Source organism: Dyella sedimenti (assembly GCF_022760995.1).
Classification (GTDB): Bacteria; Pseudomonadota; Gammaproteobacteria; order Xanthomonadales; family Rhodanobacteraceae; genus Dyella; species Dyella sedimenti.
Window position 1 is genome coordinate 114,968 of the sequence record NZ_JAKWJO010000005.1, and the last position, 206,534, is coordinate 321,501.

181 protein-coding genes, 1 tRNA gene, 2 pseudogenes and 2 riboswitches (1 of these 186 cut by a window edge) are annotated in these 206,534 nt (G+C 68.9%); of the genes and pseudogenes, 61 read left to right on the forward strand and 123 right to left on the reverse strand.

Annotation, left to right across the window (positions count from 1 at the left end; translation table 11 throughout):
* A protein-coding gene (locus tag MJ605_RS12250) for a BON domain-containing protein (RefSeq protein WP_243041805.1) crosses the window boundary here: on the forward strand, positions 1–165 show its 3' portion. The gene continues 198 nt to the left of window position 1, outside the view; 165 of the gene's 363 nt are visible here — the last part of the coding sequence; the start codon falls outside the window, past its left edge; its stop codon occupies positions 163–165.
* 88 nt (positions 166–253) lie between these two features.
* Here MJ605_RS12250 and MJ605_RS12255 read toward each other — a convergent pair whose 3' ends face one another.
* The gene (locus MJ605_RS12255; RefSeq protein WP_243041806.1) at positions 254–1,420 is read right to left on the reverse strand and encodes a PilT/PilU family type 4a pilus ATPase; all 1,167 of its coding nucleotides are present in this window, start codon (positions 1,418–1,420) and stop codon (positions 254–256) included.
* Positions 1,421–1,532: 112 nt separating this feature from the next.
* Positions 1,533–2,570: a type IV pilus twitching motility protein PilT gene (locus MJ605_RS12260; protein WP_243041807.1), complete on the reverse strand. Its 1,038-nt coding sequence runs from the start codon at positions 2,568–2,570 to the stop codon at positions 1,533–1,535.
* Positions 2,571–2,934: 364 nt separating this feature from the next.
* Here MJ605_RS12260 and proC point away from each other — a divergent pair, with 364 nt between their 5' ends.
* The 3 genes from proC to MJ605_RS12275 are packed head-to-tail and all read left to right on the forward strand — an operon-like array spanning position 2,935 to position 6,452.
* Entirely contained in the window at positions 2,935–3,753 is an 819-nt protein-coding gene (gene proC, locus MJ605_RS12265) for a pyrroline-5-carboxylate reductase (protein WP_243041808.1), read from the forward strand.
* Positions 3,754–3,762: 9 nt separating this feature from the next.
* Positions 3,763–4,338 carry a YggT family protein gene (locus tag MJ605_RS12270; RefSeq protein ID WP_243041809.1) on the forward strand — a complete coding sequence of 192 codons (576 nt, stop codon included), beginning with the start codon at positions 3,763–3,765 and terminating at the stop codon, positions 4,336–4,338.
* A 50-nt stretch (positions 4,339–4,388) separates the two neighbouring features.
* Positions 4,389–6,452, forward strand: coding sequence for a M13 family metallopeptidase (locus tag MJ605_RS12275; RefSeq protein WP_243041810.1), 2,064 nt, complete (start codon positions 4,389–4,391; stop codon positions 6,450–6,452).
* Between the two features lie 32 nt (positions 6,453–6,484).
* Here the strand turns inward: MJ605_RS12275 and MJ605_RS12280 are convergent, their stop codons facing one another.
* Genes MJ605_RS12280 through pdxH form a run of 3 tightly spaced genes read right to left on the reverse strand, consistent with a single transcriptional unit; the run spans position 6,485 to position 8,354 of the window.
* Positions 6,485–7,294, reverse strand: coding sequence for a cobalamin-binding protein (locus MJ605_RS12280; RefSeq protein ID WP_243041811.1), 810 nt, complete (start codon positions 7,292–7,294; stop codon positions 6,485–6,487).
* Positions 7,295–7,298: 4 nt separating this feature from the next.
* A complete protein-coding gene (locus MJ605_RS12285; protein WP_243041812.1) occupies positions 7,299–7,736 on the reverse strand; it encodes a secondary thiamine-phosphate synthase enzyme YjbQ in 438 nt (145 codons plus the stop codon).
* Positions 7,737–7,766: 30 nt separating this feature from the next.
* Positions 7,767–8,354 carry a pyridoxamine 5'-phosphate oxidase gene (gene pdxH, locus MJ605_RS12290; protein ID WP_243041813.1) on the reverse strand — a complete coding sequence of 196 codons (588 nt, stop codon included), beginning with the start codon at positions 8,352–8,354 and terminating at the stop codon, positions 7,767–7,769.
* A 41-nt stretch (positions 8,355–8,395) separates the two neighbouring features.
* Here pdxH and MJ605_RS12295 point away from each other — a divergent pair, with 41 nt between their 5' ends.
* Positions 8,396–9,226, forward strand: coding sequence for a kinase (locus tag MJ605_RS12295; RefSeq protein ID WP_243041814.1), 831 nt, complete (start codon positions 8,396–8,398; stop codon positions 9,224–9,226).
* Positions 9,227–9,229: 3 nt separating this feature from the next.
* Here MJ605_RS12295 and MJ605_RS12300 read toward each other — a convergent pair whose 3' ends face one another.
* Both MJ605_RS12300 and MJ605_RS12305 read right to left on the reverse strand, forming a co-directional pair.
* Positions 9,230–9,574 carry a YbjQ family protein gene (locus tag MJ605_RS12300; protein WP_243041815.1) on the reverse strand — a complete coding sequence of 115 codons (345 nt, stop codon included), beginning with the start codon at positions 9,572–9,574 and terminating at the stop codon, positions 9,230–9,232.
* An 85-nt stretch (positions 9,575–9,659) separates the two neighbouring features.
* Positions 9,660–10,499, reverse strand: a complete 840-nt coding sequence (locus MJ605_RS12305; RefSeq protein ID WP_243041816.1) for an NAD-dependent epimerase/dehydratase family protein — start codon at positions 10,497–10,499, stop codon at positions 9,660–9,662.
* A gap of 31 nt (positions 10,500–10,530) precedes the next feature.
* On the opposite strand from MJ605_RS12305, the gene MJ605_RS12310 reads away from it, so the two are divergent.
* The 5 genes from MJ605_RS12310 to MJ605_RS12330 all read left to right on the forward strand — a co-directional run bounded on the left by MJ605_RS12310 (position 10,531) and on the right by MJ605_RS12330 (position 15,141).
* Positions 10,531–11,070, forward strand: a complete 540-nt coding sequence (locus MJ605_RS12310) for a shikimate kinase (RefSeq protein WP_243041817.1) — start codon at positions 10,531–10,533, stop codon at positions 11,068–11,070.
* Positions 11,067–12,167, forward strand: coding sequence for a 3-dehydroquinate synthase (gene aroB, locus MJ605_RS12315; protein WP_243041818.1), 1,101 nt, complete (start codon positions 11,067–11,069; stop codon positions 12,165–12,167). The genes MJ605_RS12310 and aroB overlap by 4 nt, the downstream gene beginning before the upstream one ends.
* Positions 12,168–12,341: 174 nt before the next feature.
* Positions 12,342–12,602 carry a WGR domain-containing protein gene (locus MJ605_RS12320; protein WP_243041819.1) on the forward strand — a complete coding sequence of 87 codons (261 nt, stop codon included), beginning with the start codon at positions 12,342–12,344 and terminating at the stop codon, positions 12,600–12,602.
* Between the two features lies 1 nt (position 12,603).
* Positions 12,604–13,677, forward strand: coding sequence for a uroporphyrinogen decarboxylase (gene hemE / locus MJ605_RS12325; protein ID WP_243041820.1), 1,074 nt, complete (start codon positions 12,604–12,606; stop codon positions 13,675–13,677).
* Between the two features lie 189 nt (positions 13,678–13,866).
* The gene (locus MJ605_RS12330) at positions 13,867–15,141 is read left to right on the forward strand and encodes a threonine/serine exporter family protein (protein WP_243041821.1); all 1,275 of its coding nucleotides are present in this window, start codon (positions 13,867–13,869) and stop codon (positions 15,139–15,141) included.
* A gap of 79 nt (positions 15,142–15,220) precedes the next feature.
* Here the strand turns inward: MJ605_RS12330 and MJ605_RS12335 are convergent, their stop codons facing one another.
* From MJ605_RS12335 to MJ605_RS12345, 3 genes are all read right to left on the reverse strand, one after another.
* On the reverse strand, positions 15,221–15,547 hold the full coding sequence (locus MJ605_RS12335; protein WP_243041822.1) for an H-NS histone family protein: 327 nt from the start codon (positions 15,545–15,547) through the stop codon (positions 15,221–15,223).
* A 281-nt stretch (positions 15,548–15,828) separates the two neighbouring features.
* Positions 15,829–17,526, reverse strand: coding sequence for a proline--tRNA ligase (locus MJ605_RS12340; RefSeq protein ID WP_243041823.1), 1,698 nt, complete (start codon positions 17,524–17,526; stop codon positions 15,829–15,831).
* Between the two features lie 90 nt (positions 17,527–17,616).
* A complete protein-coding gene (locus MJ605_RS12345) occupies positions 17,617–18,048 on the reverse strand; it encodes a DUF4124 domain-containing protein (protein WP_243041824.1) in 432 nt (143 codons plus the stop codon).
* A gap of 108 nt (positions 18,049–18,156) precedes the next feature.
* Between MJ605_RS12345 and pssA the strand changes: the two genes are divergently transcribed.
* Genes pssA through rimI form a run of 3 tightly spaced genes read left to right on the forward strand, consistent with a single transcriptional unit; the run spans position 18,157 to position 19,883 of the window.
* Complete coding sequence (pssA, locus tag MJ605_RS12350; protein WP_243041825.1) at positions 18,157–18,933, forward strand: CDP-diacylglycerol--serine O-phosphatidyltransferase; 777 nt, start codon at positions 18,157–18,159, stop codon at positions 18,931–18,933.
* 1 nt (position 18,934) lies between these two features.
* Entirely contained in the window at positions 18,935–19,405 is a 471-nt protein-coding gene (locus tag MJ605_RS12355; RefSeq protein ID WP_243041826.1) for a hypothetical protein, read from the forward strand.
* A gap of 4 nt (positions 19,406–19,409) precedes the next feature.
* Positions 19,410–19,883, forward strand: a complete 474-nt coding sequence (gene rimI / locus MJ605_RS12360) for a ribosomal protein S18-alanine N-acetyltransferase (RefSeq protein WP_243041827.1) — start codon at positions 19,410–19,412, stop codon at positions 19,881–19,883.
* A gap of 68 nt (positions 19,884–19,951) precedes the next feature.
* On the opposite strand, the gene MJ605_RS12365 is transcribed toward rimI, so the two are convergent.
* From MJ605_RS12365 to MJ605_RS12465, 21 genes are all read right to left on the reverse strand, one after another.
* Positions 19,952–22,759 carry a valine--tRNA ligase gene (locus tag MJ605_RS12365; protein ID WP_243041828.1) on the reverse strand — a complete coding sequence of 936 codons (2,808 nt, stop codon included), beginning with the start codon at positions 22,757–22,759 and terminating at the stop codon, positions 19,952–19,954.
* 114 nt (positions 22,760–22,873) lie between these two features.
* Positions 22,874–23,320 (reverse strand): NfeD family protein, encoded by a 447-nt coding sequence (locus MJ605_RS12370; RefSeq protein WP_243041829.1) that lies wholly within the window; start codon positions 23,318–23,320, stop codon positions 22,874–22,876.
* A gap of 13 nt (positions 23,321–23,333) precedes the next feature.
* Positions 23,334–24,296, reverse strand: a complete 963-nt coding sequence (locus MJ605_RS12375) for an SPFH domain-containing protein (protein ID WP_243041830.1) — start codon at positions 24,294–24,296, stop codon at positions 23,334–23,336.
* Between the two features lie 66 nt (positions 24,297–24,362).
* Positions 24,363–25,745, reverse strand: a complete 1,383-nt coding sequence (locus MJ605_RS12380) for a sensor histidine kinase (RefSeq protein ID WP_243041831.1) — start codon at positions 25,743–25,745, stop codon at positions 24,363–24,365.
* 28 nt (positions 25,746–25,773) lie between these two features.
* The gene (locus tag MJ605_RS12385) at positions 25,774–26,091 is read right to left on the reverse strand and encodes a hypothetical protein (RefSeq protein ID WP_243041832.1); all 318 of its coding nucleotides are present in this window, start codon (positions 26,089–26,091) and stop codon (positions 25,774–25,776) included.
* Positions 26,092–26,179: 88 nt separating this feature from the next.
* Positions 26,180–27,517 carry a sigma-54-dependent transcriptional regulator gene (locus tag MJ605_RS12390; protein WP_243041833.1) on the reverse strand — a complete coding sequence of 446 codons (1,338 nt, stop codon included), beginning with the start codon at positions 27,515–27,517 and terminating at the stop codon, positions 26,180–26,182.
* A gap of 143 nt (positions 27,518–27,660) precedes the next feature.
* On the reverse strand, positions 27,661–28,101 hold the full coding sequence (locus tag MJ605_RS12395) for a PDZ domain-containing protein (protein ID WP_243041834.1): 441 nt from the start codon (positions 28,099–28,101) through the stop codon (positions 27,661–27,663).
* A 59-nt stretch (positions 28,102–28,160) separates the two neighbouring features.
* Positions 28,161–29,963, reverse strand: a complete 1,803-nt coding sequence (locus MJ605_RS12400) for a DUF885 domain-containing protein (RefSeq protein WP_243041835.1) — start codon at positions 29,961–29,963, stop codon at positions 28,161–28,163.
* A gap of 86 nt (positions 29,964–30,049) precedes the next feature.
* The gene (locus MJ605_RS12405) at positions 30,050–31,264 is read right to left on the reverse strand and encodes an ABC transporter permease (protein WP_243041836.1); all 1,215 of its coding nucleotides are present in this window, start codon (positions 31,262–31,264) and stop codon (positions 30,050–30,052) included.
* 50 nt (positions 31,265–31,314) lie between these two features.
* On the reverse strand, positions 31,315–32,640 hold the full coding sequence (locus MJ605_RS12410; RefSeq protein ID WP_243041837.1) for an ABC transporter permease: 1,326 nt from the start codon (positions 32,638–32,640) through the stop codon (positions 31,315–31,317).
* A gap of 59 nt (positions 32,641–32,699) precedes the next feature.
* Entirely contained in the window at positions 32,700–33,923 is a 1,224-nt protein-coding gene (locus tag MJ605_RS12415; RefSeq protein ID WP_243041838.1) for an ABC transporter permease, read from the reverse strand.
* 17 nt (positions 33,924–33,940) lie between these two features.
* On the reverse strand, positions 33,941–35,245 hold the full coding sequence (locus MJ605_RS12420) for an ABC transporter permease (RefSeq protein WP_243041839.1): 1,305 nt from the start codon (positions 35,243–35,245) through the stop codon (positions 33,941–33,943).
* Between the two features lie 29 nt (positions 35,246–35,274).
* On the reverse strand, positions 35,275–36,504 hold the full coding sequence (locus MJ605_RS12425; RefSeq protein ID WP_243041840.1) for an ABC transporter permease: 1,230 nt from the start codon (positions 36,502–36,504) through the stop codon (positions 35,275–35,277).
* 14 nt (positions 36,505–36,518) lie between these two features.
* Positions 36,519–37,832, reverse strand: a complete 1,314-nt coding sequence (locus tag MJ605_RS12430) for an ABC transporter permease (RefSeq protein WP_243041981.1) — start codon at positions 37,830–37,832, stop codon at positions 36,519–36,521.
* A 5-nt stretch (positions 37,833–37,837) separates the two neighbouring features.
* Positions 37,838–39,070 carry an ABC transporter permease gene (locus tag MJ605_RS12435; RefSeq protein WP_243041841.1) on the reverse strand — a complete coding sequence of 411 codons (1,233 nt, stop codon included), beginning with the start codon at positions 39,068–39,070 and terminating at the stop codon, positions 37,838–37,840.
* Positions 39,071–39,080: 10 nt separating this feature from the next.
* Complete coding sequence (locus MJ605_RS12440) at positions 39,081–40,394, reverse strand: ABC transporter permease (RefSeq protein WP_243041842.1); 1,314 nt, start codon at positions 40,392–40,394, stop codon at positions 39,081–39,083.
* A gap of 53 nt (positions 40,395–40,447) precedes the next feature.
* Entirely contained in the window at positions 40,448–41,170 is a 723-nt protein-coding gene (locus MJ605_RS12445; protein ID WP_243041843.1) for an ABC transporter ATP-binding protein, read from the reverse strand.
* 56 nt (positions 41,171–41,226) lie between these two features.
* A complete protein-coding gene (locus MJ605_RS12450; protein ID WP_243041844.1) occupies positions 41,227–42,498 on the reverse strand; it encodes an efflux RND transporter periplasmic adaptor subunit in 1,272 nt (423 codons plus the stop codon).
* 182 nt (positions 42,499–42,680) lie between these two features.
* The gene (locus MJ605_RS12455) at positions 42,681–43,265 is read right to left on the reverse strand and encodes a hypothetical protein (protein ID WP_243041845.1); all 585 of its coding nucleotides are present in this window, start codon (positions 43,263–43,265) and stop codon (positions 42,681–42,683) included.
* 140 nt (positions 43,266–43,405) lie between these two features.
* Positions 43,406–43,627, reverse strand: a complete 222-nt coding sequence (gene hemP, locus MJ605_RS12460) for a hemin uptake protein HemP (protein ID WP_243041846.1) — start codon at positions 43,625–43,627, stop codon at positions 43,406–43,408.
* A gap of 142 nt (positions 43,628–43,769) precedes the next feature.
* The gene (locus MJ605_RS12465) at positions 43,770–44,738 is read right to left on the reverse strand and encodes a potassium channel beta subunit family protein (protein ID WP_243041847.1); all 969 of its coding nucleotides are present in this window, start codon (positions 44,736–44,738) and stop codon (positions 43,770–43,772) included.
* 154 nt (positions 44,739–44,892) lie between these two features.
* On the opposite strand from MJ605_RS12465, the gene ahr reads away from it, so the two are divergent.
* Complete coding sequence (ahr, locus tag MJ605_RS12470; RefSeq protein ID WP_243041848.1) at positions 44,893–45,912, forward strand: NADPH-dependent aldehyde reductase Ahr; 1,020 nt, start codon at positions 44,893–44,895, stop codon at positions 45,910–45,912.
* A gap of 28 nt (positions 45,913–45,940) precedes the next feature.
* Here ahr and MJ605_RS12475 read toward each other — a convergent pair whose 3' ends face one another.
* A complete protein-coding gene (locus MJ605_RS12475) occupies positions 45,941–46,477 on the reverse strand; it encodes a hypothetical protein (RefSeq protein WP_243041849.1) in 537 nt (178 codons plus the stop codon).
* Between the two features lie 379 nt (positions 46,478–46,856).
* Between MJ605_RS12475 and MJ605_RS12480 the strand changes: the two genes are divergently transcribed.
* Positions 46,857–47,606, forward strand: a complete 750-nt coding sequence (locus tag MJ605_RS12480) for a dienelactone hydrolase family protein (protein WP_243041850.1) — start codon at positions 46,857–46,859, stop codon at positions 47,604–47,606.
* Between the two features lie 123 nt (positions 47,607–47,729).
* On the opposite strand, the gene MJ605_RS12485 is transcribed toward MJ605_RS12480, so the two are convergent.
* The 12 genes from MJ605_RS12485 to glyA form a co-directional block, all read right to left on the reverse strand.
* Complete coding sequence (locus MJ605_RS12485; protein ID WP_243041851.1) at positions 47,730–48,230, reverse strand: phosphatidylglycerophosphatase A family protein; 501 nt, start codon at positions 48,228–48,230, stop codon at positions 47,730–47,732.
* Entirely contained in the window at positions 48,227–49,207 is a 981-nt protein-coding gene (gene thiL, locus MJ605_RS12490) for a thiamine-phosphate kinase (RefSeq protein ID WP_243041852.1), read from the reverse strand. The genes MJ605_RS12485 and thiL overlap by 4 nt, the downstream gene beginning before the upstream one ends.
* 8 nt (positions 49,208–49,215) lie before the next feature.
* Entirely contained in the window at positions 49,216–49,755 is a 540-nt protein-coding gene (locus MJ605_RS12495) for a GNAT family N-acetyltransferase (protein WP_243041853.1), read from the reverse strand.
* The gene (gene nusB / locus MJ605_RS12500) at positions 49,752–50,201 is read right to left on the reverse strand and encodes a transcription antitermination factor NusB (RefSeq protein WP_243041854.1); all 450 of its coding nucleotides are present in this window, start codon (positions 50,199–50,201) and stop codon (positions 49,752–49,754) included. The genes MJ605_RS12495 and nusB overlap by 4 nt, the downstream gene beginning before the upstream one ends.
* Entirely contained in the window at positions 50,201–50,662 is a 462-nt protein-coding gene (gene ribH, locus MJ605_RS12505; RefSeq protein WP_243041855.1) for a 6,7-dimethyl-8-ribityllumazine synthase, read from the reverse strand. The genes nusB and ribH overlap by 1 nt, the downstream gene beginning before the upstream one ends.
* A gap of 46 nt (positions 50,663–50,708) precedes the next feature.
* Complete coding sequence (ldcA, locus tag MJ605_RS12510) at positions 50,709–51,671, reverse strand: muramoyltetrapeptide carboxypeptidase (protein WP_243041856.1); 963 nt, start codon at positions 51,669–51,671, stop codon at positions 50,709–50,711.
* Between the two features lie 182 nt (positions 51,672–51,853).
* A complete protein-coding gene (ribBA, locus tag MJ605_RS12515; RefSeq protein ID WP_243041857.1) occupies positions 51,854–52,945 on the reverse strand; it encodes a bifunctional 3,4-dihydroxy-2-butanone-4-phosphate synthase/GTP cyclohydrolase II in 1,092 nt (363 codons plus the stop codon).
* 78 nt (positions 52,946–53,023) lie between these two features.
* The gene (locus tag MJ605_RS12520) at positions 53,024–53,665 is read right to left on the reverse strand and encodes a riboflavin synthase (protein WP_243041858.1); all 642 of its coding nucleotides are present in this window, start codon (positions 53,663–53,665) and stop codon (positions 53,024–53,026) included.
* Between the two features lie 133 nt (positions 53,666–53,798).
* Positions 53,799–53,970, reverse strand: a riboswitch (FMN riboswitch).
* Between the two features lie 170 nt (positions 53,971–54,140).
* A complete protein-coding gene (locus MJ605_RS12525; protein WP_243041859.1) occupies positions 54,141–55,157 on the reverse strand; it encodes a Gfo/Idh/MocA family protein in 1,017 nt (338 codons plus the stop codon).
* A complete protein-coding gene (gene ribD / locus MJ605_RS12530; RefSeq protein WP_243041860.1) occupies positions 55,154–56,281 on the reverse strand; it encodes a bifunctional diaminohydroxyphosphoribosylaminopyrimidine deaminase/5-amino-6-(5-phosphoribosylamino)uracil reductase RibD in 1,128 nt (375 codons plus the stop codon). The genes MJ605_RS12525 and ribD overlap by 4 nt, the downstream gene beginning before the upstream one ends.
* A 158-nt stretch (positions 56,282–56,439) precedes the next feature.
* On the reverse strand, positions 56,440–56,958 hold the full coding sequence (nrdR, locus tag MJ605_RS12535) for a transcriptional regulator NrdR (protein WP_243041861.1): 519 nt from the start codon (positions 56,956–56,958) through the stop codon (positions 56,440–56,442).
* A gap of 108 nt (positions 56,959–57,066) precedes the next feature.
* A complete protein-coding gene (gene glyA / locus MJ605_RS12540) occupies positions 57,067–58,320 on the reverse strand; it encodes a serine hydroxymethyltransferase (RefSeq protein WP_243041862.1) in 1,254 nt (417 codons plus the stop codon).
* Between the two features lie 143 nt (positions 58,321–58,463).
* Between glyA and MJ605_RS12545 the strand changes: the two genes are divergently transcribed.
* The 4 genes from MJ605_RS12545 (at position 58,464) to pyrF (ending at position 63,013) form a co-directional block, all read left to right on the forward strand.
* Complete coding sequence (locus MJ605_RS12545) at positions 58,464–59,522, forward strand: alpha/beta hydrolase family protein (RefSeq protein ID WP_243041863.1); 1,059 nt, start codon at positions 58,464–58,466, stop codon at positions 59,520–59,522.
* A gap of 1 nt (position 59,523) precedes the next feature.
* On the forward strand, positions 59,524–60,141 hold the full coding sequence (locus MJ605_RS12550) for a TetR/AcrR family transcriptional regulator (RefSeq protein WP_243041864.1): 618 nt from the start codon (positions 59,524–59,526) through the stop codon (positions 60,139–60,141).
* A gap of 222 nt (positions 60,142–60,363) precedes the next feature.
* Positions 60,364–62,031, forward strand: a complete 1,668-nt coding sequence (ettA, locus tag MJ605_RS12555; protein ID WP_243041865.1) for an energy-dependent translational throttle protein EttA — start codon at positions 60,364–60,366, stop codon at positions 62,029–62,031.
* Between the two features lie 169 nt (positions 62,032–62,200).
* A complete protein-coding gene (gene pyrF, locus MJ605_RS12560) occupies positions 62,201–63,013 on the forward strand; it encodes an orotidine-5'-phosphate decarboxylase (RefSeq protein ID WP_243041982.1) in 813 nt (270 codons plus the stop codon).
* An 8-nt stretch (positions 63,014–63,021) separates the two neighbouring features.
* On the opposite strand, the gene MJ605_RS12565 is transcribed toward pyrF, so the two are convergent.
* The 14 genes from MJ605_RS12565 to def all read right to left on the reverse strand — a co-directional run bounded on the left by MJ605_RS12565 (position 63,022) and on the right by def (position 77,507).
* Positions 63,022–63,783 carry a Crp/Fnr family transcriptional regulator gene (locus MJ605_RS12565; RefSeq protein ID WP_243041866.1) on the reverse strand — a complete coding sequence of 254 codons (762 nt, stop codon included), beginning with the start codon at positions 63,781–63,783 and terminating at the stop codon, positions 63,022–63,024.
* 234 nt (positions 63,784–64,017) lie between these two features.
* Positions 64,018–64,332, reverse strand: coding sequence for a RebB family R body protein (locus MJ605_RS12570; protein WP_243041867.1), 315 nt, complete (start codon positions 64,330–64,332; stop codon positions 64,018–64,020).
* Between the two features lie 81 nt (positions 64,333–64,413).
* Positions 64,414–64,740, reverse strand: a complete 327-nt coding sequence (locus tag MJ605_RS12575) for a RebB family R body protein (protein ID WP_243041868.1) — start codon at positions 64,738–64,740, stop codon at positions 64,414–64,416.
* A 72-nt stretch (positions 64,741–64,812) separates the two neighbouring features.
* Positions 64,813–65,304: a hypothetical protein gene (locus MJ605_RS12580; protein WP_243041869.1), complete on the reverse strand. Its 492-nt coding sequence runs from the start codon at positions 65,302–65,304 to the stop codon at positions 64,813–64,815.
* Positions 65,305–65,330: 26 nt separating this feature from the next.
* Positions 65,331–65,549 carry a hypothetical protein gene (locus MJ605_RS12585; RefSeq protein ID WP_243041870.1) on the reverse strand — a complete coding sequence of 73 codons (219 nt, stop codon included), beginning with the start codon at positions 65,547–65,549 and terminating at the stop codon, positions 65,331–65,333.
* 27 nt (positions 65,550–65,576) lie between these two features.
* Positions 65,577–67,724 carry a hypothetical protein gene (locus tag MJ605_RS12590; protein ID WP_243041871.1) on the reverse strand — a complete coding sequence of 716 codons (2,148 nt, stop codon included), beginning with the start codon at positions 67,722–67,724 and terminating at the stop codon, positions 65,577–65,579.
* Positions 67,725–67,779: 55 nt separating this feature from the next.
* The gene (locus MJ605_RS12595; protein ID WP_243041872.1) at positions 67,780–68,421 is read right to left on the reverse strand and encodes a hypothetical protein; all 642 of its coding nucleotides are present in this window, start codon (positions 68,419–68,421) and stop codon (positions 67,780–67,782) included.
* A gap of 46 nt (positions 68,422–68,467) precedes the next feature.
* Positions 68,468–68,701: a RebB family R body protein gene (locus tag MJ605_RS12600; RefSeq protein WP_243041873.1), complete on the reverse strand. Its 234-nt coding sequence runs from the start codon at positions 68,699–68,701 to the stop codon at positions 68,468–68,470.
* Positions 68,694–69,365, reverse strand: a complete 672-nt coding sequence (locus tag MJ605_RS12605; protein ID WP_243041874.1) for an RNA polymerase sigma factor — start codon at positions 69,363–69,365, stop codon at positions 68,694–68,696. Before MJ605_RS12605 ends, MJ605_RS12600 begins: the two co-directional genes overlap by 8 nt.
* Before the next feature lie 82 nt (positions 69,366–69,447).
* On the reverse strand, positions 69,448–70,578 hold the full coding sequence (locus MJ605_RS12610) for an acyltransferase family protein (RefSeq protein WP_243041875.1): 1,131 nt from the start codon (positions 70,576–70,578) through the stop codon (positions 69,448–69,450).
* Positions 70,579–70,627: 49 nt separating this feature from the next.
* Entirely contained in the window at positions 70,628–71,410 is a 783-nt protein-coding gene (locus tag MJ605_RS12615; protein WP_243041876.1) for an AcvB/VirJ family lysyl-phosphatidylglycerol hydrolase, read from the reverse strand.
* Positions 71,407–74,013: a bifunctional lysylphosphatidylglycerol flippase/synthetase MprF gene (gene mprF / locus MJ605_RS12620; RefSeq protein ID WP_243041877.1), complete on the reverse strand. Its 2,607-nt coding sequence runs from the start codon at positions 74,011–74,013 to the stop codon at positions 71,407–71,409. Before mprF ends, MJ605_RS12615 begins: the two co-directional genes overlap by 4 nt.
* A gap of 257 nt (positions 74,014–74,270) precedes the next feature.
* Entirely contained in the window at positions 74,271–76,268 is a 1,998-nt protein-coding gene (locus MJ605_RS12625; protein WP_243041878.1) for an OPT family oligopeptide transporter, read from the reverse strand.
* Positions 76,269–76,967: 699 nt separating this feature from the next.
* On the reverse strand, positions 76,968–77,507 hold the full coding sequence (gene def, locus MJ605_RS12630) for a peptide deformylase (RefSeq protein ID WP_243041879.1): 540 nt from the start codon (positions 77,505–77,507) through the stop codon (positions 76,968–76,970).
* Positions 77,508–77,712: 205 nt separating this feature from the next.
* Here def and MJ605_RS12635 point away from each other — a divergent pair, with 205 nt between their 5' ends.
* The 4 genes from MJ605_RS12635 to MJ605_RS12650 all read left to right on the forward strand — a co-directional run bounded on the left by MJ605_RS12635 (position 77,713) and on the right by MJ605_RS12650 (position 81,201).
* Positions 77,713–79,788 (forward strand): carbon starvation CstA family protein, encoded by a 2,076-nt coding sequence (locus MJ605_RS12635; RefSeq protein WP_243041880.1) that lies wholly within the window; start codon positions 77,713–77,715, stop codon positions 79,786–79,788.
* Positions 79,789–79,798: 10 nt separating this feature from the next.
* The gene (locus MJ605_RS12640) at positions 79,799–79,996 is read left to right on the forward strand and encodes a YbdD/YjiX family protein (RefSeq protein WP_243041881.1); all 198 of its coding nucleotides are present in this window, start codon (positions 79,799–79,801) and stop codon (positions 79,994–79,996) included.
* A 133-nt stretch (positions 79,997–80,129) separates the two neighbouring features.
* Entirely contained in the window at positions 80,130–80,633 is a 504-nt protein-coding gene (locus tag MJ605_RS12645; protein ID WP_243041882.1) for a DUF2127 domain-containing protein, read from the forward strand.
* A gap of 97 nt (positions 80,634–80,730) precedes the next feature.
* Complete coding sequence (locus MJ605_RS12650) at positions 80,731–81,201, forward strand: GNAT family N-acetyltransferase (protein WP_243041883.1); 471 nt, start codon at positions 80,731–80,733, stop codon at positions 81,199–81,201.
* Positions 81,202–81,279: 78 nt separating this feature from the next.
* On the opposite strand, the gene MJ605_RS12655 is transcribed toward MJ605_RS12650, so the two are convergent.
* Positions 81,280–82,044, reverse strand: coding sequence for a SapC family protein (locus tag MJ605_RS12655; protein WP_243041884.1), 765 nt, complete (start codon positions 82,042–82,044; stop codon positions 81,280–81,282).
* 254 nt (positions 82,045–82,298) lie between these two features.
* On the opposite strand from MJ605_RS12655, the gene MJ605_RS12660 reads away from it, so the two are divergent.
* The 3 genes from MJ605_RS12660 (at position 82,299) to MJ605_RS12670 (ending at position 88,340) form a co-directional block, all read left to right on the forward strand.
* On the forward strand, positions 82,299–82,901 hold the full coding sequence (locus MJ605_RS12660; RefSeq protein WP_243041885.1) for an HNH endonuclease: 603 nt from the start codon (positions 82,299–82,301) through the stop codon (positions 82,899–82,901).
* Positions 82,902–82,981: 80 nt separating this feature from the next.
* Positions 82,982–84,877, forward strand: a complete 1,896-nt coding sequence (gene dxs / locus MJ605_RS12665; protein ID WP_243041886.1) for a 1-deoxy-D-xylulose-5-phosphate synthase — start codon at positions 82,982–82,984, stop codon at positions 84,875–84,877.
* A 319-nt stretch (positions 84,878–85,196) separates the two neighbouring features.
* Entirely contained in the window at positions 85,197–88,340 is a 3,144-nt protein-coding gene (locus MJ605_RS12670) for an autotransporter outer membrane beta-barrel domain-containing protein (protein ID WP_243041887.1), read from the forward strand.
* A gap of 150 nt (positions 88,341–88,490) precedes the next feature.
* Here the strand turns inward: MJ605_RS12670 and prmC are convergent, their stop codons facing one another.
* Together prmC and MJ605_RS12680 are read right to left on the reverse strand one after the other, a co-directional pair.
* Positions 88,491–89,315: a peptide chain release factor N(5)-glutamine methyltransferase gene (gene prmC, locus MJ605_RS12675; protein WP_243041888.1), complete on the reverse strand. Its 825-nt coding sequence runs from the start codon at positions 89,313–89,315 to the stop codon at positions 88,491–88,493.
* A 140-nt stretch (positions 89,316–89,455) separates the two neighbouring features.
* Positions 89,456–91,132 carry an FAD-dependent oxidoreductase gene (locus MJ605_RS12680; protein ID WP_243041889.1) on the reverse strand — a complete coding sequence of 559 codons (1,677 nt, stop codon included), beginning with the start codon at positions 91,130–91,132 and terminating at the stop codon, positions 89,456–89,458.
* A 171-nt stretch (positions 91,133–91,303) separates the two neighbouring features.
* On the opposite strand from MJ605_RS12680, the gene MJ605_RS12685 reads away from it, so the two are divergent.
* Positions 91,304–92,176 (forward strand): helix-turn-helix domain-containing GNAT family N-acetyltransferase, encoded by an 873-nt coding sequence (locus MJ605_RS12685; RefSeq protein WP_243041890.1) that lies wholly within the window; start codon positions 91,304–91,306, stop codon positions 92,174–92,176.
* 39 nt (positions 92,177–92,215) lie between these two features.
* Positions 92,216–92,986 (forward strand): SDR family oxidoreductase, encoded by a 771-nt coding sequence (locus MJ605_RS12690; RefSeq protein ID WP_243041891.1) that lies wholly within the window; start codon positions 92,216–92,218, stop codon positions 92,984–92,986.
* Positions 92,987–93,054: 68 nt separating this feature from the next.
* Here the strand turns inward: MJ605_RS12690 and MJ605_RS12695 are convergent, their stop codons facing one another.
* Both MJ605_RS12695 and MJ605_RS12700 read right to left on the reverse strand, forming a co-directional pair.
* Positions 93,055–93,720 (reverse strand): hypothetical protein, encoded by a 666-nt coding sequence (locus MJ605_RS12695; RefSeq protein ID WP_243041892.1) that lies wholly within the window; start codon positions 93,718–93,720, stop codon positions 93,055–93,057.
* A 181-nt stretch (positions 93,721–93,901) separates the two neighbouring features.
* Entirely contained in the window at positions 93,902–96,586 is a 2,685-nt protein-coding gene (locus MJ605_RS12700) for a M1 family metallopeptidase (RefSeq protein ID WP_243041893.1), read from the reverse strand.
* 235 nt (positions 96,587–96,821) lie between these two features.
* Between MJ605_RS12700 and oxyR the strand changes: the two genes are divergently transcribed.
* Complete coding sequence (oxyR, locus tag MJ605_RS12705) at positions 96,822–97,799, forward strand: DNA-binding transcriptional regulator OxyR (RefSeq protein WP_243041894.1); 978 nt, start codon at positions 96,822–96,824, stop codon at positions 97,797–97,799.
* Here the strand turns inward: oxyR and msrA are convergent.
* From msrA to MJ605_RS12720, 3 genes are all read right to left on the reverse strand, one after another.
* Positions 97,796–98,452 carry a peptide-methionine (S)-S-oxide reductase MsrA gene (msrA, locus tag MJ605_RS12710; protein ID WP_243041895.1) on the reverse strand — a complete coding sequence of 219 codons (657 nt, stop codon included), beginning with the start codon at positions 98,450–98,452 and terminating at the stop codon, positions 97,796–97,798. The two genes, oxyR and msrA, sit on opposite strands and share 4 nt — an antisense overlap.
* A gap of 80 nt (positions 98,453–98,532) precedes the next feature.
* A complete protein-coding gene (locus MJ605_RS12715) occupies positions 98,533–99,078 on the reverse strand; it encodes an adenine phosphoribosyltransferase (protein WP_425601008.1) in 546 nt (181 codons plus the stop codon).
* A 66-nt stretch (positions 99,079–99,144) separates the two neighbouring features.
* Entirely contained in the window at positions 99,145–99,423 is a 279-nt protein-coding gene (locus tag MJ605_RS12720; RefSeq protein ID WP_243041896.1) for a putative signal transducing protein, read from the reverse strand.
* Between the two features lie 160 nt (positions 99,424–99,583).
* Here MJ605_RS12720 and MJ605_RS12725 point away from each other — a divergent pair, with 160 nt between their 5' ends.
* The 4 genes from MJ605_RS12725 to MJ605_RS12740 all read left to right on the forward strand — a co-directional run bounded on the left by MJ605_RS12725 (position 99,584) and on the right by MJ605_RS12740 (position 104,683).
* A complete protein-coding gene (locus MJ605_RS12725) occupies positions 99,584–101,368 on the forward strand; it encodes a glutamine--tRNA ligase/YqeY domain fusion protein (protein WP_243041897.1) in 1,785 nt (594 codons plus the stop codon).
* 24 nt (positions 101,369–101,392) lie between these two features.
* Positions 101,393–101,950 (forward strand): nucleoside deaminase, encoded by a 558-nt coding sequence (locus MJ605_RS12730; RefSeq protein ID WP_243041898.1) that lies wholly within the window; start codon positions 101,393–101,395, stop codon positions 101,948–101,950.
* The gene (locus MJ605_RS12735) at positions 101,947–102,681 is read left to right on the forward strand and encodes a TVP38/TMEM64 family protein (RefSeq protein ID WP_243041899.1); all 735 of its coding nucleotides are present in this window, start codon (positions 101,947–101,949) and stop codon (positions 102,679–102,681) included. Before MJ605_RS12730 ends, MJ605_RS12735 begins: the two co-directional genes overlap by 4 nt.
* Positions 102,682–102,832: 151 nt before the next feature.
* Positions 102,833–104,683 carry an ATP-binding response regulator gene (locus tag MJ605_RS12740; RefSeq protein WP_243041900.1) on the forward strand — a complete coding sequence of 617 codons (1,851 nt, stop codon included), beginning with the start codon at positions 102,833–102,835 and terminating at the stop codon, positions 104,681–104,683.
* Between the two features lie 6 nt (positions 104,684–104,689).
* On the opposite strand, the gene MJ605_RS12745 is transcribed toward MJ605_RS12740, so the two are convergent.
* Complete coding sequence (locus MJ605_RS12745) at positions 104,690–106,423, reverse strand: type VI secretion protein IcmF/TssM N-terminal domain-containing protein (RefSeq protein ID WP_243041901.1); 1,734 nt, start codon at positions 106,421–106,423, stop codon at positions 104,690–104,692.
* A gap of 319 nt (positions 106,424–106,742) precedes the next feature.
* Between MJ605_RS12745 and MJ605_RS12750 the strand changes: the two genes are divergently transcribed.
* Together MJ605_RS12750 and phnD are read left to right on the forward strand one after the other, a co-directional pair.
* Entirely contained in the window at positions 106,743–107,423 is a 681-nt protein-coding gene (locus tag MJ605_RS12750) for a LuxR C-terminal-related transcriptional regulator (RefSeq protein ID WP_243041902.1), read from the forward strand.
* A gap of 208 nt (positions 107,424–107,631) precedes the next feature.
* Positions 107,632–108,633: a phosphate/phosphite/phosphonate ABC transporter substrate-binding protein gene (gene phnD, locus MJ605_RS12755; RefSeq protein ID WP_243041903.1), complete on the forward strand. Its 1,002-nt coding sequence runs from the start codon at positions 107,632–107,634 to the stop codon at positions 108,631–108,633.
* A 24-nt stretch (positions 108,634–108,657) separates the two neighbouring features.
* Here phnD and MJ605_RS12760 read toward each other — a convergent pair whose 3' ends face one another.
* On the reverse strand, positions 108,658–109,179 hold the full coding sequence (locus MJ605_RS12760) for a DUF3617 domain-containing protein (protein WP_243041904.1): 522 nt from the start codon (positions 109,177–109,179) through the stop codon (positions 108,658–108,660).
* 364 nt (positions 109,180–109,543) lie between these two features.
* On the opposite strand from MJ605_RS12760, the gene MJ605_RS12765 reads away from it, so the two are divergent.
* Complete coding sequence (locus tag MJ605_RS12765; RefSeq protein WP_243041905.1) at positions 109,544–110,974, forward strand: sensor histidine kinase; 1,431 nt, start codon at positions 109,544–109,546, stop codon at positions 110,972–110,974.
* Between the two features lie 356 nt (positions 110,975–111,330).
* Here the strand turns inward: MJ605_RS12765 and MJ605_RS12770 are convergent.
* The 32 genes from MJ605_RS12770 to clpB form a co-directional block, all read right to left on the reverse strand.
* Positions 111,331–111,406: transfer RNA gene (locus MJ605_RS12770), tRNA-Lys, on the reverse strand.
* A gap of 60 nt (positions 111,407–111,466) precedes the next feature.
* Positions 111,467–112,153, reverse strand: a complete 687-nt coding sequence (queC, locus tag MJ605_RS12775) for a 7-cyano-7-deazaguanine synthase QueC (RefSeq protein WP_243041906.1) — start codon at positions 112,151–112,153, stop codon at positions 111,467–111,469.
* Positions 112,154–112,331: 178 nt separating this feature from the next.
* Positions 112,332–112,997 (reverse strand): 7-carboxy-7-deazaguanine synthase QueE, encoded by a 666-nt coding sequence (queE, locus tag MJ605_RS12780; RefSeq protein WP_243041984.1) that lies wholly within the window; start codon positions 112,995–112,997, stop codon positions 112,332–112,334.
* 37 nt (positions 112,998–113,034) lie between these two features.
* Positions 113,035–113,850: a tol-pal system protein YbgF gene (gene ybgF / locus MJ605_RS12785; protein ID WP_486599041.1), complete on the reverse strand. Its 816-nt coding sequence runs from the start codon at positions 113,848–113,850 to the stop codon at positions 113,035–113,037.
* Positions 113,851–113,915: 65 nt separating this feature from the next.
* Positions 113,916–114,422 carry a peptidoglycan-associated lipoprotein Pal gene (pal, locus tag MJ605_RS12790; protein WP_243041908.1) on the reverse strand — a complete coding sequence of 169 codons (507 nt, stop codon included), beginning with the start codon at positions 114,420–114,422 and terminating at the stop codon, positions 113,916–113,918.
* A gap of 249 nt (positions 114,423–114,671) precedes the next feature.
* The gene (gene tolB, locus MJ605_RS12795) at positions 114,672–115,988 is read right to left on the reverse strand and encodes a Tol-Pal system beta propeller repeat protein TolB (protein WP_243041909.1); all 1,317 of its coding nucleotides are present in this window, start codon (positions 115,986–115,988) and stop codon (positions 114,672–114,674) included.
* Positions 115,989–115,996: 8 nt separating this feature from the next.
* Positions 115,997–116,941, reverse strand: coding sequence for a cell envelope integrity protein TolA (tolA, locus tag MJ605_RS12800; RefSeq protein ID WP_243041910.1), 945 nt, complete (start codon positions 116,939–116,941; stop codon positions 115,997–115,999).
* Positions 116,938–117,375: a protein TolR gene (tolR, locus tag MJ605_RS12805; RefSeq protein WP_243041911.1), complete on the reverse strand. Its 438-nt coding sequence runs from the start codon at positions 117,373–117,375 to the stop codon at positions 116,938–116,940. The genes tolA and tolR overlap by 4 nt, the downstream gene beginning before the upstream one ends.
* A gap of 15 nt (positions 117,376–117,390) precedes the next feature.
* Entirely contained in the window at positions 117,391–118,077 is a 687-nt protein-coding gene (tolQ, locus tag MJ605_RS12810; RefSeq protein ID WP_243041912.1) for a protein TolQ, read from the reverse strand.
* A 28-nt stretch (positions 118,078–118,105) separates the two neighbouring features.
* Positions 118,106–118,528: a tol-pal system-associated acyl-CoA thioesterase gene (gene ybgC, locus MJ605_RS12815; protein ID WP_243041913.1), complete on the reverse strand. Its 423-nt coding sequence runs from the start codon at positions 118,526–118,528 to the stop codon at positions 118,106–118,108.
* Between the two features lie 96 nt (positions 118,529–118,624).
* Positions 118,625–119,674 carry a Holliday junction branch migration DNA helicase RuvB gene (gene ruvB / locus MJ605_RS12820; protein ID WP_243041914.1) on the reverse strand — a complete coding sequence of 350 codons (1,050 nt, stop codon included), beginning with the start codon at positions 119,672–119,674 and terminating at the stop codon, positions 118,625–118,627.
* An 84-nt stretch (positions 119,675–119,758) separates the two neighbouring features.
* The gene (locus MJ605_RS12825) at positions 119,759–121,645 is read right to left on the reverse strand and encodes a potassium transporter Kup (RefSeq protein WP_243041985.1); all 1,887 of its coding nucleotides are present in this window, start codon (positions 121,643–121,645) and stop codon (positions 119,759–119,761) included.
* Positions 121,646–121,665: 20 nt separating this feature from the next.
* On the reverse strand, positions 121,666–122,268 hold the full coding sequence (gene ruvA, locus MJ605_RS12830; RefSeq protein ID WP_243041915.1) for a Holliday junction branch migration protein RuvA: 603 nt from the start codon (positions 122,266–122,268) through the stop codon (positions 121,666–121,668).
* A complete protein-coding gene (gene ruvC / locus MJ605_RS12835) occupies positions 122,265–122,786 on the reverse strand; it encodes a crossover junction endodeoxyribonuclease RuvC (RefSeq protein ID WP_243041916.1) in 522 nt (173 codons plus the stop codon). Before ruvC ends, ruvA begins: the two co-directional genes overlap by 4 nt.
* Before the next feature lie 36 nt (positions 122,787–122,822).
* On the reverse strand, positions 122,823–123,557 hold the full coding sequence (locus tag MJ605_RS12840; RefSeq protein WP_243041917.1) for a YebC/PmpR family DNA-binding transcriptional regulator: 735 nt from the start codon (positions 123,555–123,557) through the stop codon (positions 122,823–122,825).
* 95 nt (positions 123,558–123,652) lie between these two features.
* The gene (locus MJ605_RS12845) at positions 123,653–124,291 is read right to left on the reverse strand and encodes an esterase/lipase family protein (protein WP_243041918.1); all 639 of its coding nucleotides are present in this window, start codon (positions 124,289–124,291) and stop codon (positions 123,653–123,655) included.
* A 149-nt stretch (positions 124,292–124,440) separates the two neighbouring features.
* Positions 124,441–126,210 (reverse strand): aspartate--tRNA ligase, encoded by a 1,770-nt coding sequence (aspS, locus tag MJ605_RS12850; RefSeq protein ID WP_243041919.1) that lies wholly within the window; start codon positions 126,208–126,210, stop codon positions 124,441–124,443.
* Between the two features lie 112 nt (positions 126,211–126,322).
* A complete protein-coding gene (locus tag MJ605_RS12855; RefSeq protein WP_243041920.1) occupies positions 126,323–126,847 on the reverse strand; it encodes a DUF3011 domain-containing protein in 525 nt (174 codons plus the stop codon).
* A 156-nt stretch (positions 126,848–127,003) separates the two neighbouring features.
* Positions 127,004–127,276, reverse strand: coding sequence for an FmdB family zinc ribbon protein (locus MJ605_RS12860; RefSeq protein ID WP_243041921.1), 273 nt, complete (start codon positions 127,274–127,276; stop codon positions 127,004–127,006).
* Between the two features lie 234 nt (positions 127,277–127,510).
* Positions 127,511–128,233, reverse strand: a complete 723-nt coding sequence (locus tag MJ605_RS12865) for an adenosylcobinamide-GDP ribazoletransferase (protein WP_243041986.1) — start codon at positions 128,231–128,233, stop codon at positions 127,511–127,513.
* Positions 128,230–128,796, reverse strand: a complete 567-nt coding sequence (locus MJ605_RS12870) for a histidine phosphatase family protein (protein ID WP_243041922.1) — start codon at positions 128,794–128,796, stop codon at positions 128,230–128,232. Before MJ605_RS12870 ends, MJ605_RS12865 begins: the two co-directional genes overlap by 4 nt.
* Positions 128,793–129,839 carry a nicotinate-nucleotide--dimethylbenzimidazole phosphoribosyltransferase gene (gene cobT, locus MJ605_RS12875; RefSeq protein WP_243041923.1) on the reverse strand — a complete coding sequence of 349 codons (1,047 nt, stop codon included), beginning with the start codon at positions 129,837–129,839 and terminating at the stop codon, positions 128,793–128,795. Before cobT ends, MJ605_RS12870 begins: the two co-directional genes overlap by 4 nt.
* Positions 129,836–130,357, reverse strand: coding sequence for a bifunctional adenosylcobinamide kinase/adenosylcobinamide-phosphate guanylyltransferase (cobU, locus tag MJ605_RS12880; RefSeq protein WP_243041924.1), 522 nt, complete (start codon positions 130,355–130,357; stop codon positions 129,836–129,838). Before cobU ends, cobT begins: the two co-directional genes overlap by 4 nt.
* A complete protein-coding gene (locus MJ605_RS12885; RefSeq protein ID WP_243041925.1) occupies positions 130,345–131,826 on the reverse strand; it encodes a cobyric acid synthase in 1,482 nt (493 codons plus the stop codon). Before MJ605_RS12885 ends, cobU begins: the two co-directional genes overlap by 13 nt.
* Positions 131,823–132,818, reverse strand: a complete 996-nt coding sequence (gene cobD / locus MJ605_RS12890) for a threonine-phosphate decarboxylase CobD (protein WP_243041926.1) — start codon at positions 132,816–132,818, stop codon at positions 131,823–131,825. Before cobD ends, MJ605_RS12885 begins: the two co-directional genes overlap by 4 nt.
* A complete protein-coding gene (gene cbiB / locus MJ605_RS12895; RefSeq protein WP_425601009.1) occupies positions 132,811–133,737 on the reverse strand; it encodes an adenosylcobinamide-phosphate synthase CbiB in 927 nt (308 codons plus the stop codon). The genes cobD and cbiB overlap by 8 nt, the downstream gene beginning before the upstream one ends.
* On the reverse strand, positions 133,734–135,032 hold the full coding sequence (locus MJ605_RS12900) for a cobyrinic acid a,c-diamide synthase CobB (RefSeq protein ID WP_243041927.1): 1,299 nt from the start codon (positions 135,030–135,032) through the stop codon (positions 133,734–133,736). Before MJ605_RS12900 ends, cbiB begins: the two co-directional genes overlap by 4 nt.
* A gap of 37 nt (positions 135,033–135,069) precedes the next feature.
* On the reverse strand, positions 135,070–135,696 hold the full coding sequence (gene cobO / locus MJ605_RS12905; protein ID WP_345779536.1) for a cob(I)yrinic acid a,c-diamide adenosyltransferase: 627 nt from the start codon (positions 135,694–135,696) through the stop codon (positions 135,070–135,072).
* Positions 135,693–136,295 carry a hypothetical protein gene (locus tag MJ605_RS12910; protein WP_243041928.1) on the reverse strand — a complete coding sequence of 201 codons (603 nt, stop codon included), beginning with the start codon at positions 136,293–136,295 and terminating at the stop codon, positions 135,693–135,695. Before MJ605_RS12910 ends, cobO begins: the two co-directional genes overlap by 4 nt.
* Before the next feature lie 2 nt (positions 136,296–136,297).
* A complete protein-coding gene (locus MJ605_RS12915; protein WP_425601010.1) occupies positions 136,298–136,879 on the reverse strand; it encodes a hypothetical protein in 582 nt (193 codons plus the stop codon).
* A 58-nt stretch (positions 136,880–136,937) separates the two neighbouring features.
* Entirely contained in the window at positions 136,938–138,824 is a 1,887-nt protein-coding gene (btuB, locus tag MJ605_RS12920; RefSeq protein ID WP_243041929.1) for a TonB-dependent vitamin B12 receptor, read from the reverse strand.
* Between the two features lie 79 nt (positions 138,825–138,903).
* Positions 138,904–139,146, reverse strand: a riboswitch (cobalamin riboswitch).
* A 332-nt stretch (positions 139,147–139,478) separates the two neighbouring features.
* On the reverse strand, positions 139,479–142,061 hold the full coding sequence (gene clpB, locus MJ605_RS12925; protein ID WP_243041930.1) for an ATP-dependent chaperone ClpB: 2,583 nt from the start codon (positions 142,059–142,061) through the stop codon (positions 139,479–139,481).
* A gap of 196 nt (positions 142,062–142,257) precedes the next feature.
* Here clpB and otsB point away from each other — a divergent pair, with 196 nt between their 5' ends.
* Genes otsB through otsA form a run of 3 tightly spaced genes read left to right on the forward strand, consistent with a single transcriptional unit; the run spans position 142,258 to position 146,229 of the window.
* On the forward strand, positions 142,258–143,061 hold the full coding sequence (gene otsB / locus MJ605_RS12930) for a trehalose-phosphatase (protein WP_243041931.1): 804 nt from the start codon (positions 142,258–142,260) through the stop codon (positions 143,059–143,061).
* Entirely contained in the window at positions 143,033–144,844 is a 1,812-nt protein-coding gene (locus MJ605_RS12935) for a glycoside hydrolase family 15 protein (protein WP_243041932.1), read from the forward strand. The genes otsB and MJ605_RS12935 overlap by 29 nt, the downstream gene beginning before the upstream one ends.
* 2 nt (positions 144,845–144,846) lie before the next feature.
* Entirely contained in the window at positions 144,847–146,229 is a 1,383-nt protein-coding gene (otsA, locus tag MJ605_RS12940) for an alpha,alpha-trehalose-phosphate synthase (UDP-forming) (RefSeq protein WP_425601011.1), read from the forward strand.
* A 175-nt stretch (positions 146,230–146,404) separates the two neighbouring features.
* Here otsA and MJ605_RS12945 read toward each other — a convergent pair whose 3' ends face one another.
* The 6 genes from MJ605_RS12945 to rluD all read right to left on the reverse strand — a co-directional run bounded on the left by MJ605_RS12945 (position 146,405) and on the right by rluD (position 152,749).
* A complete protein-coding gene (locus MJ605_RS12945; protein ID WP_243041934.1) occupies positions 146,405–147,976 on the reverse strand; it encodes an aldehyde dehydrogenase family protein in 1,572 nt (523 codons plus the stop codon).
* 52 nt (positions 147,977–148,028) lie between these two features.
* Entirely contained in the window at positions 148,029–149,435 is a 1,407-nt protein-coding gene (locus MJ605_RS12950) for an NAD(P)(+) transhydrogenase (Re/Si-specific) subunit beta (RefSeq protein WP_243041935.1), read from the reverse strand.
* A gap of 4 nt (positions 149,436–149,439) precedes the next feature.
* On the reverse strand, positions 149,440–149,748 hold the full coding sequence (locus MJ605_RS12955) for an NAD(P) transhydrogenase subunit alpha part 2 (protein WP_243041936.1): 309 nt from the start codon (positions 149,746–149,748) through the stop codon (positions 149,440–149,442).
* A complete protein-coding gene (locus MJ605_RS12960) occupies positions 149,748–150,893 on the reverse strand; it encodes an NAD(P) transhydrogenase subunit alpha (RefSeq protein ID WP_243041937.1) in 1,146 nt (381 codons plus the stop codon). The genes MJ605_RS12955 and MJ605_RS12960 overlap by 1 nt, the downstream gene beginning before the upstream one ends.
* A gap of 132 nt (positions 150,894–151,025) precedes the next feature.
* On the reverse strand, positions 151,026–151,775 hold the full coding sequence (gene pgeF, locus MJ605_RS12965; protein ID WP_243041938.1) for a peptidoglycan editing factor PgeF: 750 nt from the start codon (positions 151,773–151,775) through the stop codon (positions 151,026–151,028).
* Positions 151,772–152,749: a 23S rRNA pseudouridine(1911/1915/1917) synthase RluD gene (rluD, locus tag MJ605_RS12970; RefSeq protein WP_243041939.1), complete on the reverse strand. Its 978-nt coding sequence runs from the start codon at positions 152,747–152,749 to the stop codon at positions 151,772–151,774. Before rluD ends, pgeF begins: the two co-directional genes overlap by 4 nt.
* 69 nt (positions 152,750–152,818) lie before the next feature.
* Here rluD and MJ605_RS12975 point away from each other — a divergent pair, with 69 nt between their 5' ends.
* Complete coding sequence (locus MJ605_RS12975; protein WP_243041940.1) at positions 152,819–153,658, forward strand: outer membrane protein assembly factor BamD; 840 nt, start codon at positions 152,819–152,821, stop codon at positions 153,656–153,658.
* Positions 153,659–153,799: 141 nt separating this feature from the next.
* Here MJ605_RS12975 and MJ605_RS12980 read toward each other — a convergent pair whose 3' ends face one another.
* Complete coding sequence (locus tag MJ605_RS12980; protein WP_243041941.1) at positions 153,800–155,431, reverse strand: NAD+ synthase; 1,632 nt, start codon at positions 155,429–155,431, stop codon at positions 153,800–153,802.
* 202 nt (positions 155,432–155,633) lie between these two features.
* On the opposite strand from MJ605_RS12980, the gene MJ605_RS12985 reads away from it, so the two are divergent.
* Positions 155,634–157,340, forward strand: coding sequence for a sensor domain-containing diguanylate cyclase (locus tag MJ605_RS12985; protein ID WP_243041942.1), 1,707 nt, complete (start codon positions 155,634–155,636; stop codon positions 157,338–157,340).
* 21 nt (positions 157,341–157,361) lie between these two features.
* On the opposite strand, the gene MJ605_RS12990 is transcribed toward MJ605_RS12985, so the two are convergent.
* The 4 genes from MJ605_RS12990 to sucC form a co-directional block, all read right to left on the reverse strand.
* Positions 157,362–159,488, reverse strand: a complete 2,127-nt coding sequence (locus tag MJ605_RS12990) for an NAD(P)-binding protein (protein ID WP_243041943.1) — start codon at positions 159,486–159,488, stop codon at positions 157,362–157,364.
* Positions 159,485–160,465 (reverse strand): acetoacetate decarboxylase family protein, encoded by a 981-nt coding sequence (locus tag MJ605_RS12995; protein WP_243041944.1) that lies wholly within the window; start codon positions 160,463–160,465, stop codon positions 159,485–159,487. Before MJ605_RS12995 ends, MJ605_RS12990 begins: the two co-directional genes overlap by 4 nt.
* A 233-nt stretch (positions 160,466–160,698) precedes the next feature.
* Complete coding sequence (sucD, locus tag MJ605_RS13000) at positions 160,699–161,574, reverse strand: succinate--CoA ligase subunit alpha (protein WP_243041945.1); 876 nt, start codon at positions 161,572–161,574, stop codon at positions 160,699–160,701.
* Between the two features lie 14 nt (positions 161,575–161,588).
* Positions 161,589–162,752, reverse strand: coding sequence for an ADP-forming succinate--CoA ligase subunit beta (gene sucC / locus MJ605_RS13005; RefSeq protein WP_243041946.1), 1,164 nt, complete (start codon positions 162,750–162,752; stop codon positions 161,589–161,591).
* A gap of 331 nt (positions 162,753–163,083) precedes the next feature.
* Between sucC and MJ605_RS13010 the strand changes: the two genes are divergently transcribed.
* Complete coding sequence (locus MJ605_RS13010; protein WP_243041990.1) at positions 163,084–164,709, forward strand: sensor histidine kinase; 1,626 nt, start codon at positions 163,084–163,086, stop codon at positions 164,707–164,709.
* Between the two features lie 215 nt (positions 164,710–164,924).
* Here MJ605_RS13010 and MJ605_RS13015 read toward each other — a convergent pair whose 3' ends face one another.
* Complete coding sequence (locus tag MJ605_RS13015) at positions 164,925–165,884, reverse strand: LacI family DNA-binding transcriptional regulator (protein WP_243041991.1); 960 nt, start codon at positions 165,882–165,884, stop codon at positions 164,925–164,927.
* A gap of 435 nt (positions 165,885–166,319) precedes the next feature.
* Between MJ605_RS13015 and pgmB the strand changes: the two genes are divergently transcribed.
* The 8 genes from pgmB (at position 166,320) to MJ605_RS13055 (ending at position 182,240) form a co-directional block, all read left to right on the forward strand.
* Positions 166,320–169,361: a beta-phosphoglucomutase gene (gene pgmB / locus MJ605_RS13020; protein WP_243041947.1), complete on the forward strand. Its 3,042-nt coding sequence runs from the start codon at positions 166,320–166,322 to the stop codon at positions 169,359–169,361.
* Positions 169,362–169,432: 71 nt separating this feature from the next.
* Entirely contained in the window at positions 169,433–171,973 is a 2,541-nt protein-coding gene (locus MJ605_RS13025; RefSeq protein ID WP_243041948.1) for a TonB-dependent receptor, read from the forward strand.
* Between the two features lie 139 nt (positions 171,974–172,112).
* On the forward strand, positions 172,113–173,378 hold the full coding sequence (locus tag MJ605_RS13030) for an MFS transporter (RefSeq protein WP_243041949.1): 1,266 nt from the start codon (positions 172,113–172,115) through the stop codon (positions 173,376–173,378).
* Positions 173,379–173,422: 44 nt separating this feature from the next.
* Positions 173,423–175,666, forward strand: a complete 2,244-nt coding sequence (locus MJ605_RS13035) for a glycosyl hydrolase family 95 catalytic domain-containing protein (protein WP_243041950.1) — start codon at positions 173,423–173,425, stop codon at positions 175,664–175,666.
* Between the two features lie 31 nt (positions 175,667–175,697).
* Positions 175,698–177,986, forward strand: coding sequence for a glycosyl hydrolase family 65 domain-containing protein (locus tag MJ605_RS13040; RefSeq protein ID WP_243041951.1), 2,289 nt, complete (start codon positions 175,698–175,700; stop codon positions 177,984–177,986).
* Positions 177,983–179,689, forward strand: coding sequence for a trehalase family glycosidase (locus MJ605_RS13045; RefSeq protein WP_345779537.1), 1,707 nt, complete (start codon positions 177,983–177,985; stop codon positions 179,687–179,689). Before MJ605_RS13040 ends, MJ605_RS13045 begins: the two co-directional genes overlap by 4 nt.
* Positions 179,686–180,750: an alpha/beta hydrolase gene (locus tag MJ605_RS13050; RefSeq protein WP_243041952.1), complete on the forward strand. Its 1,065-nt coding sequence runs from the start codon at positions 179,686–179,688 to the stop codon at positions 180,748–180,750. Before MJ605_RS13045 ends, MJ605_RS13050 begins: the two co-directional genes overlap by 4 nt.
* A 77-nt stretch (positions 180,751–180,827) precedes the next feature.
* Entirely contained in the window at positions 180,828–182,240 is a 1,413-nt protein-coding gene (locus MJ605_RS13055) for a sigma-54-dependent transcriptional regulator (RefSeq protein WP_243041953.1), read from the forward strand.
* A 123-nt stretch (positions 182,241–182,363) separates the two neighbouring features.
* Here MJ605_RS13055 and MJ605_RS13060 read toward each other — a convergent pair whose 3' ends face one another.
* The 4 genes from MJ605_RS13060 to MJ605_RS13075 all read right to left on the reverse strand — a co-directional run bounded on the left by MJ605_RS13060 (position 182,364) and on the right by MJ605_RS13075 (position 188,673).
* A complete protein-coding gene (locus MJ605_RS13060) occupies positions 182,364–183,926 on the reverse strand; it encodes a sensor histidine kinase (RefSeq protein WP_243041954.1) in 1,563 nt (520 codons plus the stop codon).
* Between the two features lie 25 nt (positions 183,927–183,951).
* Positions 183,952–184,398, reverse strand: a complete 447-nt coding sequence (locus MJ605_RS13065) for a response regulator (protein ID WP_243041955.1) — start codon at positions 184,396–184,398, stop codon at positions 183,952–183,954.
* A complete protein-coding gene (locus MJ605_RS13070) occupies positions 184,395–186,179 on the reverse strand; it encodes a sensor histidine kinase (protein WP_243041993.1) in 1,785 nt (594 codons plus the stop codon). The genes MJ605_RS13065 and MJ605_RS13070 overlap by 4 nt, the downstream gene beginning before the upstream one ends.
* 133 nt (positions 186,180–186,312) lie before the next feature.
* Positions 186,313–188,673, reverse strand: a complete 2,361-nt coding sequence (locus MJ605_RS13075) for a GH92 family glycosyl hydrolase (RefSeq protein WP_243041956.1) — start codon at positions 188,671–188,673, stop codon at positions 186,313–186,315.
* Positions 188,674–188,824: 151 nt separating this feature from the next.
* On the opposite strand from MJ605_RS13075, the gene MJ605_RS13080 reads away from it, so the two are divergent.
* The 7 genes and pseudogenes from MJ605_RS13080 (at position 188,825) to MJ605_RS13105 (ending at position 195,304) form a co-directional block, all read left to right on the forward strand.
* Positions 188,825–189,871 (forward strand): LacI family DNA-binding transcriptional regulator, encoded by a 1,047-nt coding sequence (locus MJ605_RS13080; protein ID WP_243041957.1) that lies wholly within the window; start codon positions 188,825–188,827, stop codon positions 189,869–189,871.
* Positions 189,872–189,885: 14 nt separating this feature from the next.
* Positions 189,886–190,527 (forward strand): annotated as a pseudogene (locus MJ605_RS19365) (MFS transporter); the annotation flags it as partial.
* A 192-nt stretch (positions 190,528–190,719) separates the two neighbouring features.
* A pseudogene (gene gluP, locus MJ605_RS19370) lies at positions 190,720–191,598 on the forward strand (glucose/galactose MFS transporter); the annotation flags it as partial.
* Entirely contained in the window at positions 191,598–192,575 is a 978-nt protein-coding gene (locus MJ605_RS13090) for a carbohydrate kinase family protein (RefSeq protein WP_243041959.1), read from the forward strand. The pseudogene gluP and the gene MJ605_RS13090, both read left to right, overlap by 1 nt.
* Positions 192,572–193,780, forward strand: a complete 1,209-nt coding sequence (locus MJ605_RS13095; protein ID WP_243041960.1) for an AGE family epimerase/isomerase — start codon at positions 192,572–192,574, stop codon at positions 193,778–193,780. Before MJ605_RS13090 ends, MJ605_RS13095 begins: the two co-directional genes overlap by 4 nt.
* Before the next feature lie 80 nt (positions 193,781–193,860).
* Positions 193,861–194,676: an SDR family NAD(P)-dependent oxidoreductase gene (locus MJ605_RS13100; RefSeq protein ID WP_243041961.1), complete on the forward strand. Its 816-nt coding sequence runs from the start codon at positions 193,861–193,863 to the stop codon at positions 194,674–194,676.
* Positions 194,677–194,890: 214 nt separating this feature from the next.
* Positions 194,891–195,304: a DoxX family protein gene (locus MJ605_RS13105; RefSeq protein ID WP_243041962.1), complete on the forward strand. Its 414-nt coding sequence runs from the start codon at positions 194,891–194,893 to the stop codon at positions 195,302–195,304.
* A 24-nt stretch (positions 195,305–195,328) separates the two neighbouring features.
* Here MJ605_RS13105 and MJ605_RS13110 read toward each other — a convergent pair whose 3' ends face one another.
* Complete coding sequence (locus MJ605_RS13110) at positions 195,329–195,931, reverse strand: hypothetical protein (protein ID WP_243041963.1); 603 nt, start codon at positions 195,929–195,931, stop codon at positions 195,329–195,331.
* A gap of 173 nt (positions 195,932–196,104) precedes the next feature.
* Here MJ605_RS13110 and ompR point away from each other — a divergent pair, with 173 nt between their 5' ends.
* The 4 genes from ompR to MJ605_RS13130 all read left to right on the forward strand — a co-directional run bounded on the left by ompR (position 196,105) and on the right by MJ605_RS13130 (position 199,830).
* A complete protein-coding gene (ompR, locus tag MJ605_RS13115; protein WP_243041964.1) occupies positions 196,105–196,824 on the forward strand; it encodes an osmolarity response regulator transcription factor OmpR in 720 nt (239 codons plus the stop codon).
* On the forward strand, positions 196,821–198,101 hold the full coding sequence (locus tag MJ605_RS13120; protein WP_243041965.1) for an ATP-binding protein: 1,281 nt from the start codon (positions 196,821–196,823) through the stop codon (positions 198,099–198,101). Before ompR ends, MJ605_RS13120 begins: the two co-directional genes overlap by 4 nt.
* A 636-nt stretch (positions 198,102–198,737) precedes the next feature.
* Positions 198,738–199,019 carry an EF-hand domain-containing protein gene (locus MJ605_RS13125; protein WP_243041966.1) on the forward strand — a complete coding sequence of 94 codons (282 nt, stop codon included), beginning with the start codon at positions 198,738–198,740 and terminating at the stop codon, positions 199,017–199,019.
* Between the two features lie 178 nt (positions 199,020–199,197).
* Positions 199,198–199,830 (forward strand): flavin reductase family protein, encoded by a 633-nt coding sequence (locus tag MJ605_RS13130; RefSeq protein WP_243041967.1) that lies wholly within the window; start codon positions 199,198–199,200, stop codon positions 199,828–199,830.
* A gap of 69 nt (positions 199,831–199,899) precedes the next feature.
* On the opposite strand, the gene ssb is transcribed toward MJ605_RS13130, so the two are convergent.
* The 6 genes from ssb to MJ605_RS13160 form a co-directional block, all read right to left on the reverse strand.
* Positions 199,900–200,427, reverse strand: coding sequence for a single-stranded DNA-binding protein (gene ssb, locus MJ605_RS13135; protein ID WP_243041968.1), 528 nt, complete (start codon positions 200,425–200,427; stop codon positions 199,900–199,902).
* 296 nt (positions 200,428–200,723) lie between these two features.
* Positions 200,724–201,419 carry a response regulator gene (locus tag MJ605_RS13140; RefSeq protein WP_243041969.1) on the reverse strand — a complete coding sequence of 232 codons (696 nt, stop codon included), beginning with the start codon at positions 201,417–201,419 and terminating at the stop codon, positions 200,724–200,726.
* On the reverse strand, positions 201,416–204,082 hold the full coding sequence (locus MJ605_RS13145) for a sensor histidine kinase (RefSeq protein ID WP_243041970.1): 2,667 nt from the start codon (positions 204,080–204,082) through the stop codon (positions 201,416–201,418). The genes MJ605_RS13140 and MJ605_RS13145 overlap by 4 nt, the downstream gene beginning before the upstream one ends.
* Before the next feature lie 40 nt (positions 204,083–204,122).
* On the reverse strand, positions 204,123–204,692 hold the full coding sequence (gene kdpC, locus MJ605_RS13150) for a potassium-transporting ATPase subunit KdpC (protein WP_243041971.1): 570 nt from the start codon (positions 204,690–204,692) through the stop codon (positions 204,123–204,125).
* A 10-nt stretch (positions 204,693–204,702) separates the two neighbouring features.
* Positions 204,703–206,175 carry an outer membrane beta-barrel protein gene (locus MJ605_RS13155; RefSeq protein ID WP_243041972.1) on the reverse strand — a complete coding sequence of 491 codons (1,473 nt, stop codon included), beginning with the start codon at positions 206,173–206,175 and terminating at the stop codon, positions 204,703–204,705.
* Positions 206,176–206,251: 76 nt separating this feature from the next.
* Positions 206,252–206,534: hypothetical protein (locus MJ605_RS13160; RefSeq protein ID WP_243041973.1), on the reverse strand; the 283-nt coding region annotated here is incomplete at its 5' end.

Here is a 206,534-nt window from a genome sequence, read left to right on the forward strand (position 1 = left end):
AAGAGCACGGACATTTCCGTATCCACCATGGACGGCGTAGTCAGCCTGACGGGCACGGCCACCAGCGCCGCGGAGAAGACCCGGGCCGTGCAGGTCGCCAAGAAAGTGAAAGGCGTGAAGAGCGTCGATGCCAGCGGCCTTACCGTCAGCGATGCCGCCCAGTAAGCACCCTCACGCCGCATCGGGCGTCCGCTGAAAACGAGGAAGGCGCCCCATCGGGCGCCTTCTTCACGCTGGCGGGCGGGGCAAGGCTTCAGCGACGCAGCAGGCCGCCGTTGAAGTTCTGCGTGTCGCGGGCTTCCTCCAGCTCCACGCCATCCAGGCCCTGCGAGAGAGTATGCGCGTCGCCGCCCTGGGCCAGCTTGATGCGCAGGCGCACCTCATTGGAGCTGTCGGCATGGCGCAGCGCGTCCTCGTAGGAGATCTCGCCGGCATGGTAGAGCTCGACCAGGCTCTGGTCGAAGGTTTTCATGCCGAGGTTGGTGGACTCCTTCATCACTTCCTTGAGCTTGTGGATCTCGCCCTGGCGGATGTAGTCCTGCACCAGCGGCGTGCCCAGCAGTACTTCCACCGCCACGCGCCGCGCCTTGCCATCCGGGGTGGGGATGAGCTGCTGCGCCACGATGCCGCGCAGGTTGAGCGACAGGTCCATGAACAGCTGCTGGCGGCGATCCTCCGGGAAGAAGTGCAGGATGCGGTCCATCGCCTGGTTGGCGTTGTTGGCGTGCAGCGTGCACAGGCACAGGTGGCCCGTCTCGGAGAAGTTGATGGCGTGTTCCATCGTCTCGCGCGTACGCACCTCGCCGATCATGATGACGTCGGGCGCCTGGCGCAGCGTGTTCTTCAGCGCGTTGTCCCAGCTGTCGGTGTCGATGCCCAATTCGCGCTGCGTGATGATGCAGCCCTCGTGCTTGTGCACGTATTCGATCGGGTCCTCGATGGTGATGATGTGGCCGGTGGAATTGGCATTGCGGTAGCCGATCATCGAGGCCAGCGAGGTGGACTTGCCGGTGCCGGTGCCGCCCACGAAGATGATGATGCCGCGCTTGGTCATCGCCAGCTGCTTGATCACCGGCGGCAGGCTCAGTTCCTCGATGGTGGGAATCTTCGACTCGATGCGGCGCAACACCATGCCCACGCAGTTGCGCTGGTAGAAGCAGGACACGCGGAAGCGGCCCACGCCCTGCGCGGAGATCGCGAACTGGCACTCATGGGTCTTTTCGAACTCCTCGCGCTGCGAGGGCGTCATCACGTTGAGCACCATGTCGCGCGACTGCTGCGCGGACAGCGGGCTCTGCGTGATCGGCACGATGCGGCCCTGTACCTTCATCGACGGCGGCACGCCGGCCGTGATGAACAGGTCCGATGCCTTCTTGTGCACCATCAGCTTGAGGAACGAGGTGAAGTCGAAGTCGCTCATAAGTCCCTCCGGGACGGGGAATGGTGAATAGTAAATAGTGAATAGGAAGAGCGTAAAAGGGACGACTGGGCCATGTCTCCAGGCTTTTTCCTATTCCCTACTCCCTATTCCCTCACTTGAAGATGTCCTTGTTGCGTGCATAGCCGGCGGCCTGCTGGCGTGTCACCAGGCCGCGCTTGACCAGGTCCTGCAGGTTCTGGTCGAGCGTCTGCATGCCGTACTGCTGGCCGGTCTGGATCGACGAGTACATCTGCGCCACCTTGTCCTCGCGGATCAGGTTGCGGATCGCCGGGATGCCCACCATGATCTCGTGCGCCGCGATACGGCCGCCGCCCACCTTCTTCAGCAGCGACTGCGAGATCACCGCGCGCAGCGATTCGGACAGCATCGAGCGCACCATCGGCTTTTCGCCGGCGGGGAACACGTCGATGATGCGGTCGATGGTCTTGGCCGCCGAACTGGTGTGCAGGGTGCCGAACACCAGGTGGCCGGTCTCCGCGGCGGTGAGCGCCAGGCGGATGGTCTCCAGGTCGCGCAACTCGCCCACCAGCACGTAGTCCGGGTCTTCGCGCAGCGCCGAGCGCAGCGCCTCGTTGAAGCCATGGGTGTCGCGGTGCACCTCGCGCTGGTTGACCAGGCACTTCTGCGAGGTGTGCACGAATTCGATCGGGTCCTCGATGGTGAGGATGTGGCCGTATTCGTTCTTGTTGATGTGGTCGACCATCGCCGCCAGCGTGGTGGACTTGCCCGAGCCGGTCGGACCGGTGACCAGGATCAGGCCCTGCGGCTGCTCGATCAGCTCGCGGAACACCGGCGGCGCGCCCAGGTCCTCCAGCGTCAGCACCTCGGAGGGAATGGTACGGAACACCGCGCCCGCGCCGCGGTTCTGGTTGAACGCATTGACGCGAAAGCGCGCCAGGCCGGGAATCTCGAAGGAGAAGTCGACCTCGAGGAATTCCTCGTAGTCGCGGCGCTGCTTGTCCGACATGATGTCGTAGATCAGCGAATGGACCTGCTTGTGCTCCAGCGCCGGGATGTTGATGCGGCGCACGTCGCCATCCACGCGGATCATGGGCGGCAGGCCGGCGGAAAGGTGCAAGTCCGAGGCCTTGTTCTTCACCGAGAAGGCAAGCAGTTCGGCGATATCCATCTTGGCGTTCCCCTCAACCCGGTCATCTGGACGGCATGCTGCGGCTCGCCGCACGGAGAGGTATACCCAAGGGACGCGGCATCGTGGCGCAGGCGCGCCAACGCCCTCGAAGACGGTGCAACCCGGTTCCCCATGCAGCGGGCCGATACTACTCGCGGCCAGGGCCGGGGAGCCAGTCTTTCCTAAGTCCTATCTGCGCAAACTGCGGACCAGGTTGGCTTAAAGGCCGCCATGCGATGAGCAAGGTCCGCACAGGCGTCCGAACGGTCCCCTTTCCACTGGCCCCGGTCCACCCAACGCCTGCCACGGGACGGACCAACCCCGGGTCCGGTAAGGTAGTGGCCGCCCAGCTTCAGGAGTACGCATGACCCGTATCGCATTCATCGGTGGCGGCAACATGGCACGCAGCCTGATCGGCGGCTTGCTCAAGACCGGCATCGCCACCTCGTCCATCCGCGTGGCCGAGCCGCGCGCCGAGGCGCGCCAGGCGCTGGGCCGCGACTTCGGCGTGGCCTGCTATGCGGAGAACCGCCTCGCCGCGGCCGATGCCGAGGTGCTGGTGCTGGCGGTGAAGCCGCAGATCATGCCGTCCATCCATGCCGAACTGCAGGATGACCTGGCGCGCCAGCGCCCGCTGCTGATCTCGATCGCCGCCGGCGTGCGCGTCGACCAGCTCGAGCGCTGGTTCGGCCATACGCTGCCCATCGTGCGCTGCATGCCCAATACGCCGGCCCTGATCGGCGCGGGCGCCACCGGCCTGTTCGCCAACCGCCGGGTCAGCCCGGAGCAGCGCGCGCAGGCGCAGCACATCCTCGATGCGGTGGGGCTGACGCGCTGGATCGAGGACGAATCGCTGATGGATACCGTCACCGCCATCTCCGGTTCCAGCCCAGCCTATTTCTTCGCGCTGGTCGAGGCGCTGGAGGACGCCGCCTTCGCCCAGGGCATGTCGCGGGAAACCGCACGTGCACTGGCGGCGCAGGCCTGCCTGGGAGCGGGGCGCATGCTGACCGAAAGCGGCGAAGAACCTGGCGTACTGCGCCAGCGCGTCACCTCGCCCAACGGCACCACGCAAGCCGCCCTGGAAAGCTTCGCCGCCGATCGTTTCCACGAGGCCGTCGCCCGCGCCGTGGCCGCCGCCACCCGCCGCGGCGGCGAACTGGCCGCCGCCCTGGACGACTAGGGAGACTCCATGAGCTATCTCGTCAACGCCCTTTCCTTCCTGCTCGAACTGGCTTTCGGCGCTGCGGCCGCGCTGTTCGTGCTGCGCCTGGCGGCCGAGGCCAGCCGCGCGGATTTCCACAATCCGCTGAGTCAGTTCATCTACCGCACCACCAACCCGGTGCTGGCGCCGGTCCGGCGTGTGCTGCCCAACTGGCGGCGCATCAACGTGGCCGCCCTGCTGCTGGTGTGGCTGCTGATGCTGGTCAAGCGCGTGGTGCTGTTCTCGCTGCTCGGCGTGTTCCCGCACGTGCTGGGCCTGGTGGTGCTGGCGGTGGCCGACACGCTGGACTTCATCGCCATGTTCTACGTGGTGCTGATCTTCGTGTGGTCGCTGATGAGCCTGTTCCAGGTCGAGTCCTACCATCCGGTCTATCGCCTCGCCGGCAGCCTGGTCGATCCGCTGATGCGCCCGCTGCGCGGCCGGCTGGTCGCCGGCGGCCTGGATTTCGCCCCCTGGGCGGTGATGATCGCGCTGATCCTGGCACGCCTGCTGCTGGTATCGCCGCTGACCGATCTCGGCGCCCGGCTGGCGCTGGGTCTCTGAGAGCCCGTTCACGATCTCCCACTCCCGTCTCCCAAGGAACCTCCTGCCGCATGAAAGCGACATCCCTTTCGCTGCGCCATCGCCTGCTCACCCTCGGTGTCGCCGCTGCCCTCACCGGCGTATCCCATGCCGCGGCGCCTGGACCCGCCGCGCACCCGGACGTGGTCGCCTCCCACGTGGATACCACGGTGAATCCTGGCGACGACTTCTTCGACTACGCCAACGGCGCCTGGCTGAAGAGCCACCCCATTCCCGCCGAGGAATCGCAGTGGGGCATCGGCCAGGTGGTGCAGGACGAGCTGTACGCCAAGCTGCGCAAGATCAGCGAGGACGCGGCCGCGCAGAAGAACGCGGCGCCAGGCAGCGACGAGCAGAAGGTCGGCGATTTCTGGACCACCGCGATGGACCAATCCCTCGCCGACCGCCTCGGCATCGCGCCGCTGCAGGCGGAACTGGCGCGCATCGACGCCGTGCGCGACGTGGGCTCGGCGCTGGACGAGGCCTTCGCGCTGCAGCCGCTGGGCGTGGACGCCTTCTTCGGCTTCGCTATCGCCCAGGACGAGAAGGACAGCGACGCGATGGCCGTGCACCTGGGCCAGGGCGGCCTGGGCCTGCCGGAGCGCGACTACTACTTCAACACCGAGGCGGGCGTGGCCAAGGCCCGCGCCGCCTACGTGGAGCACTTGCAACACCTGTTCCGCCAGCTCGGCGCCGACCCGGCCGCCGCGCGCGCCAGCGCCAATCAGGTGATGGCCTTCGAGACGGCCCTGGCCAAGGTCTCGCGTCCGCTGGAGGACCTGCGCGACCCGCAGAAGAACTACAACAAGATGGCGCCGGCCGAGCTGACCGCCAAATACACGCCCGCCATCGCTTGGCAGTCCCGCCTCGCCGCGTGGAAACTGGCGCCATCGAGCGTGATCGTGGGCCAGCCGGAGTTCTTCGGCGGCCTGCAGGACCTGCTGGCCAAAACTCCGGCGAGCGTGCTGCGCGACTACCTGCGCGCCCACCTGATGGACGCCTACGCCAGCTACCTGGGCACGGACTTCGACAACGAGCACTTCGACTTCTACGGCCGCGTGCTGTCCGGCCAAGCCGAGCAGAAGCCCCGCTGGAAGCGCGTACTGCGCGCCGAGAACGAAGCCCTGGGCATGATCCTGGGCCGCATCTACGTGAAGGACTATTTCTCCGAGGCCAGCAAGCAGCGCTACAACACCATGGTCGAGGCCGTGCGCACCGCCTACGGCGAGCGCATCGACCGCCTGGACTGGATGAGCCCGGCCACCAAGACCAAGGCGCACGAGAAGCTTGCCGCGATCACCAAGAAGGTGGGCTATCCCGACAAGTGGAAGGACTACTCGGCCCTCGCCATCGGCCGCGAGTCCTACGCGCAGAACATGATGAACGCCGCGCGTTGGAACTTCGCCGACATGCTGTCCAAGTACGGCAAGCCGGTGGACCGCAACGAGTGGGAGATGACCCCGCAGACCTACAACGCCTACTACAACCCGTCCAACAACGAGATCGTGCTGCCCGCCGCGCAGTTCATGATCCCCGGCTATGCCGACGGCGAGATCGACGACGCGGTGGTGTACGGCTATGTGGCGGCCTCGACCATCGGCCACGAGATCACCCACGGCTTCGACGACGAGGGCCGCCAGTACGACGCCAAGGGCAACCTCGCGGACTGGTGGACGGCGCAGGACGCCAAGCGCTTCCAGCAGCGCGCCGAGGTGATGGTCAAGCAGTTCAACGCCTACGAGCCGCTGCCCGGCCTGCACATCAACGGCCAGGCCAGCCTGGGCGAGAACATCGCCGATTTCGGCGGCATCGTGATCGGCCTGGACGCCTTCAAGCAGACCGAGCAATACAAGAAGGGCGAAAAGGTGGCCGGCTACACGCCCTTGCAGCGCTTCTTCCTCGGCTACGCGCTGGGCTGGCTGTCGCAGGAACGCGAGGCGCGCCTGCGCAACGCCCTGCTGGCCGACGTGCACGCACCGGCCAAGTGGCGCGTCAACGGGCCACTGTCGAACGTGCCGGAGTTCTACGAGGCGTTCGGGGTGAAGCCGGGACAGCCGATGTGGCGGCCGGAGAAGGAGCGGGTGAGGATCTGGTAGGAGTGGGGGCGGAGGGGAAGAGGGCACCGCCCTCACCTCCTCCCCTGCCACGCCGCGAAGATTCCATGCATCGCCTCCAGCCCCTCGGTCAGCGCCGCTGGCCCCGGCTGCAGGATGATCGGCGACTTGATCTCGTAAAGATCGCCTGCGCGCACCGCCGGGATCGGCTCCCAGCCTTCGCGCGCCGCCACTTTTTCCGGACGGAAGCGCTTGCCGCACCAGGAACCGAGGATGATGTCCGGCGCCGCGCGCACCACCTCGCCGGGATCGGCCAGGATGCGGTGCCTGGCCAGCGATTCGCCGGCCATCGCGGGGAATACGTCGTCGCCACCGGCGATGCGGATCAGTTCCGCCACCCAGCGGATGCCGGTGATCAGCGGCTCGTCCCATTCCTCGAAGTACACGCGCGGCCGCCGCGCGAAGCGGGCCGAGGCGGCCTCGACCTGGGCGATGCGCTGCTCCAGCGAGCGGGCATAGGCTTCGGCCTTGCCGGCCGCGCCCACCATCGCGCCCAGGCGCCGGATATAGGCCAGGATGCCGTCCACGCTGCGGTGGTTGCTGATCCACACCTCTATCCCGGCCTTGATAAGCTCGCGCGCGATGTCGGCCTGGATATCGGAAAAGCCGACCACGAAATCCGGTTCCAACCGCAGTATCTCGTCGATCTTCGCACTGGTGAACGCCGACACCTTGGGCTTTTCCTTGCGCGCCCGCGGCGGGCGCACGGTGAAGCCGGAGATGCCGACGATGCGGTCCTGCTCGCCCAATGCGTACAAGACCTCGGTCGGTTCCTCGGTGAGGCAGACGATGCGTTGCGGGTAGCGGTCGTGTTGCGCGGTCACGCGGTCAATGTCCCAGCACGGTCACCGTGAGCTTGCGCTGGTGCGGATCGCGCCGGTGTTCCCACAGGTAGATGCCCTGCCAGGTGCCGAGCTGCACGCGTCCGGCATGCACCGGCACCACCAGGCTGACCCCGGTGAGGATGGCGCGCACGTGGGAAGGCATGTCGTCCGGGCCTTCCTCGTCGTGGCGGAAGATCGCGTCGCCATCGGGCACGGCCCGGGCGAACCAGCGCTCCAGGTCATCTCGCACGGTGGGGTCGGCATTCTCGCTGATCAGCAGAGAGCAACTGGTGTGCAGGCTGAAGATGTTGGCCATGCCGGTATGTACGCCGCTGGCCGCGACCACCTCGCCCACCTTGTCGGTGATCTCGGTAAAGCCGCGGCCGCGCGTGTGCACGGTGAAGCCGTTCTGGGCGACGTGGTCGGCGGGCGCTGCGCGCATGCTTGATGCCTCCGAACGGCTGGCAGAACCTCAAGGATAAAGCAGTCGGCTGGTCCAGGTCTGGCCGTGGCGGCTCCAGCGCACGCGCTCGTGCAGGCGGAATGCCGCTCCGTACCAGAACTCCACCATGTCCGGCTCGACCACATAGCCGCCCCAATGCGGCGGGCGCGGCACCTCACGGCCCGCGAACTCGTGCTCATAGCGGGCCAGCCGCTGCTCGAAGGTCTCGCGGTCGGGCAGGGTCTGGGACTGCAGCGAGGCCCAGGCGCCGAGCTGGCTCTCGCGCGGACGCGAGGCGAAATAGGCATCCGAGTCCTCGGGCAGGACCTTGCGCGCCACACCTTCCACGCGCACCTGCACGCCGTCGCGCAGCTGTTTCCAATGGAAGCACAGGGCCACCTGCGGATGGGCTTCCAGCTGGCTGCCCTTGTCGCTTTCGTAGTTGGTGTAGAAGCGGAAGCCGCGCTCATCGGCGCCCTTGAGCAGCACGATGCGCGAACTGACGCGGCCGGCCGCGTCGGCCGTGGCCAAACTCATGGCCGTGGCGTCGGGGTCGCCCCCTGCTCCGGCCTCATCCAATAGTTGCAGGAAGGTGTCAAGGATCTCTGGTTTCAGCATGGGGTCTTGAATCGTGGCCGCCGCGCGCCATCATGGCCGGCATGTCTCCAGATGCTAGCACGCAGAATTCGACCCTGGCCGGACACCTGCTCGACCAGTACGCCGGCCGCATCGCCCGCTCCCGCCGCCCCTACCTGCTGGGACTGTCGGGCCTGCAGGGCAGCGGCAAGAGCACGCTCGCCCGGGAAATGAAGGCCCAGGCCGAGGCGCGCGGCTGGCCCACCGAGGTGCTCTCACTGGATGACTTCTATTACTCGCGCAGCGAGCGCGACGTGCTGGCCCACCAGGTGCATCCGTTGCTGCGCACCCGCGGCGTGCCCGGCACGCACGAGATCGAGCTGCTGATGTCGGTACTGGCGGCCCTGCCCCAGGCGTCGGACAAGCTGCCGGTGAGCTATCCGCGCTTCGACAAGGGCCGCGATACCCGCATGCCGCCTTCCAAGTGGCCGCGCGTGATCCGCCCGCCCCGGCTGGTGATTTTGGAAGGCTGGGCGCTGGGCGTGCGGCCGCAGACGCTGGCCGCCCTGGAAGAGCCTGTCAACGCGCTGGAACGCGGGGAAGACGCCGACGGCACCTGGCGCCATTGGGTCAACAAGCAGCTGCGCGGCTACCAGCCGCTATGGCGCAAGCTGGACGCGCTGATCGTGCTGCAGGCGCCCAACTGGGAAGTGGTGCGCCGCTGGCGCAGCGAGCAGGAAGTAGAGCTGCTGGCCCGCCATGCGCCGCTGGCCATGGACGCGGTGACGATGGCGCGCTTCCTGGCCCATTTCGAGCGGTTGAGCCGGCATGCGCTGGCCACCCTGCCCGAGCTGGCCGACACCGTGGTCGAGTACGACGACGATCGCCACGTCGTCGCGCTCAACCATAGCTGAGGATCAGGCCAGCGGCTCCACCTGCACCGCCGTGCCATAGGCCAGCACTTCGGTCACGCCCTCGGCCACGTCGTTGGCGTCGTAGCGCATCGCCACCACGGCGTTGGCGCCGCGCTCGGCCGCATGACGCAGCATCAGCTCGAAGGCTTCCTCGCGGGCGTTCTCGCACAACTCGGTGTAGATCGAGATATTGCCGCCCACCAGCGTCTGCAGCGCCGCGCCGAGATTGCCGATGACGCTGCGCGAACGCACGGTGATGCCGCGCACGATGCCCATCGGGCGGACGATGCGGTAGCCCGGCAGTTCATTGCCGGTGCTGACCATATGAAGCGAAACCTGGGCGGACATGGGTGTTCCTCCGGAAATAGCCACGTGCTGGATCGTCATCCCGGCGCCGCCCGGGAGCCAGTGCCTTTGTACACGGCCGTGCCGTTCACGCCATGCCGCGGATCAGCGCCGCATAGCCCGCCCGCGCATCGGGCCATCGCGGTACGAAGCCGCTGGCCCGCAGCCGCGCATTGCCCAGGCGCTTGCTGCCCACGCCCGGCGGCGGCGCGCCCTCGCCCGGTGGCGGCACGCCAAGCAGGCCGGCGAGGCAGTCGTACAACTCATGCAGCGGCAGCGGTGTGTCATCCACCCCCAGGTACAACGATGCCGGCGCTTCCAGCGACAGCAGATGCGCGATGGCCGCGGCGGCGTCATCGACATGGATGCGGTTGGCCCAGTGCGGCACGGCGCGCGGTGCCCGGGCAGCGCCTGCGCGCAGGCGATCGAGCAGTTGGAGACGCCCGGGCCCGTACAGGCCCGCCAGGCGCAACACGGTCGAGGGCAGCGGCTGCGCCGCCAGCCAACGCTCGGCCTCCCACAGCACCTTGCCATTGAAACCGGGAGGATCGGGCGGCGTGTCCTCGTCCACCCAGGCACCGCCGTGTTCGCCGTAGACCGCGCTGGAAGAAACGAACAGCACGCGCCGCAGCGACTCGTGGTCGAGCGCTCGCAACAGGTGGCGCAGCCCGTCAAGGAACACCGCGCGGTAGGCCGCCTCGTCGCGTCCGGCCGGTGCCGGCAGGTAGACCAGTTGCGCTGCATCGGCGGGCAGGCCGCGCAGGCTTTCCGGCACGGCGAGGTCGCCACTGATCCAGCGGATGCCGTCGCCGCCATCGCCGGGCGGATGCCGGCGCAGTGCCCACACCTCGTCGCCGCGCGCCAGCAGGCGCTGCGCCACGCGCCGGCCAAGGTCGCCGCAGCCGGCGAGCAGCACGCGCCGGCTCATGCCCGGCACCGCCGTTTGCTAGCATTCACCCATGAATCCATCGTGCAACCTGTTCATCGTCGGTCCCACCGGCGCCGGCAAGACGTCCATCGGACGCCGGCTGGCCGAGCATTATGGGCTGGACTTCGTCGATCTGGACCAGGAGATCGAACGGGTGTGCGGCGTGCCGGTGGGCACGGTGTTCGAGGTCGAGGGCGAAGCCGGCTTCCGCCAGCGCGAAAGCCAGTTGCTGGAGGCATGCAGCCGGCGCCAGGGTGTGGTGATGGCCACCGGCGCCGGCGCGGTGCTCGACCCGGCCAACCGCCGCATCCTGGGCGAACGCGGCTATGTGCTATGGCTGCAGGCCACGGTGGAACAGCAGCTCGAACGCCTGGCCAGCGATCGCCAGCGCCCGCTGCTGGCCGGCGGCGACCGCCGCGGGCGCCTGGAAGCCATGGCGCAGGCGCGTACGCCGCTGTACCAGGAGATCGCCGACCTGGCGGTTCCCGGCATCCACGAACACGTCCACGCTGCCAGCGCGCGCAGCATTTCCCTGATCGACCAGCATTGGCAGCGCCAGCACGCCGCATGACGACCCCGACCTTCCCCGCCCGCACCATCGACGTCGCCCTGGGCCAGCGCAGCTACCCGGTATGGATCGGCCCGGGCCTGCTCGCCGACACCGCGCGCTGGCGCGCCGCGCTGCGCGGCCGCCATGCACTGGTCATCAGCAACACCACGGTGGCGCCACTGTACCTGGATCGCGTGGCCGAGGGGCTGGCGGGCCTGCGCTGGTCCTCGTTCCTGCTCGAGGACGGCGAGGCGCACAAGACCTTCGCCAATGTCGGCCGTGCGCTGGATGCGCTGGCCCAACTGGGCGCCACGCGCGATGCCTGCGTGGTGGCGCTGGGCGGTGGCGTGGTCGGCGACCTGGCCGGCTTCAGCGCGGCCTGCTGGATGCGCGGCATCGACTTCATCCAGATGCCTACCACCCTGCTGTCGATGGTCGATTCCTCGGTGGGCGGCAAGACCGGCGTAAACCTGCCAGCGGGCAAGAACCTGGTTGGCGCCTTCCACCAGCCGCGTGCGGTGGTGGCCGATACCGACACGCTGGCCAGCCTGCCCGAGCGCGAATACCGTGCCGGCCTGGCCGAGGTGGTGAAGGGCGCGGCGATCGGCGACGCCACCTTCTTCGATTGGCTGGAACAGCATGCCGATGCCCTGAAGGCGCGCGAGACCGGGCCGCTGACCGAGGCCATCGCGCGCAAGGTGGCGTACAAGGCCGGCGTGGTGGTGCGCGACGAGACCGAACAGGGCGAGCGCGCCCTGCTCAACCTCGGCCACACCTTCGGTCACGCGCTGGAGACGGCCGGCCAGTATCGCGTGCTGCTGCACGGCGAGGGCGTGGCCATCGGCATGCTGCTGGCCGCGCAATTGTCGGAACGGCTGGGCATGAGCGAAGCGGCCGACACCGCGCGCCTGCAACGCCTGCTCGCCGCGCTGGGCCTGCCCACCGCGATTCCCGCCGGCATGGCGCCGGAGCCGTTGCTGGCGCTGATGCGCCTGGACAAGAAGAACCTCGCCGGCGCGCTGCGGCTGATCCTGTGGCGCGGCATCGGGCGCGCGGAGATCGTCGGCGGCGTGGGCGAGGCGGATGTGATGGCGGTGCTGGAAGCCGCCACCCGCTAGCCGGCATCCTCCTGTGGGAGCGCACCCTGTGCGCGACAGCGCGAAGTCGCGCACAGGGTGCGCTCCCACAGGCATTCCGCCGCCGCGTGGCGCATCGTCACACTCGCCCCTTCGGGCGAAGCCTTCTAGAATGCGGCTTCTGCGGTCCCTTGCCCGCTCTTCGAACCGGAATCCATGCGCCTTTACCTGCAAGCCATGCCCGCCACCGCCGAGGCGCCGCGCTACGTCCAGATCGCGCTGGAGCAGGACCTGCTGGGCGGCTGGACGCTGTATCGCGAGTCCGGCGTGCAGGGCGGCAAGGCCACGCTCAAGCGCGAGCAGTTCCTGGAGCGCGACGACGCCATGGCCGCGTTCGAGAAGGCGCGCGACGCCCAGCTCAAGCGCGGCTTCCGCGTGATGTTCAGCCAGGGCCTGGATGGCCCGTACGGATCCTGAGATGACCCCAGCCCTGAAGAACGACCGCTTCCTGCGCGCGCTGCGCCGGGAGGCCACCGACACCACGCCCGTGTGGGTGATGCGCCAGGCCGGCCGCTACCTGCCCGAATACCGCGCCACCCGCGCGCGCGCCGGCAGCTTCATGGCGCTGGCGCAGAGCCCGGAACTGGCCTGCGAGGTGACCCTGCAGCCGCTGGAACGCTTCGGGCTGGATGCGGCCATCCTGTTCTCCGACATCCTCACCGTGCCCGACGCGATGGGCCTGGGCCTGAGCTTCGCCCAGGGCGAAGGCCCGCAGTTCGCCCGGCCGGTGCGCACCCGGGCCGACATCGAGCGGCTTGGCGTGCCCGACATGGAAGGCGAGCTGCGCTACGTGATGGATGCGGTGCGCCTGATCCGCCGCGAACTCGCCGGCCGCGTGCCGCTGATCGGCTTCTCCGGCAGCCCGTGGACGCTGGCCTGCTACATGGTGGAAGGCCAGGGCTCGCGCGACTTCGCCCGCCTCAAGGCGATGTGCTGGAACGCGCCGGCCCTCGCCCATCGCCTGCTGGACACCCTCGCCCACGCCGTGGCGGCCTACCTGGCCGCCCAGGCCGCCGCCGGCGCCCAGGCGCTGATGGTGTTCGACACCTGGGGCGGCCTGCTCGGCCCTGCGCCCTTCCGCGAGTTCTCGCTGCGCACCATGGCCCAGGTGGTCGAGATGTTGAAAGCCGATCCGGCCAGCCGCGAGCTACCGGTCATCCTGTTCTCCAAGGGCGCCGGCCAGCACCTGTCCGCCCTGGCCGACACCGGCTGCGCCGCCCTGGGCGTGGACTGGACCCTGGACCTGGCCGACGCCCGCGCCGCCGTCGGCGGCCGCGTCGCCCTGCAAGGCAACCTCGACCCCGCCGTGCTGCTGGCCGGCCCCGAGGTGATCCGCCGCGAAGTCCGCCGCGTGCTGGACAGCCACGGCAACCATCCCGGTCACGTGTTCAACCTGGGGCATGGCATTACTCCCGAGGTGGACCCGGAACATGTGAAGGTGTTGGTGGATGAAGTCCACGCGTATGGGAAGGCGATGCGCAACGGCGCGTAACGTGCTGCTCTTGGCTCGTCATGCCGGCGTGGGCCGGGATGACGAGCGAACAACCGCATGCCTCGCGCGCGGCGCCAACGAAAGGCCATCCCTGACAATAGCCATCCAAATCAGTTCTACTAGCGCCATGCCCATGGCCCTCCCCGCTTCCATCGCTGCCGGCCCAGCCTCCTTGCGCGGGCTCACGCCATGAGCCATCCCATGATCCTCATGCCGGCGGTCGCCGCGCCGCTCAATACGCGCATCGCCTTCCTGCTCGAACTGGCGCGCCGGCTCCACCAGTACGGCACCGCGGCGCCGCGCCTGGAAGGCGCGATCGCCGGGGCGGCACAACGGCTGGGGTTGCAGGCCGACGTGTGGTCCAGCCCGACGGCGATCATCGTCTCGTTCACCGACCGGGCCCAGGGCGAGGAGGAAGTGGCGCAGGTCACGCAGGTGATGCGGCTGGCGCCGGGCGACGTGAACCTGGCGCGGCTGTGCGAGGCCGACGCGATCGCCGACAAGGTGATCGCGGGCCACATCGAGCTGCGCGAGGGATTCCGCCTGCTGCGCGAGCTGGGGCGGCCGGATACGCGCCGGGCGCAGGCGGGCGTGATCGCCAGCTATGGGCTGGCGGCGGCGAGCGTGGTGGCGCTGCTGCTGCACAGCTCGTGGGCGGACCTGGTCACGGCGGCGCTGATCGGGCTGATCATCGGCAGCATCACCGTGCTCTCGGCCACGCGGCCGCGGCTGGCGGTGGCCAGCGAGGCGATCAGCGCGCTGGTGGCCACCATCATCGCCATCGTGGTCAGCCAGTTCGTGGTGCCGCTGGCGATCAAGTCGGTAATCCTGGCCGGACTGATCGTGCTGATGCCCGGCATGGCGCTCACCACCGCCGTGCGCGAGATTTCCAGCCAGCACCTGGTGGCGGGCGTGGCGCGCATGGGCGGCGCCATCGCCACCCTTATCAAGCTCACCTTCGGCACGGTGGCGGCCACCCAACTGTGCAACGCCTTCGGCATCGAGGGGCGCGACTACGCGCTGCCGCCGCTGCCCACCTGGACGGACTACCCGGCCCTGCTGGTGGGCGCATTGGCGTTCGCCGTGTCCTTCCGCGCGGCGCGGCGCGACTGGCTGGTGGTGATGGCGGCGGTGGTGCTCGGCTACCTCGCCACGCGCTGGGGCGGCGCGCTGGCGGGCAAGATCCCGGCGGCGCCGTTCGGCGTGTTCCTGGGTGGCCTGGTGCTGGGCAGCCTGGCCAACCTGTATGCCCGTTTCGTGCACCGCCCGGGGGCGATCATCCGCGAGCCGGGGATTATCCTGCTGGTGCCCGGCAGCGTGGGTTTTCGCAGCGTGGCCTATCTACTGGAACGCGATACCACGCTGGGCATGGATACCGGCATGTTGCTGGTCACGCTGTTGATCGCGCTGGTGGCAGGCCTGCTGTTCGGCGACCTGCTGATCGCGCCGCGCCGTTCGCTCTGACACCGATTATCCCCCATGGAAAACGCCGGCCCGGGGCCGGCGTTTTCCATGCATCTCGGGAATCAGGGAAAAGAGGCGATCAGATCGCCAGGTCCTTTTCCTTCTTGCCAGCCTTCAGCGCATCATTGAACCAGCGCGGACGCTTGCCGCGACCGGACCAGGTCTGCTCGGGATCGGCCGGGTTGCGGTATTTCGGCGCCACCGTGCCACCGCTGCGACGGACCTTGCCACCGCGGCCATGGCCAAAGATGTCCTCGAACGTATAACCCTCGGCCTTGATAAGCGCATGGATTTTCTCGCGCAGCTTGGACACCTTTTCCTTGCGCAATTCCTGCTGGCGCAGCTGGGCCTTGCTGATAAGCTCGTTGAGCTGGTTGTGGTTGAGGCTCTTGATGTCGACTGCCATAGGTAACTCCCGGGGTGAGTATTGGCGAATGGGCGGCATTGCGACTTTAGGCAATGCATCAGTTAAGTTTCGCGATTCTCCCTTATCAATGCGGATAATGCAAAATATAATGAAATATCCGCCGCTCACCTGGCACCGAATCGTCGCCATGTAGGCATTTTCCTACTAATGGACGGATATTTTTCCATTGGAAAAAATCGATTAACCGGCCAGCCAGCGCCCGGCTCGAAAATGAAAACGGCCGCTCGCGCGGCCGTTTTCCGTGGATTATTACGCCGCGTTCAATCGAGCAGCGTGAACAGTTCGTCGCGGGTGATGGCGCGGGCTTCCGCCTCATGGCGGGCGCGGTATTCCAGGGTGCCGGCGGCGAGGCCGCGCTCGCTGACCACCACGCGGTGCGGGATACCGATCAGTTCCATGTCGGCGAACATGGCGCCAGGGCGCAGGCCGCGGTCGTCCAGCACGGTCTCGATGCCGCGCCGGGACAGTTCGGCATACAGCGATTCGGCGGCCTGGGCGACCTCGGGCGAGTGCTTGGGGTTGATTACGCACACCGCCACGCGCCACGGCGCCATCGGCTCGGGCCAGATGATGCCGGCCTCGTCGTGGCGCTGCTCGATGGCGGCCGCCACGATGCGGCTGATGCCGACGCCATAGCAGCCCATCAGCATCACCTTCGCCTTGCCGTTCTCGTCGAGCACAGTGGCATCGAGCGCCTCGGCGTACTTGCTGCCGAGCTGGAACACGTGGCCCACCTCGATGCCGCGCGCCAGCTGCAGGGTACCTTTGCCGTCCGGCGAGGCATCGCCGGCGACCACCTTGCGGATGTCCTCCACGCGGGTGATGCGGGCGTCGCGCTCCCAGTTGGCGCCGGTGTAATGGGTGCCGTCCTGGTTGCCGCCACAGACGAAGTCGGCCAGCACGGCGGCGTCGCGGTCCACGATGACCGGGATTTCCGCCGGCAGGCCCGCCGGGCCGATGAAACCGGGGCGGGTGCCGGTGACGGCGAGGATCTCCTCCTCGCCGGCCAGCACGGATTCGCCCGGCAGCTCGGCCAGCTTGCCGGCCTTCACCTCGTTGACCTCGTGGTCGCCGCGCACGCACAGCGCGACCAGGCCCTTGCCGCCGCGCACCAGGATGGTCTTCACGCACTGCGTGGGCGACACCTGCAGGAAGGCTGCCACGTCCTCGATGGTCTTCTGGGTGGGCGTGTCCACCCGCTTGAGTTCGGCGGCCGGCGCGGGGCGCGCGGCCGTGGGTGCCAGCGCCTCGGCCTTCTCGATATTGGCCGCGTAGTCCGAACCGTCGGAGAACACCAGGGCGTCCTCGCCGGAATCGGCCAGCACCTGAAACTCGTGGCTGGCGTTGCCGCCGATGGCGCCGGTGTCGGCCTGCACGGCGCGGAACGTCAGTCCCAACCGGGTGAAGATGCGCGAATAGGCCTGGTACATCGCGTCATAGGTCTGGGCCAGCGACTCCTGGGTGAGATGGAAGGAGTAGGCGTCCTTCATCAGGAATTCGCGCGCGCGCATCACGCCGAAGCGCGGGCGGATCTCGTCGCGGAACTTGGTCTGGATCTGGTAGAAGTTGACCGGCAACTGCTTGTAGCTCTTCAGCTCATTGCGCGCGAAGTCGGTGACCACCTCCTCGGCGGTGGGCGCGTAGCAGAATTCCTGCTCCTTGCGGTCCTTGATCTTCAGCAGCTGGCCGCCGAACTTTTCCCAGCGGCCGGTTTCTTCCCACAGCTCGCGCGGCTGGATGGTGGGCATCAGGATCTCGACGGCGCCCGCGCGGTTCATTTCCTCGCGGACCACGGCCTCCACCTTGCGCAGCACGCGCAGGCCCAGCGGCGACCAGGTATACAGGCCGGCGGCGAGCTTGCGGATCATGCCGGCGCGCAGCATCAGCCGGTGGCTGGCGATTTCGGCGTCGGCGGGAACTTCCTTGACGGTGGCCAGATGGAATTGGCTGAGGCGCATGCGGTCGGGTCCGGCGGGTGAAAGAGGCCGATTATAGCGATCCGCGGCGCCCGCCCGCAGATGCCGCGGGCGGTGGCAGGACGGGCCGGCTCAGTTGCCGGCGCAGAACTGCTGGTACTGGGCCTGGGCGCTGGTCTGCTGCTGCTGGCGCTGGTTGGCGTCCATCACCTTCTGCTGGCCGTCCTGCTCCATCACCACCGGGCCACTGCCCTTGAGCACGTCCAGGTTGTTCTTGAGCGTGCTGCACAGCTTGGCGCGGTTCTCCGGGGTATCGGCCACCGGCGCCGCGGGCTGCGACGGCTTGGGCGCCGCGGCGGCGCCCTCGGTATTAGCGGTGGACGTGGCGGGAGCCGCCAGCGGCTCGACCGTGCCGGTGGTGGTCACCTTGTTGTACTTGGTGCCCTGCGGCGGCGGCGTGTCGGCGTAGTGCACGGTACCGTTCGCATCGGTCCACTTGTAGGCCTGCGCGGCGACCAGGGGCGCGGCGAGCAGCAGCGTGGTAGCGATCAGCAGGCGGCGCATGGGTGTTCTCCAGGACGTGGGACAGGGTCCGCATTTGTTAACACCCCCCACGGCCGGACTCAAGCAGGGGATGGTTTACACTGCGCGCATTACGTCACGGATTGCTTCATGACCGAGAGTACGCCCGTCCGCCCGCCGCGCCACCGGGGCATTTACCTGTTGCCGAACCTGTTCACCACCGGCGCGATGTTCGCCGGGTTCTACGCGATCGTGACCAGCATCGGCGGCGACTACAGCTCGGCGGCCATTGCCGTGTTCGTGGCCGCGCTGCTGGATGGCATGGACGGGCGCGTGGCGCGCCTCACCGGCACGCAGAGCGAATTCGGCGTGCAGTACGACTCGCTGTCGGACCTGGTCAGCTTCGGCCTGGCCCCGTCGCTGGTGATGTACACCTGGTCGCTGTCCACCCTGAAGGACTTCGGCCCCACCTGGGGCAAGATCGGCTGGGCCGCGGCCTTCATCTACGCCGCCTGCGCGGCGCTGCGCCTGGCCCGCTTCAACACCCAGGTCGGCGTGATCGACAAGCGCTATTTCCAGGGCCTGGCCAGCCCCGCGGCGGCGGCGGTGTGCATGTCCTTCGTGTGGAGCATGGACAAGTTCGACATCCTCGGCGAGGACGTGTGCTTCGTCACCCTGGTGATGGCCGTGGTGGTGGGCCTGCTGATGGTCAGCCGCTTCCGCTACTACAGCTTCAAGTCGCTGCCGATGGGCGGCGAGGGGCGCGTGCCGTTCCTGTGGGTGATCGTGGGCGTGCTGGTGCTGGTACCGTTCTTCATCGACCCGCCGCGCGTGCTGTTCGTGGTGTTCACGCTGTACCTGCTGTCGGGGCCGGCGATGACCCTGTGGGGGCGCGCCTCGCGCCGCCGCCGCCGCGGGGTGGCCTGACATGGCCAGCGCCGCGCCGGCCCATCGCGCGCGCGTGCTGCGCGCCCTGGGCATCATGCCCTGGGTACGCCGCGCGGCATCCGCACCGGTGGCCGAGCCGGCGCCGGAAACGGCCGCTGTGGCCACCGGCGGCGGCGAATGCGTGGTGGTGCTGCCCGCGGGCTGCTCGACGCGCGAGCTGGACCTGATCGGCCGCGCCCTGCTCACCGGCGGGCCGGCCATGGCCCGCGCGCCGCGCATCGAGGTGCGCGATGGCCGGTTGCCGGCGGCGCCCGAGGCGCGGGCCTACCTGGTGTTCGGCGAGGCCCAGGCGCATGCCCTGGGGCGCGAACTGCCGGCGGCCAGGCTGGGCCAGGCGCATATCGTGCTGGCCGACGAGCCGGCGGACGTGCTGGCCACGGGGGCCGGCAAGCGCCGCTTATGGAGCGCGCTGCGCAACCTGCGCCGCGCCCTGGGATCCTTGAGGGAGTAACCGCATGGTTGCCGTTGCCCGCCCCCACGCCGACATCCGTGCCATGCGCCGCGACGACCTGCCGATCGTCGCGGCCATGGAAGCGGCTTCGTACGAATTCCCGTGGACGCAGGGCATCTTCAGCGATTGCCTGAAGGCGGGGCATCCCTGCTGGGTGATGTGGGTGGATGGGGTGATCGCCGGCTATGGCGTGCTCTCGGTGGCCGCCGGCGAGGCGCACGTGCTCAACGTCTGCGTGGGTCCGGACCACCGCGGCCTGGGCCTGGGTCGGCTGCTGCTGCGCCGCCTGCTCGACATCGCGCGCTGGAACGGCGCGGGCCGCGTGTTCCTGGAAGTGCGGCCGTCCAACCCGGTGGCGCAGAACCTCTACCGCTCGATGGGCTTCGAGGAGATCGGGCGCCGTCCGAAGTACTACCCGGCCCGTGAGGGACGCGAGGACGCCATCGTGATGGCGAAGGACCTGGTCGAGGCGCCGTAGCCGCGCCATCCCGCGCCGCTTCGCCCGGTCGCGCACTGGGTGCGCTCCTACAGGGAGAGCGGCGGCGCCTAGCCCAGCTTCTGCGCCTGCTCGCGCAGCGCGGTGAGCTGGGTGGTCCAGTCGGCGATGCGCTGGCGTTCCTGTGCGACGACTTCCGCCGGCGCATTGGCCACGAAGCTGGCATTGCCAAGCTTGCCCTCGCACTTCCTGATCTCGCCCTCGATGCGGGCGATTTCCTTGCCCAGGCGCGCCTTCTCCGCGCCCAGGTCGATCAGGCCGGCGAGCGGGATCAGCACGCGCATCGAGCCCACCACGGCGGCGGCGGCAGCCGGCTCATCCTTGCCCGGCTCGATCCACTGCGGCGCGTCCACGCGGGCGAGAAAGGCGATCTGCGCGGCGAACTTGGCGACACGGGCACGGTCGGTGGCGTCGCCGTCGGCCAGCAGCAGCGGGATGGTCTTGCCCGGTGCGATGTTCATCTCCGCGCGGATGCGGCGGATGCCGCTCAGCACGGCCTTGAACCACTCGATCTCGGCGGTCGCCGCGTCGTCGGCGACGATCTCGCCGGCCTTCGGCCACGGGCGTTCCAGCAGGAACTTCGCGTCGAGGCCGAGCCTGGGCGCCACCGAGTGCCAGATTTCCTCGGTGATGAACGGCACGATGGGATGCAGCGCGCGCAGGACCGTCTCCAGCACCACCAGCAGGGTGTGGCGGGTGGAGGCGGCGGCCACCGCATCGTTGCCATTGAGCGCGGGCTTGGACAGCTCCAGGAACCAGTCGCAGAACTCGTTCCAGGTGAACTCGTAAAGCTCCTGCGCCAGCAGGTCGAAGCGGTAGCTGGCGAAGTGCTGCTCGACATCGGTGAGCGTCTGCTTCAGCCGCGTGAGGATCCAGCGTTCGGCCTCCGTCACCGGACCGTTGGCCGGCCCGGCCAATTCGCCTTCCGGCAAGTTCATCAGCACGAAGCGCGCAGCGTTCCACAGCTTGTTGCAGAACGCCTTGTAGCCTTCGGCACGCTTGATGTCGAAGTTGATGGTGCGGCTGTAGCTGGCCAGCGCGGCGAAGGTGAAGCGCAGCGCATCGGTGCCGATGGCGGGGATGCCGTTCGGATAATCCTTGCGGATGCGCTTCTCGACCTTCTCGCGCACCTGGGGGATCAGCAGCGACCGGGTGGACTTGGCCACCAGCGGCTCCAGCTCGATGCCGTCGATCAGGTCCAGCGGGTCCAGCGTGTTGCCCTTGGACTTGGACATCTTCTGGCCTTCCGCATCGCGCACGATGGCGTTGATGTAGACGTGGCGGAACGGCACGCGGCCGGTGAAGTACTTGGTCGCCATCACCATGCGGGCGACCCAGAAGAAGATGATGTCGAAGCCCGTCACCAGCACCGCGCTGGGCAGGAACACCTGGTCGGTTTGCCAGTTCGCCACGACGTTGCCGCGCTCGTCCTGCACCGGGCCATCCATCGGCCAGCCCAGGGTGGAGAACGGCCACAAGGCGGAGCTGAACCAGGTGTCGAGCACGTCCTCGTCCTGGCGCAGCGCGCCGACCGGCGCGACGGTGGCGTGCGCACGCGCGTCGGCCTCGTCCTCGCCCACGAAGATGTTGCCGGCCTCGTCGTACCACGCCGGGATGCGATGGCCCCACCACAGCTGGCGGCTGATGCACCAGTCCTGGATGTTGTCCAGCCACTGCGTGTAGGTGGTGCTCCAGTTCTCCGGCACGAAGGTGATCTCGCCGCCGCGCACCGCGTCCAGCGCCGGCTCGGTGATTTCCCTGCGGCCCTTCTCGCTGGTCAGGTCGAGGAACCACTGGTCGGTGAGCATCGGCTCGATCACCGCGTCCGAGCGCTGGCTCACCGGCACCTGCAGCTTGTGAGGCTTGGTTTCGACCAGCAGGCCTTCGGCTTCCAGATCGGCCAGCACGGCCTTGCGCGCCTCGTAGCGATCCAGGCCGCGGTACTTCTCCGGCGCGTTCTCGTTGACCTTGGCATCCAGCGTGAAGATGTTGATCGGCGCCAGGCCGTGGCGCTGGCCGATGGCATAGTCGTTGAAGTCGTGCGCCGGGGTGATCTTCACGAAGCCGGTGCCGAACTCGCGGTCCACGTAGTCGTCGGCGATCACCGGGATCTCGCGGCCTGTCAGCGGCAGGCGCAGCTTCTGGCCGATCAGGCGCGCGTGGCGCTCGTCTTCCGGATGCACGGCCACGGCGACGTCGCCCAGCATGGTTTCCGGACGCGTGGTGGCGACCACGACGCTGTCCTTGCCGTCGACGGTGTAGTAGCGGATCGACCACAGGTGGCCATCGCGCTCGACGTTGTTCACTTCCAGGTCCGACACCGCGGTGCCCAGCGCCGGGTCCCAGTTCACCAGGCGGTTGCCGCGATAGATCAGGCCCGCGCGGAACCACTCCACGAACACCTTGCGCACGGCCTCCGACAGGCCCGGGTCCATGGTGAAGCGCTCGCGCGACCAGTCGGCGGCCACGCCCAGGCGGCGCATCTGGTGGGTGATGGTGGAGCCCGATTCCTGCTTCCACTGCCACACGCGCTCGATGAAGGCTTCGCGGCCCAGGTCATGGCGCGTCTTGTCCTCCACCGCCAGCTGGTTCTCCACGATCTTCTGGGTGGCGATGCCGGCGTGGTCGGTGCCCACCTGCCACAGCGTGTTCATGCCGCGCATGCGCTGGTAGCGGATCAGCATGTCCATCACGGTCTGCTGGAAGGCATGGCCCATGTGCAGGGTGCCGGTGACGTTCGGCGGCGGCAGCAGGATGCAGTACGGCTCGCCCTGGCCGGACGGCTTGAAATCGCCGCTGGCCTCCCAGGCGGCATACCACTTCGATTCGATCTGGCCGGGCTCGAAACTCTTGTCCATCGGGGGCTCTGCTAGGTACGCGGTGGGCGTACGGGTGGTTTTCGGGGTGGGTCTGGGATTGTAAGGGGTGGGGGTGGGGGGTGTCAGGGTTTGGGGCGCCACGCGCCAATCCCCCTACTCCACCGCCCTCACCAGCAACGTCGTCCCGTCCACTCCCACCACCTCCACCGCGCTCCCCGCCGGCAGGTCCGGCCCGCGGACCAGCCACAGGCTGTCGCCGACCTTGGCCTTGCCGCGGCCGTTGACGATGGCCTCGGCCAGTACGTAGCGCTGGCCGATGTTCTGCTCGCCGCGGCGGTTGAGCCGGGTGTCGCCGGGCTCGTCGCGCATCAGGCGGGGGCGCAGGCCGTACCAGTAGGCCGCGCAGGAGAGGAAGGTCAGCACGACAAAGACCAGGGCCTGGCTGAGCATGGACAAGCCTGGGATCACCAGCACCACCAGCCCGGTGGCGCCCGCGGCGATGCCGATCCATAGCATGAAGTAGCCGGGCAGGATCACCTCCACGGCAATCAGCACCAGGGCCAGGATCCACCACCAGTAGTGCAACGCGATCTGTTCCATCGTGTGGCTCCGCTCAGCCCACCGGCGGCGGCACGCGGCGGCCGCTGCCGCCGCCCGGCCCCTGCTGTTGCTGGCCCAGCGATTCCTTGGCCAGTTCGGCGATGCCCGCCAGGGAACCGAGAATGCCGGTGGCCTCCATCGGCAGCAGCAGCATCTTCTGGTTGGGCGAGTTGGCCATCTCCTTCAGGGCCTCGACGTACTTGTTGGCGACGAAGTAGTTCAGCGCGTTGACGTTGCCGTTGGCGATCGCCTCGGACACCATCGCGGTCGCCTTGGCCTCGGCCTCGGCCGAACGCTCGCGGGCCTCGGCGGCGCGGAACGCGGCCTCCTTTTCGCCCTCGGCGGCCAGGATCACCGATTGCTTCTCGCCTTCGGCCTTGAGGATCGCCGCCTGGCGGAAGCCTTCGGCCTCCAGGATGTTGGCGCGCTTCTCGCGCTCGGCCTTCATCTGGCGCGCCATCGAATCGACCAGGTCGCGCGGCGGCGCGATGTCCTTGATCTCGATGCGGTTGACCTTGACGCCCCAGGGGTGGGTGGCTTCGTCGACCACCTTCAACAGCTTGGCGTTGATGGCATCACGCTGGCTCAGCGACTCGTCCAGGTCCATCGAGCCGAGCACGGTGCGGATATTGGTCATGATGAGCGCCAGCGCAGCCTGTTCGAGGTTGGCCACCTCGTAGGCGGCCTTGGCCGCATCCAGCACCTGGTAGAACACCACGCCGTCCACGCGCACCACGGCGTTGTCCTTGGTGATGACGTCCTGCGAGGGCACGTCCAGCACCTGCTCCATCATGTTCATCTTGCGGCCGATGCCGTAGATGAACGGCACCAGGAAATGCAGGCCCGGGGTGAGCGTGCGGGTGTAGCGGCCGAAACGTTCCACCGTCCATTCGTAGCCCTGCGGCACCATGCGCACCAGCTTGATCAGCACGATCACCGCCACCGCCACCACGACCAACGCCAGCAACTGCCCCATGGTCCGTCTCCACATCCTTGAAAGGTGCCTGGAGTATAGGCGAGGCGCGTTACGCCGATATTTGTCCTAGCGCGGGGCCAGCGGCAGCATCAGGCTGACCCGCAGGCCGCCTTCCTCGCGATTGGCCAGCGCGATGCGCCCGCCGTGCGCCTCCACGATCTCGCGCGCCAGCGCAAGGCCCAGGCCGGTGCCGGAGCGCTTGGTGGAATAGAACGGCAGCAGCGCCTGCGCCAGCACGGTTTCACTCATGCCGGGACCGCGGTCGGCCACCTCGATGCGCAGGTCGCGGCCGATGACGGCCAGCGACAGGGTGACCTCGTCATCCGCGCTGCCCGATTCGTGGGCGTTCTTGATCAGGTTGATAAGCACCTGCTCGATCTGCGCGGCGTCGAACCAGCCCGGCTGCTCGGGCATCGAGCCGCGCAGCTGGAACTGGCAATGCAGCGACAGGCTGTCCAGGAACGGCTGCCAGACGATCGACATGGGTTGCGGCGCCGGCAGCTTGGCAAAGTTGGCGTAGCCGGCGATAAACCCGTGCAGGTGGCGGGCGCGTTCGCCGATGGTGGCGAACACGCCGGGCAGGCGGCCGGTATCGCCGCGCCGGGCCAGCTCGGCGCCCGAATGCGCCAGCGAGGAAATCGGCGCCAGCGAGTTGTTGAGCTCGTGGCTGATCACGCGGATGACGCGCTTCCAGGTCGCCACCTCCTGCCGCGACAGCTCGCGCGTCATGCGGCGGAACAGCTGCAGCCGGTGCGGCCGTCCCTGCAGGCGGAAGCTGCGCTGGGACAGGTGGAAGGTCTCCTCGCTGCCTTCCATCTCCACCGTCAGCAACGCGTCCTCGCCGCCCTCCACCGCGCGGCGCAGCGCCTCCGGGCTGCCGCCAAGCAGTTCGAGGAAGGTGAGGCCATGCAGGCTGCGCCCTTCGTTGAACAAGTGGCGCGCGGCGATGTTGGCGTAGGTGACGCGCCCGCTGGCGTCGGTGAGCACCAGCGCCACCGGCGTGTTCTGCACCACCGTATCGAGCAGCAGCTCGCGCTGGGCCAGGTGCTGGCGCTGCTCGCGCAGGGTCTGGCCCAGTTCGTTGTGCATGCGGATCAGCTTGCCCAGCTCGTCGCGCCGGTGAGCGGCGATGGAAAAACTGAAATCGCCGTCGCGGTAGCTGGCCACGGCGCCTTCCAGCGCGCGCAGCAGCCGCGTGATGGGCGACATCACGCGATGGCCCAGCCACAGCGACAGCGGCAACAGCAGCGCCAGCGAGACCAGCAGCCCGCCGTAGAAGCTGAAGTGCGCGGGCGCGCCCAGGCCGATGCCCAGGTCCTGCCGCAGCCATACCAGCACCTGCGGCAACGGCCACTGGGTGACGCCGGCATAGATGAGCGCACCGGACAACCCGGCGAAGCCCAGCAATAGCACCATGCGCGATTCGAGCGAACGCAGGCCGGACAGCATCAAGGCCCTCCCCCGCCGGAAGGGCGCCTCAATGGCACGCGCCCAGCGGCCCCATCGGCGCGCAATTGACGTGGGGACCGTGGCCGTTGTTGATGATGACGCGGACCGGCGACTGGTCGGGCGGCGCCGGATCCTTGGCGGGCGCCTCGTTGAAGTTGAAGCGCTGGGCCTGGCTGGCCGCCGCGCTCAACGGATCGTGGTAGGCGCCCGCGCTGCTGCCGGACGCCGGCGCCGCCGTGACCGGCAGCCAGCGGTCGCCGGCCTGGGCCGGCGGCGGAGCGACGGTCTGCGCCGCCGCGCTGGCGCACAGCAGGCTGGTGGCAAGCAGCAGGTGGCGGTAGCCCATGGGACGACTCCAGCGGCACGACGGACATCATCCTCGCCATGGGCCGCGGCGGCAATCATGACCGATGGCCAGGCATGCATGGCACCGGTCAGGTCTGGGCCAGCCCATAGCGCTCCATGCGGCGATACAGCGCCTGGCGCGACAGGCCCAGCGACTGGGCGGCGCGGCTGACCACGCCGCCGGCCTTGTCAAGCGCGGCCTCCACCGTCTCGCGGCTGGGTTCGTCCAGGTTGCGCGCGGCCGCCGGCGCCAGTGGCGGCAGGTTGAGCTGCTCGGGCGCGATGCGGCCGTTGGCGGCCAGCAGGGCCGCGCGCTCGATCGCGTTCTTCAGCTCGCGCACGTTGCCCGGCCACGCATAGGCCAGCAGCGCCTCGCGCGCGGCGTCGGTGAGCTCGGCGCGGCCGCCAAGGAAGTGCTCGGCCAGCGGCAGGATGTCGTCCACGCGCTCGGCCAGCGGCGGCAGATTCACCTCGATCACGTTCAGGCGGTAGTAGAGGTCCTCGCGGAAGGTGCCGGCGCGGATCATCGCCTTCAGGTCCGCATTGGTGGCGCTGAGCACGCGCACCTTCACGTGGCGCGTGCGGCCGGAGCCCAGCCGCTCGAACTGGCCGGTTTCCAGCACGCGCAGCAGCTTCACCTGGCCCGACAGCGGCAGGTTGCCGATCTCGTCGAGGAACAGCGTGCCGCCGTCGGCCAGCTCAAAGCGGCCCTCGCGCGCCTTGTTGGCGCCAGTGTAGGCACCGGCCTCGGCACCGAACAGCTCGGCCTCGATCAGCTCGCCGGGCAGCGCGCCGCAATTGACGGCGATGAAAGCGCCCCGCCTGGCCGCCGAGTTGGCGTGCACGATGGCCGCGATGCGCTCCTTGCCGGCGCCATTGGGGCCGGTGATAAGCACGGGCACGTCCGAACGCGCCACCTGGCAGGCCAGGTCCAGCGTGCGCGCCATGGCCTCGGAGGCGAACACCAGCCCATCCAGCTCGTAGCGGCGCTGCAGGTCCTCGCGGCGGCGGCGGCGCTCGTTGCGGGTGCGCGCCACCTCGCGGGTGGATTCGGACAGCTCCAGCAGGTTCTCCACCGTGGCCAGCAGCTTGGCGTCGTCCCACGGCTTGGCGAGATAGTCGGCGGCGCCCGCCTTGACCAGTTCCACCGCGGTTTCCAGGTGGGTCCAGGCGGTCAGCAGGATCACCGGCAGGTCGGCGTGGCGCTGGCGGATGGCGCGGAACAGCGCGATGCCCTCCTCGCCCGAGGTGGTGTCGGCGGTGAAGTTCATGTCCTGGATCACCACGTCGACCTGCTCGCACTCGAGCATGGCCAGTCCCTGCTCGGGCGTCAGCGCGGTCAGAGGGCGGATTTCATGGAGCGACAAGGCCAGGGAGAGCGCCTCGCCCACGGCTGGGTTGTCGTCGATGATCAGTACGGTTCGCATGCGTCGCTTGCACATGTAGGCATGGATGCATCTCCACGCCAAAAGGTTGCCATCTTTTTTGCGGCCGGTGTCATTGGTAACGGTTCAAGGCCTTCGCATGGCTGGGAGGGGGGGCTGCGATCACCCGGAGACCTTGCACACGCTCAGCCGCCAGCGAGTGGCACGGGCGGCACCGGCGAGACGGGTGTCACCGGCGGCGCGGGCGGATCCTCGTGCAGCAGGTGGCGGCGGGCCTCGCCGGGCAATGCCAGGCTGCGCTCGGCGCCAGCGCGCCGCACCTTGAGCGGCACCGGGGAATCGCCGTGGGCGCGCAGCGCGACCATCAGCCCGGCCACGTCGTGCAGCACCCTGCCGTCGGCCTCCAGGATCACGTCGTCCTTGGCCAGCCCCCACAATCCGGCCGGCATCAGGTTCTTCACGTCGACGCCGCCCGCCTTGTCGGTGGACAGGTGCAGGCTCTCGCCGCCGCTGTGCCAGCGCAGCGTATTGTCGGAAATCCAGGCGAACCAGCCATCCGCACGGGCGCCGGCGAACGGCAGCAGCAATGCCAGGGCCAGCAGCAGTGTCTTGGACAATCGCGACACGGCGTTCTCCTCATCGGTGGGGCGCGCGCCGCCTCGGCGGCACGCGCGTGATGGCCTCATCAACCGGCCTTCGGATGCGCCGGCACCTTGCCCGCCTTCACCGCGGCGATCCAGGCGTCGGTGCGCGCTTCCAGCACGTCCAGCGGCAGCGCGCCGCCGCCGAGGATCTCGTCGTGGAAGGCGCGGATGTCGAACTGCTCGCCCAGCGCCTTCTTCGCGCGCTCGCGCAGCTCCAGGATCTTCAGCTGGCCCATCTTGTAGGCCAGCGCCTGGCCCGGCCAGGTGACGTAGCGGTCGGTTTCGGCCTGCACGTCCGGCTCGTCCTCGCTGGAGTGGGCGTGGAAGAAGTCCACCATCTGCTGGCGCGTCCAGTGCTTGTAGTGCACGCCGGTATCGAGCACCAGGCGGTCGGCGCGCAGCAGTTCGTCGGACAGGCGGCCGTAGTCGGACAGCGGGTCCTTGTAGAAGCCGATGTCCTTGCCCAGCCGCTCGGCGTACAGCGCCCAGCCTTCCACGTAGGCGGTGTAGCCGGCCTGCTGGCGGAACGGCGGCAGCTTGGGCAGGGTCTGCGCGATGGAGATCTGCATGTGGTGGCCGGGGATGCCCTCGTGGTACGCGGTGGACTCGATGGTCAGCACGCTGCGGTTGGCGAAGTCGCCGGTGTTGACGAAGATCTGTCCGGGACGCGAACCATCCGGCGTGCCCTGGTGGTATTCGGCGGCGGCGGCCTCCTTCTCGCGAAACGCCTCCACCGGCACCACCTGCACCTTGGTCTTGGGCAGCAGGCCGAACAGCTTGGGCAGCTCCGGCTGCATGCCGGCGATGTAGCCGCGGTAGCGGTCGAGGATGTCCTCGCGCGACTTGGCGTGGGTGCGCGGATCGTTCTTCAGCGCGGCGCGGAAGCTGGCCAGGTCGGCGTAGCCCTGCGCCTTGGCGATGGCGGTCATCTCGCCCTCGATGCGCTTGACCTCGGCCAGGCCCAGCTCGTGGATGCGCTCGGGCGTCTCGCGGGTGGTGGTCATCTGCTCGACGTCGAAGCGGTAGATCGCATCGCCATTGGGCAGCTGCCACACGCCCGGCTCGCTGCGACCGTGCGGGGCGTAGTCCTTGGCCACGAACTCGCCGAGCTTGCGGTAGGCCGGGCGCACGTCCTGGTCGATGGCGGCGAGGATGGCGTCATGCAGGCGCTTCTGCTCAGCCGCCGGCACGCTCTTGGGGAAATGCTTGAGCGGCTCGGCGAACACGCTGTCCATGCCGGCCGGCTTGGCGATGCTGTCGATCTGCGTGACCACCTTCTCCAGCAGGTACTTCGGCGGCATCATGCCGTCCTTCTCGCCCTGCCGGGCCAGCTCGACCACCTGGTCCATCAGCCTGGGCACCGCCTTCAGGCGCGCCAGGTAGTCGTCGTATTCCTTGGCATTGTCGAACGGGATGGAGCTGACGAAGCCGGCCAGCGCCAAGTGCACGCCGTTCATCTGGTCCAGCGGCATCTCGTCGATCTTCAGCTCGTGCGCCTTCAGCGCATCCTGCAATTGGCGGACCATCAGCTGCTGGTTGAGCTTGTCCTCGTCGGGGAAGCCGGTGGTATCGATGGCCTGGAAGCGCTTGAGGAAATCCTGCGTCTTGGCGTACTCGGCCTGCGAATGCGCCAGCGAGGCATCGCTCCAGCGGTCGTTGTAGCGCAGGTCGCCGAGGATGGTGGCGAACTCCGGCTGGTTTTCCAGCCCGTGCTGCCACTGCTCGGCCAGCAGGTCGTTGAGCGCCTTCACACGCGTGGCGACATCCGGCGTGGCGGCCTGGGCCGACACGGCGCAGGCCGCCGCCAGCAGGCCCGACACGAGCATTCGCGGTCCGATCTTCATGCATGCACCCCTTGGGTTGAGATAGGCCCTATTCTGCACGGACCGCGGCCCGGCACCCGTGCCGAACCGCATGCCTGGCCATCTGGCTAGACCGACCGCGTCGCCACCACCGGCGGCACCGCCGCCGCGCGCCGGGCCGGCGCCAGCACGGCCAGTTGGCCCAGTACCCATAGCGCCAGCGCGCCGACCGGCAGGTAGTACAGCGGCAGCCGTGGCAGCTCATAGAACTTCATCAGCACCAGGTTCAGGGCAAAGGCCATGGCCATGCCCACGACGATACCGCCGCTGACGATCAGGAAGTTCTCGGTCTGGAAGTAGCGCAGGATGTCGTGCCGCGTCGCGCCGATGGCGCGGCGGATGCCGATCTGCTTGCGCCGCTGCTGCACCCAGAAGCTGGCCAGGCCGACGATGCCCAGCGCGGTGACCAGCAGCAGCGCAACGATCACCCCGGCCAGCAGGCCGGCCATCGCGCGGTCGCGTTCGAAGTAGTCACGGCGAAAATCGCTGACGGTCTTGCTGCCGGCGTGGTCGTACACCACGTCCGGCGCCGCCTTGGCGACCGCCGCCGGGGCATCGCGGAGAATGCGCGGCAGCTCCCTGGGATCGGCGCGCAGCAGGTAGGTGCCGTTGAGGAAGCGCCCCGGCATCGCCGGCACGAAGGCCGCCCATTCCGCGCTGGCCACACCCCGGCTGCCCGGCTGGGCGATGGGCAGGTGGTCGACCATGCCGATCACGCGGAAGTGGAACTTGTCGCACCAGAATTCCTTGCCCAGCGGACTCTCGCCCGGCCACAGGTGCTCGGCCAGCGCCTTGCTGACCACCGTGCGCGCCTCGGTGGGAAACCAGCTGTCGAGCGGCTGGTAGTCCGCGGCCTGCGGCCAGGCGCCCGCGATCAGTTTCAGGCCCAGCGCCTGCACGCTGCCCGGGCCGCCCACGTAGACGTCGATCACCCCGCCGAAGGATTGCCCGGCCTGGTCCTTGGTGATGCCGACCGCGCCAGCCTGCGATCCGAACGGCACGGTGCTGACGACATCGACCGACTGCACGCCGGCGATGCCGCGCAGCCCGGCGACGACGCGCGCATTGACGTCCGGCCCTTGCGCGTCGTCATAGCCCGTCACGGCGACCAGCGCGAGCGAAGGCTCGTCCACGCCGCTGACGATATGCATGTTGGCCAGCCGGCCGGCGATGAGGAAGCAGGCGTTGCACAGCACCGCGCAGGCCAGCGCGATTTCCAGCGCGATCAGCGCGGTGGCCAGCCGGTGCTTGCGCAAGGCGACGAGGATGGGTTTGATCTGCATGGCGACATGGCCCCCTATCGAAACGAATGGCGTGGAAAACCGCCGGCGCGTCATAGCGCCTTCAGCTGCAATCCCGGCGCGATGCGGCTGGCGCGTACCGCCGGCAACAGGCCGGCCAGCACGCTGACCGCCACCGCCAAGGCAAAGGTGGCGAGGAACATGGTGGTGTCCAGGTAAGCCATGTCGGCATAGGCCGCCGGCTGGCGGCGCACCAGCCACAGCCCGGCCAGGGTGAGCAGCCAGCCACCGATGCCGCCGAGCAGGCCGACCATCCCTGCCTCCATCAGGCATTGCGCGAAGATCGCCAGGCGCGAGGCGCCCAGCGCTCGGCGCACGCCGATCTCGCCGCTGCGACGCAGGAACTTCGCCAACAGCAGCCCTACCGTGTTGAACAGGCAGATGGCGAGGAAGGCGAAGGCCAGCCAGGTCTGCAGGCGCACGTCGCTGGGCACCACGCCATTGAAGTCCAGCCATTGCATCAGGCTGCGCAGGCGCGTGTTGCCGGCCACGGTGAAGCGCCCCAGGGCCTTCTGCTGCGCGGCGTAGTCGGCGAGGAAGCGACGGTAGCCGGCCACCTTGCCGCCATCGCCGAGCTCCACCCACAGCCTGATCCAGTTGCAGGGCGCGTTCTGCAGGTGTCCGGGCGTGCTGGGGATGCCCCAGCAGTTGAACTGCTGGAAGTTGCCGTCGTTGATCTCCAGCCCGGTGAAGAACGGCGTCATCACGTCCTCCGCCTTGCCGTAGAAATCGGCCGTGTCGCCGTTGCTGAAACGCCCGCCCGCCACGGCATAGAACAGCGGCGAAGGCCGCCATGGCTTGAGCACGCCGACGATGCGCACGTCGCTCTCGCGCAGGCGCAGCGTGCGGCCCACGCTGTCGGCGCCGCCGAACAACCTGAGGTTGAGGTCGGCGGAAATCACCGCCACCCGCGCATGCCGGGCATCGTCGTCCGCGCTCCAGCCACCGCCGTACTGGAACGGCACGTCGAACATGGGAAAGAAATCGGTGGTAGTGGACAGCATCGTCGCCATCAGCGGCGGCAGGTTCACGTCCGGCGCGTGCAGCTTGAGCCGGCTGTCCACTACCAAGGCCTGGCGGTCGGCGCGGCGCGCGCTCCACAGGTCGGTTGCCGAGTGGTAGTCCAGCATGTCCGGCGGCTCGCGCTGGCCTTCCTTGTCGGTGATGTCCGGATCGACCTGCGCATAGAAGATGCGCTGGCTGCGGCCCGGCAGCGGGTCGCCCGACAACAGGTGCATCACCGTCAGCGTGGTCATGCACGCGCCGATGCCCACGGCGATCGCCAGCACCATCAGCGCGGTGAGCGCCTTGTTGCGCTTGAGGCTGCGCAGGGCCAGGTCAAGGTAGTAGCCGAACATCCATCGATCCCCTTCGATTGCATTTGCCTGCCCCGCTCCCGACAAGGGAGCGGAGCACCTCACACCGACCGCGTGGCCACCACCGGCGGTACCGCCGCCGCGCGCAGGGCCGGGCCGAGCACGGCCAGCTGGCCGATCAGCCACAACAGCAGCGCACCCACCGGGAAATAGCTCGCGGGCAGGCGCGGCAGCTCGTAGTGCGCCATCAGCAGCAGGTTGATGCCGTAGGCCAGCAGCATGCCCAGCGCGATGCCGATGGTGGCGAGCAGGAAGTTCTCGGTCTGGAAGTAGTGCAGGATGTTGCGGCGAGTGGCGCCCAGCGCGCGACGCACGCCGATCTGCTTGCGCCGCTGGGCCACCCAGAAGCTGCCCAGGCCGACGATGCCCAGCGCGGTGACCACCAGCAGCGCCACGCACACGCCCGCCAGCAGGCCCGCCATGGCGCGGTCGTCCTGGAAGTAGTTGTGGCGCATGTCGTCGAAGATGTGCTTCTTGAGCACCACGCGGTGCGGATTGATCTGCTTGAGCTTGTCCAGCGCGGCGGCCAGCACGCGCTCGCGGTCCTGTGGCGAAGCGGTGCGCAGCAGGTACTCGCCCTGGCTTACGCGGATGGGCAGGACCATGCTGTAGCTGGCGGTAGCGTCGTCCCAGATCGACGGGCGGACCAGCTCCTTGACCACGCCCACCACGTTCACCGGGTCGTCGGAAAGGTAGATCTGCTTGCCCAGCGCGGACTGCCCCGGCCACAGCCGCTCGGCCAGCTTCTGCGTGATCACCACCACGTGGGGCGTCATGCGGTTGTCCTTGGCCGCCGCGGCGCGCACCACGTCGTCGAAATCCATGTACTCGTCCGGCAGCAGGTCACGGCCGGCCACCAGTTGCGCTCCCAGCGTCCGCACGAGGTTCTCGCCATAGTAGGTGGTGGCGTTGAGCGTGGACGTGTGCTGCTTGGGATCGAGCTTGATGCCGGTGTTCCAGGAGGAGCCTCCGAACGGCACCTGGTTGACCGAGGCCACCTCGGCCACGCCGGGAATCTGCCGCAGCGCGGCGAGGTCCTCCTGCGTGCGCGCCTTGCCGTCGCTGGTGGCGCCGATGTTCGCCAGCATGGCGTGCAGCAGCCGGTGCTCGTCCACGCCACTTGGCATGGCCATGCGGTCGAGCCGCTGGCTGATGATGAACACCGCGTTGCACACGATGGCACAGGTGAGCGCGATCTCCAGGATCACCAGGAAGGCGGTGATCTTGTGGCGGCGCAAGGTGGAAAGAATGGGCAGGATATCCATGGAATAGTCTCGCCTCCTCACTGGCTCTTCAGTTGCAGCGCGGGGGTGATCTGGCAAGCACGCCAGGCGGGCAGCAGGCCCGCCAGCAGGGTCGAGCCGACCGCCAGCAGGAAGGTGGCCAGCAGCATCGTCATGTCCAGGTGCGCCAGCGCCGCGTAGTCCGACGGCTGCCGCCGCACCAGCCACAGTCCGCCGAAGGCCAGCAGCAGGCCGCATACGCCGCCGGCCAGGCCGACCACGCCCGATTCCACCAGCAGCTGCGCGAACACCTCGCGCCGGGAGGCGCCCAGCGCGCGGCGCACGCCGAGCTCGCCGGCACGGCGCAGGAACTTGGCCAGCATCAGGCCCACCGTGTTGACCAGGCATACCAGCAGGAAGCCCAGCGCCAGCCAGGCCTGCAGGCGCACATCGCCCGGCACCACCTTGTTGATGTCCAGCCATTCCATCAGCCCGGACAGGCGTACGTTGACGGGACGCTGGAAGCGTCCCAGCGCCTTCTGCTCGCGCGAATAGTTGGCCAGGAACGCCTTGTAGTCGGCCACCTTGGCCGGGCTGTCCAGTTGCACCCAGAACTGCAGCCACACGCAGGGCGCGTTTTCCAGGTTGCTTTCGTCGCCGCCGCCGTTGCCCCAGCAATCCATCGAGCCGTTGCGGTCCAGCTGGAGCTGGCGCGCCGTGGCCAGCGGCAAGAAAACGTCCTCGGAGGAGGCGTAGTTGCCCATGTTCACGTCGTAGAAATGCGGATTGGGACGCCACTCGTCGAGCACGCCGACGATGCTGAAGGCGGTGTCCTTCATGCGCAGCGTCTGGCCGGTGCTGTCCTTGCCGCCGAACAGCTTGTCGTTGAGGCTGCGGCTGATCACCACCACCCGCGCCTTGCCTTCGTCGTCGGCCGCGCTCCAGCCATGTCCGTACAGGAACGGGGTCTGGAACATCGGAAAGAAATCGCTGCTGGTGTAGCGCGCATCGCTGTAGAAGGGGTCCAGCCCCGACTGCGCCGGCTGCACCGGTACCGCCCCGCCGGTCATCAGGGCCTGATGGTCGGCGCGCCGGGCGTGCAGCAGGTTCATGCCGTCGATCCAGGTGACCTGGCGTGGTGGCTCGCGGTCCGGCTCGTAGCCGTCCATGTCCTGCGGGTCGAGCTGCGGGTAGAACAGCGTGGCGCTGGCGCCGGGCAGGGGATCGCCCGACAGCACGTGCAGCACGGTCAGCGTGGTCATGCTGGCGCCGATGCCCAGCGCGATCGCCAGCACCATCAGCGCGGTGAGCATCTTGTTGCGCTTGAGGCTGCGCAGGGCCAGGTCCAGGTAATAGCCGAACATCAATGATTCTCCATGCATGCGCCGCACGCTCACACCGAGCGCGTGGCTTCCACCGGCGGTACCCGCGAGGCGCGCAGCGCCGGCGCCAGTACCGCTCCCTGTCCCAGCAACAGCAGCAACACCACCCCTGCCAGCACATAGGCCAGCGACAGCCGGTTCATCTCGAAGCGCACCACCAGCCACAGGTTCACCGCCACGGCGAGCAGCACGCCCAGCAGCGCGCCGCCGCAGCTGATCAGCAGGTTCTCGGTGAGGAAATAGCCCAGGATGTCGCGCCGGGTCGCGCCCAGCGCGCGGCGCACGCCGATCTGCTTGCGCCGCTGCCCTACCCAGAAGCTGGTCAGGCCCACGATGCCCGCCGCGGTGATCGCCAGCAGCACCACGCAGATCAGGCCCATCAGGATCGCCATGCCGCGGTCCCGCTCGTAGGCACGGTCGCGCACCTGGGCGAAGCTCAGCAGGCCGTCCTTGTCGCTGATGACGCGGCGGGGATTGATGGCGAACAGGGCCCTGGGCGTCTCGCGCATGGCGGCGTCGAGCTGGCCCGGACGGGCGCGCACGATGTAGTAGGCGCCCAGCGACACGGCCAGGCGGCGGGGCACGATCACCGAACGATGGGCAAAGGCGGCTGCCCAGCGCTCCACGCTCTGCGCCTGCAACTGATCGATGATGCCGACGATGGCGGTGGGCGAGCCTGCCAGGTAGATCGTCTTGCCCAACGCGTCGCCCGCCGGGAACAGCTTGTCGGCGAGCGCGCGGGTCACGATCACCACCGGCGGCGAGAGGCTGTAGCGCATGTCCATCGGCGCGACTTCCTCCGGGCGGAAATTCCGGCCGGCCACCAGTTTCACGCCCAGCGTGTCGATGAAATGCTCGTCGCCGAAATAAACGGTGGAGCCGGAGGTGTCCTGCAACTGGTCGGGCTTGAGCCGGATGCCGTCGTCCCAGCCGCTGCCGCGCAGCGGATAGGAATTGCTCGGCGTGACGTCCTGCACGCTGGCCAACTGCCGGATGGCGCGCAGGTCCTCCTGCATCCTGGCGTCGGCCTGGCTGGTGGAAAGCTTGCCTACCCATTCGTTCTGCACGACGAAGATGTCAGGCTCGTCGATGCCGGTCGGTTCGGACAGGTGCGCCAGCCGTTGCTGGATGATGAACAACGCATTGCACACGATGGCCAGCGTGAGCGCGATCTGCATCGCGATCAGCAGCGTGCCGGCCTTGTGCTGGCGCAGCGCGGAAAGAATCGGCTTGATCTGCATGGCGTCTCCCCCGCTCAGTTGGACTTGAGCTGCCAGGCGGGCTGCACCTGCGCCGCCCGCCAGGTCGGGTAGAAGGCCGCCAGCAACGTAGCCAGCACGGCTACCAGCAGGGTCAGCGCGACCAGCGAAAGATCGAGCGTGGCGAGCTTGGCGACAGCCGGCTCGAACACCAGGCCGACGCCCAGCATGCCCAGGCCGGTCAGCAGCACGCCCAGCAGGCCGCCGGCCAAGCCGACCATGCCGGCCTCGGCCAGGAACTGGCGGTAGATGTCGCCGCGCGCCGCGCCCAGCGCGCGGCGCACGCCGATCTCCGGCGCGCGCCGCATGAACTTGGCCAGCAGCAGGCCGATCGTGTTGACCAGGCAGATCACCAGGAAGCCCAGCGCCACGCTGAGCGCTATACGGCTTTCCGGCGGCACGGCGTGCTCGTAATCCAGCCACGCGGTCACGTCGCGCAGGCGGTTGTTCGGCGCCCAGGCGAAGCGGCCGGCACGGCGCTGGTCCTCGGCGTAGCCGTCCAGGAACTGGCGATAGGCCCGCACCTGCCCGGGCGTATCCAGTTGCACCCAGGCGCTGACCCACACGCATTCGCCGCGCAGCCAGCTGTCCCAGTCGTCGCCGCGCGCGCCCACGCTGCCGCAGCTGTTGCTGCCGTAGGTGTCGATCTTCTGCGCGATGGCATAGGTGAACGGGATATAGATCTGCGGCGCATCGCCGAAAGCGCCGTTGCTGAACATGTCGTAGAAACGCGGCACCGGGTTCCAGTCGTCGATCACACCGACAATGCGGTACTGGCGGTCGTCCATGGTGATCTCGCGCCCCACGCTGTTCGCCCCGCCGAACAGCTTCTGGTTCAACGCTCGGCCGATCACCACCACGGGCGCACGCGCCTCGTCCTCGCTGGCGCCCCAGGGCCGCCCGTACAGGAAGGGCACGTCGAACATCGGGAAGAAGTCGCCATGGGTGGCGTAGCCGACGGCCTTGAACGGCATTATCCGCGCGTTGTCGGGCATCACCGACAGGCCCACCATGAACAGCAGGGTCTGACGGGCCGCGCGGTGCGCGCGCATCAGCGCCATCGCATCGGTGTAGGTGAGCGCGTCGGGCGGCTCGCCGTGACGGTTGTACTGCGGGCCACGGTTGTCGATCTGCGGCGTGAAAAGCCGCGCCGACTTCTGGGGAATCGGGTCGCCCGAGACCGCGCGGAACACCGAGAAGGTCACCATCGAAGCCGCCACGCCGAAACCGATCGACATGATCATCAGTGCGGTGAGCAGCGGATTGCGCCGCAGGCTCGCCGCGCCCAGCTTCAGGTTGTGGACGAACATGCCGCTCATACCGACCTCGTCGCCTCCACCGGTGGCACGCGCGAGGCGCGCATCGCCGGCGCCAGTACCGCGCCCTGCCCCAGCAGCAGCAGCGCCACCACGCCCACCAGCACGTAGGCCAGCGACAGGCGCGCCATCTCGAACTGTGTCACCAGCCACAGGTTCATGCCGATGGCGAGCAGCGCGCCGATGGCCACGCCGGCCACGCCGATCAGCAGGTTTTCGGTGAGGAAGTACCCCAGGATGTCGCGCTGGGTCGCGCCCAGCGCGCGGCGCACGCCGATCTGCTTGCGCCGCTGCCCCACCCAGAAACTGGTGAGGCCCACGATGCCCGCCGCGGTGATCGCCAGCAGCACCAGGCATACCACGCCCATCAGGATCGCCATGCCGCGGTCGCCTTTGTAGGCGTACTCGCGCACCTGGGCAAACGTGCGCACGCCGCGCTCGGACGGGATCACGCGCATGCGGTTCACCTTCACCAGCGCCGCCGGCGCGGCCTTCAGCACGTCGGCCAGCTGGCCGGGCTTGGCGCGGATCAGGTAGTTGGTGAACGAACTGACCAATTGCACTGGCTGAATCAACGAGTTCTCGTAGAACGAGTCGGTCCACGTGCCGTTCCACGGTACCCCAAGACGCTCCACGATACCGACGATGGTGCTGGGACTCTTGGAATCGCCGATGTAGACCGGCTTGCCCAGCGCATGGCCCTCCGGATACAGCTTGTCGGCCAGCGCCTTGCTCACGATGATCGCGGCCGAATCGGGCAACGCCTGCGGATCGGCCTGCATGATTTCGTCGGCGCGGAAGTTGCGCCCTTCGAGCAGGTGCAGGCCCATCGTCCCCAGCGTGTGCTCGTCGCCGAAATACTGCGTGGTGTGCGCCTTGGAATTCTTCGCATCCACGTCGGTGCGCACGCCGGTGGACCAGCCGCCGCCACGCAGCGGATAGGAGTTGAGCGACACCACGTCCTGCACGCCCGGCAACTGGCGCAGAGCCTGCAGGTCGGCCTTGATCAGCGGCGACGTCTTGTTTTCCTCGGTGCCAACGAAGCGCGACTGGATCGCCATCAGGTCGGTTTCCACCATGCCCGTCGGGCGACGCACGCGCTCCAGCCGCTGGCCGATGATGAACAGCGCGTTGCAGACGATCGCCAGCGTCAGCGCGATCTGCAAGGCGATCAGGATGGTGCCGGCCTTATGGCGCCTGAGGGCGGCGAGGATGGGCTTGATCTGCAGCATCTCTGTCGCCTCAGTTGGATTTCAGTTGCCACGCCGGCTGCACCTGTGCGGCGCGCCACGTGGGATAGAAGGCCGCCAGCACCGTCGCCGCGATGGCGACCAGCATGGTCAGCAGCACCAGCGACAGGTCCAGCGTGGCGAGCTTGGCGATGTCCGGTTCGAACACCAGCGACACGCCCATCACGCCCAGGCCGGTCAGCAGCAGGCCGACCAGACCGCCCGCCAGGCCGATGGCCGCCGCCTCGATCAGGAACTGGATGTAGATTTCCTTGCGCTTGGCGCCAAGTGCGCGACGCACGCCGATCTCCGGGGAGCGGCGCATGAACTTCGCCAATAGCAGGCCCACCGTGTTGACCAGGCAGATCAGCAGGAAGCCCAGCGATACCATCAGCGAGACCTTGGCCTCCTGCGGCACCACCTTCTGGTAGTCCAGCCACTCCACCACGTTGCGCAGGCGCGTGTTGGGCGCCCAGCGGAAGCGGCCGGAGCGCTGCTGCTCGGCGGCGTAGCCGTTGAGGTACTGGCGATACGCATCGGCCTCGGACTTGGTCGGCAGCTCGGCCCAAAAGCCCAGCCACACGCACTCGGAACGGATCCACGCATCCCAGCCCTTGCCCGCGTCGTGATTGCAGTTGTTGTTGCCGTTGGTCGCCGTCTGCAGTTCAACCGCGCGGGTGAACGGGATGAACACCTGGATCGGGTCGTCGAAGCCGTTGGTGTTGATCACGTCGTAGAACACCGGCTCGGGGTTCCAGGCGTCAGCGACGCCGACGATGCGGTAGTCGCGTCCGTTGAGGTTGATGTTGCGGCCGACGCTGTTGGCACCATCGAACAGCTTGTCGTTGAGCGCCTTGGCGATCACCGCCACGGCCGCGTGCGCGTCGTCGTCGCCCGCCGTCCAGCCGTGGCCATAGAGGAACGGGATGTCGAACATGGGAAAGGCGTCGGCGTACCAGCCATAGCTGGTCTCGCGGAACGGCAGCATGGCCGGGTCGGCCGGCACGATCGACACCGCGGTGGGATAGAGCGCCGTCTGCCGCCGGGCGCGCTTGTCGCGCATCAGGTTGATCGCGTCGGTGTAGGTCATCGCGTTCGGCGGCTCGCCCTTGTTGTCCTCGTTCGAGTCCGGCCCCCAGTTGTCGATCTGCGGCACATACAGCACCGAGGATTTCTGCGGGATCGGATTGTTCGACGTGGCGCGGAACACCGAGTACGTCGTCATCGACGCGGCCACGCCGCAGCCGATCGTCAACACCATCAGCACGGTCAACAGCGGATTTTTCCTCAGGCTGCGCAGGCCGAGTTGCAGGTAATAGGCGAACATGCTCGTTCCTCGCGGGCGATGGCCGCCTCCCGCCGGGCGGGAGGCGCGACGGGTCAGGCCGGCGTGTTGGCGCGCGCCGCGTGCACCGCCTGGTGGAAGCGCGGATCCTCGGCGAGATCGACCACCTGGCCGTCGATGATGTGCACGTTGCGCTGCGCGCGGGCGGCCAGTTCCGGGTCGTGCGTCACCATCACGATGGTGGCGCCCTCGCGGTGGATCTCCTCCAGCAGCTCCATCACGCCGCGGGCCATCTGGGTGTCCAGGTTGCCGGTGGGCTCGTCCGCCAGCAGCAGGCGCGGGGAGCCGGCCAGCGCGCGGGCGATGGCCACGCGCTGCTGTTGGCCGCCGGACAGTTCGGCCGGGTAGTGCTTGGCGCGCGAGGCCAGGCCCACCCGCTCCAGCGCCTGCATGATGCGCTCCTTGCGCTCGGGCCCTTTCATGCCGCGGTAGCGCAGCGGCACTTCCACGTTGTCGTACACGTTGAGGTCGGGAATCAGGTTGAACGCCTGGAAGATGAAGCCGATCTTCTCGTTGCGGATGCGCGAGCGTTCGTTGTCGTTGAGGTTGCTCACCTCCACGCCGTCCAGGTGGTACTGGCCGCCGGTGAAGGTCTCCAGCAGGCCGGCGATGGTGAGGAAGGTGGTCTTGCCCGAGCCGGAAGGCCCGGTCACGGCCACGAACTCGCCCTCGTTCACGTTGATGTTGAAGTCACGCAGGGCATAGGTTTCCACGACTTCGGTGCGGTAGACCTTGGACAGGTGGGTCATCTTGAGCATGGTGGTTCCTCGTGGTGGTTTTTACCCTCCCCCGCGGGCAGGGGAAGGAGAACTCGCTAGTTGCTGATCGCGATGCGCTGCGCGTTCTTGAAGCTGTCGGTGCCGGAGATCACGATGCGGTCGCCTTCCTTCAGGCCGTCGAGGATCTCCACCTTGTCGATGCTGCTGGCGCCCACGCGGATCGGATGCTTCTCGGCCACGCCGTCGCGCACCAGGTAGGCATAGCTGCCGCCGGATTCGTCCACGAACGAGCCGCGCTGCACGGTGAGCACGTTGTCGCGCTGGTCGAGCAGGATGCGCACCGACAGGCGCTGGTTCTGGCGCAGCTGCTTGGGCGTGGCACCGTCGAAGCGCAGCCGCGCGGCCACCTCGCCGTTCACCACCTCGGGCGAGATGGCGCTGACCAGGCCCTTCCAGGTGCTGCCATTGCCGCTGATCTCGCCGGTCATGCCGATGCCAAGGTCGCGCGCGAAGCTCTCCGGCACCTTCATCTCCACTTCCAGCGCGGTCAGGTCGATCACGCTAAGCAACTGGGCGTCCTTGGCCACGGTGGCGCGCTCGGCGATGAACAGCTGGCCGACCTGGCCGTCCACCGGCGACTTCACGTTGAGGTCGTCCACCTGGCGCTGCAGGTCCTTCACCAGCAGCAGCTGGCGCTCGTGCGCGAGTTTCTTGGACTGGATGTCGAAATTGAGGCTGTCGGTATTGGTGGCGAGGTCCGCCTTGGCGTGGGCCAGGGTGATGCTGGCCTTCTGCAGGGCGTCCTTGGCCTTGTCCACGTCCATGCTGGGCACAGCGCCCAGGCTGAATGCCTTCTGGTAGCGCGCGAGGTCGCGCTCGGCGCCCTGCTCGTCGATGTTGGCGCTGTCGTAGGCCTTCTCCAGCTCGCCGCGGGTCTTGCGCGCATCGATCTGCGCGCGCAGGTAATCCACCTGCATGGCGTCGGCGGCGCTCATCTCCTGCGCCAGCTTGTTGGTGAGTTCCGGGCTGTCGACCACGGCCAGCACCTGGCCCTTCTTCACCGCGTCGCCGGCATGCACCTTCAGGGTCACCGCGCCGCCGTAGGTGGCATAAAGCGTGGGGCTGACCGCCGCCACCACCTTGCCCTCGGCGGCGATGTCACGCACGAACGACCCGCGTTCCACGGTGGCGAAGGCCAGGCGCGAGCCGCTTACCGAGGCATCGGCGGAAAACAGGCGGCCGATGCGCGGGCCGGCCAGGGCCAGCAGCACCAGCACGGCCACGCCACCGCCGATCCACAGCAGGCGGCGCTTGGAGTTTTGCTTGACCTCGATCAGGCGGTCTTGCGCGGAGGTATCGCGAATCATCGACGGGTCCCTGGCCGCGGACAGTACGGCCCTCGGGACCTTTTCAGCAATCGGCGTGCCAACCGGTGATTCGATGCTTTTTCAACGAGTTGGAGCCGCCGGACAGGCCACTCCCGGTGTCCGCGGACACGACCACGGACAGGCGGACAAGCGTCTGCGGGAGGGGTGCCTTGCCACGCGCCTCAGTCCAGCGCCGGTTCCAGCGTCACGTCCGAGGCACGGGCCACTTCGCGGGCGATATCCTGGCCCAGGATGGAAAGCCGCGACAACGGCAAGGCCTCCAGCAGTTCCAGGCCGCCCAGCCGGCGCGTGCGGAAATGCACCAGTTCGGCGCTCGCCGCGCGGCAGGCGGCGCATTCCGATCGCCAGGGCAGCGGCGGCAGCGGACGGCCCCGGCTCAGCAGGGCGTCCCAGGCCAGGTAGTCGGTGTCGGGCAGCAGGTGCAGCCGCGCGCAGAACCGGCCCTCGGCGTCGATGCAATCGATCCATTCGCGCGGTCCGTCCACGCCGACCATGCTTGCCACGCACAGCTCGCGGGTGGCGAGCAGCGGGGCCAGCTCGTGCCGGGACGCCAGCCAGCCCGCCGGCAGCGGCCAGCCTCTGCTGGGCGCTTTCCGGGTCGGCAGGTATAGCACGCTGCCCAGCATCGGCAGCCGCGCCGCCAGCTCCGGGCCGGACATCGGCATGGCGCAGCGGCTGACGGCCAGGTCGTCGGTGCCGTTGCCAGCATGCAGGGAGGCGAGGGCGTGAGCAAGCCAGCCGAACATCGTCTATCTCCTTGGGATGGGAGGCGACCCGGCTGGCGCGGCGACGGCGCGTGGCGATAGGCCTGGAAAAAAGGTCCGGCGGGGACCGGACCGAAGCATGGGCATCCGTGCCCGTGGAGCCCTCCTCGGGGGAGTCGAGGCTATTTGGTCAGGATCAGCTTGTCGTTGCGGGTCAGCCGCAAGTGGTACTCGCTGCCTTGGTGCTGGATCACCAGTTCGCGCTCGCCCTGCAGCAGCGACTGGCTGGAGATGCGCCGCGCCGACGATTCCGGGGCGGGCGCGGCGGGCTTGAGGCTGAGCAGGCGGAACGAACGCGCCGGCGCTTCGGCGCCTTGCGGCAGGGACAGGACGCTGGTCGTCATGATGGGGCTCCGCGGTCGGGTGGTGACGATCAGATGATAATAATTCTCATTTGACTGTCAACCACCTGATTCCACGGGTGCGACGCCTTGTCAGGATTAGGGGTGCCTGTCGCGCACAGGGTGCGCTCCCACAAGACAGCGGTCAGGCCAGGGCCTGGTCGATCTTCTGCAGCACCTGCGCATCCAGCTTCGGCAGCACATCCAGCGCCCCGAGGTTCTGTTCGAGCTGTTCGAGTTTGCTGGCGCCCAGCATCACGGTGGAGACGTGCGGGTTGACCAGGCACCAGGCGATGGCGAGCTGCGCCATCGACACGCCAAGGTCGGCGGCGATCGGCGCCAGCCGGCGCACCTTGGCGATGCGGTCGCCGCCCTGCTCCAGGATCGCCTCGCGCAGCCATTCATAGCCAGGCTGGGCCAGGCGCGCGTCGGACGGCATGCCGTCGTTGTACTTGCCGGTGAGCAGGCCCGAGGCCAGCGGCGACCAGATCGTGGTGCCCATGCCGTAAGTGTCGTACAGCGAGGCGTATTCCCGCTCCACCCGCTCGCGATGCAGCAGGTTGTACTGGGGCTGCTCCATCGACGGCGCGTACAGGTGGTTTTCCTTCGCCACGCGATGCGCCTCGGCGATGGCCTCGGCCGGCCACTCGCTGGTGCCCCAGTACAGCACCTTGCCCTGCCGCACCAGCGTGTCCATTGCCGCCACGGTCTCCTCGACCGGCGTGTCCGGATCGGGACGATGGCAGAAGTACAGATCCAGGTGTTCCACCCGCAGGCGCCGCAGCGCCTGGTGGCAAGCCTCGGTCACGTGCTTGCGCGACAGTCCGCGCTGGGTGGGCAGCGGATCGGCCACCGCGCCGAAGTACACCTTGCTGGAGACGCAGTAGCTGTCGCGCGGGAAGCGCAGGTCCGCCAGCACGTCGCCCATCAGCGTCTCGGCCACGCCGTGGTTGTAGACCTCCGCGTTGTCGAAAAAGTTGATGCCATGGTCGTACGCCATGGCCAGCAGGTCGCGCGCCAGCGAGCGCCCCACCTGCTGGCCGAAGGTGACCCACGCGCCGAACGAGAGCGCCGACAGTTGCAGGCCGGATCGGCCAAGGCGACGGTAGAGCATGGGATGCCTCCGGTAGTCCCAGGAAGATGGAACAGCATGCCAAGGGCGCCTCCTCCGCGTCCATCGCCGGGCACATACACGCGCTGCCGACGGCGCGCGGGTTATGCTTGAACGGTTTCGACGCGCGATCATCCACCAGCTACGGAGTCAGTCCATGTCGCAGATGCAGGGTTGGGCAGTCCAGCAGGCACGCCAGCCGCTGGTGTTGAGCGAGTTCGACCTCGGCCCGCTCGGCGCCGAGGAAGTGGAAGTGGCGGTGGACTATTGCGGCATCTGCCACTCCGACCTGTCGATGATCAACAACGACTGGGGCATGTCGCGCTTTCCCTTCGTGCCCGGGCACGAGGTGATCGGCCGCGTGACCGCGCTGGGCCCGCAGGCCAAGGGTCTGAAGGTCGGCCAGCGCGTGGGCATCGGCTGGAGCGCGGAAAGCTGCATGCATTGCCGCCAGTGCCTGTCCGGCCACCAGAACCTGTGCCCCGAGTCGGTGGCCACCATCGGCGGCGGCCATCACGGCGGCTTCGCCGACAAGGTGCGCGCGCACTGGGCCTGGGCGGTACCGCTGCCCGAAGGCATCGACCTGCCCAGCGCCGGTCCGCTGCTGTGCGGCGGCATCACCGTGCTCAAGCCATTCCTCGCCTACCGCGTCAGCCCGGCCGCGCGCGTGGGCGTGGTCGGCATCGGCGGGCTCGGCCACATGGCGGTGAAGTTCGCCCGCGCCTGGGGCTGCGAGGTCACCGCCTTCACCTCCACCGCCGCCAAGGCCGACGAGGCGCGCGGCTTCGGCGCCCACCACGTGGTCGCCAGCCGCGACGCCAACGCGATCACCGCGCTGTCCGGCTCGCTCGACCTGCTGCTGGTCACCGTCAACGTGCCGATGGACTGGAGCGCGCTGATGGCCACGCTGGCGCCGCACGGACGCATGCACGTGGTCGGCGTCGTGCCCGAGCCGATCCCGGTCGCCGCCTTCGCGCTGATCGGCGGCGAGCGCGAGGTCTCCGGCTCGCCCACCGGCTCGCCGGTGGACATCGCCACCCTGCTCGACTTCGCCACCCGCCACGATATCCGCCCGCAGGTGGAGATGTTCCCCATGGCGCAAGTGAACGACGCGTTGCGGCACCTGGCCGAGGGCAAGGCGCGCTACCGCATCGTGCTCGAGGCGGGGCGCGGCTGACCCGCCGGGCCGGAACCCGGCCCGTCGCTCAAGGCAACAGATGAACGTCCATTCGCTGGTCGAGGCCATTGTCGGCCTCCGGATGCCATAGCGTCTTGCGAAGCTCGTCGCCGGTGGCCCATTGCTTCAGTGCGCTGAGCACGGTCGCGTCCTGCCCGTCCTTGCGCATGTAGATATCCAGGTAGCGGCGGTTGTCGCAGATGTCGTCGCAATGGAAGCTGGAGAACGCCAGCCCCTCGATCTGCCCGTACTCGTTGAGGATCACGGCCACCGCGCTGCCCCCGCAGTCGCGGCTGGGACAGGCCGCGAACAGGTAGCGCTGGTCCGCCAGCGGCACCGCGTTCTGCGCCGGGCCCTGGAGGCCATCGAGCGCCTGCGAGCTGATCGACTTGTCGGACTTGAAGTAGCTGGCCTTGCCATCGCCGGTGAAATGGCCCAGGGCCTGCGCGAAGCCCGAGGCACGCACGAGGTCGCTGGTCCTGGGGCACGTGGAAGGGTCGATCAGCCGGCATGGTCCCGCCGTCGCCACCATGGGCGTCACCCACAGCGCCAACAGACACGCCATTTTCAAAAGCATGCGCATAGTCATCGTCAAGAATCCCCCTGCTGCGAACGGTGAATCCGCCCATCCCGCACCAGAAGCGAGCCAGACGACGTCGATTCCCCGGTCATCAGGGAACGATGGACGTCCCCGGGCGGCAAGGCTCGCCCCGTCGGCCGCGGCGTGGCGCCGCCGGCCATCCGCAACGATGCCCCACGATGCGGAGGGAGACCATAGGAATTGTGCGTAGTCCTTGTCCCCGGGACTCGCCTGCAACCATGCCAGGCCCGCCATGGCCGCGCCCGGCGGTCGCCAAGGCCGGCCTTCATGAAATTTTTTTCATTATGAGGAAACCCTCATATATCCATAATGCTGGACCACCTTCCCCGCCGAGACTTTGCCCATGGCACGCACCGACCTCACCGTCCCCACCCGCGACGGCCACTGCCCCGCCTCGCTGTTCACCCCAGCCCAGGGCAACGGCCCGTGGCCGGGCGTGGTGTTCTTCATGGATGGCCTGGGCATCCGCCCCGCCCTGTTCCAGATGGCCCAGCAACTGGCCGACATGGGCTATGCCGTGCTGCTGCCGGACCTGTACTACCGCACCGGCCCGTACGAGCCGATGGTGCCTGCCAAGGTGTTCGCCGATCCCGCGCTGATCGACAACCTGATGCGCATGATCGGCACGCTGGACCGCGACCGTAAGGTCGCCGACGCCGGTGCCTTCATGGACTTCCTCGCGGCCCGGCCCGAGGTGCAGGGCCTGCCGCTGGGCACCACCGGCTACTGCATGGGCGGCAATATCGCGCTCACCGCCGCCGGCGGCTTCCCGCAGCGGCTGGCGGCCATCGCCTCGTTCCACGGCGGCGGCATGGCCACCGATCAGGCGGACAGCCCGCACCGCTTCGTCGAGGGCATCACCGGCACGGTCTACGTGGCCGGCGCCGATGCCGACACGCACTTCACCCAGGAGCAGAAGGACACGCTGGAGCAGGCGCTCAACGAGGCCGGCGTGCCACACACGGTGGAGATCTGGGCCGGCGCCCACCACGGCTTCGCCGTGCCGGACCACCCGGCTTTCGACGCGGCGGCGTCCGAGCGCCACTGGAAGGTGCTGGCCGACCTGTTCGGCCGCAGCCTGCACGCGCGCTAGGAGTCCCCCCTCCCCAACCCTCCCCTGCTCGCAGGGGAGGGAGTGATCGCGCCAGACCTGCTCTTGGCTCCTCCCCCTGCTGGCAGGGGGAGGCTGGGAGGGGGTGCTCTTGATCACACCGTTTCAACGCAACAGCGCGAGCACCACGCCCAGCACGACGGCGGCGAACACACCGGCCACCACGTCGTCCACCATCACGCCCACGCCGCCCTTGAGCCGGCGGTCCAGCACGCGGATGGGCCAGGGCTTCCACACGTCGAACAGGCGGAACAGCGCGAAGCCCAGCGCCACGCCCCACCAGGGTCCGGCCAGCACCGGCAGCAGCGCGATCCACAGGCCCACGAACTCGTCCCATACGAGGCTGCGATGATCGTCCACGCCCAGCGCGCGGCCGGCGACGCCGCAGGCCCAGGTGCCGAGCGCGAAGGCCACCAGCACGGCGAAGGCGTACAGCTGCAGCGGCAGGCTGCGCAGCAGCAGCCAGGGCAGCAGCGCCGCCAGCGAGCCGAACGTGCCCTGCGCCGCCGGCGCCAGCCCCGAACCGAAGCCGCAGGCCAGCCAGCCGGCCGGCGTGGCCAGCAGCAGGCGGCGCTGCGCGGACGTCAAGGTCTTCTTGTCGCTCATGGCGCGAAATGGTCCCAGCCGCGGCGCGCGGTTTCCAGCCATTGTCCCAGGCCGTCGCGCACGCGTACCCCATCGCCCTCGACCATGCGGCCGATGTGGGTGGCGCCGCAACCGAGCCGGGCCAGGTCGCCCTGCACCTCGGCCACCCGCGCCGGCGGCACGGTGAAGCACAGCTCGTAATCGTCACCACCGGCCAGCGCGAAGTCGCGGGCGACCTCCCCGTCGAACGCGCCCAGCAGCATCGGCGAGAAAGGCAGCAGCGGCGCCTCGATCTCCGCGCCCAGGCCGCTTTGCTCGCACAAGTGGCCAAGGTCGGCCAGCAGGCCGTCGGATACGTCGATGCACGCACTGGCCCGCCCACGCAGGGCCAGGCCGGCCGCCAGGCGCGGCGTGGGCCGATGCAGCCGCTCGATCAGGTAGGCCGCGCGCCCGTCGCCCTCGTCCACGCGGGCGCCGCGCTGCCACAGCGCCAGTCCGGCGGCCGCATCGCCCAGGGTGCCGGTGACCAGCACCGCGTCGCCCGCGCGCGCACCCGAACGCACCAGCGCCTGTCCCGGCGGCACGAAACCGTGCACCGCCACGCTCACGGCGAGCGGACCGCGCGTGGTGTCGCCACCGACCAGCGCCAGCCGGTGCGGCTGTGCGAGGCGGGCGAACCCTTCGGCGAAACCGTCGATGAATGAGCGCAGCGCGTCGTTTTCCTGCCTCGGCAGGGTCAGCGCCAGCAGCGCCCAGGCGGGGCTGGCGCCCATCGCGGCAAGGTCGGAGAGATTCACCGCCAGCGCCTTCCAGCCGATGTCGGCCGGTGCCGTGCCCAGCGGGAAATGCACACCCTCGACCAGGGTGTCGATGGCGATCGCCAGATCCTGCCCGGCCGGCGGCGCCACCAGCGCCGCATCGTCGCCGATGCCCAGCCGCACGTCCTCGCGGCCCTGCGCGGTGCGTTCGCGGATGCGATCGATCAGGCGGAATTCCATAAGCGCGCCTAGCGACTGAAAACCAGGGTGGGACTACCGTGATAGGCGGTTTCCCGCCATCGCATGAAACCGGCCTTCTCGGCGACGCGGATCGACGGCAGGTTGTCCGGCGAGATGATGCACACCACGCGCCGCCCCGCGGCATGCCAGTCGGCCCAGGCCACGGCGGCGGCCACCGCCTCGCTGGCGTAGCCCTGGCCGTGGACCCGCGGCGCCAGCGCCCAGCCGCATTCCAGCATGCCTTGCAGCGGAGGCTCGATGTCCCGCCGGAAATCGGCGAAGCCGACGTCGCCCACATAGCGGCCGCCGTCCTTCTCTTCCACCGCCCAGTAGCCGTAGCCCAGCAGACGCCACAGGCCGGCGTACTGGAGCAGCCGCTTCCATACCTCCTCCGGCGTGGCGGGGCGTCCGCCGATATGTCGGGTCACCTCGGGATCGGACCAGAGCGCGGCGCAGGCGGCATGGTCGTCCGCACGGTGCGCGCGCAGGCGCAGGCGGTCGGTCTCCAGCACGGGAACCGGCGAAGGCCGATCCGCGGCGGCGTTCATCCGCCGCGTTTTTCCGCGCCGCGCAGCGCGCCGGCCAGCTTGTCCAGCACGCCGTTGACGTAGCTGTGGCCATGGTCGGCGCCGAAGCGCTTGGTGACCTCGATGGCCTCGTTGATGACGACGCGGTAGGGCACGTCCGGGCGGTACTTCAGTTCGTAGGCGGCCAGGCGCAGCGCGGCGCGCTCGATCGGGTCGATCTGGCCCACCTCGCGGTCCACGTAGGGCTTGAGGCTCTCGTCGATGGCCTCGACGTGGTGCTCCACGCCGCGCAGCAGGTCCTCGAAGTATTCGAGGTCGGCCACTTCCATGTCCTGCTCGTGGCGGAACTGCTCGATCACCGCATCCATGCGGCTGCCGCTGAGCTGCCAGGCATAGACGGCCTGCAACGCGCGGCGGCGGGCGCGCGAGCGCGCGGCGAGATCGATCCCTTCCGGACGCTGGCTCATCACAGCCTTCCGTACAGGTTGACCATCTCCAGCGCGGCCAGCGCGGCGTCGGCGCCCTTGTTGCCGGCCTTGGTGCCGGAGCGCTCGATGGCCTGCTCGATGGTGTCGGTGGTCAGCACGCCGAACGCCACTGGCACGCCGGAGGCATAGGCGGCCTGGGCCAGGCCCTTGGCGCATTCGCCGGCCACGTAGTCGAAGTGCGGGGTGGAACCGCGGATCACCGCGCCCAGCGCGATCACCGCGGCGTACTTGCCAGAGTTGGCCAGCTTGTACGCGGCCAGCGCGATCTCCCAGGCGCCCGGCACGCGGACCAGCTCGATCGCGTCGTCCTGCACGCCATGGCGCACCAGCACGTCGCGCGCGCCGGCCACCAGGGGCTCGACGACGAAACCGTTGAAACGGCCGGCGACGATGGCAAAGCGGCCTTGGGGCGTGGCGAAATCGCCTTCGATGATCTTCATGGGTCTGCGTTTTCCTGAGGGCTCGGGCCCGACGGGGCCGGTTATTTTACGGGATTTGGGGCAGCGTGCCCGGATCGGGCCGGGACGCCGCCAGGGACAGCCGGGGATGGCCGTGGAAGCGGAGGCTGGCCTGCCCCCCACCCGCCACCAGGCGGGCCGGCACGCCGAACGGCAGGGTGAACTTGTCCTGCTCGTGGCCGAACGGCAACCCCCGCACCACCGGCAGGCGCACCACCGAGGCGACCTGCGCCAGCGCCGCGTCCACGTCATAGCCGTTGTCGTACGCGTGCGGCCGACACTGGCTGAAATGGCCCAGCACCAGCGCGCGCTGGCGGTCCAGCACGCCGGCCAGATGCAGCTGGTAGAGCAGCCGCTCGATGCGGAACGGCGGCTCGCCCACGTCCTCCACGAACAGGATGCCTCCCTCGATGCGAGGGAAATACGGCGTGCCGAGCAGGCTGCACAGCATGGCCAGGTTGCCGCCCCACAGCGGCCCCTCCACGTCCAACTCGGGCGCCGCGGGAGCCTGCCAGCGGACGATGGGCTCGGCTTCGCTCACCGCGCGCCAGAAATGTTCCCACATCAGGCCGTTGAGCTCCGGGGCGCCGAAGTCCGGCCCGAGCATCGGCCCGCCAAAGGTGACCAGGCCGCTTTTCGCATGGAGCGCCATCTGGATCGCGGTGAAGTCGCTGTGCCCCACCAGCAGGGCCGTGCTGCCAGCCAGCCGCTCGCGCAGCGCGCCGTAGTGGAGGTGCTCCAGCAGCCGCGTGGCCCCGTAGCCGCCGCGCACGGCCAGCACGATATCCGGCAGGGACGGATGGATGGCCAGGCGATTGAGGTCGGCCGCCCGCTCCGCGTCGCTGCCGGCGAAGCGCTGCTCGGTGCGGTCGAGCACCTCCAACTCCTCCACCGAGCAGCTCGCCTGGCGCAGGCGCGCCACGCCGCGCGCCATGGCATCACGGTCATGCGGGTAGCCGGAAGGGGCGATCAGGCGGATGGTGGTGGTCATGGCGGTCGATGGTTTGGAAAGCCCGAGTATGCCGCCGGCGGCATGGCGCGGGGGTGGCGAAGCGATGCAAGGGCAAAGCGCTGTGGGAGCGCACCCTGTGCGCGACGCCCCACGGGACGAAGACATCGGGGCGTCGCAGTCGCGCACAGGGTGCGCTCCCACAGTGAGGGGCCGTTCCTGGTTTACACGTACTCGACCACCTCCAGCCCGAAACCGCCCAGGCCCACCATCTTGCGCGGCGTGCCCAGCACGCGCAGCCGGCGGATGCCCAGGTCGGCCAGGATCTGCGCGCCCAAGCCGAGCTGGCGCCACTCCTGCTGCTGCGCCTCCTCCGGCGCCTTCATCTCCGGCTGGCGGTTCAGCCGGCGCAGCAGTGCCTCGGGGGTATCCTCGCCGGACAGCACCAGCAGCACGCCACGACCTTCGTCGTCGATACGCCGCAGGGCCGCGGTCACCGTCAGGCCCAGGTCCTCGCGCTGCAGGTGCAGCACGTCCGAGAGCGTGTTGCGCACATGCACGCGGGTAAGCACCGGCTCGCCGTCATGCACGGTGCCGCGCAGCAGCGCGAAGTGCAGGCCATGGTGGATCGCGTCGCGGTAGGCCACCAGGCGGAACGGGCCGAACTCGGTCTGCACCTCGTCCTCGTAGACGCGCTGCACCGTCTTCTCGGTTTCCAGGCGGTAGCGGATCAGGTCGGCGATGGTGCCGATCTTCAGGCCATGCTTCCTGGCGAACACTTCCAGCTCCGGGCGGCGCGCCATCGAGCCGTCCTCGTGCAGGATCTCGATCAGCACGGCGGCCGGCTCCAGCCCCGCCAGCGCGGCCAAATCGCAGCCCGCCTCGGTATGCCCGGCGCGCGTGAGCACGCCGCCCGGCTGCGCGGTGAGCGGGAAGATATGGCCCGGCTGCGAGAGGTCCTGCGGACCGGCGTCGGACTTCACCGCCACCTGGATGGTGCGCGCGCGGTCGTGCGCGGAGATGCCGGTGGTGACGCCCTCGGCCGCCTCGATGGAGACGGTGAAGTTGGTCTGGTAGGGCGAGGTGTTGTCCACCACCATGGGCTTGAGGCCCAGCTGGCGCGTACGCTGCTCGGTGAGCGTGAGGCAGACCAGGCCGCGCGCCTCGCGCACCATGAAGTTGATGTCTTCGGGCCGCACCATCTGCGCGGCCATGATGAGGTCGCCCTCGTTCTCGCGGTCCTCGTCGTCGAGGATCACGACCATGCGACCGGCGCGTATGTCTTCGAGGATCTCGGGGATGGTGTTGAAGCTCATGATTGGTTCCAATGTTGTTTAGCTCGTCATTCCGGCGCAGGCCGGAATGACGTCTTGTTAGGACGTGACGTGAACCCGTCAGGCGAACCCGTGCTGCCGGAGGAACGCCTCGTCGAGCCTCGGCGCGTCGCCGCTGGCGATCAGCCGCTCGATGTAGCGCGCCACCACGTCCACCTCGATGTTCACCGCGTCGCCCGCGCGACGCGCATGGAACGCCGTGTGTGCCACCGTGTGGGGAATAAGGTTGACCCCGAAGCGATGGCCGTTCACCTCATTGACGGTGAGGCTGGTGCCGTCGATGCAGACCGAGCCCTTGGCCGCGATATAGCGCGACAGCGCGGCCGGCACCTCGAACACCCAGCGCTGCGAGCGGCCGTCCGGCGTGATCGACACCACCTTGCCCACGCCGTCGACGTGGCCGGAGACGAGATGGCCGCCCAGGCGGTCGGCCAGGCGCAGCGCCTTCTCCAGGTTGACCGGGTCGCCGGCCTTGAGCTTGCCCAGGGTGGTGAGCGAGAGCGTCTCGTTGGAGACGTCCGCGCCGAAACCATGCGGCTCCAGCGTCACCGCGGTGAGGCACACGCCGGACACGGCGATGCTGTCGCCCAGTTGCACGTCGGCCAGATCGAGATCGGCGGTATCGACGTGCAGGCGCACGTCGCCGCCGCGCGGTTCGAGCCTCGCGATGCGGCCCACGCTCTGGATGATGCCAGTGAACATCAGCGCACCTCCGGCACGGAGGCGGCAAGGAAATCGGAACGATGCTTGGACATGAAACGTTTCCCGCGTCGAAAGCCATGCGAAAAACGCCCCAAGGCGTCTGGCCGGCGCATGCCCGCGAGGGCGCGCGCCGTACCGTCTTCTCTCATCCGGACTTTCTGGCCCGCCATCGCTGGCGAACCAACCGTCGGCTCCGGCATCGGACCGGATCTGCTGACCTTCCGGCGGGGCCGGAAGCGCTCGCGGGCTCGCACCCGAGGGTGCCTACCGCCGGTGGGGAATCGCACCCCGCCCTGAAGACGTCGTTGTGTTTTGCCGGCGAACCGGCCCGGGGATTCTAGCACCATCCCGGCTCAGGGCCCGGAAGGGTTGTCCACGGTAGGGAACGGTGTGTCGCGGCGGTCGCGCACTGGGTGCGCTCCTGCAAGGGAACCGAGGCGTTATAGGAGCGCACCCAGTGCGCGACCGCCGCCCCTCATCCCCCCATCGACTGGCCGGTCTCCCGCCGATAATCCCGCAACACCCGGTCCATCACCCAGCTGGTGCGCGCGCCGGATTCGGCGGTCGAGGGACAGGCCCCCGGCGTGCCGGTCAGCTCGGCCACGATGGTCTCGATCAACGGCTGCTGGATATGCGGCGGATTGGCCACGCGGTATTCCCGCCGGTCGTCGGCGTGTTCCAGCACGATGGGTCCGTCGCCGAAGGTGGCGAAGGCGAGGCGGCCCTTGTCGCCAATCACCTCGACCTGGTCGTGGTAGCGGTAGCTGCCGAAGTTCCACAGGCCCGTGCCCAGCAGGCCGTTGCCGAAGGCGAAGGACATCGCCACCGCATCCTCGGCCGGATACGCGCCCAACTGGTTGCCCGCATGCCCGTGGGCCGAGACGATGGGGCCGAACAGCCAGTCGAGGATGTCCAGCGTGTGGCAGCCGATATCCGCGAACACGCCGCCGCCGGACAGTTCCGGGCGCACGCGCCAGGGCAGCGCCGCCGGATCGCGATAGCGCGCATGGTGCGGCTCGTGCAGCATCACGTTGACGATGCGCGGCGTGCCGATGGCGTGCTCGTCGAAGATCAATTCGCGCACCTTGCCGAAGCGCGGCAGCGCGCGGCGGTAATAGGCCACGAACACCGGCACCCCGGCCTCGCGTCCGGCGCGGACGATCGCCTCGCACTCGGCATGGTCCAGCGCCATCGGTTTTTCCACGTACACCGGCTTGCCCGCCGCGATCGCCATCAGCGCGTACCGCTTGTGCGTGGAGGGTGGCGTGGCCACGTAGACGGCGTTGACTTCCGGGTCGGCGATCAGCGCCGCCGCATCGTCGTACCAGCGCGGCACGCCATGGCGCCGGGCATAGTCGCGCGCCTTGTCGCCATCGCGGCGCATCACCGCCACCAGGGCAGAGTTGGGCGCCTTGGCGAAGCCGGGTCCGCTCTTCACTTCGGTGACGTTGCCGCAACCGACAATGCCCCAGCGTATCGCTGCCATCGTCATAGGCTCCCGGACTCCATGGCCACTCCGCCAGCGGGCCGCAGCCGCAGCCGCAGGTCTTCGCCGACCGCGCTGCGCTCGACCGTGCGCAGCGCCCAGCGCAGCGACATGTCTGCCAGCGGCGGCAACGACAGCAGCGGGCGCGCACCGTCCCCCAGCAGCAGCGGCGCCACGTAGATCAGCAATTCATCGACCAGGCCGGCGGCGAACAGCGCGCCGCACAGCACGGGGCCGGCTTCCACCTGGATTTCGCCGATATGGCGACGGGCCAATTCGGCCATCGCCGCGTGCAGGTCGAGCCCATTGTCCCGTGCCGCCACCACGGCCAGCTCGACGGCCTGGAAGCGCGGATCCTGCGGCCGTGCCTGCGCGCCATGCAGTACCAGCGTGGGCACGGCGCCGTCGAGCACATGGCTGTCGGAGGGCGTGCGCAGGCGGCTGTCCAATACCACGCGCCAGGGCGGCGTGAACGCCTCGCCTTGCGGCAGGCGCACGGTCAGGCGCGGATTGTCGGCCAGCACGGTACCCGAGCCGGTGAGGATCGCGGCGCTACGCGCGCGCCAGCGCTGCACGTCGGCGCGCGCGGCCTCGCCGGTGATCCATTTCGACTCGCCGTTGGCCAGCGCGGTGCGGCCATCCAGGCTCATGGCCAGCTTGACGCGCAGCCACGGGCGGCCGCGCTCGATGCGACTGAAGAAACCGATATTGAGTTCGCGCGCCTGTTCGCGCAGCAAACCCGTTTCCACCGCGATGCCCGCATCGCGCAGCTTGCCGATGCCACGGCCGGCGACCTGTGGAAACGGATCTTCCGCGGCGATAACGACGCGCGCCACGCCGGCGGCGATCAGCGCATCCGCACAAGGCGGCGTGCGGCCGTGATGGGCGCAGGGCTCCAGCGTGACGTAGGCGGTGGCGCCACGCGCCCACTCACCCGCATCGCGCAGCGCGAACACCTCGGCGTGCGGTTCGCCGGCACGCTGGTGGAACCCGGTGCCGACCACCTGCTCGCCATGAGCGATCACGCAGCCGACGCGCGGGTTGGGCTGGGTGGTGAACAGGCCGCGTTCGGCCAGGCGCAAGGCGTGCGCCATATGGGCGTGGTCGATGGCGCTGAAGGCGTGGGTCATGGCTTGGCCGCTCCGCATGGCTATGGTGCCAGTCTATGGGCTCAACGTGCTTTTCTGTAGGAGCGCACCCTGTGCGCGACAAGCCTTGCGACACGGTAGCGACGTAGCGCTGCGGTCGCGCACTGGGTGCGCTCCTACACGCGGTGTGCGACCTGCCCTCAGGATTTCTTGCGGCGCGCGACGCCCTCGCCCAGCAGCGACAGCTGCAGCGCTTCCAGTTCCGGCAGGTCGCGCTCGAGCTTCTCGATCTCCTCGCGGAAGGCCTGCACGTCCTCGAACTTGCGGTAGACCGAGGCGAAGCGCACGTAGGCCACCTGGTCCAGCTTCTTCAGCTCGCGCATCACCAGTTCGCCGACCTGGCGCGAGGGTACCTCGCGCTCGCCGCAGCGGCGCAGGTCGTTGATGATCTCGCGCACCGCCGTATCCACCGAGTGGGTGGGCACCGGGCGCTTCTGCAGGGCGCGCTCGAAGCTCACGCGCAGTTTGTGCTCGTCGAAGGGCTCGCGGCGCTCGCCGCTCTTGACGATGGACGGCAGCTTCAGCTCCGCCGTCTCGAAGGTATTGAAGCGCTCGCCGCACTTGGGACACTCGCGACGGCGGCGCACGGTGGCGCCGTCCTCGGCGAGGCGCGAATCGATCACGCGGGTGTCTTCGTGCTGGCAGAAGGGGCAGTGCATCAGGGAGCTGGGAATAGGGAATGGTCGATAGGGAATAGGAAAAGCGCACGGAGTCGCAAGAACCGGGCTTCCACTATTCCCGATCCCCTATTCCCCATTTCCCGCATTTCAGCCATACACCGGGAACTTCTTGCACTGCGCGGTGACCTTTTCACGCGCCTGGGCGATCACCGCCTCGTCGTTGGGCGCATCGAGCACGTCGCAGATCCAGTGGGTGAGTTCCACCGTGTCCGCTTCCTGGTAGCCGCGGGTGGTGATGGCCGGCGTGCCCACGCGCAGGCCCGAGGTGACGAAGGGCGAGCGGGGATCGTTCGGCACGGCGTTCTTGTTGACCGTGATGTGGGCCTTGCCCAGCGCGGCTTCCGCATCCTTGCCGGTGACCTCGCGGCCGATCAGGTCGATCAGCATCAGATGGTTCTCGGTGCCGCCGGAGACGATCTTGTAGCCGCGCTCGATAAAGGTCTTGGCCATCGCCTTGGCGTTCTTCACCACCTGGGCCTGGTAGGTCTTGAACTCCGGCTCCAGCGCCTCCTTGAAGGCCACCGCCTTGGCGGCGATCACGTGCATCAGCGGGCCGCCCTGGATGCCGGGGAACACGATCGACTGCAGCTTCTTCTCGATCTCCTCGCCGGCGTCCTTGGCCACGATGATGCCGCCGCGCGGACCGCGCAGCGTCTTGTGGGTGGTGGAGGTGACCACGTGCGCATGCGGCAGCGGGTTCGGGTACACGCCCGCGGCGATCAGGCCGGCCACGTGCGCCATGTCTACGAAGAGATACGCGCCGACCTTGTCGGCGATGGCGCGGAAGCGCGCCCAGTCCATCACCTGCGAGTAGGCGCTGAAGCCGGCCACGATCATCTTCGGCTTGTGCTCGACCGCCAGGCGCTCGACCTCGTCGTAGTCGACCAGGCCGTGCTCGTTCACGCCGTACTGCACGGCATGGAACAGCTTGCCCGAGACGTTGACCTTGGCGCCGTGGGTGAGGTGGCCGCCATGGGCCAGGCTCATGCCCAGGATGGTGTCGCCCGGGTTCAGCAGGGCCAGGTACACCGCCTGGTTGGCCTGCGAGCCCGAATGCGGCTGCACGTTGGCGTAGGTGGCGTCGAACAGCTGCTTGAGGCGCTCGATGGCCAGGCGCTCGGCGATGTCCACGAACTCGCAGCCGCCGTAGTAGCGCTTGCCCGGGTAGCCTTCGGCATACTTGTTGGTGAGCACGCTGCCCTGCGCTTCCATCACGCGGGGGCTGGCGTAGTTCTCCGAAGCGATCAGCTCGACGTGGTCCTCCTGACGGCGGGCTTCGTCGGCCATGGCCTGGGCCAGTTCGTTGTCGTAACCGGCGATCGTCTCGTGCTTCGGGAACATCCTGACCTCGGGGGGTGGCAAGCAGGGTTAGAACGCGAAATTGTAGCCGTCATATGTTATGGGGGCCACCGCCGGGCACTTGCAGCCATGTTTCGTACAACGTACCGTACATCGCACGCAATTCAGCCCCAAGGACGCCTGCCATGCCGAAGGTTCGGTTTTTCCGCCTCGCGCTCCCGCTGCTCCTGCTCATCCCCGTGCTGGCCCTGGCCGATGGCCTGACCGGCGTGGGCATCGCCCCCATTCGCATTCCCGATCCGGTCAACGGCGGGCAGACCGATGGCTACGTGTTCTACCCCTCGCCGACGCCGGTCCATGGCACCATGGCCTTCGGACCCTACGACGTCGCCGCCGTTCCGGATGCGCCGGCCATCCCCGGCGCCAAGCCGCTGGTGGTGATATCGCATGGCAATGGCGGCAGCAACCTCGGGCACCATGACCTGGCCGCCTACCTCGCCAGCCATGGCTTCGTGGTCGCCACGCTCAACCACCCCAAGGACGATTTCCGCGACACCAGCGGCGTGGGCCACCTGGAGGTATTGGCGGGCCGTCCCATCCAGGTGAAGTCCACCATCTCCACCCTGCTGGCCGATCCGCGCTGGAAGGCCCTGATCGACCCGAACCGCATCGGCGTGGCCGGCTTCTCGGCCGGCGGCTACACCAGCCTGCTGGTCACCGGTGCCCGGCCGCGCTTCGACCGCTTCATCGGCTTCTGCGAACGCTACCCGGACGACCTCGATATCTGCGGCCACGCCGACGAGTTCAAAGCCGCCGCGGCCAGGCAGGGGAAAACCCTGCAACAGGTGTTCGACGACATGCAGCAGCACTTCGGCCGCTACGGCGACACCGCCGATCCGCGCGTGAAGGCCGCCTTCGCCATGGCCCCGCTGAGCCTGATCTTCGACGACCACGGCTTCGACGGCGTGCACGTGCCGGTGTATCTCTACTACGGCGAAAACGACCGGGTATTGCCGCCCGAGGCCAACGCGAAACACATCCAGCCGCTGATCCGCACGCTCGCCGGCGTGAAGGAAGTCCCCAAGGCCGACCACTGGGTATTCCTGCCGCCGTGCTCGCCCGCGCTGGCCAAGGACATCCCGGCGCTGTGCCGCGACCCGGCAGGCGTGGACCGCGCCAAGGTACACGCGCAGATCGAGGCGGATGCGCTGGCCTTCTTCCGCAAGGCGCTGGACGTGCACTGACGTGCCGCGCGCGCTCAGCGAACAGGAAACCGAAGCCTTCCGCGAACGCCTGTGCGAGGCGGCGGCGCGGCTGTACGTGGAGGAAGGCCCGGCCGCGGTCACCATGCGCCGCCTCGCTGCCGAGGTGGGCAGCGGCACTATGACGGCGTACCGCTACTTCGCCAACAAGGAAGAGATCATCACGGCAGTGCGCACGCGCGGCCTCCACCGTTTCTCCGAGGCGCTGGAACGCGCGCTGGACTCGCCCGGCGACGGCCGCCAGCGCTCGCGCGCCGTGCGCGACGCCTATATCGCCTTCGCGCGCCGGAACACCGCCACCTACCGGCTGATGTTCGAATACCCCGAAACCAACCGCACCGACCCCGCCTACCGTCAGGCATACGAGCGCATGTGGCGCACCATCGCCGCGCATGTGGAGGTGCTGGTGGCCGAAGGCACGGTCGACGCCGACCCCGCCATCCTCGGCCACCAGATCTGGGCCGCCCTGCATGGCGCGGTAATGCTGGAGATCGCCGGCCTGCTGCCGGAAGGCTACGACGCGGCCTCGCTGCATACGCGCACGGTGGGGACGCTGTTCGAAGCGGCCAGGCCAGGGGGCCAAGGATGGGGATGGGGGTGAGGCATGTATTGGCCCTGGCGTGGGTGCGCTCCCCTCACCCGGAGGGAGAGTGAGCCAGAGCCAACGCGCCCGCCAGCTTTGCCAGCGCCCCCAGCACCCCCATATCCCCCCTGCCCCGTCACCGGGCCGCCCCCACAACCCGCTATAATGCGCGGTTTGTTACCCACTCTGACGCACCCGCCAGCCCCGCCGGCCGGTGTCGTGCACGCCGCCGGAGGCTCCATGAGTTCGCAATTCATCTACACCATGAACGGGGTCAGCAAGATCGTTCCCCCGCAGCGCCAGATCATCAAGGACATCTCGCTCAGCTTCTTCCCCGGCGCCAAAATCGGCCTGCTGGGCCTGAACGGCGCAGGCAAGTCCACGGTGCTGCGCATCATGGCCGGCGTCGATACCGACTACCAGGGAGAGGCCCGGCCACAGCCGGGCATCAAGGTCGGCTACTTGGCGCAGGAACCGCAGCTCGACCCGGAAAAGACCGTGCGCGAGGTGGTGGAGGAAGGCGTGTCCGTCATCCTTGACGCGCAGAAGCGCCTGGAAGAGGTCTACGCCGCCTATGCCGAGGAAGGCGCCGACTTCGACAAGCTGGCCAAGGAACAGGAACAGCTGGAAAACCTGCTGGCGGTGAACGACGCCCACGCGCTGGAGCGCCAGCTGGAAGTGGCCGCGGACGCGCTGCGCCTGCCGCCGTGGGACGCCAGGATCGGTCCGTTGTCCGGCGGCGAGAAGCGCCGCGTGGCGCTGTGCCGCCTGCTGCTGTCCAAGCCGGACATGCTGCTGCTGGACGAGCCCACCAACCACCTGGACGCCGAATCGGTGGAATGGCTGGAGCACTTCCTGCAGGACTACCCCGGCACCGTGGTGGCGGTCACCCATGACCGCTACTTCCTGGACAACGCCGCCGAGTGGATCCTCGAACTGGACCGCGGCCGCGGCATCCCCTGGAAGGGCAACTACACCGAGTGGCTGGAACAGAAGGACCAGCGCCTCAAGCAGGAAGCCCAGCAGGAGAAGTCGCGCCAGAAGGCGATCGAGAAGGAGCTGGAGTGGGTACGCTCCGCCGCCAAGGGCCGCCAGTCCAAGGGCAAGGCGCGCCTGAACCGCTTCGAGGAACTGAATGCGGTCGAGTACCAGCGGCGCAACGAGACCAACGAGATCTTCATCCCGCCGGGCGAGCGCCTGGGCAACGAGGTGATCGAGTTCAAGAACGTCTCCAAGGCCTTCGGCGACCGCTTGCTGATCGACAACCTCTCGTTCAAGATGCCGCCGGGCGCCATCGTGGGCGTGATCGGCCCCAACGGCGCCGGCAAGTCCACCCTGATGAAGCTGATCACCGGCGTGGAGAAGCCCGACACCGGCGAGGTGAAGCTGGGCCACACGGTCAAGCTCGCCTACGTGGACCAGTCGCGCGGCGCGCTCGACCCGAAGAACAACGTGTGGCAGGAAATCTCCGGCGGTGCCGACATCCTCACCATCGGCAACTTCGAGATCCAGTCGCGCGCCTATATCGGCCGCTTCAACTTCAAGGGCACCGACCAGCAGAAGATCGTCGGCAACCTGTCCGGCGGCGAGCGCGGCCGCCTGCACCTGGCCAAGACCTTGCTGCAGGGCGGCAACGTGCTGCTGCTCGACGAACCGTCCAACGACCTGGACGTAGAAACCCTGCGCGCGCTGGAAGACGCGCTGCTGGAATTCCCCGGCTGCGCGATGGTGATCTCGCATGACCGCTGGTTCCTCGACCGCATCGCCACGCACATCCTGGCGTTCGAGGGCGATTCGCACGTGGAATTCTTCCCGGGCAACTACAACGAGTACGAGGCGGACAAGAAGCGCCGCCTGGGCGACGAGGCAGCCAAGCCGCACCGCGTGAAGTACAAGAAACTGGCGTAAAGCCGCTGTTGCTCCCTCTCCCCCTTGGGGAGAGGGCTGGGGTGAGGGGTCATGGCCGACCCCGATCCTCAAAAGAACCACACTACGATTAAGCAACACCGCAAGATTGTCCCCTCCCCAACCCTCTTCCCAGAGGGGAGAGGGAGTGAAAAGCAGCGAGGAGAACGCCATGCACTTCATGCAATCCCTCCACCAGGCATGGAACCGCCATCGCTCCCTGGTCTGCATCGGCCTCGATCCCGAGCCCGCGAAATTCCCCGCCCACCTGCACGGTCGCGCCGACGCGGTGTTCGCGTTCTGCCGCGACATCGTCGACGCCACCGCCGACCTGGTGTGCGCCTATAAGCCGCAGATCGCGCACTTCGCCGCGCTGCGCGCGGAGGACGCGCTGGAGCGGCTGATCGCGCATATCCACGACAAGCACCCGGGCGTGCCGGTGATCCTCGACGCCAAGCGCGGCGACATCGGCAGCACCGCGCAGCACTACGTCGCCGAGGCGTTCGAGCGCTATGGCGCCGATGCGGTCACCTTGAACCCCTACCTGGGCCGCGACTCCATCCAACCCTTCCTCGACCGCGCCGACAAGGGCGTGATCCTGCTGTGCCGCACCTCCAACCCGGGCGGCGCGGACTTCCAGGCGCTGGACTGCGGTGGCCGGCCGCTGTACCTGCGCGTGGCCGAGACCATCGCGCGCGACTGGAACGCCAACGGCAACTGCGCCCTGGTCACCGGCGCCACCTGGCCGGAGGAGCTGGGCAAGGTGCGCGCCGTGGTGGGCGACATGCCGTTGCTGGTGCCGGGCATCGGTGCCCAGGGCGGCGACGTGGAGGCCGTGCTCGCGCATGGCCGCACCGCGAACGGCACCGGCCTGATGATCTCCTCCTCGCGCGCCATCCTCTACGCCGGCGGCGGCGAGGACTTCGCCCAGGCCGCGCGCGCCGCGGCGATCGAGCTGCGCGACACCATCAACCGCTATCGCTGAGTGACGCGCTACGGGCGGCGTTCCGGCGCATAGGCCTTGCGCCGCAGTTGCTCGAAGTCGTGCACGTGCAGCACGTTGCGGTCACGGCTGATCAGTCCGGCACGTTGCCAGCCCTGCAGCAAGGCGTTCAACTTCGGGCGGCTTGCGTTTAGCATGGCCGCCAGGATGCCCTGGGTAGGCGGCAATTCGATCTGGGCATCGCCGCGTTCGCGCCCGCTCCGCTCGGAGGCATCGAGCAAGTAGCGCGCCAGCCGCGATTCCAGACTGTACAGGCACATGGTTTCCAGCGCCTTGGCGGTGCGACTCACGCGCCCGGCCAGCAGCATCAGCACGCGATTGAGGAACAACGGCTCGGCCAGCAGGCCGATCAGATGGCTGCGCCGCAATAGCAGCACCGTGACCGTGCCCGCCGCCACAGCGGTGAAATGATGGCAGTTCGCACCCAGCAGCGCGCTCTCGCCAATGGCCTGGCCGGGGCCGGCCATGTCCACGATCAGCTCGCGTCCGTCGGGCCCGTACAGGATGGCGTAGACCACGCCCTCCACCACCAGGACCGCGAAGTCGGCGGGATCGTTCTTGCGGAACATCAGTTCGCCGCTGGCCAGCTGGCGGCCCACGGCGCGCTCCGCCACATCGTCGACCAGGACCGCCGGCAGGCCCTCGAACAACGCGGACTGCGCCAGCAGCATGCGGCGCCTGTCCACGCTCAAGATGGTCGAGCGCACCGTGCGCGCAGCAGTGCGCGACGCGTGCCGCGTTGCCAATTCCATGCTGGTTGCCCCCTTGCGGATGATTGCGGCGCAACGCATCCGTGCGTGGCCCCGATCACCCCTAAGACCGGATTTCCATGCCCGGACCGCCCGCGAAAGCCGCCATCCAGCCCTGGGTCCGGGAATCTCGTTCTCCTAAGCTGCCTCGCCCCGGATAACGGGGATGTGATCGGGGGAGGCCATCGGCGGGCCGGACAGGCGATCCACCCGTCCGGTCCCGCCAAGCGCGCCTGCTCAGCTGCTGCGGAACGCGTTCAACACGCTCAACAGGCTGGTCAGGTTGTCAGCCACGCCGCCCTGCGCCACCTTTTCGCTGGCTGCGCCGGTGGCGGTGGTATCGAGGCTGTAGATCTGCATCACGCCCTGGTTCGCGGCCGCCTGCGACAGGGTGTTCTGCTGCTGCTGCGCCGAGACGGCGTTCTCGAACAGGATGCCCGTCGAATGGGCCATGGTCTGGTAGATCGAGCCCATGGCCATGGCCGGCGCTTCGGCGACGACCTTGACGTTGGCCTGGGTGACGGCATCGGTGATCTGGCTGTTCACGGTCATGATTCAACTCCATCCAATAAAGCGGCGATGGCCGCGGAAAAAACGAAGAGATGCCCGCGCCGCGCCAGCGCGCGGCGGTCATCACTGGTTGCTGAAGGCATTCATGACGCTCAGCAGGCTGGTCAGGTTGTCGGCCACACCACCCTGCGCCACCTTCTCGGTCGCCGACGCCGTCGCGGTGGTGTCGAGGCTGTAGATCTGCATCACGCCCTGGTTCGATGCCGCCTGCGACATGGTGTTTTGCTGCTGCGACGACGACACCGCGTTCTCATAGAGCACGCTGGTCGAGTGGGCCATGGTCTGGAAGATCGACCCCATGGCCATCGCCGGCCCTTCGGCGATGACCTTTACGTTGGATTGGGTAACCGCGTCGGTGATCTGCGAATTGACGGGAATGGCGATAGGCATGTCGTTGCTCCTTTGGTTGGGTACGGCGATCCCGTACATGGAAGTGAAACGATCCGCGGCACCCGCTGTGAATCAGCGCTTGCGCCGCACGCCGGCCTGATGTGCGCCACTTGTGCTGGCGGGGCCGCCGCCGGTGGCATGGCCCGGGGCATGTGCGGATGGCGATGGCGGTTGCGTGTGCGGATGGGAGGACGGCTCCGCTTCGCCCTGGGGATGCCGATGCTTGTGCTGCAGGCCCTTCAGCGCCGTCACCGCTTCGATCACCTGCTCGACCGCCTGCTGCTCGGTGTCGCGCTGCTCCGCCAGTTGCAGCAGCGCCGCCCGCGCCTCCTCCGTACCGGTACGGATCGCCTCGAGCGCGTGCGCGTGGCCGCGCTCGACGATCTCTGCCGCGCGCACCAGGCTGATCGCGACTTCGCCTCGTGGTGGCGTCGCCGGCTCGGGCGGTGGCGGCGATACCAGCGGCGAATAGGTCGCGCGCGGCCGCTCCGCCCGGGTCAGCGCGAGCAGCAGCTTGATCAGTTCGCGTAGGCCGTCGAGCTTGTCCTGGTCTATCCCGTTCATGCACGCATCTCCACAAGTCGCCCCGATCAGCGCATCCGCGCGGCCAGCAGGCGCGCCAGCGCCAGCAGCAGCCGCTGTTCGCGCGAGCGTTTCGGCCGCGGCGCCGGTGCCGAGCGGCCCGGCACCGCCGGTTTCGCCGACGGCGCGGTCGCAGGCACGGGGGATCCGTCCTCCGCGGCGATGCCGCCGCCGTTTCCTTCCTGATACAGGTGGTCGACGATCTCGTCGCCCAAATGCATGGTCATGGCACGTCCTCCGTTAGGGTTCGCCGCTCATGCGCCCGGCACGTCGGCGCGCTGCAGGCCGATCACCGAAGCCGGCGACTTGTAGCCTTCCAACCGCTCGATGGTCCGCCTGGCGAGCGGGACCGCGTCCTTGACGCCGCCGACGGTCGCATCCCAATAGGCCGAGGCGATCAGCAGCAGCAGCTTCTGCAACTGGTCCAGCGTGTCTTCCAGCAGCCGTTCCTGGCCGATTGGCAGCAGGTTGTAGGCGAGCAGCAGCAGCATGCGCAGAAACTCGTCCTGGATGTCGCTGTGCTCCACGCCTTGCCCGTCAGCGCCGAGCAGGTACGAACGCCAGTTGCGAAACACCGTGTAAACCCGCGTCAGCGCCTGGTAACGCACGCCGGACTGCGCCGACTGGCCGACGATGCCGGTCACCAACTGCGCGTAGAACGTGTAGTAGAGGTCCAGTCGTGCGTCCTCGCAGCACGCCGGCCCGAGCGCGGCCGCAAGGTAGCCGCGGAGGGTCGGCTTGACGTCGTCCGCGGCCAGCACGCTCTCCATCGTGCCGGCGCGCTGGCTGGTCGCCAGGTAGAACGCGATCTGCTGCTCGGTCAGGGTATCGCTGGACATGTAGGCCACTGCGGTGGATGCGGCGGCCAGCACGCCGGTATCGATATAGCCGTCCAGATGGCGGAACCCGCGGTTGATCCGGTACGACTCGCCCGAAGCGAACAGGCCGGCGGCGCCGGTGATCGCGTTGCTGCCCAGGTTGGTGTCGAACGCCAGCACGGGATACTTCGCCGCCATGTAATGGCGGTAGTAGTAGTCGTGCCCCAGGCGGAACGTATACGGCGACCGCGCGGCAGTAAGCAGTTCGTACCAGCTGGTCGACTGCCCCGGATCGGCCGGCGTGTCGAACGTCTCGCTGAGCGCCATCACGCTGCGCTTGCCGTTGTAGGCAACCAGCTCGCGGCTGCGCTCGCCGTTGATGCCGAAGCGCCGCAGGCGGCAGCCGCGGTGAGTCAGCGAGCCGCTGAGGAACAGCTCGTCGAACAGGCGCGAAAACAGGCCCGCCCCGAAACCGGGGGCGCCCTGGCTACCCGCGCCCTCGGTGGCCTGGCGCTCCTTCGCGGTCTGTGCGCAGCGGGCGATGTAGCGCGCCATGGCCCGGTAGAACTCCGCATCCGGCGCCGGGTCGCCGTAGGCGAGGTAGTAGCCGATCAGCGAGCGGTGGTCGGCGGCGGTACTGGCGCCTTCGCCGTTGTGGATGTGCACGACCATGCTCTTCGAGTGCTTGGTATTGAGCGCGTTCGCCAATGCGTCCTGATTCTTGCGCAGGAAGGCGAACAGGGCGGCGTAGTCCGCGACGCGGTTCTCTACCCCCAGCACATCCAGTCCTATCGTGCTGGCCAAGTGGGGATCGGTCAGCTGGGGAAGCAGCTTGTCCAGCTCCTCGGCCAGCCGCCTGCCACCCAGGTAAGCCGCAGGCGTGTGCACGAGGGCGCGGTACTGCGTGCCGTTCGCCGCGTTGAAGGCCTGGATCTTCTCGTCGAGCGTGGGAATGTCGCTTGCGCTCGCCGGTATCTGGATGTGCCGGATGCCCTGCCCCAGCAGGTACCCGAGCGTGACCGTGATCCATTTCTGGTACTGCGCCTGGCCCTGTTTCGGATCGGCGCGCACGCGGTCGACCATGCTCGAGCGCGTCTTGTAGGCATCGTCGAACGGCGTGAACTTGTTGCTGCTGTAGATCTTGCCGTTGAAGTAGCGCATCAGCGCCAGCATCCAGCGGCGGTCCTCGCCGCTGCTGGCCAGGGCCGCCTGCATCGACTGCTGCGCGGCGCGGTAAAGGCCCGGATCGGTCACTGGCAGCCCGTCGATGCCTTCCTGCGGACGCATGCGCTGTGCGATCAGCACGCAGGCGATATAGATGTTTTCGGCCGCGCATTCGCCGCGCTCGTAGCTCGTCTTGTCAGCGCGCCGCGCCAGCAGGTCGAACGGGTTGGACTCCAGCATCAGCCGCAGCGCCTGGTCGAACAGCAACTGCTCGCCCTTGTCTTGGTCCGCGCCGGCCAGCCACCCGGCCAGCGACAGGCCGGTCTTGCCGCGTACCGGCAAGATGCCGCCCAGATGACTGTGGTAGTCGAACGGGTATTCGTAGAGGCGGGTCGGTGCGGAAAGCTTGAAGTAGGCCATGGGAACTCCTCGTGACTCGGTGAGCGAGGCAGGGCGGCGAGTGCCGCCGACGCCTTCATTGCGATGGCGTCGTCTTGCGCCCGGCGAGCACGCCGCTGTACTTGGCGATGCTCTGGTCGATGCGGTCGATGGCGAAGCCGGCCGATTCGGCTTCCATCGCGCCGGCCGCCGCCGCCACCGCGGCGGCGGCGGCCATCAGCAGGTCGGTGGCGACGATGCCCAGCGCATCCTCACCGGCCTGTTCCAGGTTCTGCTCCGCCAGCGCCTGGGTGAGCTGCTTGAGCAACACGCCCTGGCTGGCCAGCACCAGCTTGCTTACGCCGTCGAAGTAGTGGGCCGCCGCCTGCGCCACCAGGCCCGAGGCCTGGCTGATCATCATGTCCGGCCCCAGTGCGATCTGCGCGGGCGCATAGCCAATCGTCTCGGCATTGCTTAACTGCACGGCCTGCACGATCGCCGGCTGCAGCGCGCTGGCATCGGGCGCGGCGGCGGCGTTCTGCGCGAGCATCTGCGCCGTCATCGCCGAGCGCACGCTTACCGGCGGATCCGTGCGCGGTGGCGATGGCGATGGTGGTGGCGACGGCGGCGGTGGCGCGGCCGGGCCCGATGCAGGAGCGCCCGGATTGCCGCTATCCTCTCCGCCGCTCGCGGCCCGGGGCGTCCGGTTGCCGGAGATCCATTTCGACCAGAAGGCCATGTCGGTTCCTCTATGCCAGAGCCTGGTTGTCGTTCCTCGAGCACGCTTAGGTCTTCTCCGCGATCGACATGATCATCGTCACCGCGCGCGAAACCACGGCGTTGGAAATCTGGTTGAGCGCCTGCTGGCTGTGCACCGCGTTCTGCAGGGCGAGTCCCGTCGAATGGCTGGCGACCTGGTAGAGCGAGGCAACGGCCTGGGCCGGAGCCTCCGCCACCACCTTCACGTTGGTCTGGGTGATCGCGTCGGTGATCTGGGCATTGACTTGAGGGTCAGCCATGACGGTGTCCTTTGTTCGGCGGTGTTGGCAGGTTGCGGCGCGCGCCGCTGCTCTTGTCGTAACGCTCGCCGCCGCCGTTTGTGAAAACCGGCGGACGCGAGGACCCGCGCCGAGGCGGTGCCGCCTGGCCGACCTCAGCGCGCAGGCGATCGCGGATCAGTTGCACGCGCTTGCGCAGCAGCGGCTGGTTGACGCCCAGGCGTTCGGCGATCTGCGGATACGGCAGGTCGTCGATGAAGCGGAACGCGAACAGCCGGCGCTGTTCGGGACTCATCGCGTGCAGCACGGCCTCCACGCGGGCGATCTGCTGCAACAGCTCCAGCCGCTGCATGGCGGATGGCGCGAGGTTGCCTTCGCCGGACAGCACCGCGCCGTCAAGATCGACGCTATCGTCGAATACCTGACCTTCGCGCGCGCTGCGGCGCAGCCCATCGACGAATACGTGGCGCAGCACGACGAACAGGAAACCCTTGGGATGCTCCATGAAGCGCGGCCGATGGCGCATGAACTGCAGCGCCTTCAGCGCAGTCGCCGCCAACAGCTCGTCGGCGCGGTCCGGATGTCCGCCAGTCAAGCGGCGCGCGCGCCGCAGCAACATCGGATGATGCGCGCGCCACGCCTGTTCGAACTGCTCGTCACTGCCGTCGCTGGTTCCGCACTCCATCGCTTGGCTCCTCCCCTCGGCGTGAGGAAGGGAGTTTGTGCATGCACCACACCGCCACGCTGTTCCCTACGTGACAGGTTCTTCAAGCGGCCGCGCCAACCTTGCCGGGACGAAGCAGTTGCCCGCGCAACCAGCCTTCCGCGGGCATGGAGAGATGGCGCTCCGTCCAATGGCCGAGCAACCAGCACAACGGCAGCGCCGGCAGATACCACAGGAAGCCGGTCGCGATTTCGCCGCCGGCCGCCTTGTACGCATGCACCGACGCGAACACCACGAACATGTGGGTGAGATAGATCTCGTAGCTCAGGCGTCCCCATGCTCGCAACCAGCCGAATCCGCGCATCGGTGGCGCACCGTCGCGCCAATGGCTGGCCAGCACCAGGCACAACGCCGATGCGGTCAACACCAGCATGTAACCGTTACGCAACAGTTGCCACAGCCACGCGCCCTGCAGCATCACCAGCGCAAGCCCCAGGGTGCCCAACCAGCCCAGCAGGCGCGCGGTTCTCGCTGGCACCGAACGGCAATGCGCCGCCAGCAGTGCCCCGAGCACGCCGGTGGCGATCGCCGCCATGCCCGGCAGATACGCTTTCTCCTGCCAGATCTCGTTGCCTTCCAGCGCCGCGCGCGCAAACGGCAGCGACAGCGCCAATGCGACCAGCATGGGCGCCAGCCCCCAGGTGCGCCGCACCGCCAGGCACGCGAGGGGGAACCCGAGATAGAACACCTCCTCGATCGACAGCGACCACAACACGTCCCAGCCACCCGGCAGATAGCCGGTGACGCCTTCGTACCAATTCAAGTGGAACCCGAGCGCCGCCACGATGGCGCGCGGCAGCGACTGCCCTTCGCGCCGGATCACGTAGTCCGGTATGCCTAACAGGTGCAGCAGGCTCAGCAGCGCGACCAGCGCCAACAGGCAGGGCGCGATGCGCGAAAAGCGCCGCGCGTAGAACGCGCGCAGGTCGATCCGAGCCAGCGAACCGTGGCGGCGTAGCGCATGGCTCGCGATCAGGAACCCCGAAATCACGAAGAACACGAACACGGCTTCGTAGCCGTTATGGTTCAGCGCGTTCAACCAGGCCGCAGGCAGCGCGTCGGCCAGCAAGGTCTTCTTCAGCGGAATGCGCAGCCCCAGGTGGTGAAGCACCACCAGCAGGATCGACAGCCCGCGCAGCAGATCGATGCCGGCGTTGCGCGGGCGACCCTCCATTCCGGTGGCTCCCATCGGCTCCCCCTGACGGGCCGCGCCCGCGCGAGCGTCAGTGCGCGGCAGGCGGCAGGTCCTCGATCATCTGCCGGGCCAGCCCCTCGTAGTTGTAGTCGAAGTGGTGGTCGCCACTCTTCTCGTACACCTTCACCCAGGATGGCAGCCTGGGATCGGCGCAGATGGTACCGGCCTTGTCCTTGACACCGTAGTAGCACACCACTGGCGGATGGCCGCCGAGCGCTTCGAGCGGCGGCATCGCATCGTAATGCCGTACCGGATTGAGCCACTGGAAGAGATCCTGCGTGCGGGTCTTCCACCAGCCCTCGCGCATATAGCCTTCCATCTCGATCTCGAAGTTGACGTCCTTGCTGGGCGAGAGCATCACGATCTGCGCGATGCGCGCGCGCCCTTCCGGACTCATCTGGTCCACGATGGACGGCAGCACGTCGGCCCCGAACGAGAAGCCGATCAGCCACACGCGCTTCTTGTCGTCCTGCGCCAGGATGCGCGCGACCAGGGCATCGAGGTCGGCGGCCGAATCGGCCGCGGAGCGCTCGCGCCAGTAGTACTGGAGCAGGCTCACCCCCATCACCGGGATGCCATGCGAGGCGATGATCCTGCCCAGCGACTGGTCGAGGTCGCGCCAGCCTCCATCGCCGGAATAGAAGATCGCCACCACGTCGTCGCGGCCGGGCAACGGCGCCGCATGGGGCGCGGCCGGCACCTTCACGATCGACTCCTCCAGCGTGGCGCGGTGCCAGGGCTGCCAGGCCCACAGGCCCGCCGCAGCGGCGATCACCAGCACCAGCGCGATCCACTTCAAGATTCGTTTCAACGGCGCACCATGCCCGAGAGACCACCCGAGATGAGGCTGGCCAGGTTGGCGAACACCAGCGGCAACGCAATGCCATTGGGTACCGCCAGGTAGCGAGGCTCCCACACGGGATCGAATTTATCCTTGTACCTGTGCAGGCCCTGGAAGTTGTAGAAGCGTTCGCCGCGGCCGAACAGCATCGCGCCGAGGCGGTTCCACAACGGCGCGTTGCGGCGGCTCTGCAAGCCGGAGAACGGTGCCATGCCAAGGTTGAACCAGCGATAACCCTGCGCCTTGGCCCACTGCATCAGTTCCACGAACAGGAAGTCCATGACGCCGGAGGGGCTGTCGGGCAGGTGGCGCATCAGATCCAGCGAGGCTTCTTCCTTGTTGTCGGTAAGCAGCAGGTTGGCGAAGGCCAGCAACTGCTCGCCCTGCCACACCAGGGCCATCGGCGTGCGCTGCAGGTAGCGCGCATCGAAGGCGCCCAGCGAGAAGCCTTTCTCGCGCACACCCTTGTCGCGTATCCACGCGTCGGAGATGACTTTCAGCCGCGGCAGCATCGCCGCCACCGCCTCGGCCGGGATGATCTCCAGCCGCATGCCCTCGCGGGTGAGCTTGTTGATGGTGTTGCGCAGCACCTTCTTGGACTTGCCGTCGAGGTTGAAGCTCTCCAGCGGCACGCGCGCCTCCTCGCCGATCTTGAGGAGGTTCATGCCGGTTTCCAGGTACAGGTCCAGGTCTTCCGGGCGCACCTGGTAGAACAGCGGCCAGCCGCCCGCGCGCTCGCACAGGTCGCGGAAGGTCCATACCAGCTCGCGCCGCGCGTCCTCGTCCTCGCCCACCGGGTCGCCCATCGCCACCCAGCTGCGGCCTTCCACGTCGTACATGATGAAGGCCCTGCCCTCCGGGTCGAACAACAGCGTCTTGTCGCCCATCAGCGCCAGGTGCGCCTGCGCGGAGGAGTAGTGCTTGATCAGCGGCAAGGCCCTCTGCAGCTCCGCCTCGCCGGGCAGTTGCAGGTGCGGCCTGGCCGGGCGGATCAGGTTGGCCAGCGCGAACAGCAGGCCCGCCGCCGCCGCGCCCACCAGCGCGCGCAGCGCGCGCGGCGCGCCGCCATGGTAAAAGCTGAATTCCCACCAGAGGTTGTTGCTGTATTCGACGTGCTTGTAGCTGAAGCCCACCAGCCAGCCCGCGCACACGAACACGGCGACGATGGCGATGATCCAGCCCCACGAGAAGCTCGCGCTGAACAACGAGGCGCGCCGGTAGAACAGCTGGTGGGCCGGCGCCAGCGCCAGCGCCAGCAGCGACAGCAGGGTGGCTTCCTCGTAGTCGATGCCCTTGAGCAGCGACAGCACCGCGCCCAGCACCAGCAGCACCAGGGTGAGCACGTAGGCCGCGTCCAGCCGGCGCTGCAGGCCGCGCGCCAGGATCAGCAGCATCATGCCCACCACGCTGGACAGGAAGTGCGATACCTCCAGCACCGCCAGCGGCAGCACGTCGCGCAGGATGGCCATGCGCGAGGGCAGCGCGGAGGTGGCGCCGGAGAACAGCAGCACCGCGCCCGACACCAGGGTCAGGCCGGCGAAGAACGGCGGCAGCAGGCCGGTGAACCACGGCGCCAGCAGCGCCTTCTGGCGCAGGCCGCGCGCCTCGCGCCACAGCACCACCACGGTCGCGGCGAACAGCGGCAGGAAGTAGTAGATCAGGCGATACGCCGCCAGGGCGCCGAGGATGGGCGCCTCCAATCCCTGGTTGCCCGCCGCGCCGAAGCCGGCCAGCATCACCGCCTCGAACACGCCCAGGCCGCCGGGCACGTGGCTCACCAGGCCGGCGATCTGGGCCAGCACGAAGATCGCCAGGAAATGCGCGAAACCGGTGTCCACCTGGTTCGGCATCAGCAGGTAGAGCACATAGGCGGCCAGCCCCCAGTCCACCGCGCCGACCAGGATCTGGCGGGCGGCGACCTGGAAGGACGGCAGACTCAGCCGCCAGCGCCAGATCCGCAACGGCCGGCGCAACAGCCGGTTGCCCACCAGCCACAGCAGCGGCACCACGGTAAGCACGACGGCCACGGGGAAGCGCAGGCCGGCCAGCGGCAACGTCGGCGGCACCGGCACCAGCAGCAGGGTAACCCCGGTGAGCGCGCACAGGCCCAGCCAGAAGCTCAGCGTGCAATAGAGCACCACCCTCGCCACTTCGGCGGTGGACAGGCCGGCCTGGATGTAGAAGCGGTAACGGATGGAGCCGGAAATCAGCAGCGCCATGCCCAGCGCATTGCTGAAGGCGTAGCTGATGAAGGAGATCAGGCTGACCTGCTGGCCCGGCAGGCGCTTGCCGATGTAGGCCAGCCCGAACCAGTCGTACAGGATCATCACGCCATAGCTGCCCGCGGTGAGCAGCACCGCCAGCGCGAGGCGGTAGTTCTCCAGGCCGTGCACGTAGCGGGCCACCTCGCGGTAGCTCACCTCGCTGGCCAGGCGGTGCAGCGCCCACAGCGCCAGGCACAGCATGGCCACCGACAGCAGGGGACCGGCGAGACGGCGCAGCCGGGCCACCAGGCCAGGGCGAGCCGTCACCTCACCGGGAATCGAGGCGTCAGCCCCTGTCTGCTCCACCACGCGTTTACCGCCTCCGCATCAATCAGCGCAGAACACCGGAATGCCGCCGGACAAGCCTGGCCCGCCACGCCAGCGAACACTGGCTCCGGGACCCACCCGGAGGCGCTGGCGCCCGGATATCGGCGGGATGGCGGCTTGTTCGGACCATCCTTGACTGCGACCGTCTAGGATAGCCGGTCAGGACGCTCTCCTGTTCGATCGTGGCAGGGCGAAATGACACTGGTTGCGGCCGCTTCAGCCGCCGCAACCGCCGGCGGTCACACCTTGCCGTTCAGGCCCTGGGCCATCCGGGCCACCCAGCGGTACATCACGAACACGATGGCGGCGAAGGCGATGCCGCCGATCCATTGCGCCGCCCCGGCGAAACCGTCGCCCACCAGGGCCAGCGGCGCCCCCTTGCCGGACAGGCCGACGATGAAGGCGATCACCACGCCGATCACGCTCTCGCCCACGATCAGGCCGGAGGCCAGCAGCACGCCCAGCTGCTTGGTGCTCTCGGGCCGGGCCGAGCGGTCCGCGCGGCGATCGAAATACCAGCCGACCAGCGAGCCCACCACCACCATCAGCGTGCTCACCGTGGGCAGGTAGATGCCCAGGCCCACCGCCAGCGGCGGCAGGCTCAAGCGCTTGGTGGCGCGTCGCAGCACCTCGTCCACCGCGATGATGGCGACACCGATCCAGATGCCGGTGACGATCAGGCTCCAGTCGATGTTGTTGGTAATCACACCCTGCGCCAGCGCCGAGATCAGGCCCGCCTGCGGCGCCGGCAGCGCATGGGCGCCCGCCCCGGCCACGCCGACGAAGCCATAGGCCCTGTTGAGCAGGTCCAGCACCGGCGGGATCACCGCCGCGCCGGCCACCACGCCGATCACCAGCGCCACCTGCTGGCGCCACGGCGTGGCGTCCACCAGTTGGCCGGTCTTGAGGTCCTGCAGGTTGTTGTTGGCGATGGCCGCCACGGTGAACACCACCGAGGTGATGAACAGCGCGAACGCCACCAGCGCCTTGCCCGCCGACGGATCGACGTGCGGCTTGACGAACGCCACCAGCAGCAGCGCCGCGGCGATCACCACCAGGATGCCCACGCCCGACAGCGGGCTGTTGGACGAACCGATCAGGCCGGCCATGTAGCCGCATACGGTGGAGACGAAGAAGCCCATCAGCACCACGAAGGCCACACCGCCGATGGCCAGCACCGCCACGTGGTCGCCCAGGCCGCTGATCGAGCCGAAATAGCCCAGCAGCCACGCGATGGGCACGAAGCAGGCCAGGGTCACCAGGCCCACGATGCCGATCGGGATGTCGCGCTCGGTGCGCGGCAGCGTGTCGGCCTTGCCGGCCTTGCGCACGCGCGAGGCGGCCATGGCGCTCGCCAGGCCGCTGATTACCGGCTTGACCAGCTTGGCCAGGGTCCAGATCGCCGAGACGCCGATGGCGCCGGCGCCGATGAAGCGCACCTTGTGGCTCCAGGTCGCCTGGGCCAGGTCCGCGACGGGCGCGGCCAGGTCGCCCAGCAGCGAGTAGTGCGGCACGCCCCAGACCCAGCCGATCACCGCGCCGACCAGCATCGCCACGCCCACCGACAGGCCCACCAGGTGACCGATGGCGAACAGCGCGAAGGACAGGTTGAAGTCGAAGCCGCTCACCGCGCCCTTGCTGCCCACGCGGAAGTACTGCACCACGTCGCTGGCGAACACCTGGGTCGCCACCACCACCGCGAACACCGCCGACACGATGGCGCCCCACAGCACGGCCAGCAGGCCGGCGCGGCCCTCCTCCACACTGCCGGCATCCGCCTCGTCGCCGCTGCCCACCTTGAGCACCTCGGCGCAGGCCAGTCCTTCCGGGTACGGCAGGTCGGAGGTGGTGACCAGCGCGCGGCGCAGCGGGATCGAATACATCACGCCCAGGATGCCTCCCAGCGCGCACACCGCGAACGAGGTCCAGAACGGAAAGTCCGCCCACCAGCCGATCATGATCATGCCGGGCAGCACGAAGATGATCGACGACAGCGTGCCCGCCGCCGAGGCGATGGTCTGCACCACGTTGTTTTCCTGGATGGTGGAATCCTTGAATCCGCGCAGCAGGGCCATCGAGATCACCGCCGCCGGGATCGAGGTGGCGAAGGTGAGGCCGGCCTTGAGGCCGAAAAAGACATTGGCCGCGGTGAACACCACCGTGATCACCACGCCGAGGATGAGACCGCGGACGGTCAGCTCTTTGCGCACTTCGGCGCCGGGATGGTTGCCGCTCACGAATTCACGCCCGTCATAGTGGAGATTTCCCCTGCTCGATCATGGATGCACCGGCCCCGCCGGGCGGCGGGCCAACGCGTAGGGTTGCCGCAATCGGGCACAGAAGCAACGGGTTGGGTATTCCGTGGGACTGAAGGCTCGCCCGCGAAACGTGCTGCGTTGCAAAAGCATGTCTTACCGCGCCGTCGCAAGCCCCACCCCTCACCCCAGCCCTCTCCCCGGAGGGGAGAGGGAGCAAGAACACGGCAGCCTCATCTGCTTTAAGCCCTCAGTGCATCGCCGCCCCGCGGGGTAGCCGCGGTATGTAGCGGAAGGAGACACGGATTCGGCTGGCGAGAACCTTCAAGGCTTGTATGCCGCGCAGTGCTGCGCCCCCTCACCGCCACGGCGCGTTGCGGGGTAGCGGCGCCGTTCGAGGTAGCACGTCACTGATCCGGCTGGTCTCAGGCTTCCGGGCTTGTATCCAACCCATCGCTCAGAGCCTGTCAGGCCATTCTCTTTGGGTTACTTTTCTCTTGGGCCAGCAAGAGAAAAGTGACTCGGCGGCCGGCAGGACGTCGAAACGCCCGCCGCGTAGGCGGCAACCTGGCGATAAGGCGACAACCGTGACCCATCGCTACTGGATCCCGGCCTGCGCCGGGATGACGTCAAAGACCGAGGCGATAGGAGTCGCGCATAGGGTGCGCTCCTACAGGTGGACTACTCGTCCACCCCCGGGTCCATCCCCGGAAACAGCACGTCGGTATAGCCAAACTTGCTGAAATCAGTGATACGCGAAGGATACAGCCGGCCGATCAGGTGATCGCACTCGTGCTGTACCACGCGGGCGTGGAAACCCTCGGCGGTGCGGTCGATCCGGCCGCCCTGGGGATCCAGACCCTGGTAGCGGATCAGCGTGTAGCGGTTCACCGCGCCGCGCAGGCCGGGCACCGAGAGGCAACCCTCCCAGCCCTCCTCCATATCCTGCGAGAGCGGCGTGATCGCCGGATTGAGCAGGATGGTGCGCGGCACCGCCGGCGCGTCGGGATAACGCTCCGAGTGATCGAAGCCGAAGATCACCAGTTGCAGGTCCACGCCGATCTGTGGCGCGGCCAGGCCCACGCCGCCGGCCTCGTGCATGGTGTCGAACATGTCCTGGATCAGCACATCCAGTTCGGCGCTGCCGATCATCGCGTCGGGCACCGGCGGCGCCACGCGCAGCAGCCTCGGATCGCCCATCCTCAGAATCTCGCGAATCATGGAAAACCTCGTCCAGTCATGAACTTGCAAATGGCGAAGGCATCGCCGCCGCTCTCGCCAGTGTAACCGCCACGCCCAGCCGTGGCGCGCCGCGTCATCGCAAGGGCATTCGACCAAAGGCTAATGTTGGCCGGCGCATAATGGCATTGACCCCCGCGACGGCCGGGACGACCCTTGCCGGGGACTTGTCCAGGAGCGAACCCGCATGTCAACCGTCGTCGTCAAACCGAGCCCGGCAGGCAAGATCCTGTGGGCCGTCATCGCCATCGTGGGCGCCTGGTGCCTGGGCGTGGTCGCCCTGCGTCGCGGCGAGCCGATCAACGCGATCTGGCTGGTGGCCGCCGCCATCGCGGTATTCGTCATCGGCTACCGCTTCTACAGCAAGTTCATCAACGAGCAGGTGCTGCGGATGGACCCCAGCCGCGCCACGCCCGCCGTGCTGCGCAACGACGGCCTGGACTACGTGCCGACCGACAAATGGGTGGTTTTCGGACACCACTTCGCGGCCATCGCCGGCGCCGGTCCGCTGGTGGGCCCGGTGCTCGCCGCGCAGATGGGCTACCTGCCCGGCACGCTGTGGATCCTGTTCGGCGTGGTGTTCGCCGGCGCGGTGCAGGACTTCATGATCCTTGGCCTGTCGGTGCGCCGCGACGGCCGCTCGCTGGGCAACATGCTGCGCGACGAGCTCGGGCCGACGGCCGGCGTGGTCGCCATGTTCGGCGTGCTGGTGCTGATGATGATCGTGCTGGCGGTGCTGGCGCTGGTGGTGGTCAAGGCGCTCACGCACAGCCCGTGGGGCACCTTCACCGTGGCGGCGACCATCCCGATCGCGCTGCTGATGGGCGTCTACCTGCGCTGGATCCGCCCGGGCAAGATCCTGGAAGTGTCGATCATCGGCCTGGTGCTGCTGCTGGCCTCGATCTGGTTCGGCTCCCACGTGGCCGCCTCGCCGAGCTGGTCGGCGGTGTTCGACTTCGACGCCAAGGGGCTGGCATGGCTGCTGATCGCCTACGGCTTCTGCGCCTCGGTGCTGCCGGTATGGCTGCTGCTGGCGCCGCGCGACTATCTCTCCACCTTCCTCAAGATCGGCACCATCCTGCTGCTGGCGCTGGCCATCTTCCTGGCCGCGCCGACCCTGCAGATGCCGGCGCTGACCAAGTTCATCGACGGCACCGGCCCGGTGTTCCAGGGCAACCTGTTCCCGTTCCTGTTCATCACCATCGCCTGCGGCGCGGTGTCGGGCTGGCATTCGATCATCGCCTCCGGCACCACGCCCAAGCTGCTCGCCAACGAGGGCGAGGCGCGCATGGTCGGCTACGGCGGCATGCTGATGGAAGCCTTCGTGGCCATCATGGCGCTGGTGGCGGCCGCCTCGCTGCACCCGGGCGTGTACTTCGCGATGAACTCGCCGGCCGCGCTGATCGGCACCACCGCGCAGGACGCCGCCACCGCCATCAGCCAGTGGGGCTTCGTGGTGACGCCGGACGAACTGCTCAACACCGCGCAGAACATCGGCGAGAAAAGCATCCTCAGCCGCGCCGGCGGCGCGCCGACGCTGGCGGTAGGCATGGCCCAGCTGCTGCACGGCATCATCCCCGGCGAGGGCATGATGGCGTTCTGGTACCACTACGCGATCCTGTTCGAGGCGCTGTTCATCCTCACTACGGTGGATGCGGGCACCCGCGTGGGCCGCTTCATGATCCAGGAGATCGCCGGCCTCATCCACAAGCCGCTGCAGCACACCGAGTCGTGGACCGGCAACCTGCTCGCCACGGCGATCTGCGTGGGCCTGTGGGGCTATTTCCTGTACCAGGGCGCGGTCGACCCGCTGGGCGGCATCAACACGCTGTGGCCGCTGTTCGGCATCGCCAACCAGATGCTTGCCGCGGTGGCGCTGATGCTGGCCACGGTGGTCACGGTCAAGCTCAAGCGCGAGCGCTATGTGTGGGTGCCGGGCATTCCCGCGATCTGGCTGGTGGTGTGCACGCTCACCGCCGGCTGGGAGAAGCTCGTCGGCCCGATCAGCTTCACCGCCGCCGCGCAGAAGTACGCACAGGCCGCCGCCGACGGCAAGCTGCTGGCCCCGGCCAAGACCGCCGAGGAAATGCAGCGCATCGTCACCAACAACTACGTCGACGCCGCGCTCACCGCCATCTTCATGCTGCTGGTGCTGGCCATGGCGGGCTTCGCCATCGCCGCCATCCTCAAGGCCTGGCGCATCAACCATCCCACCGCGCACGAGGAGCCGTACGTGGCGCTGGGCAGCGTGCCCACCCATTGAGGGCTGCGAGATGAACGTTCCCGACCTGCAAGCGATCCGGAAATGGGCGGTGCAGACCGCCCGCCTCTGCTGCGGCATCCCCGACTACGATGTCTACGTCAGGCACCTGCGCGAGCACCATCCCGAGCGCCCGGTGCCCAGCTACAAGGAGTTCTTCCGCGAGCGGCAGATCGCCCGCTACAAGGGCACCGGCGGCCGCTGCTGCTGAACCGCACGGACGCGACCCGGGCCATGCCCTCGCCGGGGCATGGCCCTTTTCATGGCCGCGGCGCTGGGCTTTCGGTGGCTTTCCCTTCATCATCGCGCGGCGATCATGCCCGATCCGCGCCGTATGCCAGACCATGACCGAACCCCACCTCAGCCGCCCCACCTCCGAGATCGAGGCGCAGCACAGCCTGGGCCTGCGCGTCATCGCCATCTACAAGGCGGTGAAGACCGTCTGCCTGATCCTGGTGGCCGCCTTCGCCTTCCATCTCGACCGCGAGCAGAACTTCGAGAAACTGGTGCACTGGCTGGAGCATCTGTCGCTGACCGACAGCAACGGCCTGCGCTGGCGCCTGGTGGAATTGCTGCAGCAGATGGGCCCGAGCAAGTTCGTGGCGATCGGCCTGGTGGCGCTGGCCTACGCGGCGATCTTCGCCACCGAGGGCACCGGCCTGTGGCTGCGCAAGCACTGGGCCGAATGGTTCACCGTGATCGCCACCGGCTCGCTGGTCCCGCTGGAGTTCTACGAGACGATCCACCGCTTCGGCTGGCTGAAGCTGGGCGCCCTGCTGGCCAATATCGCGATCGTGCTCTACCTGGTGCGGATCGCCATGCAGCCGCGGCCCGGAAGGCCCGCCTGACCGCGGGGAAACGGGCATCCCGGCCCCGAGGGCTACCATCCCGCGCCCCCTTGGGTGTAGAAACGGCAGACCCCTCTCGCAAGTCCGGTTTTCCCGCATGAGCGACGCCACGTACCTGATCCGCCTCGCCGAAGACGACGACGACTTCATCCTGGGGCTGGTGCCCCGCTTCGTGGATTTCACCCTGCCCCCCTGGCGGCGGCGGCACGAATGCATCGAGGGCATCCGCAACGACCTCATGCGCCATCTCGACGAGCAGCCGGCCAACAGCTACCTGTTCGTGGCCGAGGACGACGGCGAAGCGGTGGGCTTCATTCACCTGCAGAAAACCCAGGACTACTTCACCGGGCGCAACAACTGCCATATCTCCGACCTGGCCGTGGCCGAGTCGTACGAGGGGCGCGGCGTGGGGCGAGCACTGCTGGAGCACGCCGAGGCCTGGGCCCGCGAGCATCGCTGCCAACTGGTGACGCTGGCGGTGTTCCCCGGCAACGAACGCGCCCGGGCGATCTACGAGAACGCGGGCTACGCCGCCGACCTGCTACGGCTGGCCAAGCCGGTGCGCTGAAGCGCGCCAAGGCAAGGAGAGCACGCGCGCCCATGAGAGGCATCGCGGCGCACGACGGCGCCGCGATGCCGGCGGGCGTCAGTTCTTCAACGCCGCGGCCGCTTCCTCGGCCTGCTCGCGCTGGCTCAGGCGCTGCGACACGCGGTCGATGTTGCTGAGCGAGAGCAGGTGCGCATAGATCCAGCCGAGCACGCCTTCGCGCAGGAACTCGTGCGTGGTCTTCTCATCCAGCTGGCGCAGCTTTTCCTCGCTGACCACGAACAGGCCGTTGAGGTTGATGGACTTGCCGTCCTTCTCCAGGCGGATGTTGCGCGGCTCGAGCAGGTCGTGCTTGCGCAGCTGCTCCATGAACCACTGCGTGCGCGCCACGTGCTGCTGGAACTCGCCGAGGAACTTCACCGCGTTGGTGAGCAGTTCGGTGTCGCTGCCGTCCTCCTTGAACAGGCGATCGCCCTCGCTGGTGCCGAAGCCTTCGTAGGCCTCGTCCAGGAACACGGTGAAGTCGTCGCCTTCCGTGCCGGCCGGCTTCTCGGCCAGCACGAACGGATAGCGGCGCACGAAGGCCGGGATGTAGGCGTTCGCCTCCCAGCGGCCATCGGCGTCGATGAACAGGTTCTCGTTCTGGCGCAGGCCCAGCAGCGCCATCGGGCCGGCGTCCTCGGGCGTCACACCGCCGAACAGGATCGGCAGGTCGCGCGCCGCGGCGGGAAATTCCACGCCGGTCAGCGGCACCGAATGCACCGTGCCGGCGAACTTCAGGTTCGGGATCGGCTTGATGCGCAGGTCTTTGTGTTGCGTGCGGTTGAGCGGCACAGGGCGCTCGTAGAAAAGAACTTCAGCCACGTTTACTACCTCTCCCTTGCCGTGCCGGGGTCGCCACCCAAGCTCCCCCTCCCAAACCCGGCCTTGGGTCAACAGATGAACGGACACTATATCAGCGCAATATGTCAGGCGAACACCCTCGCTCAGGCCAGGTTCTTCCTGACGCGACAACCATTTGCGTGTGTTCTGTCATCGAATTGGTCTATGCTGGACCGGTTACGAGCATCGTTGCAGCGCCCGAACGTTCATTCCCCTGGGTTGAAGGACGGTTTTGCATGCTGATGGAAGTACCTGGCCGCGTCGTCGACCTGCACTCGACCCGCGTGCTTTCGCTGGACGCCGCCGGCCGCATTCTGGACTGGATCAGCTGGCAGGAGGCGGTTTGCCTCTACGTACGCGACGCGGTGGCGTGGACCCTGGGCGATCCCTGCCTCACCGTACACGGCGGCCATAACCGCGCCAGCGGCCGGCAGAGCCGGCTGTCGCTGCATCCGATCATCGCCAGCACCGGGCACTGCCGCGACCACGCCATCGACCCGGCCCCCGCCCTCACCAATACCGCCCTGTTCGCCCGCGACCGCTACCTGTGCCTGTACTGCGGCGAGCGCTTCAGCCGCGGCGAACTGACCCGCGACCACGTGCTGCCCATCTCCAAGCACGGCAAGGACACCTGGGAGAACGTGGTCAGCGCCTGCCTGGCCTGCAACCTGAGGAAGGCCAACCGCACCCCGCAGCAGGCCAACATGCCGCTGCTGGCGGTGCCCTACCGCCCGAGCTGGGTGGAACACCTGATCCTGTCCAACCGCAATATCCTGGCCGACCAGATGGAGTTCCTGGTCAGCCACCTGCCGCGGGACCGGCGGGCCCAGATGGCCTGAGGGCCTGTTTGCGCCCGGCGTCCGCAGGATGCCACGACGAGGCCCTTGCCCCGCCCTCCCGCTGGGCCAACAATAGGCCGATGAGCGACCTGTCCCGATTCCCCCACCTGGCAAACATCGAGTCACCGGCCGACCTGCGCCGGATCCCTGACGAGGAACTGCCCGCCGTCGCCGACGAGCTGCGCCAGTACCTGATCGAAGCCGTGGCCAGTTCCGGCGGCCATTTCGGCGCGGGCCTGGGCGTGGTGGAACTGACCGTGGCCCTGCATCACGTGTTCGACACGCCCAACGACCGCCTGGTATGGGACGTGGGCCACCAGTGCTACCCGCACAAGATCCTCACCGGCCGCCGCGACCGCATCACCACGATCAAGAAGAAGGACGGCCTGGCGCCCTTCCCGCGCCGCGAGGAAAGCGAGTACGACACCTTCGGCGTCGGCCACTCCTCCACCTCGATCTCGGCCGCGCTGGGCATGGCCATCGCGGCCCAGCGCCGGGGCGACACGCGCAAGTTCGTGGCCATCATCGGCGACGGCGCGATGACCGCCGGCATGGCGTTCGAGGCGCTCAACCACGGCGGCGACGTGGAGCCTAACCTGCTGGTGGTGTTCAACGACAACGGCATGTCGATCAGCGAGAACGTCGGTGCGCTGACCAAGATGGCCGGCCGCGCCATGTCCAGCCGCACGCTCAACCAGTGGCGCGAACGCGCCAAGCGCGCGATCCCCAGGCAGTCCTACTTCGGCCGCTTCTTCAAGCGCTGGGAGGAGCACGCCAAGGGCATGTTCGTGCCGCCGAGCACGCTGTTCGAGGAGCTGGGCTTCCACTACACCGGCCCGATCGACGGCCACAACGTGCCCCAATTGCTGGCCGCGCTGCGCACGGTGAAGGGCCTGCCCGGCCCGCAACTCCTGCACGTCATCACCACCAAGGGCAAGGGCTACGCGCCCGCCGAGCAGGCGCAGATCGACTACCACGCGGTGGGCCCGTTCGACCCGCAAGCCGGCCTGGTGAAGAAGGCCGGCCCGTCCAAGCCCACCTATACCGACATCTTCAGCGACTGGCTGTGCGACATGGCCGCCGCCGACGAGCGCCTGCTGGGCATCACCCCGGCGATGCGCGAGGGTTCCGGCCTGGTGCGCTTCTCCAAGGAATACCCGCAGCGCTACTTCGACGTCGCCATCGCCGAGCAGCACGCGGTGACCCTGGCCGCCGGCATGGCCTGCGAGGGCGCCAAGCCGGTGGTGGCGATCTACTCCACCTTCCTGCAGCGCGCCTACGACCAGGCCATCCACGACGTCTCGCTGCAGAACCTGGACGTCACCTTCGCCATCGACCGCGCCGGCGTGGTCGGCCCGGACGGCGCCACCCACTCGGGCAGCTTCGACCTGACCTACCTGCGCTGCCTGCCTAACATGGTGATCATGGCGCCGGCGGACGAGAACGAGTGCCGCCAGATGCTCACCACCGGCTTCCAGCATCCGGGACCGGCGGCCATCCGCTACCCGCGCGGCAACGGCCCGGGCGTGCCACTGCAGCAGGAGCTGGAAACCCTGCCGATCGGCAAGGCCGAGCTGCGCCGCCGCGGGCATGGCCTGGCCCTGCTCAGCTTCGGCGCCATGCTGGCCCCGGCCGCCGAGATCGCCGCCGAACTGGACGCCACCCTGGTCAACATGCGCTTCGTCAAGCCGCTGGACGAGGCGATGATCCTGGAACTGGCCCGCACCCACGACGCCTTCGTCACGCTGGAGGACAACGCCGTCGCCGGCGGCGCCGGCAGCGGCGTGGCCGAGTGCCTGGCCGCGCATGGCGTCACCAAGCCGATCCTGCATTTGGGCCTGCCCGATGCCTACCTGGAGCACGGCAGCCGCGAGGAAGTGCTGACCATGGCCGGCCTCGACCTGCCCAGCATCCGCCGAGCCATCCGCACGCGCTTCCCGCAGGTCACCGCCGTGGTGGCCGCCATCACCGGCTGAGCGACACGCGGCGCTGCGCGCCGCTTCCATCCCAAAACCCGCCACCGCGCGCCGTTCCATGAACGGACGCGCGGGCATGCCGCGCGCCTCTCGCGGCCGTCCCGACTCCAGAACCCGCATCCAGGCGGCCTGGCGGGGTCTTGAGAATTTCTTTAGCTCTCCATCAGGACGCCCGGTCCACGGTCGTCCCAGGATGCGCCAGCCCGGGGCGGCGCCGGCATCGTGAGGTACGCGCGCCCCGGGTGGACGCGACGAAACCGCCCGGCGGCATCCCCCTGGATGCACCGGCGGTTCGCCATCACCACAGGGGAAAACCATCATGACGAACCGCATCCATCACCAGGCGGCCGCGCACCTGCCGCTGCCTCCACGCCGCCGGCCTGCCATGCGCCGCACCCAGCTCGCGGCCGCCTTGCTGGCGACGCTGGCATGGGGCGGCAGCGCGGCCGCACAGGACATCATCGACAACGACCAGACCGTGACCGTCGACGGCAAGGGCGGCGGCAGCCAGGCCTCGCCATGGAACGTGTCCGGTACCGGCGGGCTGTGGGTCGGCGTGGATGGACGCGGCGAACTCCGCGTGCAGAACGGCGGGCAGGTCAACGTCACCGGCAAAAGCGGCCTCCTGCTCGGCGTGGACGGTAGCGGCGCGGGCTATGTCTACGTGGACGGTGCCGGCTCCACGCTGACCACGACGAGTACCCAGATCGGCGGCATCTCCGCTGGCGCCACGGGCTACCTCAGCGTCACCAACGGCGGCGCCCTCATCGCGCAGAACCGCCTGACACTCGGTGCCGATCTCAACGGTCCGGGCACGCTGGACGTCTCCGGCACCGGCGCCAGCGTGACCACGAAGACGCTATCGGTCGGCTGGCTGCTCGGCCCGGGCACGCTCAACGTCAAGGACGGCGCCTCGCTCGCCAGCCAGGACAGCTACATCGGCGGCTCGCCCGACAACGCCCAAACCGGCCCAGGCACCGGCAGCGTGACCATCTCCGGCATGGGCGCGACGTGGAGGAACGCCGGCAACCTGACGCTGGGCTATGCGTCATTCAGTCCCACCTATGCGGCGGCGCTCGGCGTGCGCAACCTCAGCCAGGGCACGCTGACCGTCGCGGACGGCGGCACGGTGTCCGTCGGCGGCGTGCTGTCGCTGGGCGGCGGCATCGGTTTCACCGCGGCCGGGGTGCCGACCGCCCAGTCGACCGTGAACCTGGACAGCGGCGGCACGCTGGAAGTGGGCGGCGCCCAGGGCATCAAGTACGTCGGCGGCAGCTATGCCTTCAACATCGACGGCGGCACGCTGCGCGTGGTCGGCACCGACCTTACGACGGGCATCGACGCCACGCTCTCCCACGACGCCACGCTGGATACCAACGGCCTGAACGCCGCGTGGAACGGCACGCTGGGCGGCACCGGCGCGCTCGTCAAGACCGGCACGGGCTCGCTGATCCTGTCCGGCAGCAACACCTACACCGGCGGCACCCGCGTGCAGGGCGGTACGCTGGTCGCCGGCACCGCCACGGCATTCGTGCAGCATGCCGTCTACGCCACCGGCGGCAGCGGCACGCTGGACCTGGGCGGCTACGACCTCGCCGTCTCCTCGCTCTCGGGCGATGGCGGCGGCATCGCCCTGGGCGGCGCCACGCTGACGGTCGACCAGGCGGCCACGACGACGTATGCCGGCACGCTGACCGGCAGCGGCCGCCTGGTCAAGACCGGCGCCGGCACACTCGTGCTGAATGGCGCCAACACCTATGCCGGCGGCACCGACATCGAGGCGGGCACGCTGCAAGGCACCGCCGCCGGCCTGCAAGGCAACATCGTCGACAAGGCCGACCTGGTTTTCGACCAGCCGGACGAAGGCGTGTTCGCCGGCACGCTGTCCGGCAACGGCACCATGGAAAAGACCGGCCAGGGCAAGCTCGTCTTTAATGGCGACGGCAACGGCTTCACCGGCGTCACGGCGATCCACCAGGGCACCCTGGTGGTGGGCGATGCCGACCATGCCAACGTGGTGCTCAACGGCAACTACATCGTCGATGCCAGCGCCACCCTCGGCGGCTACGGCACCATCGGCAACCTGGACCTGAGTGGCACGCTGTCACCGGGCAACTCGATCGGCACGCTGAAGGTGGCCGGCAACGCCATCCTGCGCCCCGGCTCGGTCTACCTGGCGCAGACCGACGCCGCCGGCAACACCGACTCGCTCATCGTCGGCGGCAAGCTGACCATCGAGGCCGGCAGCAGCCTGAAGATCCAGACCGAGAACGGCCATTGGAACCCCAACGCCGACTACCAGCTGCTGCAGGCCAGCGGCGGCGTGGAGGGCCAGTTCGGCCATGTCTCCGTGGATTCCGCCTTCCTCAACGCGCAGGTGACCTACACCGGCGACGGCTTCGCCGTATCGCTGCAACGCAACGCCCTGGACTTCGCCAGCGTCGCGCTGACGCCGAACCAGCGCGCCATCGCCGGTGCCCTGCAACCGCAGGATGCGGACAATCCGCTGTACAAGGCCGTGGTGATGCTCGACGCGCACACCGCCGCGAATGCGCTCGACCAGCTGTCCGGCGAGATCCATGCCGACGCGCGCGGCGAACTGCTGCTGCAATCGGGCGACCTGCGCGACGCCATCTGGATGCGCACGCCGGCTCAAGCCGGCGGCTTCTGGGTACAGGGCATCGGCGTGAAGGACCATTTCGTGCAGGAGGCCAACGCAGACCGCCTGCAAGGCCACCGCGAAGGCATGCTGATCGGCGCCGATGCCCGGCTCGGCGACGACGGCTACCTCGGCGCGGCCGGCGGCTATACCGACAGCACGCAGACGATCGCGGCGAGCCGCTCGTCCACGGACGGCAAGACCGCCAGCCTCGGCATCTACGGCGGCGTCCAGCTCGGCCGCTTCGCCCTCGACGCGGGCGCCGGCTATGCCAACCACCGCCTCGACAGCCATCGCTTCGTCAACTTCGCCGACATCGCGGAGCAGTTGGGCGGCGACTACCGCGCTCACACCATGCAGTTCTTCGCGCGCGGCAGCGTCGCGCTGACCGGCATCCTCAGCGGCTTCCTCGAAGCCGCGCATGTGCAGGTCAAGGCCAATGGCTTCCACGAACAGGGCGGCGACGCGGCGCTGGCCGTGGCCGGCGGCACCGAGCGGGCCACCTATGCCACGCCCGGCCTGCGGCTGGACCTGCCGGCCGGTGATGGCGTGCGCGTCTTTGGCAGCCTTGGCCTGCGCCACCGCTTCGGCGGCGGCGCAAGAACGGAGGCCACTGCCACGCTGGACGGCAGCGACGCCTTTGTCGTGCAAGGCCCGCAGATCGGCCGCAACACCGTGCTGACCCACCTGGGCGTGGACTGGCGGCTGGGACGCATCGGCGCCTTGTCGCTGGCCTACACCGGCCTCAATGGCGGTGGTGAAGGGAACAACGGCCTGAACCTTACCTATTCGGCGAAATTCTGAATATCGCCGCCCGCGACGCGCCCCACCCCGCGACCGCAGGGGTGGGGCAAGACCAGGCATGCGGCTGGCTCCGCTGCCCGCAACCGGACCTATCCTTTCAGTTCCTCCGCGCAAGGGGGGCTGTGGAGAGTTGCCGTGGTGAGCAGGCGCTCAGGATGCCCGCCACGCGCCGCCGCTGATCCGGTCGCGCCCTTCCAGGTCCTGCGCGGTGAAGACTTCGCCGTAGCCGGCCGCCTCCAGCAGGGCGCGCACGGCGGCCCCCTGGTTCCAGCCATGCTCCATCATCAGCCATCCGCCCGGATGCAGGTGGGCGCGCGCATCGGCCACGATGCGGCGGATGTCGTCCAGGCCGTCGGCGCCCGAGGCCAGCGCGCTGGTCGGCTCGAAGCGCAAGTCGCCCTGGCCCAGGTGCGGATCGCCGGCCTCGATATAAGGCGGGTTGGACACGATCGCATCGAAGCGCTCGCCTGGCAGCGGGGCCAGCCAGTCGCCCGGGACGAAGCGGACATTGCCGATGCCCAGCCGCGCCGCGTTGCGCCGCGCCACCGCCAAGGCCGCCTCGCTCGCGTCCGTGGCCACCACCTGGGCTTGCGGGCGCTCATGCGCGATGGAAAGCGCGATGGCGCCGCTGCCGGTGCCCAGGTCCGCCACCCGGGCCTGGGCCGGCAGGCGCGCCAGGGCCAGCTCGACCAGCAGTTCGGTTTCCGGGCGCGGGATCAGCGTGGCGGGCGTCACTTCCAGTTCCAGCGACCAGAAACCGCGATGGCCGACGAGATAGGCCACCGGCTCGCCATCGCGCCGCCGCCGCACCAGCGCATCGAACGCGGCGGCCTGGGCATCGTCCAGCGCATCGTCGGCATGGGCGATCAGCCAGCTGCGCGGCTTGCCCAGCACGTGCACCAGCAGCAGTTCCGCCTCCAGGCGGTCGCCCAGCGCATGGGCGGCGCCGGCAAGCGCCTGGCGGACGTCGGTCACTTGCCGGCCTGCACGGGCGGAACGATGCGAAACGGAGGCATGTGCAAATCCGGAAGAAAGATGCCGATAGTGTAGGCAAGCCCAGCGCCTTGCGCTCCCGCTCGTCATTCCGGTGCAGGCCGGAATGACGAGCAGGCTTCTCAGCCCGCCTCCGGATGCAGGTAGCGATGCACCGCCTGGATCACCACCGAGCCCTCGCCCACGCCCGAGGCCACGCGCTTGACCGAGCCCGCGCGCACGTCGCCCACGGCGAAGATGCCCGGCCGCGTGGTCGCATACGGCGATTCCAGCAGGCGGCCCTCGGCGCAGCGGCCGGTCAGCACGAAGCCGTTAGGGTCCAGCGACAGGCAGTCCTTCAGCCAGTCGGTATTGGGTTCCGCGCCGATCATCACGAACATGTTGCCGACGGGGCGGGTGGCCAGTTCGCCGGTGTCCCGGTGGCGCCAGCTCACCTGGCGCAACCGTTCGTCGCCGTCCAGGCCGGCGACCTCGCAGCGCGTGTGCAGGGTGATCGCGGATGACTGGGCGATGCGCTGCACCAGGTAGTCGGACATGGTGGCCGCCAATCCATCCGAGCGCACCAGCACGTGCACATGGGCGGCGATGCGCGACAGGAACACCGCCGCCTGCCCGGCGGAATTGCCGCCGCCCACCACTACGACCTCCTCGTTGGCACACAGTTGGCCTTCCATGGCGGTGGCGGCGTAGTGGATGCCCTCGCCCTCGTAGCGGGCATAGCCGGGCACGTCGAGCTTGCGGTAGCGCGCGCCGCTGGCCACGATCACCACGCGGGTGGTGACCACCTGGCCGTCGTCGAGCCGCAGGCGGTACGGCAACCCGGAGCAGTCGATGCCGGCGGCATGCCGCGACACCGCCAGCCGCGCGCCGAACTTCTGCGCCTGCGCCTGCGCACGCCCGGCCAGCGCCTGCCCCGAGATGCCGGTGGGAAAGCCCAGGTAATTCTCGATCTTCGACGACGTGCCCGCCTGCCCGCCGGGCGCCAGGCCTTCCACCACGATGGTGGACAGGCCCTCGGAGGCCGCGTAGACGGCGGCGGCCAGTCCGGCCGGTCCCGCGCCGACCACCGCCACGTCGTACACGTGCGCGGGATCGATCACCTCGGTAAGCCCCAGCTCGTCGGCCAGCTCGGCGGTGCTCGGGTTCTGCAGGAAGCAGCGCTCCGGACAGATCACCACCGGCAGTTGCTCGCGGCGCAGCTGGAAACCCTCGATGAAGCCGCCCGCCTCGGGATCGACCTCGGTGTCGATCAGCCGATGCGGATAGGCATTGCGCACCAGGAAGCGCTCGATGCGCAGGGTATCGGCGCTGTGCCCCGGTCCCACCAGCACCACCCCGCCATAGCCCATGCGGATCAGCCCCACCCGGCGCAGGATGAAGGCACGCATGACGGTCTCGCTGATGTCCGCCTCGGCCGCCACCATGCGACGGAACGCCGGCTGCGCGATGCGCACCACGCGGCTGTCGATCGCCGTGCGCCCGGAGGCCAGCACGCCGCGCTGGTTGAACAGGTTCATCTCGCCGCTGAACTGGCGGGGACCATGCATGGTGAACACGGTCGCCTGGCCGTGCGCATCAAGGTCGAACACCTCGACCAGCCCTTCCAGCACCAGGAAGAAATCCACGCCGCGCTGGCCTCGCTGGAACAGCACGGTGCCGGCGGGCACGGCCTCCTCGTGGCCGTAGGCGGCCATGCGCTGCATCATCGCGGGGCTGAGCCGCGGGAACATCTGCTCCTTGCGGTTCATCGGATCGGTGGGGTCGTAGACCACTTCGGGCGATGGCGACTGGTCCGACATGCGAGGCACCTCGTCAGGTATGGCGCGTCCGCCGCTTTGCGGCAGCTTTCCCCGTTGCCCGCGATGCTGCCACCGCGAGCATCCGTCGCACCATCCTGCGCCGGCGCCGGGCCGGCGGCAAGCCGGCGGCCCATTGACCTCGGCAAATTACCTATCCTAGGATAGTTAATCATGATCGATGCCCTAAAGCGGGTTCGCCGCTTCAACCGTGCCGTGACATCGGCGGTCGGCGCCCTGGATGCCTCCTTTCTCGGACGCGGACGCCCGTTGGGCTCGGCTCGCGTCATCAACGCGATCGGACAGGGGCGGTCCGACGTGGCGGCATTGCGCGAATACCTGGGACTGGAAACCAGCCTGATGAGCCGCCTGCTGCGCACCCTGGAAGACGAGGGCCTGGTGGAAACCGCGGTCCATCCACAGGATGCGCGCCGCCGCGTGGCGCGATTGACGAAGGCAGGCAAGGCGGAATTCCGCGCCTACGAAACGCTTTCCAACGCCCAGGCCAAGGCCATCCTCGCCGCGCATCCGCGGCCGGACGAGCTGCTGGCGGCCATGGATCTCATCGCCTCCACGCTGGGACGCGACCGCGTGGAGATCCAGGAGGCCGACCCGCGCGGCGAGGCCGCCCGCTATTGTCTGGACGCGTACTATGCGGAGCTGTCGCGCCGCTTCGAACAGGGGTTCGAGGTCTCGCGTTCGCGCAACCCGGCCGCTGGGCAGATGGTTCGCCCGCACGGCGCCTTCCTGGTCGCCCTGTCCGATGGGCTGCCCGTCGGCTGCGTGGGGATGAAGGGCGTTGGCGATGGCGTCGCCGAGATCAAGCGGCTGTGGGTAGCGCCTTCCGCGCGCGGCCTGGGACTGTCCCGGCGTCTCATGCAGCGCGCCGAGGACGTGGCGCGAGAATTGTCGATCGCCACGCTGCGCCTGGATACCAATCGCGCCCTGCCCGAGGCCAAGCAGCTCTATCTCAAGACCGGCTGGCAGGAGATCGAGCGCTTCAACGACGATCCCTATGCGGACAGCTTCTTCGAAAAGCAGCTTTAGACGCAGCCATCTACCATGCCATCACCGGGAGTCGCCTCCATGACCGTACCTGCCGCCTTCGACCTCACCGGCAAGATCGCCCTCGTCACCGGCGCCAGCCGCGGCATCGGCGCGGAGATCACCAAGCTGCTGGCCGCCCAGGGCGCGCACGTGATCGTGTCCAGCCGCAAGCAGGCCGACTGCCAGGCCGTGGTCGACGCGATCGCGGCGGAAGGCGGTTCAGCCGAGGCCCTCGCCTGCCATATCGGCGAAATGGAACAGATCACCGCGCTGTACGCCACACTGGAAGAGACGCATGGACGGCTGGACATCCTGGTCAACAACGCGGCCACCAATCCCTACTTCGGCCCCATCCTCGACACCGACCTACCGGTGTTCCAGAAGATCGTGGACGTGAACATCCGCGGCTATTTCTACATGTCCACGCATGGCGCGCGGCTGATGGCCAGGAACGGCGGCGGCTCGATCGTCAACGTGGCCTCGGTGAACGGCGTGGTGCCCGGCCCACAGCAGGGCATCTACTCGATCACCAAGGCGGCGGTGATCTCCATGACCAAGGCCTTCGCGGTGGAATGTGCCGGACAGGGCGTGCGCTGCAACGCGCTGCTGCCCGGCCTGACCGACACCAAGTTCGCCTCGGTGCTGGTGAACACGCCGGCGATCCTCAAGCAGGCGCTGGCCCACGTGCCGCTGCGCCGCGTGGCGCGGCCCTCGGAAATGGCCGGCGCCGTGCTCTACCTCGCCTCCGACGCCGCCTCGTACACCACCGGCGCGGTGCTGAACGTCGATGGCGGCTATCTGAGCGTCTGACCGGGGAAGCTACGCATAAGCTTCACTCCCCCGGCCGGGATGGCCTATTCCTCCGCGGACAGCGGCGGCTAGTGATGTGCGCCATGCTCGTCGTCCAGCATCGCATGGCCGCCCAGGCCGCCGCCCAGGCCGCCCAAGCCGCCGCCCGCGCCCTTGGCGCCGCCGCCTTTCTTGCCTTCGTCGCCCTTGCCGCGCGATGCCGGCATGCGGGTGGGGCCCTGCCGTGGAATGGCGAGCTGCGCGGGCACGGGTTCGAGGTCCAGTACCTGGCGGATGAAGTCGCGCAGGGAGACGACCAGTTCGGCGGTGTGCACGGCGCGGCCCTCCGCCAGCTCGGTCGCCGCCTTCGTCGCCAACCGCACCTGTTCCTCGGTGCCCAGCAGGATGACGTCCGACAGCGCCGCCTCCACCGCGTCGCGGATGCGCCGCGCCCGGTCGGAGCGCGCATGCTCGCCGGCCGCGCCTTCCGCCGACGATGCCTCGCCCGCGCGCAGCAGGTCTCGCAGGTGCGTGGGGTCGACCTTCAGGTCGCCGGTGAATGAACCGCCCAGCGTCTTGTAGGCCGCGATCAGCGTGCGCAGGCGTTCGTTGATCTGGCGGTTCTCGCGCTCGCGCCGCTGTTGCACGGTATGCATGGCCAGTAGCCGCACGCCCACCATCACCAGCGTAATCAGCGCCAGGCCGAGCACGGTCGACAGCAAGGCATGCCACGAACTGAAATCCAGGTTGCGCATGGTTCCGCTCCGAAAGTCCGCTTTCCCCTCGTCCTGTCCGCGTTCGTATAGGCGGGCCACGGTCGCCGCGGCGTGAGCGCCGGGCGAAGGCGACCTCGCCCCGCATCTTGCGGCAGGCATGCCGGGGACGCAAAAACGCCAGGCGACTCGCATCGCCTGGCGTTGCGTGACGACAGCAGGATCAGCGCAGGATCGCGGCAGCATCCTGCTGCTGGGCCAGCGCCGCGCATAGCACCGTCGTTTCGCTGGCCTGCGCCAGGCCGCGCTCGGCGCCGCTGACCTGCTTGGCGCGGTCCTTGAAGAACGCCTGCAGGCGGTCGGCCTCTTCCTGCGAGCAGCCACCGCCGCCGACCAGGTCGGGCAGCTTGCCGCCGGAGAAGCTGCCGGTGCGGTCGAGCAACTGGTCGTAATGGCTGGTGGCCCACTGCCAGGCGGCGTCGCGTTCGGCGCGGGTGTTGCGGCCCCCGCGCAGCAGCATGGACATCTCGCCCACTTTCACCTTGCGGTCGAGGGCGAAGTCGCGCATCCGAAGGGCCAGGGCCGGATCATTCACCTCGCTCAAGCCTTCCAGGATGCCATTGCGCAGAGCCGGGTCGCTGGTCTGCGGCAGCTCGGCGATCAGCGCATCGACCGCATCCTTGCCGCGCTCCTGCACGGCCACGCCCAGCGCGGAGCCCAGCAGGTCCGGATTGGCGGCGGCCAGGTCGAGGCGGCCATCGGGCCTGCGCTTGAGCGCGGCGTCACCCTGCTTGAGCAGCTCGGCGCGCACCTCGGGCAACTTCACGGTCAGGCCCAACTCCTCGGCCAGTACGCTGCGCAGCAGCGAATCGCTGTCGGTCTCGCCGGGCTTGCGCTGGTAGCCAAGCTGGGTCAGGCGCGGCAAATAGGCATCCTTGGCCCAAGCGGCAAGCCTGGCACGCTGCGCGTCGGTCTGCGCCAGATAGCGGTGGATCCAGTCGAAGCTGGTCAACGGTGCGGTGGCGACCTCGCGCGTCCTGGATGCGGCCAGCGGCTTGAGCGCGGCGAGCACGTCGCCGGCGTCGAGGTCGCCGTGCTTGAAGCTGGCGTAGACCGCATCGGCATAGGCGAGCTGCTCGGCGTCGTCGAGCTTGCCGACCTGCTTGCCCAGGCTGGCCAGGTCGCTCTTGGCCATGGCGAAGCGATAGTAGCCGGTGCCATTGGCGTTGGGCAGCACCCAGGTGCCCTTGCCAGCGCCTTCGAGCACCATGCTGCCCTCGGCCTTGTCGAACAGCTCGCAGTTCACCTTGCTGCCGCCGGCGGTGCCGTAGCGCACGCACACCGGCACGCCCCACACCTGGTTCGCGTCGCCCTTGCTGCCCACCGGCAGGTAGCGGTTCTGGCTGAGCTTGAGCACGGTCTTGCCGTCCTGCTGCACCAGCTTCGTCCGCACGTAGGGCACGCCGGGCTGGTTGAGGAAGCTCTTGAAGGCCTGCTTGAAGTCGTCGCTCTTGCCGGCGGCCGTGGCGATGGCGTCGATCAGGTCGTCGGCGGTGGCGTTGCCGAACTTGTGCTGCTGGATGTAGGCGCGCATGCCCTTCTGGAAGGTGGCCTCGCCCACGTAGCCCTCGAACATGCCCAGCACCGCGGCACCCTTCTGGTAGGTGATGCCGTCGAAAGCGGTCTCGATGTCGCCGTTGCCGGTGATCGGCTGGCGGATCTTGCGCGTGGTGACCAGGCTGTCGCCGTTCATCGCGCCCTGCGCGCCGTGCACGCGGTCAAGGTCGGCGCGGTATTCCGGATGCACCTTCTGCGTCACCTTCTGCTGCATCCAGGTGGCGAAGGCCTCGTTGAGCCACAGGTCGTCCCACCAGGCCAGCGTCACGGTGTCGCCGGTCCACTGGTGCGCGAGTTCGTGCGCGGTGACGTTGAACGAGCCGCGCACGTAATTGGCCGGGGAATCGGGATCGAGCAGCAGCAGCCAGTCGCGGAAGGTGACCAGGCCCGGGTTCTCCATCGCGCCGGCGGAGAAGTCCGGCGCGGCGAGCAGGTCGAGCTTGTCCCACGGATAGCCGAAGCCGTAGTAGTTCTCCAGCGTATGGATGATGCTCGGCGTTTCGCCCAGCACATGCTGCATGCGGTGGCCCTCGCCCCTGGCGGCCACGCCGCGCAGTTCCAGCGGCTGCGCGCGGTAGTCGGTGGGCGAGATGTCCGGGCCCTTCACCACGTCCCACGGGCCGACACCGAAGGCCACCAGGTAGGTCGGCAGCGGCCTGGTGGTGGAGAAGGTCAGCGTCTTCCAGCCGTCGCCGGCCTTCTCCTCCTTCACCTGTCGGGTATTGGCCACGCCCACTTCATCGTTGGGGATGGTCAGGCGGATGTCGAACGGCGTCTTGAAGTCCGGCTCGTCGAAGCCGGGGAAGGCGTAGCGCGCGCTGATCGGCTCCATCTGCGTCATCGCATACGGCTGGCCCTCATGGCTCACCTTGTACAGGCCCTGCAGCTGCTGGTTGAGCGGCGCGGTATAGGCGATGGCGAGGGTCAGTTCCTGCGGCTGCAGCGTGCCGCCGAAGTCGATGCGCACCACGCCCTCCTGCGGCGCCGCCTCCACGTACTTGCCCGCGTGTGCCTTGCCGGCGGCATCGGTCACGACGACCTTGTCCACCTTCAGCTCGCGGCCGTGCAGCCACAGGTGGTCGGATGCCTGCGCCAGCTTCACCTTGATGGTGGTGGTGCCCGAAAAGCCGGGCTGGCGCGGATCGACCTTGAAGTCGAGCTGGTACGACTCGGGCACCGCCCAACGCGGCAGCTTGCCATGCGGCTGGTCGTCGGTGGCCGGCACGGCCAGGGCCAGGGCGCAGCAGGCGGCCAGGGCGGTGAAAACGAGAGGACGAACGAAACGGCGCATGCGTGGAGGCTTCCCTTCAGGAGACAGGCAAACCCCCACGCTAGGCCCCGCCATGACCAATGACACAGTGCCAGAAGGCATGGCACGCCGTGACACGCCACCCCGTGTTTCGTACCAGGCGCTTGATGCCACAGTGGATTTGCGCCGATGCAGCGATCCGCAAGACATTGCCAAGATCGATCGATGTCCCCATGATGATCGATATCGACTATCGAACCGGCAGGACGGCCCACCCATGAACCTGCGTGACCTGCACTACCTCGTGGCCCTGGCGGAACACCGCCACTTCGGCCGCGCCGCCGAGGCCAGCTTCGTCAGCCAGCCCACGCTGTCCACCCAGATCAAGAAGCTGGAGGACGAGCTGGGCGTGGCGCTGGTGGAGCGCACGCCGCGCAAGGTGCTGCTCACCGAGACCGGCCGCGAGATCGCACGACGCGCGCGCGGCGTGCTGTCGGAGATCGACGAGATCAAGGCGATCGCGCAGCGCACGCGCGACCCGGAATCGGGCACGCTGCGGCTGGGCATCTTTCCCACCCTCGGGCCCTACCTGCTGCCGCACCTGGTGCCGCTGGTGCGCCAGCATTTCCCGCGGCTGGAACTGCTGCTGGTGGAGGAAAAGACCGAGCAAGTCATCAAGATGCTGCGCGAGGGTTCGCTGGACGTGGGCATCCTCGCCCTGCCCCTGCACGAGGACAGCCTGCACGCGGAATTCCTGTTCGAGGAACCCTTCGTGCTGGCGGTGCCGGAGGACCATCCGCTGGCGCACAAGCACAAGCGCCTGAAGCTGGACGACCTGGAGGACGAAAGCCTGCTGCTGCTGGAGGACGGCCACTGCATGCGCGACCAGGCGCTGGAGGTCTGCCAGCTCGCCGGCGCGGGCGAGCGCTCGGGCTTCCGCGCCACCAGCCTGGAGACGCTGCGCCAGATGGTGGCCGCGAACGTCGGCATCACCCTGCTGCCCACGCTCGCCATCAAGCCGCCGGTGGCCCGCACCGATAACGTGCACCTGCTGGAATTCGCCGGGCATCCGCCCAGCCGGCGCATCGCGCTGGTATGGCGCAAGAGTTCCTCGCTGGGGCCGTTCCTCACGCGTTTCGCGGAAGTGATCGGCAGCCTGCCGCCGGCATTGCTGCGTCCGGACGTGGCCGAGCCGCCCGCCCCCGCCAAGCCGGCGCCCGCCGGAGCCCCGCGGGAAAGGGCCGCCCGGCGCTAGCCTGCCCGGGCCAGGCCAATCGGGCAGCTCACGCCGGTGCCGCCCAGCCCGCAATAGCCGTCGGGATGCTTGGACAGGTACTGCTGGTGCTCGTCCTCGGCGAAGTAGAACGGACCGGCCAGCGCGATCTCGGTGGTGACCGGGCCGTAGCCGGCCTTGCCCAGTTCCTGCTGGAAGCGCTCGGCGGAAGCTTCGGCTGCGGCCAACTGCTGCACGTCGCTGGCATAGATGGCCGAGCGGTACTGCGTGCCCGTGTCGTTGCCCTGGCGCATGCCCTGGGTGGGATCGTGGTTCTCCCAGAACACGCGCAGCAAGGTGTCCAGGTCCACCTTGGCCGGGTCGTACACCACGCGCACCACTTCCGCATGGCCGGTCTGGCCGCTGCACACCTCGCGGTAGGTCGGGTTCGGCGTATAGCCGCCCGCATAGCCCACCGCGGTGGTCAGCACGCCGGGCACGCTCCAGAACTTGCGCTCGGCGCCCCAGAAGCAGCCCATGCCCACGATGAGCACGGCCGCGCCGGGAAAGGCCTCGGCCTGCAGCGGCGTGCCCAGCACATGGTGCGGGGCGGTGGGCACGAGCGGCCGGTCGCGACCCGGCAAGGCATCCTCGCGATGTGGCATCCGCTGTTTGAAGGCACCGATACCCAGCATGGAAGACCTCCGACGTGGTGGGGTATGCCCGATATGGCGCTCCGCCAGAGGCAAATCAACGCACCGGCATCCCCCTGGCCTCAGTAACGCAGCAGCGCATGCAGCGGCGTACCTTCGCGCCAGCGGGCCCGTCCCTGCAGCGCGGCCAGTTCGATCACCACGCTGGCGCCCACCAGCTCGGCGCCGAGCTTCTCCACCAGAGCGCGCGCCGCCGCCACGGTGCCGCCGGTGGCCAGCACGTCGTCGACGATCAAGGCCCGCTCGCCCGGGCGCAGCGCGTCGTTGCGGGCTTCCAGGCGGTCCACGCCGTATTCCAGTTCGTAGTCGACCGCCACCACCGGCGGCGGCAGCTTGTTGGGCTTGCGCAGCGGCACGAAGCCGGCGTGCAGCTTCTGCGCCAGCGCCGCGCCGAAGATGAAGCCGCGCGACTCGATCCCGCACACGGCCTGCACGCCACTGCCCTGCCAGGGCTCGGCCAGCGCATCCACGCAGCGGGCGAAGCCGCCGGCGTCGGCCAGCAACGGCGTGATATCGCGGAACAGCACGCCGGGCTTGGGAAAGTCCGGCACGGCGCGGATCAGGGAATGGATCGGTTGCAGCGAGGTTTCCAAGGGCCTTGGCTCCATTTGTGGCGCGCACGGCAGGACAACGCCCGGCGGAATCGGCCGTGCCCCGATAATAAAAGCGGAATCTCAACAGAAAGCGGGATACGCGGCATCCGGGTCCTCGTCCGGATCGCCCAAGGCCAGGCGCGCCTCCCTGAGGTCGCGCTCGACCTCGCGGACCACCTGCTGGGCCGCCGCGAGGCTGGCCTCGGGGACCAGCACCGCCACGTAGTCCAGGGCGGGCAGCTGGCCCACTGCCCCGGTGAGGTATTCGCCGGACACGAAGGAGGGGATCTCGGCACGCTCCAGGGCGTCCTTGACCAGGTGGGCGTCGATCAGGCTCTCGGCACGGTAGGCGATGCGCATGGGGCCACGCTAGCGCTGCGAAGGGGCCCGGGCAAGCTCCTGCCTGCCCCGTGTTCGCCGGGTGAAGGCGCCGCATGGGCTGGAAACGCCATGGAACACCCCCACCCCGGACAAGGTAAACTCGCCCGTTTCCGTCACCGTGCGCGAGCTTCGAGTTCCGATGTCCACCGAAAAAGCCACCGTTGCCACCATCGACCCACCCGCGGCGAGCGCTGCCGCGGCACCGCAGGCGGAGGGCCAACGTGACTTCATTCGCCAGATCATTCGCGAGGACCTGGCCTCGGGCAAGCACCACGACATCCGCACCCGCTTCCCGCCCGAGCCCAACGGCTACCTGCACATCGGCCACGCCAAGGCGATCTGCCTGAACTTCGGCATCGCCCGGGAATTCAGCGGCTGGTGCAACCTGCGACTGGACGACACCAACCCGGGCAAGGAAGACCCGGAGTTCGTCGAGGGCATCAAGGAGGACGTGCGCTGGCTGGGCTACGAGTGGCACGACCTGCGCCACGCCTCGGACTACTTCGAGGTGTTCCACGACGCCGCCGTCAAGCTGATCCGCGACGGCCTGGCCTACGTGGACGATCTGAGCCCGGAGGAGATGCGCGCCTACCGCGGCACGCTCACCGAGCCCGGCCGCAACTCGCCCTATCGCGAACGCAGCGTGGAGGAGAACCTGGAGCTGTTCCGCCGCATGCGCGCGGGCGAGTTCGCGGACGGCTCCAAAACGCTGCGCGCGAAGATCGACATGGCCTCGGGCAACATGAACATGCGCGACCCGGCGATCTACCGCATCCGCAAGATCTCCCACCAGAACACCGGCGACGCGTGGCCGATCTATCCGATGTACGACTACGCGCACTGCCTATCCGACGCGCTGGAGGGCATCACGCACTCGCTGTGCACGCTGGAGTTCGAGGACCACCGCCCGCTGTACGACTGGTTCGTGGACAAGGTGGACCTGGTCAACCATCCGGAACTGTGGCAACACCTGCGCGAGGGCGGCTTCCGCACCGAGCCGGCCAAGCCGCGCCAGATCGAGTTCTCGCGCCTGAACCTATCCTATGCCATCACCAGCAAGCGCAAGCTCGCGCAACTGGTGAACGAGGGCCTGGTGGACGGCTGGGACGACCCGCGCATGAACACCCTGCGCGGCCTGCGCCGCCGCGGCTTCACCCCGGCCGGCCTGCGCCTGCTGATCGAGCGCCTGGGCGTGAGCAAGCAGAACAGCGTGATCGACTATTCGATCCTGGAGAACTGCATCCGCGAGGACCTGGACGCCACCGCGCCGCGCCGCCTGGCCGTGCTCGATCCGCTCCGGCTGGTCATCACCAACCTGCCGGAAGGCCACGAGGAACGGCTCGCCTTCCCGAACCATCCCAAGGACGAGAGCTTCGGCATGCGCGACGTGCCGTTCTCGCGCGAGCTGTGGATCGAGCGCGAGGACTTCGCCGAGGTGCCGCCGAAGGGCTTCCACCGCCTCAAGCCCGAGGGCGAGGTGCGCCTGCGCGGCGTGGGCATCGTCAAGTGCGAGGAGGTGGTGAAGGACGCCGAGGGCCACTTGGTCGAGCTGCGCTGCACGCTGGATCTCGCGTCGCGCCAGGGCATGCCCGGCGCGGACCGCAAGGTGAAGGGCACCATCCATTGGGTCAGCGCCAGGCACGGCGTGGCGGCGGAAGTGCGCGTGTACGACCGCCTGTTCAACGTGCCCGCGCCGGACGACGAAAGCGACGGCAAGAGCTGGGTCGAGCACATCAACCCCGACGCCAAGCGGGTGGTGCGCGCGTGGCTGGAACCGGCCGCCGCGTCGGCGGAGCCGGAGCAGCGCTTCCAGTTCGAGCGGCTGGGCTACTTCGTGGCCGACCGCCTCGACCACAAGCCGGAAGCGCCGGTGTTCAACCGCACCGTCACGCTGCGCGACACCTGGGCCAAGCAGGCCGGCTGACGCCGGCATCACAGGGAACGCCGCATGCTACGAATGCAGATTCACCTGACCCTGCCGCCGTGGATCGGCGACGTGGTCGACGAACAGCAGCGCTACGTCACCGACGAGGAGCGCGTGGGTTTGGCGATCGAGCTTTCACGCCGCAACATCGAGCATGCGCACGGCGGCCCGTTCGGCGCCGCCGTGTTCAACGCCGAAGGACGCGTGGTGTCGGTGGGCGTGAACCGCGTGGTGCCACAGACCTGCTCCGTCGCGCATGCCGAAATGATGGCCTACATGACCGCGCAGCAGCGCCTTGCCGCATTCCGTCTCAACCAGGATGGCGGCCGCTACACGCTCGCCACCAGCGCGCAACCGTGCTGCCAGTGCTACGGCGCCACCGTGTGGGCCGGCGTGGACGAGCTGCTGATCGGCGCGCGTGCCGGGGACGTGGAAGCGCTCACCGAATTCGACGAAGGCCCGCTGCCGACCGACTGGGTGGGCGAGCTGGAGCGCCGCGGCATCGCCGTGCGGCGCGACATCCTGCGCGAGCAGGCGCGCGGCGTGCTCGCGGCCTACGGCCAGAGCGGACAGCACTATTGAGCCGCCTGCGCTCCGCGCTGCCACTGGTCCTGCTGGTGCTGGCCGGCATCGCGCTGTTCAGCTCGGGCGTGCTCGACCGCCTGCATCCCGAGCAACTGGTGCGGCACCAGGCGCAGTTGCACGCCGACATCGAGGCCGCGCCCTGGCTGAGCCGCATTGCCTATATCGGCCTGCTGACCCTGGGCATGTCCACCGGCATCCCCGGCACGGTCATCATCATCATGGCCGGCGGCTTCGCCTTCGGCGTGCTGGAAGGCAGCATCTACGCCTCGATCGGCCTCACCCTGGGCACGCTGATCCTGTTTCTGGCCAGCCGCTACGCCTTCGGCGCCGGCAGCAGGCATCCGCCGGCGATCGTGGACAAGCTGCACCATGGCTTCGAACGCCATCCGGTAGCCTATACCCTGTTCCTGCGCTTCGTGCCGGTGGCGCCGTTCGGCCTGGTCACCGTGGCGCTGGCCTGGCTGCGCTGCCCGCTGTGGTTGTTCCTGGGCGCCAGCTGGCTGGGCGGCACGGTCTCCCTGGTCTTCGAGACGTCCATCGGCGCCGGCCTGGGCGAGGCCCTGGCGCATAGCCACGGCCATTTCGGCCTCGCCATGGTGCTGCAGCCGGCGGTGTACCTGCCGCTCGGCGCGATTGCCGGGCTGGCCGCGCTGGCGCTGCTGGTCGAGCGCCTGCTGCATCGCCGTCACTCATCCCACGCCGGCACCGATGTGCATCGCACCCCATAGCCTCCCGCATCGGCCAATGGGCTAGCTGTCGCGGTGAGCGATTCGCGCTAGGCTGGCTTCGAGCTGGGCGCGCGAAGCGCCGCAAGGGTGGGGGCCAATGGGCGCAGGGGCGAACTCCCGGGCGAGACAGTGGTGGCGGCGCACGTCGCTGATGCAGCGGCTCGCGCTGGTCGCGATCGTGCCCACGCTGGTGACCGCCACCCTGCTGGTCGTGCTGCTCACCCAGCATCAGCTGGGTACGTTGCGCGGCATGGCGCAGAACACTGCCGACGCCATCGCCACCCAGGCCGCCTCGGTCTCCACCGCGCCGCTGCGCGACATGCAGCGGCGCGAGCTGGTGCGCATCGCCGAATCGATCAGCGACCTGCCCCACGTGGCGCGCGTGCAGATCCGCGCGGGCGACGGCGAGATCCTGGCTGACAACCTGGGCCGCAGCGGCGGCGGTAACGGCGATACGCTCACCGTGGTGCGCAACGTGACCGATCCGGACCAGCCCGGCCATCCCTCGCTGGGCTCGGTGGTGGTGGATGTCAGCCTCAGCGATGCCGTCACGGCCCAGCACGCCAGCCTGCGCAACGCGCTGCTGGCGCTGGTGCTGAGCCTGCTGGTCGCCGCGGTGATCGGCTGGCAGGCCGCGCGCTGGATCAGCGCCCCGCTGCGACGCCTGGTGGCCGCCGTGCACCAGCTCGGGCGCGGCGACCGCCATGTCGAGGTCGAGGTCACCGACCAGACCGAGATCGGCGAGCTGCAGCGCGGCTTCAACGCCGCCGCGCTGGCGCTGTTCGACGTGCAGCGCAGCATGGAGAAGGAGATCGAGCATGCCACCGTGGAGCTGGCGCGCAAGAATGCCGCGCTGGAGGCGGCCAGCGTCGCCAAGGCGCGCTTCCTCGCCGCCGCCTCGCACGACCTGCGCCAGCCGCTGTACGCGCTGACCCTGTTCTCCTCCTCGCTGGCCGAGGACGAGCGCGATCCCGTGCGGCTGGACCGCATCGCGCACATCCAGGAATGCGTGGAGGCGCTGGACCACCTGTTCAGCGAACTGCTGGACCTGTCGCGGTTGGAAACCGGCGCGATGCAGATCGAGATCAACGAATTCCCGCTCGACCAGGTCTTCCAGGAAGTGAGCCGCAACTTCCGCATGATCGCCGAGCAGCACGGCCTGCGCCTCATCATGCGCGCCACCGGCCTGTGGGTGCGCAGCGACCGCACCATGCTGGCGCGCATCCTCAACAACCTGGTCAGCAACGCGCTGCGCTACACCCAGCGGGGCGGCGTGCTGGTGGTCGCGCGCCGCCGGCAGGATGGCACGGTGCGCGTGGACGTATGGGATACCGGCAGCGGCATCGCCCCGGAACACCAGTCGCGCGTGTTCGACGAGTTCTACCGGGTGGAATGCCATGGCGGCAGCGAGCGCGACACCGGTCCCCGGCGTGGCCTGGGCCTGGGCCTGGCCACCGTGCAGCGCCTGGCCGAACTGCTGGACACCCAGGTGCAGCTCAGGTCCACCCTCGGGCGTGGCAGCGTGTTCAGCTTCCACCTGCCGGAAGTGCCGGCGCGCCCAGTGTTCCAGCCCGCCAGCGACGAGACCCCGCTGGATGTCTCGGGCATGCGCGTGCTGGTGATCGACGACGAACCGGCAATCCTCTCCGGCATCCGCTACCTGCTGCGCAGTTGGGGCTGCGAGGTGGCGGTCGCCGAGGACCGCATCCAGGCCCTGCAGGCCACCGAGGAATGGCCGCTGCCGCCCGACATCGTGATTTCCGACCTGCGGCTGCGCGACGGCGAGAGCGGGCTGGACGTGCTGGCCGCGGTGGAACAGCGCTACCTGCAGGATGGTCATCCGCCGTTCCCGCGCCTGCTGATCACCGGCGAGACGCGCAGCGACCGCCTCCGCGAAATCATGGCCGCGCGCATCCCGGTGCTCTACAAGCCGGTGTCGCCCGAGCAACTGCGCGAGGCCATGATGACGGCCTGGAGCACCGCCCGCGCCACGGTGGCCTGAGAGAGCCTATCCTTCCGGGGCAATGCGGCGCGCCAGCACACGGTCGGCGGGCAGGAAGCGCGCGAACAGGTCGTCGGCGAAATCGCCGCCCGGCGCCTGTGCCCGCGAGCCGCCGGTAACGTACAGCCCGCACCACGCCAGGCGCCGCCCGCCGCGCGCCTCGCCCGCACGCAACCGGTCCAGGAACGCATCCAGCCCGCGCTGCAGGCGCGGCAGCGACTGCAGCAGGGCGAAGAGTTCGCGGCGGCCACGCGGCTGGCCCTGCACCGCCAGCGCCGCCAATGCGGCCGCGCGCATGCGCGGGATCACCATCTCGCCATGGACGTCCATGCGTCCCAACGCGTGATGCCCGCCGGGCGCGGCGCCGATGCGGCAACCCAGCGCGCGCCGGAACGCCGACGAGGGCAACGTCGTGCGGAACGTGGCGTAGCCGGGCAGCCCTTCCATGCCGGTGACCACGATGTAGAGAGGCAATTGCAGTTGCAGGCGGCGGGTAGCGGCATCGGCCATCGCATGCAGTCGGTCGGCGCACGCCTCGATCGACGGCGTGGTGCCCAGCAGGGTCTGCGCCGCGACGCACAGCACCATGCCGTCCGCCGGCAGCTTGCGGCGCTCGCGCGCCAGCTGCGCCAGGGCGTGCATCCAGGGCGATTCGTCGTGGCGCGGGTCGCCCGGTTCACGCAACAGGCCCATGCCCGGCTCGATCGCCACCACGGCGCGGAAGACCCACCAGTACCAAGGCCGGGCGTCGCCCTGGCCCGGCGACGTGCGGGCGTGCGGCGCATGGGCGGCGGCCTGCAGCAGACCGCGGACCTCCGCCGGATCGTCGCCCAGGAAGATCAGCCAGGGATGGCGCGACAACCGCCGCCATTCGCCGCGCCGCCGGAACGGATGCAGCAGCGCGCCGCGCAGGTGGCGCCCCGCATCGCGCAGCGTCGCCCACAGGTCGCCGATGCCGTAGCCGGCTTCGGTACTCACGGCCACGCGCGTATGCGCGCGCCTGACCACCTGCGCATGCCAGGCCAGCGCGCCGGCCCAGCCGAGCAGCGCGATGACGGTCACCGCCAGGCCCGCCAGGTACCAGGCCTGCGCCGGGGCGGCACTGCTGAATATCGGTCCCACGAAGGCCGCCAGCACCAGCCACACCACCAGCGTCGCCACCCTTTGCACCGCGCGCCGGCTGGCCCACGCCCCGGGCAGGCGCAGCAGGGGCGAGCCCGGCGCCAGGTAGGGCTGCGGCGTGATGGGATCGCGCTGGAGCGATTGCAGGATGGCCGGCGCGGTCACGCTGGGGCGGCAATGCAGCGCCTTAATCCGCCCCAGCTCGCCGCCATCGCCACGCTCGTAGTAGTACTGGCCGGCAAAGCCCAGCAGCAGCGCCATGCCGAATACCTCGCGCACCTCGTCCGCGTCGCCGGGAAGCCCGGCCAGGTGATCGAAGAACTCGCTCGCCGCCTCCGATGTACGGAACAGGCGCTGCTGCAGCGGGTTGCCCTGGTTCTTCCAGCGGTCGTGCCGCATGACCACCTCGTCGAACCAGGCCACCGCGGCGAAGGCCGCCATCTCGACCTGGGGCAGCGGCTTGCCTTCGGCCAGCGATGCCGTGCGCGCCTCGACGACCATGCCGCTGGCCCGTGCCTGGAGCGGCGCGAGCGCCTCGAGCGGGGCGCCCGTGCGCGCCTGCTCATCGAGCTGCAGGCCGTAGGCGAATACGGGCGAGAAACATTCCAGCAGACGCATGGCGCCTAGAGCCACGCTGGACGATCAAGGCCATCCCTCGCCCGGGAACGGGCGATGCGCTTGTCTGCATGAGCTACCGCGGATGCCAAGTCCACCCCGTGCCACCATCGCCACCGCCCTGCCTCAAGCGCGGTCCCCATTGAGCGACTCTCCCATCGCAGTGGCGGGATTCTCCCGGCCATCCGCCCGGTCGGCCATATCACCTAGAGGCTAGGCCATTCGGGGGCTCCGCACGGTTGCCGCGCCGATGCGCCGGGGGTTATGTTGCATGAGCGGATGCGCGGCGATGGGAACGCCACGTGACGCCATGGGGAATGACATGCGCATACTGATCGCGGACGACCACCGGCTGATCGTCGAAGGGGTCAAGCTCAAGCTGGGCGAACTGGGCCCCGACACCGAGTTTGTCGTTGCCATGGACAAGGCGGAACTGCGCGAGACGATCCACTCGCCGGAGGCGGCCGCGCTGTCGCTGGCGCTGATCGACCTGGCCATGCCCGGCGCGCAGGGCAACGAGCACCTGACCGAGATGATCGAACAGCTGCCGCACGTGCCGCTGATCGTACTCTCCGGCTCGGAGGATCCCTCGCTGATGAAAAGCCTGCTCGCCATGGGCGTGCAGGGCTTCATTCCCAAGGCCTATTCGCCCGACGTGATGCTCTCGGCGGTGCGGCTGGTGCTGTCCGGCGGCGTCTACGTGCCGCCCCTGCTGCTGCAGGAGCATGTCGATGGCGCCGGCACCACGCCGGCTTCGCCGGCTGCCTCGGCACAGTCGGCGTTCTCCGATTCGCTGGAAGAACGCCTGCGCAAGCTGCTCACCGAGCGCCAGATCGACGTGCTGCGCCTGCTTTCGCAGGGCAAGCCGAACAAGCTGATCGCCCGTGACCTGGGCATCAGCGAGGGCACCGTGAAGATCCACCTCGCCGCCATCTTCCGCGCGCTCAACGTGCGCAACCGGGTCGAGGCGGTGGTGGCTTCGCGGCGCATCAGCGGGTTGTAGGGCGCAAACGGCGTCGGGTGCGCCATGCGGGGGCGTGAACAGGCGCCAGGGCTTTCACCTGCGCCCCACATGGGCGGCGTATGCTGCCCCGGCCTGGGCGAGGCCCCCGATGGCCGCGCGCCCAGCCACTTCCGACGGCCGACCAGGAGATGCCGCGGTGGCGAGGGGACCGAGTTCACGCCGTGGGTGCCGGCATGCCTGGCCGAGGATGGCATGGCTGACGCTGGCCTGCCTGCTGTGCTGCGCCCTGCCGGCGCTGGCGGAGGCACCGCCACGCGCCGACACGCATATCAGCGCGCTGACCTTCGGCATCCTGCCGATCGGCGGCCCGTCCGAATCGCTGGAAGCCTGGCGTCCCATGCTGGACGACCTCAGCCGCACCCTGCAACTGCCGATACGCAGCCTGTCGGTGAGCACCTATGAGGGCCTGGCCCAGGCGATGACCGAGGAACGCGTCGATTTCGCCTTCGTCTCCGGGCGGCTCGCGCTCGACGCGGTCACCCGCGACCACATGCAGGTCATCGCCCAGCTCACGCGCACCAACGGTTCGCGCGGCTATTACTCGGTGCTGCTGGTCGCCAGGGACTCGCCACTGCGGACCATCGACGACCTGTTCCGGCAACCCGGCAAGCTGCGTTACGCGCGCGGCGAAGTACTGTCGGTTTCCGGCTATCTGGTGCCCGAGACGCAGCTGTTCGCCAACCGCCGCCTCGACTCGGACACCTTCTTCGCCAACGTCACCGTGGACAACCACCAGAACAACGCGTTGGCCGTGGCCAACGACGAGGTGGACGTGGCCACCAACAACACCGCCGACATGGAACGCTTCGCCAAGCGCTTTCCCGACCAGTACGCGCGGCTGCGCGTGCTGTGGACCTCCAGCCTGATTCCCCATGCGGTGGTGGTGATCCGCACCGACCTGCCGTCCGAGCTGCGCCGGCGGGTGGCCGCGGCGCTCACCGCCTACGGCAAGGGAAAGAATGCCGCGGCCGAGCTGGCCAAGCTGCAGCTGATCCACGACATCAGCGGCTTCGCGCCGGCCGGCAACGAAACCCTGGTGCCGTTCGCGGACATCGAGTTCAACCTCGACCGGCGCCGTGCCTACAGCGCCCAATGGGTGAGCGACGCGGCCATGCAGGCGCGCCTGCACAAGATCGACGCCGAGCACGAAGCGCTGGTCCGCCAGCTGATGGCGCCGCCGTCGCCGTGAACGGCGGCGGCGCGGCGGCCTTGCTCAATGCTGCTGCATGTCCTTGATGTTCATGCTTTGCCCGTTGGGCATGACCATGTCGCCGGGCTTCTGGTCGGCCGCGCAGGGACCCACCCAGTGGCCGGCGCTGGTCAGCGCGACGTGGCTCTGCCCCATCACCGCCGGGTCGTAGGACATTTCCCCATCGGTGCGATAGGCGGTATCGCCGTCGAACTTGGTCTCGCTGTGGCTGGTCATGTTGACCGACCCGTTGGGGGTATCCAGCTTGCACACCGCGTCGGACACCACGGTGGTGCCCTGCACGCTGATGTTGAACTTGCTGCACAGCTTCCCGCTCATCTGCGTGCCCATCTTGTACATTGCCTGGTCGGTGTCCGCGTCCAGGCAGAGCTTCATCACCTGCGGGTGGCCGCCCATGCCGGTGGTCTGCATCTCCCACAGGCCGGGCTTGCGCTTGGGCATGTTGGCGGGCAGGTCCTGCGCCAGGGCGAGGCTGGCGACGCCCAGCAGGGAAATGGCAAGCAGCGGGCGGCAACGTACGGACATGGGGATCTCCAAGAGGCCCGGCGGGCCATGCGGTGTGCAAGGTAACGCCAAATCGCAACGGCGTCATGCGACCGCCGCCGCTCGGGCCGCCTGGCCCCGCGCTTTCGCGTCCACGGGTCTGGATAGGCCATTCGAACTATGGCGCCTCGCGCTAGAACGAAGTGCGTATCGTGCTGCCGGCGACGATTCCCTAAAGTGCATGCGGGACGCCGCGCCGTCGGCGTGCCCGACACGGCCGTCATCGCCATCCTCATGCCGCAGGTCTCTCTCCATGCAGCCGACTCCTGCCATGTTCCGCCCACGGATGCCCCGGCCACGCCAGCACGCGTCGCCGGCACGGCAGTGCGCGCAGGAGGCCTGACGCATGGAACCACGCCCGCACCTGCTGCCCCGCCTGTTCATCGATGTCGTCCTGCCCAGCGCGATCGCCGCGCTGGCGCTGGTGCTCGCGCTGTGCGTACAGCAGACGCACCACCTGGCCGAGCGCACCGATGCCGCGATTGCGCTGCGCCTGGAACGCCTCGCCGGCGAACTGGGCAGCCAGAGCCAGGCACTGCCCCAGGCCACGCTGGACCGCGCCCTGCGCGACGGACAGGAGGACCAGTTGGTACGGGTGGAGCTGCACCGCCCGGACGGCAGCCTGTGGAGCAGCGGGGCGCCGGTCGCCGAGGGCGGCGCCATCTACCGCAGCGAGCTGCGCGACGCCGGCCAGGCCGCCTCGTGGCTGAGCATGCAGGTGGACATCCGTCCCCTGCGCCGCGCGCAGGGCATGGTCTGGTTGCTGGGCAGCCTGTGCGCCATGGGCATCGTCCTGCTCACCTGGCTGGCCAGGGCCACCCTGCGCCACCGGGTGATGGAACCGCTGGCTCAGGTGCGCGAAGCACTGCACGAACTGGTCAACGCCCGCCGTCCCACCTTGGAGATAGGCGCGACCAGCGCGGAATTCGACGACCTCCAGCTGACGCTGCAGCGCCTGACCGAACTGCAGGACGAGCAGCGCCGCGACTGGAGCGCCCTGCAGCACGACAACGCCGTGGAGGCGCTCGACCGCCTGCGCCAGAGCCAGGCGGCCACGCGCAGCAAATCCCAGTTCATTGCCCTGGTCAGCCATCACTTCCGGCAGCCGCTGCAGGCGCTCGAGCTGTTCGCCGGAGGCCTGGACGGCGATGGCGAGCGGCGTCCGCTGTTTGACCAGATGCGCGCCAGCATCGCCGCCATGACCCGCCTGCTGGACGCGCTGCTGGAAATCTCCCGGCTCGACGCCGGGGTCATCGCGGTGAAGCCGGCGGGCTTCACCGCCGCCGAACTGTTCATGCGCGACCGCACCTCGCTCAACCACGAGGCGGCGCAGCAGCAGGTCACCCTGGCCTGGCGTGGCAGCCACCACCGCCTGCACGGCGACGCCGACGTGGCCGCCCAGTTGCTCTACCAACTGGCCAGCAATGCCATCGCCAGCGCGCCGCACGGACGCGTGCTGATCGCCGCGCGCCGACGCGGCCAGGCCGTGCGCATCGAAGTGCGCGACAATGGGCCGGGCATTGCGGTGATCCACCAGCAGCGCATCTTCGAGGAGTTCGTGCAATTGCAGACCGGCGAAAGCGAGCGGCGCAACGGCTACGGCCTGGGCCTGGCCATCGCCGAGCGGCTGGCCCGGCTGCTGGGCACCCGCATCGGCCTGCGCTCCGAACCCGGGCGCGGCAGCACGTTCTGGTTCGATCTGCCGCACCTGCCGGTCATGGAAATCCATTCCACCCCGCGCAGCCGTTCCTCGGCCACCTGGCGACAGGCAAGCTGATCCCTCTCGACCGGAGCACAGGCGTCCGGAGCATGCCGGACCGTGTCTGTCGCCGCAGGCGCTTCGGCAAGCCGTCCGCGCCACGCGTCCTTGCACCGGCGGGCCGACGGGCACACGCTTCGCCGACTTCGACGATCCTGTGGTGACGAAGGCCGTATCGACCCTACATGTACGCCGTATTCCGGCGCGAATTCAACTGCACGCCAAGGCAATCTCCGCCAACTGATGGCACTGAATCGGGGATGGGTCAGATGAGAGTGGACGTCACTGGATACGAAAGCCCATTAAAAAACCCCGCTTGGGCGGGGTTTCTTTACCGTATCCTGGATCGCACTGAACATCCGTGGAAGCCAATTTGGTGGGCCGTCCGGGACTCGAACCCGGGACCAATAGATTAAAAGTCTACTGCTCTACCGACTGAGCTAACGGCCCATCTTCAAAGGCAAGCCTGCCATTTTATGATCTGTATGGCGCGGGCACAAGCAAAGGCGTTCAGGCGTAGCGGGTGGGATCGGGCAGCCCGGCGGCGGCGAAGCCCTGCGCGCGCAGGCGGCAGGCGTCGCAATGGCCGCAGGCGCGGCCCTGCGCATCGGCTTGGTAGCAGCTTACCGTCTCGGCGAAATCCACCCCCAGGCGCTGGCCCTCGCGGGCGATGTCGGCCTTGCTCATGCGCATCAGCGGCGCGTGTATGCGGATGCCCGCCCCTTCCACGCCCGCCTTGGTGGCCACGTTGGCCAGGGTCTCGAACGCCTCGATAAAGGCCGGGCGGCAATCGGGATAGCCCGAATAATCCACCGCGTTCACGCCGCACCAGATGTCGGTGGAACCGAGCACCTCGGCCCAACCCAGCGCGATGGACAGCATGATGGTGTTACGTGCCGGCACATAGGTCACCGGGATACCCTGCCCGTCGGCCTGGTCGAGCGGCACGTCGATATCGGCTGTCAGCGCCGAGCCGCCGATGGTGCGCAGGTCCACCTGCACCGTCTTGTGCTCGACCGCGCCGAGCAGGCGCGACACGCGCTCGGACGCTTCCAGCTCGGCGCTGTGGCGCTGGCCATAGGCCACACTCAGCGCGTACACCTGATAGCCCTGCTCGCGGGCGATGGCGATGGTGACGGCCGAATCCATGCCGCCGGAGACGAGCACGACGGCCTTGCGGGGTGACGATTGAGACATCGATGTATCCACTCCAGGGTTCAGGCCGGCGATCCGGCCGAAAAGCGCTGTCGGCAACACAGGCCGGCGCGCGGAAATCTATTGTGCGGCATCAGGCTGGCCAGTCGCGCACAGGGTGCGCTCCCATAGTTCGGTGCCATCCTGTGGGAGCACACCCTGTGCGCGACTCCACCCCGCCTCAATGCCCCGGCGCGTCGTTCCACAGCAGCTTGTGCAACTGCAACTGGAAGCGCACGTCCAGCCGGTCGGCGATGATCCACTCGGCCAGTTCGCGCGGCTGGACCGCGCCGTGCACCGGCGAGAACAGCACCATGCAGCGCGCGGCAAGCCCGTGTTCGGCCACCGCCGCGCGCGCCCATTCGTAGTCGGCGCGGCTGGCGATGACGATCTTCACCTGGTCGTGCGGCAGCAGATGGTCCAGGTTGGACCACAGGTTGCGCTGGGATTCGCCCGAATCCGGCGCCTTCAGGTCCATCACCTTGCGTACGCGCGGATCGACCCGCGACACGTCGAGCGCACCCGAGGTTTCCAGCGACACCTCGTGGCCGGCATCGCACAGGCGCTGGAGCAGGATCAGGCAGCGCTTCTGCGCCAATGGCTCGCCGCCGGTCACGCACACGTGCCTGGCCCCATGCGAGGCCACCTCGGCCACGATGTCGTCGATCGCGCGCCAGTTGCCGCCATAGAACGAATATTCGGTATCGCACCACACGCAGCGCAGCGGACAGCCGGTAAGGCGCACGAACACCGTGCGCCAGCCGATCGCATCGGCCTCGCCCTGGATCGAATGGAAGATCTCGGTGATGCGCAGCCGTTCGGCCGGGACCTTGGCCGGCGTGGCCATCACCACGCTGGCGTTGCTGCCGCTCACCGCCACGACCTCAGTTGGCCGTCTGCAGTTGCAGGCGGCGCAGGCGCTCCTGGGCCAGGCTGGCGGCCTTGGAACCTGGGTACTTGGCGGTGACGGACTTCAACGTGGCCTTGCCGGCATCGACCTGCTTGAGCTCGATCTGGCTGTAGCCGAGCTTGAGCAGGGCGTCGGGCGCCTTCTCGCTCTGCGGGAACTGGCTGAGCAGGGTCTGGAAGGCTTCCAGCGCCACCTGGTAGTTCATGGTGACGTAGTACGACTCGCCCAGCCAGTAATAGGCATTGGGCAGCAGCGGGCTGTCGGGGTACTGCTGGATGAAGCCGCGGAACCCACGCGAGGCGACCACGTAGTCGCCGCCCTTGAGCGCCTTGAAGGCATCGTCATAGGCCGCCTGTGCGCCTGCCGCGTTGGCGGCGGGCGCGGCGCCCTTCTTGCCGGCATCGGCGGCCGGTGCCGCCGGCTTGCCTGCCGCGGCGGCGGTGGGCGGTGGCGGCGTGGCAGCCGCAGGCGCGCCTGCCGGAGGATTGGGGGTGCTTGCGGCCTGGGCCGGATTGCCCGCCGCGCCACCGGCACCGCCCTCGAGGCGGCCCAGGCGCGAATCGAGATCCACGTACTGCGCCTTGTTCTTGTCGTTCGCTTCCTGCAGTTGGTGCTGCAGTTCCTCGATCTGGCCCTGCATCTGCTGCAACTGGGACTGCAGCGCCTGCACCTGGTTGACCAGGGTGGTGCCGCCCTGGTTCTGGTTCTGCGCCTGCTGCTCGAGCCGGGACACGCGGTCGGCGAGGCTGAGGCGGGAATCCTGGGCCGGCGCGGGGACGGCAAAAAGCATGGCGGACGCTATCGCGCCCGCCATGCCCATCCTGGCCGTGAAACGGTTAGCCAGTCGCTGCTTCATTACTTCGCCGTGTAGACGATCTCGACGCGGCGGTTCTTGGCCCAGCAGTCCTCGTTGTGCTCACGGCACACCGGCTTTTCCTTGCCGTACGAGATCACGTTGAGCTGGCTGGCCGAGCCGCCGTTCGACTGCAGGGCGCTGGACACGGCATTGCCGCGGCGCTCGCCCAGGCCGAGGTTGTACTCGCGGGTGCCGCGCTCGTCGGCATTGCCTTCCAGGCGGATCTGCGCCATCGGGCGATCCTGCAGGTACTTGGCGTGGCAAGCCATGATCTGCTGGAACTCCGGCTTGATTTCATCCTTGTCGAAATCGAAGTACACAACGCGCTGACGCAGGCAGGCGTCGGTATCGAGATCAGCCGGGGTGTACTTGTGCTCGGTGGGAGCCGGGGTGGTCACCGGAGCCTGCTCCGGGGCCGGCTGCGGCTTGACTTCCTGCTTCTTCGAGCATGCGGCCGCGCCAACGCAGAGCAGGGCGACCAGGGCGACGCGAACGGTCTTATTCATGGTGGACGTTCCTTCAAACAGGTTTGAGTTCCGACAGTCAATGATGATTGCGGTTTCGGGACAGTTTTCGCCGGTGAACCGGCTGTTATTTTGACATTTTGCTGCCGGCGGTGCGCTGTCTCGCAACCGCCTGACCCGCCGGGCGCGACGGATTGCCGCGCCTGGCAAGCTGGTAGACCCGGGGGGTCGGCGTTGGCTTCACGCCCGGATCACATGGCCGTGACGCTCGCGCGCCACGACATGAACTGGTCAACGCTGCCGATAGGGACCCCAGGCCGGTTCGCGAACGTCGCCATCGGCCAGCACGAGCCGCTGCCTGACGAGTCCATCGGCGGACACGGCATAGAGGACACCGCGCCGGCCTTCGGAGGCGGCGTACAGCAACATGCTGGCGTTGGGCGCGAAACTCGGAGTTTCATCGATCGGACCCGGCGAGATGAAGCGCACCTGCCCACCCAGACTGCGATCCATAATAGCAATACGATACACGTTCCCGTTGCCCTGCACCATCGCGATCTGGTTGCCGTCGTAGCTGATCGAGGCGTTGGCGTTGAACTGGCCCTGGAAGGTGATCCGGTCGGCCGAGCCGCCGCCGGCGGGCATCTGGTAGAGCTGCGGGCGGCCGGAACGGTCGGAGGTGAAGATGATGCTCTGGCCGTCCGGGGTCCAGCGCGGCTCGGTGTCGATGGCCAGGTTGGTGGTCAGGCGGGTCTCCTGGCGGGAGGCCAGGTCCATCACGTAGATCTCCGGGTTGCCCTGGTAGGACAGGGCCAGGGCCAGCTTGCTGCCGTCCGGCGAGAACGACGGGGCGCCGTTGATGCCCTTGGCGCGGGCCGAGAGCAACTGGCGCGAACCGGTGGTGATGTCCTGCACGTAGATGGCCGAGTTGCCGCTCTCGAAGGAGACGTAGGCAATCTTGCGGCCATCCGGCGACCACGCCGGCGACAGCAGCGACTCGCGCGAACGGGCCACCACCTGCGGGTTGTAGCCATCCGAGTCGGCCACGATCAGCGAGTAGGTGGTGTTGTTGCCCAGGCCCACGGCGGTGATGTAGGCGATGCGGGTCCAGAAGGCGCCGCGCACGCCGGTGATCTTCTCGTAGATGGCGTCGGCGATCTGGTGGGCCACGCCACGCAGGTCGCCGGCCGGGGCGGTGTACGCCTGGGCCAGCAGGCTCTGCTGCTTGTTGACGTCCCACAGCTCGTACTCCACCCGCAGCATGCCGCCACCGGCGTCGCTGATGCGGCCGACCGTGATGTAGTCCTGCTTGAGCAGGCGCCAGGTGGCGAAGTTGATGTCCGCGCCCTTGGAGGGCATCTCCACGATCTCGCTCTTGGCCAGCGAGCGGAACTTGCCGGAACGGTTGAAATCGTTGCGGATGACATCGGCCACGTCGGTGGGCAGCGGCGCGCCGCCGGCCTGGGCGAACGGCACCACGGCGATGGGCGTGGCCGTCTTCAGGCCGCCGACGATATCGACGTTGAGCGACTGGGCTGCCGCGGGACCGGCGATCAACGCGGCCACCACGAGCAGAACGAGGGCGAGGCTTGAGCTCAGTTTGCGCATGGGCTTCATCACTGCGGCCTGAAAGTGAAATCAAGTTGGCGTTGGAATACGCTCTCGAAACCCTTGTAGGGCAAGGGTTGCGCGCGCAGCACGGCGTTCTCGATGGAGCGCTTGCCGGCTTCGTCGTAGGGACAGCTGGAGTCGACCTTGGCACTCATCACGTCGCCGCCCGGCAGCTGCACGATATGCACGACGCACGGCGTGTCCGGCATGTTATCCGGGCGCAGCCAGTTCTGCGTGACCGCGTTCTGAATCGATGCCAAATACTGGGCGAGCAGCCCCGCGTCCGGGCCGTTGTTGCCGGTCTGCCGCTGGGCGGCGTTGGGCACGTTGGCCAGGCCGTTGTCCTGGGCGTTCTGCAGGTCCTGCATCTGCTGCTTAGCCTGCCTGGCCTTGCTGTCCGCCCGCTTGGTCTGCTGGTCGGCCGCGTCCATCTTGGCGAACAGCTCGTCGATCTGCTTCTGCTTTTCCTGCTTCTGCCTGGCCGCCTGGGCGTCCAGCTCGGCGGCGCGCTGCTTCTGCTTCTCTTCCTGTTCCTTCTTGGCGTCCTCGGCCTTCTGCAGGGCGTCGGCCACCACCTTTTCCTGGTCCTTGATGTCCGGGTGCTCGGGCGGCGGCGGCAGTGTCTTGACCTTGGGCGCTTCTTCCGAAGGCGGCGGCGGCACGGACGGCGGGGGGGGCACGGTGTCGGGCACCGGCTTGGCCTTGGCCGCCTTCGGCGGCGGCGCGCCGGTGGGGCCGACCAGGGTAGCCTCGATGATCTCGCCGGCCAGGGAAATCGGCTTGGCGCAGGTGATCGGATTCCAGCTCGCCGGCAGGTGCAGGGCGGCGAACAGCCCTTCGTAGAACGAGCACGGGATCACCGCGAGGGCCAGGAAGCCCACGATGCCAAGATGCAGGACGGCGGACAGGATGACCGCCTTGGAGGTGTCCTTGGGAGAGTCGGACCTCATTTCTTGCCGCTCGACTCCGGTGCGCTCATCAGACCGACCTTGGACACGCCGGCCTGCTGCAGCTGGGCCAGCACCTGGTACACGCCGTCGTACTTGCCGTCGCGGTCGCCGGCCACGAGGACGCTGACCTCGGGGTTGGCCTTCACGAAGGCGCCGACCTTGGCCTTCATGGCCTCGGCGTCGATCGGCTGCCGCTTCTCGTTGCCCAGGGTGAGGTAGAGCTGGCCGTTCTGGTCGACCGAGACGATCACCGGTTCCTTCCTGTCCTGCAGCGACTTGGCGTTGGCCTGCGGCAGGTTGACGTCGACGTTGGAGTTGAGCATGGGCGCGGTGACCATGAAGATGATCAGCAGCACCAGCATCACGTCGATGTAGGGAACGACGTTGATCTCGGATTTGAGCTTGTAGCGCTTGTGGCGCGCTGAGCTACGCATCGTTCAAGCCCTCGCTCAGGCCGCTTCGTCGGTCTGGATCTGCCGCTGCAGCACCGAGGAGAACTCCTCCTGGAACACTTCGTAGCGGGAGGCGACGCGTTCGACCTTGTTGGCGAAGCGGTTGTACGCCCACACCGCCGGGATCGCGGCGAACAGGCCCATGGCGGTGGCGATCAGTGCCTCGGAGATGTGCGGGGCGACCACGGCGATGGTCACGTCCTTCATCTCGCCCAGGCCCTGGAAGGCGCCCATGATGCCGATGACCGTGCCGAACAGGCCGACGTACGGGCTGATCGAACCGACGTTGGCGAGGAACTCGAGGTTGCGCTCCAGGCGGCCGATCTCGCGGGTGCCGGCCACGCGCATGGCGCGCTCGGAACCCTCGATGACCACGCGCATGTCGTGCACGCGGCGCTGGCGCTGTCGGACGAATTCGCGGAAGCCCGATTCGAACACGGTCTCCATGCCGCCGTTGCCCGCGCCGCGGTTGCTCACCTCGCGGAACAGCTGGGCCAGGTCGGCGCCGGACCAGAAGCGTTCCTCGAAACCCTCGGCCTCCTCCATCGCGGATTTCAGCTGCGCGTGCTTGCGGATGATGATCACCCAGGAGAGGAAGGAGAACACCAGAAGCACCAGCATGACCGCCTGCACCAGGATGCTCGCCTCGGCGACCAGCTTGAATATGTTCACTCCACCGTTCATTGCTCGAAGGTTCTCCAGCGCACGTACTTTATTGAGGGGAAAGGCCGGGGATGAGGTCGGCCGGAATCTGCACCGGACGCATGCGGCGGACGTCGACGCACGCCACGCGCACCTTCGCGCGGACCAGCTCCGCGCCGTCCGCCCGGTGGATCGATTGGGCGAAAAGGATACTGGCTGCGCGCCGTTCTTTGACTTCCACGCTTACCGACAGTTCATCATCCAGCAGGGCCGCCTTGAGGAAATCGATCTGCATCTCCCGGACCAGGAAGGCCAGGCCGGTCGATTCCTTGACCGCCGCCTGGCTGATGCCCAGTCCGCGCAGCCATTCGCTGCGGGCGCGCTCCATGAAACGCAGGTAGCTGGCGTGGTAGACCACCCCGCCGGCGTCGGTGTCTTCCCAGTAGACGCGGACGGGCCAGGTGAAGGGAGCGGGGGCGGTTTCGACGGTCATGAGGATGAGGGGCCAGGGCCGGGTAGTGAGGGCGCAAGTCCGCACGGGTATCGCGGCACTGAAGCCGGCCTCCGGGAGCCAGTTTTCACGCCCTCGCTATTCATCCCTCGTCCCTGCCTCGAAAAGATCGGCCGCCACCGCCTGGCGGGGCGGCGGGGTCAGCCCCAGGTGGCGCCAGGCCTTGGGGCTGGCCATGCGGCCGCGCGCGGTGCGCACCAGGAAGCCCTGCTGGATCAGGTAGGGCTCGACCACGTCCTCCAGCGTGCCACGGTCCTCGCTGAGCGCGGCGGCCAGGGATTCCACGCCCACCGGGCCGCCATCGAAGTTCTCGATGATGGTGACGAGCAGGCGCCGGTCCAGCTCGTCGAAGCCCTCGGCATCGACCTTGAGCATGTCGGTGGCGGCCCGGGCGGCGTCGAGGGTGATCTGGCCGTCCGCGCGCACCTCGGCGTAGTCGCGCACGCGGCGCAGCAGGCGGTTGGCGATGCGGGGGGTGCCGCGCGAGCGGCGGGCGATTTCCTGCGCCCCTTCCGGCCCGCAGGCGATGCCCATGATGCGGGCGGAACGGCGCACGATGGCGGTGAGCTCATCGGGCGTATAGAACTCCAAACGCTGCACGATGCCGAAGCGGTCGCGCAGCGGCGCGGTGAGCAGACCGGCGCGGGTGGTGGCGCCGATCAGGGTGAACGGCGGCAGGTCGAGCTTGATCGAGCGGGCCGCGGGGCCCTCGCCGATCATGATGTCGATCTGGAAGTCCTCCATCGCCGGGTAGAGCACTTCCTCCACCACCGGCGAGAGGCGATGGATCTCGTCCACGAACAGTACGTCGTGCGGTTCGAGGTTGGTCAGCAGCGCGGCCAGGTCCCCCGCCCGCTCCAGCACCGGGCCGGAGGTGGAGCGCACGTTGACGCCCAGCTCGTTGGCGATCACGTGGCTGAGGGTGGTCTTGCCCAGGCCGGGCGGTCCGAAGATCAGCACGTGGTCCAGGGCGCCGCCGCGCTTCCGGGCCGCTTCGATGTAGATCGACAGCTGCTCGCGCACCGCCTGCTGGCCCAGGTATTCGGCCAGCCGCTTGGGCCGGATGGAAGCCTCAAGGGCCTCGTCGTCCAGCTGGGCGGCGGCGGTGACGATGCGATGGTCGGTCATTACCAGGGAATAGGGAGTCGGGAATAGGGAGTCGGCCGGGTGCTGCCATTCTACCCATTCCCTACTACCCGTTCCTTCCCTTCTTCAAATCTCCACTTGCGCGCCCAGCTCGATCAGCCGGTTACCGGGGATCTGGAAGAACGCCGTGGCCGGCAGCGCGTTGCGCGCCAGGAAGGCGAACAGCTTGTCGCGCCACAGCGCCATGCCGGGCCGGCGGGCGTCCGCGATGATGGTCTCGCGCGAGAGGAAGAAAGTGGTGTCCATCATGTCGAACGGCAGGCCCGCCTTGGAGCACTTGGAGAGGGCCAGCGGGATGTTCGGGTCCTCGGCGAAGCCGAAGCGCAGCTCCAGCCCGTAGAAGTCGCCGCCCAGTTCGGTGATGGCGATGCGCTCGCCGGCGTCGGCCGTGGGCGTTTCCAGCATGTCCACCGTCAGCAGCACGTTGCGCTCGTGCAGCACCTTGTTGTGCTTGAGGTTGTGCAGCAGCGCGTGCGGTACGGCATGCTGGTTGGCGGTGAGGAACACCGCCGTGCCCGGCACGCGCAGTGGCGGGTGCTCGGCGATGTTCTCGATGAAGGGCTCCAACGCCAGGCCGGACTGCTTGATCTCGCGTACCACCAGCTCGCGCCCGCGGCGCCAGGTGGTCATCACGATAAACACGCCCACGCCCAGCACCAGCGGGAACCAGCCGCCATGGGCGATCTTCAGCGCATTGGCGCCGAAGTACGACAGGTCCAGCGCCAGCAGCAGGATGCCCACCGGCACCACCACGGCCCAGTTCCAATGCCAGTGCCGGCGCGCCACCACCAGGGCCAGCACCGTGGTCATGGTCATGGTGCCGGTCACCGCGATGCCGTAGGCCGCGCCCAGGTTGTCGGAGCTGCGGAAGCCCAACACGGCGCCGAACACCAGCACCAGCAGCATGCGGTTCACCCACGGCACGAAGATCTGGCCGGACATCTCGCGCGAGGTATGCACCACCGCCATGCGCGGCGAATAGCCCAGCGACATCGCCTCGCGGGTCATCGAGAACGCGCCGGAGATCACCGCCTGCGAGGCGATCACCGCGGCCGCCGTGGCCAGCGCGATCATCGGGTACAGCAGCGTCTGCGGTATCAACAGGTAGAACGGACTCTCGATCGCCCTCGGGTTGAGCAGCAGCAGGGCGCCCTGGCCGAAGTAGTTGAGCAGCAGGGCCGGCAACACGAAGCAGAACCATGCCATGCGGATCGGCTTCTTGCCGAAGTGGCCCATGTCCGCATACAGCGCCTCCGCGCCGGTCAGTGCCAGCACCACGCCGCCCAGCGCGATGAAGGAGGTCTGCCCATGACTGAAGAAGAAGCGCACGGCATAGGCCGGATTGACCGCGTACAGCACCTGCGGATGCTGCACGATCTGGCGTATGCCGAGCACCGCCAGCACCAGGAACCATACCGTCATCACCGGCGCGAACGCCTTGCCCACCGCATGCGTGCCGTGGCGCTGGAGGGCGAACATGCCGGCCAGGATCACCAGCGCGATCAGCACCACGAAACGTCCCAGCGAGGGCGCAGCCACCTCCAGGCCTTCCACGGCGCCCAGCACCGAGATCGCCGGCGTGATTACGCCGTCGCCGTAGAACAGCGCGGCGCCGAAGATGCCCACGAGGCCAAGCACCCAGCGCGCCCGCGCCGAACTGCCCATGGAGCGCTGCGCCAGGGCCATCAGCGCCATGATGCCGCCCTCGCCCTTGTTGTCGGCGCGCATCACGAAGGTCACGTACTTGAGCGAAACCACGATGATGAGCGACCAGAAGATCAGCGAGAGCACGCCGAGCACCGCCGGCGGCGTGGGCGTCATGCCGTGCGTGCCCAGCGTTTCCTTCATGGTGTAGAGCGGGCTGGTGCCGATGTCGCCGAAGACGACGCCGATCGCTCCCAGCGCAAGCTTCATAACGCGGCGGCGCAGATCCGATGCGCTGCCGTTCTGCATGCTTTCATGGCCCACGTGAATCAGCTCCCGAGTGCGGCGCGCAGCGCCTTGCGGATGATGGCTTCGGCGGTGTCGCCCTCGGCGGCGACCTTCTGCACCAGGCGGGCGACTTCCGCCGGCTTGTAGCCCAATTGCTGCAGGGCCACCGTGGCCTCGCCGGCGGGATCGAGCGCCGCGCTGTCGGCCCGCACGCCGGCGCCCGGCAGAACGGTGCCAGCCATGCCGTCCACGCGATCGCGCAGTTCCACCACCATGCGCTCGGCGGTCTTTTTGCCGATGCCGGGGATCTTGGTCAGCGCCACCACGTCGCCAGCCTGCACCAGCCGCGCGAAGTCGCCGGTGGAGACGCCCGACAGCACGGCCAGCGCGATCTTGGCGCCGATGCCGCTGACCTTCTGCAGGTTGCGGAACAGCGCGCGCTCGGCCTCGTGCAGGAAACCATAGAGGGCGACGCTGTCCTCCTTCACCGCGTAATGGGTGAGCAGGACGACTTCCTTGCCGGTGGCCGGCAGGTCGTAGATGGTGGACATGGGCGCCTCCAGCTCGTAGCCGACGCCCCCCACCTCCACCAGCAGCCACGGCGGCTGCTTGGAGACCAGGATGCCGCGCAGGCGACCGATCATCGGCGACGCCTCCAGGCGGTGCGCGGGATGCCCACGCGCGCGAGGCTGGCGCGGGTGTGCGCGTGCGCCACGGCGATGGCGAGCGCGTCCGCGGCGTCGGCCTGCAACGGCCCCTTGAGTCCGAGCAGGACACCGATCATGTGTTGTACCTGGGTCTTGTCGCCACGCCCGCTGCCTACCACGGCCTGCTTGACTTCCGTCGCTGCGTACTCGTGCACCGCGATCCCCTGGCTGACGACCGCGCAGATCGCGGCTCCCCTCGCCTGCCCCAGTTTCAGTGCCGAATCGGCGTTGCGCGCCATGAATACGCGCTCCACCCCGCACTCCTCCGGTCGATGGGCGGCGATGATGGCACACAGCTCGTCAAATATGCGTTTCAGGCGCAGCGGGAAGCTGGCCTCGCCGGCCACCGCCAGCGCGCCATGGAAAACGTGGGACAGCTTGCCGCCGGCGTCGACATCGATGATGCCGACACCCGTGCGCTGGCTGCCCGGGTCGATGCCGATGATGCGCGTCATGAGCGTGGCGTCGCCGGACCGGCGGACGGCGAGCGCTTAGCTGTCCGCCTCGGCGGGCAGCAGCGCGTTGTGCGAGACCTCGCTCACGTCGTCGAGCGCATCGAGCTTCTCGATCAGGTCGAGCAGGGTTTCCAGTGCCTCCTCGGGCACCGGCACGCGGTTGTTCGGACGCATGCCGACGCCGGCATGCTCGGCGCTGAGGCCCGCCGCGGCGAGCGCCTGCTGCACGGCCTCGAAGTTTTCCGGCGCGCACAGCACGGTGCTTTCGCCGTTCTCATTCACCACGTCGTCGGCGCCGGCCTCCAGCGCGGCCTCCAGCACCTTTTCCTCGGCCGCCTCGTCGCCGCCGGTGGCGAACACCAGCTCGCCCACGCGGGAGAACTGGAACGCCACCGAGCCGGAGGTTCCCAGGTTGCCGCCATGCTTGGTCAATGCGTGGCGCACGTCGGCCACGGTGCGGGTCGGGTTATCGGTGAAGCAGTCGATGATGAGCGCGATGCCGCCCGGGCCATAGCCCTCGTAGCGCAGCTCTTCCATCGCGGCGCCGCCGTCGGCGCCCGAGCCGCGCTTGATGGCGCGCTCGATGGTGTCCTTGGGCATGTTGGCCGACAAGGCCTTGTCCACCGCCGAGCGCAGGCGCGGATTGAGCGCGGGATCGGGCACGCCGCCGCGCGTGGCAACGGTGATTTCGCGGATCAGCTTGGTGAACACCTTGGCGCGCTTGGCGTCTTCGGCGTTCTTGCGACCTTCGATGGACGGGCCTCTACCCATGGCACTTCCTGCAAATCTGCTGAACGGACAAGAGGTGAATTGTATCGCCTTGGAGCCTCGACCGGGCAAGCAGCCAGACCAGGACGGCCCGGCGGTCATCCCGCTACGTGCCCGAAACGCCCATGGTGCAGGAATTCGATGACCTGCCGCGCCGCCTCGTGGGAGAACAGCAGGCCCGTATGGTTGGTTTCCACGATGCAATGGTCGGCGATGCCCGGCAGGCGCGTTTCCTCCACCGTCACGCAGCCGTCGTTGTCGCCCTCGAACTGGCCCAGCACGCTGCCCAGCCCCAGCGGCAGGCGCCCCGCCACCACGCCGACCTCGCGCGGTCCCTCCCAGCGCTCGAAGCCGTGCTCGATCAGTTCGCGGTTATGACCCAGCAGCACCTCGCCGCCGCGCCCCATGCCGGCGAAGCGCCGCGCGGCCGCGCTGCCCTTGAGCGGCGCCCCCAGGCAGACCACCCGGCCCGGCGGCAGCTGCGCATCCTCGGCGCAGGCCCTGAGGGCGAGCAGCCCGCCCAGGCTGTGGCCGACCAGGTGCACGTTCGGCGCCTCCTGCGCCAGCGCGTGGATGCGCGCCTCCAGGCTACCCAGGATACGCGGCTGGGTGGCGGCCACGCTCATGTAGTCGAAGCGGTGCACGCGCAAGCCCGCCTCCATCAGGCGCCGATGCAGCATCAGCAGCGCGAAGCCGCGCATCCACAGGCCATGCAGGAGAATGACGTGATCGGTCATGGTGCGGGACAACGGCCTTCAATGACGGGACGGGCGACCGATCGCAACCCGGTCGTATCGACGGAGTCCATTGTGCATAAAAAGTTGCAGCGGACCGCGCCGCGGCACCTGCCGTCATTCCGGCGCAGGCCGGAATGACGGCAGGACAGTCAGGCCGGCCTGGCCTCCGCCGCCACGCGCACGTGCAGTTCCTTGAGCTGCGGCTCCGATACCGCCGATGGCGCGTCGGTCATCAGGTCCTGCGCGCTGGTGGTCTTGGGGAAGGCGATCACGTCACGGATCGACTCGGTACCGGCCATCAGCGCGGCGATGCGGTCGATGCCGAAGGCCAGGCCGCCGTGCGGCGGCGCGCCGAACTTCAGCGCCTTCAGCAGGAAGCCGAACTTCGCCTCGGCTTCCTCCGGGCCGATGCCCAGCAAGTCGAACACCGTGCTCTGCATCTCCGGGCGATGGATGCGGATGGAGCCTCCACCGATCTCGTTGCCGTTGAGCACCATGTCGTAGCCGCGGCTTACCGCGATGGCGGCGTTGGCGCGCAAGTCGTCCACGTCGTCCACCTTGGGCGCGGTGAACGGGTGATGCAGGGCGACGAAACGCTGCTCTTCCTCGTCGTACTCGAACATCGGAAAGTCGGTGACCCACAGCGGCTTCCAGCTGTTCTCCACCAAACCACGATCCTTGCCGACCTTCAGGCGCAGCGCGCCCATGAAGTCGGTGACGGCCTTCCACTTGCCCGCGCCGAAGAACACCATGTCGCCGCTCTGCGCGCCGGTGAGCTTGAGCACGCCCTCCAGTGCCACGTCGTCGAGGAACTTGGCCACCGGCGAGTTGATGCCGTCGCGGCCCTTGGAAAGATCGTCCACGCGCAGCCACGCCAGGCCCTTGGCGCCGTACTTGGCCACGTACTCGGTGAGCTGGTCGATCTCCTTGCGGGTGAAGGTGGCGCCGCCCGGCACGCGCAGCGCGGCCACGCGGCCGCCGGCATCGTTGGCCGGCTCGGCGAACACCTTGAACTCCACGTGCTTCACCGCCTCGGCGACATCCACCAGTTCCAGCGCGATGCGCAGGTCCGGCTTGTCCGAGCCGTAGCGGCGCATCGCCTCGGCCCAGGTCATGCGCGGGAAGGTGGCGTCCAGCTCCACGCCCTGCACTTCGCGGAACACGTGGCGAATCAGTTCCTCCACGAAGTCCTGCACGTCTTTTTCCTCGACGAAGGCGAACTCCAGGTCGAGCTGGGTGAACTCCGGCTGGCGGTCGGCGCGCAAGTCCTCGTCGCGGAAGCAGCGGGCGATCTGGTAGTAGCGGTCGAAGCCCGCCATCATCAGGATCTGCTTGAACAACTGCGGCGACTGCGGCAGCGCGTAGAACTGGCCTGGGTGCACGCGGCTGGGCACCAGGTAGTCGCGCGCGCCTTCCGGCGTGGCCTTGGTGAGGATGGGCGTCTCGATGTCCTGAAAGCCACGCGCGTCGAGGTAGCGGCGCAGCGCCTGCACCAGCTTGATGCGCGTGCGGATCATGCGCTGCATCTCGGGGCGGCGCAGGTCGAGGTAGCGGTAGGTCATCCGCATGTCCTCGTTGGGATTCTCGTGCAGGGCGAACGGCAGGTCCTTCGCCGCGTTGAGCACCTCCACCGTGTCGGCCAGCAGCTCCACCGTGCCGGTGCGCAGCTTGTCGTTGACCGACAGGCGCTTGCGGATGGTGCCGGTGACGCGCAGGCAGTACTCGTTGCCGATCTCGCCGGCCACCGCGAAGGCGGTGGCGTTCTCGCGCTCGATCACCACCTGGGCCAGCCCCTCATGGTCGCGCAGGTCGACGAAGGCCACGTGGCTCTGCAGGCGGAGGGTATTGACCCAGCCGCAAAGGGTGACGGTCTGGCCGACCAGCGCCTCGTCGATGAGGCCGCAGTAATGCGTGCGCATGCGCTTGGAACTCCGGGCCGCAGGGCGGCGAGATGCGTGGAAAAGACCGCGAATGTTAGCACTGGCGCGGCATTGGCGGGCGGCGTACGCGCCGGCCCACCGGAAACCGTGCCTACCAGCGCCGGTCCACCGAGAACAGGCCGCGGCAGCCCTTGGAGACCCACACGCCGGCGCGGTTCCAGCCCCAGCTGGCATCCTGCCGGCAGGGCGAGCCCGACAACTGCCGCAACAGGCGCACGCCGCCGTGGCCGCCCACGTCCACCTGGCAGAAGTGGTACTCGCGGTCGTTGCTCTCGCACTGCAGGCGGATCTCGCGGTTCCAGTCGGGACCTGGCCGCCAGCCGCCGCCCGAAGGCGGCGGAGGCGGCGCGTAACCGCCGCGGCGGATCTCGACGAACTGGCCGCGGCAGCCGCGGTCCACCCACAGCCCGCCGCGATCCACGCCCCAGGTCTGCCCGCGGGTGCACGGGCTGTTGGATTCCTGCCGGATCAGCTCGGCATCGCGCCAGGGCACCTGGCAGCGCGTGAAATGGCCATCATCGCTGCCGCAGCGAACCGGGTCGCGCCCCTGCGCCCGCGCCGCCGGCGCGGCGGCCAGCCAAAAAAAGCCGGCCAACAGGCCGGCGGTCATACCCATCGAAACCGATCGCATCCGGAACATCGTTGCCCGCTCCTTCCAGGTCCATGGCGTGAGGCCACGCTAGCGGGCGTATCTTCAACCGGATTTGAATATCTTGCGACCTCGCCGCAAAAACCTGCCTGTCGGCCAAGTGGCGTTCAGGCAGGCCGATTGTCAGCTATCGCCGCCGCTGGAAGCCGGCGCGGGCGCAGGCGCCGGGGCTGGAGCGCTGGCGTCGCCGGCCAGGTTGCGCTTCTTGTCGCCGTCCTTCTTGAAGTCGGTCTCGTACCAGCCGCTGCCGGCGAGGCGGAAGCCCGGCGCGCTCAGCCGGCGCTTCACCTCGGCCACGTCGCAAGCGGGGCAGATCGTGGGATCGGGATCGGACAGCTTCTGCAGGCGGTCGAAACGATGGCCGCAACGGCCGCATTCGAATTCGTAGATAGGCATGGGGAGACTCCGTAATTCCGGCCGGCGCGGGCACCGGCAGCCCGGCATTATTGCGTCGAAGAGGGCAAATTCAACGGCTGGGCTACCCTTGCCTGTTCGAAACCTTCGCGTGGCCCAAGCACCCCCTCCCAGCCCCCCCCCTGCACGCAGGGGGAGGAGCAACAGCACACTCGCTCTTGGCTCCCTCCCCTGCGTGCAGGGGAGGGTTGGGAGGGGTAGCTCCGGCCATGTCCCTCAGCCCCCCAGCCCCAGCACCACCAGCACCGCGGCCTCGGTCAGTTCCGTCAGGGCTCCACAGGTATCGCCCGTCATGCCGCCCAGCCGGCGCCGGCAGGCCAGCCGCCAGGGCAGGAACACGGCCAGGACCGCCAGCAGCGCCCCGAGACCCCGCCAGCCGGCCAGCGCGCACAAGGCCAGCGCGAACACGATGCCGAGCGCGCAGGCGGCGCGCGGCGCCTCCACCAGCGCGCTGCCGAGCCCGCCGCTACGCACGTAGGGCGTGCTGACGAAGGCGAGCGTCAGGACCGCCCGCCCCAGCAGCGGCGCCAGCCACAGGGCGACATCCGGACGCGGCAGGCCGGCCAGCGCGGCGAATTTCAGCAGCAGCACGAGCACCACCGCCGCCACCCCGATCGGGCCGCTGCGCGGATCCTTCATGATGGCGAGGGTGCGCTCGCGGTCGCCCATGCCGCCGACCCAGGCGTCCGCGCTGTCGGCCAGGCCATCCAGGTGCAGCCCGCCGGTCAGCGCGACCCAGCCGAGCAGCAGCAAGGCCGCCGCCAACAGGGGCGGCGCCCCCGACAGCAGCCAGGCCAGGCCCCACAGCAGGGCACCGACCAGCAAGCCCACCACCGGATACCAGGCCAGCTGGCCCGAGCGCGCCGAGTCATCGAGACTGCCCGATGGCACCGGCAGCCGGGTCAGGAAACCGATGGCGGCCAGCAGCGCGCGCATCAGGCGCCGCCCGGCGCGGCCCAGTCGAGCGGATGCAGCGATGCGTGCGGCACCTCGATATTGGCCATGTCGCCGAAGTCGCGCCCTTCCGCCTCGCAGCGCAACAGGCGGATCGCGCCGCCGTGGGTCACCACCAGCACGCGCTGCGTGACGGCGGCGAGGGCGACCTCGTTCAGCGCCGCGCACAGCCGCTCGCGGAAGGCTGCGAACGGCTCGCCTCCCGGCGGCGGGCAGGCCACCGGGTCGGCCCAGAAACGCGCCAGCGCCTCGCCCTGCTCCTTGGCCAGCACATCGATGGGCACGCCCTGCCAGTCGCCGAAGTGGTACTCGGCCAGTCGCGCGTCCACGCGCAGCGGTACGCGGCGCGCGCTGGCGAGGTCGTGCGCGAAATCCGCGCAGCGCCGCAACGGCGAGGTCACGATGGCGTCCCAGCTGCGGCCGAAGATCGCCGCGCGCAGCTGGGTCCATCCCAGGGGGCTGAGCGCGTCGTCCAACTGGCCGCGGTAGCTGCGCTGGCCGGTGTCGCCATGGCGCAGCAGGTCGATGCCCACGTGCTTGCCGATCATGCGCCGCTGACCCCCGCCTGGGCGAAGGTGGCCATGCGCGCGTGCAGGTCGCAGGCAAGCCGCAGCAGGGGCACGGCGGCGGCCGCGCCGCTGCCCTCGCCCAGCCGCAAGGCGAGATCCAGCAGCGGGTCGGCATCGAGCGCGGCCAGCAAGCGGGCATGGCCGCGCTCGCGCGAGCGGTGCGCGAACAGCATCCAGTCGCGGCAGCCAGGGTTGATGCGCACCGCCACCAGCGCCGCGGCGGTGGTGATGAAGCCATCCACCAGCACGGGGATGCCGCGCTGCGCGCAAGCGATATAGGCGCCGGCCAGCGCCGCGATCTCGAAGCCGCCCACGCGGGCCAGCCAGGCCAGCGGATCGTCGTCGGCGGGATAGCGGGCCAGGGCGCGCTCGATCACCTCGGCCTTGTGCCGGATGCCCCCGGCATCCAGGCCGGTGCCCGCGCCGGCCAGGGCCGCGGGCGATTCGCCCAGCAACGCGCAGGCCAGCGCCGCCGCCGAGGTGGTGTTGGCGATACCCATCTCGCCGCCGATGAACAACTGCGCCTGCGCCTGGCGCGCGGCCTCGGCACTGTCGGCGCCGGCGCCCAGGGCCGCCGCCAGTTGTCCGTCGTCCATCGCCGGCCGCTCGCAGAAGTTGTGCGTCTGCGGGGCGATGATGGCGCGCCGCACCTGCGGCAGCTCGCCCGGATCGTTGACCGTGCCCAGGTTCACCACTTCCAGCATGGCGCCCAGCGAACGCGCGAGCACGCTGATCGCCGCGCCGCCGTTGGCGAAGTTGCGCACCATCTCGCCGGTCACCACCTGCGGGAAGGCCGACACGCCCTCCGCCGCCACGCCATGGTCACCGGCGAACACGCTGATCCACACCTGCTGCGCGGAGGGCTGCGCGGTGCGCTGCAGGCCGGCCAGGCGTATCGCCAGCGCCTCCAGGGTGCCGAGCGAGCCCGGCGGCTTGGTCAGTTGCGCCTGGCGTTCGCGCGCGCGCCGCGCGCTTTCCACATCGACGGCAAGACAGGGGTGACTCAGCCAATCAAGGCTCATGCAAGACTTCCTTTGAGAACTAGCGGCAGGCCCGCCGCGACAAACAGCACTCTCTCGCACCGGGTGGCCAGCGCCTGGTGCAGGCGGCCGGCTTCGTCGACGAAGCGGCGCGACAACTCGCCCATCGGCACCACGCCCAGGCCCACCTCGTTGCTGACCAGCAGCACCTGGCCTGGCAGCGTGGGCAGCGCCTCGAGCAGCGCCTCGCGCTCGCGCGCAAAGCGCTCGGGATCGTCCGCGCCCAGCAGGTTGCTCAGCCACAGGGTGAGGCAGTCGACCAACACGCAGCCCCCCGGGCGCGCATAGGCGCGCAGCGCATCGGCCAGCGCCAGCGGCTCCTCCACGCTATGCCAGTGGGCGGGGCGGCGGGCGCGGTGGTGGGCGATGCGCGCGGCCATTTCCTCGTCGTGCGCCTGCGCGGTGGCGATATAGGCCACCGGGTGCTCGGTGGCCGCGGCCAGCCGCTCGGCCAGCGCGCTCTTGCCCGAACGGGCGCCGCCCAGGATCAGGGTACGCATGGGCGTTCGCCTCGCATCGACAGCAGGCGCCGCAGCGCGGCCGTGTCCAGGTGGGTCTCCACCGCATCGGCGAGACGGTCGATGGCGGCCTCCCGCCCGGCGCGCACGTCGAACGGCGCGGCTTCGCGCAGGCCGGCCCAGGCCAGCAGCGCGGCCAGGGCCTGCGGTTCGTCGAACAGGCCGTGCACATAGGTGCCCAGCACCTGCCCGTCCGGCGACAGCGCGCCATCCGGCCGGCCGCCGTCGAGCACGCTTGAAGGCTGCCTCAAGGCATCACCACGGCTGACGCCGCAATGGATTTCATAGCCGCTCACCCGCACGTCTCCCAGGACCAGTTTCCCACTCACGCGTCGAAGCGCCTTGTGCGCCTCCAGCGTGGTTTCCATCGCCAACCAACCCAGTCCCTCGCTCGAGCCCGGCTCACTCTCGATACCCTGCGGATCATGCACGAAGCGCCCCAGCATCTGGAAGCCGCCGCAGATGCCGACCAGCTTGCCGCCATAACGCAGGTGGCGGGCGATGGACGACGCCCAGCCGTTGTCCCGCAGCCAGCGGAGATCGGCCCGCGTGGCCTTGGAACCCGGCAGGACGATCAGGTCGCAGGCGGGCGGCGGGCTGCCCGGCCCGACGAACGCCAGCTCCACGTCGGAATGCGCGCGCAGGGCATCGACGTCGGTGTGGTTGCTGATGCGCGGCAGCGCGGGCACGACCACGCGCAGGCGCGCAGCGGTTTTGTGATGCACATCACGCGGCAAGGCGTCCTCCGCCTCCAGCTGCAGGCCATGCAGATAGGGCAGCACGCCGAGCACGGGCTTGCCGGTCTCGCGTTCCAGCCAATCCAGTCCCGGCTGCAGCAGCGCCATGTCGCCGCGGAAGCGGTTGATCACGAAGCCGGCCACGCGCTCGCGTTCGCTGGCCGAGAGCAGGGCCAGCGTGCCGACCAGATGGGCGAACACGCCACCACGGTCGATGTCGGCGATCAGCACCACCGGGCAATCCACCGCCTCGGCGTAGCCCATGTTGGCGATGTCGCGGTCGCGCAGGTTGATTTCCGCCGGGCTGCCCGCGCCTTCCACGATCACTGCCTCGTAGCACCCGCACAGGCGCTCGTGCGAGGCCAGCACGGCATCCATCGCGAGGCGCTTGTAGTCGTGGTAGCGGTGCGCGTCCATGTTGCCGATGGCGTGGCCGTGCACGATCACCTGCGCGCCGGTATCGCTGTTGGGCTTGAGCAGCACCGGGTTGAAATCGGTATGCGGCGGCACGCCGGCCGCCTGCGCCTGCACCGCCTGGGCACGGCCGATTTCGCCGCCGTCGACCGTCACCGCCGAGTTGAGCGCCATGTTCTGTGGCTTGAACGGCGCCACCGCCACGCCCTGCCGGCGCAGCCAGCGGCACAGGCCGGTGACCAGCGCGCTCTTGCCGGCATCGGAGGTACAGCCCTGCACCATCAGCACGCCCGCGCTCATGGCCGTGCCGCCACGCCGAGCCGGGCCAGGGCCGCGTCCAGGCGGTCGAACGCGGCATCGTCGGCAGGCAGGCCGAAGCGCAGGCTGCGCGGCTCGTCGAACAGGCGCGTCAGCACGCCTTGCCGCGCCAGCGCGCGATGCCAGTCCGGCGCGCGCTCGTCGCGGCACCACTGGAAGAATGCGCTGCCCGCCGTCGGGGCCAGGCCGTGCCGTTCCAGCAACATCGCCAGCCGGGCGCTGGATCGATGCAGCCACGCGCGGGCGTGTCGCTGCCAATCGAGATCGGCCAACGCACGCCGCACGACATAGCGTGTGGGCCCGGCCAGCGTCCAGGGACCCAGTTGCTCGCGCAGCGCATCCAGCAATGGCGCCGGTGCGCACGCGAAGCCCGCGCGCGCACCGGCCAGGCCGAAGAACTTGCCCACCGAGCGCAGCACCACCAGGCCCTCGCGCCCGCTCTCGGGACACAGGCTGTGGTCCGGCGTGGCGTCCATGAAGGCCTCGTCCACCACCAGCCAGCCGCAGCGCGTGGCCAGCGCGGCATGGCAGGCCAGCAGCGTTTCCCGCGCAAAGCATTCGCCGCCGGGATTGTTGGGATGGATCAGCACCAGCACGTCCAGCGCCGATGCGGCATCCAGCAACGTCGCGGCGGGCATCGCCGCCACCTGGTGGCCCGCGCGGCGCCAGGCGTGCGCATGCTCGGCGTAGCCCGGCGCGATCACGCCCACCCGCGATGGCCCCCGCAACATCGGCAGGGCCTGGATGGCGGCCTGCGTGCCGGCGATCGGCAGCAATTGCGGCGCGCCATAGTAGGCGCGCGCCGCTTCGACCAGGTCGTCGTCATCCTCGGGCAGCCGCTGCCAGGCATGGGGCGGTATCGCCGGCACCGGCCAGGCGTAGGGGCTGACGCCGGTGGAAAGATCCAGCCAGCACTCCACGGCGATATCGTATTCGCGCGCGGCGCGGCGCACGCGCCCTCCGTGCTCAAGCATGCAGGGTTCTCCACAGCAGCGCCGCCACACACGACACGCCCAGCCAGAGCAGCACGGCATGGCGCACCAGCCGCAGCGCGCGCACGATGGCCTCGGCATCCGGCGGCACGCCCTCGCCCAGCTCCGGGCGTGCTTCCCAATGGCCATCGTAGGGCGCGGCGCCCCCCAGGCGCACCGCCAGCGCGCCGGCACCGGCGGCCATCACCGGGCCGGCGTTGGGACTGTCCCAGGTGGGCGCCTGGGTTCGCCAGCAGCGCCAGGCGCGCGCGGTATCGCCGAGCAGCGCATAGCTGAGCGCGGCCAGCCGCGCCGGCAGGTAGTTGAGCGCATCGTCGATGCGCGCCGCCGCCCAGCCGAAGCGTTCATAGCGCGGCGTGCGGTAGCCCCACATCGCGTCCAGCGTATTGGCCAGCCGGTACAGCACCGCGCCGGGCGCGCCGAGCAGCGCGAACCAGAACAGCGCGCCGAACACCGCGTCGTTGCCGTTCTCCAGCACCGACTCGGTAGCGGCCGCCGCCACCTGGGTGGCGTCGAGCCTCGGCGCATCGCGGCTGACCATGCGCGCCACGGCGGCGCGCGCGCCATCGAGATCGCCAGCACGCAGGGCCCGCGCCACCGGCATGGCGTGCTCGGCCAGGCTGCGATGCCCGGTCGCGAGATAGAGCACCACGGCGTCGAAGGCGCCCGCCAGCCAACCGGACGCCGCATGCAAGGCCAGGCTCACTGCGCTGACCAACGCGACCGGCGGCAGCACCGCGAGGCACCAGGCCACCACGCCGGCCGGCTTCCGCTCGGCATACACCTTGCCCTCCACCGCCTGCGCCAGGCGGCCGAAGCCCACCAGCGGATGCGCCCGTCGCGGTTCGCCCAGCCAGGCGTCAAGGCCCAGCGCGAGCAGCATGGCGACCGCCGTGCTCATGGCAGGAACAGCCGCAGCGCCGCCGTGGGATCGGAGGGGAAATAAAAATGCACGAAGCTGGCGGTGAGGCGCCGGTGCCGGTACACCGCCTCGCGGCTCGGTCCACCATCGGGATTGGCCGCCAGCGCCAACGGTTCTTGCGCCAGTTCAGCCTTGGCGTAGTGGAAAGTGTGGCCGCGCAGTTCGCCCTCGGGCACGGCGACCGACTGCAGGCCCAGGCCGCTCAACCTCGCCTGCATGCGGGCGGAACCTCGCAACAGGCCCGCCATCGGATAGGCCGGGCCATCGCGCCCGGCCAGCGTCTCCAGCGCGTAGAGCAGGCCGCCGCATTCGGCCAGCAGCGGCTTGCCGGCCTCGACATGGCGATGCAGCGCCTCGCGCAGATGCGTTTGCCGCGACAACGCCGGCAGGTGCAACTCCGGATAACCACCCGGTAGCCAGGCCGCATCGCACCCGGGCAGCGGCTCGCCCGCCAGCGGCGCGAAGAAGCGCAGCTCCGCACCGGCGGCGCGCAGCACGTCGAGGTTGGCCGGATAGAGGAAGCAGAAGGCCGCGTCGCGCGCGATGGCGATGCGGCGGCCACGCAGCAGCGGCGGCACCTGCGCCAGGGCCGCTTCCGGAAAATCCACCGGCGGCGGCAGCGCCGGCGAGGCATGCGCCTCCCAGGCATCGGCCAGCGCATCCAGGCGCGCGTCGATATCGTCCAGCTCGTGCGCGGCCACCAGGCCGAGGTGGCGCTCCGGCAGCGCGAGTTTCTCGTCGCGCGGCAACGCGCCCAGCCAATGCAGGCCAGGCGGCAGGCTGCCGGCCAGCAGCTGCGCGTGATACGCGCTGCCCACGCGGTTGGCCGCCACGCCGTGCAGGTGCAGGCCCTCGCGGTAATGGGCGAGTCCCTGCGCGAGCGCGCCGAAAGTCTGCGCCATCGCCGAGCCGTCGATCACCGCCAGCACCGGCAGGCCGAAGCGCTGCGCGAGATCCGCGCTGGACAGGCGCCCATCGAACAGGCCCATCACGCCCTCGATGAGGATCAGGTCCGCCTCGCCGGCCGCCGCGTGGAGACGTGCGCGCACGTCCGCCTCGCCGTTCATCCACAGGTCGAGCTGGTAGACCGGCGCACCGCTGGCGCGCTCCAGCACCATCGGATCGAGGAAGTCGGGGCCGGTCTTGAACACCCGCACGCGCTTGCCGCGACGGGCGTGCCAGCGCGCCAGCGCGGCGGTGACGGAGGTCTTGCCCTGGCCCGAGGCCGGAGCCGAGACCATCAGGGCGGGACAATGCCGCGAAAGGTCGCTCATCGATGGTTCCGCTCGTGTGGCGTGCCGGGTCCGCCCGTTACAGCTCGATACCCTGCTGCGCCTTGATGCCCGCCTGGAAGGCGTGCTTGACCAGCCGCATCTCGGTCACCGTATCGGCCAGTTCCACCAGCGTATCCGGCGCGCCGCGCCCGGTCACCACCACATGCTGCCGTGGCGGGCGTGCACGCAATGCATCGCACACCCTGGCCACGTCGATATAGCCCTTGACCAGCGCGATGTTCAATTCGTCCAGCAGCACGAAGTCGTAGCGCGGATCGGCCAGCATCGCCGCCGCCACCGCCCAGGCCGCTTCCGCCGCCAGGACGTCGCGTGCCTTGTCCTGGGTTTCCCAGGTGTAGCCCTCGCCCATCACGTGATAGTCGAGCTCGTCCGGGAAGCGGCGGAAGAACGCTTCCTCGCCGGTGGAGAAGCTGCCCTTGATGAACTGCACCACGCCACAGTGGAACCCATGGCCGAGCGAGCGCGCCAGCATGCCGAAGCCCGAGGAACTCTTGCCCTTGCCGTTGCCGGTATTGACCACCAGCACGCCGCGCTCGATGGTGGCGCGGGCGATCCGCCGGTCCACCAGTTCCTTCTTGCGCTGCATGCGCTCGCGATGGCGAGCCTCGGCCGCCGCCTCGTCATGGCTGGACGTATCGCTCACGAGCGCGCCTCCTGCGCGGGCGCGGGCCAGTGCGCGGCGCACCAGCGCAAGCCCTCGCCAATGGCGACCGCTACCGCCACGTAGCCGCTCATGGTGCCGAGCCAGCGCGGGTAATAGTGCGCGATGCGCGGCAGGAATCCGGCCAGCGTCGGCTGGTAGTGTCCCGACAGGGCGTAGTAGCCGCCGCCGGAAATCAGGTAGGCGATGAACGCCGCCACCGCCAGCACGATGGCCAGTCGCGGCAGCGTGGACCACGCGGCGCGATGCATGCCAGCGTAGAGGCGGCCGGCCAGCCACAGCGAACCATAGGCGGGAACCAGCACCCAGTACGCGGGACTCAGGCACCAGTCGGTGATGGTGCCGGCGGCGAGGCTGCCGAAGTCCAGCGCCGAGGCCAGCGCGAACAGCAGCGCGAACACCCATACCGGGCGCAGCCACAGGCCCGCCAGGAAGAACACCGCCCACGAGGCGCTGGGCAACGCATTGACCTTGGCCATGTGCTGGCCGCGCGTGCACACCATCAGTACGACCAGCGCCAAGCCCAGCGCGACCTGCGCCGGCCAGCCCCGCCAGGGGAAAGGGGAAATCTGGTGCGGCATGCTCAGGCCCTCCCCGGCGCATGGGCGAGACGCCAGGATGCCACCCTCGCGCAGGCCGCGTGCACCACCAGCGCCGCCGCCACGTAGCCCAGCGTGGTGCGCACGAACAGCGGGCCCCACTGCCACAGGCGCGCCGCGTACTCGGCCACGTGCGGATGCGCGTAGCGCCCGCCCAGCCAGTAGAACGAACCGTTGGAAATGGCGAAGGACATGCTCGCCGCCACCAGCGCCACGCCGAACGCCCCGAGCAGGGAACCCACGCCATCGCGCATGCGCGGCGCGTACCAGCGACCCGCGTACCACAGCACGGCATAGGCCAGCGGCAGGAAGGCGTAGGCGGCGGTCACGCAGAAATCGCTGACGCCGGCATAGCGGATCGACACCCAGTCCAGCGCCACGGCCAGCAGCACCAGCAGCACGAACACGAGATGCCGGCGCACATACAGGCCGCCGAGGAAGAACACCGCCATCGAGGCATCCGGCAGGTGCAGCACGTCGCCGAAATGCTTGAAGCGCGTGGCCGCCATCACCAGCACGAGCAGCGATGACAGCAAGGCAAAACGGGGACCGGCGGGCATCTTCATCACGTCACTCCTGGTCGAGGGAAGGCGCGGGGCCAGCCATGCCGGCCCCGCGTATGGTTCACTGCGCCGGCTGGTAGCGCAGGGTCAGCATGTAGTTGCGACCCGGCTGGTTGTAGTACCAGGCCGTCTCGTAGTTCTTGCCGAACGCGTTGTTGAGCGCCAGTTGCACCTTCAGGTCGCGCGTGAGCGCATAGGCCACGCGCAGGTCGGTCAGCGCGTAGCCGCCCAGCGGGTGCTGGTTGTCCAGGTCGTCATAGCGACGGCCCGACACATACCAGCTGCCGCCCACGCTGAAGTTGCCGAAGCTGCGGTCCAGGTCCACGCGGGCCATCTGCCGCGCGCGGCGGGCCAGCAGGTTGCCGTGGTCGAAGCCCGGGGTCTCGTCGCGCGGGTCCAGCCAGGTGGCGGTGCCCGTCACCAGCCAGCCGGCCACGTGGCCGCTGACCACGCCCTCGGCGCCGCGGATGCGCGCGTCCTCGACGTTGCCCGGCAGGCCGGTCGAGGCATCGTAGGTAATCAGGTCGTCGACCTTGTTGCGGAACGCGTTGAGCGACCAGTAGCCCCAGCCGTAGGTGCCGCGCAGGCCCAGCTCGATGTTCTGCGACTTCTCCGGCCGCAGGTCGGGGTTGCCGTAGCCCGGGTAGTACAGGTCGTTGAAGGTCGGCGCCTTGAACGCCGTGCCGTAGCTGGCGGTCAGGCGCAGGGTCTGGGTGAAGTCCCAGCCCCACAGCACGCTGCCGGTGTTCTTGCCGCCGAACTGGCTGTTGTCGTCGCGGCGCACGCTGGCCTGCAGCGACTGGCGGCCGAAGCTCTGCTGCCACTGCAGGAACGTGCCGCGGTCGATACGGCTGTCCACCGCGTAGTCGGTGGAACTGTCCACCTGGTCGCGCTGGTAGTCGAAGCCCGCGCTGAGCAGCCCGCCGCCCAGCGCGATGTCGGCCTGCAGCGAGCCGATGTCTCGATGGGTATCGAAGCGGTCGACGTAGACGCCGTGCAGGTAGTCCTTGCTGAAATCGCCGCTGGTGCCCAGGCTCAGGGTGAAGGTGAGGTCCTGGGTGGGACGATAGTGCAGGCGTCCGCCCACCACCTGGGTGGCGCTGTCGTCCGAGTCGCTGAAGGTGCCGTCGTAATCGTTGTGGCCTTCGCTGCGGAACAGGCGCACGTCGCCGTCCCACTGCTCGTTGAAGCGGTAGCCGCCCTGCAGGGTCAGCGCATTGTTGCGGTAGCCGTCGTTGTCCGGCTGGTCCGCAAAGCAGGCCGCGCCTGCCTCGGCGGCGCCCACCCGGCAGGAATTGATGCCGTGCGTCTGGTCATGCGAGGCCTCCAGCGAATACCAGCCATTGCCCACCTTGCCGGCGATCCCCGCCGAGCCGGTGAGATGGCTGTCGCTGCCCACGCCCACCATGAAGCTGGGCACGAAGGCACCCTCGGGGCGGCGGGTGAAGATCTGGATCACGCCGCCGATCGCCTCCGAGCCGTACAGGCTGGAGAACGGGCCGCGCACGATCTCGATGCGCTCGATCTGCTCGACCGGGATGTCCTGCAGCGCCGCGCTGCCCGAGGTGGCCGAGCCGATCTTCACGCCATCGACCAGCACCAGCACGTGGTCCGATTCGGTGCCGCGCAGGAACACGCTGGTGGCCTTGCCCGGGCCGCCGGTATTGGCCAACGCCATGCCCGGGGTGCCACGCAGCAAATCCGCCAGCGACGACGGCTGCAGCCGTTCGATGTCGGCGCGGTCGATCACCGTGACTGCGGAAAGGGTCTGGTCCTGGGTCTGCGCGGTACGCGTGGCGGTGACCACCACACCGTCGAGATCGGTCGCGCTGTCGGCGAACGCCGGGGAAAGCACGCACAACAGCGCCGTTGCCAGGACGGAACGACGCACCGTGGAATAACGGATAGCCAAGGTAATGCTCCTCAACCGCGCCTGCCCGCGCGGCATGCATGGGGATGGGGCAGGCGGAGGGAAGCTTGGCGGCCGGGCGCGCGGCGCCTGGCATCCACGACATGGCCCACCGCCTGTCTGGTCGTGCCTCGGGGCCGGTCTCCGGGCTCGCGAACCAGGACGTCGTCGTGTCCTCGGCAAACGACGCCTTCCCATGCGCATGGCACAGTGGCTTGTTGTCGTTCCGGCGATCCAGGGGATCGCGATTCGCCTACCGTTGCGGGGGCAGCTCCGGAATGGGCGCGCAGGGCGCCGCACCGGATTCCCGTTTCAACCACCGGCATTGCGGCCGGCGGTCACCTCAGGCGGGGCGGATGGTAGCAGACGGAGCGGGCGGGGGTATCGTGCCGGGAGATGGGACGCGGGGGCGCAGCGGCCTGTTGGCGCTCAGCCGTCCTGGTCTTGGCTGGCCCCTTGCCTTGGTGGTGTTGCCACAGACCCTACCCTTCTGTACGAGCGTACCCTGTGCGCGACCGCCTTTTGTTCGTCATCCCGGCGAAGGCTGGGATGACGAAGCATGAGGCGAAAGGAAGTCGCGCACAGGGTGCGCTCCTACAAAAACAAGGGCAGCCATGGGGCCGCGTAAGAACGCAAGCGCCCGCGCTGCAGCAGCAACGCGGGCGCCCGATCACATCATCGGCAGGGCAGGCATCACTGCCTGCGGAACACCAGGCGTCCCTGCTCCACCTCCACCACCACGGTGCTCCCCGGCGGGAAGCGCCCCTCCAGGATGTCCCTGGCCAGCGGGTTCTCCAGTTGCTGCTGCACCGCCCGCTTGAGCGGCCGCGCCCCGTACACAGGGTCGAAGCCGACGTTGCCCAGCAGGTCCAGCGCCTTGTCGCCGATTTCCAGCTTGAGCTGGCGCTCGGCCAGGCGCTTCTCCAGGTAGGCCAGCTGGATCTTCGCGATGGCGCGGATCTGGCTCTTGCCCAGCGGGCGGAACACCACCAGCTCGTCCAGGCGGTTGATGAACTCGGGGCGGAAATGCGCCTGTACCACGCCCAGCACCGCCGCCTTCATCTGCACGTAGTCCGCCTCGCTGTCGCCGGCCTGCTCCTGGATCATCTGCGAGCCCAGGTTGGAGGTCATCACGATGACGGTGTTGCGGAAGTCCACCGTGCGGCCCTGGCCATCGGTGAGGCGGCCGTCGTCCAGCACCTGCAGCAGGATGTTGAACACATCCGGATGGGCCTTTTCTACCTCGTCCAGCAGGATCACGCTGTACGGGCGGCGGCGCACGGCCTCGGTCAGGTAGCCGCCTTCCTCGTAGCCGACATAGCCCGGGGGCGCGCCGATCAGGCGGCTCACGGAGTGCTTCTCCATGAACTCGCTCATGTCGATGCGCACCATCGCGTCCTGGGTGTCGAACAGGAATTCGGCCAGCGCCTTGCACAGCTCGGTCTTGCCTACGCCGGTGGGGCCGAGGAACAGGAACGAGCCGTAGGGACGGTTGGGATCGGACAATCCCGCACGCGCGCGTCGGATCGCGTCGGAAACCGCGCGCACCGCCTCGTCCTGGCCGACCACGCGCTTGTGCAGCGCATCCTCCATGTGCAGCAGCTTGTCGCGCTCGCCTTCCAGCATCTTGCTGACCGGGATGCCGGTCCAGCGCGACACCACCTCGGCGATCTCCTCCTCGGTGACGCGATCCTGCACCAGCTTGAAATCCTGCTTCTCGGCGGCCTGCGCAGCGGCGAGCTGCTTTTCCAGTTCCGGCAGCCTGCCGTACTGGATCTCGCTCATCTTGGCGTAGTCCTGCCGGCGCTGCGCGGCTTCCAGTTCCACGCGCGCGGCCTCGATCTGTTCCTTCACCTTGGTCGCGCCCTGCAGCGCGGCCTTTTCGGACTTCCATACCTCGTTGAGGTCGGAGAACTCGCGCTCCTGCTTCTCGATGTCGGCATCGAGGTCGGCCAGGCGCTTCTTCGACGCCTCGTCGGTCTCCTTCTTGAGCATCTCGCGCTGGATCTTCAGCTGGATCAGCCGGCGCTCCAGGCGGTCGAGCTCTTCCGGCTTGGAATCGATTTCCATGCGGATGCGCGAGGCGGCCTCGTCCATCAGGTCGATGGCCTTGTCCGGCAGCTGGCGATCGGGAATGTAGCGGTTGGACAACGTGGCGGCGGCGACGATGGCCGGGTCGGTGATCTCCACGCCGTGGTGCACCGCGTAGCGCTCCTTCAGGCCGCGTAGGATGGCGATGGTGTCCTCCACGCTGGGCTCTCCCACATAGACCTTCTGGAAGCGGCGCTCCAGCGCGGCATCCTTCTCGATGTACTTGCGGTATTCGTCCAGCGTGGTCGCGCCAATGCAGTGCAGCTCGCCGCGCGCCAGCGCCGGCTTGAGCATGTTGCCGGCATCCATGGCGCCATCGGCCTTGCCGGCACCGACCATGGTGTGCAGCTCGTCGATGAACAGGATGATCTGGCCCTCGTTCTTGGCCAGGTCATTGAGCACGGCCTTGAGGCGCTCCTCGAACTCGCCGCGGAACTTGGCGCCGGCGATCAGCGCGCCCATGTCCAGCGCGAGCACGCGACGGTCGCGCAGGCCCTCGGGCACCTCGCCCTTGACGATGCGCTGGGCCAGGCCTTCCACGATGGCGGTCTTGCCCACGCCCGGCTCGCCGATCAGCACGGGATTGTTCTTGGTACGGCGCTGCAACACCTGGATGGTGCGGCGGATCTCCTCGTCGCGGCCGATCACCGGGTCCAGCTTGCCGCTCTCCGCGCGCGCGGTGAGGTCGATGCAGTATTTCTCCAGCGCCTGGCGCTGTTCCTCGGCGTTCTCGCTCTGCACCTTCTCGCCGCCGCGCAGCTTGTCGATGGCGGCCTCGACGTTGGCCTTGCTGGCGCCGGCGGCCTTCAGCGCGGCGCCGAGTTCGCCCTTGTCCTCCAGCGCCGCCAGCACGAACAGCTCGCTGGCAATGAACTGGTCGCCGCGCTGCTGCGCCAGCTTGTCGGTGAGGTTCAACAGGCGCGTCAGCTCGTTGCCGACGTGCACGTTGCCTTCCTGCCCGCTCACGCGCGGCAGGCGCTCGACCAGCTCGTTGACGCGCTGGCGCAGCGCGGGCACGTTCACCTGCGCCTGGGTCAGAAGCGGCGCGGTGGAGCCGCCCTGCTGGTCGAGCAGCGCGGCCATCACGTGCACCGGCTCGAGCATGTTGTTGTCGCGTCCGACCGCGATGGATTGGGCGTCGGCCAGCGCCTGCTGGAAGCGCGACGTGAGTTTGTCCATCCTCATGGGTCATCCCCCTCGTCAATAGGATTTGGCGGCGTGCCGCCACTGCCCCGGGAAATGCGGACGGGACCGCATGATTCAAGCGCCAGGCCGGTCCGCCATGTGCCGCATCTTCAGCCTGTGGACCCCATCCATAGCTTGCCTTCACATTTGCCTTGCTAGGCTCGACCCCGTGTTATCCCCTGCCCCCGCCGCCATCATGTCCAGTCGACCGACCCTGCCGGCCCCGCCCTTGCCGGGCGTGGACGACCGCTGGGCGCTGTTCCTCGACGTGGACGGCACGCTGCTGGATTTCGCCGACCGGCCGGACCAGGTGCGCGTGGACAAGCGCCTGCGCGACCTGCTCGACGATCTCCACGGCACGCTCGATGGCGCTCTCGCGCTGGTAAGCGGCCGCAGCCTGGAGGACCTGGACGACCTGTTCGACCATCCGCCATGGGCAATGGCCGGGCTGCACGGGCTGGAACTGCGCTGCGCCGACGGCCGCTACCGCGGCGTGCACATCGGCCACGCCCGCCGCTCACTGGTGCGCGACCTCGCCGGCACGATCGCCGCCGGCCGGCCCGGTGTATCGGTGGAGGACAAGGGCATCGCCGTGGCCCTGCATTGCCGTACCGCGCCGCAGCAGTTCGACTCCCTGCGCGGCGATGTCGAGGCGGTGTTGCCAAGCCTGGCCGGCTACGAGATGCAGATGGGCAACCTGGTGATCGAGCTGAAGCCGGAGGGCATGGACAAGGGCAAGGCCGTGGCCAGCCTGCTGTCGGGCTGGCCGTTCAAAGGGCGCCTGCCCGTCTACGTGGGTGACGACCTCACGGACGAGCATGGCTTCGCCACCGCCAACCTTGAAAGCGGGCTGAGCATACGCGTGGGTGCGCGCGAGCCCAGTCTCGCCCGGTTCTCGCTGCCCGAGCCCGCCGCGGCGCGGGCCTGGCTGTTCCGCGTGTTGCACGCACTCAAGCATGGAGCCCTCTCGCATGCCCACTCCCCTGGAGGAAACGCCTGACGCGCAGGCCAGCCTGGCCCTGGGCGTGATCGGCAACGGCAGCGTTGCCGCCCTGATCGATGGCCACGGCCGCATCGTATGGTGCTGCCTGCCCCGTTTCGACGGCGACGCGAGCTTCTGTGCGCTGATGTCGCCCCGGCGCGAAGGGGGCGACTGGACCATCCGCCTGGAAGATTTCGACCACGCCGAGCAGCACTACCTGCCCAACACCGCCGTACTGGTGACACGGCTGTACGACCGGCACGGCGCGGGCGTGGAACTCGTGGACTACATGCCACGCTTCCGCACGCGGGGACGCTTCTACCATCCCGTGCTGATCGCCCGCCGGGTGCGGCCGATCGGTGGCGCGCCGCGCATCCGCGTGCTGCTGCGGCCACTGTGCGACTACGGCGACAGCGTTCCGCTGACCACCTCGGGCAGCAACCACATCCGTTTCCTGCTGAGCGGCGTGGTGCAGCGGCTGACCAGTGACGTGGCCTCGCCGATGATCGAGCGCGGGCTGCCCTTCATCCTGGAGCGGCCCGCGCATTTCGTGTTTGGCCCCGATGAAACGCTCACCCATAGTCCCGCCGACTTCATCCATCACACGCTGGAACGCACGCTGGCCTACTGGCGCGAATGGGTGCGCAACCTCTCCGTGCCGTACGAGTGGCAGGAGGCGGTGATCCGCGCGGCCATCACCCTCAAGCTGTGCCAGTACGAGGCCACCGGCGCCATCGTGGCGGCGCTGACCACCTCCATTCCCGAGTCGCCCGGCTCGGGACGCAACTGGGACTACCGCTACTGCTGGCTGCGCGATGCCGCCTTCACCGTACGCGCGCTCAACCGGCTGGGCGCCACGCGCAGCATGGAGGAATACATCCGCTATGTGTTCAACCTGATCGCCGCCGACGGCGAGCGCGAGGTCGGCCCGGTCTTCGGCATCACCTTCGAGCACGAGCTGGCCGAGACCCAGGTGGACAGCCTGGCCGGCTATCGCGGCATGGGGCCGGTGCGTGTCGGCAACGACGCGTGGCGGCAGCGGCAGAACGATGTCTACGGCTCGGTCGTGGTGGCCGCGGCGCAGATCTTCTTCGACCGCCGGCTGGAGCATCCCGGCGACGAGCTTACGTTCCGCCGCCTCGAACGCATGGGCGAGATGGCGCTGCGCATGGCCGAGCAGCCCGATGCCGGCCTGTGGGAATTCCGCGGGCGCACCGCCGTGCACACCTATTCCGCCGCCATGTGCTGGGCCGCCTGCGACCGCCTGGCGCATATCGCCACCGAACTGGGACTGGACGAGCGCGCCCGCGACTGGCACGACGAGGCGGTGGCGCTGCACGGGCGCATCGAGGCGCGGGCATGGAACGAGAAGCTCGGCACCTTCGTCGACGCCTACGACGGCGAGCACCTGGACGCCAGCCTGCTGCTGCTCGCCGACATCGGCTTCGTCGACGCGACGGACCCGCGCTTCATCGCCACCGTGGACGCCATCGGCGAGGCGCTGGGGCGCGGCGACTACCTGTTCCGCTATATCGCCCCCGACGACTTCGGCGCGCCGGAAACCAGCTTCAACATCTGCACCTTCTGGTACATCGAGGCGCTGGCCGCCACGGGTCGCAAGGAGCGCGCCCGCGTCATGTTCGAGCACATGCTGGCGCAGCGAAATCCGCTCGGCCTGCTGTCGGAGGACATTGCCCCCGCCACCGGCGAGCACTGGGGCAACTTTCCGCAAACCTATTCGATGGTGGGCCTGATCCAGGCCGCCATGCGCCTGTCGCGGCGCTGGGAGGACGCATTGTGATGATGGTGGGACGCAACACCCAGGGACGGCTGGTGGTGGTTTCCAACCGGGTGGCGCTGCCGGCACAGACCGCGACGGGCGGACTGGCCTCGGCGATGCGCGCGGCGCTGCAGGAACGCGGCGGCCTGTGGTTCGGCTGGAGCGGCAAGGTGGTGCGGCAGGACAGCGGCGAGGTGCACCGGCTCCGGGACGGCATGGTGGAATACGCCACCATCGATCTCTCCCGCGCCGACCACGACGACTTCTACGACGGCTTCGCCAACCGCACGCTGTGGCCGCTGCTGCACTACCGGCCCGACCTGGTGGACTACGACCGCAAGCACCTGGCCGGCTACCTGCGCGTCAACAACCTGTTCGCCGAGCACCTGATGTCGCTGGTCAAGCCTAACGACATCGTCTGGGTCAACGACTACCACCTGATCCCGCTGGCCGCGATGCTGCGCCAGCGTGGCCTGCGCAACCGCATCGGATTCTTCCTGCACACGCCGCTGCCGGCCGCCGGCCTGCTGATCGCCCTGCCGCGCCATCGGGAGCTGATGGAAACCCTGGCCCACTACGACCTGGTCGGCCTGCACACGGCGCGCGACCGCCGGGCGCTGGAGGAATACTTCCTGTACGAGGTGGGCGCCAGCATGCGCCGCGACGGCCGCCTGCGCACGCCCGAGGGCCGCCTGTTCCGGGCCGAGGTATTCCCCATCGGCATCGACACGCAACAAGTGGCCGAAAGCGCCCGCCGGGCCGACGAGCGCGAGGAGATCCACCAGCTGCGCCAGAGCCTGGAAGGCCGCGCGCTGATCATCGGCGTGGACCGCCTCGACTATTCCAAGGGCCTGCCCGAGCGCTTCCAGGCCTATGCGCGCCTGCTCGAGCGCTCGCCGCAGCTGCATCGCAAGGTCAGCTTCCTGCAGATCGCCCCGCCCTCGCGCGGCGGCGTGCCCGAGTACCGGCAGATCCGCCGCGAGCTGGAGCGCAGCGCCGGCCACATCAACGGCATGTACGCGGCGCCGGACTGGGTGCCGATCCGCTACGTCAACAACTCTTTCCCGCACAGCCTGCTCAGCGGCTACTACCGCGCCGCCCGCGTCGGTCTGGTGACGCCGCTGCGCGACGGCATGAACCTGGTGGCCAAGGAGTACGTGGCCAGCCAGGACCCGGAGGACCCCGGCGTGCTGGTGCTGTCGCGCTTCGCCGGCGCCGCGCAGGAGCTTACCCAGGCGCTGCTGGTAAACCCGGCGGATACGGAGGAAGTGGCCGAGGCGCTCGGCATCGCCCTGACCATGCCACTGTACGAGCGCCGCCTGCGCTGGCGCCGCATGATGGACGTGCTGGAGAAACAGGACGTGACGGCGTGGCGCAATGCGTTCCTGCGACGATTGGCCGAGTAGGCGTCCAGCGACTCCTGCGCCGACTGTGGGAGCGCACCCTGTGCGCGACCAAGGAAACAGCGGGAACAAACCGGTCACTTGATCTGATGCGTCAGTCGCGCACAGGGTGCGCTCCCACAAAAAGATCGAGAAGGCCCGAGGGGTGCCTGAAACGGCCACCCCTCGGGAAACACGCTCAGAACAGGCCGCGCGCGGCCTCGTCGTAGCTCACCAACAGGTTCTTGGTCTGCTGGTAGTGGTCGAGCATCATCTTGTGGTTTTCGCGGCCGAAGCCCGATTCCTTGTAGCCGCCGAAGGCCGCGTGCGCCGGATAGACGTGGTAGCAGTTGGTCCACACGCGCCCGGCCTGGATGCCGCGCCCCAGCCGGTAGGCCTTGGTGCCGTTGCGCGACCACACGCCCGCGCCCAGTCCGTACACGGTGTCGTTGGCGATGCGCAGGGCGTCCGCCTCGTCCTTGAAGGTGGTCACCGACAGCACCGGGCCGAAGATCTCCTCCTGGAAGATGCGCATGCGGTTGTCGCCGGCGAATACCGTCGGCTGCAGGAAGTAGCCCTGCTCCAGGTCGCCGCCCAGGTGCGAGCGGCCACCGCCGGTCAGCAGCCTGGCGCCCTCCTGCTTGCCGATGTCGATATAGGAAAGGATCTTGTCGATCTGGTCCTGCGAGGCCTGCGGGCCCATCTGGGTGTCGGGGTGCAGCGGGTTGCCCACCTTGATCGCGGCCACACGCGCCACCGCCTTCTCGATGAACTTCTCGTAGATCGATTCCTGCACCAGCGCGCGCGACGGACAGGTGCACACCTCGCCCTTGTTGAAGGCGAACAGCGCGAAGCCCTCCAGCGCCTTGTCGAGGAAGGCGTCGTCCTGGTCCATCACGTCGGCGAGAAAGACGTTGGGCGACTTGCCGCCCAGTTCCATGGTCTGCGGGATCAGGTGCTCGGCCGCGTAGCGCATGATCTGCCGGCCCGTGGTGGTCTCGCCGGTGAAGGACACCTTGTACACGCGCGGGTTGGCGGCGATCGCCTGGCCCACCGAACCGCCGGGGCCGGACACCACGTTGAGCACGCCCGGGGGTAGCAGGTCGGCGGTCAGCTCGGCCAGCAGCAGCAGGGTCAGCGGCGTGGCCGAGGCCGGCTTGATGACCGTGCAGTTGCCGGCGGCCAGCGCCGGGGCGATCTTCCAAGCGGCCATCAGCAGCGGGAAGTTCCAGGGGATGATCTGCCCCACCACGCCGATCGGCTCGCGGAAGTGGTAGGCGATGGTGTTGTCGTCGATCACCGAGATCGCGCCTTCCTCGCTGCGCACGCAGCCGGCGAAGTAGCGGAAGTGATCGATGGACAGCGGCACGTCGGCGCCGCGCGTCTCGCGGATCGGCTTGCCGTTGTCCAGCGTCTCGGCGATCGCCAGCAGCTCGAGGTTCTCCTCCAGGCGGTCGGCGACCTTGTTGAGGATCAGGGCACGCTCGGACGGTGCCAGCCTGGCCCAGCCGTCCTTGGCCTTGTAGGCCGCGTCCAGGGCCAGTTCCACGTCCTCCGGGCCCGAATGCGCCACGTCCACCAGCGCGGCGCCATTGAGCGGGCTATGGTCGGTGAAGTACTTGCCCTGCAGGGGCGCCACCCACTTGCCGCCGATGAAGTTGCCATAGCGGGCGGGCACCTTGCCCTTCGTGCGCACGTAGTCCAGCGCGCTGGTGAAGTCGGTGTCGGCCGCCACGTCGGAACGGGTTGCTTCTTTGGTGCTATTGCTCATGGTGATGCCTCCGGGTAGGGAAGGGGGAGCGGTAGCCGGGAGCGGCGAGGCCTCAGGCGCCGAGCTCCTTGATGGACTGGACCATCGTGTTGAGCACGGCCAGGGCGTCGCCGTAGACCATGCTGCAGTTGTCGCCGTAGAACAGCAGGTTCTCCACGCCGGCGTAGCCCTTGCCCTGGCCGCGCTTGATCACGTAGACCTGGTGCGCCTGGTCGGCGTTGAGGATGGGCATGCCGTAGATCGGCGATTGCTTGTCGGTGCGGGCCGCGGGATTGACCACGTCGTTGGCGCCGATCACCAGGGCCACGTCGGTGGACGCGAAGCTCTCGTTGATGTCGTCCATGTCGAAGATCAGGTCGTAGGGCACGCCCGCCTCGGCCAGCAGCACGTTCATGTGGCCCGGCATGCGCCCCGCCACCGGATGGATGGCGAACTTCACGTCCACCCCGGCCGCCTGCAGCAGCTTGACGAACTCGTAGAGCTTGGCCTGCGCCTGGGCCACCGCCAGGCCGTAGCCGGGCACGATGATCACGCTGCCGGCATAGCGCATGGTCACCGCCGCGTCGGCCGCGTCGGCGGCCTTCATCTGGCCGTGCACTTCGCCCTGCGCGCCGGCCTTGACCTCGCCGAAGCGGCTGAACAGCACGTTGGCCAGCGAGCGGTTCATCGCCTTGGCCATCAGCACGGTGAGCAGGGTGCCGGCCGAGCCCACCACCATGCCGGCGATCATCAGCGCGGGGTTCTGCAGCGCGTAGCCTTCCAGCGCCACCGCCAGGCCGGTGAAGGCGTTGTACAGCGAGATCACCACCGGCATGTCGGCGCCGCCGATGGGCAGCGTCATCAGCACGCCGAAGGCCAGCGCGCCGGCGAAGAACAGCGCGATGCCCCACCCCGGCGCCGCCGCGTCGGCTACCAGCCAGAGACCCAGCAGCAACGTGGCCAGCAGCACCAGCGCGTTGAACGCGCCCTGGCCGCGGAAGCGCCAGGCGCTGCGCATGCGCTCGTCCAGCTTGGCCCAGGCGATCACCGAGCCGGCCAGGGATACGGCGCCGATCAGTGCGCCCAGCACGGTGACGCCCAGCGCCAGCCGCCCCTCCGGATGCGTGTCGACCAGCGCGACGGCGGCCAGCGCGGCCGCGGCGCCGCCGCCCATGCCGTTGTACAGCGCCACCATCTGCGGCATCGCGGTCATCGCCACCGTGCGCGCACTGCGCCAGGCCCAGCCGATGCCGAGGGCCAACGCCAGCAGGGCCAGCCCCAGGTTCACCGCCAGGTGGGCGCGGGCCGCCTCGGAAGCCATGGCCAGGTAGCCGAAGCTGGCGACCACCGCCACCAGCATGCCGATGCCGGCCAGCACGATGCCGCGCAACGCCGTGGCCGGCGAGGACATGCGCTTGAGGCCGAGGATGAACAGCAAGGCGGCCGCGAAGCCGCTCAACTCCACGATCAGTGCGAGCATGGCATCAGTCCTTGCGCGCGGCGCTGGACTTGAACATCGCCAGCATGCGGTCGGTGGCCACGTAGCCGCCCGCCGCGTTGCCGGCGCCCAGCAGCACGCCGAGGAAGCCGATGCCCTGGCCCAGCGGCGTGGTGGCGTTGAACAGCGCATGCAGCGCGCCCACTACCACGATGCCGTGGATGAAGTTGGAGCCGGACATCAGCGGCGTATGCAGAATCGACGGCACCCGCGCGATCACTTCGTAGCCGGTGAAGGCGGCCAGCATGAAAACGTAGAGCGCGATGGGCCACGCCATCGTGAGGTCGAGGTTCATCACGCGGATTCCTTCGGTTCGGTACCTTCGACGAGGCGGCGCGCGGCCTCGTTGCGGATGGCGCCGTCATGGGTGAGCAAGGTGCCGGCCACCACCTCGTCCGCCAGGTCCAGCGCGAGGGCGCCGTCCTTGACGATCAGGGCCAGCAGGTTGAGCAGGTTCTTGGCGTACAGCTCGCTGGCGTGCTGGGCCAGGCGCGAGGGCACGTTGGTCGGCGCCACCAGGGTGATGGGGCCCACCTCCACGGTCTGTCCCGGCACGGCGCCCTCGCAGTTGCCGCCGCTGTCGGCGGCCAGGTCCACGATCACCGAGCCGGGCTTCATGCCGTCGATCTGGGCGCGCGTGACCAGCCGGGGCGCGGCGCGCCCGGGCACGTTGGCGGTGGTGATGAGCAGGTCGGCCTGCTGGATGTGCGAGGTGAGCACCGATTGCGCGGTGGCCTGCTCCTCGGCGGTCAGCTCGCGGGCGTAGCCGCCCTCGCCGCGCGCGTCGATGCCGGTGTCGACGAAGCGCGCGCCCACCGACTGCGCCTGCTCGCGCGTCTCCGGGCGCACGTCGTAGCCCTCGGTGACCGCGCCCAGCCGGCGCGCGGTGGCCAGCGCCTGCAGGCCGGCCACGCCCAGCCCCATCACCAGCACGCGGGCGGCACGCAGCGAGCCGACCGCGGTGGTGGTCATGGGCAGGATGCGCGGCAGGTGCACGGCGCCGAGCAGCGGTGCGTAGTAGCCGGCCAGCGCGGACTGGCTGGAGAGTACGTCCAGCGATTGCGCACGGCTGATGCGTGGCACGTTCTCCATGGCGAAGGCGCTGATGCGCCCGTCGCGCAGGCGGCGCACCAGTTCGGGCTCGTGCTGGGCGTAGACAAGGCTGGCCAGCACGGCGCCGGGTTTCATCGCGGCGGCGAGATCGGGCGATGGCGCCTGCACCGCCAGCACCACGTCGGCTCCCTCCACCAGGCGCCGGGGATCGGACTCGCTATGGGCCGGCGCATAGTCCGCGTCGGCGAAACGGGCCGCTGCTCCGGCCCCGGCCTGCACCCAGAGTTCCGCGCCGAGCTTGGCCAGGCGGGGCACCAGCGAGGGAACCATGGCGACGCGGCGCTCGCCGGCGCGCGTCTCCTTCACTACGGCGATCCTGATCGACATCCGGGACAACCTTGCGCGATGGGTGTCCGAGAGTGTGGTCGTCCTGCCGGGATCGATTTTGACGCCGGTCAATACATGTCGTCCGAACCCGTCACGGCGTGTGCGGCAGGTCGTCGCGTCGGTGTCAGGCTCTTACACGATCCAGACCAGGCTGGCGAAGCGGCCGCTCTGCGCGCCGTCGCGCCGGTAGGAATAGAAGCGCGCGTCGGTGCGCGTGTCGAAGCCGCCGCCATGCACGCCGGCCACGCCCGCGGCATGCAGGCGTCGCCGGGCCAGGCCGGCCAGGTCGCACAGCCAGTGGCCGGGACGGGTGGACATGAAGCAGACGGCCGCGCCCGCGTCCTGGGCCAGGAAGGCGTCGCGCACTTCCTCGCCCACTTCATAGCTGGGCGCGCCGATGCACGGCCCCAGCCACGCCATCGCCTGCGACGGCGGCGCGGGTAGCGAGGCCAGGGCCGCTTCCAGCACGCCCGCCTGCAGGCCACGCCAGCCGGCGTGGGCCGCGGCGACGGCGCCGCCATCGAGGGTGCAGAACAGCACCGGCAGGCAATCGGCGGTGAGGATGGCCAGCGGCTCGCCGGCACGGCCGGTCACGGCGGCATCGGCGCGCGGTTCGACGTCCAGGTCCAGGCGGTCGATTTCGGCCACGTCGATCCCATGCACCTGTTGCAGCCAGTGCGGCGGACGCGCCAGGCCCAGCGCCGCCGGCACCGCGGCGCGGTTGGCGGCGACCGCCCCGGGCTGGTCGCCGCAACGCGCGCCCAGGTTGAAACGGGCGTAAGCGCCCTCCGAGACGCCGGGACCCTGCCTCGTGCTGACGGCGGCCCGCACGCCCGGCGGCGCCGGCCAGTCCGGGACGAGCCAGGCGGCATCGCGGATCACGGCCAGTCGTCCAGGCCGGCCTGGGCCGCATCGGCGCGCAGGGCGTCGATCAGCGCCTGCTGGTCGGCCGGGCGTTCGGCGCTGAAGCTCATCGGCTCGTGCGTGACCGGGTGCTCGAAGGCCAGCCGCTCCGCGTGCAGGGCCTGGCGCCGGAAGCCGCGCAGGGCGGCCACCAGTTCCAGCGTGGCGCCCTTGGGCAGCTTCAGGCCGCCGCCGTACAGTGGGTCGCCCACCAGCGGATGGCCGATATGCGCCATGTGCACGCGGATCTGGTGGGTGCGGCCGGTCTCCAGGCTGCACTGGATCAGGCTGTGGGCGCGGAAGCGCTCGCGCAGGCGGTAATGGGTGACGGCGCGCTTGCCGTCCTCCTCGTCGCGCACGGCCTGGCGCAGGCGGTCGCCCATATGCCGGCCGATCGGGGCGTCCACCGTGCCGCCAGCCACCAGGGTGCCCAGCACCACGGCCTCGTACTGCCGCTCCACGTCGTGGCGGGACAGCATGTCCACCAGGGCGGTGTGGGCGGCCAGGGTCCTGGCCACCACCATCAGGCCCGAGGTGTCCTTGTCCAGCCGGTGCACGATGCCGCCGCGCGGCAGCTGGGCCAGCAACGGATCGTGGTGCAGCAGGGCGTTGAGCACGGTGCCGGCGCTATTTCCTGCGCCGGGATGCACCACCAGCCCGGCCGGCTTGTTCAGCACCAGCACGTGCTCGTCCTCGTGGACGATGTCCAGCGCGATGGCCTCGGGGGCCAGTTCCACCTCGGCTTCCAGCTCGGCCTCCAGCTTCACCCGCTCGCCGCCGCGCAGCAGCTGGCGCGGCGGCGCCTGGGCGCCATCCAGGGTGGCCGCGCCGGCCTTGATCCACGCGGTGAGGCGTGAACGGGAGTAGTCGGGGAACATCTCCGCCAGCGCCTGGTCGAATCTCCGACCCGCGGCGGACAGGGGCACCGTGGCCTCGTGGCGGATCGTCGTCATGACCGCCCGCCCGGGCAACCGGCGGTTTCGGCTATCATCCCTTTTCGATCAAACATCTGAACCCTTCTCATGCGTGTAACCAAGCTGCCGGCTTTCAAAGTCTTTGTCGTGCTCGCCATCGCCCTTTCGATGAGCGCCTGCTCGATGTTCCACCACAAGAGAGACAACAACGACACGCTGCCGGTGGACAAGCTTTACGCCAAGGCGCATGACTCGCTCGAGCACGCCGACTACTCGGCGGCCACCAAAGCCTACCAGCGACTGATCGCACGCTTCCCGTCCGGCCCCTACAACGAACAGGCCCAGCTTGATCTGGCCTACTCGCAGTACAAGGACAACCAGCCGGACGACGCCTATTCCACGATCAACCGCTTCATCAAGACGTATCCGACCCAGAAGCATGTGGATTATGCCTATTACCTGCGCGGCCTGATCAATTTCGACCGCACCGGCGGCGCCATCGAGCGCCTGCTGCATCGCGACCAGGCCCAGACCCGCCGTGACCAGGGCTTCAACCTGAAGTCGTTCGACGACTTCTCCGAGCTGTCGCGCCGCTTCCCGGACAGCGCGTACGCCGCCGACGCGCGCCAGCGCATGATCTACCTGCGCAACGTGCTGGCCCAGTTCGAGATCAACGTGGCCGAGTTCTACCTGCGCAACAAGGCCTACGTGGCCTCGGCCGACCGCGCCCAGTACGTGGTCGAGCACTACCAGCAGGCACCGCAGACTGGCGACGCGCTGGCCATCCTCACCCGCAGCTACCTGGCCATGGACAAGAAGGACTTGGCCGACCAGACACGCCAGGTGCTGGCGCTGAACTATCCGGACCACCCGTACCTGAAGGATCCGAAGTGGCCGCACCCGCCGTCCACGCTGCGCAAGATGATCCCGTTCTCGGGGCATCATTGATTTTGGGGTGAGCCGGCCGTTGCGCGGCCTGTGAATGGGAAAAGCTAAAGCCGGCGGGGTCTATCCGCCGGCTTTTTTGTTGCCCGCCGTCTTTTGTGGGAGCGCGCACAGGGTGCGCTCCCACAGGGGGATGCCCTGGCTTTACCGCCACCCGGAAGTGATGGGATACCGTCGTTCACGGCCGAAGGCCCGCGTGGTCACGCGCGGCCCGGGCGCGGCCTGGCGGCGCTTGAACTCGTTGAGCAGCACCAGGCGCACCACGCGGCGCACGGTGTCGGCCTGGAAGCCCTCGGCGGCGATCTCGGCCTGCGACTGCTCGCCCTCGATGAAGCGCGCAAGGATGGCGTCCAGTTCGTCGTAGGGCGGCAGCGAATCCTGGTCGGTCTGGTTCTCGCGCAGCTCGGCCGAGGGCGGGCGGTCGATCACCGCCGAGGGAATCGCTTCCGGCTCGCCATGGCGCGCCGCGTACTGGTTGCGCCAGCGCGACAGGCGGTAGACCACGGTCTTGTAGACGTCCTTCAACGGGGCATAGGCACCGCACATGTCGCCGTACAGCGTGGCGTAGCCCACCGCCATCTCGCTCTTGTTGCCGGTGGCCAGCAGCAGGCGGCCATGCTTGTTGGACAAGGCCATCAGCGTGACGCCGCGCGTGCGCGACTGCAGGTTCTCCTCGGTGGTGTCGGCGCCCTTGCCGCCGAACGCGGGCGCCAGCGCGCCGAGGAAGGCATCGACCATCGGCTCGATGTCGATCACGTGGTATTCCACGCCCAACTGCTCGGCCTGGCCGCGCGCGCCATCCAGCGACAGCCGCGAGGTGTAGCGCGTGGGCATCATCACCGCCGTGACATGCCCGGCACCCAGCGCGTCCACCGCCAGCGCCAGGGTCAGGGCCGAATCGATGCCGCCGGAAAGCCCCAGCAACACGCCCGGGAAGCCGTTCTTGCCGATGTAGTCGCGGATGCCCCGCACCAGCGCCGCGTAGAGGGTGGCTTCCGGCGAGGCGTCCTCCGCCACCGGCCAGTCCTCGGCGCGCAGCGTGCGGGCCTGGCTGTCGAACTCGGCCCACAGCAGGGCGTCGACGAAGCCCGGCGCGCGCGCGGCGACATGGCCGTCGCCGTTCACCAGCAGCGCGCCGCCGTCGTACACCACTTCGTCCTGGCCGCCGACCATGTTGACGTAGGCGATGGCGCAACCGGTTTCCCGCGCCCGCGCCACCAGCACGGCCTCGCGCTCGGCCTGCTTGGCGTCGTCCCAGGGCGAGGCATTGATGACCACGATCAGCTCGGCGCCCGCGGCGGCAGCCTTGGCCGCCGGCTCGGGCTGCCAGATGTCCTCGCAGATCAGCAGGCCCACGCGCACGCCGTTCACCAGCGCCACCGCACTCTCGTGGCCACGGCGAAAATAGCGCTTGTCGTCGAACACGCCATAGTTGGGCAGGGCCTGCTTGTGCGTGGTCAGCTCGATGCGCCCGCCGCGCAGCAGGCTGGCGGCGTTGTAGACCTCGCCCTCGCTGTGCGGATGGCCGACCAGGGCCGCGATGCCGTTGGTGGCGCCTGCCAGCGCGTTGAGCTCGCACTGGCAGGCCGCCAGGAAGCTGGGGCGCAGCAGCAGGTCCTCGGGCGGGTAGCCGCTGAGGGTGAGCTCGGGAAACACCACCAGGGCCGCGCCGCCCTCGCGCGCCTGCGCCACCAGGTCCCCCACCTTGGCGGCATTGGCCGCCACCGCGCCTACCGGGAAATCGAACTGCGCCAGCGCGAAACGTAGGAGGGACATGCTTGGGGAGTCCTTGGCTCTTGGGGGCTGGAATGATACCCGAGCCATGCGCGCCGGCCTCCGGCAAACCCCTTCACCTCGCTGTTTCAGGCCGGTGCTACGATCCCGGGACGCAAACTGACAGGGGACAGCGTTGCGTCATCACCGGCCCCTATGGATAGCCGCCGCGGGTCGCCCCCTGGGTTGGGGATGGCGCCTGGCGGTGCTGTTTCTGCTGGCCGCCCTGCTGGCTCCCGCCGCGCGGGCCGGGGAGCCCCACGCCCTGTTCGGCCAGCCGCCACGGGAGCCGCCGGTGAGCACCTATCGCGCCTCGCCGGACGAGTCGCCACCGGCGGATTACCGTGCCCTGCCGGCCTGGCTGGCCGCGCGCCAGCCGGTGGCCGCGGTGAGCATGCTTGGTGGCGAGTTCTGGCTGGTGGCGCCACTGCAGCCGCTGCCCGGGCATGCGGACTGGGTGGTGACCTTCGGCAACACCTATTACCAGCGCGCCAGCATCCTGGTGCTGGGCGACGACGGCACGCGCGAGCTGGTGGAGGCCGGCCGCGGCATCGACACCAACTTCATGCTGCGCGGCACGGCGGCAGTGACGTTGCGCGAAGGGCACCGCTACGTGGCGGTGATCCGCGTGGCCACGCCCTTTTTCAGCGCGCTGCCGCGCATCGACCTGCAGACGCGCGAGCAGTACCGTCGCCGGCTGACCAACGAATCGGCGCTGATGCTGGTGGCGCTGGGCGTGCTGGGCGGGCTCGGCGTGTTCATCCTGTTCGTGGGACTGTGGACGCAAGGCCTCAGCTACACGCTGTACGGCTGCCAGTCGCTGGTCCTGATGGTGGGCTGGGCGTCCTTCTTCGGACTGCCGGACGATTGGCTGGGCCTCGGCGCCGGGCCGGTGAACTTCACGCTGTGGTTCATCCTGGTGCCGCTGGTGCATGCGCCCTTCACCATCCGCTTCCTCGAACTGAAGCGGCATGCGCCGCGCGCGACGCGCGTGGGCTACGGCATCGCCATCGCCTGTGCCCTGGCGGTGCCGGTCGCGCTGCTGCTTCCCTCGCTGGCCTTCCTGATCGCCACCATCGCGATCACCTCGGTGGTGCTGTTCTCCGCCAGCGTCAGCCTGTGGGCCCTGCTCCGCGGCATTCGCCAGGCGCGTTTCTTCGTGCTGGCCTACGTGTGCGTGCTGGTGCCCGGCGCCATCATCCTGCCAGTGAACTTCGGGCTGATGCCCAGCCCGGTGGACAATGCCGACCTGCTCACCCTCATGGGCAACAGCGGCGAGGCCATGCTGCTCGCCTTTGCGCTGGCCGACCACGTGAAGCTGGTGCAAGCCGCGCGCGAGCGCTTCCGCCTGGGCATGCTCGACGCCATCGCCCGCGCCTCCACCGATCCGCTCACCGGCCTGGGCAATCGCCTGGCCTTCAACATGCGGATCGAGGAGATCACCCGCCAGGGCACCCCGCCGCCGGCGCAAGGCGCCTGGCAGGTTGCCATGATCGACCTGGATGGCCTCAAGCAGCTCAACGACAGCGAGGGCCACGAGCGCGGCGACGCGCTGCTGCAGGCGGCCGGCGCCGGCCTGAGCCGCCTGCCCAGCCAGAGCCAGGCGTTCCGCCTGGGCGGCGACGAATTCGCGGTGATCGCCTTCGGCGACGAGTTGAGCCTGCATCGGCTCAGCCGCGCGCTGACGCGGCTCGATCTGCAACTGCACGAACTCGGCTTCCCGGGTGCGGGGCTCAGCTTCGGCATCTGCGGCGCGCCGGTCGGGCAGCCGCTCAGCGGCACCGCCTTCGCCGACCTGGTGCGCGAGGCGGACCGCATGATGTACGAGCACAAGTCGCGTCGCCACTCGGCACCGCCCGACGGCGGCGAGGGCGCGGCCGGCATGGAGACAGGCACGGGAAGCGAGGATTAAGGCGCGCCGCTTCCGTGCCTGTCACCAGCCCTGCTCGCCCGCGATCGCCAGCGGCCAGCCGCAGAGGGCACGGCTGGCCTGCATGCCGCCCATCACGGCGGCCTCGACGCAGCCGGCGTCCAGGCCGGTCTTCAGCCAGTCACCGGCCAGGAACAGGTTGGCCAAGCCGCTCTGCCCCGACTGCAGGCGGAACCGTGTGGTGCCCACCCGCGACTGCACGTAGCGCTCGGACGGATCGACGTTGGCGCGCCAGTACTGCGCATCGAAACGCGCCACGCCCGCGCGCCCGGCGGGATCGACCAGCCAGTGCCAGGGAAAGCCGCCGGCACCGACGTTCGTCCATAGCGCGCGGATGTCGTTGTCCAACTGCGCGATCGCCGCCGCCTTCACCTGCCCGGCGCATTGCGCGGGAAAACCGTGGTCGTCGTAGGGCGGATAGTCCTTCACCGCGAAGGCATTGCAGAAATAGGACACGCAGCGCGGCTCGTCGCCGGCCGGCCAGCTCTCGCGACACAGCAGTTGGTCCATCGGGGCCCAGGTATCGAATGGCTCGGTGAAGCCCGACAGCACCGGTTCCTCGCCATCGGCCGGCGAGCCCTGCCAGCCCAGGCCCTGCAGGTCCGGCATCGTCCATACCTGGTAGGCCTGGGTGGCGACGGCGGCCACCCGCTCGCTGCATTGGCGCAAGGCCGGGCTGTGCTCGAACAGCGGCGCGGCCACGTCCGCCAGGCTGGCCACCGACAGGCCGAACACGACCTGGTCGAAGTCCTCGCCCAGCCGCAGCGTGCGCGTGGGCAGCGGCTGGCCGAACGCCTCGCGGTAACGCTGCGGCCAGTCCGACCACTGGCTTTCCAGATTGATCGCGTATTGCTGCAGCAAGGCCGCCTGGGCGGGATCGAGTTGCCCGTAGAGCGGCTCGGACGGCCAGCACGGCAAGCCCTTCACCTCGACCAGCGGCTGGTAGCCCTCGCCGCGCAGCGCCACCTGCTGCTGCAGGTCGATCTCCCCGACGCACGTGCCCGCCGCGTCCGGCCGTAGCTCGGTGAGCTTGTGGAAATAGTGGAAGCGCACGCCACGCCGTTCGAGCAGCAGTTGCAACGGCGCGAACACCACGTCGCCCATGCCCGCCTGCATCTTGTACATGATCGCGCCGCGGTAGCCGAGGCCGACCTTGAGCATGCCGCGCAGCATGGTGCCGGCCTCGATGTCCGGCTGCCGCGGATCGCCGTCGCGATAGGCGAACACCAGGTCGTAGAAGCCGCGCACCGGCGCGCTGCCCACGCTGGCCGGCTGCGCGCCGTGGCTGGCCAGCCATGCGCTGAACTCCACGTCGTTGATGACCTCGAAGCCCTTGCTCACCACCTCATCGGCCAGCATGCCGATGGCCACCGCCAGCGCCAGGTCCATGCACAGGTAAAGCCGGCGCACGGCGTCCGGCCAGATGCCGTGCCGCTGCAGCCAGGCGCCGGCGTCATGCAGCACACCCTGCAGCCAGCGCAGCAGGGACAGCACGATCGATGCATGGGCAAGGCTGTCCTCGCGCAGCAATGCCTGCGCGTGCTGCGCCACGCTCACCGCATCCTGCGGACCGCGCAGGCCGGCGCGCGCCGCCAGCGCGTCGTCCAGCGTCGCCGCGCTCACCGCCAGCGGCGTGCCGGCCAGCGCCGGCCATTCCGCGAGCCATGCCTGCAGCCATCCCAGCAGGTTGGCCAGCGCGTCCGCGATGCTGTCTTTCCCGCCGCGCGCCGTTCCGGGCTGGCCCGGCATCAGCGGCGTGAGAATCGACCACACGCGCCAGACTTCTTCCAGGTATTCGGTCAGGCTCACCAGCCGTTGCGGTTTGAACGCCTCGTCCCAGGTCGCCAGCGGGCTGCCAGGCGGGCGCCCCAGCTCGGCGTAGGCCTGCCGCATCAGCTGGAAGGCGTTGTCGTAGAAACCGAACCAGATGTGCAGGCCGTGTTCCTCGATGCGCTCGCCCAGCGCCGCGTTGCGCCCGCTGGCGCCCTTGCCGCCGAGGCGCCAGCCCATCTGGTAGACGTCGATCTGGTAGTCCCGCTGCCAGCCCTCGCGGCTGGTCAGCCAGAACGCGGCGGTCATGGCGCCCACGCCACCACCGAGGATGGCGATGCGCCGGGGTTGGACGCTCATCGGCCGGCCTCCCCGCCCGTGTTGTCCGCCAGCTCATCGCCGGGCTGCACCTGGAAATCGAAATCGATATGGAAGCCCAGGTAGGCCTTCTGCCCGCCCAGCGACCAGCCCAGCGTCTGCGCCAGGGGAAAGCTGGCGTAGTCATGGAGATTCAGGCGATAGCCCTGCGGCAACAGCCACAGCCCATGGATAGCCTGCACCTGCGCCTGCGCCGCCACCACCGCCTGATACACCGCGTACTGGCCGGTGGCGTCGGGAAACTGCTTGAGGAAGATCTGGTCCAGCCCCGGGAACCGCATGAACCACTGGTCGAACGGCTCGCGCCAGGACGGGTCGGCCGCCCAGAAACCCGGTTCCGCCTGCAGGCCGTGCAGCAACTGGGTTCGCCAGGTGGCGACGTCGCCCACCGGGCGCCCCTGGTCCAGGCCCGCGGCGGCGGTGACCTCCAGCAGCGGATGCACGGCCAGTTCGGTATCCGCCGTGAACGGCTGGAAACCCTTGGCCGCCAGGGTGAAGCGATCGGACGGCTGCTCCGGCCCCGGCATGGCGTACTCGCACAGGTATTTGGGATAGCCGAACACCTCGCGCCCCACGATCAGGGCCATGCAGTCGTCCACCCAGATATGCAGCGGATAGGCGTAGAACGACGGCAATACGTGCCCGGGTCGCACACCGGCGACCAGCACCCAGGCCACGATGTCGGTCTCGCTGCCCCAGCCCTTGGCGCGGTCCGCGGGCCACAGGCTGTAGGCGCGCTGGATGGCGGTGAAGCTCAACAGCACATAGGGCGACAGCACCACCAGCCGCATGCGCCCGCCGCTGCCGGCGTTGAGCGTGGCATCGACGCTGGCCTGCAGCGCCGACAACTGGCCCGGCACCCAGAAGCCGTACATGCGGGCCTGCGTCAACGCCAGCGCCGGATGCATCAGCGGCGAGCCTGGCGGATAGAGAAACGGCGGACGCGACAATGCTGCCATACGGACTCCCCCCGGAAACCATGATGGAGACCCTACGCTGGCATGATGACCGTAGCTTGTCGATGGGGGCGGGGAGTTCCCTGTAGGAGCGCACCCAGTGCGCGACGGGGCTCACAGGCCCCGCCCGTCGCGCACTGGGTGCGCTCCTACAGGGGGAAGATGAGGATCCAGGCGATAAAAAAGGGCCGCATCGCTGCGGCCCTTTTCGTATCGGTCGAAGAGACCCGAAAGACTTACTTCTTCATCAGGCCCGCGAGGGTCTTGCCGAGGTCGGCCGGGGACTTCACGGTGGTGACGCCCGCCTTCTCCAGCGCGGCGAACTTGGCCGCCGCGGTGCCCTTGCCGCCGGAGATGATGGCGCCGGCGTGGCCCATGCGCTTGCCGGCCGGGGCCGAGGCGCCGGCGATGAAGGACACCACCGGCTTCTTGACGTACTCGCCGATGAACTCGGCGGCGTCCTCTTCAGCCGAACCGCCGATTTCGCCGACCATGATGATGCCCTCGGTCTGCGGGTCGTCCTGGAACAGCTTCAGGCAGTCGATGAAGTTCAGGCCGTTGATCGGGTCGCCGCCGATGCCGATGCAGGTGGACTGGCCCAGGCCTTCGTTGGTGGTCTGGAACACCGCTTCATAGGTCAGCGTGCCCGAGCGCGAAACGATACCGACCTTGCCCGGCTTGTGGATGTGGCCCGGCATGATGCCGATCTTGCACTCGCCCGGGGTGATGATGCCGGGGCAGTTGGGGCCGATCAGCACGGTTTCCGGATGCTGGGCCAGCACGTTCTTCACGCGCAGCATGTCCAGCACCGGGATGCCCTCGGTGATCGCCACGATCACGCGGATGCCCGCGTCGACGGCTTCGAGGATCGAGTCGGCCGCGAACGGCGGCGGCACGAAGATGACCGACGCGTCGGCGCCGGTCTCATCGACGGCCTCGGCGACCGAGTTGAAGACCGGCAGGCCGATATGCTCGCTGCCGCCCTTGCCGGGGGTCACGCCGCCGACGACCTTGGTGCCGTAGTCCAGCGCCTGCTGCGCGTGGAAGGTGCCCTGCTGGCCGGTGAAGCCCTGCACGAGGACCTTGGTGTTCTTGTTGACGAGAACGCTCATGGTTCTATTGCTCCTCAGGCCTTGGCCGCAGCCACGGCTTTCTGCGCCGCATCGTTGAGATCGTCGGCCGGCGTGATCGCCAGGCCGGAGTTGGCCAGCAGTTCGCGGCCCAGCTCCACATTGGTGCCCTGCAGGCGCACCACCACGGGGATCTTCAGACCCACTTCCTTCACCGCGGCGATGATGCCCTCGGCGATCAGGTCGCAACGCACGATGCCACCGAAGATGTTGACCAGGATGGCCTTCACCTTGTCGGAGGAAAGAATCAGCTTGAACGCCTCGGTGACGCGCTCCTTGGTGGCGCCGCCGCCGACGTCGAGGAAGTTGGCCGGCTCGCCGCCCGCCAGCTTGATCACGTCCATGGTGGCCATCGCCAGGCCCGCGCCGTTGACCATGCAGCCGATGGTGCCGTCCATGGTCACGTAGTTGAGGTTGTGCTGCACGGCGGCCGCCTCGGCCGCGTCTTCCTGGGTCAGGTCGCGCATGGCGGCCAGGTCCGGGTGACGGAACTCGGCGTTGTCGTCGGAGTTGACCTTGCCGTCGAGCGCGGCGAGGTTGCCGTCCTCGAGGATGGCGAGCGGGTTGAGCTCGACCAGCGACAGGTCCTTCTCGTTGAACAGCTTGTACAGGCCAAGCATGATCTTGGTCAGCTGGGTGACCTGCTTGGCGTTGAGGTCCATCGCGAAGCCGAGCTGGCGGCACTGGTACGGCTGCAGACCCTCGACGAAATCCACCACGATGGTGTGGATGTCTTCCGGGGTTTCCTTGGCCACCTGCTCGATGTCCACGCCACCGTGCTTGGAGGCGATGAACGAGATGGCCTTGCTGTCACGGTCGACCAGCACCGAGAGGTACAGCTCCTTGGCGATATTGGTGGCGTCGGTGACCAGCACCAGGTTCACCGGCAGCGCGCGGCCGGCGGACTGGTAGGTTTCCATGCTGGTACCCAGCATGCCCTTGGCGGCTGCGCGCACGTCGTCGAGGCTCTTGCAGAACTTCACGCCGCCGGCCTTGCCGCGGCCGCCTGCGTGGATCTGTGCCTTGACCATCCACTGCGAACCGCCAAGGGCTTTGGCGGCGTCGACAGCGGCATCGGGAGAGTTGGCGACCTTGCCCGGCGGCACGGCGATGCCGTACTTGGCGAACAGTTCTTTGGCCTGGTACTCGTGGAAATTCATTCGATACCTCGAGCGAACGGGGGAACATGGCGGCCGCGCCGGGCTGTGGGATCCGGAGCGGCCAGGGGAACGACGGCGGGTTGGAATGCCTGCGCTGCCGGCTGCAGTGCGCCGCCGTCAGGCCAGTCGACATGACGAAAACCGCGCAATACGGCCGGGTATTTTCGCGGAAGCGGCCCCCGATGGAAAGGGGGCTGGCCGCGCGAGCCCCTGGCCCGGCCGGCCGGCGGAGGGGTCCTACATGCCGTGAAGTCCACGTCTATACTGGTTCGGTCCGCCCGGCAGAGCCCCGCACAGAGTGCCCAGACAGGTGTCCAGCACCGTACAGCCGATGTACCCCAGCGCCCGCCCGGCCCCTGAGGCGGCGCGCCACGAGCTCCTGTTCCTCAACTGCTTCCGGCTGGCCCAGGCGCTGGTCTATGTCGGCCTGGCGCTGAGCCCCAACGCGCTGGGCTGGCCCAAGCTCACCGACGTGAGCCTGGCCCGCGCGGTGGCGGTGCTGTTCCTGCTGTTCGCGCTGGGCGTGCTGTCGCTGACGCGGCGCTCCACGCCCTACATCCGCTGGACGGTGTCCGGCGCGCTGGTGGTGGACATCGTGGCGGCGGTGCTGGCCATCACCACCATGCACGACGCGCGCATCGGCATCGCCATGATGCTGGCGGTGAACCTGGCGGCGGGCGCGCTGATCCTGCCGTTGCGGCTGTCGTGCTTCTTCGCCGCACTGGCCACGCTGGGCGTGATCGGGCACTCGGTGATCGAGATCCACCAGGGCGACCAGGGCATGGACCGCGAGCTGCTGGAATCGAGCCTGTTCGGCCTGGCCTATTTCTCCATCACCATGCTGTGCTACGTGCTGAGCCGGCAGATCCGCGCCAGCGAGGCGCTGGCCGAGCAGCGCGGGGTGGACCTGGCCAACCTGGCGCAGGTCAACGAGCTCATCATCCGGCGCATGAAGACCGGCGTGCTGCTGGTGGACGACGCCAACCGCATCCACCAGATGAACGAGTCGGCCTGGATGCTGCTGGGCAACCCCACCGCCGACCAGCGCGACCTGGGCCGCGTGGCGCCGGAGCTGTCGCGCCGCCTGTACCACTGGATGACCTCCGGCAAGCTGGACGAGTCGGCCACCCAGCTCGCCGACGGCGTGCCCGAGGTGGTGCCGCGCTTCACCCGCCTGGCGCCGAACGACGATTCGCACGTACTGATCTTCCTCGACGACACCTCGCTGGTGTCGCGACGCGCAGAGGAACTCACGCTCAGCTCGCTGGGCCGCCTGTCCGCCTCCATCGCGCACGAGATCCGCAACCCGCTGGCGGCGATCCGCTATTCGGCCCAGCTGCTGGCCGAGTCGGATGACCTGCCGCCCACCGACCAGCGCATGGTCGAGATCATCAACAACCACTGCGGGCGCCTCAACGAGATCATCGAGAACATCCTGCAGCTGTCGCGGCGCGAGCGCTCGCGCCCGGAGACGCTGGACCTGGGCAGCTGGGCCAACCAGTTCGTGGAGGAATACCGCCAGGGCAACGACCTGGGCGAGGACTCGCTGCGGGTGATCCAGGCCAGCACGCCGGTGGCCGCGGTGGCCGATCCGCAGCAATTGCAACAAGTAGTGTGGAACCTGGTACAGAACGCGCTGCGCTACGGCCGCATGCCCGGCGAGCCGGCACGGGTGATGGTGGTGGCGCGCCACGGCGAGCACGGCGTGCCCATCCTGGAAGTGATCGACCGCGGACCCGGCATCGCGCCCAAGGTGGCCGCGCAGATCTTCGAGCCGTTCTACACCACGCACGAGTACGGCACCGGCCTGGGCCTCTACCTCGCCCGCCAGATGAGCGAGGCCAACCAGGCCTCGCTGGAATACGTGCGCGTGGCCGGCGGCGGCAGTTGCTTCCGCCTGGTGCTGACGCCGGCGCGCGCGAGCCTTGCGACCGGAGATGCCGCCGCGGCCGGCTGAGCGCCGGAGCCCTGGCTTTACCTTGTGGGAGCGCCAAGTCCGGCCACCAGGGGCCAGCCTTCCAGGTGGCGACGAAAGCGCGGGCTTGCGCCCTCATTACTCCCCCTAGGCCCGTCGCGCACAGGGTGCGCTCCCACAGGGATAGCGTGGCGATGAGGCCGCCTCAGAGCCTGTTCACGATCTCCACGTAGCCCGCGGAGATCGTGAACAGGCTCTCAGGTCTCGCGGACGATCAGCTCCACGCCCAGCATCTCCGAATGCGCCGGCTCGCCGTCGATCATCGACAGCACCCGGCGCGCCAGCAGGGTGCCGCCTTCCTGCCAGTCCTGGCGCACGGAGCTCAGCGGTGGCAAGAAGCTGGCGGCCAGCGGCATGTCGTCGTAGCCCACCACCGAGACGTCGCCGGGCACGCTGCGGCCCAGCCGGTTGAGCGCGCGGATCGCGCCCATCGCCAGCAGGTCGCTGCAGGCGAACACGGCGTCGAACGGCACGCCGCGGTCCATCAGCGAATGCATCGCGTCCATGCCCGAGGCCAGGGTGAATTCGTCGCGGCGGATCAAGAGCGGCTTGATGCCGTGCCCGGCCAGCGCATCGACGAAGCCGTTGAGGCGCTCGAAGATCTCCGGGTGATGGGGATTGCCCACGAACACCGGGTTGCGCCGGCCCAGGCGGACGAAATGCTCGGCCACCACGCTGCCGCCCTGGCGGTTGTCGCTGCCCACCACCACGTGCTCGTCGTCCTCGCCCGGCGCGCCCCACACCACCATCGGCAGGCCCAGCTTGTCGAAGCGGCGCACCGCATCCTGGCGCGAACCCTGGCCCAGCAGGATCAGGCCGTCGGCGGCCTGTACCGCGGCGGCGGTGGCGCCCTGGCGCGTGGTCAGCAGCACGCTGTAGCCGTGCGCGGTCAGCTCCTGCGAGATGCCGCCCAGCAGCACCAGCGGGTACGGGTCGAGCATGGTGCGGTCGTGCGAGGGCTTCATCTCCACGATCACCGCCACCGTATGGCTGCGCCGCAGGCGCAGGTTGCGTGCGCTGACGTTGAGCTTGTAGCCCAGTTGGTGCGCCAGCGCCTGGATGCGCTCGCGGGTCTCGCGGTTGACCAGCGGGCTGTCGCCCAGCGCCCGCGACACGGTGATCTTCGATACGCCGGCGACCCGCGCCAAGTCCGCCATGGTCAGGCTGGCGGAAAGCGCGGCGCCCGGCTTCTTCTTGTGGAGACGACTCAAGCCCCAGGCCCCATGTCTTGTGAGTGACGGCGGCGATCCCCGCACAACGGCCGACCGTGGCAACGGCGCACAGTGTCCCGGTTTGCGCACCCCTCGTCCAACATGCGTATGAGATGGCAGCCGACAGGCGCATGCGTTGGCCCGGATTCACACTCGCCGGGACGTCGAACCATCGCACACACCTTGGATGATATCGATACCAATGGCAATTTTGCTGCATGACAGCAATTGTTATCGATACCTTGATATCGATAACAATTGCTGCCAAGCTCCGCGCCCACGACAAACGGGACGGCTCGTCGCACCGGGTTGAAGGCGCGCCGCCCCAAGCCAATCACCGCTGGGAGAGCACGCTTGGATCAACGAGACACGGCACCTGTCATGTCGGCCGACCGCCGCGGACCGTGCGATCCCTGGCTGCTGACCCGACATGACACCGACCCGGACGCGTTCGCCCAGGACGAGAGCCTGTTCGCCCTGTCCAACGGCTCGCTGGGCGTGCGTGGTGGCCTGGAGGAAGGCGACAGCGCCAGCCAGGCCTGCTTCCTGGCCGGCGCGTGGGAGCGCGCGCCCATCGAGTACCACGAGCGCTTCCCGGGTTTCGCCGCGCACACCGACACCCGCATTCCGGTGGCCGACGGCACGCGTATCCACCTGCGCCTGGGCGACACGCCGGTGCGGCTGGGCGAGGGCGAATGGCTGGACTTCGAGCGCGCCCTCGACCTGCGCACCGGCTGCTACCGACGCCACCTGCGCTGGCGCTCGCCGGAGGGGGCCACCCTGGTGATCGACGCCGAGCGCATCGTCAGCTTCGACGATCCCGCCCTGCTGGCGATCCGCTACCAGGTGAGTTCGATCGACTACGCCGGCCCGATCATGCTGGAGTCCTCCATCAGCACGGCCCGGCATGCCACCGAACAGGGCGACGATCCGCGCATCGGCACCCGTCTCGATGGCGGCTTCTCCTGCAGCGAGGCCCGGGCCGAGGAAGCCCAGGCCCACGTGTTGCAGCACACGACGCACAGCGGCATCCGCGTGGCCTGCCTGCAGGGCCACCAGATCCCCGACGGCTCGCTGGAGTTCCGCCTGGCCAATCTGGCGCCGCATGGCGTGGTGCAGGTCTATGCCGGCCAGCTCGCGCCGGGGCGCAGCGTGGTGCTGGAGAAATACGTGGCCTACGCGTGGACCCAACCCGGCGGCGACAGCGACGACGACCATGCCCTGCTCGCGCACGCCGAACGGCGGCTGGCGCAGGCGTCGCGGCTCGGCTATGGCGCCCTGCTCGCGCAGCAGCAGCAGACGCTGGCGCGCTTCTGGCACGGCGCCGAGCTGGCCATCGACGGCGACCCGCTCACCGAGCAGGCGCTGCGCTTCAACCTGTTCCATGTGTTCCAGTCGAGCAGCCGCGACGGCGCCAGCAGCACCGCGGCCAAGGGCCTGACCGGCGAAGGCTACGAGGGCCACTACTTCTGGGATGCCGAGGCCTTCATGCTGCCTGTGCTGGCCGCGCTCGCGCCCGGGCTGGCGCGCAGCCTGCTGATGTACCGCTACCGCACGCTGGACCGCGCCCGCGCGCATGCCCGCGAGATGAACCACGCACGCGGCGCGCTGTACGCCTGGCGCACCATCAGTGGCGACGAGTGCTCGGCCTATTTTCCCAGCGGCTCGGCGCAGTATCACATCAATGCCGCCGTGGCCTGGGCGATCCGCCACTACGTCGACGCCACCGGCGACCAGGATTTCCTGCGCGAGCACGGCGCGGAGATACTTTTCGAGACGGCGCGCATGTGGCTGGACATCGGCCACTTCAATCCGCGCCGGCAGGGCGCGTTCTGCATCCACGCGGTGACCGGCCCGGACGAATACACCGCCCTGGTCGACAACAACCACTACACCAACCGCATGGCGCGCGAGCACCTGCGCCATGCCGCCGAAGTGGCCCGCTGGCTGGCCGAGGCCGCGCCGGACGACTATGCGCGGCTGGCCCAGCGCATCGCCCTGGAACAGTTCGAGATCGTGCAGTGGCAGCGCGCGGCGGAACTGATGTACCTGCCGGAGGATCCGGAACTGGGCGTGTTCCCGCAGGACGACACCTTCCTGGACAAGCCGCGCCTGCCGCCCCGCCCGGCCGGCGAGAGCAAGCGGCCGCTGCTGCTGGAACTGCACCCGCTGACCATCTACCGCCACCAGGTGTGCAAGCAGGCCGACACCCTGCTGGCGCTGATGCTGGCCGGCGCGGACGTATCGGTGGAAGCCAAGCGGCGCAACTTCGACTACTACGAAGGCGTCACCGTGCACGACTCCACGCTGTCGGCCTCCACCTTCAGCGTGATCGCCGCCGAGGTGCACCACCCCGACAAGGCCTGGCGCTATTTCCAGGACACGCTGCGGGTGGACCTGGACGACCTGCACGGCAACGCCGCGCACGGCGTGCACATGGCCGCCATGGCCGGCAGCTGGCTGGCGCTGGCCTGGGGCTTCGGCGGCATGCGCGTGATCGACGGGCAACTGTCGTTGCGCCCGCATCTGCCCGAGGCCTGGCGGCGCTACCAGTTCGGCGTGACCTGGCGTGGTGCCCAGTTGCGCGTGGAGATCGACCGCCAGGGCGTGCGCTACACGGTGACCGCCGGCGAGACGCTGGACTTCCTGCACGCCGGCGAAGCCGTGCGCCTGCAACCCGGCGAAAGCCTGTCATTGCCCCATCGTCTCGCCGCCGTGCAGCCGCCGCTGCGCGCGGTGGTCTTCGATCTGGATGGCGTGATCGCCGATACCGCCGTGGTGCACCGCGCCGCGTGGGAACGCCTGGCCGGCGAGATCGGCGCGCCGTTCGACGAGGCCATCGCCGAGCGCATGAAGGGCGTGGACCGGCGCGGCTCGCTGGAGATCCTGCTCGAACGCGCGCCGCGCACCTATGCCGAGGCGGAAAAGCAGGCGCTGGAATCGCGCAAGAACCAGTACTACGTCGAGCAGATCGACCGCTTCGGCCCGGACCTGTTGCTGCCCGGCGCGCGCGACGCGGTGGAAGCGGTGCGCGCCGCGGGCCTGCGCGTGGCCCTGGCCTCGGCCAGCCGCAACGCACCGCTGCTGCTGGAACGGTTGGGCATCGCGCCGCTGTTCGACTACATCGTGGATGCCGCGCGCATCGCGCGCTCCAAGCCGGACCCGGAGATCTTCCTGGCCGCCGCCGCCGGGCTGGGCCTGCCGCCCGCCGCCTGCCTGGGCGTGGAGGATGCCGCCGCGGGCATCGCCAGCCTGCGCGCCGCGGGCATGCGCGCCATCGGCATCGGCGACGCCACCCAGCTCGGGCATGCCGACGACGTGCTGCCCGGCATCGACGCCTTCGACATCCATCGCTATCTCGACATGCGACCGGCCGGCCAGGGCATCCCGGCCGGCACCGTGCCGGACCACCGACCAGGCTAGCTCTGGCGGCGTGCAGTACCGCTCCTAAGAAACACGACAGCAGTCTTTCTTTAGATTGGGGAGGAAACACCATGATTACGCAACGCACGACACGCAGGCTGCTCGCCACCAGCATCGCCGCCCTGCTCGCCGCCGGCACGCTGCACGCCGAGGATGCGACGCCCGCCCCCGGCCCGCAGGCCGCGCCAGCGGCACCCGCCGCCCAGCAGACGCCTCCGCCGCCGCCACCGGCCAACAGCAAGAACGCCACCAACCTGGAACAGGTGGTGGTCACCGGTACCGCCGCCACCGGCGGCCTGAAGAAGATCGACACGTCCTATTCGGTCACCAGCGCCACGCTCGACCAGATCCGCGAATTCAACCCGAAAAGCTCCGCCGACCTGTTGAAGATGGCGCCCGGCGTGTTCCCCGAATCCTCGGGTGGCCAGACCGGCGCGAACATCGAGGTGGCCGGCTTCCCGGGCGGCGGCGACGCGCCGTTCGTGACCTTCCAGCTCAACGGCTCGCCGCTCTATCCCATGCCGACGCTGTCGTTCATGGACAACTCCTCGATGTTCCGCCTCGACGACACCATCGACCATGCCGAACTGGTGCTCGGCGGCCCCGCCGTGCTGTACGGCAACGGCCAGCCCGGCCTGACCGCCAACTTCATCCTGCGCGAAGGCACCGACATCCCCACCGGCGACGTCGGCGTGACCTACGGCTCGGAAGGCATGGTGCGCCTGGACGGCTTCTACGGATTCAAGATCGCCAATGACTGGTACGCCAGCGTGGGCGGCTTCTGGCGCAAGTCCGACGGCGTGCGCGATCCGCAGTTCGACGCCGACAAGGGCGGTTCGCTCACCGCCACGCTGACGCACAACTTCGGCGACAGCGGCTCGATCATGTTCTATGCGCGCGACCTGAAGGACCATAACCAGTTCGTCACCGACACGCCGATCCTCAACCCCGGCCGTGGCCAGTTCGAGGCCTATCCCGGCTTCGACCCGCTCACCGGCACCTTTGGCAGCAAGGCCAACCAGCACACCTTCATCCAGACCACGCCCTGCTACACCGCCGGCTGCACGCCCGGCGGCCAGAACCTGAACCTGGCCAAGGGGCGCGGCGCCGACATCATCTCCGTGGGCGGCAACCTGGACCTGACCTTCGGCAACGACTGGAACATCTCGGACAAGTTCAATTTCACCGGCGGGCAGATGAACACGATCGCGTTCTTCAGCACCGGCCAGAATCCCGAGACGCTGAGCGACTACATCGCCGGCAACGCGCCGGCCGGCACCACCGCCACCGCCTACTACACCAACAACGGCCAGCCGGCGGACATGAACCAGAACGTCACCACCCAGGGCCTGTGGTACGTGCACAAGCGCATCCAGGGCGCCACCAACGAGTTCCACATCAGCAAGGACATCTTCGAGGGCAACACGCTGACGTTCGGCAACTACACCGCCGTCTACAACGACCACGACACCTGGTTCCTCGGCAACAACATGCTGCTGCAGGCCAAGAACAATCCCAACCCGATCGGCGTCACGCTGAGCAACGGCCAGGTGCTGTCCAGCTCGCAGGGCTTCGTCAGCGGCCCGTCCACCGCCATCCGCGAGGCGTGGAACGGCTTCAACACCGCCTTCTTCCTCACCGACACCTGGAAGCTGGACAAGTGGCTGTTCGACGCCGGCGTGCGCGTCGAGCGGCAGGAGGCCAACGGCCGCATCCAGAACACGGCGACGGGCGACCTCGACAACAATCCGGACACGCTCTACAACAACAACTCGCAGTACCTGGTCGGCGGCAACACCACCATCAACTACGCCAAGACCGCGCCGTCCTGGACCATCGGCGCCAACTACGAGATCCAGAGCAACATGAGCGTGTACGCCCGCATCAACGACGGCGTGCACTTCCCCGGCTTCGACGACCTGCGCGGCCTGCCGACCCAGCCGGTGAACAAGGTCCATAACATGGAAGTGGGCTTCAAGTACCAGGCCGACTGGCTGTACCTGGACGTCAACGCCTACCGCAAGCTGTTCTACAACGTGCCCTACACCATCACCCAGGGCAACGGCCAGCAGTTCTCGTTCGACTACGGCTCGGCCACCAAGGGCATCAACTTCAACACCGTGGTCAAGCCGATCCCGAACGTGCCGGGCTTCCAGATCGCCTTCAGCGGCGACTACATGGACGGCCACTACACGCACAGCGCCGCCTGCACGCCGTACACCACGCAGAGCGGCGAGGAGGGCTGCGCCAGCCTGAACGGCATGCAGTTGCAGCGCCAGCCGAAGTTCCAGGGCCGCCTGACGCCGTCGTACGAGTTCCCGACCGCCTTCGGCAGCATGAAGTTCTGGCTGACCTGGGAATACATCGGCAACCGCTACGGCGACCTGATCGAGCAGCAGCCGCTGGGCCAGTACCACGACCTGTCCTTCGGTGCCACGGCCAACATCGGCGACAACTGGCAGATCAACCTGCAAGGCACCAACATGACCAACGAGATCGGCATCACGGAGGGCAACTCGCGCCTGTTCGGCTTCGCCAGCGAGGGCGGCGTGATCCTGGCCCGCTCCATCGAAGGGCGTGAGGTGAACCTGCAGGTGAAGTACAAGTTCTAAAGGCGCCCGGCCAAGGTTCCGGCGCGGCCCGCATGCGCCGCGCCGGTATCCTGGAGAGGCGACGCGACACTTCCCTCGACTGTTCCGGGCCACCACCTGCACGGTGGTCCGGAACTTTTTTCCATCGCTAGGGGTAGGGATGAACCGGTACCGCATGATCGCCGCGCTGGCGACGATTTACATGGTCTTTGCGATCCTGCTGAACAGCGTCGGCACGGTCATCCTGCAGTCCATCCACACCTTCGACATCGACAAGCCGCAAGCCAGCCTGCTGGAGCTTTTCAAGGACTTGCCGATCGCCATCACCTCGTTCCTGGTGGCCTCCTTCCTGCCCCGGCTCGGCTACCGCCGCGCGATGATGCTGGCCCTGGCCATCGTCGGGTGCGCCTGCGCGCTGATGCCGCTCTATCCCAGTTTCCACACCACCGAACTGCTGTTCACCTGCGTGGGCGTGTCCTTCGCGCTGGCCAAGGTCTCGGTCTATTCCTCCATCGGCCTGCTCACCCGCGACAAGGCCGAACATGGCCGCCTCACCAATACCATCGAGGGCCTGTTCATGCTGGGCGTGCTGGCCAGCGGCTGGCTGTTCAGCGCCTTCATCGACCATGCCCATCCGGCCAATCCGGCGTGGTTCAACGTGTACTGGGTGCTGGCGGCGCTGTGCTTCGGCACGGTGGGACTGCTGTGGGGCGCCACGCTGGACGAGTCGGCCGCGCACGGCGAGGCGCGCCTGTCGCTGCCCGACGCGCTGCGCCGCATGTACCGGCTGCTGATGCGCACGCTGGTGTACGTGTTCCTGCTCTCGGCCTTCCTCTACGTGCTGATCGAGCAGAGCTTCAGCACCTGGCTGCCCACCTTCAACAACGAGATCCTCAAGCTGCCCAACGCGATGAGCATCCAGATGGCGAGCATCCTCGCCGGCGCCACCGCGCTGGGCCGCATCATCGCCGGCCAGCTGCTGCGCCGCGTGCACTGGCACCTGCTGCTCAACCTGTGCGTGGTGGGCATGGGCGTGCTGATCCTGCTGGTGCTGCCGCTGGCGCGCCACGCCCACGTGCCGGCCGACGTGGGCTGGTTCAACGCGCCGACCGCGGCCTACCTGATCCCGCTGATCGGCCTCTTGATGGCGCCGATCTACCCGGTGATCAATTCGGTGGCGCTCAGCTCGCTGCCCAAGCCGGCGCACGCCACCATGACCGGCCTGATCGTGATCTTCTCCGCGCTGGGCGGCACGCTGGGCTCGCGCATCACCGCGCTGGTGTTCGCCAGCTTCGGCGGCATCCACGCCTTCTATTTCTCGCTGGTGCCGATGACCCTGGTGCTGGTGACGCTGTTCTTCTTCAAGCGCGAGGCCGACCGCGCCGGCCTGGCCGAACCGGCAGCCGCCGCGCTGCCCGCCGAGTGAACCCGCGCCGGGCCGGAGGCCCGGACCCGACCCAAGGAGCCGCCATGCGTGTCCGCCATCGTCTCGCCGCCCTGCTGACCTGCGCGCTTGCGCTCGCCCAGCCCGCCTTCGCCAAGGGCGACCCCAGCTTCGTGCTCACCGGCACGGCGGAACATTTCGGCAGCTACTTTCCCAGCTACCTCGCCAACGGCTACTTCTCCACGCTGACCGCGCCACGCGGCACCGAGCCCACGCGCGGCTACATGGTCGCCACCATGGACTACGCCAAGGACGACATCGCGCGCCCCGCCGCCATCCCGGGCTGGAACGAGATCGACTACAACCCCGGCGGCGGCTGGCTGAATTCCACGCGCCTGGGCAAGGAGATCTTTACCGACTACGCGCAGACGCTGGACATGTACGACGCCACGCTGGAAACGCGCTACCGCTTCAGCTACGCCAACAAGTCCACCGACGTGGAGGTCACCACCTTCGTCAGCCAGGACGCCGGCCATCTCGCCGCCACGCGGCTGATCCTCACCCCGCAGTTCGACGGCAGCGTGCAGCTTACCTTCCCGATCCGCCTGTGGTCCGAATACCAGCCGCGCTTTCCCATCGCGACGATGACGGGCGAGGAGATGATCGCCGCGGTGATCGCCAGCGGGCAGAACCTGGACAACAAGCCGATTCCCACGCCCGACCGCGCCGCGGTGTGGTACCCGGGCGTGGTGCGCATCCAGTCCAGCGGCGGCGACACCAGGACACTGACGCTCTGGTGGGACGGCCGTGCCGAACAGGGCGTGGCGGTGGCGCAGGCGGCCGCGATCGAACTGCCCAAGGGGCTGGAGATCGAGGACGTGCAGCTGGAGAAAGGCCCGTACAAGCTGTCGCTGAACCTCAAGGCGCGCGTGCGCAAGGGCCAGCGCTACCGCTTCACCAAGTACATCGCCGCCTCGCGCGAAGGCTGGGGCGGCGACGCGCAGGCCGACCTGGCGCTGGCCAAGGCCGCGCGCCAGCAGGGCTTCGACGCGCTGCTGGCGCGGCACCAGGCCGCCTGGCACCGGTTGTGGACCTCGGACATCCGCATCGAGGGCGACGCCAGCGTGCAAAAGGCCGTCCATTCGGACCTGTACTACCTGCTGTCCAACAGTACCGAGGGCACCGCCTGGCCGATGGGCGCCTGCGCGCTGACGCCGGGCTATGCGGGCCATGCGTTCTGGGACAGCGATTCGTGGGTGTTCCCGGCGCTGCTGCTGCTGCATCCGGAGCGCGCCAAGCCGATCGTCATGTTCCGCAACCGCACCATCGCACCCGCGCAGGAACGCGCGCGCCAGTACGGGGTGAAGGGAACGATGTATCCGTGGGAAGCCGACCCGGAAACCGGCAAGGACTACACGCCGCATTTCGCCTACGGCGTGTTCCGCGAGGTACACGTCAACGCCGACATCGCCATCGCGCAGTGGCAGTACTACCTCGCCACCGGCGACGAGGCGTGGCTGAAGCAGTACGGCTGGCCGGTGATCGAGCAGGTCGCCACCTTCTGGGCCAGCCGCGTCGCCTACGACCAGGCGCACGACCGCTACGAGATCCACCACGTCACCTCGCCCGACGAGGCCTACGACGACGTGCCCAACGACTCCTTCACCAATGCGGCGGCGCAGAAGGCGCTGCGCATCGCGGTGAAGGCGGCGGCCAAGGTGGGTGCCAAGGCCGATCCGCAGTGGACCACCATCGCCGACAAGATGTTCATCCCGTTCGATGAGCAGGCGCAGCGTCATCTCGACTTCGACGCCTCGGTGCCGCACGACAAGATCACCTGGATGGGTTCCTCGCTGGCCTGGCTGATGTATCCGGACCTGGACCTGCCCATGTCGCCGCAGGTGCGCCGCAACGACTTCGACTTCCAGCTGCACGAGCTGAAGGAGCATGGCGACGATCCCAACGAGATGATGATGGTAATGCTGGCGGTAGGCTCGGCCGAGCTGGGCGATGCCAAGGGCGCCGGCGAATGGATCCAGCGCAACCTGGTGGGCTTCCTCAAGGCGCCGTTCAACGTGCGCACGGAAACCGTGGCCAACAACGCCGGCTACATCCTGGCCACCTCGGCGGGCTTCGTGCAGAGCTTCGTGTACGGATTGAGCGGCCTGCGCATCGACGACGGCGGGCTCACCGAAGCCTATGCGCCGGCGCTGCCACCGGGCTGGAACTCGCTCACCCTCAAGGGCATCCATTTCCGCGGCAAGCAGTACGACATCACCATCGAGCACGGCGCGGACGGCAAGGCCAAACTCATCCGCAAGCCGCTCTAGCGGCATGGCGCGCACCGGGAAGCATGCGACGATGCCACGCCGACGTCCCATCGCCTTCGCCGCCGCCCTGCTGGTGGCCTGTGCCGCGCAGGCCACCGACGCGAGCTTCCTGCTTACCGCCACGCAGGACGACTGGCCGCGCTATTTCCCCGGCCAGCTCGGCAACGGCTTCTTCTCCACGCTGACCTCCCCGCGCGGCACCGAGGGCAGCCTGGGCTACCTGATCGCCTTCATGGACCACGCGGCAGGTGATGTCTCGCGCCCGGCGGCGGTACCCGGCTGGACCGCCATCGACTACAGCGCGGATCCCTCGCACGCGGGCCAGTCCTGGTTGAACCAGGTGGACCTTACGCCCGCGCGCTTCCAGGACTACCGCCAGGTGCTGGACATGCACGAAGGCACCCTGGCCACCACGTATCGCTATCTCGATGGCCGCAAGGCCACCGGCGTGCAGGTGCTCACCCTGGTCAGCCAGGCCTCGCCGCATCTGGCGGCCAGCCAGCTCACCCTCACGCCCGACTTCGACGGCGAGGTGCAGCTCTCTTTCCCGCTCGACCTGTGGGCACCGCACCAGCCGCGCTTCGCCATGGCCCAGTTGGATGGAGCGCAACTGATGGAAGCGGTGGCGGCCAACAACCTCGCATTGAAGGCGACACCGCCCGACGTGCCGGACCGCGCGCCGCTGTGGTACCACGGCGACACCCGCGTGCTCGCCGCCGATGGCGATGCGACGATGCTGACGCTGTGGCTGGACGGCCAGGCCGAACAGGGCGCGCGCATGGCCGAGGCGGTCGCGGTGGCGCTGCCGCCGGGACTGCATCCGCGCGAGGCGCGGCTGTACCGCAGCGACTACAAGCTATCGCTGGAACTGCGCGTGGACGTGCGCAAGGGCCAGGCCTACACCTTCACCAAGTTCGTGGCCGCCTCGCGCGAGGGCTGGGGCGGCGATGCCAAGGCCGACCTGGCGCTGGCCACCGCCGCGCGCCAGCGCGGCTTCGCGGCGCTGCTGGCCGACCAGCGCCGCGCCTGGGCCACGCTGTGGCAGTCGGACATCGTCATCGACGGCGATGCCAAGGCGCAGCAGATCGTGCACTCGGACCTGTATTACCTGCTCAGCAATGCCGCGCCGGATACGTCCTGGCCGATCGGCGCCTGCGGCATGACGCCGGGCTACACCGGCCACGTGTTCTGGGACAGCGACACCTGGGTGTTCCCCGCGCTGCTGCTGTTGCATCCCGAGCGCGCGAAATCGCTGGTGATGTTCCGCGGGCATAGCCTCCCGCAGGCCGAACAACGTGCCCAGGCACGCGGCCTGCGCGGCGCGATGTATCCGTGGGAAGCCGATCCCGACGACGGCAGCTCGCAGACGCCGCACTCCGCCCAGGTGCTGGACGAGCGCGAGATCCACGTCGACGGCGACGTCGCCATCGCGCAATGGCAGTACTACCTCGCCACGCAGGACCGCGTGTGGCTGAAGCAGCACGGCTGGCCGGTGATCCGCGCCGTCGCCGCGTTCTGGGCCAGCCGCGCCACGCCCGTGCCGGGCACGGGGCACTACGCGATCGAGCACGTCACCTCGGTGGACGAGGACTATGCCGACGTGCCCAACGACATCTTCACCAATGCGGTGGCGCAGAAGGCCCTGCGCATCGCCGCGCGCGCCGCGCAGTTGCTGGGCGAGACGCCCGACCCGCAATGGACCACGGTCGCCGATGGACTGGTGCTGCCGTTCGACGCGCAGGCGGGCCATCACCTGGACTTCGACGCCACGGTGCCGCACGACATCGATTCCTGGGGCGGCAGTTCGCTGCCGCTGCTGAGCAGCCCCTCGCTGGACCTGCCGATGGACCAGGCCACCCGCCGGGGCGACTACGCCGCGGCCATCGCGCCGATCGCGCGCTCCAGCCGCGATCCCAACAGCATGGGCCTGATGCCGCTGTCGATCGCCGCCGCCACCGCCGGCGACGCCGATGCGGCCGGCGACTGGTTCAATCGCAACCTCACCGCGCATGTGCTGAAGCCACCGTTCAACGTGCGCACCGAGACGGCCGGCAACAACACCGGCTACTTCATGACCGCCAGCGGCGGCCTGCTGCAGAACATCCTGTACGGCTTCACCGGCCTGCGCATCACCGAGGACGGCCTGGTGCCGGCCTATGCCCCCGTGCTGCCGTCGGCATGGAAAACGCTGACGCTGAAGAACCTCTCTTTCCGCGGCGCGCGCCTGGACATCACCGTGCAGCGCGACGCCCAGGGCAAGGCGCAGCTCACGCGCCGCCCCGCCACCACCGATCACCCCACGACCAGGGAGCCGACATGACCCACCAACCCCGCTTGTCTCCTCGACATACGCCGCCCGCCCTTGGCCTGCGCCTGGCCGCGTTCGCGCTGTGCGGCGCCTTCGCGGCCCATGCGAATGCCGCCGCCACGCCGGACCCGGCCAAGACCCGCGCCTATATCGGCCAGGCCTGGACCACCCTCACCCGCTCGATGGACGACTGCGCCTCGCTCGGCGACACCAAGGTCAGTAGCCACCCCGTGCTCTACCTGCCGGCCGGCCAGCCGATACCGCCCGCCGTGACCGCCACGGCCAAGCGCTGCCAGGTGGACGTACGCACGCTGCCACACCCGATCACGCAACTCGGCGACGTCGACGCCCGCACGCTGCCGCAACAGGGCCTGCTGTACCTGCCGCATCCCTACGTGGTGCCGGGCGGTTTCTTCAACGAGATGTACGGCTGGGACAGCTATTTCATCGTGCTCGGCCTGGTCGCCGACCATCACACCGGGCTGGCCAAGGACATGGTGGACAACGCGCTGTACGAGGTGGCGAACTACGGCGGCGTGCTCAACGCCAACCGCACCTACTACCTCAGCCGCTCACAACCGCCGTTCCTCACCGCGATGATGGTCGCGGTGCTGGACGACCCCAAGGCCTTCCCCGACGCCGAGGCCCGACGCCAATGGCTGGCCCAGGCCTACCCGCTGGCCGTGCGCAACTACGAGATCTGGACCCGTCCCGAGCACCGCGCCGGCGACACCGGCCTGGCCCGCTACACCGACCTGGGCAGCGGCCCGGTGCTGGAGGCGCGCAACACCGAGTTCTACAAGGGCGTGATCCGCTGGCTGCGCGCGCACCCGTCGGAGGACCCGGGCTACCTGGTCAAGGCCTCCGAGCACCCCGACGCGGCCGAGGCCGCCAAGCTCAAGGAAACCAGCTGCGACCTGGACATCTCCGAGGTCTGCGCCGGCGTGTGGCTGGACGGCTACCGGCTCACCGCCGACTACTACCACGGCGACCGCGCCATGCGCGAATCGGGCTTCGACACCAACTCGCACTACGGTCCGTTCGGCGGCTCCACCCACCACTACGCCGACGTCAGCCTGAACAGCCTGCTCTACCGCTACGAGCGCGACCTGCACGACCTCGCCCTGCAACTGGGCAAGGCCGGCGACGCCGAGCGCTGGGCCAAGGCCGCCGAGGCGCGCAAGGCAGCGATGGACAAGTACCTGTGGCAGCCGCAGGACGGCATGTACCGCGACTACGATTTCGTGGCCGGCAAGCCTTCGCCCTACCCCTACGTCACCACCTTCTACCCGCTGTGGGCCGGCGCGGCGTCCAAGGCGCAGGCCGAGGCGGTGCGCAAGACGCTGCCGGTGTTCGAGCGCAAGGGCGGCCTGAGCATGGACAACCATCCGGCCGGCGTGCAGTGGGACGACCCGTTCGGCTGGGCGCCGACCAACTGGCTGGCAGTGGCCGGCCTGGATGCCTACGGCTATCACGACGACGCGCGCCGCATCGCCCGCAAGTTCATGACCACGGTGGACCAGGGCTATGCCGACGACGGCACCATCCGCGAGAAATACAACATGGCGCTGGGCAACGCCGACGTGAAGGTCAGCGCCGGCTACAGCGAGAACGTGGTCGGCTTCGGCTGGACCAACGGCGTGTACCTGATGCTGCAAGCCCTGGTGCAGGGCGCACCCACGCCTGCCGCCACAGCTACGGAGCACACGCCATGATGAGCTCCCGCCGCTGGGCCAGTCTGCTGCTGGCCGCCTGCCTGCCCCTCGCCCATGCGCAGGACGCCGCGCCGCGCGTGGATGCCGACGGCACCATCCACGCCGCCGCCGCCACCCTGCCCTACTCCTCGCTGGCCTCGCCCGAGGCGCGGGCGTTTTTCCCCAAGATGCTGGCCGCCGGCAGCAAGGCGCCACCGATCACCGCGCCGATCGAGCAGAGCCGCGTGTTCTACGACCGCATGAACAGCGACCGCGCGGCCCGCATGGCCAGGCGCTACCCGGTCAAGACCCACCACGACACCATCGGCGGCGTCGGCGTGGACGTGGTCGAGCCGGCGCAAGGCATATCGCCACAGAACCGTGACCGCGTGCTGGTCAACCTGCATGGCGGCGCCTTCCTGTGGGGCGCCCACAGCGGCGGGCTGGTGGAGGCCATCCCGATCGCCAGCCTGGGCCGCATCAAGGTCATCACGGTCGACTACCGCCAGGGCCCGGAGCACGTGTTCCCCGCCGCCAGCGAGGACGTGGAGGCGGTCTACCGCGAGCTGCTCAAGCAGTACAAGCCGGCCGACATCGGCATCTACGGCTGCTCGGCGGGCGGCATCCTCACCGCCGAGGCGGTCGCGCGGCTGATCGACCGCAAGCTGCCGGTGCCCGGCGCCATCGGCACCTTCTGCGGCTCGGTGGTGAACATGGAGGGCGACTCGATCTACGCGGCCGCGCTGTTGAACAGCGGCACGGTGCCCGAGCACCCGCTCAAGCTGGATGCCCTGCCCTACTTCAAGGGCGCCAGCGCCAATGACCCGATGGTGTTCCCCGGCGTATCGCCCCAGCTGCTGGCCCATTTCCCGCCCACCCTGCTGATCACCGGCACGCGGGACATGGCGATGAGCTCGGAGGTGCGCAGCCAGGCGCTGCTGCAGCAGGCCGGCGTCGATGCCGAGCTGCACGTGTGGGAAGGCATGTGGCACTCCTTCTTCTCCGACCCTGAGCTACCCGAATCGCAAGATGCCTACGCCGTCATCGTGAAATTCTTCGACCGGCACCTGGGACGGCGCTGACGCCGCCGTCCCGCCGCACTTTGCCCCCTGCAAGGGGGGCGGGTATCCTAGTCGGGACATCTGCCCTCCAAGACGACATGAGCCAACAGACCGTACTGGTCGTCGACGACGAACGCGACATCCGTGAACTCCTCACCATCACCCTGGGCCGCATGGACTTGCTGGTCGATGCCGTGGGTACCGTGACGGAAGCGCGCCGCGCCCTCGCCGAACGACATTACGACCTGTGCTTCACCGACATGCGCCTGCCGGACGGCAACGGCCATGAAGTGATCGAGCTGATCTCGGCGGAACATCCCGACACCCCGGTGGCGATGATTACCGCCTACGGCAACGTCGACGCCGCGGTGAGCGCGCTCAAGGCCGGCGCCTTCGACTTCGTCTCCAAGCCGGTGGACATCCAGATGCTGCGCCGCCTGGTGCGCACCGCACTACGCCTGGCCGAGGAAAGGCGCAGCGGCCAGGCCGCCGCCAAGCCCGACGGCAACGAGCGCCTAATCGGCGAATCGCCCGCCATGCAGCAGGTGCGCGCCACCATCGGCAAGCTCGCGCGCAACCAGGCGCCGGTCTACATCGCCGGCGAGTCGGGCGTGGGCAAGGAACTGGTGGCCCGCCTGATCCACGAACAAGGCCCGCGCGCCAGCGGCCCGTTCGTGCCGGTCAACTGCGGCGCGATTCCCTCCGAACTGATGGAGAGCGAATTCTTCGGCCACCGCAAGGGCAGCTTCACCGGCGCGGTGGGCGACAAGGAAGGCCTGTTCCAGGCCGCCAACGGCGGCACCCTGTTCCTCGACGAAGTGGCGGAACTGCCGCTGCACATGCAGGTGAAGCTGCTGCGCGCGATCCAGGAAAAGGCCGTGCGCCCGATCGGCGCGCGCGAGGAAGTGCCGGTGGACGTGCGCATCCTCTCGGCCACCCACAAGAACCTCGCCGCCCTGGTCGAGCAGGGCCAGTTCCGACAGGACCTGTTCTACCGCATCAACGTGATCGAGCTGCGCGTACCGCCACTGCGCGAGCGCCGCGGCGACGTGCCGCTGCTGGCCAACTTCGTGCTGCGCCAGCTCGCCGCCAAGAGCGGCAGCGCCCCCGGCCGCCTGCTGCCCGCCGCGCAGCAGGCGCTGGAGGCGTACGACTTCCCCGGCAACGTGCGCGAACTGGAGAACATCCTCGAACGCGCGATGGCGATGTGCGACGGCGACCAGATCGACGTCGGCGACCTGATGCTGCCCCAGCGCGCGCCCCGCGCGCTGGCCGAGGCCGTCGCCGCCGCTCCCATGGCTGCCACCGGCGGCGGCCTGCCGTCCGCTCCCCCGCCGATCCCCTCGCCCACCGCCAGTGGCGGCCTGGACGACTACATCAGCAACCTCGAGCGCACCGCGATCATCAAGGCGCTGGAGGAATCGCGCTACAACAAGACCGCGGCGGCAAAGAAACTGGGCATCACCTTCCGGGCTTTGCGCTACAAGCTGAAGAAGCTGGGCATCGATTGAGATGTGGGAGGGGCCGGACGATGTCCGGCCTTTTTGTTTGGTGCGTTGATGGGCACGCTCCTACAAGGTGCTGGGGCGTCCGCCGGGATGGTGGGCAAAAACAGCGCGCCGAAGGCGCCACCACTACTCCCCGCCCGCGCTCGCCTCCAGCGCCTCCCTCACCGTCCGCAACAACTTCGGCGTCGAGATCGGCTTGTCGACCAGGTACAGATGCTCCAGCACCGGCAGTTCGTCCATGTCCGGCGGGGCGTCGGGGCGAGCCAGCAGGATCACCGCGCGGCGGTAGCCGTGTTCGAACAGGGCGGCCAGGGTGCGCACGCCGGTGAACAGGTTCATGTCCGCGTCCAGCACCACCAGGTCGGGCACGCCATGCGCCTCGATCCATTGCAGCGCGGCGGTGCCGCTCTGGCTGGCGTGGGCCTGGTAACCCCACGAGTCGAGGGTGTCCACCAGCAGCGAAAGCTGGCCGGCTTCCTCCACCACCACCAGCACGCGCTCGGCCTCGCCCTGCAGGCCGGCCATCTCCTCCTCTTCGGCCACCTCGGCGGGCGGCTGCGCCAGCGGGATGTACAGGTGGAAGCGGGCACCTTGTCCCGGCCGGCTTTCCACCCGCATCACGCCGCCATGGGCGGTGACGATGCGCTTGCAGGAGATCAGCCCGAGCCCGGTGCCGGTTTCCTTGGTGGTGTAGAACGGCTCGAACATGTGCTGCATGGATTCCTCGTCCATGCCGACGCCGGTGTCGGCGACGGTGAGGCACAGGTAATGGCCTTCGCAGGCCTCCTCGTCGGACAGGAAGAACGAGGATGGCAGGTGGACCTGCGAGGCGCGGATGTCCAGGCCGCCGCCGTCGGGCATGGCCTGGATGGCGTTGAGGCTGAGGTTGAGCAGGCACTGCTGCAGCTCGGTGTGGTTTCCGTCGAAGCTGAGATCGGGATCGTCCGCGCTCATGGTCAGCGTCACGCCGCGCGGCACGCTGCCTTGCAGCAGCAGGTTGAGCGCATCGAGCAGCGCACCGGCGCGCACCTGTTCGGCGCGGCGGGCGCCGCGCGCGAAGGAGAGCATCGACTGCACCATGTCCAGCCCGCGCTTGCCGCAGTCGCGCACCAGCCGGCCCAGGCGGGCCAGGCGCGGGTCGTCCTGGTAGTCCTGCAGGCTGTCGCCGGCCAGCAGCAGCGGCTGCAGCAGGTTGCGCAGGTCGTGGCTGAGGCCGCCGGCCAGCATGGCCAGGCTCTCGAAGCGCTGCGCGCGGATCAGCTCGGTCTCGGCGCGACGCCGCGCGCGCTGCGCCTCGGCCTCGCGCAGGGCGCGGCGCACGGCCGAGGCCAGGCGCGCGGGATTCTGCTTGAGGATGTAGTCGGTGGCGCCGTTGCGCAGCGCCTCGATGGCGGCTTCCTCGCCCAGCGTGGCGGAAACGAAGATGAAGGGCAGGTCCTGGTCGCGCTCGCGCAGCAGGTCGAGCGCGCGCTGGCCGGAGAAGCCGGGCATGCTCAGGTCCGACAGCACGATGTGGGGGCGAAACGCCTCCAGCGCGTCGAGGTACGCGCGCTCCTCGTCCACCAGGCGCACGTCGTAGTCGATCGCGTCGGCGTCCAGCTCGGACAGCACCAGCTCGGCATCCAGCTGGCTGTCCTCGATCTGCAGGACCCGGATTCTGGGAAGCGCCCAATGCTGCCTGTCCGCCATGCGTGGCTCCCTTCCCCGATCGTGCTCAGGCCGTTTCCGGCCCCTGGTTGAGTACGGCCCAGAACTGTCCCAGCGTGCGCACCGCCTCGAAGAACTGGTCCACGTCCACCGGCTTGATGACGTAGGCATTGGCGCCGATGTCCCAGCTGCGCGCCAGGTCGCTCTCCTCGCGCGAGGAGGAGAGGATGACCACCGGTATGCGGCGGAAGCGCTCGTCGGTGCGCAGCCGGGTCAGCACTTCCAGGCCGCCCATGCGGGGCATCTTGATGTCCAGCAGCACCACCGCCGGATCGACCGGCTCGCGCGTGGCCCATGCGCCACGGCAATAGAGATAGTCCAGGCAATCGACGCCGTCCTCGACGTGCACCACGGGATTGAGCAGGTGCGCGCCGTCCAGCGCGTCCATCGCCATTTCGGCATCCGCGAGACTGTCCTCGACGAGCAGGATGGTTCGGATGTCGCGTGGGTTCATGGCCGCCTCTGCGCAAAGCTCTCCGCCAGGTCGGACGACGGCAGGGTGAAATGGAAACGGGCGCCCTGGCCCGGCTGGGCATCGGCCCACACCCGGCCGCCGTGGCGCGTAATGATACGCCGCACGTTGGCCAGGCCGATGCCGTTGCCCGGGAATTCCGAGGCGCGGTGCAGGCGCTGGAACACGCCGAACAGCTTGCCGGCGTATTGCATGTCGAAACCCGCGCCGTTGTCGCTCACCACGAACTCGTAGCTGCCGTCGCGGTGGCGCTGCACGTCCACGTCGATGCGCGCCACCTCGCACTTGCCGGTGTACTTGACCGCATTGCCCAGCAGGTTCTGCCACACCGTGCGCAGCATGTTCTCGTCGCCGATGACGATGGGCAGCGGCGCGATCGACCACACGATGTGGCGGCCGTGCGCGTCGGTCTCGGCCAGCGCGCGCGCCTCGTCGGCCAGCGACTGCATGTCCACCGGCTGCAGCCGCAGCGCGCCGCGGCCCAGGCGCGAGAACACCAACAGGTCCTCGATCAGCAACGCCATGCGGCGGGCGGCGTCGTTGATGACCTCGATGTAGTGGCGGGTGCGCTCGTCGGCGCCCTCGCCCAGGTGCTGCTGCAGCTTGCTGGCGAAGCCGCTGATGTGGCGCAGCGGCGCGCGCAGGTCGTGCGATACCGAATAGCTGAAGGCTTCCAGCTCGCGGTTGACGTCGGAGACCTGCTCGATCTTGCCTTCCAGCTGGCGGTTGAGTTCCTTCACCTGCTGCTCGACCAGGGCGCGCGCGGTGACGTCGCTGAGCGTGAGCAGCAGCACCGGGTCGCCGCCGCCGTCCTGCTCCAGCCGCCGCGCGTTGATTACCACGTGGCGGTCCACGCCATCGACGGTGCGCTGGATCAACTCGTAGTCCCACAGCTCGCGGTCCAGCAGCAGCACGTCGTTGAGGCGCTGCAGCAGGGCGCTGTCGCTCCAGGCGCCGTCGCCGATCTCGGTCAGCGGCGTGGACTGGCGGAAGTCCGGCGGCAGGCCGTACAGCTCGCCGAAGGCGGCGTTGACCAGCAGCGTGCCGAGGTTGGCGTCGAGCAGCGCGATCGGTTCGCGCACGGCCTGCACGATCAGCTGCGAGCGCTGCACCGCCTGGCCCTCGCGCACCTCGGCGCGCAGCCGCCGGCTGATCTGCCGCTCGGACACGATCACCACGATGGCCAGCAGCAGCACCTGCGCGATGGCGGTGATGCTCAGCGCCAGGCTGCTGTTGAACGATTCGCGGTGCGCCTCGTCCTGCCGGTTGGCCAGCACGGCGTTCTCGTTGCGCACGATGCCGTCGATCAGGTCGTCCATCTTGAACAGCATGCCGGAATCGCGCATGGCGTCGGCCGCGCCGGCGTGGTCGCCGCGGTCGTAGCGCTCGATGGCCTGCCCGCTCAGCGCCAGGCGACCGCTGACCATGGAACTGAGCGAACCGATCAGCGCCTGCTGGTCGGGGCTGTCGCGGGTCATCTCGCGCAGCTGGGCGAGCAGCCCGGGCACCTCGTGTCCGGCGCGCTCGGCCCGCAGGCGCACCTGGGGGTCGGCATCGCCATGGATCAGCCGGTAGATCGCCCCCTCGCTGTCGCGCGTCACATAGGCGATGCGGTAGGTCAGCGACTTGACCTCGGATGAGCGGGTGACGCGCTCGCTGGCGTGGATGGCCTGGCTGGACCCGGAGCGGGTGACCATGTACGGCAAGGCCACGATCACCAGCACCGCCGCCAGCAGGCCGCCCAGCCGCCAGCGCAGCGCCATGCGGTCCCGCAAGGCCGGCCGAAGGGTCGACGCCAATTTCCAGGAGGAGCGCAACATGTCAGGCATGTTTGCAGAATCCCCCCGGATATTGCCAGCTTCACACGTAGGCGTTTGGATAAGCCTTTAGTCGGTATTACCTTGCCGCGGTCTCGCCGTACCCGCTCATCGACGATGGCCGCTCGGCCGCCTTCTGGCCCCATGCCCGGTTCGGCTCGGCCTGCATGGTGAAGTGCAGCTCGCCGCCGGCCACGATCTCGCCGTGGCGCAGGAACACCCGGTCCAGCGGCTTGCCGTTGAGGGTCACCTCGCCCACGTAGGGGTGGGCGTCGTCCAGCGGCGCGGCGCTGACCGTGAAGGTCTTGCCGTGGGGCAGGTGCAGCGTGGCGCGGGCCACGAACGGCCGGCCGATGGCGTATTCGTCGCTGGCCGGGGTGACCGGGTAGAAGCCCAGCGCGGTGAAGATGTACCAGGCCGACATCTGGCCCAGGTCATCGTTGCCGGCCAACCCGTCGGGCCGGTTGGCGTACTGGCTGTCCATGATCTGCTTGAGCCGCTTCTGGGTCTGCCAGGGCGCGCCGGCGTAGTCGTACAGGTAGGCCAGGTGGTGGCTGGGCTCGTTGCCGTGGGCGTACCAGCCGATCAGGCCGGTGATGTCCTCGACGTTGGCGAAGTGCGAGGGATCCACCTTGGCCTCGAACACGCTGTCGAGCTTGGCCACGAAGCGCGCGTCGCCGCCCATCGCCTTGACCAGGCCGGCCACGTCCTGCGGCACGTACCAGGAATACTGCCAGGCGTTGCCCTCGGTGTAGTCGCTGCCGTAGCCGGCCGCGTCCGGGTTGAACGGTTCGCGGAAGGCGCCGTCGCTCTTGCGCGCGCGCATGAAGCCGGTCTTGGGGTCGTAGGCGTTGCGCCAGTTGCCGGCGCGCTTGTCGAAAGCGGCGGCGACGTCCTTGCGGCCCATGGCCTTGGCCATCTGCGCCAGCGACCAGTCGTCGTAGGCGTATTCCAGGGTCTTGGAGGCGGCCTCCGGTTCCTTGTCGATCGGCACGTAGCCGAGCTTCATGTAGTCGCCCAGGTCGCCGTAGGGCGCGTAGGTGGCGCTGGCCACCATAGCCTTGAGCGCCGCGTCGGTGTCGAAACCGCGCACGCCCTTGACGTAGGCATCGGCGATCACCGGCACCGCGTGGTAGCCGATCATGCACCAGGTCTCCAGGCCCTGGTACGCCCACACCGGCAGGATGCCGAACGGGCTGGTCTCGCGCGCGGCGATCAGCGAACGGATGAAGTCGGTGCTGCGCTCGGGGTCGAGCAGGGCCATCAGCGGCTGCTGGGCGCGGTAGACGTCCCACAGCGACCAGGTGGAGTGGAAGGCGAACTTGCCGTTCTTGTCCACCGCCTGGTGCACGGCGCCGTCGGGGCCGCGGAACTCGCCGTTGACGTCCATGCTCAGCGTCGGCGACAGCATGGCGTGGTAGAGCGAGGTGTAGAAGCCCACCCGCTGCTCCCTGGAGCCTTCCACGTCGATCGCGGCCAGCGCCTTGTCCCAGTCGGCGCGCGCCTCGGCGCGGCGGGCGTCGAAGTCCCAGCCCTGGCCCTCGGCGTCGAGGTTGGCCACCGCGTTGGCCTCGCTCACCGGCGAGATCGCCACCTTCACCACCAGCGGCGCCTTGAGCGCGCCGAAGTCGAACACGCCGACCAGGGCGCGGCCCTTCTGCTCGTCGTGATCCTGCGGCTGGTAGCCCGGGCCTTTGAAGCCCTTGTAGGGGATGTCCGTCTCGCGGTTGTACAGGCTGCGCGACTGCAGCGGCTGCGAGAAGCGCAGGGCGAAGCACAGCTCGCGGCCCGGCGCCCAGCCGCGCGTGGTGCGGCAGCCGGTGACGGTGCCGTCCTCGCGCACGCGCAGGCTGGACCACAACACCTTGCCGGCGTAGTCGTAGATGCTGGGGCGCAGGTCCAGCAGCAGGTGAGCCGGCTGGCCGGCGGGGAAGGCATAGCGGTGCCAGCCCACGCGGCGCCCGGCGGTCAGCTCGGCGCGCACGCCATAGTCGGCCAGGGTCACCGCGTAGTAGCCCGCCTGCACCACCTCGCTGTCATGGCTGAAGCGCGAACGGTAGCCGCTGCCCGGCGTGGCCGGGTCGCCCGGCTCCAGGCGCACCTCGCCGGCGATGGGCATCACCAGCACGTCGCCCAGGTCGGAGTGGCCGGAGCCGGAGAAATGGGTATGGGAGAAGCCCAGCAGGCTGCCGTCGCCGTACTGGTAGCCGGCCGCGTACTTGTAGGCATGCTTGAAGTCCGGCATGGCCGTGTCCGGCGAGAGCTGGATCATGCCGAACGGCACCGTCGCCCCGGGAAAGGTATGGCCGTCGCCGCCGGTGCCGATGCGCGGGTCGACGTCGGCCGAATGGCCGTCGGCACGGGCCGACGCGGCAGGGCATAGCGAGATCGCGGCGGCCAGCAGGCTGGGCAGCCAGGCGCGGGAAAGCAGACGGCTCATGGGGTCCCCCAAGTGATTTGAATCGTTCTAATAACATCCACGCTAGCACCCTGCCAGTGCCGGACGCATGCTGCGCCGCGGCATCGATTCTGGTTCCGTTCGGAGGCTCGCGCGGTTACCTTTGGATCGTTCCAAGTCACCCAGGCCCGCGATGGAAAGCCAGACCCCGGTCGGTCGCAAGATCACGCTCAACGACATCGCCGCCGGCTGCGGCGTATCGCGTGCCACCGTTTCATTGGTGTTGCGCGGCAGCCCACTGGTCAACAAGCTCACCCGCGCCCGCGTGGAGGAGGAGCTGCGCCGCCAAGGTTACGTCTACAACCGGGCCGCCGCCAACCTGCGCCGCCGCACCTCATCCAGCGTGGCGCTGGTGGTCAACGAGCTGGCCAACCCGTTCTTCGCGGAATTCGCCGCCGGGGTGGACGAGGCGCTGGGCGAGGCCGGCTTCGTCACCCTGCTGGGCAATACCGGCGAATCGGTCGGGCGCGAACAGGCGGTGCTGCAGTCGCTGATCGAGCACGGCCCCGGCGGCATCATCCTGTCGCCCGCCGAGGGCAGCGAGGCGCACGCGGTGCTGGCCACGGTGGGCGCGCACACGCCGGTGGTGCTGTTCAACCGCGAGCTGGGCGGCACCCTGCCCGAGTACGCCCACTGGGACCGCCTGATGCTGGACAACCAGCGCGGCGCGCGCCTGGCCACCGAGCACCTGATCGCGCGCGGCCACCGCCGCATCGCCTTCTTCGGCAGCCACGACGACTCCAGCTCCTGCCGCGAGCGCCACGCCGGCTACCTGCAGGCGATGCAGGCGGCGGGGCTGCCGGTCGAGCCGCACTGGCGGGTGGAGTGCGCGCTCACCCGCGTGGACGCGGCGCGCGCCGCGCACGCCCTGTTCGAGGGCGGCGCCGCACCCACCGCCGCGGTCTGCTACAACGACGTGGCGGCGCTGGGCCTGATGCTGGGCCTCAACCAGCGCGGCGTGCGGCCCGGACACGATTTTGCCATCACCGGCTTCGACGATATCGCCGAGGCCGCCATGAGCACGCCCTCGCTCTCCACGCTGTCGACCGCGCCGCGCCTGCGTGGCCGCCAGGCGGCGGAACTCCTGCTCGCCCGCCTGCGCGACCCGCAGGCGCAGGCGGGCACCGTCATCGCGCCGGTGGAACTGGTCGTGCGCGAAAGCAGCTGTCCCCTCTCCTGACACCGGAGCCACGCATGGCTTTTGCAGCACCACCACCGCAGTCGGCGGCCACCTCGCCGGCTTCCGGCACCACGCGCTACACCGACTATCCGATGGCGATGTCGGTGGTCACCACGATCTTCTTCATGTGGGGCTTCCTGACCGTCCTCAACGACATCCTGATCCCGCACCTCAAGACAGTGTTCGAGCTGAACTACGCACGCGCGATGCTGGTGCAGTTCACTTTCTTCGGCGCCTACTTCCTGATGTCGCTGCCGGCCGGCCGACTGGTCGCCGCGCTGGGCTACAAGAAGGGCATCGTGGCGGGCCTGGCCATCGCGGCGGTGGGCGCATTCGGCTTCTGGCCGGCGGCGGCGCTGCATTCGTATGCCGCGTTCCTCGCCGCGCTGTTCGTGCTCGCCACCGGCATCACCGTGCTGCAGGTGGCGGCCAATGCCTACGTCGCCTTGCTGGGACCGGAGCGCACCAGCTCCAGCCGCCTCACCCTGGCACAGGCGATGAATTCGCTGGGCACCACGCTGGGGCCGTGGTTCGGCGGCCTGCTGATCCTTTCCGCCGTGGGCACGGCGAGCATTCCGGACGACCTGCGCAAGGCGCCGGAAACGGTGCAACTGGTGCAGGCGCTCAATGGCGGCGCGCCGGCGCAGGCCGTCGAAGCCCTGCGGCAGGCGCCGGCCGACCGCGTGGTGGCCGCGCTGAACGATGCCGCCGCCACCGCGCTGGACCGCCTGCCCGCCGACGCCATCGCCGGCAGCCTCGGCCAGCTCTCGCCCGCGCAGTTGGCCGACGTGCTCGACAAGCTGCCCGGCGCGACATTGCTCGCCACGCTGGCGGCGCAGTCGCCGCCGCAGCTGGCCGCGCTGCCCACCGACCGCCTGGCCGGCGCGCTGGACAAGCTCACCGCCTCGCGCCTGGATGCCGCGCAGTCGGCGCAGCTGGCCGCCATCCGCGCCGGACTGGCGCCGGAGACGGCGCAGCAGCTGCAGGCCTACCGGCAGAAGCAGGCCGAGCTGGTGCAGAAGCCCTACCTGGGCCTGGGCGTGGTGCTGTTGCTGCTGGCCGCGGGCGTATGGCTGTTCCAGTTGCCCGCGCTCACCGAGACCACCGAGCAGGCCGATCCCACCCACCACACGCTGATGGATGCGCTGCGCCACCGCCACGTGTTCTTCGGCGTGCTGGCAATCTTCTTTTACGTGGGCGCCGAGGTCTCCATCGGCAGCTTCCTGGTGAACTACCTGTCGCTGCCGGAGATCGGCCACATGAGCGAGCAGCAGGCCTCGCACTACGTGTCGCTGTACTGGGGCGGCGCGATGGTCGGCCGCCTGGCCGGCTCCGCGCTGCTGGTATGGATCAACCCGCGCAAGCTGCTGGCCGCGTTCGCCACCGTCGCCGGCCTGCTGGTGCTGACCACCATGCTCACCCATGGCCAGGTGGCGATGGTGGCGGTGATCGCCATCGGCCTGTTCAACTCCATCATGTTCCCCACCATCTTCTCGCTCGGCATCGAGCGCATGGGGCCGCTCACCGGCAAGGCGTCGAGCCTGCTGATCATGGCCATCGTCGGCGGCGCGCTGCTGCCGCTGGCGCAAGGCATCATCGCCGACCACGTAGGCATCCAGCACGCCTTCGTGCTGCCGCTGCTGTGCTACGGCTACATCGTCTTCTACGGCCTGCGCGGCTCGCTGATTCCCGGCGCCGCGCCCGCCGCCACTCCCGAGAGCGCTTGATGTCCCGCACCATTCTCTGTTTCGGCGAAGCCCTGATCGACTTTCACAGCGAAGGCAGCGACGCGTTCGGCTTTCCACGCAGCTTCGTGCCCTTCGCCGGCGGCGCGCCCGCCAACGTCGCCGTCGCGGTGGCGCGGCTGGGCGGCCATGCCGCCTTCGCCGGCATGCTGGGCGAGGACCTGTTCGGCGACTTCCTGCTCGACAGCCTGCGCCGCGCCGGCGTGGACACCGCAAGCGTGGCGCGCACTGGCGAGGCCAACACCGCGCTCGCCTTCGTGGCGCTGGACGCGCACGGCGAACGCAGCTTCAGCTTCTACCGTCCCCCCTCGGCCGACCTGCTGTTCCGCCCCGAGCATTTCCAGGCGGACAGCTTTCGCGAAGCGTCGGTGTTCCATGTGTGCTCCAACAGCATGACCGAGCCCGCGCTGGCCGAGACCACCCGCGAGGGCATGCGCCGCGCCCGCGCGGCCGGCGCGCTGGCAAGTTTCGACCTCAACCTGCGTCCCGCGCTGTGGCCGCGCGGCGTCGACCCGCGCCCGCTGGTATGGCCCGCGCTGCAACTGGCCGACGTGGTGAAGCTGAGCGCCGAGGAACTGGCCTGGCTCGCGGTGGACGGCGAACAGGCCGTGCTCGACCAATTGTGGGAAGGCCATACCCGCCTGCTGGTGGTGACCGACGGCGACAAGTCGCTGCGCTGGTTCCATCCCGACGCGGAGGGCGAGCTGCCGGTGTACGCGGTGCCCGCGGTGGACACCACGGCGGCCGGCGACGCCTTCGTGGGTGGCCTGCTGCTGCAACTGGGCACGCTCGATGCCGCGCCCGACCGGCTCGACCGCCTGGTCACCGAACTGCCGCGCCTGCACGCCACGCTGCGTTTCGCCGCCGCCTGCGGCGCGCTCACCGTCACCCGCCAGGGCTCGTTCACCGCCATGCCGGACGAGGCCGAGGTACTGAACTTCATGGAGACCTACGCATGACCACGCCCGATTTCCGCAGCGAGGCGTTCCTGCGCGAGCACATCGCGCAGACGATGGCGTTCTACCACCCACGCGCCATCGACCCGCAGGGCGGCTTCTTCCACTACTTCAAGGACGACGGCACTGTCTACGACCGCAGCCACCGCCACCTGGTGAGCAGCACGCGCTTCGTCTTCAACTACGCGATGGCGTACAACGAGTTCGGCAACCCCGAGTACCTCGACGCCGTGCATCACGGCCTGCGCTACCTGCGCGAGGTGCACCGCAACCCCGCCACCGGCGGCTACGCGTGGACCATCCGCGACGGCAAGCCGGAGGACACCACCTACCACGCCTACGGCGTCGCCTTCGTGCTGCTCGCCTACGCCACCGCGAAGAAAGCCGGCGTGCACGAGGCCGAGGCGTGGATGGACGAGACCTGGGAACTGCTCGAAGCCCGCTACTGGGACGCCGAGGCCGGGCTCTACCGCGACGAGGCGAACGACCACTGGCAGTTCACCGGCTACCGCGGCCAGAACGCCAACATGCACATGTGCGAGGCGATGCTCGCCGCCTACCAGGCCAGCGACGAACCGCGCTACCTGGAGCGCGCGCTCGCCCTCGCCGACCACATGACGCGCCGCCAGGCGGCCAAGGCCGACGGCCTGGTGTGGGAGCACTACGACGCCGACTGGAACGTCGACTGGAAATACCACCTGGACGATCCCAAGCACCTGTTCCGCCCGTGGGGTTTCCAGCCCGGCCACCAGACCGAGTGGGCCAAGCTGCTGCTGATCATGGAGCCGCTGCTGCTCGAACGCGGCCGCGAGGAGAGCTGGCTGGTGCCCACCGCCAAGCATCTGTTCGACACCGCGCTGGCGCGCGCCTGGGACGCGGAATACGGCGGCATCTGCTACGGCTTCGCGCCGGACGGCAGCGTGTGCGACGACGACAAGTACTTCTGGGTGCAGGCCGAGTCACTGGCCGCCGCCGCGCTGCTGCACGCGCGCACAGGGCTGGCCGAGTACGACGCCTGGTACGGCAAGCTGTGGGCCTACGCGTGGGAGCATTTCATCGACCACCGCTACGGCGCGTGGTACCGCATCCTCACCCGCGACAACCGCAAGCTCGACGACGAGAAAAGCCCCGCCGGCAAGACCGACTACCACACCATGGGCGCCTGCTACGAGGTGATGGCGCTGGTGCGCGAGGGCGGCGTACCCTGAGCTTTCACGGCGCCTCTTAACGGCGCCGTGATGTCCCTGGGCCCAGTCTTGGGCTTTCGGTCCGCGAGGAGACCACCGCCATGCCCCTGCTCGAATCCCCGGACACCGCCCTGGTCACCGGCGCCTCCAGCGGCGTCGGCGCCACCTACGCCGACCGCCTGGCCCAGCGCGGGCATCCGCTGGTGCTGGTGGCGCGCCGCGCCGACCGGCTGCAGGCATTGGCCGAGCGGATCGAGCGCAAGTACGGCGTCGCCGCCGAGGTACTGGCCGCCGACCTGACCTCACCGCCCGAACGCAACGCGGTGGAACAGCGCCTGCGCGAAGACGAGCGCATCGGCCTGCTGGTCAACAACGCCGGCATGGTGGCGGGCGGATCGCTCGCCGAGGCCTCGCCCGACGAGGTGGAGGCGATGATCCAGCTCAACGTGACCGCGCCCACGCGGCTGGCCGGCGCGATGCTGCCACGCCTGCTGGCGCGCGGCCGCGGCGGCATCATCAACATCGCCTCGGTGCTGGCCCTGCTGCCCGAGCTTTCGCGCGGCGCGTATCCGGCCACCAGCGGCTACCTGCTCGCCTATACGCGCACCTTGCACGAGGAAGTGGCCGGCCGCGGCGTCCGCGCGCAGGCCGTGCTTCCCGGCATCACCCGCAGCGCCACCTGGGAACGCGCCAGCGGCGACTTCGACGAACTGCCGCCGAGCCTGGTCATGGAAGTGGCCGAGCTGGTGGATGCGGCGCTGGCCGGCTACGACCAGGGCGAACTGGTCACCGTGCCCGCACTGCCCGATCCGGCCCAGTGGGAACGCTACGAGGCCGCGCGCCTCGCCCTCGCGCCCGACCTTTCGCGCGACCACGCCGCCGACCGCTACAAGAGCGACATCCTCGAAGACGCCTGAGCGTCCGCTCAAGCTCCCGGCGTGCCCTACCCCCTCCCAACCTCCCCCTGCCGGCAGGGGGGGCCAAGACAGGCGTGCACGGCTCCCTCCCCTGCGCTCGCAGGAGAGAGTTGAGAAGAGGTGCTTCTACGCCACAACCGCCCACGCGGCCTATAGTGGCACCGGCCGCAACATCCGCGGCCGGCGCGTTGCGTACATTCATGGGAGAACGGCCATGCGATATACGTTGCTGCAAGGCAGCAGGGACAGCGGCATCCTGCTCGCACGAGTGCTGTTGATGGTGCTGTTCGTCATCTTCGGCTGGGGCAAGCTCACCGCTTTCGGCGGCACGGCCGCCTACATGGCGTCGGCGGGCGTACCGCTGCCGACGCTCTCGGCCGCGGTCGCGGTGATCATGGAGTTCTTCGTGGGGCTGGCGATCGTGGTCGGCTTCTACACGCGGCCGCTGGCGCTGCTGCTGGGGCTGTACACCCTGGCCGCCGCGGTGATCGGCCACCAGTACTGGAACATGGGCGATCCCGGCCGCATCGACGCCATGATCAACTTCTACAAGAACGTGAGCATCTCCGGTGGCCTCCTGCTGCTGTGCCTCGCCGGTCCGGGACGCTATTCGCTGGATGGCAGATAGACGTCCATACGCCACGTGCCAGCGTCATGGGCAGGCGACGGCCTGGCCGCTGGCATTGGTGCAGCTGCCGGTGTGGCTGACGCCGTTCTTGCCGACGGTGGTCTGGCCCTGGTAGGTGATGCCGTTGGCGCCAGTGGCCTGGGTGGCATGGGTGACGCCCTGCCCGCTGGCGCCGGTGGTAGTGCCGTCGTAGTTGCCGCGCGCGCCGCTGGCCTGGGTCTGGCGATCGAAGCTGGCGCTGCCTTGGCCATTGCCGCTGGCACTGCCATGGCTGGTCACGCTGCCGCCGTTGGGGCCGGCGGCGGCGAGGCCCGACTGGTGCTGCCACGAGCCGTCGCTGGCGCGGGTGGTTTCGCCCGAGCGCGCCGCGACGCCGCCGTTGGGACCGCGCCAGGCGCCGGCGCTGGCAGTGGCCGCATTGCCCTGCCCGTCGGCCACGGTGCGGCGGCCGTGGATGCCGGCCGCGCCGCGCGGGCCACGGAAGCCCGCCACGTGCCCGGCCGCCACGGCACCATCCGAGCGGGCCAGCATGCGGCCGGCGACGAAACGTCCGCTGGCCGCCGCCGGCATCGCCGCGGCCAGGGCCAATGCCAGCGTCATGCCCTGGATCTGGATCGACTTGCGCATGGGGCTCTCCTTCATGCCTGGTGGAAAAGACAGCCGCCATGCTCCGCCACGGCCGCGCGGCAGGCGTATCGCGGCCGCGACGAAGTGCAAACGGATGTTGCAGCGCCGCCGGCTGGAAACATCCCGTTACATCCGTACTCGCGGCAGCGCGCACCGCGCGGCAGAATCCGGCCATGAGCGCCGCCGCCCCCCATGTCCTGATCGTCGATGACGATCATCGCCTGCGCGACCTGCTGCGCCGCTACCTGGAGCAGCAGGGGTTCCAGGCCCATCTGGCCGGCGACGGACGCGAGCTGGACCGCGAGCTCTCTCGCCGCCACATCGACCTGATCGTGCTGGACCTGATGCTGCCCGGCGAGGACGGCCTGTCCATCTGCCGCCGCCTGCGCGGCCAGGGCGTGGCCACGCCGATCATCATGCTCACCGCGCGCGGCGACGAGATCGATCGCATCGTGGGCCTGGAGATCGGCGCGGACGACTACCTGCCCAAGCCCGGCAACCCGCGTGAACTGGTGGCGCGCATCAACGCGGTGCTGCGCCGGGGCCGCCCCGCGCCAGGCGCGCCGCAGGCGGAAGGCGGCAGCGTGCGCTTCGGCGCCTTCGTGCTGGAACTGGATACGCGCCGCCTGCTGCGCGACGGCGAGGCACTCAAGCTCACCACCGGCGAATTCGCCGTGCTGGCCGCGCTGGCCAGGCGCCCCGGCCAGCCGCTGACCCGCGACCAGCTGATGAGCCTGGCGCGCGGCCGCGGGCACGAGGCCTTCGACCGCAGCATGGACGTGATGCTCAGCCGCCTGCGCCGCCTGATCGAGGACGACCCGCGCCAGCCGCGCTGGCTGCAGACCGTGTGGGGCCATGGCTACGTGTTCGTGCCGGACGGCAAGCCGCTATGAGCCTGCGTGCCAGTGGCCTGTTCACGCGCCTGCTCTGGCTGCTGGCCGGCACCGTGGTGCTGGTGCTGCTGACCGGCCTGTTCGCCCTGCGCCTCACCGGCAGCGGCACGACCAGCAGCTACACCGCGCGCGTGCTGGCCATGCAGGTCGCCGCCGCCGATGTGCTGGTGGCCGAGGGGCGCTCGGGCAGCGCGTTGGCGGCCCTCGGCGTGGCGCATCGCCCGCTGCCGCCGCCCGGGCGCGATCCCGCGCTGCCGGTGGTCCGGCGCGTGCTGGACCAGTTGCGCGGCGAGTTGCCGGGACGCGACGTGCGGATCGCGGGCCTGCGCCGGCCGGTGCTGTGGATCAGCGCGCGCGCGCCGGCCAGCGGCTGGCTCGGCATTCCCTTCGTGGACCTGCGCGTGCCGCTGGTGCGCGGCACCGTGCTCACCATCGCCTTCGCCACCCTGCTGGTGCTGCTGATCGCGGCCATCTACGCGCGCAGCCTCACCAGCCCGCTCAGGCGCCTGGCCGAAGCCGCGCCAGCCGTGGTGGCCGGCACGCCGCCACCGGCGCTGCCCGCGAGCGCGGCGCGCGAGCTGGTCGAACTCAACGCGGCCCTGGGCCTGGCCGCCGCTGACGTCCGGCGCCATGCGCGCGAGCGCGACGTGATGCTGGCCGCCATCTCGCACGACCTGCGCACACCACTGGCGCGGCTACGACTGGGCCTGGAACTTTCCGCCGGCGCGCCCGACGCCGCGCTGCGCGACGGCATGGTGGCCGACATCGAGGCCATCGACGCCCTGAGTGCCCAGTTCATCGCCTACGTGCGCGATGGCAGCGAGGAGGCCAGCGCCTCGGTGGACCTCGCCGCGCTGCTGCGCGACCTGGCCGCGCTCAACGAAACAGCCGGACACCGCTGGCAGGTCGAGGCACCCGCGCAGGCATTGCTGCAAGGCAAGCCGCTGGCCCTGCGGCGCGCCATCGACAACCTGATGCGCAACGCCATGCGCCATGGCGAACCGCCGTTCCATGCCGTCCTGGCCGAGATCCACGGCGAATGGCGCTGCAGCATCCGCGATGCCGGCCCCGGCGTGCCCGAGACGCAACTGCCCAGGCTGGGCGAGGCCTTCATGCGCGGCAACGAGGCGCGCAGCGATGCGATCGGCAGTGGGCTGGGACTGGCCAGCACGCGCCGCATCGCAGCCCAGCATGGTGGCCGGCTGGTGCTGCGCAACCTGCCGCTGGGCGGCTTCGAGGCCACCCTGGCGCTACCCGCGCAACCGCCCCAGGCATAGAGCCCCGCCCTCCCTGTGGGAGCGCACCCTGTGCGCGACCTCCTTGCGCCTCATGCCTCGTCATCCCGGCGCACCCCACAAAAGGGGGTGAGGGCCGGGACCCAGGGCCTCGGTATCTGGTTGTCGCGCTATCGCCAGGGTGCCGCCTACGCGGCGGGCGTTTCGACGCCCTGCCGGCCGCCGAGTCACTTTTCTCTTGCTGGCCCAAGAGAAAAGTAACCCAAAGAGAATGGCCTCAAAGGCTCTGAGCGATATGCGGGATACAGGCCCGGTAGACCAAGGCCAGCCTGATAAGCGATGTGCTACCTCGAACGGCGCCGCTACACCGCAACGCGCCGTGGCGGAGAGGGGGCGCAGCATTGCGGTAGATACAAGCCTTGCAGGCCTCGCAAGCCGAATCAGTCTTTCCTTCCGCCAAACACCGCGGCTACCCCGCGGGGCGGCGCTGCACCGAGGACTTAAAGCCTGTTCGACATCGCGATCGGCATCGGTGCATTTATCCTGTCGAAGGCCGTTGAGAATGCAGGCCTCGCGGAGATCGTAAACAAGCGCTTACAACTGGCGACGAAAGCGACAAGCCTTCGCGCGCATCGCGCCCTATCGTGGCGAACGACACCCACACCACGAGAGTCGCCCATGCGCACCAAGCCTGTTCTTTTCCTCGTTCTCCTCATCGCCGACGCCGCCAGCCTGCAAGCTCAGGCCCAGGACAACAGCAACATGCGCAGCCGTGTCGTGCAGCAGGTGCGCGATCGCTTCGCCAAGGCCGACACCAACGGCGACGGCGCCCTCACCCGCGACGAAGCCAAGGCCATGCCGCGCGTGGCCAGCCACTTCGACGAGATCGACGCCGACCACGACGGCAAGGTCACCCTGGCCGAAATCGGCCGCTATATGGCCGCCCAGCGCGGGAAGTAGGAACGCTCTTGACCAGCAGCGCGGTGCTCCGCTCCCTCATCTCCGGCGGTACCGCGCCATGGAAGAACGGCCCAGGGACGGGCGGCTGGCCCATAATGGGCGCTTCCTGAGTCGAGGGAACGGCGGCGCCGTCCATCCCTGCCTCGATTCGGCATGCCATCGAGAGACAGCCACGCCCATGCTCGACCGCGAAGAACATTTCTATCAACCGTCGGCCGGGCACGGCCTGAAGCACGACCCGTTCAAGTCGATCATCGGCCCCCGGCCCATCGGCTGGATCTCCACGGTGGATGGCTACGGCCACCGCAATCTTGCGCCCTACAGTTTCTTCAATGCCTTCAACGATGCGCCGCCCATCATCGGCTTCGCCTCCACCGGCTGGAAGGATTCGGTGGCCAATATCGCCGCGACCGGCGAATTCGCCTGGAACCTGGCGACCGCCGAACTGGCCCAGGCCATGAACGCCAGCTCGGCGACCGTGGCGGCGGAGGTCGATGAATTCGGCCTTGCCGGCCTTACCGCCGCGCCAAGCCGCCTGATCGGCGCACCACGCGTGCTCGAAAGCCCCGTCAATTTCGAATGCCGGCTGACGCAACTTCTCCAGCTTCGCGACGCGTCCGGATCGGACATCGAAACCTGGCTGGTGCTCGGCGAGGTGGTGGCCGTGCACATCGACCGCCGCGTCATTCGCGACGGCATCTACCAGGTGACGGCCACGCGGCCGATTCTCCGCTGGGGCGGCCGCAAGGACTACGTGACCATCCATCCCGATGCCATGTTCGAGATGGCGCGCCCGATCGCCGACGCCTAGGGCGCCGCATGAAACGCAAAACCCCCGGAAGACCGGGGGCTTGGCTCTGGAACCAATCCAGGGGCTGCTTCAGAACGGAATATCGTCGTCGTCGAAGCTGTTGTTCTGCGCCGGCGGCGCGGGCTGGCGCTGCTGCTGGCTGCCGTAGTTGTCGCCGCCGCGCGATTGGCCGCCGCCGTAGCCGCCACCGCCGCCCTGGCGCTGCTGGCCGCCGCCACCGCCCTGCGAGCGCTGGAAGCCGCCGCCACCGCCGCCTTCATTGCCGCCGCCCAGCATCTGCATCTCGTTGGCGATGATGTCGGTGCTGAAGCGCTCGATGCCATCCTTGTCGGTGTACTTGTCGGTACGCAGCGAGCCCTCGATATAGACCTGGCGGCCCTTCTTCAGGTATTCGCCGGCGATTTCCGCCAGGCGGCCGAACAGCTTCACGCGGTGCCATTCGGTGCGCTCCTGCTTCTCGCCGCTCTGCTTGTCGGTCCAGTTCTCGGAGGTGGCGATGCGGATGCTAGTGATGGCCGTGCCGTTGCCGGTGTAACGGGTTTCCGGGTCCGCGCCGAGATTGCCGACGATGATGACTTTGTTGATGCCGCGTGCCATGGTCTGGATTTTCCTCTGTGAGCCGGCGCTGCGTGAGGGGGCTGTCAGCGCCGGATGGTTAATGCCGGCGGCCATCATACCCGGGGGCCGCCCCGGGAAAACAGGATGGGCCGGCATCCACGGCCTCGCCGAGGGGTCCGGGTTTGCCCCTTGCCCGCGTGCGCGCCGTCCGAAAAGCCCCGGTATCAGGCCAGCGTTCTGTCTCGGTGGCTGCGACACGGCTCTCGCCCCTTTCTGTAGGGCGCACACGGATCGTGCACAGGGTGCCCCTACAGTGCGCACCTACAGGTTTGGACTCAGCCGGTCCCCAGGAAACGGTAGCCCACGCCCGGCTCGGTCTTCAGCCAGCGCGGCGCGGCCGGATCGTCGCCGAGCTTCTGGCGCAGCTTGCCCACCACGATGCGCAGGTAGTGGCTGTCGCGTGCGTGGGTGGCGCCCCAGATCTCGCGCAGCAGCTGCTGCTGGGTCACCACGCGGCCCGCGTGGCGCAGCAGCATGGCCAGCACGGCGTATTCCTTGCGCGTGAGCGCCACCGGCACGCCCTGCAGGGTCACCTCGCGGCGCGCCAGGTCGATCGCCAGTCGGCCGTCGTCGTAGCGCTGCGGCGCCTCCGGCTCGCCCGGGCGGCTGCGCAGCAAGGCACGCAGCCGCGCCATCAGCTCCTGGATGCCGAACGGCTTGGTCACGTAGTCGTTGGCCCCGGCGTCGAGCGCCTTCACCTTTTCGCTCTCGCCATCGCGCACCGACAGCATCAGCACCGGCACCTGGGTCCATTGGCGCAGCTCGGCCAGCACCTCGTGGCCCTCGCGGTCGGGCAGGCCGATGTCCAGGATCACCAGGTCCGGCGAGCGCGTGGCGGCCAGCGCCAGGCCCTCCGCCGCGTTGGCGGCGAGCAGCACCTCATAGCCTTCCGCGCGCAGGCCGATGTCGAGGAACTTGCGGATCTGCGCCTCGTCGTCGACGACCAGGACACAGGGGGCGGCGGAACTCATGCGGGGTTTCCGGGCGGCGCCGGCAGCGGCAAGGTGACGCGAATGGTGGTGCCGACGCCATCGCCCGGCAAGGCCTCCACGCTGCCGCCGTGGGCGCCGATCATGCCCCGGCAGATGGCCAGCCCGAGGCCGGTGCCCTGCGGGGCGCGGTCGCCCCGCGCCACGGAATAGAACATGTCGAAGATGCGCGCGCGTTCGTCCTCGGGAATGCCGGGGCCACGGTCGGAAACATCGATCTGCACCCGCTCGCCCTGCGGCCGCACCACCACGCGCACGGCCTCGCCCGGCGGCGAGAAGCGCGCCGCATTCTCCAGAATGTTGAACAGCGCCTGCTCGATCAGCGCGGGATGCACGTAGAGCAGCAGCGTGCCCGGCGGCAGCACGATGTCGAGCTTGAGGTCGGGAAACAGCTTGCGCAGGCGCGTGGTGGCGGCGGCGACGATCTCCGCCACGTCGGTCCAGTCGCGGTTGAGCTTGAGCGTGCCGTGGCCCAGGCGGGTCATGTCCAGCAGGTTCTGGATGTAGCGGTCCAGCCGCTGGCCCTCGCCCAGGATGGCCTCCAGCAACTCGCGGCGCTCGCCGGCTGGCAACTGGTCGCCGTAGCTGGCCAGGGTGCCGGCCGAACCGATCATCGAGGCCAGCGGCGAGCGCAGGTCGTGCGAGACCGAGGAAAGCAGCGCGTTGCGCAGCCGCTCGGTCTCGCCCTGCACGCGCGCGCCTTCCAGCTCGTCGGCCAGGCGCGCGCGCTGCAAGGCCTGGCCGATGTCCTGCACCATCGCCAGTGCCAGGCTGCGCTGGTCGGTCGGTGGCTCGCCCCGCTCCGGTGGCAGGCGCAGGGCGGCCACGCCGAGATGCTGGCCGTCGCTGCCCAGTGGCAACATCCAGCATGGCGCGGCATTGAGCGTATCGGTGTAGCGGCCGGCCTGCTCGGCGTGCTGCTCGCTCCAATCGGCCGCGCCCAGGTCCTGCGAGGTCAGCGGGAAATCGCGCGGCGAGGCGGCCGCCACGCGCAGCACCTGGCCGGCGTCGCGGGCCAGCATCGCGCAGTCGCAGCGCAATACCTGCGCCAGGGCGGCGGCGCCGACCTTGCGGATGCCCGCCGCGTCGGTGCTGGTGGCAAGCCGCTGCCCGAGCGCCAGCAGGGCGCGGGCGTTGGCGTGCGCGGCGCGCAGCGACTCCACCTGGCTGGCCAGCCGCGTGGCCAGGCGGCTGCACACCAGCGCCGCCACCAGGAACAGGCACACCGCCAGCACGTCGTCCACGTTGGCGATCGCCAGGGTGTAGCGCGGCTGCGCGAAGAAGAAGTTGTAGCCGAGGAAGCACAGCACCGCGGTGTAGATCGCCACCGCCATGCGCGTGCGCACCGCCACCACCAGCACGGCGGTGAGGAAGATCAGCGATAGGTTCGCCACCGACAGATAACGGTCGGCGACGAAGGACAGGCCGAACGCCACCAGCGTGGCAAACGTGGCATAGAGGTATTCGCCGCGCCGACCGGGTCCGCCGGGCAGGCGCAGCCGATGCCTGGAGCGGGCGCGTTCGGCCGGCGTGGCGATGATGGTCAGCTCCAGGTGCGCGCCGCGCCGCAACAGCAGTTGCGTGAGCGAGCGGCCCAACATGCGCGCCAGCGGACGCTCGCGCGTGCGTCCCAGGATGATCTGGCCGATGCCCTCGCGGTCCGCGTGGGCGAGCAGTTCGTCGGCGATGTGGTGTCCGCGCAGCACCACGGTGTCGCCGCCGAGCCGGCGCGCCAGGCGCATGGCCGCATCCAGCCGCTCGCGACGCGGCTTGTCCAGCGCGGCGCCGGTATCGACGAAGGCCACGCTCCACGGCGCGCCGCGCCGCTCGGCGATGCGCCGGGCGACGCGCACCAGGTACTCGCTCTGCGCGTGGCCGTCGATGGCCGCCAGCACGCGGCGGCGCACCGGCATCGCGCCGCCGCGCGCCAGCATGTGCTCGCGCAGGTCGCTGTCGACGTGGCCGGCCACCGTATCGACCGCCAGCTCGCGCAGCGCCACCAGGTGGGTCGGCGAGAAGAACGCGTCGAGCGCGGCGGCGGCCGTTTCCGGCACGTAGACCTTGCCCTGCTTCAAACGCTGGATCAGCTCGCGCGGCGGCAGGTCCACCAGCACGATGTCGCGCGCGCGGTCGAGGAAGGCATCGGGCACCGTCTCGCGCACGGTCACGTTGGTGATGCGCCGCACCTGGTCGTTGAGGCTTTCCAGGTGCTGCACGTTGAGCGCGGTATAGACCTCGATGCCGGCGTCGAGCAACTCGGCGATGTCCTGCCAGCGCCGCTCGTGGCGGCCGCCCGGCAGGTTGGTATGCGCCAGCTCGTCCACCAGGATCACATCAGGGCGCCGCTGCAGCGCGGCGTCGAGGTCGAACTCGGTGAAATCGCGCCCCTGGTAGTTCACCTTTCGCCGGGGCAGTTGTTCGAGCCCTTCCAGCAGGGCCGCGGTTTCCGCCCGGCCGTGGGTCTCCACCAGGCCCACCACCACGTCCACGCCCTGGCGTTTCAACTCACGCGCGGCGGAGAGCATGGCGTAGGTCTTGCCCACGCCCGGCGCCGCGCCCAGGAAGATCTTCAGGCGGCGGCTGCGTTCCTCCTGCACGGAATCGAGCAAGGCGTCGGCGCGTGCTTCGCGGGAAGGTTCGGACATGCAGCGTGGCCGGCGTGGGGAGGCGTGCCTACGTTATGCCTCAACGGCCATCCAGCGCCATATTGAGCCGGAGCACGTTGACCCTCGGTTCGCCCAGGATGCCGAACTGCCGGCCAGTGGTGGCGGCGGCCACCATGGCCCGCACCTGCGCCTCGCCCAGGCCCCGCACGCGCGCCACGCGCGGCACCTGGTAGGCCGCCGCCGCCGGCGAGATGTCCGGGTCCAGGCCGCTGCCGGACGCCGTCACCAGGTCCACCGGCACCGGCGCGGCGTTGCCCGGGTCGGCGGCGCGCAGCGCGGCGATACGCTGCCTCACCGCGTCGGTGAGCGCCGGATTGGTCGGGCCCAGGTTCGAGCCGGTGGACGACAGGCCGTTGCCGGGCTGCGGCATGGTCGCCGAGGGCCGGCCCCAGAAGTACTTCGGATCGGAGAAGGGTTGGCCGATCAGCACGGAGCCGGCCGGCTGGCCGTCCTTCACGGTCAGGCTGCCGTTCGCCTGCGACGGGAACAGCACCTGGGCCAGCCCGGTGACGGCCAGCGGATACACCACCCCGGTCAACGCGGTCATCAGGAGCAGCATCACGATGGCATTGCGGATCAACGTGCCCATGGTCATCGCCTCAGTAGTGGAGGATGGTGTCGATCAGTGCGATCGCCTGGTAGTTCTTCTTGCCGCCGTTGTAGGCATTCACGTCGTACGAGTGCTCGTAGCGGAGCTCAGGACGGATTTCGAGGTCCGGCGACACCCAGTGCGTCAGGCCCAGCGTATGGCTGCTGTAGTGCGTGGCGTAGCCGGTGCGCTGGCCCTTCTGGTCGTTGTAGAACTCGTTGCGGAACGTCAGCATGTTGCCGCTGTCCAGCTCGAAGTTGAGGTAGTTCACCACGCCGTACTCGGCGGCCTTGCCCGGATACGGCGAGGACGCCACCACGCCGGGTTCCCCGCCCGGCCCGAAACCCGGAATGTCGCGGCCGTACATGTAGTAGCTCTCGGTCTGCATGTGCACGCTCTGGCTGAAGCGGTGTCCCCAGGTCATCACGACCATCTGCACGTTGTTGTAGTTGTAGTCGGAGGTGTTCCAGTTGTTGACGCAGGGATAGAGCATGTCGTTGTTGTCGGCCGACACCCAGCGCACGCAGGCCTGCAGCGTGGGGCGCGCCGAATGGTTCCACGGCGCCGTGTCGTTGCTGGCGTTGATGCCCAGCTGCAGCGTCCACTGCCTGCTGAGCCGCGTGGTGGTCAGGATGCCGGTCTGGGTATACGGATCGACCGTGTACAGGATCGAATGCGTGACCAGGTAGTTCTGCGGCGAGAACTGGGCCTCGATGTCGGGCAGCGACAGGTAGCGTCCGAAGCGGATGACCATGCCCTCGGCGACCGTGGGGATATAGAGGTCGTAGTAGAACAGCATGGGGTCGATGCCGTAGACCTTGCCCGGCAGCGGACCGTTCGAGTTGGGGTGGTTGAGCAGCTGGTTGCTGAACACGCCCTTGGTGACGGTGTAGTGGTAGTCGTAGCCGTACAGGGTGGAGATGTTGAAGCCCCAGTCCACGTGATCGGTCTGCACGGTGTCCTCGACGCGGGTGATGTTGAACACCAGCTGGTCGAACTCCACGCGGTTGGGCCGCGTCGCGTACGACAGCGGGTAGTTGGTGAAGCTGGACGAGCTCACGTTGGCGGAAGGATTGATCCAGCCGTTGACCTCGATGCGGTTGCGCCGCATCCACTGGCCAAGCCGGGTGCACGACAGCGCCTTCTGCAGCGGGTACTGGCCGTAGGACGTCGGCACGCCGATCGGCGCGGGCACGCCGCCGAGCTGCCATTCGCCACTGGGGAACGGCGGCGAATCCAGCGGGGCGTCCATGGCGCGGCGAGCGGGCGCGGGCGCGTTCGGATCGGCCGGCTGCGCATCCTCGCGGTAAGCGGCGCCCAGGCGCGAGAGGAATCCTTGCGAGCAGCCGTCATTGGCGGCCGGCGCCGATGGCATGGCCTCGCCGGGATCGGCGGCGGGCGATACCTCGGTCGCGGAGACGGCATGCGCGGCCGGGGCCAGTGCGAGCAGGAGGGCGAACGGAAGTGCTTTCTTGGACATCATGGGTGTTCCTGAAACCGGCCCGGATGGGCCGTCCTTTTTCCTGGGGTTGGGGGTCGATACCGCCCGGCATCGACGTTCAGATGCCGGCATAGCCACCCAGTACGTACTCGTCCCGCTCGCTGAGCGGCGCCTCGGTATCGCGCGGCTGGATGCGCGGCCATGCCTGCACCGGGAGCGCGATCACCACGTCGCAGGACGCATCGTTGGCCGACAGGCGCAGTTCCATGTCGGGATGGGTGTCATCGGGCAGCGAAACGGAGAGCTTGAGGATTTGCATGGCGAAAACTCCGGGAATAAGAGCCGCTAACAAAACTCCGGAAGATTCCGTAAGCAGATGATCGAGCAGGCAAGCGACAGCC

Excerpts from the sequence above, each read along its gene's own strand:
- MJ605_RS12255 (WP_243041806.1), bottom strand. The coding sequence starts at position 1,420 with ATGAGCGACTTCGACTTCACCTCGTTCCTCAAGCTGATGGTGCACAAG.
- MJ605_RS12260 (WP_243041807.1), bottom strand. The coding sequence starts at position 2,570 with ATGGATATCGCCGAACTGCTTGCCTTCTCGGTGAAGAACAAGGCCTCG.
- proC (WP_243041808.1), top strand. The coding sequence starts at position 2,935 with ATGACCCGTATCGCATTCATCGGTGGCGGCAACATGGCACGCAGCCTG.
- MJ605_RS12270 (WP_243041809.1), top strand. The coding sequence starts at position 3,763 with ATGAGCTATCTCGTCAACGCCCTTTCCTTCCTGCTCGAACTGGCTTTC.
- MJ605_RS12275 (WP_243041810.1), top strand. The coding sequence starts at position 4,389 with ATGAAAGCGACATCCCTTTCGCTGCGCCATCGCCTGCTCACCCTCGGT.
- MJ605_RS12285 (WP_243041812.1), bottom strand. The coding sequence starts at position 7,736 with ATGCGCGCAGCGCCCGCCGACCACGTCGCCCAGAACGGCTTCACCGTG.
- pdxH (WP_243041813.1), bottom strand. The coding sequence starts at position 8,354 with ATGCTGAAACCAGAGATCCTTGACACCTTCCTGCAACTATTGGATGAG.
- MJ605_RS12295 (WP_243041814.1), top strand. The coding sequence starts at position 8,396 with ATGTCTCCAGATGCTAGCACGCAGAATTCGACCCTGGCCGGACACCTG.
- MJ605_RS12300 (WP_243041815.1), bottom strand. The coding sequence starts at position 9,574 with ATGTCCGCCCAGGTTTCGCTTCATATGGTCAGCACCGGCAATGAACTG.
- MJ605_RS12305 (WP_243041816.1), bottom strand. The coding sequence starts at position 10,499 with ATGAGCCGGCGCGTGCTGCTCGCCGGCTGCGGCGACCTTGGCCGGCGC.
- MJ605_RS12310 (WP_243041817.1), top strand. The coding sequence starts at position 10,531 with ATGAATCCATCGTGCAACCTGTTCATCGTCGGTCCCACCGGCGCCGGC.
- aroB (WP_243041818.1), top strand. The coding sequence starts at position 11,067 with ATGACGACCCCGACCTTCCCCGCCCGCACCATCGACGTCGCCCTGGGC.
- MJ605_RS12320 (WP_243041819.1), top strand. The coding sequence starts at position 12,342 with ATGCGCCTTTACCTGCAAGCCATGCCCGCCACCGCCGAGGCGCCGCGC.
- hemE (WP_243041820.1), top strand. The coding sequence starts at position 12,604 with ATGACCCCAGCCCTGAAGAACGACCGCTTCCTGCGCGCGCTGCGCCGG.
- MJ605_RS12330 (WP_243041821.1), top strand. The coding sequence starts at position 13,867 with ATGAGCCATCCCATGATCCTCATGCCGGCGGTCGCCGCGCCGCTCAAT.
- MJ605_RS12335 (WP_243041822.1), bottom strand. The coding sequence starts at position 15,547 with ATGGCAGTCGACATCAAGAGCCTCAACCACAACCAGCTCAACGAGCTT.
- MJ605_RS12340 (WP_243041823.1), bottom strand. The coding sequence starts at position 17,526 with ATGCGCCTCAGCCAATTCCATCTGGCCACCGTCAAGGAAGTTCCCGCC.
- MJ605_RS12345 (WP_243041824.1), bottom strand. The coding sequence starts at position 18,048 with ATGCGCCGCCTGCTGATCGCTACCACGCTGCTGCTCGCCGCGCCCCTG.
- pssA (WP_243041825.1), top strand. The coding sequence starts at position 18,157 with ATGACCGAGAGTACGCCCGTCCGCCCGCCGCGCCACCGGGGCATTTAC.
- MJ605_RS12355 (WP_243041826.1), top strand. The coding sequence starts at position 18,935 with ATGGCCAGCGCCGCGCCGGCCCATCGCGCGCGCGTGCTGCGCGCCCTG.
- rimI (WP_243041827.1), top strand. The coding sequence starts at position 19,410 with ATGGTTGCCGTTGCCCGCCCCCACGCCGACATCCGTGCCATGCGCCGC.
- MJ605_RS12365 (WP_243041828.1), bottom strand. The coding sequence starts at position 22,759 with ATGGACAAGAGTTTCGAGCCCGGCCAGATCGAATCGAAGTGGTATGCC.
- MJ605_RS12370 (WP_243041829.1), bottom strand. The coding sequence starts at position 23,320 with ATGGAACAGATCGCGTTGCACTACTGGTGGTGGATCCTGGCCCTGGTG.
- MJ605_RS12375 (WP_243041830.1), bottom strand. The coding sequence starts at position 24,296 with ATGGGGCAGTTGCTGGCGTTGGTCGTGGTGGCGGTGGCGGTGATCGTG.
- MJ605_RS12380 (WP_243041831.1), bottom strand. The coding sequence starts at position 25,745 with ATGCTGTCCGGCCTGCGTTCGCTCGAATCGCGCATGGTGCTATTGCTG.
- MJ605_RS12385 (WP_243041832.1), bottom strand. The coding sequence starts at position 26,091 with ATGGGCTACCGCCACCTGCTGCTTGCCACCAGCCTGCTGTGCGCCAGC.
- MJ605_RS12390 (WP_243041833.1), bottom strand. The coding sequence starts at position 27,517 with ATGCGAACCGTACTGATCATCGACGACAACCCAGCCGTGGGCGAGGCG.
- MJ605_RS12400 (WP_243041835.1), bottom strand. The coding sequence starts at position 29,963 with ATGAAGATCGGACCGCGAATGCTCGTGTCGGGCCTGCTGGCGGCGGCC.
- MJ605_RS12405 (WP_243041836.1), bottom strand. The coding sequence starts at position 31,264 with ATGCAGATCAAACCCATCCTCGTCGCCTTGCGCAAGCACCGGCTGGCC.
- MJ605_RS12410 (WP_243041837.1), bottom strand. The coding sequence starts at position 32,640 with ATGTTCGGCTACTACCTTGACCTGGCCCTGCGCAGCCTCAAGCGCAAC.
- MJ605_RS12415 (WP_243041838.1), bottom strand. The coding sequence starts at position 33,923 with ATGGATATCCTGCCCATTCTTTCCACCTTGCGCCGCCACAAGATCACC.
- MJ605_RS12420 (WP_243041839.1), bottom strand. The coding sequence starts at position 35,245 with ATGTTCGGCTATTACCTGGACCTGGCCCTGCGCAGCCTCAAGCGCAAC.
- MJ605_RS12425 (WP_243041840.1), bottom strand. The coding sequence starts at position 36,504 with ATGCAGATCAAGCCGATTCTTTCCGCGCTGCGCCAGCACAAGGCCGGC.
- MJ605_RS12430 (WP_243041981.1), bottom strand. The coding sequence starts at position 37,832 with ATGTTCGTCCACAACCTGAAGCTGGGCGCGGCGAGCCTGCGGCGCAAT.
- MJ605_RS12435 (WP_243041841.1), bottom strand. The coding sequence starts at position 39,070 with ATGCTGCAGATCAAGCCCATCCTCGCCGCCCTCAGGCGCCATAAGGCC.
- MJ605_RS12440 (WP_243041842.1), bottom strand. The coding sequence starts at position 40,394 with ATGTTCGCCTATTACCTGCAACTCGGCCTGCGCAGCCTGAGGAAAAAT.
- MJ605_RS12445 (WP_243041843.1), bottom strand. The coding sequence starts at position 41,170 with ATGCTCAAGATGACCCACCTGTCCAAGGTCTACCGCACCGAAGTCGTG.
- MJ605_RS12450 (WP_243041844.1), bottom strand. The coding sequence starts at position 42,498 with ATGATTCGCGATACCTCCGCGCAAGACCGCCTGATCGAGGTCAAGCAA.
- MJ605_RS12455 (WP_243041845.1), bottom strand. The coding sequence starts at position 43,265 with ATGTTCGGCTGGCTTGCTCACGCCCTCGCCTCCCTGCATGCTGGCAAC.
- hemP (WP_243041846.1), bottom strand. The coding sequence starts at position 43,627 with ATGACGACCAGCGTCCTGTCCCTGCCGCAAGGCGCCGAAGCGCCGGCG.
- MJ605_RS12465 (WP_243041847.1), bottom strand. The coding sequence starts at position 44,738 with ATGCTCTACCGTCGCCTTGGCCGATCCGGCCTGCAACTGTCGGCGCTC.
- ahr (WP_243041848.1), top strand. The coding sequence starts at position 44,893 with ATGTCGCAGATGCAGGGTTGGGCAGTCCAGCAGGCACGCCAGCCGCTG.
- MJ605_RS12475 (WP_243041849.1), bottom strand. The coding sequence starts at position 46,477 with ATGGCGTGTCTGTTGGCGCTGTGGGTGACGCCCATGGTGGCGACGGCG.
- MJ605_RS12480 (WP_243041850.1), top strand. The coding sequence starts at position 46,857 with ATGGCACGCACCGACCTCACCGTCCCCACCCGCGACGGCCACTGCCCC.
- MJ605_RS12485 (WP_243041851.1), bottom strand. The coding sequence starts at position 48,230 with ATGAGCGACAAGAAGACCTTGACGTCCGCGCAGCGCCGCCTGCTGCTG.
- thiL (WP_243041852.1), bottom strand. The coding sequence starts at position 49,207 with ATGGAATTCCGCCTGATCGATCGCATCCGCGAACGCACCGCGCAGGGC.
- MJ605_RS12495 (WP_243041853.1), bottom strand. The coding sequence starts at position 49,755 with ATGAACGCCGCCGCGGATCGGCCTTCGCCGGTTCCCGTGCTGGAGACC.
- nusB (WP_243041854.1), bottom strand. The coding sequence starts at position 50,201 with ATGAGCCAGCGTCCGGAAGGGATCGATCTCGCCGCGCGCTCGCGCGCC.
- ribH (WP_243041855.1), bottom strand. The coding sequence starts at position 50,662 with ATGAAGATCATCGAAGGCGATTTCGCCACGCCCCAAGGCCGCTTTGCC.
- ldcA (WP_243041856.1), bottom strand. The coding sequence starts at position 51,671 with ATGACCACCACCATCCGCCTGATCGCCCCTTCCGGCTACCCGCATGAC.
- ribBA (WP_243041857.1), bottom strand. The coding sequence starts at position 52,945 with ATGAGCTTCAACACCATCCCCGAGATCCTCGAAGACATACGCGCCGGT.
- MJ605_RS12520 (WP_243041858.1), bottom strand. The coding sequence starts at position 53,665 with ATGTTCACTGGCATCATCCAGAGCGTGGGCCGCATCGCGAGGCTCGAA.
- MJ605_RS12525 (WP_243041859.1), bottom strand. The coding sequence starts at position 55,157 with ATGACGATGGCAGCGATACGCTGGGGCATTGTCGGTTGCGGCAACGTC.
- ribD (WP_243041860.1), bottom strand. The coding sequence starts at position 56,281 with ATGACCCACGCCTTCAGCGCCATCGACCACGCCCATATGGCGCACGCC.
- nrdR (WP_243041861.1), bottom strand. The coding sequence starts at position 56,958 with ATGCACTGCCCCTTCTGCCAGCACGAAGACACCCGCGTGATCGATTCG.
- glyA (WP_243041862.1), bottom strand. The coding sequence starts at position 58,320 with ATGTTCCCGAAGCACGAGACGATCGCCGGTTACGACAACGAACTGGCC.
- MJ605_RS12545 (WP_243041863.1), top strand. The coding sequence starts at position 58,464 with ATGCCGAAGGTTCGGTTTTTCCGCCTCGCGCTCCCGCTGCTCCTGCTC.
- ettA (WP_243041865.1), top strand. The coding sequence starts at position 60,364 with ATGAGTTCGCAATTCATCTACACCATGAACGGGGTCAGCAAGATCGTT.
- pyrF (WP_243041982.1), top strand. The coding sequence starts at position 62,201 with ATGCACTTCATGCAATCCCTCCACCAGGCATGGAACCGCCATCGCTCC.
- MJ605_RS12565 (WP_243041866.1), bottom strand. The coding sequence starts at position 63,783 with ATGGAATTGGCAACGCGGCACGCGTCGCGCACTGCTGCGCGCACGGTG.
- MJ605_RS12570 (WP_243041867.1), bottom strand. The coding sequence starts at position 64,332 with ATGACCGTGAACAGCCAGATCACCGATGCCGTCACCCAGGCCAACGTC.
- MJ605_RS12575 (WP_243041868.1), bottom strand. The coding sequence starts at position 64,740 with ATGCCTATCGCCATTCCCGTCAATTCGCAGATCACCGACGCGGTTACC.
- MJ605_RS12580 (WP_243041869.1), bottom strand. The coding sequence starts at position 65,304 with ATGAACGGGATAGACCAGGACAAGCTCGACGGCCTACGCGAACTGATC.
- MJ605_RS12585 (WP_243041870.1), bottom strand. The coding sequence starts at position 65,549 with ATGACCATGCATTTGGGCGACGAGATCGTCGACCACCTGTATCAGGAA.
- MJ605_RS12590 (WP_243041871.1), bottom strand. The coding sequence starts at position 67,724 with ATGGCCTACTTCAAGCTTTCCGCACCGACCCGCCTCTACGAATACCCG.
- MJ605_RS12595 (WP_243041872.1), bottom strand. The coding sequence starts at position 68,421 with ATGGCCTTCTGGTCGAAATGGATCTCCGGCAACCGGACGCCCCGGGCC.
- MJ605_RS12600 (WP_243041873.1), bottom strand. The coding sequence starts at position 68,701 with ATGGCTGACCCTCAAGTCAATGCCCAGATCACCGACGCGATCACCCAG.
- MJ605_RS12605 (WP_243041874.1), bottom strand. The coding sequence starts at position 69,365 with ATGGAGTGCGGAACCAGCGACGGCAGTGACGAGCAGTTCGAACAGGCG.
- MJ605_RS12610 (WP_243041875.1), bottom strand. The coding sequence starts at position 70,578 with ATGGAGGGTCGCCCGCGCAACGCCGGCATCGATCTGCTGCGCGGGCTG.
- def (WP_243041879.1), bottom strand. The coding sequence starts at position 77,507 with ATGATTCGCGAGATTCTGAGGATGGGCGATCCGAGGCTGCTGCGCGTG.
- MJ605_RS12635 (WP_243041880.1), top strand. The coding sequence starts at position 77,713 with ATGTCAACCGTCGTCGTCAAACCGAGCCCGGCAGGCAAGATCCTGTGG.
- MJ605_RS12640 (WP_243041881.1), top strand. The coding sequence starts at position 79,799 with ATGAACGTTCCCGACCTGCAAGCGATCCGGAAATGGGCGGTGCAGACC.
- MJ605_RS12645 (WP_243041882.1), top strand. The coding sequence starts at position 80,130 with ATGACCGAACCCCACCTCAGCCGCCCCACCTCCGAGATCGAGGCGCAG.
- MJ605_RS12650 (WP_243041883.1), top strand. The coding sequence starts at position 80,731 with ATGAGCGACGCCACGTACCTGATCCGCCTCGCCGAAGACGACGACGAC.
- MJ605_RS12660 (WP_243041885.1), top strand. The coding sequence starts at position 82,299 with ATGCTGATGGAAGTACCTGGCCGCGTCGTCGACCTGCACTCGACCCGC.
- dxs (WP_243041886.1), top strand. The coding sequence starts at position 82,982 with ATGAGCGACCTGTCCCGATTCCCCCACCTGGCAAACATCGAGTCACCG.
- MJ605_RS12670 (WP_243041887.1), top strand. The coding sequence starts at position 85,197 with ATGACGAACCGCATCCATCACCAGGCGGCCGCGCACCTGCCGCTGCCT.
- MJ605_RS12680 (WP_243041889.1), bottom strand. The coding sequence starts at position 91,132 with ATGTCGGACCAGTCGCCATCGCCCGAAGTGGTCTACGACCCCACCGAT.
- MJ605_RS12685 (WP_243041890.1), top strand. The coding sequence starts at position 91,304 with ATGATCGATGCCCTAAAGCGGGTTCGCCGCTTCAACCGTGCCGTGACA.
- MJ605_RS12690 (WP_243041891.1), top strand. The coding sequence starts at position 92,216 with ATGACCGTACCTGCCGCCTTCGACCTCACCGGCAAGATCGCCCTCGTC.
- MJ605_RS12695 (WP_243041892.1), bottom strand. The coding sequence starts at position 93,720 with ATGCGCAACCTGGATTTCAGTTCGTGGCATGCCTTGCTGTCGACCGTG.
- MJ605_RS12700 (WP_243041893.1), bottom strand. The coding sequence starts at position 96,586 with ATGCGCCGTTTCGTTCGTCCTCTCGTTTTCACCGCCCTGGCCGCCTGC.
- oxyR (WP_243041894.1), top strand. The coding sequence starts at position 96,822 with ATGAACCTGCGTGACCTGCACTACCTCGTGGCCCTGGCGGAACACCGC.
- msrA (WP_243041895.1), bottom strand. The coding sequence starts at position 98,452 with ATGCTGGGTATCGGTGCCTTCAAACAGCGGATGCCACATCGCGAGGAT.
- MJ605_RS12715 (WP_425601008.1), bottom strand. The coding sequence starts at position 99,078 with ATGGAGCCAAGGCCCTTGGAAACCTCGCTGCAACCGATCCATTCCCTG.
- MJ605_RS12720 (WP_243041896.1), bottom strand. The coding sequence starts at position 99,423 with ATGCGCATCGCCTACCGTGCCGAGAGCCTGATCGACGCCCACCTGGTC.
- MJ605_RS12725 (WP_243041897.1), top strand. The coding sequence starts at position 99,584 with ATGTCCACCGAAAAAGCCACCGTTGCCACCATCGACCCACCCGCGGCG.
- MJ605_RS12730 (WP_243041898.1), top strand. The coding sequence starts at position 101,393 with ATGCTACGAATGCAGATTCACCTGACCCTGCCGCCGTGGATCGGCGAC.
- MJ605_RS12740 (WP_243041900.1), top strand. The coding sequence starts at position 102,833 with ATGCAGCGGCTCGCGCTGGTCGCGATCGTGCCCACGCTGGTGACCGCC.
- MJ605_RS12745 (WP_243041901.1), bottom strand. The coding sequence starts at position 106,423 with ATGCGTCTGCTGGAATGTTTCTCGCCCGTATTCGCCTACGGCCTGCAG.
- MJ605_RS12750 (WP_243041902.1), top strand. The coding sequence starts at position 106,743 with ATGCGCATACTGATCGCGGACGACCACCGGCTGATCGTCGAAGGGGTC.
- phnD (WP_243041903.1), top strand. The coding sequence starts at position 107,632 with ATGGCATGGCTGACGCTGGCCTGCCTGCTGTGCTGCGCCCTGCCGGCG.
- MJ605_RS12760 (WP_243041904.1), bottom strand. The coding sequence starts at position 109,179 with ATGTCCGTACGTTGCCGCCCGCTGCTTGCCATTTCCCTGCTGGGCGTC.
- MJ605_RS12765 (WP_243041905.1), top strand. The coding sequence starts at position 109,544 with ATGGAACCACGCCCGCACCTGCTGCCCCGCCTGTTCATCGATGTCGTC.
- queC (WP_243041906.1), bottom strand. The coding sequence starts at position 112,153 with ATGTCTCAATCGTCACCCCGCAAGGCCGTCGTGCTCGTCTCCGGCGGC.
- queE (WP_243041984.1), bottom strand. The coding sequence starts at position 112,997 with ATGGCCACGCCGGCCAAGGTCCCGGCCGAACGGCTGCGCATCACCGAG.
- ybgF (WP_486599041.1), bottom strand. The coding sequence starts at position 113,850 with ATGCTTTTTGCCGTCCCCGCGCCGGCCCAGGATTCCCGCCTCAGCCTC.
- pal (WP_243041908.1), bottom strand. The coding sequence starts at position 114,422 with ATGAATAAGACCGTTCGCGTCGCCCTGGTCGCCCTGCTCTGCGTTGGC.
- tolB (WP_243041909.1), bottom strand. The coding sequence starts at position 115,988 with ATGCGCAAACTGAGCTCAAGCCTCGCCCTCGTTCTGCTCGTGGTGGCC.
- tolA (WP_243041910.1), bottom strand. The coding sequence starts at position 116,941 with ATGAGGTCCGACTCTCCCAAGGACACCTCCAAGGCGGTCATCCTGTCC.
- tolR (WP_243041911.1), bottom strand. The coding sequence starts at position 117,375 with ATGCGTAGCTCAGCGCGCCACAAGCGCTACAAGCTCAAATCCGAGATC.
- tolQ (WP_243041912.1), bottom strand. The coding sequence starts at position 118,077 with ATGAACGGTGGAGTGAACATATTCAAGCTGGTCGCCGAGGCGAGCATC.
- ybgC (WP_243041913.1), bottom strand. The coding sequence starts at position 118,528 with ATGACCGTCGAAACCGCCCCCGCTCCCTTCACCTGGCCCGTCCGCGTC.
- ruvB (WP_243041914.1), bottom strand. The coding sequence starts at position 119,674 with ATGACCGACCATCGCATCGTCACCGCCGCCGCCCAGCTGGACGACGAG.
- MJ605_RS12825 (WP_243041985.1), bottom strand. The coding sequence starts at position 121,645 with ATGCAGAACGGCAGCGCATCGGATCTGCGCCGCCGCGTTATGAAGCTT.
- ruvA (WP_243041915.1), bottom strand. The coding sequence starts at position 122,268 with ATGATCGGTCGCCTGCGCGGCATCCTGGTCTCCAAGCAGCCGCCGTGG.
- ruvC (WP_243041916.1), bottom strand. The coding sequence starts at position 122,786 with ATGACGCGCATCATCGGCATCGACCCGGGCAGCCAGCGCACGGGTGTC.
- MJ605_RS12840 (WP_243041917.1), bottom strand. The coding sequence starts at position 123,557 with ATGGGTAGAGGCCCGTCCATCGAAGGTCGCAAGAACGCCGAAGACGCC.
- MJ605_RS12845 (WP_243041918.1), bottom strand. The coding sequence starts at position 124,291 with ATGACCGATCACGTCATTCTCCTGCATGGCCTGTGGATGCGCGGCTTC.
- aspS (WP_243041919.1), bottom strand. The coding sequence starts at position 126,210 with ATGCGCACGCATTACTGCGGCCTCATCGACGAGGCGCTGGTCGGCCAG.
- MJ605_RS12855 (WP_243041920.1), bottom strand. The coding sequence starts at position 126,847 with ATGGGTATGACCGCCGGCCTGTTGGCCGGCTTTTTTTGGCTGGCCGCC.
- MJ605_RS12860 (WP_243041921.1), bottom strand. The coding sequence starts at position 127,276 with ATGCCTATCTACGAATTCGAATGCGGCCGTTGCGGCCATCGTTTCGAC.
- MJ605_RS12870 (WP_243041922.1), bottom strand. The coding sequence starts at position 128,796 with ATGATCGGCAAGCACGTGGGCATCGACCTGCTGCGCCATGGCGACACC.
- cobT (WP_243041923.1), bottom strand. The coding sequence starts at position 129,839 with ATGAGCCTTGATTGGCTGAGTCACCCCTGTCTTGCCGTCGATGTGGAA.
- cobU (WP_243041924.1), bottom strand. The coding sequence starts at position 130,357 with ATGCGTACCCTGATCCTGGGCGGCGCCCGTTCGGGCAAGAGCGCGCTG.
- MJ605_RS12885 (WP_243041925.1), bottom strand. The coding sequence starts at position 131,826 with ATGAGCGCGGGCGTGCTGATGGTGCAGGGCTGTACCTCCGATGCCGGC.
- cobD (WP_243041926.1), bottom strand. The coding sequence starts at position 132,818 with ATGCTTGAGCACGGAGGGCGCGTGCGCCGCGCCGCGCGCGAATACGAT.
- cbiB (WP_425601009.1), bottom strand. The coding sequence starts at position 133,737 with ATGAGCACGGCGGTCGCCATGCTGCTCGCGCTGGGCCTTGACGCCTGG.
- MJ605_RS12900 (WP_243041927.1), bottom strand. The coding sequence starts at position 135,032 with ATGAGCGACCTTTCGCGGCATTGTCCCGCCCTGATGGTCTCGGCTCCG.
- MJ605_RS12910 (WP_243041928.1), bottom strand. The coding sequence starts at position 136,295 with ATGCCGCACCAGATTTCCCCTTTCCCCTGGCGGGGCTGGCCGGCGCAG.
- MJ605_RS12915 (WP_425601010.1), bottom strand. The coding sequence starts at position 136,879 with ATGAAGATGCCCGCCGGTCCCCGTTTTGCCTTGCTGTCATCGCTGCTC.
- btuB (WP_243041929.1), bottom strand. The coding sequence starts at position 138,824 with ATGCCGCGCGGGCAGGCGCGGTTGAGGAGCATTACCTTGGCTATCCGT.
- clpB (WP_243041930.1), bottom strand. The coding sequence starts at position 142,061 with ATGAGGATGGACAAACTCACGTCGCGCTTCCAGCAGGCGCTGGCCGAC.
- otsB (WP_243041931.1), top strand. The coding sequence starts at position 142,258 with ATGTCCAGTCGACCGACCCTGCCGGCCCCGCCCTTGCCGGGCGTGGAC.
- MJ605_RS12935 (WP_243041932.1), top strand. The coding sequence starts at position 143,033 with ATGCCCACTCCCCTGGAGGAAACGCCTGACGCGCAGGCCAGCCTGGCC.
- otsA (WP_425601011.1), top strand. The coding sequence starts at position 144,847 with ATGGTGGGACGCAACACCCAGGGACGGCTGGTGGTGGTTTCCAACCGG.
- MJ605_RS12945 (WP_243041934.1), bottom strand. The coding sequence starts at position 147,976 with ATGAGCAATAGCACCAAAGAAGCAACCCGTTCCGACGTGGCGGCCGAC.
- MJ605_RS12950 (WP_243041935.1), bottom strand. The coding sequence starts at position 149,435 with ATGCTCGCACTGATCGTGGAGTTGAGCGGCTTCGCGGCCGCCTTGCTG.
- MJ605_RS12955 (WP_243041936.1), bottom strand. The coding sequence starts at position 149,748 with ATGAACCTCGACCTCACGATGGCGTGGCCCATCGCGCTCTACGTTTTC.
- MJ605_RS12960 (WP_243041937.1), bottom strand. The coding sequence starts at position 150,893 with ATGTCGATCAGGATCGCCGTAGTGAAGGAGACGCGCGCCGGCGAGCGC.
- rluD (WP_243041939.1), bottom strand. The coding sequence starts at position 152,749 with ATGACGACGATCCGCCACGAGGCCACGGTGCCCCTGTCCGCCGCGGGT.
- MJ605_RS12975 (WP_243041940.1), top strand. The coding sequence starts at position 152,819 with ATGCGTGTAACCAAGCTGCCGGCTTTCAAAGTCTTTGTCGTGCTCGCC.
- MJ605_RS12980 (WP_243041941.1), bottom strand. The coding sequence starts at position 155,431 with ATGTCCCTCCTACGTTTCGCGCTGGCGCAGTTCGATTTCCCGGTAGGC.
- MJ605_RS12990 (WP_243041943.1), bottom strand. The coding sequence starts at position 159,488 with ATGAGCGTCCAACCCCGGCGCATCGCCATCCTCGGTGGTGGCGTGGGC.
- MJ605_RS12995 (WP_243041944.1), bottom strand. The coding sequence starts at position 160,465 with ATGGCAGCATTGTCGCGTCCGCCGTTTCTCTATCCGCCAGGCTCGCCG.
- sucD (WP_243041945.1), bottom strand. The coding sequence starts at position 161,574 with ATGAGCGTTCTCGTCAACAAGAACACCAAGGTCCTCGTGCAGGGCTTC.
- sucC (WP_243041946.1), bottom strand. The coding sequence starts at position 162,752 with ATGAATTTCCACGAGTACCAGGCCAAAGAACTGTTCGCCAAGTACGGC.
- MJ605_RS13010 (WP_243041990.1), top strand. The coding sequence starts at position 163,084 with ATGTACCCCAGCGCCCGCCCGGCCCCTGAGGCGGCGCGCCACGAGCTC.
- MJ605_RS13015 (WP_243041991.1), bottom strand. The coding sequence starts at position 165,884 with ATGGCGGACTTGGCGCGGGTCGCCGGCGTATCGAAGATCACCGTGTCG.
- pgmB (WP_243041947.1), top strand. The coding sequence starts at position 166,320 with ATGTCGGCCGACCGCCGCGGACCGTGCGATCCCTGGCTGCTGACCCGA.
- MJ605_RS13025 (WP_243041948.1), top strand. The coding sequence starts at position 169,433 with ATGATTACGCAACGCACGACACGCAGGCTGCTCGCCACCAGCATCGCC.
- MJ605_RS13030 (WP_243041949.1), top strand. The coding sequence starts at position 172,113 with ATGAACCGGTACCGCATGATCGCCGCGCTGGCGACGATTTACATGGTC.
- MJ605_RS13035 (WP_243041950.1), top strand. The coding sequence starts at position 173,423 with ATGCGTGTCCGCCATCGTCTCGCCGCCCTGCTGACCTGCGCGCTTGCG.
- MJ605_RS13040 (WP_243041951.1), top strand. The coding sequence starts at position 175,698 with ATGCCACGCCGACGTCCCATCGCCTTCGCCGCCGCCCTGCTGGTGGCC.
- MJ605_RS13045 (WP_345779537.1), top strand. The coding sequence starts at position 177,983 with ATGACCCACCAACCCCGCTTGTCTCCTCGACATACGCCGCCCGCCCTT.
- MJ605_RS13050 (WP_243041952.1), top strand. The coding sequence starts at position 179,686 with ATGATGAGCTCCCGCCGCTGGGCCAGTCTGCTGCTGGCCGCCTGCCTG.
- MJ605_RS13055 (WP_243041953.1), top strand. The coding sequence starts at position 180,828 with ATGAGCCAACAGACCGTACTGGTCGTCGACGACGAACGCGACATCCGT.
- MJ605_RS13060 (WP_243041954.1), bottom strand. The coding sequence starts at position 183,926 with ATGGCGGACAGGCAGCATTGGGCGCTTCCCAGAATCCGGGTCCTGCAG.
- MJ605_RS13065 (WP_243041955.1), bottom strand. The coding sequence starts at position 184,398 with ATGAACCCACGCGACATCCGAACCATCCTGCTCGTCGAGGACAGTCTC.
- MJ605_RS13070 (WP_243041993.1), bottom strand. The coding sequence starts at position 186,179 with ATGGCGCTGCGCTGGCGGCTGGGCGGCCTGCTGGCGGCGGTGCTGGTG.
- MJ605_RS13075 (WP_243041956.1), bottom strand. The coding sequence starts at position 188,673 with ATGAGCCGTCTGCTTTCCCGCGCCTGGCTGCCCAGCCTGCTGGCCGCC.
- MJ605_RS13080 (WP_243041957.1), top strand. The coding sequence starts at position 188,825 with ATGGAAAGCCAGACCCCGGTCGGTCGCAAGATCACGCTCAACGACATC.
- MJ605_RS13090 (WP_243041959.1), top strand. The coding sequence starts at position 191,598 with ATGTCCCGCACCATTCTCTGTTTCGGCGAAGCCCTGATCGACTTTCAC.
- MJ605_RS13095 (WP_243041960.1), top strand. The coding sequence starts at position 192,572 with ATGACCACGCCCGATTTCCGCAGCGAGGCGTTCCTGCGCGAGCACATC.
- MJ605_RS13100 (WP_243041961.1), top strand. The coding sequence starts at position 193,861 with ATGCCCCTGCTCGAATCCCCGGACACCGCCCTGGTCACCGGCGCCTCC.
- MJ605_RS13105 (WP_243041962.1), top strand. The coding sequence starts at position 194,891 with ATGCGATATACGTTGCTGCAAGGCAGCAGGGACAGCGGCATCCTGCTC.
- MJ605_RS13110 (WP_243041963.1), bottom strand. The coding sequence starts at position 195,931 with ATGCGCAAGTCGATCCAGATCCAGGGCATGACGCTGGCATTGGCCCTG.
- ompR (WP_243041964.1), top strand. The coding sequence starts at position 196,105 with ATGAGCGCCGCCGCCCCCCATGTCCTGATCGTCGATGACGATCATCGC.
- MJ605_RS13120 (WP_243041965.1), top strand. The coding sequence starts at position 196,821 with ATGAGCCTGCGTGCCAGTGGCCTGTTCACGCGCCTGCTCTGGCTGCTG.
- MJ605_RS13125 (WP_243041966.1), top strand. The coding sequence starts at position 198,738 with ATGCGCACCAAGCCTGTTCTTTTCCTCGTTCTCCTCATCGCCGACGCC.
- MJ605_RS13130 (WP_243041967.1), top strand. The coding sequence starts at position 199,198 with ATGCTCGACCGCGAAGAACATTTCTATCAACCGTCGGCCGGGCACGGC.
- ssb (WP_243041968.1), bottom strand. The coding sequence starts at position 200,427 with ATGGCACGCGGCATCAACAAAGTCATCATCGTCGGCAATCTCGGCGCG.
- MJ605_RS13140 (WP_243041969.1), bottom strand. The coding sequence starts at position 201,419 with ATGAGTTCCGCCGCCCCCTGTGTCCTGGTCGTCGACGACGAGGCGCAG.
- MJ605_RS13145 (WP_243041970.1), bottom strand. The coding sequence starts at position 204,082 with ATGTCCGAACCTTCCCGCGAAGCACGCGCCGACGCCTTGCTCGATTCC.
- kdpC (WP_243041971.1), bottom strand. The coding sequence starts at position 204,692 with ATGGGCACGTTGATCCGCAATGCCATCGTGATGCTGCTCCTGATGACC.
- MJ605_RS13155 (WP_243041972.1), bottom strand. The coding sequence starts at position 206,175 with ATGATGTCCAAGAAAGCACTTCCGTTCGCCCTCCTGCTCGCACTGGCC.